The 230686-nt window shown below is 59.3% G+C and carries 145 protein-coding genes and 56 pseudogenes (2 of these 201 cut by a window edge); 125 read left to right on the top strand and 76 right to left on the bottom strand.

Annotation, left to right across the window (positions count from 1 at the left end; translation table 11 throughout):
* The 3 genes and pseudogenes from IVB24_RS40170 to IVB24_RS08420 all read right to left on the bottom strand — a co-directional run.
* A pseudogene (locus IVB24_RS40170) lies at positions 1 to 1384 on the bottom strand (aldehyde dehydrogenase family protein) (it extends 296 nt beyond the left edge of the window).
* A gap of 984 nt (positions 1385 to 2368) precedes the next feature.
* On the bottom strand, positions 2369 to 2491 hold the full coding sequence (locus IVB24_RS40020; RefSeq protein WP_256471579.1) for a hypothetical protein: 123 nt from the start codon (positions 2489 to 2491) through the stop codon (positions 2369 to 2371).
* Positions 2492 to 2733: 242 nt separating this feature from the next.
* A pseudogene (locus IVB24_RS08420) lies at positions 2734 to 3014 on the bottom strand (hypothetical protein); the annotation flags it as partial.
* Here IVB24_RS08420 and IVB24_RS08425 point away from each other — a divergent pair.
* From IVB24_RS08425 to IVB24_RS08475, 11 genes and pseudogenes are all read left to right on the top strand, one after another.
* A pseudogene (locus IVB24_RS08425) lies at positions 2918 to 3177 on the top strand (cysteine desulfurase NifS); the annotation flags it as partial. The pseudogenes IVB24_RS08420 and IVB24_RS08425 sit on opposite strands and share 97 nt — an antisense overlap.
* A pseudogene (nifT, locus tag IVB24_RS08430) lies at positions 3174 to 3445 on the top strand (putative nitrogen fixation protein NifT). The pseudogenes IVB24_RS08425 and nifT, both read left to right, overlap by 4 nt.
* Positions 3446 to 4571: 1126 nt before the next feature.
* A pseudogene (locus tag IVB24_RS08435) lies at positions 4572 to 4988 on the top strand (nitrogenase cofactor biosynthesis protein NifB); the annotation flags it as partial.
* An 88-nt stretch (positions 4989 to 5076) separates the two neighbouring features.
* Positions 5077 to 5283, top strand: a pseudogene (locus IVB24_RS08440) (ferredoxin); the annotation flags it as partial.
* 962 nt (positions 5284 to 6245) lie between these two features.
* Positions 6246 to 6560, top strand: a complete 315-nt coding sequence (locus IVB24_RS08445) for a nitrogen fixation protein NifZ (RefSeq protein WP_247772624.1) — start codon at positions 6246 to 6248, stop codon at positions 6558 to 6560.
* Positions 6557 to 6796, top strand: a complete 240-nt coding sequence (locus tag IVB24_RS08450) for a nitrogen fixation protein NifZ (protein WP_247394988.1) — start codon at positions 6557 to 6559, stop codon at positions 6794 to 6796. Before IVB24_RS08445 ends, IVB24_RS08450 begins: the two co-directional genes overlap by 4 nt.
* Before the next feature lie 15 nt (positions 6797 to 6811).
* Positions 6812 to 7153, top strand: coding sequence for a DUF3024 domain-containing protein (locus tag IVB24_RS08455; protein ID WP_247772625.1), 342 nt, complete (start codon positions 6812 to 6814; stop codon positions 7151 to 7153).
* Positions 7154 to 7184: 31 nt separating this feature from the next.
* Positions 7185 to 7454 carry a DUF6129 family protein gene (locus tag IVB24_RS08460; protein WP_247772626.1) on the top strand — a complete coding sequence of 90 codons (270 nt, stop codon included), beginning with the start codon at positions 7185 to 7187 and terminating at the stop codon, positions 7452 to 7454.
* A gap of 557 nt (positions 7455 to 8011) precedes the next feature.
* Positions 8012 to 8218 (top strand): hypothetical protein, encoded by a 207-nt coding sequence (locus tag IVB24_RS08465; protein ID WP_018459463.1) that lies wholly within the window; start codon positions 8012 to 8014, stop codon positions 8216 to 8218.
* A 1593-nt stretch (positions 8219 to 9811) separates the two neighbouring features.
* Positions 9812 to 10174 (top strand): hypothetical protein, encoded by a 363-nt coding sequence (locus IVB24_RS08470; protein ID WP_247406631.1) that lies wholly within the window; start codon positions 9812 to 9814, stop codon positions 10172 to 10174.
* Between the two features lie 607 nt (positions 10175 to 10781).
* Positions 10782 to 11258, top strand: a complete 477-nt coding sequence (locus IVB24_RS08475) for an Lrp/AsnC family transcriptional regulator (protein ID WP_247406628.1) — start codon at positions 10782 to 10784, stop codon at positions 11256 to 11258.
* A gap of 932 nt (positions 11259 to 12190) precedes the next feature.
* Here IVB24_RS08475 and IVB24_RS08480 read toward each other — a convergent pair.
* The 6 genes from IVB24_RS08480 to IVB24_RS08505 form a co-directional block, all read right to left on the bottom strand.
* The gene (locus tag IVB24_RS08480) at positions 12191 to 13723 is read right to left on the bottom strand and encodes an AMP-binding protein (protein WP_247772627.1); all 1533 of its coding nucleotides are present in this window, start codon (positions 13721 to 13723) and stop codon (positions 12191 to 12193) included.
* Between the two features lie 1799 nt (positions 13724 to 15522).
* Positions 15523 to 16536: an anthranilate phosphoribosyltransferase gene (gene trpD / locus IVB24_RS08485; protein ID WP_247406624.1), complete on the bottom strand. Its 1014-nt coding sequence runs from the start codon at positions 16534 to 16536 to the stop codon at positions 15523 to 15525.
* Between the two features lie 1335 nt (positions 16537 to 17871).
* Positions 17872 to 19479 (bottom strand): carboxyl transferase domain-containing protein, encoded by a 1608-nt coding sequence (locus IVB24_RS08490; protein WP_247772628.1) that lies wholly within the window; start codon positions 19477 to 19479, stop codon positions 17872 to 17874.
* 1 nt (position 19480) lies between these two features.
* Positions 19481 to 19987 (bottom strand): biotin/lipoyl-containing protein, encoded by a 507-nt coding sequence (locus tag IVB24_RS08495; protein ID WP_247350361.1) that lies wholly within the window; start codon positions 19985 to 19987, stop codon positions 19481 to 19483.
* A 1-nt stretch (position 19988) separates the two neighbouring features.
* A complete protein-coding gene (locus IVB24_RS08500) occupies positions 19989 to 21449 on the bottom strand; it encodes a biotin carboxylase N-terminal domain-containing protein (RefSeq protein ID WP_247350363.1) in 1461 nt (486 codons plus the stop codon).
* 392 nt (positions 21450 to 21841) lie between these two features.
* A complete protein-coding gene (locus IVB24_RS08505; RefSeq protein ID WP_247350365.1) occupies positions 21842 to 22045 on the bottom strand; it encodes a hypothetical protein in 204 nt (67 codons plus the stop codon).
* Positions 22046 to 23013: 968 nt separating this feature from the next.
* Here IVB24_RS08505 and IVB24_RS08510 point away from each other — a divergent pair.
* The 7 genes and pseudogenes from IVB24_RS08510 to IVB24_RS08540 form a co-directional block, all read left to right on the top strand.
* Positions 23014 to 23172 (top strand): hypothetical protein, encoded by a 159-nt coding sequence (locus tag IVB24_RS08510; protein WP_247772629.1) that lies wholly within the window; start codon positions 23014 to 23016, stop codon positions 23170 to 23172.
* A gap of 3 nt (positions 23173 to 23175) precedes the next feature.
* Complete coding sequence (locus tag IVB24_RS08515; RefSeq protein WP_247772630.1) at positions 23176 to 24471, top strand: prolyl oligopeptidase family serine peptidase; 1296 nt, start codon at positions 23176 to 23178, stop codon at positions 24469 to 24471.
* A 523-nt stretch (positions 24472 to 24994) separates the two neighbouring features.
* Entirely contained in the window at positions 24995 to 25372 is a 378-nt protein-coding gene (locus IVB24_RS08520; RefSeq protein WP_247772631.1) for a hypothetical protein, read from the top strand.
* A 261-nt stretch (positions 25373 to 25633) separates the two neighbouring features.
* Positions 25634 to 26630: pseudogene (locus tag IVB24_RS08525) on the top strand (IS5 family transposase); the annotation flags it as partial.
* 188 nt (positions 26631 to 26818) lie between these two features.
* Positions 26819 to 28356: pseudogene (gene istA / locus IVB24_RS08530) on the top strand (IS21 family transposase).
* Between the two features lie 13 nt (positions 28357 to 28369).
* Positions 28370 to 29113 (top strand): IS21-like element helper ATPase IstB, encoded by a 744-nt coding sequence (istB, locus tag IVB24_RS08535; protein WP_247772632.1) that lies wholly within the window; start codon positions 28370 to 28372, stop codon positions 29111 to 29113.
* A 265-nt stretch (positions 29114 to 29378) separates the two neighbouring features.
* Positions 29379 to 29705, top strand: a pseudogene (locus IVB24_RS08540) (IS5/IS1182 family transposase); the annotation flags it as partial.
* Between the two features lie 44 nt (positions 29706 to 29749).
* Here IVB24_RS08540 and IVB24_RS08545 read toward each other — a convergent pair.
* The 3 genes from IVB24_RS08545 to groES all read right to left on the bottom strand — a co-directional run bounded on the left by IVB24_RS08545 (position 29750) and on the right by groES (position 32955).
* A protein-coding gene (locus tag IVB24_RS08545; RefSeq protein WP_247772633.1) for an IS5 family transposase occupies positions 29750 to 30501 on the bottom strand; the annotation gives its coding sequence in 2 pieces (ribosomal slippage) (positions 29750 to 30171 and positions 30171 to 30501; 753 coding nt in all).
* A gap of 404 nt (positions 30502 to 30905) precedes the next feature.
* Entirely contained in the window at positions 30906 to 32555 is a 1650-nt protein-coding gene (groL, locus tag IVB24_RS08550; protein ID WP_247446165.1) for a chaperonin GroEL, read from the bottom strand.
* 85 nt (positions 32556 to 32640) lie between these two features.
* Positions 32641 to 32955 (bottom strand): co-chaperone GroES, encoded by a 315-nt coding sequence (gene groES, locus IVB24_RS08555; protein WP_247350375.1) that lies wholly within the window; start codon positions 32953 to 32955, stop codon positions 32641 to 32643.
* Positions 32956 to 34920: 1965 nt separating this feature from the next.
* On the opposite strand from groES, the gene IVB24_RS08560 reads away from it, so the two are divergent.
* The 7 genes from IVB24_RS08560 to IVB24_RS08590 all read left to right on the top strand — a co-directional run bounded on the left by IVB24_RS08560 (position 34921) and on the right by IVB24_RS08590 (position 44124).
* Complete coding sequence (locus tag IVB24_RS08560; protein WP_247350380.1) at positions 34921 to 37332, top strand: 2-aminoethylphosphonate--pyruvate transaminase; 2412 nt, start codon at positions 34921 to 34923, stop codon at positions 37330 to 37332.
* A 32-nt stretch (positions 37333 to 37364) separates the two neighbouring features.
* Positions 37365 to 38423, top strand: a complete 1059-nt coding sequence (gene rtxC / locus IVB24_RS08565; RefSeq protein WP_247772634.1) for a dhydrorhizobitoxine desaturase — start codon at positions 37365 to 37367, stop codon at positions 38421 to 38423.
* Entirely contained in the window at positions 38420 to 39253 is an 834-nt protein-coding gene (locus IVB24_RS08570; protein ID WP_247772635.1) for a gamma-glutamyl-gamma-aminobutyrate hydrolase family protein, read from the top strand. Before rtxC ends, IVB24_RS08570 begins: the two co-directional genes overlap by 4 nt.
* Positions 39250 to 40212, top strand: a complete 963-nt coding sequence (locus IVB24_RS08575) for a DMT family transporter (RefSeq protein ID WP_247406596.1) — start codon at positions 39250 to 39252, stop codon at positions 40210 to 40212. Before IVB24_RS08570 ends, IVB24_RS08575 begins: the two co-directional genes overlap by 4 nt.
* On the top strand, positions 40209 to 41495 hold the full coding sequence (locus tag IVB24_RS08580; RefSeq protein WP_247772636.1) for an ATP-grasp domain-containing protein: 1287 nt from the start codon (positions 40209 to 40211) through the stop codon (positions 41493 to 41495). Before IVB24_RS08575 ends, IVB24_RS08580 begins: the two co-directional genes overlap by 4 nt.
* Positions 41495 to 42832: a glutamine synthetase gene (locus IVB24_RS08585; RefSeq protein WP_247350392.1), complete on the top strand. Its 1338-nt coding sequence runs from the start codon at positions 41495 to 41497 to the stop codon at positions 42830 to 42832. Before IVB24_RS08580 ends, IVB24_RS08585 begins: the two co-directional genes overlap by 1 nt.
* 776 nt (positions 42833 to 43608) lie before the next feature.
* Positions 43609 to 44124 carry a hypothetical protein gene (locus IVB24_RS08590; protein WP_247406588.1) on the top strand — a complete coding sequence of 172 codons (516 nt, stop codon included), beginning with the start codon at positions 43609 to 43611 and terminating at the stop codon, positions 44122 to 44124.
* 69 nt (positions 44125 to 44193) lie between these two features.
* Here IVB24_RS08590 and IVB24_RS08595 read toward each other — a convergent pair whose 3' ends face one another.
* Positions 44194 to 45255, bottom strand: coding sequence for a pyridoxal-phosphate dependent enzyme (locus IVB24_RS08595; RefSeq protein ID WP_247772637.1), 1062 nt, complete (start codon positions 45253 to 45255; stop codon positions 44194 to 44196).
* 2163 nt (positions 45256 to 47418) lie between these two features.
* On the opposite strand from IVB24_RS08595, the pseudogene IVB24_RS08600 reads away from it, so the two are divergent.
* From IVB24_RS08600 to bioD, 21 genes and pseudogenes are all read left to right on the top strand, one after another.
* Positions 47419 to 47591, top strand: a pseudogene (locus IVB24_RS08600) (HupU protein); the annotation flags it as partial.
* 27 nt (positions 47592 to 47618) lie between these two features.
* Positions 47619 to 48083: pseudogene (locus IVB24_RS08605) on the top strand (nickel-dependent hydrogenase large subunit); the annotation flags it as partial.
* A gap of 354 nt (positions 48084 to 48437) precedes the next feature.
* On the top strand, positions 48438 to 49529 hold the full coding sequence (locus IVB24_RS08610) for a hydrogenase small subunit (RefSeq protein WP_247772638.1): 1092 nt from the start codon (positions 48438 to 48440) through the stop codon (positions 49527 to 49529).
* Between the two features lie 31 nt (positions 49530 to 49560).
* Positions 49561 to 51351: a nickel-dependent hydrogenase large subunit gene (locus IVB24_RS08615; protein ID WP_247772639.1), complete on the top strand. Its 1791-nt coding sequence runs from the start codon at positions 49561 to 49563 to the stop codon at positions 51349 to 51351.
* A gap of 16 nt (positions 51352 to 51367) precedes the next feature.
* Positions 51368 to 52111 (top strand): Ni/Fe-hydrogenase, b-type cytochrome subunit, encoded by a 744-nt coding sequence (gene cybH / locus IVB24_RS08620; RefSeq protein WP_247350405.1) that lies wholly within the window; start codon positions 51368 to 51370, stop codon positions 52109 to 52111.
* Positions 52112 to 52129: 18 nt separating this feature from the next.
* Positions 52130 to 52714, top strand: a complete 585-nt coding sequence (locus IVB24_RS08625; RefSeq protein ID WP_247772640.1) for a HyaD/HybD family hydrogenase maturation endopeptidase — start codon at positions 52130 to 52132, stop codon at positions 52712 to 52714.
* A 25-nt stretch (positions 52715 to 52739) separates the two neighbouring features.
* On the top strand, positions 52740 to 53036 hold the full coding sequence (locus IVB24_RS08630) for a HypC/HybG/HupF family hydrogenase formation chaperone (protein WP_247772641.1): 297 nt from the start codon (positions 52740 to 52742) through the stop codon (positions 53034 to 53036).
* Positions 53037 to 53277: 241 nt separating this feature from the next.
* A complete protein-coding gene (locus IVB24_RS08635; RefSeq protein WP_247774058.1) occupies positions 53278 to 53721 on the top strand; it encodes a hydrogenase accessory protein in 444 nt (147 codons plus the stop codon).
* The gene (locus IVB24_RS08640) at positions 53718 to 54581 is read left to right on the top strand and encodes a hydrogenase expression/formation protein (protein WP_247772642.1); all 864 of its coding nucleotides are present in this window, start codon (positions 53718 to 53720) and stop codon (positions 54579 to 54581) included. Before IVB24_RS08635 ends, IVB24_RS08640 begins: the two co-directional genes overlap by 4 nt.
* Entirely contained in the window at positions 54578 to 54787 is a 210-nt protein-coding gene (locus IVB24_RS08645) for a rubredoxin (RefSeq protein WP_247772643.1), read from the top strand. Before IVB24_RS08640 ends, IVB24_RS08645 begins: the two co-directional genes overlap by 4 nt.
* The gene (hybE, locus tag IVB24_RS08650) at positions 54784 to 55299 is read left to right on the top strand and encodes a [NiFe]-hydrogenase assembly chaperone HybE (protein WP_247772644.1); all 516 of its coding nucleotides are present in this window, start codon (positions 54784 to 54786) and stop codon (positions 55297 to 55299) included. Before IVB24_RS08645 ends, hybE begins: the two co-directional genes overlap by 4 nt.
* A complete protein-coding gene (locus tag IVB24_RS08655) occupies positions 55296 to 56390 on the top strand; it encodes a nickel-dependent hydrogenase large subunit (RefSeq protein WP_247772645.1) in 1095 nt (364 codons plus the stop codon). Before hybE ends, IVB24_RS08655 begins: the two co-directional genes overlap by 4 nt.
* Positions 56383 to 56724: a hydrogenase maturation nickel metallochaperone HypA gene (gene hypA / locus IVB24_RS08660; protein ID WP_247772646.1), complete on the top strand. Its 342-nt coding sequence runs from the start codon at positions 56383 to 56385 to the stop codon at positions 56722 to 56724. Before IVB24_RS08655 ends, hypA begins: the two co-directional genes overlap by 8 nt.
* On the top strand, positions 56724 to 57614 hold the full coding sequence (gene hypB, locus IVB24_RS08665; RefSeq protein WP_247772647.1) for a hydrogenase nickel incorporation protein HypB: 891 nt from the start codon (positions 56724 to 56726) through the stop codon (positions 57612 to 57614). The genes hypA and hypB overlap by 1 nt, the downstream gene beginning before the upstream one ends.
* A pseudogene (gene hypF / locus IVB24_RS08670) lies at positions 57611 to 59859 on the top strand (carbamoyltransferase HypF). Before hypB ends, hypF begins: the two are co-directional and overlap by 4 nt.
* Entirely contained in the window at positions 59859 to 60095 is a 237-nt protein-coding gene (locus tag IVB24_RS08675) for a HypC/HybG/HupF family hydrogenase formation chaperone (RefSeq protein WP_247282131.1), read from the top strand. Before hypF ends, IVB24_RS08675 begins: the two are co-directional and overlap by 1 nt.
* Positions 60092 to 61234, top strand: a complete 1143-nt coding sequence (gene hypD / locus IVB24_RS08680; RefSeq protein ID WP_247772648.1) for a hydrogenase formation protein HypD — start codon at positions 60092 to 60094, stop codon at positions 61232 to 61234. Before IVB24_RS08675 ends, hypD begins: the two co-directional genes overlap by 4 nt.
* Entirely contained in the window at positions 61231 to 62271 is a 1041-nt protein-coding gene (hypE, locus tag IVB24_RS08685; RefSeq protein WP_247772649.1) for a hydrogenase expression/formation protein HypE, read from the top strand. Before hypD ends, hypE begins: the two co-directional genes overlap by 4 nt.
* A gap of 306 nt (positions 62272 to 62577) precedes the next feature.
* Positions 62578 to 62976: pseudogene (locus tag IVB24_RS08690) on the top strand (hypothetical protein); the annotation flags it as partial.
* 71 nt (positions 62977 to 63047) lie between these two features.
* Positions 63048 to 63847, top strand: a pseudogene (locus IVB24_RS08695) (aminotransferase class I/II-fold pyridoxal phosphate-dependent enzyme); the annotation flags it as partial.
* A gap of 256 nt (positions 63848 to 64103) precedes the next feature.
* Positions 64104 to 64736, top strand: a complete 633-nt coding sequence (gene bioD, locus IVB24_RS08700; protein WP_247772650.1) for a dethiobiotin synthase — start codon at positions 64104 to 64106, stop codon at positions 64734 to 64736.
* A 3015-nt stretch (positions 64737 to 67751) separates the two neighbouring features.
* Here bioD and IVB24_RS08705 read toward each other — a convergent pair.
* Both IVB24_RS08705 and IVB24_RS08710 read right to left on the bottom strand, forming a co-directional pair.
* Positions 67752 to 68363: a hypothetical protein gene (locus tag IVB24_RS08705; protein ID WP_247772651.1), complete on the bottom strand. Its 612-nt coding sequence runs from the start codon at positions 68361 to 68363 to the stop codon at positions 67752 to 67754.
* Positions 68364 to 68412: 49 nt separating this feature from the next.
* A pseudogene (locus tag IVB24_RS08710) lies at positions 68413 to 68666 on the bottom strand (integrase core domain-containing protein); the annotation flags it as partial.
* Positions 68667 to 68867: 201 nt separating this feature from the next.
* Here IVB24_RS08710 and IVB24_RS08715 point away from each other — a divergent pair.
* Positions 68868 to 70147 (top strand): annotated as a pseudogene (locus IVB24_RS08715) (transposase).
* Between the two features lie 194 nt (positions 70148 to 70341).
* Here the strand turns inward: IVB24_RS08715 and IVB24_RS08720 are convergent.
* The 3 genes from IVB24_RS08720 to IVB24_RS08730 are packed head-to-tail and all read right to left on the bottom strand — an operon-like array spanning position 70342 to position 73526.
* The gene (locus IVB24_RS08720; protein WP_247772652.1) at positions 70342 to 71244 is read right to left on the bottom strand and encodes an NAD(P)-dependent oxidoreductase; all 903 of its coding nucleotides are present in this window, start codon (positions 71242 to 71244) and stop codon (positions 70342 to 70344) included.
* The gene (locus IVB24_RS08725) at positions 71241 to 71927 is read right to left on the bottom strand and encodes a haloacid dehalogenase-like hydrolase (protein ID WP_247772653.1); all 687 of its coding nucleotides are present in this window, start codon (positions 71925 to 71927) and stop codon (positions 71241 to 71243) included. The genes IVB24_RS08720 and IVB24_RS08725 overlap by 4 nt, the downstream gene beginning before the upstream one ends.
* A gap of 9 nt (positions 71928 to 71936) precedes the next feature.
* Complete coding sequence (locus tag IVB24_RS08730) at positions 71937 to 73526, bottom strand: hypothetical protein (protein ID WP_247772654.1); 1590 nt, start codon at positions 73524 to 73526, stop codon at positions 71937 to 71939.
* Positions 73527 to 74236: 710 nt separating this feature from the next.
* Here IVB24_RS08730 and IVB24_RS08735 point away from each other — a divergent pair.
* Positions 74237 to 74531 (top strand): annotated as a pseudogene (locus IVB24_RS08735) (ATP-binding cassette domain-containing protein); the annotation flags it as partial.
* 115 nt (positions 74532 to 74646) lie between these two features.
* Here the strand turns inward: IVB24_RS08735 and IVB24_RS08740 are convergent.
* From IVB24_RS08740 to IVB24_RS08755, 4 genes and pseudogenes are all read right to left on the bottom strand, one after another.
* Positions 74647 to 74846: pseudogene (locus IVB24_RS08740) on the bottom strand (IS5/IS1182 family transposase); the annotation flags it as partial.
* Positions 74847 to 75182: 336 nt separating this feature from the next.
* The gene (gene nodU, locus IVB24_RS08745; RefSeq protein ID WP_247774059.1) at positions 75183 to 76895 is read right to left on the bottom strand and encodes a nodulation protein NodU; all 1713 of its coding nucleotides are present in this window, start codon (positions 76893 to 76895) and stop codon (positions 75183 to 75185) included.
* Between the two features lie 895 nt (positions 76896 to 77790).
* A complete protein-coding gene (locus IVB24_RS08750) occupies positions 77791 to 78486 on the bottom strand; it encodes a hypothetical protein (protein ID WP_247282118.1) in 696 nt (231 codons plus the stop codon).
* A 240-nt stretch (positions 78487 to 78726) separates the two neighbouring features.
* Positions 78727 to 79569: pseudogene (locus IVB24_RS08755) on the bottom strand (IS630 family transposase); the annotation flags it as partial.
* Positions 79570 to 80486: 917 nt separating this feature from the next.
* On the opposite strand from IVB24_RS08755, the pseudogene IVB24_RS08765 reads away from it, so the two are divergent.
* A pseudogene (locus tag IVB24_RS08765) lies at positions 80487 to 81238 on the top strand (IS5 family transposase).
* 13 nt (positions 81239 to 81251) lie between these two features.
* On the opposite strand, the gene IVB24_RS08770 reads toward IVB24_RS08765, so the two are convergent.
* The 3 genes from IVB24_RS08770 to IVB24_RS08780 form a co-directional block, all read right to left on the bottom strand.
* Positions 81252 to 81743: a hypothetical protein gene (locus IVB24_RS08770; protein WP_247772655.1), complete on the bottom strand. Its 492-nt coding sequence runs from the start codon at positions 81741 to 81743 to the stop codon at positions 81252 to 81254.
* A 1192-nt stretch (positions 81744 to 82935) separates the two neighbouring features.
* Entirely contained in the window at positions 82936 to 83217 is a 282-nt protein-coding gene (locus IVB24_RS08775; RefSeq protein WP_247772656.1) for a helix-turn-helix transcriptional regulator, read from the bottom strand.
* 1095 nt (positions 83218 to 84312) lie between these two features.
* Positions 84313 to 84513 (bottom strand): hypothetical protein, encoded by a 201-nt coding sequence (locus tag IVB24_RS08780; RefSeq protein ID WP_247772657.1) that lies wholly within the window; start codon positions 84511 to 84513, stop codon positions 84313 to 84315.
* Between the two features lie 214 nt (positions 84514 to 84727).
* Between IVB24_RS08780 and IVB24_RS40175 the strand changes: the two genes are divergently transcribed.
* From IVB24_RS40175 to IVB24_RS08810, 6 genes are all read left to right on the top strand, one after another.
* Positions 84728 to 85090 (top strand): MATE family efflux transporter, encoded by a 363-nt coding sequence (locus IVB24_RS40175; RefSeq protein ID WP_346771357.1) that lies wholly within the window; start codon positions 84728 to 84730, stop codon positions 85088 to 85090.
* A gap of 124 nt (positions 85091 to 85214) precedes the next feature.
* Positions 85215 to 86096: an MATE family efflux transporter gene (locus IVB24_RS40180; RefSeq protein ID WP_346771358.1), complete on the top strand. Its 882-nt coding sequence runs from the start codon at positions 85215 to 85217 to the stop codon at positions 86094 to 86096.
* A gap of 1142 nt (positions 86097 to 87238) precedes the next feature.
* Entirely contained in the window at positions 87239 to 88726 is a 1488-nt protein-coding gene (locus IVB24_RS08790) for a pentapeptide repeat-containing protein (RefSeq protein WP_247772658.1), read from the top strand.
* Between the two features lie 213 nt (positions 88727 to 88939).
* The gene (locus IVB24_RS08795; protein WP_247772659.1) at positions 88940 to 89884 is read left to right on the top strand and encodes a pantoate--beta-alanine ligase; all 945 of its coding nucleotides are present in this window, start codon (positions 88940 to 88942) and stop codon (positions 89882 to 89884) included.
* Between the two features lie 1754 nt (positions 89885 to 91638).
* Positions 91639 to 92550 (top strand): TauD/TfdA family dioxygenase, encoded by a 912-nt coding sequence (locus IVB24_RS08800; protein ID WP_247772660.1) that lies wholly within the window; start codon positions 91639 to 91641, stop codon positions 92548 to 92550.
* A 1103-nt stretch (positions 92551 to 93653) separates the two neighbouring features.
* On the top strand, positions 93654 to 94145 hold the full coding sequence (locus IVB24_RS08810) for a transposase (protein WP_247772661.1): 492 nt from the start codon (positions 93654 to 93656) through the stop codon (positions 94143 to 94145).
* A gap of 35 nt (positions 94146 to 94180) precedes the next feature.
* Here the strand turns inward: IVB24_RS08810 and IVB24_RS08815 are convergent, their stop codons facing one another.
* Both IVB24_RS08815 and IVB24_RS08820 read right to left on the bottom strand, forming a co-directional pair.
* Positions 94181 to 94525 (bottom strand): hypothetical protein, encoded by a 345-nt coding sequence (locus tag IVB24_RS08815; RefSeq protein ID WP_346771359.1) that lies wholly within the window; start codon positions 94523 to 94525, stop codon positions 94181 to 94183.
* 150 nt (positions 94526 to 94675) lie between these two features.
* Entirely contained in the window at positions 94676 to 96070 is a 1395-nt protein-coding gene (locus IVB24_RS08820) for an FAD-binding oxidoreductase (protein WP_247772662.1), read from the bottom strand.
* A 1501-nt stretch (positions 96071 to 97571) separates the two neighbouring features.
* Between IVB24_RS08820 and IVB24_RS08825 the strand changes: the two genes are divergently transcribed.
* The 5 genes and pseudogenes from IVB24_RS08825 to tesB all read left to right on the top strand — a co-directional run bounded on the left by IVB24_RS08825 (position 97572) and on the right by tesB (position 105499).
* Positions 97572 to 99449 carry an ABC transporter ATP-binding protein gene (locus IVB24_RS08825; protein WP_247772663.1) on the top strand — a complete coding sequence of 626 codons (1878 nt, stop codon included), beginning with the start codon at positions 97572 to 97574 and terminating at the stop codon, positions 99447 to 99449.
* 1291 nt (positions 99450 to 100740) lie between these two features.
* Positions 100741 to 100866: pseudogene (locus IVB24_RS08830) on the top strand (acetyl-CoA C-acyltransferase); the annotation flags it as partial.
* Positions 100867 to 101267: 401 nt separating this feature from the next.
* The gene (locus IVB24_RS08835; protein ID WP_247772664.1) at positions 101268 to 102128 is read left to right on the top strand and encodes a MaoC/PaaZ C-terminal domain-containing protein; all 861 of its coding nucleotides are present in this window, start codon (positions 101268 to 101270) and stop codon (positions 102126 to 102128) included.
* Positions 102129 to 103298: 1170 nt separating this feature from the next.
* Positions 103299 to 104147, top strand: coding sequence for an acyl-CoA thioesterase II (locus tag IVB24_RS08840; protein ID WP_247772665.1), 849 nt, complete (start codon positions 103299 to 103301; stop codon positions 104145 to 104147).
* Positions 104148 to 104626: 479 nt separating this feature from the next.
* Positions 104627 to 105499 (top strand): acyl-CoA thioesterase II, encoded by an 873-nt coding sequence (tesB, locus tag IVB24_RS08845; protein ID WP_247774061.1) that lies wholly within the window; start codon positions 104627 to 104629, stop codon positions 105497 to 105499.
* Between the two features lie 260 nt (positions 105500 to 105759).
* Here tesB and IVB24_RS08850 read toward each other — a convergent pair.
* Positions 105760 to 105876, bottom strand: a pseudogene (locus IVB24_RS08850) (transposase); the annotation flags it as partial.
* A gap of 500 nt (positions 105877 to 106376) precedes the next feature.
* On the opposite strand from IVB24_RS08850, the gene IVB24_RS08855 reads away from it, so the two are divergent.
* Positions 106377 to 107435 (top strand): phosphotransferase family protein, encoded by a 1059-nt coding sequence (locus IVB24_RS08855; RefSeq protein ID WP_247772666.1) that lies wholly within the window; start codon positions 106377 to 106379, stop codon positions 107433 to 107435.
* Between the two features lie 320 nt (positions 107436 to 107755).
* Here the strand turns inward: IVB24_RS08855 and IVB24_RS08860 are convergent, their stop codons facing one another.
* Positions 107756 to 108193 (bottom strand): hypothetical protein, encoded by a 438-nt coding sequence (locus IVB24_RS08860; protein ID WP_247772667.1) that lies wholly within the window; start codon positions 108191 to 108193, stop codon positions 107756 to 107758.
* A gap of 428 nt (positions 108194 to 108621) precedes the next feature.
* Here IVB24_RS08860 and IVB24_RS08865 point away from each other — a divergent pair, with 428 nt between their 5' ends.
* The 3 genes from IVB24_RS08865 to pimD all read left to right on the top strand — a co-directional run bounded on the left by IVB24_RS08865 (position 108622) and on the right by pimD (position 113249).
* On the top strand, positions 108622 to 109755 hold the full coding sequence (locus IVB24_RS08865; RefSeq protein ID WP_247772668.1) for a mandelate racemase/muconate lactonizing enzyme family protein: 1134 nt from the start codon (positions 108622 to 108624) through the stop codon (positions 109753 to 109755).
* A 1099-nt stretch (positions 109756 to 110854) separates the two neighbouring features.
* Entirely contained in the window at positions 110855 to 112039 is a 1185-nt protein-coding gene (gene pimC, locus IVB24_RS08870; RefSeq protein WP_247772669.1) for a pimeloyl-CoA dehydrogenase large subunit, read from the top strand.
* A gap of 67 nt (positions 112040 to 112106) precedes the next feature.
* The gene (gene pimD / locus IVB24_RS08875; RefSeq protein ID WP_247772670.1) at positions 112107 to 113249 is read left to right on the top strand and encodes a pimeloyl-CoA dehydrogenase small subunit; all 1143 of its coding nucleotides are present in this window, start codon (positions 112107 to 112109) and stop codon (positions 113247 to 113249) included.
* Positions 113250 to 113267: 18 nt separating this feature from the next.
* Here the strand turns inward: pimD and IVB24_RS08880 are convergent.
* A pseudogene (locus IVB24_RS08880) lies at positions 113268 to 113594 on the bottom strand (IS481 family transposase); the annotation flags it as partial.
* A 386-nt stretch (positions 113595 to 113980) separates the two neighbouring features.
* Between IVB24_RS08880 and IVB24_RS08885 the strand changes: the two are divergent.
* A pseudogene (locus tag IVB24_RS08885) lies at positions 113981 to 115166 on the top strand (IS3 family transposase).
* A gap of 273 nt (positions 115167 to 115439) precedes the next feature.
* On the opposite strand, the gene IVB24_RS08890 reads toward IVB24_RS08885, so the two are convergent.
* The 8 genes and pseudogenes from IVB24_RS08890 to IVB24_RS08925 all read right to left on the bottom strand — a co-directional run bounded on the left by IVB24_RS08890 (position 115440) and on the right by IVB24_RS08925 (position 123008).
* On the bottom strand, positions 115440 to 116534 hold the full coding sequence (locus IVB24_RS08890; protein WP_247772671.1) for a lysine 2,3-aminomutase: 1095 nt from the start codon (positions 116532 to 116534) through the stop codon (positions 115440 to 115442).
* A 222-nt stretch (positions 116535 to 116756) separates the two neighbouring features.
* Positions 116757 to 117031 (bottom strand): annotated as a pseudogene (locus IVB24_RS08895) (transposase); the annotation flags it as partial.
* Positions 117032 to 117144: 113 nt separating this feature from the next.
* Positions 117145 to 117297, bottom strand: a pseudogene (locus IVB24_RS08900) (ATP-binding protein); the annotation flags it as partial.
* A gap of 46 nt (positions 117298 to 117343) precedes the next feature.
* A complete protein-coding gene (locus tag IVB24_RS08905; RefSeq protein ID WP_247772672.1) occupies positions 117344 to 118903 on the bottom strand; it encodes a recombinase family protein in 1560 nt (519 codons plus the stop codon).
* Entirely contained in the window at positions 118860 to 119402 is a 543-nt protein-coding gene (locus tag IVB24_RS08910) for a recombinase family protein (RefSeq protein WP_247772673.1), read from the bottom strand. Before IVB24_RS08910 ends, IVB24_RS08905 begins: the two co-directional genes overlap by 44 nt.
* A gap of 735 nt (positions 119403 to 120137) precedes the next feature.
* Positions 120138 to 120269, bottom strand: a pseudogene (locus IVB24_RS08915) (transposase); the annotation flags it as partial.
* Positions 120270 to 120411: 142 nt separating this feature from the next.
* Positions 120412 to 122064, bottom strand: a complete 1653-nt coding sequence (locus IVB24_RS08920; RefSeq protein ID WP_247772674.1) for an MFS transporter — start codon at positions 122062 to 122064, stop codon at positions 120412 to 120414.
* A gap of 467 nt (positions 122065 to 122531) precedes the next feature.
* Entirely contained in the window at positions 122532 to 123008 is a 477-nt protein-coding gene (locus IVB24_RS08925) for an Lrp/AsnC family transcriptional regulator (RefSeq protein WP_247469603.1), read from the bottom strand.
* Between the two features lie 130 nt (positions 123009 to 123138).
* On the opposite strand from IVB24_RS08925, the gene IVB24_RS08930 reads away from it, so the two are divergent.
* From IVB24_RS08930 to IVB24_RS08955, 6 genes are all read left to right on the top strand, one after another.
* Positions 123139 to 124671, top strand: coding sequence for an NAD-dependent succinate-semialdehyde dehydrogenase (locus tag IVB24_RS08930; RefSeq protein ID WP_247772675.1), 1533 nt, complete (start codon positions 123139 to 123141; stop codon positions 124669 to 124671).
* Positions 124672 to 124681: 10 nt separating this feature from the next.
* Positions 124682 to 126079, top strand: coding sequence for an aminotransferase (locus IVB24_RS08935; RefSeq protein ID WP_247772676.1), 1398 nt, complete (start codon positions 124682 to 124684; stop codon positions 126077 to 126079).
* A gap of 497 nt (positions 126080 to 126576) precedes the next feature.
* The gene (locus IVB24_RS08940) at positions 126577 to 127710 is read left to right on the top strand and encodes an ABC transporter substrate-binding protein (protein ID WP_247772677.1); all 1134 of its coding nucleotides are present in this window, start codon (positions 126577 to 126579) and stop codon (positions 127708 to 127710) included.
* Entirely contained in the window at positions 127707 to 129449 is a 1743-nt protein-coding gene (locus IVB24_RS08945; RefSeq protein ID WP_247772678.1) for an ABC transporter permease subunit, read from the top strand. The genes IVB24_RS08940 and IVB24_RS08945 overlap by 4 nt, the downstream gene beginning before the upstream one ends.
* 70 nt (positions 129450 to 129519) lie before the next feature.
* Positions 129520 to 130605, top strand: coding sequence for an ABC transporter ATP-binding protein (locus IVB24_RS08950; protein ID WP_247772679.1), 1086 nt, complete (start codon positions 129520 to 129522; stop codon positions 130603 to 130605).
* A gap of 182 nt (positions 130606 to 130787) precedes the next feature.
* On the top strand, positions 130788 to 132335 hold the full coding sequence (locus tag IVB24_RS08955; protein WP_247772680.1) for an acetolactate synthase large subunit: 1548 nt from the start codon (positions 130788 to 130790) through the stop codon (positions 132333 to 132335).
* 204 nt (positions 132336 to 132539) lie between these two features.
* On the opposite strand, the pseudogene IVB24_RS08960 reads toward IVB24_RS08955, so the two are convergent.
* The 3 genes and pseudogenes from IVB24_RS08960 to IVB24_RS08970 all read right to left on the bottom strand — a co-directional run bounded on the left by IVB24_RS08960 (position 132540) and on the right by IVB24_RS08970 (position 137596).
* Positions 132540 to 133868: pseudogene (locus IVB24_RS08960) on the bottom strand (IS5 family transposase).
* A gap of 419 nt (positions 133869 to 134287) precedes the next feature.
* Positions 134288 to 135718 (bottom strand): aldehyde dehydrogenase family protein, encoded by a 1431-nt coding sequence (locus tag IVB24_RS08965; RefSeq protein WP_247772681.1) that lies wholly within the window; start codon positions 135716 to 135718, stop codon positions 134288 to 134290.
* 768 nt (positions 135719 to 136486) lie between these two features.
* The gene (locus tag IVB24_RS08970) at positions 136487 to 137596 is read right to left on the bottom strand and encodes a M14 family metallopeptidase (RefSeq protein ID WP_247772682.1); all 1110 of its coding nucleotides are present in this window, start codon (positions 137594 to 137596) and stop codon (positions 136487 to 136489) included.
* 628 nt (positions 137597 to 138224) lie between these two features.
* Between IVB24_RS08970 and IVB24_RS08975 the strand changes: the two genes are divergently transcribed.
* The 8 genes from IVB24_RS08975 to IVB24_RS09010 all read left to right on the top strand — a co-directional run bounded on the left by IVB24_RS08975 (position 138225) and on the right by IVB24_RS09010 (position 148497).
* The gene (locus IVB24_RS08975) at positions 138225 to 139001 is read left to right on the top strand and encodes a hypothetical protein (protein ID WP_247772683.1); all 777 of its coding nucleotides are present in this window, start codon (positions 138225 to 138227) and stop codon (positions 138999 to 139001) included.
* 176 nt (positions 139002 to 139177) lie between these two features.
* Complete coding sequence (locus IVB24_RS08980; RefSeq protein ID WP_247772684.1) at positions 139178 to 140002, top strand: enoyl-CoA hydratase-related protein; 825 nt, start codon at positions 139178 to 139180, stop codon at positions 140000 to 140002.
* A 413-nt stretch (positions 140003 to 140415) separates the two neighbouring features.
* The gene (gene pimC, locus IVB24_RS08985) at positions 140416 to 141615 is read left to right on the top strand and encodes a pimeloyl-CoA dehydrogenase large subunit (protein ID WP_247772685.1); all 1200 of its coding nucleotides are present in this window, start codon (positions 140416 to 140418) and stop codon (positions 141613 to 141615) included.
* 89 nt (positions 141616 to 141704) lie between these two features.
* Positions 141705 to 142868 carry an acyl-CoA dehydrogenase family protein gene (locus IVB24_RS08990; RefSeq protein WP_247772686.1) on the top strand — a complete coding sequence of 388 codons (1164 nt, stop codon included), beginning with the start codon at positions 141705 to 141707 and terminating at the stop codon, positions 142866 to 142868.
* Positions 142869 to 142929: 61 nt separating this feature from the next.
* Positions 142930 to 145140, top strand: coding sequence for an acetate--CoA ligase family protein (locus IVB24_RS08995; RefSeq protein ID WP_247774062.1), 2211 nt, complete (start codon positions 142930 to 142932; stop codon positions 145138 to 145140).
* Positions 145141 to 145522: 382 nt separating this feature from the next.
* A complete protein-coding gene (locus IVB24_RS09000; RefSeq protein ID WP_247772687.1) occupies positions 145523 to 146428 on the top strand; it encodes a CoA ester lyase in 906 nt (301 codons plus the stop codon).
* Positions 146429 to 146437: 9 nt separating this feature from the next.
* Positions 146438 to 147610: a CoA transferase gene (locus IVB24_RS09005; RefSeq protein ID WP_247772688.1), complete on the top strand. Its 1173-nt coding sequence runs from the start codon at positions 146438 to 146440 to the stop codon at positions 147608 to 147610.
* The gene (locus IVB24_RS09010) at positions 147607 to 148497 is read left to right on the top strand and encodes an MBL fold metallo-hydrolase (protein ID WP_247772689.1); all 891 of its coding nucleotides are present in this window, start codon (positions 147607 to 147609) and stop codon (positions 148495 to 148497) included. Before IVB24_RS09005 ends, IVB24_RS09010 begins: the two co-directional genes overlap by 4 nt.
* Before the next feature lie 856 nt (positions 148498 to 149353).
* Here IVB24_RS09010 and IVB24_RS09015 read toward each other — a convergent pair.
* The 5 genes and pseudogenes from IVB24_RS09015 to IVB24_RS09030 form a co-directional block, all read right to left on the bottom strand.
* Positions 149354 to 150299 (bottom strand): annotated as a pseudogene (locus IVB24_RS09015) (IS110 family transposase).
* Between the two features lie 483 nt (positions 150300 to 150782).
* On the bottom strand, positions 150783 to 151475 hold the full coding sequence (locus IVB24_RS40110) for a 4-hydroxyphenylacetate 3-hydroxylase C-terminal domain-containing protein (protein ID WP_346771376.1): 693 nt from the start codon (positions 151473 to 151475) through the stop codon (positions 150783 to 150785).
* A gap of 12 nt (positions 151476 to 151487) precedes the next feature.
* Positions 151488 to 152329: pseudogene (locus IVB24_RS40115) on the bottom strand (4-hydroxyphenylacetate 3-hydroxylase N-terminal domain-containing protein); the annotation flags it as partial.
* A 935-nt stretch (positions 152330 to 153264) separates the two neighbouring features.
* Positions 153265 to 154557 (bottom strand): MFS transporter, encoded by a 1293-nt coding sequence (locus tag IVB24_RS09025; RefSeq protein ID WP_247772690.1) that lies wholly within the window; start codon positions 154555 to 154557, stop codon positions 153265 to 153267.
* Between the two features lie 595 nt (positions 154558 to 155152).
* Positions 155153 to 156124, bottom strand: coding sequence for a cyclase family protein (locus IVB24_RS09030; protein ID WP_247772691.1), 972 nt, complete (start codon positions 156122 to 156124; stop codon positions 155153 to 155155).
* 927 nt (positions 156125 to 157051) lie between these two features.
* On the opposite strand from IVB24_RS09030, the pseudogene IVB24_RS09035 reads away from it, so the two are divergent.
* From IVB24_RS09035 to IVB24_RS09050, 4 genes and pseudogenes are all read left to right on the top strand, one after another.
* Positions 157052 to 158397 (top strand): annotated as a pseudogene (locus IVB24_RS09035) (IS5 family transposase).
* A 442-nt stretch (positions 158398 to 158839) separates the two neighbouring features.
* On the top strand, positions 158840 to 159226 hold the full coding sequence (locus IVB24_RS09040; RefSeq protein ID WP_247772692.1) for a hypothetical protein: 387 nt from the start codon (positions 158840 to 158842) through the stop codon (positions 159224 to 159226).
* A gap of 652 nt (positions 159227 to 159878) precedes the next feature.
* Positions 159879 to 160049, top strand: coding sequence for a hypothetical protein (locus tag IVB24_RS09045; protein WP_247293539.1), 171 nt, complete (start codon positions 159879 to 159881; stop codon positions 160047 to 160049).
* Positions 160039 to 162108, top strand: a complete 2070-nt coding sequence (locus IVB24_RS09050; protein WP_247772693.1) for a recombinase family protein — start codon at positions 160039 to 160041, stop codon at positions 162106 to 162108. The genes IVB24_RS09045 and IVB24_RS09050 overlap by 11 nt, the downstream gene beginning before the upstream one ends.
* Positions 162109 to 162131: 23 nt before the next feature.
* On the opposite strand, the pseudogene IVB24_RS09055 reads toward IVB24_RS09050, so the two are convergent.
* A pseudogene (locus tag IVB24_RS09055) lies at positions 162132 to 162929 on the bottom strand (IS3 family transposase); the annotation flags it as partial.
* Positions 162930 to 163244: 315 nt separating this feature from the next.
* Between IVB24_RS09055 and IVB24_RS09065 the strand changes: the two are divergent.
* A pseudogene (locus IVB24_RS09065) lies at positions 163245 to 164529 on the top strand (IS110 family transposase).
* 2 nt (positions 164530 to 164531) lie between these two features.
* Here the strand turns inward: IVB24_RS09065 and IVB24_RS09070 are convergent.
* A pseudogene (locus tag IVB24_RS09070) lies at positions 164532 to 164789 on the bottom strand (transposase); the annotation flags it as partial.
* 730 nt (positions 164790 to 165519) lie between these two features.
* On the opposite strand from IVB24_RS09070, the gene tnpB (IVB24_RS09075) reads away from it, so the two are divergent.
* From tnpB (IVB24_RS09075) to IVB24_RS09085, 3 genes and pseudogenes are all read left to right on the top strand, one after another.
* Positions 165520 to 165885 carry an IS66 family insertion sequence element accessory protein TnpB gene (gene tnpB, locus IVB24_RS09075; protein WP_247772695.1) on the top strand — a complete coding sequence of 122 codons (366 nt, stop codon included), beginning with the start codon at positions 165520 to 165522 and terminating at the stop codon, positions 165883 to 165885.
* 55 nt (positions 165886 to 165940) lie between these two features.
* A pseudogene (locus tag IVB24_RS09080) lies at positions 165941 to 166666 on the top strand (IS66 family transposase zinc-finger binding domain-containing protein); the annotation flags it as partial.
* A 337-nt stretch (positions 166667 to 167003) separates the two neighbouring features.
* Positions 167004 to 167459 (top strand): transposase, encoded by a 456-nt coding sequence (locus IVB24_RS09085; protein ID WP_247772696.1) that lies wholly within the window; start codon positions 167004 to 167006, stop codon positions 167457 to 167459.
* A 529-nt stretch (positions 167460 to 167988) separates the two neighbouring features.
* Here IVB24_RS09085 and IVB24_RS09090 read toward each other — a convergent pair.
* Complete coding sequence (locus IVB24_RS09090) at positions 167989 to 169095, bottom strand: IS110 family transposase (RefSeq protein WP_247772697.1); 1107 nt, start codon at positions 169093 to 169095, stop codon at positions 167989 to 167991.
* A 103-nt stretch (positions 169096 to 169198) separates the two neighbouring features.
* Here IVB24_RS09090 and IVB24_RS09095 point away from each other — a divergent pair.
* From IVB24_RS09095 to IVB24_RS09105, 3 genes and pseudogenes are all read left to right on the top strand, one after another.
* Positions 169199 to 169438: pseudogene (locus IVB24_RS09095) on the top strand (IS3 family transposase); the annotation flags it as partial.
* A gap of 65 nt (positions 169439 to 169503) precedes the next feature.
* Positions 169504 to 170526 (top strand): IS110 family transposase, encoded by a 1023-nt coding sequence (locus tag IVB24_RS09100; protein WP_247772698.1) that lies wholly within the window; start codon positions 169504 to 169506, stop codon positions 170524 to 170526.
* A 193-nt stretch (positions 170527 to 170719) separates the two neighbouring features.
* Positions 170720 to 171148 (top strand): annotated as a pseudogene (locus tag IVB24_RS09105) (DDE-type integrase/transposase/recombinase); the annotation flags it as partial.
* A 286-nt stretch (positions 171149 to 171434) separates the two neighbouring features.
* Here the strand turns inward: IVB24_RS09105 and IVB24_RS09110 are convergent.
* Both IVB24_RS09110 and IVB24_RS09115 read right to left on the bottom strand, forming a co-directional pair.
* Positions 171435 to 172466, bottom strand: a complete 1032-nt coding sequence (locus tag IVB24_RS09110; RefSeq protein ID WP_247296495.1) for an IS110 family transposase — start codon at positions 172464 to 172466, stop codon at positions 171435 to 171437.
* Between the two features lie 422 nt (positions 172467 to 172888).
* Complete coding sequence (locus IVB24_RS09115) at positions 172889 to 173176, bottom strand: transposase (RefSeq protein WP_247772699.1); 288 nt, start codon at positions 173174 to 173176, stop codon at positions 172889 to 172891.
* Between IVB24_RS09115 and IVB24_RS09120 the strand changes: the two genes are divergently transcribed.
* Positions 173094 to 173291, top strand: coding sequence for a hypothetical protein (locus tag IVB24_RS09120; RefSeq protein WP_247774289.1), 198 nt, complete (start codon positions 173094 to 173096; stop codon positions 173289 to 173291). The two genes, IVB24_RS09115 and IVB24_RS09120, sit on opposite strands and share 83 nt — an antisense overlap.
* A 110-nt stretch (positions 173292 to 173401) precedes the next feature.
* On the top strand, positions 173402 to 174487 hold the full coding sequence (locus tag IVB24_RS09125) for an IS5 family transposase (protein WP_247772700.1): 1086 nt from the start codon (positions 173402 to 173404) through the stop codon (positions 174485 to 174487).
* Positions 174488 to 174619: 132 nt separating this feature from the next.
* Here IVB24_RS09125 and IVB24_RS09130 read toward each other — a convergent pair.
* Positions 174620 to 175092: pseudogene (locus IVB24_RS09130) on the bottom strand (IS110 family transposase); the annotation flags it as partial.
* Positions 175093 to 175155: 63 nt separating this feature from the next.
* On the opposite strand from IVB24_RS09130, the pseudogene IVB24_RS09135 reads away from it, so the two are divergent.
* Positions 175156 to 175437: pseudogene (locus IVB24_RS09135) on the top strand (transposase); the annotation flags it as partial.
* Between the two features lie 16 nt (positions 175438 to 175453).
* Here IVB24_RS09135 and IVB24_RS09140 read toward each other — a convergent pair.
* The 3 genes and pseudogenes from IVB24_RS09140 to IVB24_RS09150 all read right to left on the bottom strand — a co-directional run.
* Positions 175454 to 175641: pseudogene (locus IVB24_RS09140) on the bottom strand (transposase); the annotation flags it as partial.
* 4 nt (positions 175642 to 175645) lie between these two features.
* Positions 175646 to 176515, bottom strand: a complete 870-nt coding sequence (locus tag IVB24_RS09145) for an iron-containing alcohol dehydrogenase (protein ID WP_247772701.1) — start codon at positions 176513 to 176515, stop codon at positions 175646 to 175648.
* On the bottom strand, positions 176512 to 176823 hold the full coding sequence (locus tag IVB24_RS09150; RefSeq protein ID WP_247772702.1) for a hypothetical protein: 312 nt from the start codon (positions 176821 to 176823) through the stop codon (positions 176512 to 176514). The genes IVB24_RS09145 and IVB24_RS09150 overlap by 4 nt, the downstream gene beginning before the upstream one ends.
* Before the next feature lie 118 nt (positions 176824 to 176941).
* Here IVB24_RS09150 and IVB24_RS09155 point away from each other — a divergent pair.
* Both IVB24_RS09155 and IVB24_RS09160 read left to right on the top strand, forming a co-directional pair.
* A pseudogene (locus IVB24_RS09155) lies at positions 176942 to 177094 on the top strand (transposase); the annotation flags it as partial.
* On the top strand, positions 177061 to 178011 hold the full coding sequence (locus IVB24_RS09160; protein ID WP_247772703.1) for an IS3 family transposase: 951 nt from the start codon (positions 177061 to 177063) through the stop codon (positions 178009 to 178011). The pseudogene IVB24_RS09155 and the gene IVB24_RS09160, both read left to right, overlap by 34 nt.
* Here the strand turns inward: IVB24_RS09160 and IVB24_RS09165 are convergent.
* On the bottom strand, positions 177981 to 180050 hold the full coding sequence (locus tag IVB24_RS09165; protein ID WP_247293541.1) for a recombinase family protein: 2070 nt from the start codon (positions 180048 to 180050) through the stop codon (positions 177981 to 177983). The two genes, IVB24_RS09160 and IVB24_RS09165, sit on opposite strands and share 31 nt — an antisense overlap.
* A complete protein-coding gene (locus IVB24_RS09170) occupies positions 180040 to 180210 on the bottom strand; it encodes a hypothetical protein (RefSeq protein WP_247293539.1) in 171 nt (56 codons plus the stop codon). The genes IVB24_RS09165 and IVB24_RS09170 overlap by 11 nt, the downstream gene beginning before the upstream one ends.
* A 426-nt stretch (positions 180211 to 180636) precedes the next feature.
* On the opposite strand from IVB24_RS09170, the pseudogene IVB24_RS09175 reads away from it, so the two are divergent.
* The 5 genes and pseudogenes from IVB24_RS09175 to IVB24_RS09195 form a co-directional block, all read left to right on the top strand.
* Positions 180637 to 180813, top strand: a pseudogene (locus IVB24_RS09175) (IS3 family transposase); the annotation flags it as partial.
* Between the two features lie 314 nt (positions 180814 to 181127).
* Entirely contained in the window at positions 181128 to 181493 is a 366-nt protein-coding gene (locus IVB24_RS09180; RefSeq protein WP_247772704.1) for a hypothetical protein, read from the top strand.
* Positions 181494 to 182469: 976 nt separating this feature from the next.
* Complete coding sequence (locus IVB24_RS09185; protein WP_247772705.1) at positions 182470 to 184122, top strand: acetolactate synthase large subunit; 1653 nt, start codon at positions 182470 to 182472, stop codon at positions 184120 to 184122.
* Positions 184123 to 184389: 267 nt separating this feature from the next.
* Positions 184390 to 185565 carry an iron-containing alcohol dehydrogenase gene (locus tag IVB24_RS09190; protein WP_247772706.1) on the top strand — a complete coding sequence of 392 codons (1176 nt, stop codon included), beginning with the start codon at positions 184390 to 184392 and terminating at the stop codon, positions 185563 to 185565.
* Positions 185566 to 185836: 271 nt separating this feature from the next.
* Positions 185837 to 186784, top strand: coding sequence for a CoA ester lyase (locus tag IVB24_RS09195; protein ID WP_247772707.1), 948 nt, complete (start codon positions 185837 to 185839; stop codon positions 186782 to 186784).
* Between the two features lie 973 nt (positions 186785 to 187757).
* Here IVB24_RS09195 and IVB24_RS09200 read toward each other — a convergent pair.
* A pseudogene (locus IVB24_RS09200) lies at positions 187758 to 187952 on the bottom strand (transposase); the annotation flags it as partial.
* Positions 187953 to 188296: 344 nt separating this feature from the next.
* Positions 188297 to 188538 (bottom strand): annotated as a pseudogene (locus IVB24_RS09205) (IS256 family transposase); the annotation flags it as partial.
* A 267-nt stretch (positions 188539 to 188805) separates the two neighbouring features.
* Between IVB24_RS09205 and IVB24_RS09210 the strand changes: the two are divergent.
* The gene (locus IVB24_RS09210; RefSeq protein WP_247774063.1) at positions 188806 to 190023 is read left to right on the top strand and encodes an IS110 family transposase; all 1218 of its coding nucleotides are present in this window, start codon (positions 188806 to 188808) and stop codon (positions 190021 to 190023) included.
* On the opposite strand, the gene IVB24_RS09215 is transcribed toward IVB24_RS09210, so the two are convergent.
* Positions 190002 to 190325 (bottom strand): hypothetical protein, encoded by a 324-nt coding sequence (locus tag IVB24_RS09215; RefSeq protein WP_247337951.1) that lies wholly within the window; start codon positions 190323 to 190325, stop codon positions 190002 to 190004. The genes IVB24_RS09210 and IVB24_RS09215 overlap by 22 nt on opposite strands.
* Positions 190326 to 190339: 14 nt before the next feature.
* Positions 190340 to 191395, bottom strand: a pseudogene (locus IVB24_RS09220) (IS256 family transposase); the annotation flags it as partial.
* A 247-nt stretch (positions 191396 to 191642) separates the two neighbouring features.
* On the opposite strand from IVB24_RS09220, the pseudogene IVB24_RS09225 reads away from it, so the two are divergent.
* From IVB24_RS09225 to IVB24_RS09235, 3 genes and pseudogenes are all read left to right on the top strand, one after another.
* Positions 191643 to 192601, top strand: a pseudogene (locus tag IVB24_RS09225) (IS481 family transposase); the annotation flags it as partial.
* 516 nt (positions 192602 to 193117) lie between these two features.
* Positions 193118 to 194701 carry a class I adenylate-forming enzyme family protein gene (locus IVB24_RS09230; protein WP_247772708.1) on the top strand — a complete coding sequence of 528 codons (1584 nt, stop codon included), beginning with the start codon at positions 193118 to 193120 and terminating at the stop codon, positions 194699 to 194701.
* Between the two features lie 690 nt (positions 194702 to 195391).
* Positions 195392 to 196852 (top strand): aminotransferase class III-fold pyridoxal phosphate-dependent enzyme, encoded by a 1461-nt coding sequence (locus tag IVB24_RS09235; protein ID WP_247772709.1) that lies wholly within the window; start codon positions 195392 to 195394, stop codon positions 196850 to 196852.
* A gap of 355 nt (positions 196853 to 197207) precedes the next feature.
* Here the strand turns inward: IVB24_RS09235 and IVB24_RS09240 are convergent.
* Positions 197208 to 197706: pseudogene (locus tag IVB24_RS09240) on the bottom strand (integrase core domain-containing protein); the annotation flags it as partial.
* A 423-nt stretch (positions 197707 to 198129) separates the two neighbouring features.
* Here IVB24_RS09240 and IVB24_RS09245 point away from each other — a divergent pair.
* Positions 198130 to 198890, top strand: a pseudogene (locus tag IVB24_RS09245) (IS5 family transposase).
* A 74-nt stretch (positions 198891 to 198964) separates the two neighbouring features.
* Entirely contained in the window at positions 198965 to 200314 is a 1350-nt protein-coding gene (locus IVB24_RS09250) for an IS701 family transposase (protein WP_247363696.1), read from the top strand.
* A gap of 227 nt (positions 200315 to 200541) precedes the next feature.
* Here IVB24_RS09250 and IVB24_RS09255 read toward each other — a convergent pair whose 3' ends face one another.
* The gene (locus IVB24_RS09255) at positions 200542 to 200796 is read right to left on the bottom strand and encodes a hypothetical protein (protein ID WP_247772710.1); all 255 of its coding nucleotides are present in this window, start codon (positions 200794 to 200796) and stop codon (positions 200542 to 200544) included.
* Between the two features lie 391 nt (positions 200797 to 201187).
* Positions 201188 to 201313, bottom strand: coding sequence for a hypothetical protein (locus IVB24_RS40025; RefSeq protein ID WP_256471581.1), 126 nt, complete (start codon positions 201311 to 201313; stop codon positions 201188 to 201190).
* A gap of 222 nt (positions 201314 to 201535) precedes the next feature.
* On the opposite strand from IVB24_RS40025, the pseudogene IVB24_RS09260 reads away from it, so the two are divergent.
* A pseudogene (locus IVB24_RS09260) lies at positions 201536 to 201862 on the top strand (IS3 family transposase); the annotation flags it as partial.
* A gap of 92 nt (positions 201863 to 201954) precedes the next feature.
* On the opposite strand, the gene IVB24_RS09265 reads toward IVB24_RS09260, so the two are convergent.
* From IVB24_RS09265 to tnpB (IVB24_RS09300), 9 genes and pseudogenes are all read right to left on the bottom strand, one after another.
* Positions 201955 to 204024 (bottom strand): recombinase family protein, encoded by a 2070-nt coding sequence (locus IVB24_RS09265; RefSeq protein ID WP_247293541.1) that lies wholly within the window; start codon positions 204022 to 204024, stop codon positions 201955 to 201957.
* Positions 204014 to 204184: a hypothetical protein gene (locus tag IVB24_RS09270; RefSeq protein WP_247293539.1), complete on the bottom strand. Its 171-nt coding sequence runs from the start codon at positions 204182 to 204184 to the stop codon at positions 204014 to 204016. The genes IVB24_RS09265 and IVB24_RS09270 overlap by 11 nt, the downstream gene beginning before the upstream one ends.
* A gap of 962 nt (positions 204185 to 205146) precedes the next feature.
* Positions 205147 to 205413: a hypothetical protein gene (locus tag IVB24_RS09275; RefSeq protein ID WP_247772711.1), complete on the bottom strand. Its 267-nt coding sequence runs from the start codon at positions 205411 to 205413 to the stop codon at positions 205147 to 205149.
* 72 nt (positions 205414 to 205485) lie between these two features.
* Positions 205486 to 205926 (bottom strand): annotated as a pseudogene (locus IVB24_RS09280) (transposase); the annotation flags it as partial.
* 473 nt (positions 205927 to 206399) lie between these two features.
* Complete coding sequence (locus tag IVB24_RS09285; RefSeq protein WP_247772712.1) at positions 206400 to 206969, bottom strand: reverse transcriptase domain-containing protein; 570 nt, start codon at positions 206967 to 206969, stop codon at positions 206400 to 206402.
* Positions 206942 to 207229: a hypothetical protein gene (locus IVB24_RS09290; RefSeq protein WP_247772713.1), complete on the bottom strand. Its 288-nt coding sequence runs from the start codon at positions 207227 to 207229 to the stop codon at positions 206942 to 206944. Before IVB24_RS09290 ends, IVB24_RS09285 begins: the two co-directional genes overlap by 28 nt.
* Before the next feature lie 213 nt (positions 207230 to 207442).
* Entirely contained in the window at positions 207443 to 207577 is a 135-nt protein-coding gene (locus IVB24_RS40030; protein ID WP_256436599.1) for a hypothetical protein, read from the bottom strand.
* A gap of 207 nt (positions 207578 to 207784) precedes the next feature.
* Positions 207785 to 208555 (bottom strand): annotated as a pseudogene (locus IVB24_RS09295) (IS66 family transposase zinc-finger binding domain-containing protein); the annotation flags it as partial.
* A gap of 69 nt (positions 208556 to 208624) precedes the next feature.
* The gene (gene tnpB / locus IVB24_RS09300) at positions 208625 to 208783 is read right to left on the bottom strand and encodes an IS66 family insertion sequence element accessory protein TnpB (RefSeq protein WP_202814544.1); all 159 of its coding nucleotides are present in this window, start codon (positions 208781 to 208783) and stop codon (positions 208625 to 208627) included.
* 1239 nt (positions 208784 to 210022) lie between these two features.
* Here tnpB (IVB24_RS09300) and IVB24_RS09305 point away from each other — a divergent pair.
* The 12 genes and pseudogenes from IVB24_RS09305 to IVB24_RS09360 all read left to right on the top strand — a co-directional run.
* The gene (locus IVB24_RS09305) at positions 210023 to 211435 is read left to right on the top strand and encodes an amidase (RefSeq protein WP_247772714.1); all 1413 of its coding nucleotides are present in this window, start codon (positions 210023 to 210025) and stop codon (positions 211433 to 211435) included.
* A gap of 136 nt (positions 211436 to 211571) precedes the next feature.
* Positions 211572 to 213176 carry an ABC transporter substrate-binding protein gene (locus IVB24_RS09310; protein WP_247772715.1) on the top strand — a complete coding sequence of 535 codons (1605 nt, stop codon included), beginning with the start codon at positions 211572 to 211574 and terminating at the stop codon, positions 213174 to 213176.
* Between the two features lie 5 nt (positions 213177 to 213181).
* Positions 213182 to 214123 carry an ABC transporter permease gene (locus IVB24_RS09315; protein WP_247772716.1) on the top strand — a complete coding sequence of 314 codons (942 nt, stop codon included), beginning with the start codon at positions 213182 to 213184 and terminating at the stop codon, positions 214121 to 214123.
* A 2-nt stretch (positions 214124 to 214125) separates the two neighbouring features.
* The gene (locus tag IVB24_RS09320; protein ID WP_247772717.1) at positions 214126 to 215007 is read left to right on the top strand and encodes an ABC transporter permease; all 882 of its coding nucleotides are present in this window, start codon (positions 214126 to 214128) and stop codon (positions 215005 to 215007) included.
* Position 215008: 1 nt separating this feature from the next.
* On the top strand, positions 215009 to 216016 hold the full coding sequence (locus tag IVB24_RS09325) for an ABC transporter ATP-binding protein (RefSeq protein ID WP_247772718.1): 1008 nt from the start codon (positions 215009 to 215011) through the stop codon (positions 216014 to 216016).
* Positions 216013 to 217059 (top strand): dipeptide ABC transporter ATP-binding protein, encoded by a 1047-nt coding sequence (locus IVB24_RS09330; protein ID WP_247772719.1) that lies wholly within the window; start codon positions 216013 to 216015, stop codon positions 217057 to 217059. The genes IVB24_RS09325 and IVB24_RS09330 overlap by 4 nt, the downstream gene beginning before the upstream one ends.
* Before the next feature lie 88 nt (positions 217060 to 217147).
* Positions 217148 to 218098, top strand: coding sequence for an aminotransferase class IV (locus IVB24_RS09335; protein WP_247772720.1), 951 nt, complete (start codon positions 217148 to 217150; stop codon positions 218096 to 218098).
* Positions 218099 to 218340: 242 nt separating this feature from the next.
* Positions 218341 to 219140, top strand: a pseudogene (locus tag IVB24_RS09340) (transposase); the annotation flags it as partial.
* Positions 219141 to 219170: 30 nt separating this feature from the next.
* Positions 219171 to 219988: pseudogene (locus tag IVB24_RS09345) on the top strand (IS110 family transposase); the annotation flags it as partial.
* A gap of 224 nt (positions 219989 to 220212) precedes the next feature.
* Positions 220213 to 221697: an IS21 family transposase gene (gene istA / locus IVB24_RS09350; protein WP_247772721.1), complete on the top strand. Its 1485-nt coding sequence runs from the start codon at positions 220213 to 220215 to the stop codon at positions 221695 to 221697.
* Positions 221694 to 222506: an IS21-like element ISBj11 family helper ATPase IstB gene (istB, locus tag IVB24_RS09355; RefSeq protein ID WP_247300139.1), complete on the top strand. Its 813-nt coding sequence runs from the start codon at positions 221694 to 221696 to the stop codon at positions 222504 to 222506. The genes istA (IVB24_RS09350) and istB (IVB24_RS09355) overlap by 4 nt, the downstream gene beginning before the upstream one ends.
* A gap of 129 nt (positions 222507 to 222635) precedes the next feature.
* Positions 222636 to 222966, top strand: a pseudogene (locus IVB24_RS09360) (transposase); the annotation flags it as partial.
* Here the strand turns inward: IVB24_RS09360 and IVB24_RS09365 are convergent.
* The 3 genes and pseudogenes from IVB24_RS09365 to IVB24_RS09375 form a co-directional block, all read right to left on the bottom strand.
* Entirely contained in the window at positions 222912 to 224261 is a 1350-nt protein-coding gene (locus tag IVB24_RS09365; RefSeq protein ID WP_247363696.1) for an IS701 family transposase, read from the bottom strand. The pseudogene IVB24_RS09360 and the gene IVB24_RS09365 overlap by 55 nt on opposite strands.
* 61 nt (positions 224262 to 224322) lie before the next feature.
* Positions 224323 to 225261, bottom strand: coding sequence for an IS630 family transposase (locus tag IVB24_RS09370; RefSeq protein WP_247772722.1), 939 nt, complete (start codon positions 225259 to 225261; stop codon positions 224323 to 224325).
* 585 nt (positions 225262 to 225846) lie between these two features.
* Positions 225847 to 226120 (bottom strand): annotated as a pseudogene (locus IVB24_RS09375) (transposase); the annotation flags it as partial.
* A 57-nt stretch (positions 226121 to 226177) separates the two neighbouring features.
* Between IVB24_RS09375 and IVB24_RS09380 the strand changes: the two are divergent.
* From IVB24_RS09380 to IVB24_RS09405, 6 genes and pseudogenes are all read left to right on the top strand, one after another.
* Positions 226178 to 227176, top strand: a complete 999-nt coding sequence (locus IVB24_RS09380; protein ID WP_247772723.1) for a tyrosine-type recombinase/integrase — start codon at positions 226178 to 226180, stop codon at positions 227174 to 227176.
* The gene (locus IVB24_RS09385) at positions 227176 to 228003 is read left to right on the top strand and encodes a tyrosine-type recombinase/integrase (RefSeq protein ID WP_247772724.1); all 828 of its coding nucleotides are present in this window, start codon (positions 227176 to 227178) and stop codon (positions 228001 to 228003) included. Before IVB24_RS09380 ends, IVB24_RS09385 begins: the two co-directional genes overlap by 1 nt.
* Positions 228004 to 228077: 74 nt before the next feature.
* Positions 228078 to 228284, top strand: coding sequence for a hypothetical protein (locus tag IVB24_RS09390; RefSeq protein ID WP_247772725.1), 207 nt, complete (start codon positions 228078 to 228080; stop codon positions 228282 to 228284).
* A gap of 22 nt (positions 228285 to 228306) precedes the next feature.
* Positions 228307 to 228588 carry a hypothetical protein gene (locus tag IVB24_RS09395; RefSeq protein ID WP_247772726.1) on the top strand — a complete coding sequence of 94 codons (282 nt, stop codon included), beginning with the start codon at positions 228307 to 228309 and terminating at the stop codon, positions 228586 to 228588.
* Positions 228589 to 229873: 1285 nt separating this feature from the next.
* Positions 229874 to 230065 (top strand): annotated as a pseudogene (locus IVB24_RS09400) (IS630 family transposase); the annotation flags it as partial.
* Between the two features lie 85 nt (positions 230066 to 230150).
* Positions 230151 to 230686 carry the beginning of an ABC transporter ATP-binding protein gene (locus tag IVB24_RS09405; protein WP_247772727.1) on the top strand. The gene runs 559 nt beyond the window's last position, so only the first 536 of its 1095 coding nucleotides appear in the window; its start codon is at positions 230151 to 230153; its stop codon lies off the right edge, out of view.

Here is a 230686-nt window from a genome sequence, read left to right on the forward strand (position 1 = left end):
AAGGCTCTCGCATTTTCCGAAGCCACACGATATTCGAGCTCAACCACCAGCGGGCCGCTCCGGTATGTCAGCAGAAGCCGCTCCTTAGGATCGCAAGCATTTCGGCGTCCTCCCCGCGATCGGTGATGGCCGGCATGCGCAGCCAGCGCCCTAGCAGCGGCAAGAGCAGCATCAATCCGGCAGAGGCGAGCAGCGTGATGTCCACACCGACGGCATCGGTGAGGCGACCCCAGCCCCAACTGCCAAGAGCGAGGCCTCCAGAGAACGCAGCCTGCCAAGCTGCAACGGATCGGCCCGCAACCCAGCGCGGGGCCGAAAGCTGCACGTCAATGTTGAACGGCATCACGTCCATACGGCGCCCGCAAAAACAGAGCTGCGGCTGTCAAGGCCGAATTATGACTGAGCACCATCGCCGCGATCGCGCCGCTCATGGACAGTGTGCAGGCACGAACCGCATCTTCGCCGATCTCTATGCCGCGACCTTGGTCGAGAGCTTCTGCACGAATTCCTCATAGATGCTTGCCTGTGCGTAGAGGCGATTGGCGCAGACGCAGGTCTGGTCCATGTTGCGGTATTTGGAGACGATGGCGCCCTCGATGGCGGATATGGGATCGTCGAACTCCACGAAAGGCGCCAGCTCGAGGCCGAGCTTCTTCAGGCCGATGCAGGCCCGACCGTAGAGGATCTTGCCGACCTCCGTCGAGCCGGTGAGGCCGACAAAGCGCACGGCCGCGTGCTCGCACAAAACCTCGCCGATCCTCCCGAATCTCCGGCGATGACGTTGAAGACACTCTTGGGCACGCCTGCCTTCTCAGCCAGGGCTGCGAGCGCAACCGCCGAGAGCGGCGTCTGATTGCCTGGCTTCAGCACCACGGTGCACCTGCGGCGAGCGCCGGCCCGACCTTGCGGGTGATCATCGAGTTGGGGAAGTTCCACGGCGTGTGGCGCCGCAGACGCCAATCGGTGGCGTGATCGCAAGCAGCCTTGCATCCGGGCGCGGCGAGAGAATCGTTTCGCCATAGACGCGGCGCGCCTCTTCGGCGTACAACTCGACATAGGCGCCCCGATATCGAGTTCGCCTAGCGCCTCAGAGAGCGGTTTGCCCTGCTTGGAGGTCAGGATTAGCGCGAGATTCTCGCGATTTGCGACGATCAATTCGTACCATTTGCGCAGGGTGTTGGAACGTTGCTTGGCTGTGAGTTTAGCCCATGCAGGGAGCGCTCTTTCAGCAGCCTCCACGGCTCTCGTGCAGCCGCGGCTGAGAGCTGCGGCAGTTTGGCGAGCCAAATGCTGATCGCCAGATTGTTTTTACCGCAAGGCGATGTGAGCCAACTCAGGCGCCATCAATGTAGCTGGTCTCCCGCCGAAGTGACAGGTCCTTCAGACGCTAGCGAAGGAGGACAAGCCTTGCGTGGATTGTGCGCCGGTGGTCGGGGTCGTCGCCTTGCTCCTGGAGGTCTTCCAATTCGAGCAATCAGGTCTTCGTCGACCGCGAAAAAAGGCCGCGCGAGATACCGCGCGGCCGAGTCAGGGAGGAAACGCCCCGAAGGGCACTGAATAGGAGCTCGGCAAGTAAATGAACTCACCGCGAACTCCAATCTTGCACGAAAGGTCGTTAGATCGTGCAAGCGGATATCGGATACTCATTTACCTGAGAGGATTGGAGGCGTTCGTAGCGATATCTTGCAGTTTTTGTGCGCAGATTTCGCCAACTTCGCAGCACTTGCTATCTGCAAGCGCTTCTCGCGAGAACATTCGAACTTGCGTACTGTTCATTGAGAGCATCGAACATTCGCTCGTGTACGCGTCCGTCCCTTTGATGGTTTCAGGATTTACGGAAATCAATCTAAATTAGTCAGCGCTCGTGACAAGCGGCGGAGAAATGTTGAGCGCGGCGATCCAGCAGGATAGCTGCGCGTCGCGACAGTGCGAACCAGCATCGGGCGCCTCCGGACAAGTCATTTGAGGGGCAAAATGCGCAAAGTTGCGATCGGAATTCGTGGAGATCATCACCGCGTCGCGGATTGCGCGTTGGGCTACGCGAACAGCTGGCACCGCCGGGGATTTCAAGCGCCATTGTCACAGGCGCAATCTGCGCTGTCGCCATGCTCTACGGGAGCGTGGCGCAACGTGAGTCGAATGCCAGCAACGAATTCAAAGATCATGTTACATCGTTGTCACAGACCTTCTTGGAATCTGGGCAAATTGCAACCCTCCCTGCGGTCTGTCATCAATCTCTACGCAGCGGGCTTCCAGAAAGTGGTCTCGGCCCGACGAAGCCTTGGCTTCAGCGAGATTGAGGAGTTCAAGGCAAGTTACGAATAGCCGTCCGCGCAGTTGAGCATCGGGTGAGCGAGCTCAATCAGCCTCAGCGCCCGATATTGATGCTGAAGATGCGTTGCCACGACCATGAATTGATGTTGCGCGGCGAGGACAAACCCATCGCGATGAAAATCGTAGAAAGAGCGCCTCCGGGGCTGGATTCCATCACGGAGGTGGTTCCTCGGCACCAGCGTGGCGGAGCGAGAGCATCACAACTATCGTTATGAGGAGGACACGGCCGCGACGTCTCGGGCATCAAAGAACAACGGCAACTGTGGTGAAGTTCATAGTCTTGGAATCAGCTAGTAGTTCATTTTAAAGTGTCAGCGTGCTTCCTCGTGCTACTTCTTTGCTCCTTGCGGAGTCGCCAAGTGTTGGACGCAACGACCACTGCACTTTTGCGTGCTGTTCGTCCGAGGTGGTCTCCTCGGTCTGAGCCTTGATCTGGGCCACGCGCCCCAATGTCAGCCTTCTTGCCGGCGCCATTGACGATGGTGGTGTTCTCCTTGCCGATCATCACCCTTCTTGGTGCGACCGAGCACGTTGAGCGTGACGTTCTTCAGTTTAACGCCGAGATCTTCCGAGATCGCTTGGCGAAAGAGACGCAATTCTCCACCATCTAAATCGTGCGGGCATTGCCGCTTCGCTCGGATCAGCCTGCGGATCCTGCTCAATCGCGCCATCGCATGTCCTGCACGGCGCGCTGCGCTTGTCCCTGCCGCGTGAGACAACCCTCCAGAGGTCGACCAGGTCGTCTCCGTATTGTCAAACATTGTGGCTCACCTGCGCGCCAACTCGCGGGAGCATGCTAAACCACACAAGTATGCATCGCGGTCGAGAAAATTGGCCTCATGAAACTCTTGAGTCGCCGCTCTCTTGATGCGGGCCTTTCGCAAGAAAGATCTCGAAGAGCCGATCGCGGAATCCGAGTATGAAACGCTCCGGGGCGGTTGGGATCAGAATGGCCATTAACTGGATGCTCGATCTGCCTGAGATGGCGAGCGACACGCCGCTCCCGATCACAATGAATGCCAAAACGCGCGGGAAGAGAGGGGGACCGATGAACGCGCTCCCGCGAATTGAAATTCGTCAACGCAGTCGACGCGAAGGCGATTCCTACTGATCTTGGGGTGAGGATGAGAGCTCAGCATTGTTCCGTATCTCGGACCTGACCTCGCCGAGTTGATCGGACCAGATATGCCAATGACACAGGAGGCCTTCTGCCTTCTCCAGCAAAGTTGCGCTATCGCGCCAGCCCAAAGGCGACGTCTGGGATGTCGAGAGCGACTCACACCGCTCCACCGTGACGGCATTGATGGTCCAGCCGTTCGCGCGCGGGTGGAGCCGACACCACTAAATCATCATCTAGCATCCTTACCACTATCTGTGATAGTCGACTCTTGGTACGACGGCGCGATGCAGACGGCTCTCCGGTACACGCGACGGATGGCGTGAGGTGAAGGTATCGCGCGCTCCGGCATCCACGTCGATTGCTGGTATCCAATTTACGATCCGGCAGGCCAATAGGTGATCATGCCTCGGCGGCCCCATTGGCCTACTGTGCTGCGCAAGCCGCACGGCAGCGTGCTGCCGGTCAAGAGCTATCTAATTACTGACGCTGGATTATGTTGAGGTTCTGACTGAAATCGGCATCCAGACAACCAGTTCCCGACCTCATCAAGGAAAGGCGGAACGGACGGAGCTTCCTCTTCTTCGGCTGTCTCTTCACTGATCTGCTTTTGCTATTTATGCCCGGCAGATCGCCAAACGCTCGGCTGACGTCCATTACGCGCTCGTCGATCCGCAAGCACTCTCACGCAACGAACTCTGCTTTCTGGTCGAGCAACACCTGACACTGGTCGCGATATGGCCCCGCACGCGATAGAGATGTTGAGCGCCAAGTAGCGGCGCGAGGTGGTCGTCCCGCCGCTGTCCGCTAGTAGGAAGAGGTCGCATCGCAAGCGACTGGTGCGTGTTGGGAGATTTCACGCGAGCTCAATGAGAACCCAACGGCCATCTCCGTCACAATTGCGACGCCTGTCGCATTTGCGACCTGTGAACTGTCGCTGACGCGTGCACAACTGTGCGGATCAAGTCTAGCTAACTCGTTCATACGGCGGGAATGCCATCGCCATCCGAGATGGCACGCGAGTTGCTAACTCTCGTTCTGTGGCCGCTCAGGCTGGTCGCCACACTTGGTAGAGAATTGAATATGGACGCTGTTGCCGGACGCGGAAAACATGTCAAAGATGCTGAGGATAGCGGCGGGATGCGCCGATTGTAAGGGTTCCCGGAGCTCTTCGAAGAATGGCAAAGGGAGCTATGGGTCACAGGCTGTCCCAGGCGATCTGCCGGCCGAAATCTGGGACAAAGTTAGGACGCATCCCTGCTATAGCGAAGAAGCTCATCATCATGACGCTCGCATCCATGTCGCGGTCGCGCCGGCGTGCAATTTTCAATGCAACTACTGCAATCGTAAGTACGACTGCGCCAAAGAATCGCGTCCCGGTGTTGGTCGTGACAAGCTCACTCCTGAGCAGGCGGCGGGAAAGCTGCTCGCGGTAGCCACCAGAATTCCGCAGCTGACTGTGCTCGGTATCGTCGGCCCCGGCGATGCCTTGGCCAATCCGAAAGCGACTTATCATGCCATAGATCTCCGTGCCCGAGTCCGGCACAGCATTCGGGCTCAAAGGCCAAGCGCGGCGACGCCGCGATCCCGCAAGAACCGCTGATCTCGGTCGCGTAAGAGGTCGTATGCCATTCAAGATCGTCGCCTCGCAGTGGACGCGTTCCTCGGATTGTGAACCCTTATACCCGAATGTTGCAACGTCGGAGAAGGCTGGAAGCTTCGCAATTGAATCCCAGAAATGCACCGAACGCATCGTCTACTTTGACGAGCCGCAGTGTGTCGCTGTCTGTCAAGTTGAAAACACCAACGTCATGGATACATCAGTGTCGCGTTTACCACGCGCCTGCCTCAAAGGGGGGCTCGTGAACTTCATGCCGAGCTCCGTCACTCCAAAGTTGCGAGTATCGCCGTGTGCAGTGACGGCGCCGCAGGCGTCGACTTGCAATTTCCTGTTATGGCCATGGATTACTCGGGATCGATCGCCAACATCGGTGCGTAGGCGGCGCCACGGGCCCCGTAAGAAAGTAACGGAGCGCAACGGTCCAAAGTTGCGCCTCGATGTCGAGTGCCCACTAAGCAGCGCTGTCATCGATTTGACCCACGCCGCTGTGCAGACGAGCCTGTTCTTCGCCGAGCCAGGTGCATCGCGTTGCACTGTCGAAGGGGCCACCTGTCAGAGGAGCAAAGCTGCCCATGAACCTGGACCCAGTCATTCCACTATCAGCCAGCAAGGGAGCATTGGTCGCACACACGCGGCTCGACGAAGGTCTGCTACCCGAAGCGGAGGATCAGCAACGGCAGACCTGGCTCTTCTATCATCTGGAGGGAGTGGCCGAAAACATCTGCTCGAAGCAGAGACGTTGGCCTCTGTTCCGATCGAGCTCTACCGCTTACACTTCCACAGACTCGCTGGGCTAAGACGTCGGAGGTGGCAAAGCTCTGCATTTTATCGCGTCTGTTGGGTCGGGACGCAGCGCATCGCGCCGCGCCGGCTTGGTTGGCTGATGAATCATGAGGCTATTGAGTTTCGCCGCATGGTGGCACGACGTATGGGGCCGCTTGCCACGGTGAACGACCCGGATACCTCCGTGCACCTCGAGTACGCGCAGCGACCTTCACCTCATTTGGTAACCGCTCTGAACCGCGAAGCTGAACGGCATGCCCGCTACGAAGTGGCGAGTCGCATCGCGGATGACGAGTCGGCATGTCTCATCGCAAACAAGGACAATATGCTGCAGAAGAGCAGCTCTGCTCGCGTCTCCATGCGCCCTGCAGGTTCGCGAGGGGGCGGTGCATGAACATGATCGTTTCCGACAGTGATGTGGTCCAGCTAAGCGGGCGGCCCGCGTTCAGCTTTGGCGAAAAGGTGAGGGCCAGCAGTACCATCCGCAATGACGGCACCCTTTGCGGCAAGGAGATCGGCGACATTCTGGCCAAGAAGGGCGACCTGGGTTACGTCGTTTCCATCGGTGCGTTCCTGCGGAAATTCTATATCTACGGTCTCGAACTTCATGAAAGTGGCTACCGCGTCGGCGTGAGGCGCAAAGAGGTCGGACCGGTCGACGAGGGCGTAGATGATCTGCCATTGCCGGAAGTGGCTGTGTCATGACAGAGCCGCGCATTCCAAAATATCGATCGGGCCAGCGCGTGAAAACGGCAGCCAATCTCATCAATGACGAGTCAGTTGCCACCGCGCCGCCTGATGGGATCCTGGTCGGCGCCGGTGCCATCGGCGAGATCGTCCGGGTCGCGATGCATACCGAAGCAAGCGTGCCGATTTATCTTGTAGATTTTGGCGAGCGGCTGGTCGTTGGTTGTCTTGAAGAAGAGATCACAGTCCTTTGAGGGGATGTTCTCGCAATGAGAGTGTCGAGAGAGGTACCGGTCGGGCTGATCCCGCATCCGAACGAGCTAGATCGCAAGCGGATCGAACGTGCTTTGATCTCCCGCAAGCACTCGCCGAGTGTGACGCCGGTAAAGGCTGGCTATCTCATTGAGAGTCCCTGCTGCTCGCGCAATATTGAGAACGATGGCGGTCAGATCGAGGTCGCGCTGTTTCATTACGATGCCGTGAGCGGGATCTGGAAACTGTTCTTCAAGAATCATGCGCGAGGAAGCTGGAAATTCTACAGCATTTTCCACCGGCTTGCGTCGGCGATCGACGAATTGAACACGGATCCCGAGCGGCTGTTCTGGCAGTGATGCTCATTGGCAACAATCATAAGGAGTCACAATGGCGCTCGCCACAGAACAATTGATCGAAATCGAACGCCTGCTTGAGACAGCTAACACAGACACTAGCGCCGTTGCTGACCTAAGGCGCCGCTTTCCGCAGCTCACCTTGGTTCGATGTGATGCGTCGGATGTGGCGCAGCAGCCATTCCGGCGTCTTCCGCAGTTTGACCTGCATCTAATCGATGGATCGGGCCACTGCATGCAGATTACGGCCGACCAGGCGCGAGCGACTGGATTGGTGCTGGCTAGAAGGCATGTTGGGCGGTGATCGGCACTGGACCCGCAGAGAATCGCCCCGATGACGCGGAGGCGGTGAATGCAATTCCGCTCTCGCATCCTGATATCATTGTTGCCGACTGTCGGCCGTCGAAGCGCTATTGTGTTCGCAGCGAATTTCCAGTCGGTCGACGACTGAGATGCTCGAACGAGCTTTCGCGATCTATGTTGGCCGCAAGCATAGCGTTGCGGTTCCAAACGCACGATTGGGCTCCTGCCTAGCCTGAAGGCGCTCGGTATCGAGCGGGAAGAGGTAATCGCCTCTTCCTATTCGTTTCTCAGACCCTGCATGCCGTCAATCTGGCGGACGCACGGGGGAGTTTGCCGACACCGAATGTTGGTCCGAAACGTGCCTCAAGACGAATGCCGAAGAACGCATGAGGCCTAACACACGGGCGATTATCGCCGCCAACCCGAACGGGCCCCCGGCACCAATGCAGGTGCGAAGTTTAAGTCGCTGCGCGAGGTCCACCCCAAGGGGGCCGAAACTGAACACGCCACAATCGAGCAACCCACCGGTCTCTAAACCTGGCAAAAAGCGGGAACGATATGAATCCGCAGATCATCATTCACGTCCGCTTCGCCCCGAATGGCAGGGTGATCCAGATCAGCGAGCGCCCTGCGAGGCTCACGCCCGACCAATGGTTTGATGTTCTCAAGACCCGAGCCGGCTCTGCCTATCGCCCACTGTCCCGTGGTCGTGGCGTTTTTCGGGTGACCCGGGCCGCAGTTGATACCTTCAAGCAGAAACTGTGACGCCGGCATGAGCGAAGAGATCATCGATATCGTGGCTAGCCACGATATTGGGGTGTTCGCAGGCTGTCCCGCCGATGCGATCGAGCGGGTGGCGCCAGGGCGTGCAGTCTGTCGCAGATCGAAGACATCGGCGAGGGCCTGCCGGTTACAATTCTTGTGATTCTTTCGGCAATGACTATTTCGATAGTGCCAATCGTTGCTGGCACGACGGTGTTCGGCTTAGCATCGGTTACTGCGTGTTGTTCTCCCCGGATCGGTCATGATTCAGATACAACGGAACGGTGCGACCTTGGAGGTCGACAGTGGGTTTTGCATCGGGGTCCCGTAATGGACACGCGCTTAGATCGGTTGCACTCCACGCTGTAGTCGACAGTTGGGTCCGAGTGTCGGGGGGCGAACATTCGCGATGCATCGGCTTTGCGAAACACCCACGTGCCGGCGGTCTCGTTCCTCCGATAACCGATCGACAGGCCTCGTCCGATTGAAACCAAGAGGGGCGTTTCGCGCACCGGCTTGTCCAGCCACGCACTGCGGTTTTAACCGTCTTGTCCCTGATGCGCCTGACCATCGCCGATGCCTCAGCATCATTCTGAAAGTGTCCAGCTGGAGTCCAGTGGACAAGGATGTATACGGGACTGACACTGGGGGGCGCCAGCGCACTCGAATCCTTGAGACGACCGGCAATTTGAAGATCTCTATAACAGGGCGTCGTGTCCTTCTCTCAGTTGCACAAGAAAAAGCTTCACTCACAAGCATGCTTTGGCCGCGGGAGGAGCCTATGGGATTGAGACAAAAGCTCGCTAGCGTTTTCCTTCCTGCGGAGCCTTTAGCGCCGTCTGCTTCTCGAAAGCTCTATAAGCGGAAGACACCGCCCAGCATATGTTAGGTGAATCATTCCGTTCACGTCGCGATACGCGAGAAACGACAAGTCTGAGTTGGCAGCTGAATTAGACGGGGTTGTGTCTTACAGGGGATATTTTCCCAAAATTACCCAGATGCTGATTTCGAGGCCAGCGACCAATGCGACCTCATGTGGAATAATCACGGTCGGGTCAGGGTCGCGCCTCATAAGGTCGAAGCAGGACAGTTCCAGTCATCTCCATGCTGAGCGAAAAACGCCGGGTATCCACGGATGACCACTATGATAAAGTTCGATCGCTCCGATCTCATCGGCAAAGGCTGCCGCAGAGCCGGAATGATCTCGTGGGATTGCTCATGCCCTTCATCAGACGGCGAACACTGGGAGGACCATTCTCGGATCCTATTGTCAGTTCGAGGCATCCAATGTTCTTGATGACCTGAGCGAGCCCAAAGACATCTGCCCGTCAAGAACATCTGCTTGTTGGAAGCCTGCTCATGCCAAATGCAAGGAAATACGCCTGTAGCCGCCTCTTCCCAGTCGCATCGGCTTTCACGGAAACCGGAGTTCTTGCCATTGAGGGGCAGCGCCGCGATGCATGATCGACGAGCGCGTCGATGGATCTGCATTCTGGCTCATCGTTCCGAGCAGTTCCTGTTATCGGAGCAGGAATGCGATATGTTGGTTGATTTGTGCCTGGCTCATGTGGGTAGTCGCAAGGCGGTCATGATCACATGCAAACATTTCAGGACGCAATTGCAATCGAGCGCGCCCGCTATGCGGCCGCGCGTGGCGCAAGCCTTCTGATGCTGATGCCGGCCTACCACGGCGTGAGCCTCAACGCGGACGCGCCCTCGATGCTCGATCGTTTCGGCCGTATCGCAGATGCGGCCAAGATTTCGATCCTGATCCTGAATGCGCTGCTCAGTGGCGTGACGTTAACAATGTCGTTTCTGGTGCGCCTTGCCCGGGAGATGCCGCGCTTTAGTTATTTCAATATCGAGGTGCCGTTTGCCGCGGCGAAGCCGCGGACGTTGACTGACGCCGGAGGAGGGACAATCCTCGCCCCTTCGACGGAGAGGAAGCCATTACAATGATGCCAGATCTCGATGCTCGTGCGAGCGGGACGATACCGGGCGCGCTGCTTCCTGATCTATTGCGTCCAGTGATCGATCATCACACTAGGGGACGCAGGCGGGAAGCCGCCCTGCCTGTCGTGAATTGATTTCGAGAACTGCCAGTGTGGCCTGCGCGCCGCCACGGGCGCGGCGTGACATAGCTGAAGGAAATTCACCCTCACTAGCTCGCCCGCGACGTCAATCCAATGGCGCTCTCCATTGGTGACGCTAACGCGCCCACATGTCCGCTGCCGAAGAACTACGTTCAATCAGCTGCCAGGCGTCAAGAGAGGTGCGCTACCGACAAATTAACCTCCACAAACGGCGCCGTGAGGAAAAGAGCTTTAGCGGCTTATTGGAATCAGGGGAGGCGACGCAAGCCGACCGGGCGCGCACAAGACCGGAACCGGTGGTTGACTGTCCCCAATAAGGTTTGAGCCTTCAACTCATCAGTGCGCGCATTGTCGGCTGAAGACGTACATTCGTAAGGTGCTAGGGAGGAGGTTTAGAGATGGCCGGGACACTCAATGGGACTACTTCGCATGCTTGGAGGAGGCGGTCGCGCTCGAGAGTCCGCAATGGAGCCGTGGAAATCGACAAAATCGATGCTCGTATTCTTGATCTCGTTCAACGCAACAATCGCCTAAGCAGTGAAGAACTCGGCGCGAAAGTTGGCCTATCTGCATCAGGAGTTCAGCGCCGACTAAAGCGCCTGCGAAAAGAGGGCGTGATAGAATCAGACGTCTCAATCATTTCGCCAAGGGCGATCGGCCGAAACGTGACTATGCTGGTCCTCATTTTCTTTGAGCGCGATCGCGCCGACATCATTGATCGTTTTAAGCGGGGGATCCGCACTATGACGGAGGTGATGAGCGGGTTTTACGTCACGGGCCAAGCTGATTTCATCCTGTTGTTGACTGCAAATAATATGGAAGAGTACGAGCATTTCACCCGACGCTTGATAAATGAAAATCCAGATATAAAGCGCCTTGAAACTGTAGTTGTTCTGGACCGAGTCAAAGCCGGTTTCTTTTTACCAATGGGATCGTTGGCATGCTGGTGACCCCGCCGTGACCCTCAACGCCCTCATCTTGGATGGAGCATAATCGCTTTCCGCGCTGTGAGAGCGGTAACGACCATCTCGCACTCTCGGCCCGGGTCGATGCGGTCCGATTAAAATGAGGTCGCGTTCCAGCAATTCCATCTGGCTCGGCGCATGCTCCTCAACAGCAGTGTCCGAGGCTAACACTATGAGGCCGGCGCTTGTTGTGCGGTTTCGGGCTTCCGAACAAGTCAGGTCCGGTTCAAGACGCTTTGCGCGATCGACAGGTCGCTCATTTTTCCGGGCATATCAGAAGCTTTATTCAACATGGCGCTGATACGGGGATTGCTGCAAGCACTCGTCGAGGGCGAGCGTCCACGCAGGCTCGCAAGAGCGATCTCTCCTTATGAACCCGGACGGGCTCGAATGGCGCACTACTCATCGGTTGATAGGAAGATTGATACAAATCGCGCTCCCAAAGACGGCATGGGTAGTTCGATCACGTCCCAGAATACGCCGGCAGCAACAAGGGCAAAGCTCTAACTGACGCGGCGTCGGCGGCGAGGAGCCAAAAACCGAGATGGGATAGACGATCGGAATATCGGCTGAGTGAGGATGGCTACCCAACTGGCGACGTCGCTCCGGCTCAGCACCTCCATTAACTTCCTGGAAGAGTGTGGCACCTGTGAAGACATGGACGACGTCTCGGCCGAATTGGAGGCAAGCGAAACTTGGATGTCGCCAGATCAGAGCCCGACATCTGCGCGGTACCGGCATTCATAATGAGGATCCGCGGCATCAGCGACCTCGGGGCAACGTTATTCCATGGAAGGGCGCCGACATGATCAACTCGCAGCTGCCGTGTTCGCATAGACGCGGTGACCCGTGGGGTTTCGCGGCCCTCAGCGGCCACGCCTGCGGGGTAAAGGAAATGCCACACCCGATCGAAATCTTCAGTCGCCGTCGTTGTGCTGGCTTGATCGTGTAAGCCCCTTCAGCGCGAAATGCTGGATCTTGCCCAGCGCAGTTCGTGGCAATTCTGCCGTGAAAATAATTTCGCGCGGCACCTTAAAGCGGGCGAGCTGCGAGGCTGCATGCGCCGTTAGTGCTTCCGCGTCAAGCCGAACCCCCGGCCGCCTGATCACATAAGCGATCGGCACCTCATCCCAGCGCGGATCGGGTCGACTGACAACGGCGCAGTCTGCGACATCGGGATGCTCCATAAGCGCGCGCTCTACTTCCGCCGGGTAGATATTTTCTCCACCCGATATGATCAGGTTCCTTTTGCGATCATGAACCCAAAAGTATCCATCGGCGTCGCGGCGGCCGATGTCACCGGTGAGATACCAACCGTTGCGCAAAGGCTCGCGCGTTGCTTGTTGAGGGCCCCAATACCCGCTGAAGACATTCGGGCCCCGTACGGCGATCTCGCCCGGGCTGCCTGCCTGCAACTCGTTGCCGGTATCATCGAGGATAGCCGCTTCGCAACATAGGCCGGGCAAGCCGCTCGACCCCTTACGCGCAAGATCGCCGCCGAGCCTCGTATACACAGCAATAGGGCAGGTCTCGGTCGAACCGTAAACCTGCAGCACTGGCACCCCACGCGCGACAAAGCGTTCGATAAGGTGCTGCAGGACCATCGTTGAACCGGTGCAAATTGCCTTCAGTGAGGAGAGGTCCGTCGTCCGCCACTGAGGATGATCGGCTAGGGATTGCATCGTGGTAGGCACCAACGCTGCCAGCGTAGGTCTGTCGCGTTCGATCGCAGCAAGCGTCGCCTCGGGCGTAAATCGCGTGTGAATGGTGACGGTCGCGCCGTGATGCAACGCCGGCGTGGTCTGGATATTCAGGCCGCCAACGTGAAACAGCGGCAAGACTGTCAGGACATGATCGGTCGAGCTGAGATTATGCATGTGCTGACTCATAATTCCATTCCACAGCAACGCTTGTTGACGCAGCACAGCGCCTTTCGGCCGCCCTGTGGTACCCGAAGTATAGACAATCAGAAGCGGGCAAGATAGGTCCGTGTGCTGATTGCGATCGTCGCCTCGACCCTGGTCTACCAGGCAGTCCCACTTACTTCCGCCGAGAGGCGAAAAGTTCAACCCGGCAACAAAGGTATCAGGCAACTGCCCCGCCAGAGCTGGTAGCAGTGCATCAAAGGCCTGTTCTAGAACTAGCACTTTGGGACGGGCGTCGGAGAGGATGAACAACTGTTCCGCGACCGTAAGCCGCCAATTTAATGGGACGAGCATTGCGCCGAGTCGCGCGCAGGCATACAGCAGGGCCAGGTAGTCGGGCCGGTTGAGCCCAAGGATCGCGACGCGGTCGCCTCTCTCGATGCCGAGCTGATGTTTTAGAGCACGAGCGATTTGCTCGATCCTTTGACTGAAGGCGGCGTAGCTTAGGGTGCCCCCGTCGAAGTGGATCGCGGGTTTGTCGGGAGTAAACGACGCGTTTCGCTCAATCAGTGTGCAAAGATCCACCTTTGTCCCCTTTTCGCTCAGGTTCGCTACGTACTTGGAAAACTGCTTAAACCCTTGACCTCCTGAGCCGTTCGAAAGCTCTCGATCGCGATCAGACGCATCGGATGGCTTCAGGCACGCGAGCAGTCAAGCGATCTCAGTCGGAAGCATACGGTCTTGACGACGTCATCAGCCCGGGCTCGAATCTCTTAAAGCGTAAAGGCGGAGGCGCTTCGTCACGGGCTCCGGTTCGTCCAACAGCGCTGGCGTGCATCTGCGCGCAGTGATAAGCGCACCATGACGTTATCTTCTGCAGGTTTCCGACTTACAGGCTCACCACAGATATGGGCCGATTGGAACCATCCGAGGTCGGATCGACCGTCCTGCAGCCGAGATGATGGCGCCGTGCGAGATCCAAGCGGGCTGAGCGAACAGAACCAAAAACGCCTTGGTTCAACTGATCTCCACGGGTGTCCCGGCCCGCGGAGGAACTCGCTTTCCAATCTTCAATTGGGGGGAGCCGCACAGCGCGGTAGGGTGACGTTGACGTCCTCTGAATTGACCAGCTCTCCAGCGATGTGGATCAGAGAAGGCGTATGGTGCCGGCCCAAGATTGTCATGCCCATCAAAACCACCCGCAAGCCGCACTGTCGCGATGATCGAAGTAAGGCGGTGCGGTGCAATTCTGACATGCTCGAACATTCGCAATCCTATCTCGACCAGCCCGAGACTGGTGTACCTTGAGATGGTACAATTTCACGTTACGTGCGATTCAAGCTGGAAGAGCTCGCGATGCCAAGCTTAAATTAATCGCCGCGACCGAGAAATACACAGTACCACGTCTTCCGCACTCGACCCTCACGCCATAGCGTGCGTTTGGTCCCGCCAACGCAATTCACGAGATGCACCCCGGCTGCGGCGCCTGCCTTGAAGAACGAGCCGCACGAATGCGCGAGCGCGCCGCCGTACGGCGGCAAATGGCGATGGCAGATATTCGCGGTGCGACGCGGCAAATCGCGTCGGAAACGCCGCCGGTGAAGACGTCGACTAAATCGAAGCCGAGCCCGGTGGCAAGGGGTTGGCATGATCGAAGAGCGCAGCTCCGGCGTTCGGTTTTCCGTGTTTTCGTTGTGGCGATATCATCCAGATAGTACTTGCGCACTTCAGCCGTCTTCCTGAGGCACTCCGGGCATCAAGGCCTTCGCGCAGGATTGGGCCAAAAAGCGTAAGCCGTGGCTCACGAACTCGTCGTCGCCATCGGCATAGGTGCGGGTGAACCATCGGCACCCCCGGGGCCCGCAAGATGACGCCACCTCCAAGGTTTGGGAGCGTCGGCAGCTCTCCGCGCGTAGCGGCATGAGAGCACCCAGTGGTTTCCGGAATCGTCGACAATCTGCTTTTCTTGCAGCGAGAAGATGCTTATCGAGTGTTGTGTGCAGCGTACCCCGCAGATTTCGGGGGATGGAGCTGTCTGTATCGATGACCTCCCGAAATTTCCGAACGATGTGTTCTACCTTTGCCCTAAATGCGAGCGCTTCTACCGTTCGTGGGGAACGTCATTGCTCATCCTTTGACGCATTGCGTGCACACAAAATTGAGAACCTAAGCTTCGGCCGTGGCCTTCTGATTGTCTCGGCAGGCTGCTTCACACTGGTTTTCGCGATCTGAGGCCTTTCGCGCATCCCGCTCCCGTAGATCCGAAAGCGGGGCTGCTGCGTCTGTGACCCGGCAACCGCGGTAAGCGCCTCGACGTGTGGCAGAGGGAACTCGCGCGTTGCGCGTGCAACCTTCGCGCTCGTAGGGCTTCGATGCTGGTGTTCTCAAGCATTGGAGATCGCGATCAGGTGTGTCAATCGCGCGGCTGCCGCACCGCTATTAAGGGATTCTTGCCCAAGGGCGACGCCGTGCTTCAAGCTCGTTGCGTGGCCGGCCACGATCATTGCCGCGGCGGCGTTGAGAAGAGCAACATCGCGGTACGGACTTGACATGCCGTCGAGCACGCTTTGCAGCGCGATTGCATTGGCATCGGCGTTGCCGCCCCTCAGCGCCTCGTTGTGGCAGCGGGCGAGGCCCGCTTCTTCCGGGGTGACTTCGAAGGTACGGATCGCATCTCTCTCTAGCGCGGCAACAAACGTCGGCCCGGTGAGGGTGATCTCATCGAGTCCATCTGAGCCATGCACCACCCACACCGACTCAGCACCAAGGTTCTTTAACACTTGCGCCAAGGGCTGCACCCATCGACGCGAAAACACTCCGACAATCTGCCGCTTGACTCCGGCCGGATTTGCGAGCGGGCCGATTAGATTGAAGATCGTGCGGGTCCCAAGTGCCGCTCGGATCCGGGCAACGTGGTGCATAGCCGGATGACGGATGGGCGCAAGCATGAAGCCGATGCCAGCTTCGTGCACACAACGAGCAACGCCTACAGGCGGGAGGTCGACCTTCACGCCGAGCCGGGCCAAGACGTCAGCAGCGCCTGGTAGTGAGGACACGGCGCGGTTGCCATGCTTGGCCACCGGAACGCCGGCCCCGGCGACGATGAATGAGGCGCATGTGGACACGTTGACTGAGCCCGAAGCGTCACCGCCCGTACCAACGATGTCGACGGGATCGGGGGGCGCACTGACCCGGAGCATTTTGCTCCGCATGGCCGAGGCTGCGCCGGTGACTTCTTCCACGGTTTCGCCACGTACCCGCATCCCCATTAACAATCCTCCGATCTGGGAGGATGTCGCCTGGCCCGACATCATGATTTCAAAGGCTGTTGCGGTCTCCTCGCGGGTCAGCGTGGCACCTGTAGCAACTTTGCTAATGATCGATTTGAGGGCGTTCATTGCTCTCCACGTGCTTAGTCGTTCCAATTGGCCAGTCCCGCGTGCGAGCGCGACCTCAATCCGCTAGATGATCCCATCTTCCATGTTGTCGATACCCACGCTGTTCTTTGCTGATATATCATCGGACAAAACGTCGCGGTTTTGTGGATCGAGCCGAACTCGACGGTTGCAGGATGACGTCGATGCCACACACGACTACTCGCCGTTGATGCTCCCCGCTGGCGCTGGCGCATAGCTCGAGATCCTGACCAAATACACTGCATGCTGCTCCTGATATGGCATTATGTCGCGCCGTCTCGATCACAAATGGTGCTCCTCCTCTTTGAGGTACTTGACCTTAGAGCGCGTTGCGCAACTTGCGCGCGTCTCGGCCGGCATCATCGGCGCTCGTTACCGGAAGCGTCTGCTTAGTGGATGTTTGCACTGATCCTAAGTCACTCGTTATCGATACTTGCGAGCCCATGACATCATTCTCACCCTTTTTCGTTTTCTGCGTTCAACAGCGAGGCGTCATTCGAAACGGGCATTGGTGGGGTCATGCAGCTCGGCAACCGGTCCGGCTCGGACCGCGTATGCGTCGTCGAGGCATGCGCGGTGTCAGCTTGAACGTCAGTCCGCTCTGCAATCCTACAACCTGACGCTGCGTAAGAATCAAGCTATCCATGGCGTTCACCTGCAAAGGAGCAAGTGTTCCTTGCTCGAGATCAGATCAGACGATCGGACGGCAAGACGGTGGGTGGTTCCATCGTCGAGCATGGCGGGATGACTTCTTCTGCAACCAGCCCGTCGCGGAATCGTTGACCGCGATCGGTATGATGGCTTGTCTCCTCCTAAGGATTGTTATCGTTGGCGATGAATGGACCAACAATCCATCAGTAGGGCGCACCTTAGATCTAGTGTGACTGACGCGTCCGTTGGTGGATCAGAGTCAGCAGGGCGGACCGCGCTTGCATCGATCGCGAACTCCAGATGTCGATGGCGTCGACACGCAGGAACCTCGCAATTACACCACGCAATGCTAGCAGTGTAACGAGCAGATCATCTCGAGTGTTACGCACTTTGCGTAGTCCCCACGCGAGGTTCGATGCGCGGCCAATCAGGCTTATGCGACCAGCTCCACCTGCGTCGACGCAACGCCGTCGTCCTGATCGACAACGTGGTCACCGAATTCAACGCCCCACCCGGGTTGATCTATTTGACGAAGGTCGCGAATTCGAGTTCTGCGCGGAATGTGGGCGACACCAATCTGGCTCATGCCGGGGACAGGACGATCCGTCGATTTGGACTCCGGTTAGAGAGTAGAATCCACTGACACGGACGTTCGACTCCTGCCGGCTACATTCGGAATACGCCATAATGGGGCGCTTCGATGGGAGCATTCAGCGAAGCGCTCAGGGCGATCGCGAGTGCACTTCGGGTATCGACTGGATCAAGAATTCCGTCGTCCCAGATTTCAGAGGTTGCATAGTAGGCGCTCGATCGTTCCCGATACTCGTCGAGAAGGGGACCTCGAATGGCTGCTAGCTCCTGCTCTGCGAGTCGCCCACCATCACGGGCCAGTTGTCTGGCCTTAACATGGGTCAGCACACCTGCCGCTTGCTCGGCGCCCATCGCAGAGATCTGAGACTGCGGCCAGGTGAAGACGAACCGAGGATCGAAAGCACGTCCCGCCATAGCGTAGGTACCTGCTCCGTGCGAGCTGTTGCAAACGACCGTGAATTTTGGGACCGACGCTCCCGAGACGGCCATGATCAGCTTGGCGCCATCCTTGGTTATGCCACGGCGCTCGTATTCGCGGCCGACCATGAAGCCCGTTGTATTCTGCAGGAAGAGCAGGGGCGTCCGGTTCTTGTCGCATAGTTGGATGAAGTGAGCGCCCTTTAGCGCACTTTCGCTGAGCAGCACGCCATTATTTGCAAGAATCCCTATTTGATATCCATGAAGCCGTGCGAAACCGCACAGCAGAGACGTGCCAAAACGCGGCTGGTATTCGTGAAATCGGCTGCCATCGACCATGCGGGCGATGATCTCCCGCATGTCGAACTGCACTCGAGGGTCCTTGGGAATAATGCCGTATAGTTCCGATGCGTCGTAGGCAGGGGGCTCCGGGGCGGCTTGATCAATCGGAGTCTTCGCGGCCCGATGGAATCGGGCAACGATATCACGTGCGATCGCAATAGCGTGCATCTCGGAGCTCGCGGAATAATCGCTCGTGCCCGACACGCTCGTATGCATGTGGGCGCCCCCAAGCTCCTGTGCCGATACGTCTTGACCGGTAGCAGCTTTCACGACTGGAGGGCCACCGAGAAATATAGCTCCCGTATCCTCGACCATAATGCTGAATTCGCTAAGCGCCGGGACGTAGGCCGCTCCCGCTGTGCAATGACCCATTGCGATCGCGACCTGCGGTACTCCCATCTTCGAGAGAATGGATTGGTTACGGAGGATCCGACCCGCGAAGTAGCGATCGGCGAAGAACTCTGCCTGAAAAGGTAGGAATCCTCCGGCGCCGTCGCACAAATGAATCACTGACAGACGATTCTCGATTGCGATGTCCAAGGCCCGCACTATCTTCTTGACAGACAACGGATACCATGCGCCGCCCTTCACGCTTGCGTCATCTGCATGAACCATCACCTCGCGACCCGCGACGATCCCGATGCCGACGACCTGTGCCGCGCCGGGGACTTCGCCGTTATAGGCCTTGTTAGCGGCCAGCGTTGAAAGCTCGAGGAACGGAGTTTTTGGATCGAGCAAGGCGTCGATCCGATCTCGTACAAACAGCTTATTTTGACGTCGAAGGCGCTCGAGCTCCCGCTCGGGCCGCTGAAAGCGGACAGCACGTTGCCGCTCCTTCAACTCGTCAGAAAGCCGCCTGTTGTGGAGCTCGTTTTGACGAAAGTCTTGCGAATTGACATTCGCCCCAGAAGCGATTCGTAGCATTTCAGCGCCCTTCTTTCGATAGCGTAATCAGCACAGCATCCCGCTCGAAGCTCTCCCCTTCTTTGAAATGGATTCCATCGACTACGCCATCCTGTGACGAGCGAATAATCGTCTCCAGCTTCATGCTCTCAATCATCATCAGCGCCGCGCCTGCGGATACCGGTTGACCAGGCGAAACCGCGATCGTAACGACTACTCCCGGCATCGGTGCGCGGGTCATGAGCGAACTTTCCTCTTGGTTCACGCAAGCGAGCGTTCGCAACGGGTCGCGGTAGCGCAAAACGCGCATTATGCCACGGATGTGGACGTGAATCAGATCGCCTTCGATGACGAAGCGGACCCGTTCGGTCTCGCCGGCAACAGTCAGGACACCTGAATTCTCGCCGTATTGAGCGAACGCGACCGGGGAAATGACTTGGTCGCGCAAATGAAGATGATAGGAGCCGGATTGGCAGGGTGAAAGCCATAACTGATGGTCGACGCCATCAACCTCGACGGAGTGATACACGTCAATTTCTCCAATCGCCCAGCGAAGCGTGAAGCGCGGGCACGGCATCGGCCGATTCGCGGACTTGTCGGGTCAGGAGAGCAGCTGATGCGAGGAATGCCGGTAGGCCGGTAGCAGAGTTACCAGCGGCAATGTGCGGGTTTTCCTCCAGATATCCTGTATGAAACTGTCCGCGGACAAACGACTCGTCGGAAAGGATGCGGGCGAGGAAGCTAGCGTTTGTCTCGCAGCCGAGAAGAATGACCCCCTGAATCGCGTGATTGGCTGTGGCGGTGGCCAATGTGCGCGTCGGCGAATGCGCGATGATCTTTGCGAGCATGGGATCAAACGCAGTGGTGATTGGCTGACCCCGCGTGATGCCGCTGTCAATCCGTACCCCGCTCGGATACTCGAGAAGAAGTACTTTGCCGGACGTCGGAACATAGCCTCGTTCGGGGGCTTCAGCGTACAGCCTTAGTTCGATCGCGTGGCCGTTCGAAACGATATCTGACTGAGCAAAACCAAGTTCTCGGCCCGCGGTGGCATAGACCTGTTCGGCGACAAGATCGATGCCGGTGATCATCTCAGTCACGGGATGTTCGACCTGTAGGCGCGTATTCATCTCGAGAAAGTAGAATTCTCCTGCATCGAAAATGAATTCGACGGTTCCTGCGTTTTGATAATTCGCGGCGCGTGCGATACCCACCGCGGTCTCGCAGACGCGTTTCCGTAGTTCTGGCGACAGGGCTGGCGAGGGCGCTTCCTCGATGATCTTCTGGAAGCGGCGTTGCACCGAGCACTCCCGCTCAAACAGATGTACAATGTTCCCAAAAGAGTCGCCGAGTACCTGCACTTCGATATGCCGCGGGTTCTCAATGTAACTTTCGACGTAAAGCCGGTGATCCCCAAAATACCGTTGCCCCTCAGAGCGAGCCTGCTCAATCTCGCCTTCCAGAGCATCGACGTCGCGTACAATCCGCATGCCCTTGCCGCCCGCGCCCCCTGACGGTTTTACCAGCAAAGGGGTTCCAATTGCACGCGCCCTGGAGACGAACGTCGCTGGATCGTCCTCCTCAATTGCAGCTGGCGCCACTGGAAAGCCGTTCGACTGGACGAAGTTGCGGGCCCGAATCTTATCGCCCATCAGTTCAATAGTTTCGGGGGCGGGGCCGATGAACGCAATGCCGGCCTTTATCACGGCCGTGGCGAATTGAGCCTGTTCGGAAAGAAATCCATAACCTGGATGAACAGCGCCGGCGCCCGCCTTGTGAGCGGCGGCGATGATTTGTGCGATGTCCAGATAGGCCGCGATCGGCGTGTGACCGCTGATAAGAATCGCTGTGTCGGCCATGGAGACTGCCGGGCTTCGCGCATCGACCTCGTGGTAGACAACTGCAGAACGAAGGCCCAGCTTTCGCAACGTCTTGATGATGCGGGCGGCGATCTCGCCTCTGTTGGCGATAAGGACTGTATCGAAAGGCATTGTGTACATTCGCATCCAAACAAACAACTCAAACGAGACTTCGAGTCCCGTGGTTTCTTTGGCGGTATCGCCAATGGAGGTCGCGACATTGATGACTCAAGCTCGCCTGCTCGGCTCTGAGACACGCAGTGATGGCGGTGCGATCCGGGGTGTGGGTGCTACGCAGGCGAAATACGTCTTCCATGCAAGATGCTTCGCGTCGGTCGGCAGCTGATCTTGCGCAACCCGCCGACTCGAGGACAGAGATGCCGTTGCACAATAAGAACTACTGCACAGCAGTTGGCTTTGGGACGCAAAAACAAATGCGTTCGTTGTGTGCGCATCACGATATCCTCTTTAGGTCGTTACGTTGTGGTAGTGGTGTTCCTGCGCAAAGGCACAGTATGGCCTGTCTACAGGAAAAACAGGCCGGAACCGTTCAAGTCGTTGGTGGCTGCGGAAGCGTTGCTTTGTATGCTAGAACCGAAGGCTGCGATTTGTTGACGATTTACAATAAGCATGCCGATGTCGTCGTAACGCGTGTTGTCTTGCCGGAATCGCCTCGCAACTTGCTCGATCAGCTCGTCGGGAAACCAGGCAAACTTGCGCGTCGACAAGGCGCTAAGGTCTTCCCGACGAAAAAAAGGCCCGGCCTCATTTTGGAAGCCGGGCGAAGTCAGTCTGGGAGGAGCGACGCTGCTACACATCGCCCGACCGTCGGCAAGGGAGAGTTGCCGCCGGCTCATTTACGGCGAGCGTTCGCCGCAAATTCGAAATACGACAAGATCGTTATGTCATCGCCACACACCCTAGGAGTAGCTTACGTTCGTTTGTCAGAGGTCGCGATCTCATTTCAAGATCGTACAATGTGACGTTACGTGCGAATCAAGGCCTTTCAACGAAATGATCGCACAAATTTGTCCAAGCTCCTGGCTTACGCAGCGCGCCGGCGCAGCGCCTTCACGGGGCAAGCCCCCACCCGTAGATTGCTAAATTTAAAATCGAGCCGCTGATTTGACCTTATTGACGCCGTTCTCAAGTGCTTCGAAGGTAATCTGACGTCACAAACTCGTAGTAAGACTGTGCAAGATTGCCGGTCCGCCGGATAATTTCAGGTGCCGAACACTCGGCCTTCGGCTGTAGCCGCCGCGAACGAAATCCTTCCGTGCGCCAACGCACCGATGCCGAGATCAAGCGCGTGTCGAAAGGCAAATCGCGCCATGCTCGAGACCTTTGATTATGAACGCTTGTCGACCTTGGCGCCCTGTCAGCGTCGGACCACCAGAGACTCGGGAGATCACGACCGCTGTTGCCGGCCGGTAAGACCAACCTCTCCCTGGCACGCCGCATCGATCGGAGGTCGGTGAGTAGCGAACCACCATGGTGGCCGCTCTTAATGAACAACCAAGAGACGTTGCCCTGAGGTTTTTGACGAGAGTTCGACCTGGACACCAACGCCTTCGTCACGACCGGTTTCGCTCTTTCGGAGGGAAAGCAGGCCGTCAGCTGGGTCGACCGCAACGCGGTGCTCATCGCACGAGATTGGGGAGAAGGGACCCTGACGCAGGTTGGCTACCCTTTCGTCTTGAAGGAGCTCAAGCGCGCTCAGCCGCTCGTTCGAGCGCGCGAGGTCTTCCGTGGGGAGCCGACCGATGCCGTGGCGGCGCCCTTCGTGCTGCAGGATAATAAAGGCAAAGTTCATGCGGCCGGCGCCATGCGCGCCATAAGCTTCGTCGAGCAGTAGTATGTGCTCTTTGGGCCCAACGCACCGGTCAAGCTAAACCTGCCAAAGAAAGCAAACATCAGCGGCATCGTCAGCGGCCGCCTGCTCGTGACGCTCGATGAAGACTGGATACTGTCCGGCAGCACCCGCTTTGCGGCCGGCTCGATGATCTCGTATGGCTTGGGCAAATGGAACAAAGATCCGCTGCGCGGGATGCCATCGCTCGTCTTCCAGCCCGAGCCTCGGCGAGCGCTCAGCGGGTTCCCGGTCACCAAGAACTTGTTGATGGCGAGCCCTGACAATGTTCAGAGCAAGGCTTTCATCTACAGGTACGATCAGGGCACTTGGCGGGCCACGCCGATCCCGCCCCCTACGAACGAGAACGTCAGCCTGTCAGCCGCTAGCGAAGAAACGGACGTGGTGCTGTTCACCGTCTCCAACTATTTGGAGCCGACGCCCCTTTGGTACTTCGACGCGGCGAGCGAAGGGCTTGAAATACTGAGGACGATACCTCCGAAGTTCAACCCGTTCAGGCATGTCGCGGAGCAGTTCGAGGCCACTTCGCTCGACGGGACCCGGATTCCCTACTTTCTGGTGCGTCCCAAGAACGCGAGGTTCGGAGCGGAGATCCCAACTCTTCTCAATGGTTATGGCGGATTCCACGCCTCGCTCCTGCCCTCCTGTGCGGGAACGATGGGGCGGCCCTGGCCCGAGCAGGGCAATGCATATGTCGTCGCGAACCTGCGGAGCGGCGGCGAGTTTGGGCCGCGATGGCACGAGGCGGCCCAAGCGGCAACGAAGCAGCGGACATGGGATGATTTCATCGCCTTTGCGGAGGACCTAATTGGCCGGAAGGTCACCTCTCCGCGTCGATTGGGCGTGGTCGGCGGCAGCCAGGGAGATCTGCTGGTGGGCACCGCGACTACTCAGCGCCGAGACCGCTTCAACGCAGCGATCGTGCAGGTGGCGCTGTTCGACATGTTTCGGTTCACCAAGTTAGGCGCAGGCTCCTCCTACATCGGCGAATATGGCGATCCCGCCATCCCGAGCAGCGCGGGTGGATCGAGGCCTACTCACCCTATCAGAAGCTTGTCCCGGGCAAGACCTACCCAGACACCTTCATTCTCACTTCCACCAAGGGCGACCGCGTGCATGCGGCCCACGGCCGCCGCTAGGCTTGCTGCGCTCGGCCAGCCCTATTACTGCTATGAGAATATCGACGGCGGACATAGCGCGGCCGCCAATCTCACGGGATACGCGTGCCGGCTGCACTCGAATACACCTATGCATCCAGGCGGCTTGTGGATTGAGTGCGGTTGACGAGTGAGTTCGCTAAGGTCGCCAGTGCAAATGGCGGCCTGTCAGCATCAGCGCGTTTGGTCGGAGAGATCAGTGACCAGGCCGCATCCGTGTATGTCATGACCCACCACTGCGGGATGTCGTTGTGCTCTATGGCTTCACTCCAGCCATCCCCACGTCCGGCGGGGTGGCTTCGGCTTCGCAAACCTGAATATCTAGAACTCTCACAGCCACAAGAGCTCTCCTTCGTTGCGCTCGAGCATTCGTAATGGTGCGTTAAATCCATCTCGGAGCAGTGGGCGACATGCAGCGGAGAATGCACAAGCCTTCGATCGTCAAGAAGGCGGCGCGCGGCATGAAGTTGTGGACACTTTCCAGCTGCACAGCGCTCAATTAACGCGATCTGTTCTCGGTTACATCAACGTAGCGAGTCGGTTTACGCTGATCACTTGAGCCATGATTGGCATCGTCAGCCGCAGGAAAGTTGCCTGCGGGCTTGCGCTCCGACGGAGAGGTGAATTACGAAATGCAATGGAATCCATTCATGAGCAACATGACAACTCAGATTCATTCGCACGCGGTCGTGTGGATCGACCGCCTCATTGCTAAGATATTCTCCATAGGTTTAACGGGCGTCAGCGCGACGGCCGTACGCGCGCATTTGGCGCCCCAGCGTCTTGATTGCAAAGCGCATACTGGCTCTGCCGACGTGAATGATGATCCGACGTTTGTCGTCAGGGTAGGTCGGGCCCTGAGTAGCTGCACTGATCTGCTGATCATCGGACCGGGAACCGAGAAGACCGAGCTGATGAACTTCCTGAGAGTGAACAGGCCGGATCTCACTCTGCACGTCGAGACAAGTAATCCTCCGACCGACCGGGAAATTGTAGCGGTTGGGCGAAAGATTTTCCGTCTCGATTGAGTTGGCGATGTTCTTCTTCTGATTGTGAACGGTGCAACAGATCGGCCCAAATTAGGAGAGATGAGGATCGCTCTTGCCGGGGACCACCACCTACTCGTCCGTGAAGAGCGGCTAAGGGATTGAGCCAGAATCGCATTTGTCTTTGTGGACTGCTTTGCGATTGCAGGGTTTTGATGCTTGGGGCATCGGGACCTTGCAATTTCATTTTCAGGATTCCGTCGAATGGCCAGTCATGATTCCGTCGTCGCATCGGAGGTGGCGATGCGACCGAAGAAGCACAGGACGACGGGATCGGGCGATCTGTTCCGGGCCAGGCTGGACCACTCATTAATATGAAGCACGAGCTGGTTCAGCTTGCCGGCAAGGTCGATTGGGAGTGGATCGACGGCGAGATCGCGCCGCTCTATAGCGAGAACGGCCGGCCGGGAATCGCGACCCGCTTCATGATCGGGCTACTCCTGCTCAAGCACACTTACGGGCTGCCGATGAGGGGGGGTGCGAGCGTTGGGTCCACGACCCGTATTTCCAGTACTTCACCAGCGAAGAGTTCTTTCAGCACGCGTTCCCGCACGAGCGCTCGGACCTGAGCTATTGGCGCAAGCGGCTGGGCGACAGCTGGAGCCGTTGCTGGCCGAGAGCTTGCGGGTGGCGCACGAGGCCGGTGCGTTACGCAGCCAGGACCTCAAGCGGGTCACGGTCGATACCACCGTGCAGCCGAAGGCCATCACCTTCCCGACCGATGCCAAGCTGCTGCACGCGGCCATCAAGGGGCTCAACCGACTGGCGAGGAAGCACGCGGTCAGGCTGCGGCAGTCCTATCTTCGCATTGCCAAGACCGCGGCAATGATGGCGGGGCGCTACGCCCATGCCAAGCAATTCAAGCGGCATCAGCGGCAGTTGCGCATTCTGCGCAGCCGGCTGGGCCGGATCATCCGCGATATCCGCGCAAGCTCGAAGGTCAGACCGTGCTCGAGAACGCCTTCGCCCTCCCGCTTGGCCGGGCCTTGCAGATCCGCTCGCAGCAGCAGCGCCAGCGCGGCTGGTAGCTCTATCCCTTCCACGCCCCGGAGGTGGAGTGCATCGGCAAGGGCAAAGCAGCCGCCCTTACGAGTTCGGTGTCAAAGCCTCTATCGTCACCAACAACCGCCGTGCTCCCGGTGGCCTGTTCATGCTGCACGCCAGGGCGCTGCCCGATAACCCGTACGACGGTCACACCTTGCGGGCTGTCATCGACCGCACCGAGACGCTCACCGGCTGCGTGTTCCAGCCGATCGTGATCACGGATTCCAGGCCATCGTGATCACCCATTCCAGAGCATCGTGATCACCGTTTCCAGCGGATCGTGATCGCTATTTCCAGCGATCGCGAACCGGGCAATTAGGAGGCGCGCGCCGCTGACAGTCTGCAACCCGGGTAGCTTGGTCTTTTGCCTAACCGCATAGCGAGATGCCGACCGAGAGACTGTCCATGCGCCACATCCGTGAAGTTCTACGCCTACACGACAGCGTCGGCATGTCGCAACGCGCCGTTGCCCGCAGCCTGGGCTTGGCCCAGGGCACGGTCAGCAAGTACCTCAACCGACCCCGCCGCGCCGGTCTGACCTGGCCGCTGCCGCCGGAGCTGGACGACGACGTCCAGCTCGACAACCGCCTGTTTCCGCCGCCTTCTGATCAGCCCAGCGACGAGCGTCCGCATCCAGACTGGGCGCTCTGCATCGCGAGCTGCGGCGCCCGAACGTCACGCTGATGCTGTTGTGGGAGGAGTATTGCGACGCAAACTCCGACAGCTTCAGCTATGCGTGGTTCTGCGAACGCTACAAGGAGTGGACCGGCCGCCTCAAGCCGACCCTGCGCCAGGTCCATGTCGCCGGCGAGAAGCTGTTCGTCGACTATTCCGGCCATACCATGGAGGTGGTTGACGGGCTCAGCGGCGAGGTGCGCAGCATGCAGATCTTCGTCGCCGTGCTCGGCGCCTCGAACTACACCTATGCCGAAGCCAGCTTCAGCCAGAGCTTGCCGGACTGGATCGCCTCGCACGCTCGGGCCTTTGCCTATTTCGGCGGCGTGGCGCGGCAGACGGTGAGCGACAATCTCAAGGCCGGCATCACCCGGGCTTGCTTTCACGAACCGATGGTCAACCGGACGTATGCAGATCTCGCCCGCCATTACCGCACCGTCATCGTCCCGGCGCGACCGTATCGTCCACGCGACAAAGCCAAGGTCGAAGTCGGGGTCCAAATCGTCGGACGATGGATTCTCGCGCGTCTGCGCAACCGCCGATTCTTCTCCCTCGCCGCCCTCAACGAGGCGATCCACGCACTCCTGGTCGAGCTGAACGACCGACCTCTCCGGAGTTGGGGACGAAGTCGGCGCGACCTGTTCGAAGAACTCGATCGTCCGGCGCTCACTCCCTTGCCGGATGAACCGTACCAGTATGCCGAGTGGAAGCGCTGCCGGGTCAACCTCGATTATCACATCGAGATCGCCAAGCATTATTACAGCGTCCCTCACAACCTCGTGCGTCAAGAGGTCGAGACCCGCGTCACCCAAAAGACCGTCGAGAGTTTCCTGCGCGGCAAGCGGGTGGCGTCGCATCTACGCAGCACCTTGCAGCATCGCCCGACGACGATTGCCGAGCATATGCCGAGCTCGCATCGTCGTTATCGCGACTGGACCCATGAGCGTATTCGTTCCGAAGTCGCCAAGGTAGGCCCCGACGTCGACACCCTGGTCGACGTCATCCTGCGGTCGCGACCGCACCCGGAACAGGGCTTCCGCTCCGCCATCGGCATTCTCGGGCTAGTCAAGCGCTATGGCCAGGAGCGCGTCGACGCCGCCTGCGCCCGTGCCCTGCTGCTCAACGCCCGTTCGTACAAATCGGTCGCCGCCATCCTCAAGAACGGCACCGACAGGACCGCTCCGCCCGCCGACGAGACACCCATCCTCTTCCACGCCAACATCCGCGGCCGCAGTTACTACAATTGATCAGGAGATCAGCATGCTCATTCACCCTACCGTCGATCGCTTGCGCGCCCTCGGCCTCACCGCCATGGCCGATAGCCTCACTGAACTGCAGAATAATCCCGAGGCTGCCGGAATGCCGCATGCCGATTGGCTCGGCCTCCTCGTCGATCGCGAGGCCATCGCCCGCGACAACCGTCGCATCACGCGTCGCTTGACCAGCGCCAAGCTCCGTCAAGCCGCCGCCATCGAGAACGTCGACTATCGCACCGCTCGCGGCCTTGACCGTTCGCTCTTCCAGAACCTCGGCACCTGCCAATGGATCCGCGATGCCAACCACCTGGTCATCGTCGGCCCAACCGGCACCGGCAAGTCCTGGCTTGCCTGTGCACTCGGCAACAAGGCCTGCCGCGATGGCTTTTCCGTCCTCTACAAGCGGGCACCCCGCCTGTTCGCAGATCTCGCGCAGGCGCGCGGCGAAGGCCGTCTGGCGCGCCTGATCGCAGCCCTCGAGCGCGTCAATCTCCTCATTCTTGATGACTGGGGACCCGAACCGCTCACCGCCGAGCAGCGCCGTGATCTGCTCGAGATCGTCGACGATCGCTACGACAAGGGATCGCTGTTGATCACGAGTCAGGTGCCCGTGTCGCAATGGCACGATGTCATTGCCGATCCCACCCTCGGCGATGCGATTTTGGATCGCATCATTCACAATGCCCACCGCATCGAACTCAAGGGCGACAGTCTGCGGCGCCAAGCCGGCGAAAAGAAAAGGCCGTGAGCACCTCGCGCACGATCGTCCCGCCGGCCCACAGGTCCCTCCCGCGCGCGTCGCTGCGTCGCTCGTGGGGGCACTCCGCGCCGCGCACGGGGCCCTCCCATGGACCGCCGGAACAATCTTCGAACCAGCCCGCCAGCCTTGACGAGGAGGCCGTTTCCAGCACACATAAACTCGTCAGTCGTGTTCGTCTCCAGTGATCGCCATCATCTGGAATCCGTGATCACCATCGTCTGGAACGCCTGATCACCATCCCTGGAATGCGCACACCGGCTGTGCGATCGAGCGGGCCTATGTCGACAAGGGATACCGCTGCCACGACGCACAAAGTCCCCGCCGAATCTTCATCTCTGGCCAGAAGCGCGGCGTCTTCGGTGTCATCAAGCGCGAGCCGCGCCGCCGCTCCGCCATCGGACACCTGAAGACCGATGGCCACCTCGGCCGCTGCTACCTCAAAGGCCGCGCCGGCGATGCGGCCAACGTCATCCTCTCAGCCGTCGGCCACAACTTCCGCCGCATCCTCGCCTGGCTCAGAGAACTCTTGTGCCTGTTCCTGATTCAGCTCTGGCGCACGCGCGCCCTGTCGGGCCCCGCTCAATTCGGCTTCTTAACGGACGGCCACCTAGGGTCTGTTGGGATTCATCTGGAGTTTATCGCGGCCGCGGCCAGATAGATCATTGAAGTGAAGCTCTGGTCGGTCTTGTCGGCGCGCATTGCGATGCGCTTGAATTCCTTGAGCTTGCCGAAGAAGTTCTCGATGAGATGCCGCCATTTGTACATCTCCTTGTCGATGGCGAGAGGCTGTGCACGGCGCGGATGCTGGGAGATGACGACTTTGGCGCCACGCGCTTCGAGTTCGGCGATGATGACGTTGCTATCGAAGGCCTTATCAGCGATCAGCGCGTTGAAGGCCAATCCCTCGATGAGCGGCGGCACGCCCACCGTATCGAAACGCTGTCCCGGCAGGAGCACGAAGCGCACGAGATTGCCGAGCGCATCGGTGAGCGCCAGAATTTTGGTGGTCATGCCGCCTTTCGAGCGGCCGATCGCCTGGCTTTGCGTCCCCCTTTTGCGCCCTGACCGTGGCGGTGGACCTTGACGATGGTGGCGTCGACCATGGCGTATTCCATGTCGGGATCGTCGGAGATGGCCTCGAACAGCCGCTTCCAGACATCCGCCTTCACCCAGTCGCGAAAGCGCGTGAATGTGCTATTCCAGTGGCCGAACATCGCCGGCAGATCCCGCCAGGGACTGCCGGTTCGGGCGATCCACAGAACGGCCTCGACAAACAGTCGGTTGTCCTTGCCGCTGCGGCCCGGATCTCCCGGCTTGCCAAGACAATGCGGCTCCATCTTCGCCCATTGGGCGTCAGTCAAAACGAATCGGTCCATCCCAAGCTTGAATCACAACCAAGCCCCGATGAGAATCCTGAATCCCAACAGACCCTAGCTCGCGCATCCGTTTACAGCGATGGATAGGCGCCGGAACCGATGCTATTTAAGTCAGTAGCGCCAATGGGTGGCTACCGCGACCGGCGTTCTCAGGTGTTCGCCTTGACCGGCCGCCGACGTTGAGGCCGCAGGGAAAGACTGTGCAGAACGACGATCACCCGCTCGTCCTGCCGGTGACATGCCTACCAGCAGACTCGCAAAACCCCAAGCGGAACGTCTAGCAACTGCTGATCGTCATTTCCGCAGCGCATAGCGCGAGATCAGAACAACGAACTGAAAAAGACGCGAGCAAGAAATGACCCCGGCATTTTTCTGCCGGGGATCGCATTTTTGAGAGAGTTGGATCAGAAGTCCATGCCGCCCATGCCGCCCATGCCGCCGCCCGGCGGCATCGCCGGACCGGAGCCGCCCTTCTTGGGCAGCTCGGCGACCATGGCTTCCGTGGTGATCAGCAGGGCCGCCACGGAGGCAGCGTTCTGAATCGCGGTGCGGACCACCTTGGTCGGGTCGATGATGCCCTTGGAGATCAGGTTGCCGTACTCGCCGGTCTGCGAGTCGAAGCCGTAGGCGTATTGCTCCTTCTCCAGGATCTTGCCGACGATGACCGAGCCGTCTTCACCGGCGTTGATCGCGATCTGGCGAGCGGGCGCGGAGAGCGCCTTGCGGACGATCTCGACGCCGGTCTTCTGGTCGTCGTTCTTGGTGCGCAGACCCTTGAGCTGCTCGGAGGCACGGAGCAGGGCGACGCCGCCGCCCGGGACGATGCCTTCCTCAACCGCGGCGCGGGTCGCATGCATCGCGTCATCAACGCGATCCTTGCGCTCCTTCACCTCGACCTCGGTCGCGCCGCCGACGCGGATCACCGCGACGCCGCCTGCGAGCTTGGCAAGACGCTCCTGGAGCTTCTCACGGTCGTAGTCCGAGGTGGTCTCCTCGATCTGCGCCTTTATCTGGGACACGCGCGCCTCGATGTCGGCCTTCTTGCCGGCGCCGTTGACGATCGTGGTGTTCTCCTTGTCGATCATCACCTTCTTGGCGCGACCGAGCATGTTGAGCGTAACGTTCTCGAGCTTGATGCCGAGATCTTCCGAGATCGCCTGGCCGCCGGTCAGGATCGCGATGTCCTGCAGCATGGCCTTGCGGCGATCACCGAAGCCCGGAGCCTTGACGGCCGCAACCTTCAGGCCGCCACGGAGACGGTTCACGACCAGCGTCGCAAGCGCTTCACCTTCGACGTCCTCGGCGACGATGACCAGCGGCTTGCCGGTCTGCACCACGGCCTCGAGCAGCGGCAGCAGCTCGTTCAGCGAGGAGAGCTTCTTCTCGTTGATGAGGATGTAGGCGTCGTCCATCTCAACGCGCATCTTGTCGGCGTTGGTGACGAAGTAGGGCGAGATGTAGCCGCGGTCGAACTGCATGCCCTCGACGACGTCGAGCTCGGTCTCGAGCGACTTGGCTTCCTCGACGGTGATGACACCCTCGTTGCCGACCTTCTTCATGGCGTCGGCGAGGAACTTGCCGATCTCCGCGTCACCGTTGGCCGAGATGGTGCCGACCTGGGCGATCTCGTCGTTCGAGGTGACCTTCTTCGAGTTCTTGACGAGGTCCGCAACGACGGCTTCGACCGCGAGGTCGATACCGCGCTTCAGATCCATCGGGTTCATGCCGGCGGCAACCGATTTGGCGCCCTCACGAACGATCGCAGCCGCGAGAACGGTTGCGGTGGTGGTGCCGTCGCCGGCCGCATCGGCGGACTTGGAGGCGACTTCGCGCACCATCTGCGCGCCCATGTTCTCGAACTTGTCCTCGAGCTCGATCTCCTTGGCGACGGTGACGCCGTCCTTGGTGATGCGGGGTGCGCCGAACGACTTGTCGAGCACAACGTTGCGGCCCTTCGGGCCGAGCGTGACCTTCACCGCGTTGGCGAGGATGTCGACGCCGCGCAGCATCTTGTCGCGTGCATCGACGCCGAATTTGACTTCTTTAGCTGACATGTGAGTTTTCCTGAATGTTTTACTTGGTCTCACCCTTGGCGACGCCCAGCAGGCGCTCCTCAGGATGAGCGGTGCGAGCGATGGTTTAGGCGGCCTTCTTCTTGGCGGACACGTCGGTGAGAACGCCCAGGATGTCGCTCTCTTTCATGATCAACAGCTCCTGGCCGTCGATCTTGACCTCGGTGCCTGACCACTTGCCGAACAGGACGCGGTCGCCGACCAGGACGTCGATCGGGATCAGCTTGCCGCTCTCGTCGCGGCCGCCGGGGCCGACGGCGATGACTTCACCTTGCGAAGGCTTTTCCTTGGCAGTGTCCGGAATGATGATGCCGCCAGCGGTCTTTTCTTCTGCGTCAATGCGCTTGACCACGACGCGGTCGTGAAGCGGACGGAATTCCATGCAGATCTCCTAAGCATTTACTTCAGTTGAAGATTTCCCGATTGCTAGCAATCGTGGCCGGCGAGTGCCAATGCAGGCGCAGCTGAAATAGGACCGATTTTTTGGGGAACAAGTGTTTGTAGCAGGAAAAATCCGGTGGGCGCGCGGGATCTCTGTGGGGGCTGCCCCAGATCACTTTGTCCGCTTGCCGCCGAGCACCCGACCTTCTTCTGATTGAGTCGTACGGCTCTGTCTCTCAGCCCGATGTAGCCTAACAGTTCAATTCCTCTGCCCTAAATTCGAGCTGGTAAAGGCCCGCCGATCTGGTGCCGGTTCAAGTGCGGATCGTCGGCTGACTTCGTTCTAAGATTGGGATGCGTTTAGAACCTGACGCAGAGGTCGCGAATTGGGGGGTATCGCTCCGCTTGATCGATGATCCGATACTCAGCAACTCGAGGCGAGGCAACGCCGGCTGCGAGAGCTAGCGCAGAAATGTGCTCAGATCGTTCGGCACCTGGTCCAGTTTCAGATCACCTTTGCGCGGCGAAGGCTGCTGGACGGATCGCCCGTGCTCCAGACAGCGAGCGCGCCGATGTCCCGGTTTGCGCGAAAGGACCTCTGCCCGCATCGCGACAGCTCTATATGCGCGAACAGCTCGCCGAACTGTCCCGCGACCATGGCCTGGCCGACGCGTTCAACTAAATCCTGAAGCGATGGGCGAGCTGTGAAGACGCCGGTGGCGGCGTGCTGATCAATACCGGAGCCAGCGTAGGTGTGATCTCGACAGGAACAAGAGCTGGCACAAAATCTCCGCCCGGTCGCCCCTGGTGCGCTTGTCGACCTGGTGAACAGCAGGCTGTAAGCCACCGCGTACCGGCGCGCGAGGCCGCAGACCGTCTCGTCAGCCTGCAAATGGCGAACCTGCTCGTCGCAGCTCCGTCGCCACCGACGTTCGGCGCCCTATCGCTACGTGACCTCAAAGCTAGACTTAAGATCAAATACTCGGCCGCCTCTCAAACTACACAACACGGCCGCCGCCGGCGCCGCCGGAGGGATACGGACTCCGAAACTAGTCAGGTGATCTAAGTTCGCCCCAGGTCCGCCAGGCCTTGTGGCAGAGCCGTCTGGTCTGCGGATTTAGTCGGCGTGAAGTGGATATGATATTGCGGGCCCTAACGACGCAGTCGGGCGGCTCTTATACCTGCGGTCACGACAAGCGCTCTCCTTCAAGAAGCCCCAGCGGTCATTTGCCTGCCTTGTGCGTCGAGCGCGTCTTTAAGTTTGGAGCTTGATGGGATTCATCTTGGACATCGTGCACATACTGTGGCGCCTCGGATTACATGCGACACAGCCGCATCGTCCGAAAAGTTTCGCACGATAAGCTATCGGAGGGGCTTGAATCGCACCTTACGTCAAGATGTAACCTGTCGAAATGGGCGGTGACAGACTTCAGCACCCGAAGCCGTCCCAACGAGTAACATAGAGTGCGAATGTCCCAATCCTAGGCTCACGGAAGGCGAGCCCGGTCATCGACGACTGTCGTGAAGCTCCCCTGTCTCTGGGTCATAGCAACGCGCGTCTGACAGATGCGCTTGGCTCACCGTCGGATCGTAAGACGCCGCTCGCACGTAAGTAGAGCGGCTGACTTGCCTGTGAGCGACGCAAGATGGTGGCCCTCAAGCCTGCATCTCAATGCCAGAAGGAAGCTGATGCTTCGTGGCAACTGCGAACGGCTACGTGGTGCGGTACCGGACATCTGCGGGCTTTACGCAGATCGTTCCGGAATCCGCGACTAGGCTCAAGGGTCTCGTTCATTCGGGTTTCGGTCGTCTTCACGCGAAACACATCGTGTGACTCTGTCGAACTGCGATGGGCACTACATAAGGGGATCGTGTGACGAGACAACTAACCGGAGGTAGTGTGACAACACAACGTGCTTTGCTGACGCCTGGGCCAATGTCGTTATCGTCGGCAGTGAAGGCCGAGATGCAACTCGACCTCGCATCGCGCGATTGCGAGTTCAAGAAAGTGACCGCTCGCATGAGGCAGCTGATGCTCAATGTGTCGGGCAATGCGGAAGGCTATTCGGTCGTTCCTATCCAGGGTGGCGGCTCCTTTGGAATGGAAGCTGCTCTCTCTTCATTTGTCGCCCAGACCGACCGGCCGCTTGTTTGCATAAACGGCATTTATGGCGAGCGCATTCTCAAAATTCTGCGGCTGTGGGGCGTCCAAGCGGTGAATCTTATCAAGGGAGCCACCGAACCGTTGGACCCCGAGGAAGTCATCGAGCGTTTGAACCGAGATCCAGGTATCACGCACGTATGCTTGGTCCACTGCGAGACTACGACCGGGATTGTGAATCCGCTCGAAGCGATCATAGAAGGAGCAAGGCAGCGTGGTGTAAAGACTATCGTCGACGCAATGAGTTCTTTCGGCGGCGTCGACATCGACCTAGGCCGAGGCGGGCCAGACGTCTTGGTTACGTCGAGCAACAAGTGCGTCGAAGGTCCGCCAGGGCTGGCTTTCGTTATTGCCTCTCGCGAGCTTCTTGAGAATGCAGTTCAAGAGCCAAGATCGTTTGTGCTCGACGTGAGAGATCAATGGCGCTCGCTTGAGCGCACTGGTGAATGGCGATCGACCCCACCAACGCATATCGTGCAGGCAGTCACAAAGGCATTGGAGGTCCTGAGCATCGAAGGCATTGATGCCAGGCGCCGCAGGTATGAGAAGATAAGAGGCAGCGTCATAAAAGAGCTGGAAGGAGTGGCGTCCCCACTGCTTCCAGCGAACCTCCAGTCGCCGGTTTGCGTGGCGTTCACCGCGCCAGCTGACATCTCCGACCAGGTAGCGTTTGACTGCCTATATCGGCACCTGGCAGCCCATAACCTCTACGTCTACTCTAAACTGCATCTTCCTACCCGCAGTTTTCGGATCGGCTGTATTGGCGAGATTCAATCCAATTGGATTGAGCAGTTGGGCTGTGCCTTTCGCACATACTTCCGCTCCGGTGAGACTCTGACCGTGGGACCAGTGTCAGCCCAGGAAACACGCGAGAGCCCTACAGAGATATCGCGCCCAATGGCGAGCATCGCGCGGCATTCATATTCGATCGAAACTGCTGTTCTGCACGCAGGATACCGTCGTGATCCGGTGACGAAAGCTGTGGCAGTGCCGATCTACCAGAATACGGCCTATGAGCTCGACGGTAATTTGAGCCATATTGCTGACGTCTATAACGTGAAGGCTGATGGTTTCACATACACTCGCATCATCAATCCGACGACCCGGGCGCTGGAAAAAAGGTACGCCGCCGTCGACATGGGAAGCGACTCGCTGGCCGTTGCATCAGGTCAAGCGGCGACGTTTCTTGCGATCGTAAACTTATCAAGCGGTGAGGTGGGAGATAACGTCGTCGCTTCTCCGTATCTATACGGCAATACCTGGAATCTGCTCCACAACACGTTGAAGCGTCTTGGTATCAACGTAAGGACGGCAGACCCTCGAAACCCCGAGACCTTCGAACGCGCCATTGATGATCGCACGATATGTCTGTTCGGGGAGGTCATCTCCAATCCCTGTCTGATTCCGCTTCCTGTCCAGCAGCTGGCGGAGATCGGCAGGAGGCACGGCGTCCCCTTGGTTGTGGACAATACGACAACCCCCCTGGTTTGCCAGCCGTCAGCTCTCGGCGCCGCGATTACGACGTACTCTGCCACGAAATACATTTGCGGTCATGGGACGACGCTCGGCGGACTGATCGTCGACAACTGTGGGTTCGACTACCAGGGAAGATCTCGCTTCCCACTGTTCAATAGTCCGGATGATGCGCACGGCGGGATCATCTGGCGTAACGCCTTGGCGGAGCTCGAGGACCTCGGAAAGAGCGAATATCTTCTCAAGGCCCGTATGACGTGGTTGCGCGATACTGGCGCGGCCATCGCCCCCTTTGCGAGCTTTCAACTCATTCAGGGACTTGAAACGCTGCCTCTTCGCATGAGGCAGCACTGTGAAAACGCCAGGATTGTAGCCAACGTTCTGAAGGAACATCCGAAAGTGTGCCGTGTCTTCTACCCGAGCCTCTTTGAGGGAGCTGACCGAGAAATCATCGATCAGACACTTAATACCGGGTATGGGCACGGGGCGATGATCATGTTTGAGGTGGAGAACGAGCAAGCCGGACGCAAGTTCATCCAGAACGTCGAGCTGATGTATCACGTGTCGAATGTGGGGGACGCCCGCACGCTGGTAACCCATCCTGTCTCTACGACCCACACCACCGTCCCACGGGAAAAGCGCGAAGCAGCCGGCATATTTGGTGGCTCCATCCGGCTTTGCGTCGGCATTGAAGATGTTAGCGACATCATCAAGGACTTGGAAAAAGCGCTTTCCGCAATCTGACAACCTGAAAGCCGATCAAGCAAGGGGTTCTCATGAAACACGCAGATACTTGGAAATTGAGGTCGTCACGTTTTGAGGCGGTTCAATTTGGCCGCGAGATCAACCAGCAGCTCTCCGCGCTGAGGCCTGACAACGTGACGGGAGCTGCTTACATCGCGAAAGACTACGCTGTGATCGCAGCTTGCGTGCTGGCGACGGTTCATGTGTCATGGTGGTTATATCCCCTCGCAGTTCTGTTAATTGGCGCCTACCAGCGTGGATTGACGACAATCGCTCACGATGCGGCTCACCGCACCCTCGCGAGCAACACGACCTGGAATTATATGCTGGGCATTTTGTTCGCGTCCTATCCTTTGTTCCAGCGCCACTGGGCATATCGGATTTCACACGTCTACCTGCATCACCCGAATCTCGGCGATCCGGAGAAGGATCCCGACTTGAAGTTCTTCTTGGCCAGCGGCGTTTACGATGTTGTGCCGCCTAAGCAGTACGCCTTCAACATCATCTGGAAGCCGATACTGGGTGGCGCGACAGTCGCGTATCTGAAGTACCTTTGGACCAATCGGTTTTCGATCACGGATGTCGAGGACCAGAGCCGGTCGGGAATCCTCATCGACAAGTATGGCTTCTATCTCTTTTGGACGCTCATATTCGGTGGGTCATACCTTCTTGGACTGCTCCACGTCGTAGTCCTGTTTTGGATCGTGCCCTATCTCACCACGTTTCAAGCTCTCGGCTGGTTTATCGAGCTCGCCGAGCACTCACCTATGTGCGAGACCGAGACAACGAATGTCTACCTGACCCGGAATAGAAAGGGGAATTTTATCGAGCGAGCAATTGTCGGTCAGAATCTGGATGAATACCACCTTGAGCACCATCTATCGCCCGGCATTCCTTTCTGGCTCCTGCGCAAAGCTCAGAAAATTCGAATGCAGGATCCTCATTACGCAAGTGTTGCCGCAACCTGGGGAGGGCTCTTCGTCAAGGGCCCTCAAGGTCAACCCAGCGTAATTGCCCAGTTGAAGGAGCGAAATCGATGCTTGTATGAGCAGTCTCTGGCCAGTCCCGTGGCGAAGGAGGAGTTGGCTTGATATCGCGGCTAACAGAGTCGGTCCGGGCCGTGGTGGGCGTGACCTCAAACCGCCTTTTGGCCGATGGCGTACACCGCGACTGGTTGCGGCGGAAATATGTTCAAGCCCTCGTTCGCTATGCGGGCGTGGCTTGCGTGATATTGCCAACGATCGATGCCGACGATGCGGAAGGCGACAGTGATCTGTCGATCATGGGCAGGCTCGACGGTCTGATTTTGACAGGTGATGAATCGAATATCGATCCTGCCATCTTCAGTTGGTCCGCTTCGCGCAGACCGAAACTGACAGGCCAGGCGGACGTTGAAGCTGGCGTGAGGGACCGTCCTCGTGACAGGCTGTCCGCGGGCGCAATCGAGAAGGCGGTTGCCCTTGGGATGCCGATACTTGGCATCTGCCGTGGGCTTCAGGAGCTTAACCTCTATTTTGGCGGCACGCTTCACCCGTCGTTGTCCGAATGGAGGCTGGAAAGCGGACAGATGCACGCTGAGAAGGCGGGGCTGCCGAGGGATCGCCAGTACGATATAGCGCACAGCGTGAAATTATGTCCTGACGGCGTTCTCCTTGCTATCGCGGGCGCGATCGAAGCGCACGTTAACTCCTTGCACAATCAAGGCATAGAACGGCTTGGGGCTGCGCTGAAACCGGAGGCCTGGGCGTCCGACGGTCTGATCGAAGCGGCTTCCGTAATAGGCGCACCGACGCTGCAGATCGGCGTGCAGTGGCACCCCGAATGGCACGTCGAAACTGATTCCCTGAGCAAGCAGCTTTTCAATGCATTTGGAGAGGCGTGTGTCACGTATCGCCTAAGAAGTGATAGGGGCGTAGCGTGAAGTTTCGATCGAAATGGGGCCCTTTGGGATTGAAAGAAGAAGAGCCTCTCGACAGGCCGAGCAGACAATTCGCCGCAGGAGTGCTCTTTATTGCCCTCTACGTTGTCGTTAGCGCGGCAGGTGAAGTCTTTGCGGCGTCATATTTTCAGCAAGCGAACGTGTGGGTCACTCTCCTGTTCTCCTTTGGTATCGTAAGTATGACGTTCAACATTTTGGCTCGCCGCGAAGGCATTGGAGCGAAGGTCACGAAGTCGTCGATGCTAGCTTTTGTGTCGCTCAATTGCGTTACCGCGATAAGCTGGGTCGGTTTGTTTATTGGACTGAAGTACGCCGAGCCAGCTATAGTCGTCACGTTCATGGTCGCATTGGGACCTACAGCGACAGCATGGTTGAACGCACTGATCAGGAGACAGGGGCGTCCTCCGAAGTCAGATATCGCCGTGAGCGTTCTGATTGCGGCCATTGGTGTTTACATGGTCTGGATCGCGGCAAGCGGCAACGCTGGGATCGAATGGGGATCTCGCTCATCCTTTGGTATCTTCCTGGCGATCGCAGCTGGGCTGTCCCTTTCGCTTACCAGTATCCTTGTGAAACTGCTGTTCGACCGTGGATTATCTGGTCGACAAGTGCTGGCCCATCGCTTCTATGGAGCAATCCTCTTGCTGCTAGCACTCAGCGATCCTTCCTCCATCTTACGAGAGATCTCACAGCATTGGCTTGCGATCATAGTGATTGCACTCTCGACGATCATTGTTCCCTTGCTCCTTGTGCAGGAGGGCATTCGCCGCGTAGAGCCATTTACGGCAAACATGGTCTTGTCCACGGCACCTGTCATTACGTTTCTTTTCCAGTATTTCGATACTCGTATCGTGCCTTCTTTATATACGTTTGTTGGAAACGTTCTCATTACGGCTGTCGCCGTGGCTAACGTCTACTTGCAGTATCGGAGATCGGCATGAAGGAACGGAATTGTGTAATTGTCGACGCATACTCGACAGGCCGATATCTGCCGGAAGAGTTCAAGCGCTACGGAATTAGGACCGTGCATGCGATGTCGAATGCACGAATCCCACCAATCTTCCAATCGCACTTTAACGTCGACATCTATGATGAAATCATCCAGCCAGACGAGCGAATGCCTGAGGAGGAGGTCGTTGAATTTCATTTGAAGGCTCTCCGAGGTAGGGAGTTGGAATTCATCATAGCGGGTTGTGAGTCAGGAGTTGAAGTGGCCGATTCCTTGTCCGAGCGGCTCGGACTACCTTCAAATGGAACCGCGTTGTCCGCTGCAAGACGTGACAAATCGCGCTTGGCTGACGCTTTGAGCTCTGCAGGAGTGCGATCGATCAGACAAGTTGTGTCCGAGGATGCGGAGGACGTCATAAGTTGGATGCGTCAACAGCGCTACGACGAAATCGTGATCAAGCCCTTGAACAGCGCAGGTACGGAGGACGTGTTCTTTTGCGCGACCGAGGCTGATGTTCGCAGAGCTGTGCATGTTATTGTCGGCAAGGCCAATTGCCTCGGAGCGATAAATCGTTCTGTTCTTGGTCAGGAGAAGATAAACGGCAAACAATACACCGTAAACGCTGTCTCGATCGACGGAGAAATCTTCGTCACGGAGGTGTGGACTTATGACACCGTTGCCATCAAGGGCGCGGCATCGGTCTGCGCGCTCGAGCAGTTGCTGGGAGGTGACGAAGAAGTTGTTCAAGAGCTGTCCGATTACTTGGTGCCGGCGCTAAGGGCGCTTGAGATGGTCAACGGACCTGCTCATGCCGAAATTATCATCGATCATAAGGGGCCGGTTCTGGTGGATCTTGGAGCGAGGCTTCAGGGGACAATGTCGGCAAAAGCCCGGACCATGGCTTTGGGTCACAATCATATAACACTGACGGCGTGGCGCTACGCAGATCCTATCGGTTTTACTGCTCATATGAGACGACGCGGGCCTTACACGCGCCTTGCGCACGCATTGTGCGTCTCACTCATCTCCGATATCGACGGTGTTGTTGGCGGTTATCCCGGACTGGACGCAATCCGCAAGCTGCCCAGCTTCGCAGATTCGATAGCGTTTGTTCCGATAGGTCAAAATCTGGTCCCGACGACCGACTTAGCTTCGACGCCGGGTATTGTGTATCTCGTGAGCAACAACTTGACTGAGCTTTATGAGGATTATCGAAAGCTGCGAGCAATGCGTATGGACGAGGTATTCGGATTGACGGCGCAGGGTCAGGAGTGATGGCAAGCGAAATACAGGTGGCTGGCGCGGACGAGGCGCGTAAGGCATTGATTGGAGTATGCGACTTTGACGGCATTCTTCGCGGCAAGCACGTATTTGCTGACGATATCTCGGACGAAGGCCGGACAATCAAGTTCTCCGAAGCCGTGCTCGGCTGGGATTGTTCGGACCGAGTGATACCTGCGAATTTCGGGCACGAGGCGCCATCGATCTTCGGAGACGCCAACCTGCGTGTTCTGTCAGGCACAGCGCGTCCGGTGTCTAATCGTCATGATCGGTATCTTTACCTCGCAGAGTTTGCAGGTGGCCATGAGAGCATCTGCCCGCGTGGTGTTTTGCGGAAGGTCTTACGAAGAGCTGCTGACCACGGATACAGTTGCGCTGCTGGATTTGAGTTCGAGTTTATGCTGTTTAATGAGAGCGCCGAGACAATTGAGAAAAAGCCTTATAATCAATGGGTCCCCCTGACGAGGGGCCCTTTTGGCTATTCAGTAGCGCGCACACTTGCCAGTAATGAGCTATTCGAAGAAATTCTGGCGCTTTGTGAGAATGCTAGATTGCCGCTCAGCGGGCTCCACTTTGAAACCGGCCCTGGGGCGATTGAGGCATCGCTTCGTCATTGTGATGCCCTGGAGGCTTCGGATCGAGCAGTCGTATTCAAGTCGATGTTGAAATCCTGGGCTCAGAAGCGGGGTATGATGGCAACGTTTATGGCGAAGGTTTCCGAGAATTGGCCGGGACAGTCGGGACATATTCACATTTCAATGTCGTCAAATGGTCAAAATGCATTTTACGAAAGCGAGGCAAGCCGCAACATCTCAAGAACTATGAGCCAATTCCTCGCCGGACAGCTGAAATATATGAACGACTTTTGTGTACTCGCTGCGCCCAACGTGAACAGCTATAAGAGGCTGCGGCCAGGCTACTGGGCTCCAACCTGTCCTAGCTGGGGAGTTGACAATCGTTCGTGTGCGGTGCGGGTCATTCCGGGAGACAAGTCTGCACACCGCCTCGAGTACAGATTGAGTGGCGCAGATGTGAACCCCTATCTCGCTCTCGCATGTGCTATCGGCTCCGGTATTCTGGGGATTGAAGAGAATGCTGGGTTGGCAGCTCCAACTGTGGGTGATGCAAGCGAGGAAAAACATCCTCCGTTCGAACGGCTTCCCCAAGACTTATCTGAGGCCACATCCCGGTTTGAACAATCTCCAAAGGCGATGGACGTTTTTGGCGAAAGGTTTGTTGAAGCGTTCTCCCGTTCCCGGCGATGGGAGTGGGAAGCCGTTCAACATCGAGTCTCCGACTGTGAACGCCAGCGGTACTTCGAAGCGATTTAGCAGGTATGCCGGTCGTTCGTCCGAACCGCGGTTGATGTTGGGGCTATCACGTGAGACGCGAGTGAGGCTGGCATTGTGGTTGAATCAAACGCAAGCTAGCGAGGGTTCGAAGCATTCGAGCGTCGCCATCACTATGATGGCGCTTGACCCACTTTGGCCGGATGCCCGGGTCGCGTGCTTTGAAAGAGGCGCGCGTCGCGCCAGGGATCCACAAGGGTGAAAAAGCGGCTGATCACAAAACAGAACCGATTTGGCCGAGCGCGGTATTGCCTGCCCAGGTCATTTTTATCTATCCAATGAATGGCGCGGGTTACTCCCGGGAAGAGCCGGGAAAGCCGGCTGCCTGGGTCTGTGAGGGCAAAGCCAAATGCCGAGCTACTCGACCGCGATCATAAGACTAGCGTACGTTGACTGGCGGCATCGACGCGGTCAGCCGCGGCACAAAGCCATCTTGGTGCCCGCCGCGTGCTGCCCACACCGGACTCCCGGCAGATTGCCGCCAGTGCGGAGGAGCCCGCGCGATCGCGAGTGTACTTAGAGCTATGGACGCGATCGTTTCGTGCGTTTTTTCGTTGCGCGTGCAGCGTTAATGCGCCGAGTGCCTGTTGGGGCTGAAAAACATCGATCCGTTGCACGAGCAGAGTCGTGTTGGACGCTGAAGCGGCATGATCTTTCCCGATATCTTTGTGCGCATGGCCAATTAGTTTCGCATGGACGCTCTTGACCGTCATCGCTACTACCGCGGCAACGAGAGCCAATATAGATCGAGAGAAAGAATGATGGATGTGATTGATCAAGCGAACGGTTCGGAGTTGCCGCCCGTCCTGCAGAAGTCATCAAGACGCCTTCCGTGGGTTTTTGGATTTGTCGCCATCTTCATCGGGCTATGCGTTGGGGTTCCATTTTACTGGCCCCATATCGACCGAATGATCGAGGCGTTAGTGGCACGTGAAGTCGTCCCAATGCCGGCGTTGTCACCTGAAGACAAGGCGGCCCTTTCGGAGATTCGGTCGGGGCAACAGGAGGTGAGCGAGGAGCTTTCAGCGCTCAACCGCAACATCGATGCGCAGCAAGCCGATTTGAAACGGATGTTAGATCAAATCGCAGCCCTGGCCTCAAGAATTGAGTCTCTGCAGAACATTGCTGCGCCTCTTCCTGCGGATATTCGTCCGCCAGCAGCCCAGGCCGCTTCAAAGCCGACTACAAGAGCCACTCGCCCGCCTAAAGCAGAAGGGCCCGTTTCCGTCGGGGGCGCGCCGCTGGTCCCCGAGCCGGAGACGGACCGCCGATGATCCAATGATGAGCGTTGAGCGTGCCAGACATGAGGATGCAATTCGAACTAGGAGCGAAGATTGCGGTGCTCACGTTCGGTCCTCCCAGGCGCGTTCGGTGAGGAGGACGAGAATGCGGCTCAACCGGTCGAGTCCGAGATCCCTTCTATGGCTCGGGTCTGCGAGGGCAGCCATGGCACCCGCCAGGCCCGCTGCACCGGACGGCGTGTTGGCAAGGCCATCATGGGCGGAGAGTACGCGGACAGCATCCACTAATTCCGCCTCGGGCACGGTGATGGCTCGAGCGCCGTGACGCCTGAGCACCGCAACGGCGGCCGCACTCGCCTGGCCGCAGGAGAGCATCTCCGCGGATGTTCGGAGATCGCCCATCACCCGAATCGGGCGACCGGCAGCGAGCGCGGGCGCAAGACACGCGGCGGTTTCCGGCTCGACCGTCACGATGCAGCCCGGAGATGCCAGCCAGCCCGAGAGGCCCTCGGCGATGGCAGCGGCGAGTCCGCCGACCCCAGCTTGTATAAAGACGTGTGTCGGACGCCGAAGGCCGGCGAAATCCACCTCATCGCGGATTTCCGCCGCCGTGACGCCGTATCCCGCCATGACGTCGCAAACGATGGGGTCGTTCGGATCGTCGGTCGTGTCGGCGACAAGAATGCCGGCGCCTTGGCAGGCCGCGGCTGCGGCCGCATCAACTGCATTGTCGTAGGTGCCCGGCACCCATACGATCTCGGCACCCTGATTCTCGATGCGGCGCGCGCGCGCGTTCGGCACGCCCTCGTGCAGGAACACGCGGGCAGGCGCCCCGGCAAAGCGCGCGGCGGCAGCTACCGCGAGCCCGTGATTGCCGTCACTGGCACAGACCAGGGTCGGCTGCCCCTTAGGTCGGGCCGCGAGAAGGTCGGCTAACTGCATGCGCGAGGCCCGGGCGAGCGCGCGCAGCCCTGCATAGGTGCCACCAAGCGACTTGAAACTGCCGAGCATGCGGCGGCCCTCGTCTTTCGCTAGCACCTGCGCCACTCCGAGCCGCTCCGCAAGCGCCGGAAGGTTCAGGAGTGGCGTCGGCGCGTATGCGGGATCGAGGCGGCCAAGCTCGGCTGCGATCGCATTGACTGGTGAAGAGGAGGTGCTGTTCATGGGTTGATCTTGCCCGCTACAGGTGACGGCTGCTGCTGGACCGTTGCACAGCAACTGTTTCCGTCGATCATATCAGCTGTATTTGCGAGCACCACCCTCGACGAGTTCGATCGCGCGCTTTTCGCGGAGGCCCCTTTCGCGCTCGAGTCCGCCTACGCCTTAAATTGCGCATCTGCGCAATGATCTAAGAGTTTTATCGGCAGGAAGTCTCTGGGAGCCGTAAGAAGTTTGTGAGCAGCACGTGCCCTCGTTCCGTAAGTATCGCGATCTTGCTGTACTATCCTGTCGGGACCTTGCCTCGAACTTCACAATCCAGCCTTGGATCCATCACACTCACAGCTGCATGAGGTGCTCGTCAATGTCTGCCTGAACCTGTGAGCTATATGCGCTGAAGACAAATGCGTTAACCTCAACAACGTGGGACGCTTGGTGAGCCACAACCGCAATACAAGCAATCGCGACAACGCGGGGTACATCCCGATCTCGCGTGACCAAATCACGCGTCCCCGATATGGCGCAAGGTCGTGTCGCCGGTGGTGGTGTAGCTCGGTAGAGCAAAGCTCTCCGCACGCGCGCTGACCTGATCGACGAACCACATCCGCGCTCGCGCAACGGTATGGTCGACATTGCGATGGGCTCTGCCATGAGATCGGCTGCAATGTCAAAGATCACCGGAGCTTGATCTGCCCCCGTGCCGCGCCACCACAGCCGCACCGTGCGCGCATAGCCAGATGTCGTCGCCATGTCCCGCCCAAAAGAGCTCGACAGCACCACCGTATCGAGATCAACCCATTCAGCGTCGCTTGGCTTCCGGCAACACGAAGCTATCGCGAGCGAACGCTTTCGCGTCGATGTTGAACTCACGCAAGGTGACAGCATCGCTGGCGCGCCGGCAGGCTCAGTTTCGTGCGTCCATGAGCCCCGGGCAGCGAGGCCGTCGCATTCAGAAGCCAGTCTTCGCCCTCGCTGATACCGAGCTGGCCGATGTCGAGCAGAATTTCCCACAACGCGGCGCTCGAATTCTTCCAGAGTGGTTCGTCGCCAGAGGCCCCGCGGATTGTTGGTGCACTTCCAGAGATTGTAGAGATAGCCGCCACGCCGGCTAATATAAGATATAATGTCTGATCAATCGTAAATCGAGGCCAACGCGTCCCGCTCCCGCTCGAATGCCGCTCCGTCAAACGTCTGCAACGTCTTGTAATTCTCCCGCTTGATAAATCTCAGCGCCTGCGCGCTTGCGATCTGTTCCAATCACAATATGGATCATCGTCTGGAGCCGAGAGCGAGGGCTTTCCAGCCCGCCACTTTGTCTTCGCGCTTGCTTTGGTTGCAGTTCACTACCTCCAGTCCTGGCATTTAGGCGCACCGTGGGTCTGGCATCCGCGGTGAAGCGCCGTCTCTCGTAAGTTTCTACGACCTGACGAGACGTGAGATGCAAGGCTAGTCCTTCGACGCGGATGTCGCACGGCATCACAGCTTTAGTGCTGATGACAATACGCCCGCGGTTGGAGCGATCCCAGCGAAGCTCGACTGAAGGATTGCGGCGATGGCCCTCGCGACGCAGCCCGACGCGAGCGCCCATCTGCGGGATGCTGCTCCTGTTCGCGGATATCACGTCGCAGAACCAGCCGACGTTTCGAGCGAACAGTACTTAGGCTCCTTCGCCTGCGTAATCGAGGCGATCGTTTCCGTCATCAAGGTCTGGTCCTCCCTGCATGTGCACTCTGTATTCGGAAAATGTGTGTTGTGTTCGATTCCGACGCGGCCGTGTTTCAATGCACGCTCGTGTGTCGCGAAAACGACATTCCGAAGCCGAGGCAGTGGCGGTTTACAGAGCGAAGGAAGTTCTGTCTTATTTTATATGCGATAAGTTTGGCTTCGGCGTGGGTGGCCGCTATTGAGTCACGCGGACGCCATGACATCGTGAACGAATCTCCATCACGTCAGCAAAAAGCCTATCGCCAACCGTACTACTGTGAGGCCAGAAAGCCCGACCTTCAAGTTCAAATTTATCAATTCGCGCGTTGCGGGCTCCCCCGTCCGACTACCACCTTTCACATCCGTAAGATTGGTTGTCTTTCCAACATCGCGCATACGCGCCAGATGTACCGAGGGAGCTCGCGCAGGAGCAAGTCGCTTCGCGTTTCACTGTGGAGAGAGACATCCGCAAAGCTTACCGGCATTGCCGTCGGACTTCCGACCGACATGCCCAAGACCTGGTTCATGGCGCTCGCGGCCCTATCGAAGTGGGCGACGCCGCGAGGGGTGTGGCTGAGTCGACCGCGGACCACGTGGTCGTGCCGCCCGGCCACCCGACGGCCAAGCGCACGCCATGACGCGCAACACGATCGGTCGCTCAACGCATCGAGGGCGATCTCGAAGTTGGCCTCGATGTGGAGAGTGGGCGGGGCATGCGCGCGGAGGTGACGGCGCCGCTGTATCGCGACTTCGAGCACATCATCGAGGGGCGTCCGCCCCCGAGGCGCTGGCGCTGGCGCCGCGGATCCGCGGCATCTGCTCGGTCTCGCAGTCGGTCGCCGCGGCTGCCGCTCCTCGCGATGCGATGGCGGCCGAGGTCGCGCCGAACGGGATTCTCGCCACCAATCTCGCGCATGCGGCGGAGAATGCCGCCGATCATCTCACACACTTCTACATCTTCTTCATGCCGCATTTCGCTCGCGAGCCCTGTGCCGCGCATGCATGACGAGACACGGGACCGTTTCGCAGCGACGCGCGGCACTGCGGCACGCGATGTCTTGCCGGCGCGGGCGCGGCTGCTCGAACCCATGGGTATCTTCGCCGGGAAGTGGCTGCATAGTGTGGCCTTCTAGCCGGCCGATGACGGCGGCCCGCTGGAGCAGGCGCTGATCGGCACCGATCTCGGCCACGCCGGCGCACGCTCGGTCGCCATCCAGCATGTCGTGCGCTCGTTCGATCCCTGGATCGTGTGCACCGCGCATTGAGTGGTCTCTCGCGCGGGGGCGGAAAGTTCGTTGTCGCCTGAAATCGAATTGTTTCCGCTTTTCTCGGTCGCGGCACGCGCGCGCACCGCAATTCGAGCATTTCAAATCTGCGACAATTTGGTATCACTCTACTCTACTTTCCTTACCTCTTCCAGTGCTTGGCCTGCTTCTTGCTGTCCTTGGCGTCATAGACAAGTCAAAGCCGAGGCGAGAGGATTCATGGGCGCGGCGACGGAAACGTTTTACAGTGTGATCAGGCGACAAGGTATCACCCGTCGGAGCTTTCACAAATTTTGCAGCCTGACCGCGACGAGTCTCGGCCTCGGTCCGCTGGCGGCGAGCCGCATCGCGAACGCGCTCGAGACCAAGCCGCGCGTGCCGGTGATCTGGATGCACGGCCTCGAATGCACCTGCTGTTCCGAGAGCTTCATTCGTTCCGCGCACCCGCTGGTGAAGGATGCCGTGCTCTCGATGATCTCGCTCGACTATGACGACACCATCATGGCGGCCGCAGGCCACCAGGCGGAGGCGATCCTCGAAGAGACCCGCGCCAAGCACAAAGGGCAATATATTCTCGCAGTGGAAGGCAATCCGCCGCTGAACGAAGGCGGCATGTTCTGCATCGACGGCGGCAAGCCGTTCGTCGAGAAGCTGAAGATGATGGCGGAGGATGCGATGGCGATCATCGCCTGGGGCGCTTGCGCCTCGTGGGGCTGCGTGCAGGCGGCCAAGCCCAATCCGACGCAGGCGACGCCCATCGACAAGGTCATCCCCAACAAGCCGATCATCAAGGTGCCGGGATGCCCCCCGATCGCCGAAGTGATGACTGGCACCGTCACCTTCATCACCACTTTCGGCAGATTGCCCGAGCTCGACCGTCAGGGCCGGCCGAAGATGTTTTACTCGCAGCGCATCCACGACAAGTGCTACCGGCGGTCGCATTTCGACGCCGGCCAGTTCGTCGAGGAGTGGGACGACGAGGCGGCGCGCAAGGGCTATTGTCTCTACAAGATGGGCTGCAAGGGCCCGACCACCTACAACGCCTGCTCGACTGTGCGCTGGAATGGCGGCGTCTCCTTCCCGATCCAGTCGGGCCATGGCTGCATCGGCTGCTCGGAAGACGGATTCTGGGACAAGGGTTCGTTCTACGACCGTCTCACCAACATCAAGCAGTTCGGCATCGAGAAGAACGCCGACCAGATCGGCATGGTGGCGGCCGGAGCCGTCGGTGCGACAGTCGCCGCGCATGCAGCGGTGACCGCGGTGAAGCGGCTCGCCGGCAAGCGCAAAGACGCGCACCGCACCAGCTAAGCCGCCAAAGAGATCCAAGGGTAAGAAAATCATGGGTATCCAGACTCCCAACGGCTTCAATCTCGACAATTCCGGCAAGCGCATCGTGGTCGATCCGGTGACCCGTATCGAAGGTCACATGCGGGTCGAGGTCAATGTCGACGCCGACAACGTCATCCGAAACGCAGTCTCCACCGGCACGATGTGGCGCGGGATCGAGGTGATCCTGAAGAACCGCGATCCCCGCGACGCCTGGGCGTTCACGGAACGGATCTGCGGCGTCTGCACCGGCACGCACGCGCTGACCTCGGTGCGCGCGGTCGAGAACGCGCTCGAGATCACCATTCCGGAGAACGCCAATTCGATCCGCAATCTGATGCAGCTTGCCTTGCAGGTGCACGACCACGTCGTTCACTTCTATCACCTGCACGCGCTGGATTGGGTCGATTTGGTCTCCGCGCTTTCGGCCGACCCGCGGGCAACCTCGACCCTCGCGCAGTCGATCTCGAGCTGGCCGCTGTCGTCGCCGGGTTACTTCAAGGACCTGCAAACCCGTCTCAAGAAGTTCTTCGAGTCGGGGCAGTTGGGGCCCTTCAAGAACGGCTACTGGGGCAGCAAGGCGTACAAGCTGCCGCCTGAGGCCAATTTGATGGCGGTTGCGCACTATCTGGAGGCGCTCGATTTCCAGAAGGAGATCGTCAAGATCCACACCATCTTCGGCGGCAAGAATCCGCATCCGAACTGGCTCGTGGGCGGCGCGCCCTGTCCGATCAACGTCGACGGCACGGGCGCGGTCGGTGCCATCAACATCGAGCGCCTGAACCTGATCTCGTCGATCATCGATCGCCTGATCGAGTTCAACGAGCAGGTCTACCTGGCCGACGTGGCGGCGATCGGTTCGTTCTACAAGGACTGGCTCTACGGCGGCGGTCTTTCCGGCAAGAGCGTACTCTCTTATGGCGACGTGCCGGAACACGCCAACGACTACTCCTCCAAAAGCCTGAAGCTGCCGCGGGGCGCCATCATAAACGGCAATCTTTCGGAGGTGCTTCCCGTAGATCATGCCAACCCCGATGAGATCCAGGAGTTCGTGGTTCACTCCTGGTACAAATATCCCGACGAAACCAAGGGACTCCATCCCTGGGACGGCCTGACCGAGCCGAACTACGTGCTGGGACCCAATGCGAAAGGCACCAAGACCGCGATCGAGCAGCTCGATGAGGGCGGAAAATATTCATGGATCAAGGCGCCGCGCTGGCGGGGTCACGCCATGGAGGTCGGCCCGCTGGCGCGTTGGGTGGTGGGCTATGCGCAGAACAAGGCCGAGTTCAAGGATCCTGTCGACAAGTTCCTGAAGGATATGGACCTTCCGCTGTCGGCGCTATTCTCGACGCTCGGTCGCACGGCGGCGCGCGCGCTGGAGTCGGTCTGGGCCGGACGACAAATGCGCTACTTCCAGGACAAGCTCGTCGCCAACATCAAGGCCGGCGACAGCTCGACCGCGAACGTCGACAAGTGGAAGCCGGAGAGCTGGCCGAAGGAGGCCAAGGGTTTTGGCTTCACCGAGGCGCCGCGCGGCGCGCTGGGGCACTGGATAAGGATCAAGGAAGCCAAGATCGACAACTACCAGTGCGTGGTGCCGACCACCTGGAACGGCTCACCGCGCGATCCGCAAGGGAACATCGGTGCATTCGAGGCCTCGCTGATGAACACCCCGATGGTCAATCCCGAGCAGCCCTTAGAGATCCTGCGGACGATCCATTCCTTCGATCCGTGCCTGGCCTGCTCCACGCATGTCATGAGTCCGGACGGCCAGGAAATGGCCAGCGTCAAGATCAGGTGAAGCAGGGGGAAACGCCATGATGGATGTAGCTGCACGTCCGGCGGAAGCCGAGCCGGACCTCTCCGCGATAGCGGCCGAGGCGGCCGGCGAACATGCGGTCGGCCGTCCCGCCGTCTATGTCTACGAAGCGCCGGTGCGGATCTGCCACTGGGTGAACGCGTTCACGATCATCATGCTGATGGTGACTGGTTATCTGATCGGAACGCCATTGCCCTCGGTCGAGGGTGAGGCCTCGGCGAACTTCGTGATGGGCTATATCCGCTTTGCCCATTTCGCGGCGGGGCAGGTGCTGGCGGTGTTCTTCCTTGCCCGCATTCTGTGGGCCTTCGTCGGAAATCACCATTCCCGGCAGATTTTCTATCTGCCGGTGCATCGCAAGCACTTCTGGAAGGAAGTGCTGCATGAAATCCGCTGGTATGCGTTCCTGGAGCGCGAGCCGAAGATGTATGTCGGCCACAACCCGCTGGCGCGGACGGCGATGTTCACGGGCTTCACGCTGTTCGTGGCGTTCATGATCGTTACCGGCTTTGCGCTCTATTCGGAAGGTGCGGGCATCGACAGTTGGCAGCACAAGCTGTTCGGCTGGGTGTTCGCCATCTGGCCGAACAGCCAGGACGTTCACACCTGGCATCATCTCGGCATGTGGGCGCTGGTCGTGTTCGTGATGGTGCACATCTACGCCGCGGTCCGTGAGGACGTCATGTCGCGCCAGAGCATCATCTCCTCGATGATCTCCGGCGAGCGGCAATTCCGCGACTGAGAAACTGGAATGATACCGATGCCGACATCTTCGCAAGCAAACCGCATCCTGGTGCTCGGCATCGGCAACATCCTGTGGGCCGACGAAGGCTTTGGCGTGCGCGCGGTGGAGGAATTCCACCGCCGCTACGCCGTGCCCGACAATGTCACCATTCTCGACGGCGGCACGCAGGGGCTCTACCTCGTGAACTACCTGGAGGATGCGGATCGTTTGATCGTGTTCGACGCGATCGACTATGGGCTCGAGCCCGGGCAGTTGAAGCTCGTTCGTGACGACGAGGTGCCGCGTTTCACCGGCGCCAAGAAGATGAGCTTGCACCAGACCGGCTTCCAGGAGGTCATCAGCGCTGCCGACCTGCTTGGCCGTTGTCCGCGACATCTCGTATTGATCGGCTGCCAGCCGCTCGACGTCGAGAATTGGGGTGGGCCGCTGACGGAGCCGGTGCGCGATCAGATCGCGCCGGCGCTAGAGCTTGGTTGCGAGATCCTGGCTGAATGGGGCGTCGAGGTGATGCCGCGCACGGCGCCGTTGGCAGAATCGGAGCGGCTGCTCGCCAACGACATCGATCATCAGCATTACGAGATGAGGGGGCGGCCTGCCTGACCGGCTGCACCGTCGGAGATCCACCATGTGCCTCGGCTTGCCGATGACGATCGTTGAGACTGACGGGATATCGGCGCTGTGCGAGTTCCGAGGTGAGCAGCGGCGCGTTTCGATGCTGCTGCTCTCGAACCCGCCGGCCGGTGCCAGGGTGCTGGTCTGTATCGACACCGCCGTTCGGCTTCTGCATCAGGCCGAGGCGCTCCTGATCGGTGCCGCGATCGACGGTCTGGGCGCAGCGATCAATGGCGAGGATTGCGATCGCTTCTTCGCCGACCTCATTGACCGCGAGCCGCAACTGCCCGAGCATCTCCGGCTTGATTAGGGCGGCAGCCCGCTCCGCGAGAGCCGCCCGCGACCTCGCTGGAAGACAAATGTCTATCTGCTAAGTTCATTTTCATCCGATATGGAAATTAGCTTTCCGTCTTGGGATTGATGCATCTCCTGTCGTGGAAATATATGATTCAAATCAATTAGATAAATCAGGAAAGGTGATAACCGTCCTTGGCACGTACCTTGCTGATCGCTGTTCCCAGCAGAATCATAAGCTTGTCAGGGGAGGTCTGATGAAATTACAGCAGCGAAGGCAGGATCTGGCGCGGCGTGGCTTGCCCGAGGTGGATGCTGCGACGGTCGATCGTTTTCTGAATACGACCGACGAGGCCCGCGCCATCGCCGTGTTGCTGTCGGCGGGAGACCCCGCGCGTTTTCCGGAGGCGATCGATGTCGCGGTCGTGCTGCCGGAGCTGATCGAGGCATTCAAGGGTCGGTTGCGTGCCGCGGTGATCGCCCGCGGTGCCGAGAGCGAACTCGGCCACCGTTTTGGCGTGCGCGTGCAGCCGACGCTGATCTTCGTCGCCAACGGCGAGACACTCGAGCTGATCGCGAAGATCCAGGACTGGTCAATCTATGTCGACCGCATCACCAAGCTGATCGACCGTCCGCGCGGCACGAGCGCCGTTGTCATGACAACCATCGTTCCCCAGCACCGCCAGGGTGTTGAACTATGAAAGCGGGTTTCTGGACTGCGCCCGAGGGCGCGGAGCAGCCGATCAACGTGTTTCCGATCGGCGATGAGAGCCTGAACGCGACGGGCGGCAGCCTGACCGCGGCCGGTGCCTTGGCCAAGCTTGCCACGCTCGACAGCGCGGAACTCGCCAGGATCTGCCCGAACGCCATCGAGCTGTTGTCGAAGGTGACCGCAGCGATCGCGAGCCAGAAGGCCGACATGCCGACGCAACTGTTTCGGCTTAGCAATCTCAACGATCTCGAGCGCAAGCTGATTGCCGACGTGATGGGCGAGGGCGAAGCGGCCGCCGTGGTTGCGTTGCCCGATGGATCGTTGGCGCAGATCCAGGAAGCTGTGCTGGCCGGGATCTGGCGCGTGCGGCTCGGGAGCGACGCCAATCACGAATATCTCGAGGTCGGGCCGATCCCGGAGATCGTGAAGCGCGCCGCTGCCGATCTCACGGCTGCGGATTTCGAGATCGGGCAGGCCCCCGAAGGTGCCATGAACGTGCTGCCGGTGCTTGCGGAAATCCGCGAGCGGGCGCTCGCATGGCGGCCGGGCATCCGCTCGCAGATCATCAATTTCACGCTGCTGCCGATGAGCCCGGTCGACATGAGTTTTCTCCAGGACACGATCAAGAACGGGCCGATCCAACTGCTTTCTCGCGGCTACGGTACCTGCCGGGTGCTCTCCACGGGCATCCGCAATGTCTGGTCGGTGCAGTTCTTCAACGCCATGGACACCGTCATCCTCGATACGCTGGAGGTCGGCGGCGTGCCCACGGTGGCGATTGCGGCTGACGAGGACTTCGAGGACTCGGCTGAGCGGCTTCAGGAGATCATCGAGGCCTATTTCAAATGAGCGGGTTCGAGAATTTTGGCCTGCGCCAGGACGTCGCTGATGTCACGCGGCTGGAATGCAGCATCTGCTGGACGGTCTATGATCCCAGCGATGGCGACGGGGTGGCACAGATCGCGCCCGGCACTCCGTTCGCGGCGTTGCCGAAAGACTGGCGCTGCCCGAACTGCGACTCTCCAAAATCCAAGTTCATGGCGCTCCAGTCATGACGGCAGATGCGCAAATTCCTGCCAGCGACGCCAACGCCGAAGCGTGGGGCGAGCTCTTGGCAGGAAGCTATCGGGAGATCGGCGAGCGCGCGATGCGCGATCTGCCGATCTACAACGACGCGCTCGACGTCGAAGCGGTCGGTTTCCGCTGGTTCAACGGCACGACCATCGGCATCATGGTCACGCCCTGGTTCATGAACGTGGTGATCCCGGCGAGCGTGATCGCGCGGGATACTTCGGGCCCGAGCCTGCGAATCCGCTTCCCTGCGGGCGATGTCGAATTCACTGTCAGCGAGGTCGGACAAATGGGCCGGATCGCGAGCTGCTCGCTGTTCTCGCCGATGTTCCAGTTTGCGGACATAGTCGCCGCGCGGGCGACGGCCAAAGCGACCTTCGCCGAACTGATGCTGCCGGCCGACAGCGAGGAGGCGGTCCGTTGTCGCGAGCCCGCAACAAGCCCGATCGACCGGCGTAACTTCCTGCGCGGTGTTCTGACGGAGCGGTGTGGATGAGCCTGGCCTTCCGGAACGAGATCGACATCACGGTGTGGCTCGCCGGCGGCACGATCGCCGACGTGGCGATCCGGCCGCGCAGCCGGCCGCCGTTGACGCGCTTGTTCGCGGGAAAGCTGGCCTCGTCACTGCCATCAGTGCTGCCGCGTCTGTTCTCCCTGTGCTCGATGGCGCATCAGGTAGCTTTCCTGTCCGCGGTCGAGGCGGCGCGGGGTGAGGATGCCGGTCTCCAGATCGAGCGCGGTCGCGTCGTCGCTGTCGTTGCCGAACGCCTGACCGAATTGTTACGCGGCCTGTTTGTTGACCGTCTCACGCTTGACGGCGCCGGCGCCGCAGCGGTTCGTGCCATGATGGAGGCCACGGCCGTTCTGGGTGGCAGCATCGCCGAGCGCGGGGAAGCGGTCTCGCGCCGCGAGGCGGTGGCGAAGATCAGGACATCGCTCACCGCGCTCGGGATCGCGAGCGAGGAGCAAACCCCGCGGGCCGGCAGCGCGCTGGCGGTACATCTTGCGAATTTCGATGGCGATGCCTTGCTGCCGCCGGTCGTCGAACAGTCATTCCTGTCGGCAGCCGACGATCTCGAAATCGTCATGCGGCTGCTTGCCGATGGCGCGATATTCTCCGATGCGCCTGATCTCCACGGCCGGATTCCGGAGACCGGCGTCTGGGCGCGGCGGGTTAGGCGCGAGCCGATCCTGCCGCCGGGCGCGGGGCCCGCCGAGCGTCTGAAGGCGCGGATCGCGGAAGTGGCGCGGCTCTGCGGCTTCCTCGAGGCGGACGATGGGACAGTCGAGGACGGTGTCCTCCAGAGCTACCGGCTGGGGACCGGCAGAGGCGCGGGTGCCGTCGAATGCGCGCGGGGCCGGCTCTATCATGCCGTCGAGCTCGACGATGAAGACCGCATCCTCCGCTTCGAATTCTTGGCGCCGACGGAGTGGAATTTCCATGCCCGCGGTCCGTTGGTTCGTAGCCTCCAGGGCTCCGTTCTCGCCGGGGGCCGGCAGGGGCTGGATGCGGTCCGCGCGCTCGTCGGCTCGTTCGATCCGTGCGTCGGCTTCAGCCTCAGCTTCCGCGAGATCGGCCATGCATGAGATGGCGCTGTGCCAGGGAATCGTCGAGATTATCCAGGAGGAGTCGCGCAAGCACGCCTTCGCTAGGGTGAACGTCGTGTGCCTGGAGATCGGCGCGCTCAGCCATGCTGCGCCTGAGGCGATGAAGTTCTGCTTCGAGGCCGTCGCCGCGCGCACCATTGCGCAAGGAGCAAGGCTCGAGATCGTCGAGACGCCGGGAGCGGCCTGGTGCGTGGCCTGCTCCAAAGGCGTCGAGATCAAGCAGCGCTATGAGCCGTGTCCGTCCTGCGGCAGCTATCAATTGCAGGTGACCGGCGGCGAAGACATGCGCGTGAGGGAACTGGAGGTCGACTGATGTGCACGGTATGCGGTTGCCGCGATGCCAAAGCGTCCACAGAACACACCCATGATCATTCCCATGATCATTCCCATGGGTACGATCATTCGCATCATCATGGGCACAGCGACGACCATCACCATCATCATGATCACGCGCCCGGCGATGGCGGACTGGTCGATTGCAGCGCCAACCCGGCAGGCCAGCAGATCGCCGGCATGAGCAGCGACCGCATCATCCAGGTCGAGCGTGACATTCTCGGCAAGAATAATCGGCTTGCCGCCGACAACCGCGCGCGCTTCCGCACCGACGACCTGCTCGTCTTCAACCTGGTCTCGAGCCCCGGCGCCGGAAAAACCTCGCTTCTGGTTCGCGCCGTGTCCGAGCTGAAGGACAGCTTTCCCATCGGCGTAATCGAAGGCGATCAACAGACCTCCAACGATGCCGAACGGATCCGCTCGACCGGCGTGCCGGCGATCCAGGTCAATACCGGCAAGGGCTGCCATCTCGATGCCGCCATGGTCGGCGCAGCCTATGACCGCTTGCCCTGGCTTAACGGCGGCATCCTCTTCATCGAGAACGTCGGTAATCTCGTCTGTCCCGCGGCGTTCGATCTCGGCGAGGCCTGCAAGATCGTGGTGTTCTCGACCACGGAAGGCGAGGACAAGCCGCTGAAATATCCGGACATGTTCGCAGCCTCCTCTCTGATGCTGATCAACAAGATCGATCTTGCGCCCGTACTCGACTTCGATCTTGCAAGGACGATCGAATATGCGCGCCGGGTCAGTCCGAAGATCGAGGTTTTGACGGTGTCGGCGTGCACCGGTGAGGGTTTTGCGGCATTCTATGCTTGGATTCGTAAGCGAGTTGCACAGATGAAGCCGACCGAGATGGCGGTGTCGGGATGAGCATGAGCGGCGAGGCCATGGCGCGAGACCGAAGACGGCTGCGCCTGCATCTGCGCGGCGCCGTGCAGGGCGTGGGCTTTCGTCCGTACGTCTACGGCCTCGCCGCGCGCTATCGGCTCGGCGGCTTCGTTGCCAATGATCCCGATGGCGTGGTGATCGAGGTCGAGGGCGACCGCGCCGCCGATTTTGTCCATGCGCTCCCGCTGGAAAAACCGCCGCTGGCTCGGATAGACGAGATTTCTGTGCAACCGGTCGGCATCACCGAAAGCGACGAGTTCCACATCCGCGCCAGTGAGCAGGGCAAGGTCTCGACCCGGATCGCCGCCGATGCCGCCACCTGTCCGCAGTGTCTGAGCGAGCTGTTTGATCCGGCGAGCCGCTTCCATCTCTATCCTTTCGTCAACTGCACCCATTGCGGCCCGCGCTACACCATCGCCGAGCGGCTGCCCTATGACCGCGGTACCACCGCGATGAGGCGCTTCGCGATGTGCACGGCCTGCGCAGCAGACTATGCCGATCCGGCGAGCCGTCGCTTCCACGCCGAAGCAATTGCCTGCCCGCGATGTGGGCCAAGGATCAGTCATGGTACCAAACAGATCGCCACTGCGATCGCCGACGGGAGGATCGTCGCGATCAAGGGGCTCGGCGGATATCAATTGCTCTGCAATGCCCGTGAAGATGCTGCCGTGTGGCGTCTGCGGCACCGGAAGCATCGCAACCAGAAGCCGTTCGCCGTCATGGTCGGCTCGGCGGATGTGGTCGGCGAGATCGCTGAAATCGATGCGGTCGCGCTCGCGCTGCTGGAATCCTCGCCGCGGCCCATCGTGCTGATGAGATCCCGCGATATGCTCGCGCCCGGGATTGCGCCGGAGCTGTCGCGGATCGGGGTCATGCTGCCCGTCGCGCCGCTGCATCATCTGGTGCTGAAGGCGCTCAATTCGGGGCATCCGCGAGCGGACGGCGCAAGTTGGGCGATCGTGGCAACCAGCGCCAATCCTGGCGGCGAGCCGCTGGTGATCGTCAATGACGAGGCCAAACGGCGGCTTGCCGGCATCGCCGACCTGATCGTCACGCATGACCGCGATATCGTCACCCGCGCGGACGACTCTGTCGTGTCGGTAGTCGCGGGGCGGGCGCAGTTCATCCGCCGCGCACGCGGCTATATTCCAGAGCCGATTAGGCTCGCGAAGTCGGTCCCGCCGGTGCTTGCGGTCGGCGGCGCGCTGAAGTCGACGGTCACCGTCATCCGCGGCAACGAAGCCTTCGTCTCCCAGCACATTGGCGATCTCGACACCGCGGACGGCATTCGCTTTTTCGAGGAGACCGTGGATCACCTGCTCTCGACGCTGGACATCGACCCAGTCGTCATCGCCCACGACCTGCATCCGAACATGGCCTCGACGCGTTTCGCCGAAGCCAGCGGGAGGCGGCTGATCGCGGTCCAGCATCACCATGCCCATGCGGCATCCGCGATGGCGGAACATGGCGTCGCAGGGCCGGCGTTGGCGCTGGTGCTCGATGGCTTCGGTTATGGCAGCGACGGTGGCAATTGGGGCGGCGAGTTGCTCTCGTGCGATGGTGCACGCTTCCAGCGACTCGGACATCTGGCCCCGATGAAGATGCCGGGTGGCGATCGCGCGACGCGCGAGCCGTGGCGCATGGCTGCGAGCGTGCTGCATGCCCTGCGGCGCGGCGACGCGATTGCGAAGCGCTTTGCGATGCAGCCGCAGGCTGCGCGTCTCTGCGCTATGCTCGACCAACCCGGCATGGCGACGACGACCAGCGCCGGCCGGCTGTTTGACGCGGCGGCGGGGCTGCTTGGTCTTTGTCCGGTGCAGAGTTACGAGGGCGAAGCCGCAATGAAGCTGGAAGCGCGTGTCCGCACACTGCGCCTCGCCGAGGGACGATCGAGAGTGGCGTGCTGTCTCTTTTCCCCTTGCTCGAGCGCCTCGCGGTCGATCCGGTCGATGGGGCCGAGCTCTTCCATGGCACCTTCGCCGCCGCCTGCATCGACTGGATCGCGCGCGCGGCACTGGAGACCAGCGTCACGACTGTCATCCTGAGCGGTGGCTGCTTCCTCAACGCCATCCTCGCAGACGAGATCGGGCGCGGCTGCGTCGCCGCCGGGCTCTCGCCGTTGCTGCCTCGCCAGGTGCCGTCCAATGACGGCGGCCTCAGCCTCGGGCAGGCCTGGGTCGCCGCGCTCCAACTCCTCGAACAGCAAGGCCTGGAGGGAAACGCCTGATGTGTCTCGCGATACCTGCTGAGGTCACAAAGCTCCTGCCCGACGACATGGCCGTCGTCTCGATCGATGGTGTCAGCAAGGAGATCTCGGTGGCGCTGATCGAAAACCTCGCCGTCGGCGACTACGTGATCATCCATGTGGGCTACGCCCTGACCAAGATCAATGCGCAGGAGGCGCAGCGGACGCTGGAGCTGTTGCGTGAAATCGGCGCCGAAAGCCGGGAGGCCGCGCAATGAAATATGCCGACGAGTTTCGCGACAAGGAGATCGCGGTGGGATTGGGGAAGGCGATTCGCTCGGAGGCCGATCCGGAAAAATCCTATCGTTTCATGGAATTTTGCGGCGGCCACACGCATGCAATCTCCCGCTACGGGCTGGAGGACATGCTGCCGAAGAACGTGCGGATGATCCACGGCCCCGGCTGCCCTGTCTGCGTCTTGCCAGCGGGACGCATCGACATGGCGATCCGGCTCGCCGAACGGCCGGACGTGATCCTTTGCATCTACGGCGACCTGATGCGGGTGCCGGGCTCGCAGGGTGCCTCGCTGCTGAAGGCCAAGGCGCGCGGCGCCGACGTCCGTATGGTTTATTCCACGATTGATGCAATCCGTGTTGCGGAAGAAATTCCCGGCCGCTCGGTCGTGTTCTTCGCCATCGGCTTCGAGACCACGACGCCGCCGACCGCCGTGATGATCCGGCTCGCCGAGAAGAAGCAGCTCAAGAACGTCAGCGTGTTCTGCAATCATGTGCTGACGCCGCCGGCGATGCAGAACATCCTGGAAAGCCCCGATATCCGCAATATCGGCCCCGTCGAGATCGACGGCTTCGTCGGGCCGGCCCATGTCTCGACCATCATCGGCACCGAGCCTTACGAGTTCTTTGCCGAAGAATTCGGCAGGCCGGTGGTGATCGCGGGCTTCGAGCCGCTTGACATGATGCAGGCGATCTTGATGCTGGTGCGGCAGGTCAACGAGCACCGACATGAGGTGGAGAACCAGTATAGCCGCGCAGTGACCCGTGACGGCAATCTGCGCGCCAAGGAGGAGGTCTCCGACATCTTCGAGCTGCGCGACCAGTTCGAGTGGCGCGGTCTCGGCCTAGTGCCTTATAGCGGGCTCAAGCTGAAGCGGGCCTACGACAAATACGATGCCGAGGTCCGCTTCGACATGAACGAGCTTCGGGTTGCCGACAATCCGGCCTGTGAATGCGGCGCCATCCTGCGCGGCGTGAAGAAGCCGGTTGACTGCAAGCTGTTCGGCACGGTGTGCACGCCGGAGGCGCCGATGGGGTCCTGCATGGTCTCGTCCGAGGGTGCATGTGCGGCACACTGGACCTACGGCCGCTTCCGCGATCATCAGCAACGGCGGGCCTCATGAAAGCCCATCAGCGCAAGCTCGACATAAGGAACGGCTGCGTCGACCTGTCCCACGGGTCCGGTGGCCGCGCGACGTCGCAACTGATCTCGGGCCTGTTCCACGAGGCCTTCGGAAATGAATGGCTGGCGTGCGGCAACGACCAGTCTGCGTTCGATGTCGGCGCCGGGCGCATGGTGATGACGACCGACGGCTATGTGGTCTTGCCGCTGTTCTTTCCGGGCGGCAATATCGGCTCGCTCGCCGTGCATGGCACGGTCAACGACATCGCCATGGCCGGCGCGCGGCCCCTCTATCTCTCGGCGAGCTTCATCATCGAGGAAGGTTTTCGTTTCTCCGACCTGAAGATGATTGCGGATTCCATGGGCGAAGCCGCGCGAGCTGCGGGCGTCTACATCATCACCGGTGACACGAAGGTCGTCGAGCGCGGCAAGGCCGACGGCCTGTTCATCTCGACCGCCGGGATCGGTGTCGTGCCCGCCGGGCTCGACCTCTCTGCCGGGAATGCCCGCGTCGGCGATCGTGTCCTGATTTCTGGAACGCTCGGGGATCATGGCGTCGCCATCATGTCCAAACGCCAGAACCTCGCTTTTGAGACCGAGATCGTCTCGGATTCCGCGTCGTTGCATGATTTCGTCGCGAGCATGCTGGCGGCCGGCGGCAAGGGCATCCGTTTGATGCGCGATCCCACCCGCGGTGGGCTCGCCGCTACGCTGAACGAGATCGCCCAACAGTCCGGCCTCGGCTTCCGACTTCAGGAGGCGGCAATCCCGGTGAAGCCCGGTGTTGCTGCGGCCTGCGAACTGCTCGGGCTCGATCCGCTCTACGTCGCCAACGAAGGGAAGCTGGCAGCGATTGTGGCGCCCGAGGTTGCAGCAGCCGTGCTTGCGGCGATGCGGATGCACCCGCTCGGCCGTGATGCCGCCGAGATCGGCGAGGCCGTGGCAGACGACCACCATTTCGTGCAGATGGCGACGAGCTTTGGCGGCGGAAGGATCGTCGACTGGCTATCGGGCGAACAATTACCCCGGATCTGTTGAGGCTCAGGATGCGCATTCTGCTTTTGTCGCATTCCTTCAACAACTTGACGCAGCGGCTGCATGTCGAACTCTGCGAGCGTAGCCATGAGGTCTCCGTCGAGCTCGATTTACATCCCGACGTGACCCGCGAAAGCGTTGCGCTGTATCGGCCCGACCTCGTTATCGCGCCGTTCTTGAACGATGTCTGGCGTGGCGTGCGTTGCCTCATCATGCACCCCGGCCCGCCCGGTGACTGCGGTCCTGCGGCTCTCGACTGGGCCATTCTCGAGGGCGTCGCGGAGTGGGGTGTCACGGTGCTGCAGGCGGATGGCGAGTTCGACGCCGGTCCAATCTGGGTGCATCGCACGTTCCCGATGCGGCGTGCCGCGAAGTCCACCATCTACCGCAACGAGGTCACCTCCTACGCGCTGGAGGCGGTGCTCGAGGCCATTGCCGCGATCGAGGCCGGGCACGAGGCGCCCGCGCCAATGGCGAGCGACGATCCGCGCATTTGCGTGCGGGGTGCCCTGCCGGCAAGCGGATCGCGCGATCGACTGGCAGCACGACACATCCGTCGAGGTGCTTCGCAAGATCGACAGCGCCGACGGCATGCCCGGCCTGACCGACAGTCTGTTCTGGCAGGACGTCCGGCTGTTCGATGCGCATCTGGCCCATGGCATCTCCGGCGAACCCGTCACCGTGGTGGCGCAGTGCGACGGTGCGCTGGCCCGGGCGACCGTCGACGGCGCGGTCTGGATCGGCCACGTCCGGAGTGTCGCGCCGAAGAGCTTGAAACTGTCGTGGTCGAAAGTCTCTATAGCAGGGATCGCGATTTCGCGCCGCTCGAAGACCTTGTCGCAATCGCGGACTGACCCGATGCATTCCTGATCGTGGATGAGGCGCATACAGGCGTCTACGGTGAGCAAGGGCGGGAGCTAACCGCGCCTTGTGAGGGGCGCGAAAATCTTCTGGTCGTTCACACCTGTGGCAAGGCGCTCGCTGCCGCCGGCGCGCTTGTCGCTGCATCCGGTGTGCTGCGCAATTTAATGGTCAATCGCTGTCGTCCATTCATCTTCGCCACCGCACCCTCGCCCTTGATGGCCATCGCCGTGCGGACAGCGCTGTCGATCCTGCAGGAGGAGTCCGAGCGTCAGGCATCTGGCCAAGCTCGTCACGTTTACGCATCGGCAGATGCGTAAACCTGGCTGGCAAAGTCCTTCGGGCTCGCAGATTGTGCCCTGTATCGTTGGCGACAATGCCCGCGCAATGCGGCTTGCCTCTGCACTGCAGGCTCGTGGCTTCGATATCCGCTCATCCTGCCGCCAACGGTGCCAGTTGGCACGCTTGTCTACGAATTTCACTGACGCGCAACGTCGCCGAGGAGGATGTGTTTGCAATGCTTGATGCTCTGAGCGAGGAGACGACAAATGAGGCTCAACGAGCCAGCAGATCTGTTGGCGGTTACGGATACAAAATCCGAAGATGGGCTTTTTTTTCCGCAGTGTCGATCGATCGCATGCGCGCGAAATTGCAATCTATTCAGCCTGGCCGCGAAGCAGAGACCAGCGAGCTCGTCGAACGGCTGGGCGATCCCTAGCTTTGATCCTTCCAAACCTCAGATTGTCTCGCGTGCTTTGCTTGAGGAAGCTCGAGATCCGCCTCGCATGAAAAGCTTTGTATTCGACCGATCGGGCGCCGCAATTCGGCAACAAGCGGCCAACATTAGGTAAATTAGGCTCATAGCTCACGCAATAAAGAGCGCGAATTTGGATACTATCCGTCGATTAGGGTGGAGCAAAATGACAGCATTCAATGCTCGATGCGCTCACTGAGAAGACGAGAGGACGCGCTCGATGAGCCAGCGGATCGTGGTGACCGGTACGGGTACTGGAATCGGAAAAACGGTGTTTTCCGCGGGGCTCGCCAATCTCCTTGGCGCCAACTACTGGAAGCCGATTCAGGCCGGCCTCGAAGGAGAGACCGATACTCAGATCGTCGCACGACTGGGTGGTCTTTCGGCCGATCGCCTCGTGCCTGAGCGCTACCGCCTGACAGCGCCTGCTTCGCCCAATCATTCCGCGGAAGTTGACGGAGTTCGCATCGACGCGGACTCGCTCAATGTGCCGGACGCTGCGGAGCGGCCGCTCGTGATCGAGGGCGCCGGCGGGCTAATGGTGCCGCTGAGTGGCGATACGCTCTACATTGATGTCTTTGAGCGATGGCGGCTACCAGTCGTTCTCTGTGCGAGCACAGCGCTTGGCACCATCAATCACACACTGCTCTCGATAGAGGCACTGCGAAAGCGCGAGATCGGCATCCTTGGGATTGCCTTCATTGGCGAAAAAAATGCTGAGGCGCAGATTGCTATTCGCGAGATTGGGCGGGCGCGTTGGCTCGGGCGATTGCCCTGGCTTTCTTCCCTAACCACGGACACGCTGCAGACCGCGTTCAAAGCGTCATTCCGCTGCGATGATTTCATACAATAATCGCCGGTGGCAATCTCACCCATCTTGCCTCTGTCTGATCGAACGCAGACGGGAGCTCCCAAGGCGGGATTCGATCTGCTGCGCATGCTTTTCTGACGAAGGCAGCCGCTTCGGCTTCGCCAAAGCAGCCTTTAAATCGACATCTCACCGACCTCATAGCCAGCGGATATCGGATCTCGCCAGTTAAAAAGGACTGGCGCACCCTGCGCCAGCGATGCAGCTATACGCGCCCTATTGGCTCGATCTGTGATTTACGTCGAGAATGCGGGTCAGAGCGCGGGATTTCACAGTCAAGGCCGTGTTTGTTTGCATCAATTAAGATTCAGGTATCGTTAGGTTCAGCAGTCACGGCGAAGCACTCAAATTGAATGTTCCGGCCGCCAAAGAGCGCGCGTCGGATTCATGCGCGCCGAGAGGCTTGGCATCGTCGTCCCGTAGGTCAGTGCTGCGGTGAAGAAAATGCCGGAGGCACCCACGTAACGTCGACAGGAGGCGAGAAGGCACGATAGCTCTTATCGTTCCCAGCACGGTTCAGTAAAGGTCTGCACAATGTGCGGTCGAAGTTTTGGGCTCGTACGCGACAACGGCTGGCGAACGGCACTTTGCTCCAAGGAATGTGTTGGTTCAGGCTGCGGCGGGACGAAATGGCTTCGTCCGTTGCGGAGGACTTGAGACTGGCGAGATTAGTCCACAAATTGATGATCTGCAGTCGGCCCGTAGGTTCGGTTGCAATCCAGAAGATCGGCGGCATCATAAGCCGGGTCTCGGAAATCTCATCGGCGATCGCGTCTGCAGTTGAGAGCAAGGATTAGCCAGCCACGTAAGGCATTTCCCCGAACGTGCAGCAGGGAGCGTAAGGAAGGCGGCAGTGGCATGCATTGTCGACGTCAAAGCGGCGCAACGCACACCTGTTCGGCTTTAACTAGCTGCTTGCCTTGGCACAGAGGCTGTTCAATGCCAGCGCGAGGCTTTTGAGCTGATAGGTATCGAGGTCGACGACTTTGAAGGTTGCTAAGGCTGCGTCCAAGCTTCCAGAGCCTGGACGTACCGGCCTAGAGTCCGAAATTGATGCAAAGAGCATGCAATTTCAGAGACATGGGTTGGGCGCCGAGACGCACGCCGTAGAACAAAAACCGATCAGGAACCCGCAAAAACCCGAATATAGTGGCGAAAAGTCCCGGAAAAAGTCGCGGACGTTCGCGGCCCGTTCCAGGCGACGAGAGGGTCACTCGCATGAGCGAGCTGATCGCGCTCAACGCGTCATGGCGCATTGTGATGTTGCCGCCCGGCGCCGGGCGGCGGAGTAGGGCAGCATGTCCGGAGTTCGATTTCCCCACGGAGTGTGGTTACATTTCGTGATTGAACCGCTTAACTCTGCCATCGACCAACCTCCATATCTACAAATTATGAGGCGTACGATGTCATCTTCGGAAGAAGACGATCGGCGCGAATTTCTAGAGGCTTGCGGCAGGTTCGCCTCCGTAACACCTCCGGCCATCACAGTGTTGCTTTCGACCTCACTTACTAGCAGCGCAATTGCCAGCTCCGACGGCCGGCGCCGTGTATCCCTAATCACTACCGCTGAGAACCGAAGGCCGCGAGAAGAACCCTCAGAAGCGGCGCAAGAATCCGGAGTCACCGCTCCCACTTAGGTCACTCCACAGACCTAGCGAAGGAGGCGATTGCAACCTGCTGGACGCCGACGCTGCCGACTTTTGCAAGCAGCTTAGCCTCACACGTGCGCGATCACTTTTCTCTTGTTGCCGCCACCCGCCGCTCTCATCGACCCGCGAACAGCACAAGGCCTCGCCGAAACGGGGCGTTTCTCTTCGAACCTCAGAGCGGCTAAGCTGACCTTAGTGAGGGGTGTCGGCACTTCGTAGAAGGGCCAACAGGGGTGCAGCGTTTCATCGGATCGAGACGACACGCAGGACTGCGCCATGCTCGACCAACCGCATCCTATCTTTTTGAAACAACCACTATTGGAAGTCGAAAGCCTAACAAGGCCGCCATGCAGCTTCCGAAACCTGTAGCTTTCGGAGTGGCCTTTGCCCGAAGAGCTTGATCGCGGCGATCTGATGGCGGCCGCGCTTGCTTGGATGATCCGATCTTTTTCGTCATAGGGACTTGCGGCGATCGATCGCTTGCCCCACATGCGAACTCGCCGGACATCCGAGGCACGCGATCCGCGACCTTCGATCTTCCCGCTGGCGCTCGCGAGCCATCAATCCGTGACCCCCTAAAAAGAAAAACGGCCCCGCAGTGTGAAGCTGCAAGGCCGTTGTTAATGCCCGATGAAAGCTTGGCGGCTGGTCGGACAAACGCGGGGCTCGAGGTGACCGATCGCCAGACCGACGCCCTGGTCATGGGGCTCGGTCGAGAAATTGCGCATGAGAAGCTGCGGATTGCGGTCGACGCGATCCTAAATGGAGCAGCCTTTATCGGCGCCAACCCCGACCTCCTGTTGCCGACGGCTGGTGGATTCGAGCCCGGGGCAGGAGCTACGATCGCGGCCGTGGCTGTCGCCACGAAAGTGGAGCCTTTGATTGTTGGTAAGCCGGAGCCGCATATGATCGAGACTGCACTTTCCCGCCTGGGCACGGTACGCAGCGCAACCTTGATGACTGGAGAACCAGATCCGGCTGGAGCACCTTCCGCAGCTCATTCAGCAATTTACAGTCGAAGCCAAAGGGGATTCGAACGCGCAAACCCTGGCAATAGAAAAGCCTGCGTTCTTGGCGCTAGCCGGCCATCATTGGGTCGGAAATTGGACAGAGTTGCGCCAGATAGTGGATCAACTCGTAATGTTGAAAGACACGCACAGTCGCCGACGTCCTCAAGCCGCTTTTGAACTCGGCGTCGCCCACCATGCCCACAGGGGCATTCTCCGAGCGCGAGTGGATCATGGGAGGCCTGAAACGAAACGTCGTGGAAAGACTGCACGTTCTCCAGGACTTTCAAGGAAGACGCTTTACAACAAAATAAAGAAACTGCGGATACTGGAATAGCCTACGATCATGTCTTGCGAATAGGTTGTTTTGAAGCCGTCGCATGCACAAGCGAGAATTTTGGTGTGGACGACCCCTGTTGGTCAAGCCGAACCAATTCCATCTCGTCGCGAATCCTCAACTCAAGAGCCCCTTCGGGCAAATGCACAATACCTTTGAGATGCGAACCAAGTCTTCTCTCTGCCACTGTGACCTCAGAATCACTGACAGCAGCAAACAAGTTATTGAATCCCAAGCTAGCAAACCATTCCATACGCCGAAGTTCAAGCTCCAGTCCGGTGTTAACCCGCATGGTAGCCGAAGGCTGCTCGATGATAGATGCAGGTGGAAAATTTACGACACCGCAAATTCTCGCCTCTTTTAATAAATCGGCAAAATCCTCCCAACAGGCGAAGGAATCGATCATTACCATTGCTGCGTAGGCATGAATGAACGTTTGCTTGCCGAGGCTGCGCAAATCGCGCAAAAGGCAGTCATTCCAGTCAATGACAGGCAAGGTCGCCATCACCAGCATGGAGCCTGCTGGAAGGCTTCGCAGGGACGGCGCGTAGATTTCGAAGGGCGCGCCATTAGGCGCAGCCGTTAAGTGTGTAGAAAGCTTGCAGATGACTTTTCCCATTCTTACGCCTCCGGCCGTATGGCCGATCTTATACACTGCTTTAGACCAGTTAGGTGTTTCGTCCTGGCGTTTGCTGGAGCGGATTGAGTTTGAATCGTGCTGGCTGGGAAATCCAGCATTGAAGACGTATTCGCAGGGTGTGAGGCCCTTCAGGGTCTCCAGCCGCCGAGCTTAGTTTTAGGCGGTGAGAAAGTTGGCAAGGTGAGTTCCGAGCTGATCGTCTCGATCGTGATGGTAGCGTTGGACGGTCGCTTCCTTGATCGTGCGGTTCATGCGCTCGACTAGGCCATTGGTCCAGAGATGCTGATCTTCGCCAGCGATGTTCGCCCCCATTTTCTTGGCATCGCACAGAGTGCTCTCGGGCTCTCTTGACTATTCTGTATTGCTCGACGGGAGGTTGTCCCGTGTTCTGTTGATTTTCTGAAGAGGTTGGCGTTGCCCACCTTGAGCCGGTAGGCTCGGGGTGCTGATTCCACAAACGAGAGCAACGCCAAGACAAGAGATATCACACCGGCTGGTTCGCCGGCGACCGAGGCTTGTGGACGAATGCGTTCGCAGAAGTGCGGGCGAGCTTCGACCAGTCCTGCATTGCGGCAGGGACGAGGCGCTCGGCACGATGATGGAGGCGGATGTCACGGCGGCCGCGCGCCGCGCCACGGTCGCGACGCGGCGCGGGGGGCGAACCGTTCGGGCCGAACGCGGGGACAGATCGGCTTCCACGGCGGCAAGATCGAGGCGAGCGCCCGCGGGTCCGGGATGTGGACGGCCGCGAGGTGACGATCCCGAGCTGGGAAACGGCAGCGCAGGAAGACCGGCTCGGTCGCTGGGCGATGAGCCTGATGCTGATCAATGTGTCGACGCGCCAGTTCGGTCGCGCTGTCCGGCTGCCCGAGTGTGACGTGCCGGCACCGCCCGGATCGCGGGTTTTCGAAGTCGGCGGCCTCGCGGAGGTTTGTGGCGATGTCGGCGGCGCGGCTGGCCGACTTCATGGCTGCCGATCTGTCCGCGCTCCACCTTCTGTCGAAATCGACGCGCTGCATCTCGGCGACATCTCGTGCTGGTCGACGCAATCGGGGTTGACGGAAGGCAACAAGCATCCGCTGGCGCTGGTGGAAGGAGCGACCGAGAACGCCGCAACGGTTAGGCCATGCTGGACAACGTGGTCTCGCGCGGGCTCGCCCCGACAGTGCCAAGACTGTTTATCGCCGACGGCGCGAAAGCGTTGTCGAAGGAATCCGCCGCACCTTCGGTCCGGCCGCCGCGATCCAGCGCTGCCAGATCCACAAGGCGCGCAACATCACGGAACGCCTGCCGAAAGAGCATCATGCGGCCACATGTCGCGTGCTCCGCCAGGCCTGGGAGCTCGATGCCGACAAGGCTGAAAAATTGATCCGCAATCTCGCGCGTCGACTCGACCAGCAATGGCCCGGCGTAGCGGCGAGTATCCTCGAAGGCGCCGACGAAGTCCTGACAGTCGTCCGGTTGAAGCTGCCGAAGGAGCTTCGTCGATCGCTCGCCTGTACCAACATCGCCGAGAACATGATGGGCACCATTCGCTTCGTCACGCGCAATGTCAAACGCTGGCGGGATGCCGGCGTGGCCTTGCGATGGGCCGCGGCCGGCATGATCGAGGCCAACAAGGGCTTCCGACGATTGAAGGCGCATGTTAATTGTCGGTCTGGGTGCGGCCCTTCAAGCTTCACCACGATCGCATGACGATCAAGTCCGTTGCCCACGTCCGAGCGCCGCGTAACATCCATTCCGGCAACGTCGGCCCGACCTAGTTTAAGAGCGATCGGGAATCTACCTCGACGGACTGCCTCCGTCGGGGTGGCGCAGCCGTGTTAAACAGTCCCATAGCGCATGCTTCGAATCGTGCGACAAGAATGCACCATTAAACAACATCGGAGAACGTCGGACGAGGCAAGGATCGATCTGGTCGCCACCGATCCTCGTTGCGGTTCGATAGGCCGAGAACTTATGGGTGAGACAAATGGGGTAGTGTCAGTTCGCCTTTACCCCCGGCAACTGCGTTGTTTAACTTGTGGGCGGTGGCAGCCAGGATCGGTACCGAAACAGCGCTCTCGCCCGCCAGACGCACTGCGCACCCAATATCCTTTGCAGAATTGGCAATTGAGACTGCCAGAACATCGGGTTTCTCGCCCAACAAAAAGGCCACGAAGGCTTGGAATATTCCACTATTAGTGGAACCGCGACTAACCAAAGAGCGGAGTGTTACAAGATCGAGGCCAAGAGCGTTCGCGAATTGGCAGACCTCTGAGGCTACCGCCGCTATGCCCATAGTCATGCTGTTGTAAACAAGCTTGAGCTCATGACCTTTTCCGACATCTCCGACATGAAGAACGGTCTCACAAAAAGTAGCAAGAATGCCTTCAGCCGCAGGAAAAAGCGTTTCGTTCGATCCAACAATCGCGTTGAGAAGGCCGAGCTCTGCTTGTTCAGGGCTCCGTGTTACTGGGGCATCTATAAAAGCGAGGCCGCGTTTTTGAGCCTGCTCCGCCAGTGCAACTGTCGAGCCAGGATAAGACGTGGTGCAGTCAATTATTAAACCTCCACGGGACATATGGACAAAAAGCCCGTCCTGCCCAAGACACACTGCCTCAACCTCCCGGCTTGATGGCAGGGATAACACCACCGCACTTACATGCGGCGCCAGCTCAGCGATTGAAGGATGCTCAAGGGCGCCTGCGGCAGCCAATCGATCCGCACCGAAACGACTTTTGTTCGCTTTGATATGAAGCTCAACTTGGTGCCGCAACAGGCAGAGACCCATTCCGGTTCCCATGCGCCCGACGCCGATAAGGCCTATTTTCTGGTTCGCAGCTTTTGGACGTGCGTTGGGTAATAGCTCGGCGGTCATGATTTGTGCATTCTGAAAGAAGCCGTGCCTTTGTAAGATCGGCGATAACTCATGATGGTTGTCAATCGTGTAGTCAGGATTCGCCGCGTGCAAGCGCGAATCCGAAACAAAACCGCCGGTGATCCATACGCTTTAGGTCCGAGAAATGCGTGCAATGTCCATTTCGCGGGCATATCGCCGATGATGAAGATTGACGCCGGCTCTAGGTTGTTCTTCTGCATGTACAGACGAAGCCGCTCTCCGTTGCCCATCGACTGGTATTGAGCGGTGCGGCTTTCAAAGGCGAGAACCTCGTTAATGTGGTTGTCGATTCCAAGTCGCCTCAATTGAGGCCGGAGCGGGGCGACGATATGATTGCTCACGATGATGGACAAAGCTGCTTCGCGCCGCGCCAGCTCCAAGAGTCTATGTGGGCCGTCGCGCAGATCGGCCTTATCCGCAAGAGGTTCATAGGTCTCGTGCGAGGCGGCGCTCCCATCGCGATCCACCTCCGCAACCTCGTCCCGCGACATTCCGAGACTGCGATAAAGAAGTGATAGCAGAACGTCGCAATGTTTCCGAAACGTGTCCATGTGGATCGTCGCACGAACAAAGCGGTCGAGAATGGCATTGGTTGTTTGGAGGAGCGCGTGCGCACCATCGAGCAGCGTTCCATTCCAATCAAAGACGAGGACGGGATTCATGAACTGACCTCAAGCGCGGATTGATTGCATACAAGGAAGATCGGCGGTCAGTTTGCGTAAGTTCCTGTCCGCGCGCTGCTGTCCCGCCGGGGTTGGCATCTCGAATGTGAAAGGTGACAAATCGAAGTTCTCCAGTCTGCCGGGCAGCAACGATCCTAGGAGCGGGAAGGGCAGATACGTTGTCGTTGCTGCGTCGATCGATGCCGCGATATTACTTTCGATTAGTCTGAGAACGTGGGGTTCCATCTTATGGAAGAGCATGCTTTGAGCACGCTGCTCGGACGGCAATCGCTTCCAAACCTGCCAGAATGCGAGCTCATCTAGTGTGTCGATGCCCATGCCGTAGTAGTTCGGAGCTACTATAGGCGGCGAACCGATCGCCCAATGCACGGCTTTGGCTCCAGCGGTAAGGAGCATACTCGTTACTGCTTGACTGGTATCGCCGCGAATGAGGGCTTCGTCGACAACTATTATGCTGGCCTTAGCAAGGTCGGTGTCCGACACGCGGTATTTTCGAGCTATGCGAGATTTTCGTCCGCCAGGTGTGCCGATGAGAGTCCGCCGAAGAAGTGTCGTCGCGACCACTTCACGACGCTCGGCCAACAGCCCGTATTCAGCGAGAGATGCAAACAGGCCATCGGCGTACGGGCCACCAGTATGCGGCATGGAGGAGACAATTGTGGGCGCAGGGCCCGCTTCCGCTTGCAGTCGCCGCGCAACGAGTCCCCCCAAGACGACCCCGATGTTGTAGCGGGTTTCGAGATGTGACTGGCCTTCGATCGATGTGTTCGGACTGCCCAAGTAGAGAGCCTCGTAGGTGCAGAGCGTGGCTTTATGTCGCCCGTTGCTCACAGAGTGATCAACGCTGCACCCCGTTCTCCCGTCCACATACTTTATGTGGCCTGGCAAGATTTGCTGCGTATCACCCTCTAGAGCGGCAAAGGCACAATTTTCAGAAGCAAAGAGCAAAAATCCGTCATCTGTTTGCATCGCCTCCAATGGTCGCAAACCGGTCCGATTGCGATATGCAACGAGATTTCCGTCTCCGTCCAAAAAAAGCGCGCTGATAGCGCCATCGATATGGTCATCAATCTCTCGAAAGACAGTTTCGTAATTAGCGGCTAGACCGTGGCGCCAATAATCTCGTTCACAACAGCGTTCAATACACTTGAGCAAGAGCTCAGCATCTGTGTTGACGGTTGTTCGTTGTTGCTTGGAAAGAAATTCTCGTCTGAGTTCACGAGCATTGACCAAAGCGCCGTCCAGAGAAACTGCCAAATGGCGGTGGGTGCTCCCATTGTTGTGAATCGGCCAAATGTCACCGCCATCGCTGAGTTCGCTGCACCCGCTACGGACCTGAGCGATCGCAACATGAGGCCGAAAGCTTCGATCTTGTTCGCTGGGTTCAATGCGCACTGAACCGCTCGATGATTGAAGCGCTCTCCCATACCGAAAACCTTGCTTGTGCATGAAAGCGGCAACCCCGACCCCCGCCTGCCCACGAAGTGCAAGTTTCGGAATCATGTGCTTGAGTCGATCATAAGCAGTCGATGGTGAATGGCTTGAGGGGCATAGAAAGGCTGCAGCAACGCCGGACATACCTTTACCCCTCGTGTTAAACGCCGATGTTCCGGCTGGCATCACAGGCGAATGTACGTAGCCGAAAGAAGTTGCTCCGCTCTGTTTAAGCAAGCGCCATACCAGTCCTCAGGCGACCCGGCTCGTGCTGACGGAACGACGCAATCCGAAAAGCTTAAACAATTGGGCTGCCCGGGATGAGTTTGCGTGTCCGTGTCCCGACATGCTGACCGAATTGCGACGACTTCGTCCGAAAGCCGCCAAGCCCCGACGACTGGTCGGAGGCTCTCGCGCTCGTGTTTGCTTCGAGGTAGTCATCTCACATGAGCGAGCATGGCGAACTCGGGCCGCGCCAAGCCCCCCGAGGACTCATCCTGCAGGTCGAGGGTTGTGCCACGAGGGCCGTAGGTACGAATGAGGGCGTGACCCTGGCGGCATGGATAACCTCACTGTCACGCTCATCGCGAACACGACAGCCGCTGCTCGTTCTCGCTTATTCCGGCCCTTGCGTGCTGCGCAGGAGGTGAACACGGCCGTGGCGGCACGTCGATAATTTCGTAGCTGGCCCTGAAGCGATCCGGACAGGAGCAAGAGCCGGCACCGTCTCCACATGTAAGCGGTTCCTAGCGCTCCTGCCGCAGGTAAACGGTAGGATCGGAAGCCGGTCACGCGTAACCGGGCGGACGGTCCCAACAATTTGCAAGCCTCTTCGACCGGACGAACACCGCTTCGATCAGCCGGGTGGGACGCTTTCGGGCGGAGAGCGTAAGGTCCTGGCGATCGGCGCGCACTATTGGGAAATCCAAAACTGCTGCTGCTGGACGAACCGACCGAGGGAGTTTGGATCGGCGTGATCGAGGAGACCGCCTGATTGAGCTCGCCAATGAAATTGCGGTAATCATCATCGAGCAGCGCCCTTCGTCCCGCATGCACGTGGCGAACCACGGATATGAACTCGATCTCGGCCACGTCGCGCTGCGGGGTGCGGCAGGTGATGTCCGCGGTAATCCGAAACTTCTGCGCTAGCTCGCATCTTAAGTTTCTGGCACCAGCTCTGGAATAATCCTGTTTGAGTGGTTGCTCAAGAAACCGGATTTTAGGGAGCAGACGAGCGTCTGGCATACCAATCGCAGGAACCACGAAGAAGTTGTCTGAGCCAGGCGAGAGCGCGGCCGAAGCTGCCGCCTACGGCTGAGAGGACGACGTTGGCGGCACCGCCGGCACGGCCTAGCGGCGACTGAGGTGACCGTCGGCCTTGATGTGTCCGATTCGATCATGGGTGGGATGGCGGCGCCGCCCGTGCAGGTTGCGCCTGATGACGTCGAAGACGCGGCGCAGTTCTCGCCGTAAACCGAAGCGATCTCGACGCCGATCCAATCCAGTCGAAGTTGCCGACAAGCAGAACCGGGCGTGCTTCACGGACACGATCTGAACCCAATCGCAGCCGTAACAGGCCATTCGATCCTGTCGTCTTGTGCATCTTCGGCCGCATCGGTCCCTCCGATGCAACATCCTCAGGCGGTGCCATGCCGTCGACCACGCAATTGTGCGTCTGCCCGCACCGATCTTTGACCGGAGCACTCTTCCGCAACCATATCGATTTGCTCGACATGATGTCGCTACTTGGAGATGCGTTCATCTTCGCGCGAGACGCGCCTTCGGACGCCAATCGCTCGTTTATGGAGCTTTCGTCCACAGTATGCCGTCGCCCCATACGTGCTCAACGCGTCCCCACTCGCAAGCCGCTGCGACATCCGGGAAGAACCCATGTCCATGCTGATTGGCACTCGTATTGCAAAGCAGCGGGATGCCCGTGAGCTTTTCGTATTCGACGAGAAGCTCGGCGACTTTGTGCTGAGAGGTCCTGCAAATCGTCTGCAACCGCGCAGATCCGTCGAGATGTACAACGGCCGGGATTTTGTCCCGCCACTCTGTTCGTGTCTGGTGATCGAAAAGCATGTAAGGGTCCGGCGTTCCGGGATTAAAAATATCTGGCGCACGATCCTCTAGGCATATCGGCGCCACTGGCCGGAAGTGTTCACGAAGTTTGATGTCGTTGAGATGATCCTTCATTTGCGGCGAAGTCGCGGCTGCAAGAATGCTTCTGCTGCCCAATGCCCGCGGTCCAAGCTCGGCGGGGCCTGCAAGGAAGATCACGGGCTGGTTGCTGGCCAGAATGGTTGCAAGTTCATGCATACTGCACGGCGCAGCCTCCCAATCGGGCGGCACATCGCTAGGCTGCAGGGCTGGACCACTATATACCGACCATTCCAGCGGCACGAAGCCTTTGTCCGCTACCATTGCGCAGCAAGCGGCACCGATCGCCGAGCCACTGTCATTCGGAAAAGGGGGTACCCAGACAGCATCGAACAGGCCTGACGCACGTAGTGCACTGTTCCATTTGATGTTGAGACCGCAGCCACCGGCTATGCACAAATTGCGCGACGCAAAACACGCATGCCGCTGCAAAGCATTCGTCATTTCACCGATCAGGAGGCGCTCGAGGAAGCAATGAAACGATGCGAGCACATCTTGGGGTGCCGTGGCCTTCAACCGGAGCATGCTGGCATCGAAGAAGTCACGTACACTCGCAAGCGCGGATCCCATGCTCTCGATGTCCGTATGGAAAGCGGAAAGCTTCGTGTCCGCCGCAAAGCGCTCTTGATAGAGTTCCTCAAAGACCGCGACGATGGTTTCACTAACACACCCGAGGGCGATATAGGCCATCAGCTTGCCGGCAATGCCCAGGTTGAGCTTGCCGGCACCGCCTGGGTCCAGCTTGCCGGGATCGGCTAGATCCCAGTTGGCGCGGTTCGCTTGCTTGTAGGGTCCATAATGAAGGCCCGCGGCCGCGTATACGTGTCCAATAAGCGGGAACAGGGATTCGAGGAACCGTGCGCCCCCGCGTTCTATATGATAGAGACGCGGAAAGGTGCCGCCGTCCCACACGAGGCAAAAAGCGGGCTGTCCCGCCTTGGCAAAGGGGCTGGTGCAGTATGCGGAAGCCAGATGGGCTGTGACGTGCGGATAGCTCCTGTAAGGGAAATCTCTGCCGTCGAGCCTGAGGCCAAGACCGTCGCGGGAGGTGAGAAGACCCTCTGCATGGCGTTCGACATACGGCGCCCCTTTGAGAGTGACAGGTGTGGTTCCGCTGAGGACCTGGAATTGCGATTCCACTTTCCCGGCCCAGCCGTCGATGACGAACTGATCAACTTGCTGCGGATCTAGACCGTGTTCCGCCAAGGCGACGACGATTGCATCAAGGTTGCCGATCGACTGATAACGCGGATTATTGCTCCGCTTCTCCTGCTCGCCGCAAAAAACAAGCCGGTTGTCCTCGACGAGAGCGATCGCTCCGTCGTGCGTCAGCTTGATACCGCAGATGCGCATAGTGCCTCCATGTTTACCCGGAAATTCGAGTGATTTGAAGATCAAGTCGGAGTCCGAGAGCATGCGAGCAAGCGGTCGTCGTGGCCGACTCATCTCCTGGCGCTGCTCGTTCGATCTTGATCAACGTGTCATTCCGTATGTCGATGTCTCTTTCGGCATCGGCAGCATGAGCCTAGCGCAGAGATCTGATTCCTAGATGCCGCGCGTAGCGCAGTGCACGATTTGCGCCAACGCCAATCGGAGCAAGCCTGCAGCAGACAGCCGAAGCATGCCGCCGATTTTGCGGATAGGTAATCTCGCTCGTGGCGTTTGCAGCGGAGCCCGGATCATGCGACCGGGCCCGTACACCCGTCCACAGGCCGGCCGCAATCGGCCGGAATGGGTGGTCTCGATCAATCGGAATGCCTGGTCGGGATTCGGTATACACAGCCGAAGTGAAGAGAGTGCCGCACGCGATCCCTGGACCGGCTGGAGGTGCGCTAAGTCTCCAAATTGTCCGTCGTCAGCGGCGCACCTGTTGAGTCCTTGCGTGACGTGTCGCTGCGCCGGCGAGTTCATGGCGTTGAAGTCGGCAAAGAATCAGGTTGTACCTTCGGAAGTTGTTGTCGGACAGGTGCGGCGATGGTCGATTAAGTCGTAGCCCTCCCCCGCAGCATTCAACTCCAAAGACATGGTCGTCGAAAACGAGTTCGAGCGGCAGCGCCGCGCGACAGCAACATCAATGAGAAGCCCCCGAGGTACTCAGGTTAGCGAAACAATCACACCTATCGCCATTTTCAACCCATCCACATTGCTGAGATGCAGGTTTTGGAGTTTTGGAGTTCTCACCTGCGCAAGCCAAGACAGCCGACCAGATGGGCAACTTGATGGCCCGGAAGGTTCAGTTGACTCCTTATTACTTTCCAAATCCCACCATCTTCATGGTCCAGCGGTTGACGCCCCCCTTATCGTTGCGATGGATGAACATCTTCCTAATTGTGGTCTCGAGGTTTCTGCGTTCAATCGCGGTTAGAAACGGAATGTCAAGCTGACGCGTCTGGGTAAACTTCTCCACTACCGTCTCAGTTGAATTGCAGGGCGGCAATCGTGCGGCAATCGCGTGCGTGGTATGAAGATCCTCGATAAAGTAAAAACCGCCAGGCTCGACGATGGGAAACAGCTTCGCTAGAGCAAGCTGCTGGTGGTAAGCTGCGTGTGAAGCATCCTCGATAATGATCCTTACAGGCGGGAGCGAACTCGCAAGGCGTTCCAAGGCTACCGCATCGCCCATGTCAAGGCGCTCGAAACGGAACCGATCCATCTTAAAGGCGCTGAAGTCAGCAATGTCGCAGCCGACGATCTCAGCTTTGGGAAAGAACTCCAACCACATTTTGATAGACGGAATATCGTCAACCTTGCGACCGACGAGTAAATCAGGATCGAGAGAGCCGTTCCCGTGCTGTAATCCAATCTCGACCATTGTGAAGGGTTCGTGGCGGAACTCCTCGAACAGAAAAGAGTAGAAGCCGGTGTAGCCATGGGTGTCGCCGACCTCATCACCCTTGTCGCTTCCGAGGGCATTTGCTCGTTTCGTCAAATTTGGGACGCTCATTAACACCACCTCTTTTTGACATGGGTCATCACACGACGGGATGTGCCTTCATTAATTTCAAGGAGCATTAGTTCAAAGAGCGTGCCAAACGGGCGCACTGATATCCATTGCCAATTCCCATTTGGCGCGCGTCGCGGGTAGGACGGGGTGTCGCGACTCCGACAATTCGTCGCGACGCTCCATCTCGCTTCTTTTGCGCGTCGCCGTGGATGAAGGCTAAACAGCGCGCTGCGCTACTTGCGTGAAATGAAATTGCACATTGGGGTGGGGCTTGAGCCAGTGCTCGTTGTTCTTCTGCGTGTTGAGGTGTCGGGATGACGTGAAGCTTTGGGCCCGGAAAGGCCGCGGTGACGCGTTTCATGAAGCCGAGAAACTCGACGCGGCGACGGCGTTTTTGAATGAGCCGCGATGATCTTTCCGGTGGCGACTTCAAGCGCCGCAAACAATGTTGTGGTGCCATGGCGCCTATAATCGTGGCTCTGGCCGGTGAAGCGCGGCGATTTGAGCAATTTCAGCTAACGCTGCGCTCGCTCCAAGGCCTGGATCGAGGGCTTCTCGTCCATGCAGCACAAAGGCCTTCTCGGGCGGGGCGACGTAGAGGCCAACAACATCGGCGGCTTTGGCGGTAAAATTCGGGTCGTTGCTCTCGCACCAGGACTTGCGAGCCGCGAGGTCAATCTTGTGGCTGCGCAGGAACCGCCAGACATATTGGACGTCAACATCGCCCAGCGCCTCGGCCAGTAGAGGGCCGCTCCGGCGCACAAACCCTTGCGGAGGCAGCTTATCCAGCAGCTTCAGAATCCGCTTGTCGGTGGCCTTCGTATAGATCGGCTGCTTGCCCGGCCGCGGCTTGTCTTGCAGCTCTTCAAGGCCATGCTCGGCATAGCGGTGCCGCCAAAGACTGACAATCCGCGGCTGGACTTCGACTTCTTTGGCGATCGAGCGGGTGCTACGCCCGTCCGCCGCCAATAGAACTATCCGCGCCCGCTTCAAATCGCGCTGCAACGTCACCGGCGAGCGACAACACGCCTCAAGCACCTTGCGATCTTTCCGCGAAAGGTGGACTTCTCTTGCTTCGATCATCCATATCTTGAATCGCGACTCACGATCCAAGAAAAGTGGGTACTAGCAAGAATGCCGAGACCAGCTTGCGCGGGTTTCTCAATTCGATCGCCTTATTTTGGAGGGCAAAATCGGCAACGGATGCGACCTCGCCGGTATGAGGGCGCACCCTCGGCTGCTGCAGTTTCTGGCAATGAGCCGAGATAGAAGTAGGGAATGCCGGGAGGATTCGCTCGGCCGTGTCGCCAATCGCCTCGGCGGCGCTCCCATTTAGGCAGTGCCGTCAGCGCGAACGCGCGCTGGACTTGTCGTCGTTCCGAGCGCTACCGGAATTGGTGCTGTTGCGGACGCCATTTGCCAAGGCCGTGGTGCTGGCTGCGCCTGCGAGACCGCTGCTCGCGGTATTCGAGGAAGCGGATCGCCAATTGCTGGAAGGCGCGGCGTGTTCGGTGCGCGCACCTCGGTGGCCGGCGGGCTTGGCGGCCCAAGGTGTTTGCTGACGGCACGACACGGAAGATTCATGCGCCACTGCGGCGCGGCATCAGAATAGAAGTGCGTACGACACGCAATCCGATGCGCAGGCTTGGAGCCAAGCACTTCGAAGGTGTTGTGTAGAAGGCCCGCTTCCGCGCCATCGACGCAAGCGGCTCGCTGGCTTCGTCGGGACCAATAGGCGTCATCCTCGATGGCCAGGATGTCCCGCTTCCGTGCGATCTCGCGACGGCGCCCGAGCTCGTAATCCTCGCCTCGGACTCTGCATGGTCGGAGGCGCGAAAACGCCCGCGCCGTCCGGCGGCGGCCGCCTTGTCGAACGGCCCCGCAAGCAGTCCTTCCCCGCCCATCGGCCGCCGACCAGCTAGGTCGTGTGGACTCTTGGGATTCTCAAATCGGATTGAATGTGATTCAAGGCTTTCTTTTAGGAGGAAGCCTTGGGTGTCATGGAACGGCTCGTTCTGAGCGATGCGCAATGGAATCGTATCTCCGGCTTGATCATCGGTCGGCCGGACCAGCGTGGCTCGACGGGCCGCGACAACCGCATGTTCGTCGAGGGCGTTTTATGGATCGTGCGGACCGGTTCGCCGTGGCGTGATCTGCCCGAAGCGTTCGGCGAGTGGAATAGCGCGTTTCGGCGCTTCAGCCGGTGGAGCGCAAAGGGGGTTTGGCTGCGCATGTTCGAAGCGCTCGCAGATGATCCGGACTTTGAGTACTTGATCGTTGACTCCACCATCGTCCGCGCCCACCAGCACGCCAGCGGCGCAAAAGGGGGGCTCAAAATCAGGCCATCGGACGTTCGCGCGGCGGCCTGACGACAAAAATCCATATGGCTGTCCGCGGCTTGGGTTGCCCGGTCCGTTTCTTCCTAACAGTGGGGCAAGCCGGTGATGCGCCTCAGGCCCAGCCGCTCATCGAGGGGCTTCCAGCCGAGGTCGTAATGGGCGATGCAGCCTACGATTCCGATGCGCTGCGATCTTCCATCGCCGCAAAGGGCGCTCAAGCCGTCATTCCGAACAACCCCTCGCGGGCAATCAAATATCCGCTCAACAAACCACTCTATGCCGAGCGTCACCTGATCGAATGCTGCTTCTCGAAACTCAAGCGGTTCAGGCGTGTCGCGACCCGTTACGAAAAGACCGCACGAAATTACTTCGCCATCGTAACTATCGCCGCAACCCTGCTCTGGTTAAGGTAACTGTCCACACGACCTAGAGCTTAGCGAAAAGTGCGTACGAATTCATGCCATAGTAGGTGGCCGCTTCGACGAAGACTTTGTCTCCGGCTGGCAGATCGAACTGAGTGCCAGCGCTGTCCCATGCTGCGCTCCATAGGTAATGGAGTTTGTCCGAATTCGCCACGAAATCCTGTCTCGCGAAACAGGTTCGCCAGTTGCGCCCGGTGTTCTGAAGCACCCGAGTGGGATAGATACTCCACGTATTCCGAAATATCGGCCGTCCAAAAGTGATCGCCGTGTACATGTGGCGGCGCGCACCTTTGGAGACGTTTTGAAAATCTCGCAGCAGACAGTCATTCCAGTCGACGATAGGCAAGGTGGCCACAACGAGCATGGAGCCTTTCGGCAAATTGCGCAAAGATCGTGCGTAGGTTTCCGATAATGCGCCTTTACGGGCGGCCGGTAGAAGCGTGGTAAGTTTTCCGACAGCTGTCACTTTCGCCCCATTGTACCCGATTTTACTCATCTATGGAATTCTCCGATCTGATACGTGGTTTCAACCCCGTCTAGATGTGAGCACGCGCCCACCTGTGCTGGCTGCCGAATGTTTTCACTCAGAAACTGACCCCGATGGGTCAACTCCGGCCAAAGCTGCATCGCCGGCTTCTCTGGAGTGCCGATCCGCTGGCAGACCGGGCTCGTCTGCTTCCTCCCCACGACTCAGGCCGCTCTTGGATAAGTCCAGCAGCGGCCTTTTTTTGGCTTCCAGCCAATGCGGGTCCGGCACTTCCTCGGGCGAGACCGCGACGAGGCACACCGGTTGAAGCCGCTCGGCGGGCAGCCGTCGTTCGGATTTTTGCGCGAACTGGCCCGTGTCGTCGGCAACGACTGTGCCATCGAGATGGACACGAACGCTACTCCTGGGCCATGTGGGGCGGCCGCCAAAAGCATGAGACGGGATGGCCTTCTTCGAAGCAGCCCACGGAAGAAGTGCAAATCAGTCCCGGGGCCAACTGAACGCGTAGGGCGCTGCGAGCTAATCCTGGATGCTGCCGAACGGCATTTGTGAGAGCGCGGCCAAGCGGCCTCAACTCGACGCGACATTGCCAATCGTGCGATGTGCATCAGGCAAGTGAGCAAGGCGTCACGACCCCGCGCGGTCCTCTAGCTGGATTCGCTGGCTTGCGCATAGAACTGTCTTAACTTGATACGAGTGCTTCAATTGCGGCGCTAGAGAACCCATCCAGCAGAGATGGGGCGCGCAGCGTCAATGATCAATTGGCCAAGTTGCGAAACGCTCCGGCCCGCGGAGAAGCGGGTGCATCGCCGATCGTCTTCGGCCTTCAGATCGCTATCGAGGCCGCTGTAGTCGCGGGGCTCGAAGTGACACGGCTAGCATCGGTGCTTTCAGGAGACGGGATCCGACTTCCAGGGCGAGATCATCACGCAGAGCCTGGGGGCCGGGCGACCGCATCGTCGCTCAGGCCAGCCGCTTAAACGAAAGCGCTCCCAGCCACTTGCGTCTATGTAGGCCGGGCGGTTCGAGCAGGGTCACCACAGCGGGATTGGGTCGAAACTCCAGCCCGCTGATGTATTGGTGAGTAAAGCCGGTTAGCTTCGGCGAATCTCTCCTGCGTGAAGCCTTCCGCTCCGCAGCCTTTTAAAATTCCGATACACCAAATTGCAAATGTTTTCCGCGAACCAATGCGAGCAGCGCGCTATTTCTTCCTGTGATGTGAACGAGCCGGCTTACGACCTTTGGGCAATGTCTCATGGGACGTTGCTCCTTTGGGCGGTTGGACAAAGAACTCAGATAAATGGACACCGAGTGTTTCAGCGAACCGATCGAGCAGATCGATTGATGGATTCGCGTCTTGCCTCTCAACAGCGCCCATGTATGCGCGGTCGGTATCCGAATCATAAGCCAATTGCTCCTGCGAAATACCGCGATCCACGCGGATCCGCCGCACATTCCAGGCTACAATCGCACGAGCTTTCATGCGCCAAAGCAGCCATTTGGCAGGCAATCAAACCACTGGCTATAACCATCCTATTGTCTCGAGTTCGACAAAAGATAGCGAACTCGCAGCGTGAGCTTACATGAATGAGCCGGCGTTGGGCCGTCCGGCCCTGCAGCCCCGGTTCACCTTCGCGGCAGCAACGGCGTGTCGATCCTGGAAAGCGCCTGCAGGAGCTAGGAGTCTCGGGGACCATCGCGTCGACCAGAGCAGTGAGGTCGTGTCGCGCTATTTGAGTTTGGCCTGGGCTAGCGGCGCGGCGTCACGCCGGCTTTCATGTGTGGTCAGCGCACTCGGCTATGAGGCTGTGGGCATCGCGCACTCTCTGCTTGCCACGGAGCATGTCGGCACCCCTTGGTCGCAAAAACGTGGCGAACTCAGACATGTGTGCAGGACCGGATAAAGGCCCTGAAGGCGTTGCGAGCCACGAGGCCGATAGTACTGCCAGTTCTCACGCAATACATTACAAAAAGAAGCGCATTCAATCGCATTATTTGATGCTGCCGTCGGGTCCATTGTGCCCACGCTTGCAACTACGCGCTGGTGCCAAAGTTCTACTCCACACTGTCGATCCACGCATCCTGATCGCCGACGAGGCGACCACGGCTCTCGACGTCACCGTGCAGGCATAGGTGCTGGGACCCCTGGAAGAGAGCAAGGTTCGGGGAAGGCGCTCATCTTCATCAGCCATGATCTGGCGGTGGTCTCCCGGATAGCTGACGTCGACTTCCCAGAATCGGACTCACCGACGACGCCCAGAGTCTCGCCAGATCGCAGTTCACATATCGGCGTCCGTCTATTGGGATTCCTGGTGCAAGATTTGCGGGATGTCTGCGGGCTTTGGGCTCGTCTTTGATGCCGACCGTGGGATTTGCGACATGTTGGCGGAGGAGCACACGCCCGCCAAAGCAAATAGCCATTACAAATCAAGCTATCGCAGTTGGCACGAGCCTTGAAAAGGAGCTGTCATCCAGCATGGCATGCTCAAGGAACGTAGTGATGGCTCAGAAGATCATAGCCTCTCAGTTCAGGTATGCGTCGCGTGCGATTGCGACTCCCGAGCGCCACTGGTCCGACTCAGTGCGCGCTCGCGCACGCTTTCGCCAAGGTGATCGACCAAGCCTCGATTGCGGTCACGCCCGCGCCTATCGCGGTGCCGATGACCGCCAGCCACCTGCCGCCTTTGCGCTTAAAATGCGCCGAGAAGTCGATGCGCTGGCGGGGGCGCTGATGAAGCCGCGCGTCAGCCGGCGAGCGGTCGCCAAACCACAGGGTCAACGGTAAGCCCAGGCCGATGCGCGCCTCCTCTGTGAGGCGCAGCTGCCCGGCCGGACTGATCCCGCATCGGCAGGACATCGCGACTTCAGGGCGAAAAAGAGCATCATCTCGGCGGGACAAGAGTCGTTTGCGGCCGGGGCAAACCAAGTAGCTAGATTTCCATGGACAAAATAACCGAAGCACAACCAGTGTCAGTTTTGCGGCAGAGCACGAGATGGGTGGCTGGCCAACACTTCACGATCGAGTCAACGAAACTGTGAAGCTCGCGTGGCCGATGGTGTTGACCCAGCTTGCGCAGGTCGCGATGATGACGGCGGATCTTGCCTTTATCGGGCACATCGGGCCTGAGGCACTCGCTGCGGCCGCCCTAGCCGTCACGCTTTATCTCGTCAGCTTCACCTTTGGCGCGGGCCTGGTGGCGCCGATCGCATCTTTGGCGGCGCAGGCGTATGGGGCCAGGAATCTTGCTATGGTACAGCGCGCACTGCGCACGGGCCGATGGACGGCGCTATTACTATCGTTCCCGATCATAGCGTTTGTGTTTCGTGGAGAGCAAATTCTGCTCGCTTTCGGTTAGGTCCAGACGCTGCGCGGCGCGCTCAGCAATATCTGTTCGGACTGGCCTTGTGGCTGGTACCGGCGCTATGGCTGGACGCCATCCGTAATTTCATGGGCGCGGTCAACCGGGCGGAGCCGATCTTGTGGATCACGCTGGCGGCAATCCCCCTCAACGCCGTGCTCGTGTATTGCTGGCCTATGGCAAGTGCGGGCTGCCGCGGGTTGAGCTGTTCGGTGCGGCGCTTGCGAGCACGCTGGTGAACTGTGCGATGTTCCTGGCCGGTTTGTGGTTTGCCACAATGCGTCGTCCTTTCCGTGACTACCACGTGCTTGCAGATCTCGGGCAATTCGATTGGCCCTTCTTGCGCCAGCTGATCGTGATCGGGACTCCGATCTCAATCGCCTCCCTGATGCAGTACGGAGTTTTGTCGGCTGCCGCGCTCCTGGCGGGCCTGATCAGCACCAGTGCACTCGCTGCTCATCAGATTGCGCTTCAGATCACCGTGATTACATCCATGATCGCTTTCGGCATCAGCATGGCGGCGGCCGTGCGCGTTGGCCATGCGGTCGGCCGCAACGACGGTCCCGGCATCAAGCGGGCAGGCCTGGTCGCGATGCTGCTCGGTACCGTAATCGCTGCTTTGCTGACAGTTGCGGTGATCGTCGCGCGTTTTGAGATCGCCGAGCTGTTTCTGGACAAATCGGTCGGAGATGCCGACGCGACGATCGGACTGACTGCAGAGCTCCTTATGGTCGCCGCGAGCCTTTTTGTCACTGATGCCGCGCAGAGCATTGCGGCGGGCGGTCTGCGCGGCCTGAAGGACACTCGGGTGCCGCTTCTGTTCGTCTGCATTGCCTATTGGCTGATCGGCTTCTCACTTGGCTACGTGCTTGGTTTGAAGATCGGGCTTGGTGCGACCGGCATTTGGATTGGCTTGTCAATCGGGACGACCATCTATGCGGGGCTCCTCGTCCTGCGTTTCAAACGGCTGGCGAGCAGGCGTGCTCTCAGAGTGGTCACTTGATTGCGTAATGACGGTTCTTGGCGAGCGGGAATAGAGAAATGCGAGGCGACTTCAGGGGTCCCTCCGCCTTCAAAGAGGCAAGGCGTCCGATTGAAAACAAGATGACAGACCGCGCAGTCACCAGCAGTTGCGTGCCTTTTGCAAAGGCACATCAAAACCAATTTGCCGGCCCAGTTTGACATCCATCTCCTCGTTGCCGACCGCGCCACCACAAGCATCCAAGGAGCTGGCTCGCCCGAAGTCCGGGCTGGCACATTCTCTTCTGCCTTATCCTTCCTGCCTCGACCAGGTCGAGCGCTTCTTCAGGCTCATCACCCGTCACGCCCATCCGGCACCGCCGACCTCAAAAAAATGCGACGGCCTATCGGCGCCTACAATGCAATTGCACGCCCCTGCATGTGAACTCCTGACCCGAACTCCGCCCCCGGAACCTCGCGCGACGTTGTCGGCGAATTTCCGGAACGGAGCTGCGTCGCCGGGACGAAAACTGAGGAACGCAGGCGGCGAATTGTGGCTCAATACGACATCTGGAGAATCCGCCTACGTGCATTGAAGGCAACCCGTCACTCGACGGTCACGGAAAGGGACATCGCACTTGTGGTCGAAGCGATAGAGAACAAGCAGGACCCGCCGTTACGAGCGTTGTGAACCATTGTCCGGTTTGTGACAGGACGCGCTCCTTGTCAGTTGCCAGCCCAGACGGCTTCTGCCGAGCGCCGTTTCTAGACAATGATTCATTGTCTATTAGGATAGATGAGGGATGGCACAGACGTTGCTATTGAAGTGCATCGTGAGGTCGACTGTTAGAATCACGAACTCGGGGTTAGCCGGAGTTGCGGCGTTTTTCGCTCGACTGTCGACGGACTGATTAACTACCCCAAGGGTGAGGTCCTGGGAGATCAACTCCGTCCGCTACAACTTGCTCAGGCGTTTCGTGCGTGTCGGCTCGTGATGGCACAATTCAAGAGGCCCGGTCAGGTAAGTTATATCCTGATGAGGGATGATGCTTAAGTCGCAGAAAGAAATCCCAAGAGGCGCTCGCGGCAAACCTTGGCTACCTGAAACAGACGGACCATGCAAAAGGCGCGCGGCAAACGAGACTAAGAAAGTGCGCTCGTCATCGAGAATGGAAACTGTCGACAATGACGCAAGCCATCGATACCACTAGCCACTTCGGCGTGCATGAGGAGCTAAGTATCCGTGCAACGACGATAAGCCAGTCCTCGGCAGATGGTGACTTTGTCCGCTACTGGAGCCGAAACAGTGATCGGGCGTCTGCGTTGGCTGCGGTGGAAAGGCGAACCGAGGACGCAATCAAGAAGACCGGCATCGGCTTGCGGCTATCTTCCGAGAACTTCACCGGTCACGATCTATCCGGATTTCCGTTGCGGCGATGCATCCTCAATCGTGCGCAACTCCACGGAGCGAAGCTGGATGGGGCCGATCTGTCGGAGGCCAACCTTGTTTGCCCCGGATTAGAGCGCGCAAGCTTCCGCGGAGCCAAGCTCGACTTTGCGTATATGCATGCTATTGCCGCGCAGGTCTGCAATTTCGATGATGCAAGTTTGCGCAATGTCATCGATGCAACCGGTAGCCTATTCCACGGGTGCAGCATGCGAAGGACCCGTTTCGATAACGCAGTCCTAAGTGGCGTCCTCTTCTATCAATGTGACGCGAGCCAGGCTGTCTTTGATGGCGCCGAACTGCAAGGATCGACCATCAATGAATGCTACCTGCCTTGCTCGTCCTTCCATTTTGCCAAGCTAAACCAAGTTACGATGACGAAGGCGCATCTGACCGGCAGCTCGCTCTCGCAGTCAAGGGGCGAGTTTCTATCAATCGTCCGCCCCACTTCGATCGATCAGCTAGTGCTAGAAGACGCTCATCTTCCTTACTTCAGGCTTTCAAAGGCGAGCGGTCGCATCCTGGCCAAAGCGCTGAGCGCCCCCTTTGCGGATTTCAGCCTCTCAAATCTTGCGAAGGCGGAGCTCGAGGAGGCAGATCTATCGGAGGCGCGACTTCTGTCCGTAAACCTCGCCAATGCCAACCTCGTCGGCGCGGTGTTGAACGGAGTATCAGTGCGTTCTTGCCAGCTCGATGGAGCTGATCTATCTCGCGCATCAGGGGAAGCCATTTCGATCTTCGAGAGCACGATGCGATCCGCCCAGTTGCGCGGCTTCCGCGCGCGCTGTGCGTTTATACGGGACTGCGATATCGATGATTCAGATTTTTCGCAGGCGTACCTATATCGCTCAATGATTACCGGTGATCCTCCGCAGTCCATGGCTTTGAACCGCGCCAATTTCGAGGGAGCCAACCTTGTTCAGTCATATATTGCGGCAGGAATGACTGGCAGCAACCTGGAAGCAGCCCGTACGGCATACGTTCGAATGAATCAATCCTCGCTCTGCAAGACTAACTTGAGTGGAATTTCACCTTTCCAGGCAAGCTTTGTAAAAACAGACTTCTCGGATGCAATGATAACGACGTTTGAACCTCCGTTCTTTGCAGACAGATGTCCTGGGCTCCAAGCTGCTTTGAAGGACGTGGAAGATCAGAAATCCGAACCGTCAGAGTATCTGGGTGAGTTCTCATCGCTTATGAGGCGCGGTCGAGAAGGATCGACCTGATTGGGCTAAAGGACGCATGACGATCTGGGGCGCCTGTCATCACAGAGAAGGAAATGGAGAAGCGGGATGCGTCCTCGTTCTGGCCGGACTCAAGGCGCTCATGAGCTTATTCGCGGCGGGTCGATGTGGCCGGGAGCGCTCGCCATGCGTCATGTCTGATCGAGCAGCAGGGCTGCTGGGCAATCAACAAGACGGAATAGGAAACTAGGAAACATGCATCTAGCGTCTCTTTCAGCTGGCAAGACCTTCATTACGGACGTAGCAAGAAGAGGTCAAACTATCGGCACAGTACACACTTTAGGAGCGTTGCATCTGGGCCACGCGGAGCTAATCAGAAGGGCCGCAGCCGAGAACGATGTGGCCATTGTCACAGTGTATCCGAACAAGATTCAGCTTAGCCCAGGTCCAGAGTACGAGTTCAATTTGGAGGATGACATTGCGCTTGCGCTGGGAGCGGGCGCTTCTGCCCTCATTTCAACGACCGACGCGGAGATGTTTCCGCCAGGATATCGCACCTTTGTGTCTCAAGGGGATTATCCGCTGCGTGCGAGCGGGCCTCATGGGCTCCTAAAGGAAGGTGTCACCGGATGCATCCGCTGGATTTGTTTTGCGCGACCAACTCGCAGCTATTTCGGTCTAAAGGATATTGGACAGGCCCTTTTGGTGAAACAAGCGGTCGCAGATCTGCTTCTTGATTGCGAAATACGATTTGTGCCGACAGTACGATACAGGAACGGAGTGCCCATTTCGTCGCGTTTGCGACACTTCAATCGTTCTGAGCTGGACGAGCTTTCGTCTCTCTTCATGGCGCTGGACCACTTGAGAAAAGAGGCCGCGCGGGGAGTATCTTGCGCCAAATCCCTGATAGCGTCGGCAAAGCCGCTGATCAAATTCCGACGGTTTGAATTGGAAAGTCTCCGAATTGTTGGCGCGGACAGCTTTGAAGATCAAGGGCAGATCGAGCTTCCCTTTATAATCAGTGGAATCGCCGTTGGTCACGGTCTCAGAGTGCCAGATAAAATCTATGTGCCGGATCAAGATACACTTTTGGATGGTCCTGCAGATATATGGATCGATTTGCCCGAAAGCGAGGATCTGATGTCCCTGCACACTCGCAGGCTTGGAGAGACCGGCTGCGGTTCGCGCATTGGGCTCTGAATCAGGAAAGACTCTTTTAGGGAAACTCCTCGGGCCAGCGATAGACCGCACTTCCCGTGATCTGGATGACGTGCCGGCATTCACATGCGGCTCAGCGTCACTTGCTCGAAATCCGTAGCGCGGGGGATGATTTGGCAGGCGTTATCTACATGGGCGTGACAGGGCCACTCGGCGCTCTACTTCAGAGCCATGCGGCGAGGTTGGCGTCGTTTTCTCGACGAGTTCGGGTTGTCGGGGCACTCCAAGGCAATCCTCGCAGCGTCAATGTCAAACGCGCGCTGCCGGGAGCATTTCGCCGGTTCAAGAGTATTTATCGACGAGCCCATTGAATTCGAGGTCTTTCAGGTAGGCGCCCGTTTGCCGCAAACGAAGTCCGGGTCCTGCCTAAAGCGCTGACTGCCATAGCAGAAGCGTAGGCGGTGCCGGCAAAAGAGCATGCTGGAGAACATCAGCTTCGTGGTAACAACGAGGGTGAATCGCCTTCCTCATCGGACTCTGATCTATCTCCGCGGTGGTGGAGACGTCGATTGCGCTCTTAAGCCGCTCGCTTTGTTGCGCATCTTGGAGCTTTTCGTTGAAATCACAATGGCAAAAGGCTCAACTTGATTTAAATGAAGCCTTTTTGCCGACGCGGTGCAGATTGCGAACGGGCAAGCGGACCATCATTCCAGCGAAGGCGCCTGTAGGGTGGCTAAGTGGAGCTTGCACGCGGCGGCGCGCCAATCGACGACCGCGACAAGCATTCGTAAGAGAAAAACTCCGGATAGGACGCTCATTGAGCCGAGACAGATTCTCTCTTTCTTGGGGTGCGTTGCGCGCGCGAATCACTCGCCCAGGCATTGTCGTTGGCGGCTTCGCCGTGCTTGGCCCACTGCCGATTTCTCGAGAGGAAACATGTGACGGCGCTCACCTTATCGTGACATTTATTGCGAGCGGGCGGATCCTCGCCAGCTATACGCTGTTGATTTCGCGGCGACCATGATGTCCCAGTTCAAAGCAGGTCCGACTTCGGGTTGCACCCATGTTCCTCGTGTTTGGACGCTGATCCCGCAAAACGGGTGATATAGACCGTGTTAAACCGCAGCGGGAATTGTTAAGCGTACGGGGTATCGATCTCTCGCTTCGCGAGCAGTCGGCACCTGCTCCATCTGTGACAGACGGGTGAAACAGCCGCATACAACGAGAATTCGATACGGCGAAAGTCTTCCCTAACGTGTAAATTGTGAGCGATGTATCAACAATCGAAGGTATAGTAACTTTGGTCGCGCCGATTGGTTAAGACTACAAGCTATCCATTCCGTCCTGACCACCGCGATTGTACCTATTGCGACGCGTGAGAAATCGTCTTCCTAAAAATAGCTTGGTGCCTGGCTCGCCGACAAAATGAACATTTCACATCGTCGAAAAGAAAGCTGGTTTCGTTTCATGGACTAGACATCGATTGACCGTATGATTGAGATGTAAGAGCGAGGTAATTCATTATGCTGCACGTCGATCCCGGCAGCGTTGCCGGCCTTTTCCGTCGTCTGATCGGAGCCGATGCAAGAGTGGCCCTGATCGCAACAGAGAGGGGCACATGATGATGATGGTCCTGCGTGCCGATGACCCGGCGTGGCTCTTTGTGGCGGATGCTGGAGCACATTGCGGCCGAGTAAGATCCGTCAACAAACCGATTTCCTTCGCCTCCCCCATTAGTCTCGCGACGAAATATCGCGCAGCTTTGTTTTAGGCATCACGATAGTGAGAGCATGATCATGAGCAACGTGACGACAATGGATAATGTCATTCCGCGATCGGACGTCGTCAAGTCCGCGGCCCGGCTTGGTGCCGAGATCAAGAACATCAGGCTATCGGACGGATTGTCCGACGAGGTCATCTGCGCCATTAGCCAGTTGCTTCTCGATCACAAAATCATCTTCTTCCGTGATCAGGGACATCTCGATGATGCCGAACAGCAGCGCTTTGCCGTCCGCCTCGGCTCTCTGATCCCGCGTACCATAAAGGGAACATTGACCCCGGACATGGCGCCGGGCCGCGGCAGCGGTCGTGCCGACCGGATGCACATGGGTCTCAGCTTCGGTGAGTCATGTCCGAAAATCTCGGTACTGCGCGGAGTCGTGATCCCGCCTGATGGCGATGACATTATTTGGTCAAACACTGCGGCTGCATATCATGATCTTCCCGAGCCGCTGCGAATGCTGGCCGACAACCTCTGGGCGGTGCACTGCAGCGCCTTTGATTGCACCGTGACCAGGCACGCCATCGAGATGGACACGCAGCAATTCGATAATGTCTTCACCGGAACAATCTGCGAAACCGCGTGTCCGGTTGTTCGCCTCCATCCCGAGACGGGCGAGCGCTTGCTCGTGCTCGGACATTCTGTGCAAAACTTCGTTGGCCTAGAAAAATATGCCAGCCAGAAGCTGTTCGACCGGCTTCAATCCTACCTCACAGCGCGGGAAAATACCGTGAGCTGGAGCTGGAAGTTGGGCGACGTCGTAATCTGGGATAACCTGGCGGCCGAGCGTCGCTCCCTCAAGGAATCCAGCGATCGAGATCGCGTGGTGAGCCGCATCGCCATCGATGGCGATGTGCCGCTCAGTATCGGTAGTCCTTGCAGCGTGGCGCGCACCAGGTCAAAGCCGCAGGCCGCCAAGGCTGCCTAGTCGGGGCTGATCTGGTATAACGCGACAGACGGAAGTGATTTGAAGGTGCGTCGCAAGACGGCATCCTGTCTGGCAATAAGCTACAGCGCCGAGCTCGTCGATGCGAACTGCCGGCGTGGCATTCTGATCCAGGCATGCGTCGCCTCGATCCTGCTCCATCCTCGAGAACGACCTGGATCGCACCTGTTCCCACGAGCATTCTGAACACCAACCCTGCGCTAGGGCCAGATAAGTAACCAGGCGATTTTCACTGAAGCCAATGAGTGCTGGATGCTCACCATCCCACCCACTAAGCCGTAACGAGCTCGGCTTGAACGGCATGGCCAACTCCTTCGAGGAACAGATATCTGATCTCAAAGCATTACCGTTCGAAGATCGCATCGACGACTGCTGGTCGACCGAAAAGCCGCGGAGCGCATAGTTTGCCAAGCCCACCGAAGCAGCGGCAATGTTGAAGACAAAGGATTCGGAATTCGAAATGAAGCAGACGTTTCGGACAAATGCGTCAGTGAATCGCTGCGCGGTGACGAGCGTCTTCTCGTATTTGGGCCTCTTTCGACGTCGCCATTATTCGACATCTGCATGAAAACGGCCAAGTCTCGTCGATTGTTGGTCGCCAAATATCCATGTGCCCCTTTAAGCTGATGAAAGCAGAGCGTCCCGCAATGGACGTCTCGAATTTCCATCGATCGCAATTGTTGGCGCGCCCCTAGTGGAGCCGCCGGGAAAGCAAGCTCGAAGCAATATTTCGGAGTGGCACAGCGGACCGAGCCGCTGATCAACGCCCTCAGTGGGCGAGGGCCGGCCTGGCTAATCCGCGCGTACATGCTGAACTTGGCTCGGGATCGTCCTTCTTGTTCGCTCACCAGACCTCGTTCAGAGTTTGCCGGACATTCATTCAGCATCCGTTGGCGTGAGTCCGGTAGCGAACCCCGGAACATTGGTCGCGCAGTCTTGGGCCGCCGCCCCGAACTAGGGCGCCTTGTTGCGCCATCGAGCGACAGGGCTGCTGGTGCGCGGGAGAGCTATGACGGCTTACGCTATCCGAGCTCATTCTGCTTTATGCGGGTTCTTGGTTGGCAGGGCCAAGGAGGGAGCGGGCGGTGGCCGTGCTGGATGACGACGGGCTGCCGCTGCCATGCAATGCCCGTATGACACTGGATGTTCTTGTGAACGAACTGAAGGAATTGGACCAGCAAGTGGATGCCATGGAGCGAGAGCTGGCTCAGATCCATAAAGCAAATCCGGTGGCGAATTCGCTTTCCTCCATTCCCAGAATTTGTGCGATAGCGGCCACGGCTCTCGTTGCGACCGCGCCCGATCCGACCATCTTCAGCGCTGGGCGAGAATTCGCGGCCTGGCACGGCCCGACGCCTAAGCAGAGTTCTACCGGTGGGAAGGATCGGTTCGCGGATAGCGAAATAGGGCGAATACTATCTCAGACACTTCCTTGTCATCCAAGCGGCGTAGCGTCGTCTGGTAAACAAACGCACGCTCCCGAGCCGGAGGCGGATCGAAGCTGTACTTTAACGGCGTCGGCCCATGGACGTCGTCGGCCAGTGCTCGCGCCGCAAGACGGTGGTTCGACGCTCTAAGAGGGCCTTCTTTGGAATTCACCGTCTCATTCTCGTCAAGAGGTTGGAAGGGCAAGCCGCTCGATGGGTTGAATGTGGCGCACGAGACGGTTACGAGCCTGACCGACGTTGCGCGACCGCAGTGCTTGCAGGATCAGGCGATGATTAGGCCGTGCTCGCCAGCCGCTACTGCACGCCATCGCGACCAACAACTGAGAATCTGCAAGCTGTAGCCCGTGGCGAGCAGGCCCGACATCGCGGAAGGTGCCACGATGGCGCAAAGGCAAGGTTAGCCTCTCAAATTCCTGAACTGTTTGCGCCTTGTCTCCTTCAATCAGGGCGAGCTCTATCCGCGCCAAATGGTGAGAGACGCCCGCGACCAGTTCGAGCGCGTCGCGCATCCCGGCGATCTCCTTATGGGTATCGAACGGAGCAACCCGTCCACCGCGAGGAGGCAGGGCAATGACAAGGTGTTGGGCCTCCACTTGCCGAAATGCCTCACGCACGTTCGACCGTTCCGACCGAGATGCCCGCGCCGTCCTCGCGTCCTCTCACATCGTGAAAATTCGTCCCGGGTTCAGGATATTGTTCGGATCGAGCGCTCGTTTGAGCGTACGCATCGTTTCAATTTCCTCCCGTGTCCTACTCATCTTCAGATACGGCCGCTTAACTATGCCGATGCCGTGTTCCGCTGAGATTGATCCGCCGAATTCGCTGGTGATCTGATAAGCAAGCCTCTCCAACTCCTGCCGCCTGTCGGGCGTGTGCTCGTGATGTAGCTCGACATGCAGGTTACCATCGCCGGCGTGACCGAAGACGATCGTGAATGCGCCGGGGTCGATCTCCTTAATACGCGCGACAATTGTCTTCACATATTGATCCATCCGGTTGATGGCGATACTGACGTCGAGGGCGATACGTGCAGCATAAGGAAACGTCCGGGCAAGTTGCAAGCTGCAATCGCGGATACGCCATATCGCTGCTGCAGAGGCATTCGACGTCGAGAGCGTCGCGTCAAGGATCATGTTCGCGCGCATTGCCGTATCGAGCAGCTTTTCGAGATCGGCGTGGACACGATCGGCATCGTCGCCAGAGGCCTCGATCAAGACATAAAAGGGATAATCGACCGGCAGCGGCCGAACCATGCCGTTCACGCGCTCGAGCGCGAGGCGGTAGTACTCGTTCCACATCACCTCAAATGCTGTCAATTCTCCGCCCAGATGTTTTCGCGCCATTCCTAACACCGAGATGACTCGTGTAAAAGAGGGCAGGGCGCAAAGCGCCACTTGCCGCTCCCTAGGGGCGGGAAAGATGCGCAAGGCGGCTCGCGTCACCACGCCGAGAACTCCCTCGCTGCCTATGAAAAGCTGCTTAAGGTCGATGCCAGTATTGTTCTTGATGTATTTGCGTAAGCCCTGTAGCACCGTGCCATCGGCGGTAACGACTTCGAGGCCGAGGATCAAGTCGCGCGTCATGCCGTACCGAATCACGCGATTGCCGCCGGCATTTGTCGAGATGTTGCCGCCGATAGTACAGCTACCGCGCGCGCCGAGATCGAGCGGGAACATGTATCCTTCCTGCCCGACCCGGTCCTCTATCGTTTGCAGCGGCGTGCCGGCCTGCGCCACGGCTACGCCTGACGAGATGTCCACCTCCTCGACCGCATTCATCAGTTCCATCGACAGCACAATTTCATGTGGATTCGGCAGAGCGCCGCGCACCAACCCGGTCATGCCGCCCTGCGTCGTCACTGGCACTTTTTCGCGGTGACAGAACCGAAGCAAGGATGAGACATCTTCCGTCGTCCTTGGACGGACGACCGCTCGCGGCTGGGTGACCGGTTTACCGGCCAAATCGTGGTAATAACGCGAGGCAATGTCCGTGCCAGTCAGCACCGAACCCTTGCGGAGCGCCTTGCACAGTCGGGCAATGAAGCTGTCGGTCATGTCCCTCACTCAAGTCAATCATGATGGCATGGCCCCCTGTTAGAATGCTGCAGCGTTCTCATTGGCCTACGGGGCGAGGTTCTCAGCAGCCATTTTGCTGTTTCGAGAACCACAAAGTCGTTCGCGCATTCATGCACCGGTGTAGCAATCTTCATCGCCGCCCCGGGAAGAACCCAACTGCTCTCGGGCTGCGGTGTTTCCCAGCAGCAATCGACGTGCCACTCATGGAATCTTATGCGCCTTCCTTGGCAGAAGAAACCACGCGTACCTCCCAACGCAGCCGCGCTTGATGCGCTGTACTTGCATCGGCCAGAGTGAATTTCAACGTTGGTTGCGTCTGCCGCTGGGGTAGGTCAGCCGTGCTCCACAGTACTCGCAAGGCATTCTTTCGGGCGCAAACGACCGCCGATCCTGTCCGGTTTCTGACGACGGTATGTCGGCCGTCGCGCTCAAAACAGCCAGCCAGCGTCTGCCGGCGTACGGTTTTCCAATCCCAAACAACAACTTAACACGTTTCGAACGTGCTGGCACGGGCGTTGCTAAGTAAAGGCAGCTACAGAGGCGCCACAAGACCGATGCTTTGTTTTTTCGGTGTTCGAGCCGTGAGGACATTCGTGCTGCAGCCGACATGCCACAAAGAAGTTCGGCCGCACTGTTGTATGATGCTGGAGCGAGAGACGGGAAATTGGCCAATTCGAGAAAATCGGTTGCCGCCGGAAAGCCGTCGCGTGCACAGCACGTTCTATCTGAAAGGAAGCGCGCGAAAGCGGCGTAACAGCGTCAGGCCATTCCAGCGCGTCATTTTATGTGAGCTGACGCCTAGCAGGGATGTCGCACTTGTTCCGTCAATGGACGTGTGTGCAAGTCGGGAATATGCACGCTGTGAAAGGTTATGATGCGAACTGAAGTGCGTTTTTGTCGTGACGACACAACGGTTACGCTTGCTTCAAGCGGTACTGCCAATTCAGCGGATCTCGAGCCTGCGGTGAAGATCCCGCCTCGACCCTGGAGGTGGACCGCAGGATCTATTGGCGTGCTCGTCGGCGGCGACTGTGGCCGGAAATCCTTCGGTGACTACGGTCCATCAATCTACCGCAACGTCACCGACATCCGTGTGGTCTTGCAAGACGGCCAGCTCGGCTACAAACGAGGCCGCCACCATGGCGGCGTCATTCGACGAAGCGCATTGACATGGATGCGCTCACGGGCTTTCCATTTGGCAGATTGCACCCAATACATCCGTAGGCTGCGCCTCGCCACGCCAACGGGCGAGGCTTTTCGTGGCCATGTCTTGTTCAACGATCGCGCACCTACGCCCGCTGTTCTTGGTGGGTTTTCGTCCGTGCCGTTGACCGCCGGCGTTGATCCGGACCAACGTCCCGCTCGCCCAAAGCGCACCCACGACCTACTGTTTTCCGATGACTCGTCTGTCGTTCCTTGCGCCACCGCGCGTCAATTTAGATGGAGTCGGCCCGCTCTGTGAGTACGGCCGGATTGCGCCATGATTGTTTCCGACAACAAACGACCCGCCGCGATCCGCGAGGTGATCCCTTTCGTGTTCCAGCAGTGGCTTAAGCAGCCTGTCCGCCTCACGATCGTCTTCGTCGGCTTCTTAGGTGCATCGATCGCCGACCTGTTCATGCCAGTCTATTCGGGCCATCTGGTCGATGCATTAACGTCAGGCCCTTCCGATTTGGCCGCACGGCATGCGGCGCTTGTTGCGTTCGGCGGCATCGTCGGGCTGGGTCTCGTCTCGCTCATCCTGCGGTTTGCTGGCCTGCAGGCGATTGTGCCATTCACGCTCAAAACGATCTCCGATGTGGTGCGCGAAGCCTTTATGCGGGTGCAGCGCTTCTCGACCGATTGGCACGCCAATTCCTTCGCCGGCTCGACCGTGCGCAAGATTACGCGGGGCATGTGGGCGCTCGACCTGCTCAATAGCATCATTCTGATGGCATTGTCGCCGTCGCTCGCCGTGCTCGTGGGATCGATGATCCTGCTCGGCCTGCACTGGCCCGCGCTAGGCGGCGTGATCGCAGTCGGCACCGTAATCTATGTCGCGATCACGATCGCAATGACGATCGGCTACATCGCTCCAACTGCACGAATAGCCAATGCCTGGGATACCAAGGTCGGTGGCACGCTGGCGGACGCGCTCACCTGCAACGCCGTGGTGAAATCATTTGGAGCGGAGGCGCGCGAGGATGCGCGGATCAATGGTGTCATGAACCGGTGGCAGGCACGGGTATCGCGCACGTGGCTACGTGGCAACGCCACCAATGTGTCGCAGCACGTGATGCTCTTGTGCTTTCGTGGTTCGGTAATTGGCGGCGCTATCCTGCTGTGGTTATCGGGGCACGCCTCCCCGGGCGACGTCACCTATGTGCTGACGAGCTATTACCTCATTCACGCCTACTTGCGTGAGCTGGGTATGCACATCAACAATCTGCAGCGTTCGGTGAACGACATGGTCGAACTTGTTACGATCAGTGGCGAGCCGATCGGCATCATCGATGCACCTTGTGCCAAACCGATCGATGTCCAGGGCGGAAGGATCACATTCGAGGATGTGACCTTTCACTATGGGGGAGACCGCGCGCCGCTCTACCACGGCTTGTCGATCGACATCCGTGCCGGCGAACGCGTTGGGCTGGTCGGCCGTTCCGGCTCGGGCAAGACCACGTTTGTCAAATTGGTGCAGCGGCTCTATGACCTCTCCGGCGGTAGGATCCTGATCGACGGTCAAGATATTGCTAAAGCGACACAGCAATCGCTGCGCAGCCAGATCGCGATCGTACAGCAGGAGCCGGTCCTGTTCCACCGCTCCCTCGCTGAGAACATCGCCTACGGCCGCCCCGGCGCCAACATGGCGGCGATCGAGCAGGCAGCGCGGCTCGCCAATGCGCATGACTTCATCCTGCGGCTGCCGAAGGGTTATGGCACGCTGGTCGGCGAGCGCGGCGTTAAGCTGTCGGGCGGTGAGCGGCAGCGGATCACGCTGGCGCGGGCGTTCCTCGCGGACGCGCCGGTCTTGGTTCTGGACGAGGCGACGTCGAGCCTCGATTCGGAATCAGAGGGACTGATCCAGCAGGCGATGGAGCGGTTGATGAAGGGACGCACTTCGATCGTGATCGCGCACCGGCTGTCGGCGGTGCGCAACCTCGATCGCATTCTGGTGTTCGATCGCGGTGAGATCGTCGAGCAGGGCACCCACGGCTCGCTGACTCGGGCCGGCGGGATCTATCGATGGTTGTTCGAACGGCAAGCCAGCGGTAGGGTTTCGGCGACAAGCGAGCTGGTCACTCCGGACCCCTGCGAAGCATCGAAACCCGACAATCGGACGCCTTCTGGTCACGCCTATATGGTGCGTCAAACTTGAGTACGATTATCAGGGGTTGGCAGCCGTGTGCCCCGGGGAAGTATCCGGATGGGTGTTCCGAACGACGTTGTTCGTGCTTCCACGCAAACGCTTGCGACAGGGGTCGCTCGCCCAACATGAACATTCGTCTCAGCGAGACGGATCATCATCCTCTCGGACAAACGGGAACGATCCTGGCCGCGTCACCGAGCCGTGCAGAAGCTGCAGGCTATTGCCATCCGCCCTCTGCTCCGCGCGACCTGTTCGGAGAGCCTGTTCAGGCGAGCTGCTCGTGGAGTTGCACCACCTGATCCGGCTCGATCATCATGAGAAAGTACGGAGCGAGGGGACTTTGTCCGATAGCTTCATCCCGTTCCGCGCCTCCGTCTGGGTCCATGTGCTTTGGTCGCCTGCCAAACATGTTTGTCCGCTCAGTTACTGGAGAGGGCGCGCAGAGTGGGTGCAACTTCCCGTGGACTGCGTCTGCAATTATCCGCGTTGGTCATTCGCCTCCGCTTGCCGCATCTACGCTACGCTCGGTTTGCCTCGTCCGGGTGCCCACATTTCGGGGCCGCGATGAGGTTGTCCGAGTCGTCAATCAAGATCCATCAGCTGCATGCACATCCTAACAGCTTGAGGGAGAATCACTCCAATTTAGACCACCACTGGGAAAGAACGCCTTCAGATTTCAGAAGCATGAGTGTGCTCGGCGGGCGGTGCGATTCGCGCCCGGTGCCCCAGGTAGGAAACGTCAGTATACTTCGCGTACGAAGGCCAAGGCTGCGAATTTTGAATGTCGGCAGCTGGACTCAAATTGGGCCAGCACGGATTGGAAAAGTGCGCCGGGAGAGCGGCAGAATATTGAAAAGGCCAAATCCATTTCGCTGAGCCTTTAAGCTGCGTCCTGGCGGCGCCGAGCGCTCGGTCCTTGTCCAATTTCTGACAGGCACAAGCCCCTGTCAGGTTCAGAACACTGGGGGGACTTGGATGTTGTCGGGGTTTCGAATGCGTGATCAGACGCTTAGATAGCGGTGAGACGCTGGCATGGCCGTTGCTATTGAGATGCAGCAACACTCGGTCGGGGCGCCAATCTCGCACGGAAGACCTGGATGCTGTTCCCTTCAACCTGTGTGTCGCCTGTCCTGAACAAATAAGCTCACGCACAAACCGCGCAGCTTTGGCAACAGCTTCGGAGTGCAACATGGTGCTGCGCATGGAATCGCTGGCTCATTCCATTAAAGCGGAGAGTCGGCTAAGAGGCCAGCCCGTGGCGAATTTCCGGCCGGGAAAGTGTATAGCGTGGAACGGCAACGCCCGCTTGGTGGCGCTGAAAGTGGGACTAGATGAAGCCATGCCTGAGGTGCAGATCAGCCTGTTCTGCGCCTTCGGCCTCGATGCGGTGGATCCCGCCGAAGCCCAGATGATGAGCGGCCAGCATCGGCGCCAACTCTTCGCGCAACTATCTCGATACCTATGCCGTGGAGCGCCAGCGAGCAGCCAAGCCTCGAATTGGGTCCGGTTCAACTTCCGCCGTGAGAGGCGTCGCCATCACCGCATACAAAAAGCGCTGTCAGCCAGCGCCGATCTTGCGACGCCCGAGCGCATGAGCCGCACTTATGCGCGCGTGTTGAGAAGGGAAGAGGTCGCGATAACAAGACGCTGTTCGAGCAGAGCCGCCGCTTTTGGCTGGCGTTGCGACATAAACCTCACGCCAACCTTGGGCCATGGCCATCAACGGCCGGCTCGCATGTACACAAAAGTTGATCGAACGTGGACCTCCACTGCCGCTCTGTAAGGTGGCCTGACGACAAAGGGTAAAGACAACGAGGGAGCGGCCCGATGCCGATCGACTATCCCGCCATACTCGATCTCAAGACCGAAGCCGCTCCCTATTCGTGGAGCGATCGCGACGTGATGCTTTATGCGCTAGGCATAGGCATGGGCTCCGATCCTCTGAGCTTAAAGGAGCTGCAGTTTGTCAACGAGGCATTTGCAATATCGAAGCCGCTGAAGGTGGTGCCCACCTTTGCGTCGGTCTGCGTCTGGGGGGCGCGACCCGGAGTCATCGACATCGACCGCGTCATGGTCGTTGATGGCGAACGCGACATCACATTTCACAAGCCGATGCCTGTCGCGGCCAGCGTTACGGCGGATGCACGCGTGCGCGGCGTCTACGACAAGGGCGAGGAGAAAGGCGCGATCATCCAGAACGAAGTCGTCGTCAAAGATGGTGAGGGTGACAAGATCGTCACGATCGCTTCTTCGACCTTTGCCAGGGGCGACGGTGGCTTCGGTGGACCATCAGAGGGAATGCCCGAGCCGCACCAAGTACCTCGCCGAGCGCCAGACAGATCAGTCGATATCCCGATCCGGCCCGACCAAGCACTGCTCTATCGTCTATCGGGTGATCGAAATCCCTTGCACAGCGACCCGGAATTCGCGCGTAAGGCCGGTTTTCCCAAGCCCATTCTCCACGGTATGTGCACCTATGGACTGACCTGCAGAGCCGTGTTGCAGACGTATGCTGACTACGATCCCTCTGCCTTCCATCGTCATCGCGTCCGCTTTTCTGCCCCGGTGTTTCCGGGTGAGATCATTACGGTGAATCTCTGGAAGGACGGCGATTCGATTTCGTTCGAAGCTCATGTTCGGGAGCGCCAAGTTATCGTCGCCAGAAATGGGCAGACGCTGCTGGGCTGAGCTGTCTAGGTGAAGATGCCAACGGAATTGGCAAGGCGCCCGTGCGGCCTTAGACGCCCGGGAATCGACGCCTGCCGGTATGGCGAGGCGGCGCTTGGTGCGCCAGCGTTGCTTTGCCCCAATCACGATCCCGCAAAGGCCAAGGCGCAAAATCTGAAAAGAGCCTTTCCCTCTGCTGCTGCCTGGTGATCCGCCTGAACGATCCGGCCGCGCTTGGTGGTCCGCCAGGCCGCGGAAAGTGAGATGTGAGCGGCTATCTAATACTCATATTTTACGGCGCGCGTGCTGCGAGTGTACTGCAGTACTGCTTCAGAGCGGGCTAACGGTGTGAGCGTCGTAAGGAGAAGAGCCGCGCCGGCCATCGAGGATGGAGCTTCCGCCGAGCGCATTGTCGCAACACTGACCTTGCTGGCCGCGCTGCGCAGCCGTTGCCAGATGCAAGCCGGGCGGGTGGCGCCAGCTAGCGCGCACCTTTGGCGCGGAGGATGAGTAGACCATAGCGCTCGTCAGCTGGGCAACAGCTCGCCCAGCGGAGAAGCCGGATGGAAGGCGATCGATTGCAACGATCGACCTGGAAGCTCCTTTCCCGGATTGCCTTGGAGATACAGGGAGCAGAAGGCGCTTGCGAGATTAGAGGCCGCTGTAGGCTTATTCTGCGTATGACAGCGCCGACGCGTTTCTTCGTTCCAATTGCGAAAGTTCACTGGCCGTCGATCTAATACGAAGCCTCACCTGTGAGATAATTTCGAAGGACCATCATCGCCAAACGTTCGGCACGAGAGGCGACGGGTGTCCTTCGCGTCGTTGTCATGCTTAGCCGCGTCCGGTTTCATATCTATGTTCGGAGCGCGACGCTAGGGTGTAAGTATTTCGTCGGCGCGGCACAAAGTAGATGGATTTGCATCTCCTCTGGCATGCACAGCGTTTTATGGCACGCCGATTGCTGCAGCGAGCTAAAGCACCGTTGCGAAACGCCGACAGCCCGAGAGTTCATGAGAAGGTCTCGATATATCCAAGTCAACCACAGACAGCAGCACAGTCGCGTGCCGTCCCGCAAATTTGCGTTTGCATCGTGCGGTTCGAAAGAACGCCCCAAAATCGCGAAAGGTTTAGGTTCACGGCTGTGTGCCATGCCCGGGGAGGACGTCAAAGAAAACCGAAAGCACATCAATGTCCGAAAGCCTGATCGACCTGCTCGCTATCTTCGACGTGGAACCGATCGAAACGAACCTTTTTCGTGGCAAGAGTCCGAACACCAACGCGCAACGGGTGTTTGGCGGCCAGATGATCGCGCAGGCGATGATCGGGGCATGCCGTACGGTCGAGGGTCGGCTACCGAACTCGCTGCACGGCTATTTCATCCGGCCCGGCGACCCCCAGGTGCCGATCATTTACCAGGTCGAACGGCTGCGTGAGGGCAAGAGCTATTCGACGCGCCGCGTCACCGCAATCCAGCATGGCAACGCAATCTTCTCGATGGTGGTGTCGTTCCATGCCGGGGAGGAGAGCGCCTTTCACCACCAGGACAAGATGCCCCGAGCGCCGCCGCCGGAAAAGCTCATGGCGGGGAAACTGCCTAAGCAGCCGATGTATTGCGAAACGACGGAGTTCATCCGCCGCGATTACGCGATAGAGTTGCGCCCGGTCGAGATCGGCCGTTATGTCGGCCAGAAAATTGACGACGGTCGCGTTCATATCTGGATCAAGGCCGCTGCGAGGTTGCGCGACGATCCAGAGCTGCATATGTGCGCGCTGGCCTATGCCTCCGATTACTCGCTGCTCGATGCGGTAACGGCGCGCTACGAGCGCCCACTGTTCGACAAGCGGATGATGATTGCAAGTCTCGACCACGCAATGTGGTTCCACCGCCCGTTTCGGGCCGACGAGTGGCTACTTTACGCCAAAGAGTCGCCGAGCGCGCAAGACGGACGCGGTCTCGTACGCGGCTTAATCTTCAAGCCTGACGGCACTCTGGTCGCGTCTGTCGCCCAGGAAGGCTCGGTTCGCGAGCGACGCTGAGCCTTCAGTCAGTATAGACGTGATGATAACTTCGAAGATCCCAGCGCCGTCGATCCTCTGGCACGAGATGCGTTCATGTCTCTTTCATGTGCGTTGTCGTGTTCGGGCCGTGTCCGGTTGAAGTCTATGTTGGCAGTCCGACAGTAAGCGCAAGTGTTGTTGCCGACGCGGGATGAGCACATCGATTTCGCATCTCTTCAAGTACACCGTCGTGGCACGGTGATTGCTGGGGGGCATCATTGGAAATGGTCGACGCGGGAGTCCCGGTCGCAGGAGTTCAACTAGGACTTCTCGATCTGTCCAAATCAATGTCAATAGACTCAGCATAGTCGCAGTTGGGGGTCCTTGGTTGCGAAAAGATGGGCGAAAAACAAGAATCCCCCGGGGTGGCGCGAAAGAATGCCAGCTCTCGAGAGCTCGGCTTCGTCACTGGGCCGCCATGCCGGGGAATGATGCCGAAGAAGAACGAAAGCGCGTCAATGTCAAAAACCTCGATCGATCTATCCGCCATCTTCGACCTTGAACCGATCGAGGTGAACCTGTTTCGCGGCAAACACTCGAAAACTCGCTCGCAACGGGTGTTCGGCGGCCAGGTGATAGGGCAAGCGATGGTCGCGGCATGTCGCACCGTCGAAGACAGGCTGCCGCATTCGCTGCATTGCTATTTCATTCAGGCCGGTGACCCGCAGGTTCCGATCATCTACCAGGTCCAACGGCTGCGCGATGGTAAGAGCTATTCGACACGGAGCGTCACCGCGATCCAGGAGGGTAAGGCAATCTCTTCCATCATGGTGTCCTTTCATGCAGGCGAGCAAGGCGCCTTCGATCACCAAAACATCATGCCCGATGTTCCGCCGCCAGAAGGGCTCACCGTCGAGGAACTATCCAAGCGGCCAATGTTTCCTGACATGCCGGAATTCATCCGGCGCTATTATGACTTCGATCGACCGATTGAATTGCGTCCGGTCGAGATTGGCCGTTATGTCGGTCAGAAGATCGACGACGGCCGCTTTCATATTTGGATCAAAGCCGCAGCAAAGCTGCGCGATGATCCTGCGCTGCATATGTGCGCGCTGGCCTATGCCTCAGATTTGTCGCTGCTCGATGCGGTAATGGTGCGCTATGGCCGCACTCTGTTCGACGGGCACATGATCTCGGCGAGCCTCGATCACGCAATATGGTTTCACCGCCCGTTTCGGGCCGACGAGTGGCTACTTTACGCCAAAGAGTCGCCGAGCGCGCAAGGCGGACGCGGCCTTGCGCGCGGCTTGATCTTCAAGCGTGACGGCACGCTGGTAGCATCCGTTTCTCAGGAGGGCTCGGTGCGCGAACGGCGTTCGGTTTCCAAGTGAGCAAAAACGTTCGGCGATCGGCAGTCATGCGCCTCACCCACGCCAGCAGGATCGCGATCAGGCCCATCGGCATCTGCGGCTGCGTGGATCTTCGTGATGTGCCCTCCGCGCGCGCGGCCAATAACCTGCTTGCGATCCCACTTTTTCCGCTCGCTGTCGAGCGGTGCGCTTTGACGTGCGTGACGTCGACCATTTGCGTGTCCGTAGCGCGCGCCGGGCCGGCAAGCTCTCGGAACAGGTTTTCTCAGATCCCACGTCAGCCAGCGCACAACGCGATTGTAGATTCTAGCCGCAGGACCATATTCGGGCGGGCAATCGCACCAGCGGCAGCGACTTCTCAAAAGATGAACGATGCCACTGACGACGCGGAGATCATCTGCAGGGTGGACCCCAGGGACATCCGTCGGAAAATGAGAGACGTTCCGTTCCCCCTCCGACTGTTCGTCACTCACGCAAGGTCGCAGGCCGCTTCAACGCGAGTCAACATCTTATTGTCAGCGCAGAGAAAAGAGGTCTGACCCTAGTCAGTTTCAGCTCCGGCCGTTCGCATCGCCAAAAACATCGACTTTGCCTTCTATCCAGCGGCTTGAGATCCGCACAAGAGGTTCGACGACGAGAGAGTACTGCTGAATTGTCATCTAAAGACGAACCAGCCGGTGAATCATCGACCAAGCGACGCAGACCTTGCGCCTGCGCGTCCACGAGGAGCGGAATCGGCCGCGACTAAACCACGACGCGTACCACGCGTCTGATGGATCGCCCGATGAAATGCAGTGCCGCCTCATTGTCAGACTTGAACTTCGGAAGTATGCAACTGCTCAGGTGATTAATGAGAAGCGGCCACGCGGACGCTTCAAGAAGTTCGAGGAGCGTCACCTTGGCCGATGGCGTCAGGAAGGACGAGGAGTTTTCGGGCACGAGACCCGTCGAAGAGCGACATCGCATCGACGAGATCCGTCTCGATCGTTGGATGCGCAAGCATGTCGAGGGCTACTCCGGCCCCTTGACCGTCTTACAGTTTAAGGGAGGCCAATCCAATCCCACCTACAAACTCGACAGCCCCGGCCGCTCCTACGTGATGCGCAGAAAGCCTTTCGGAAAATTGCTGCCGTCGGCGCATGCGGTGGATCGCGAGTTCCGTGTCATCTCGGCGCTCGCCGATCAGGGCTTCCCGGTCGCGCATGCATTTGCGCTCTGCACTGACGATGCCGTCATTGGCACGACCTTCTACATCATGTCGATGGAGGACGGACGGGTCTATTGGGATCCGACCTTGCCGAGCGAACCGTCCGAGATGCGATCGAAGATCTTCCGCAGCAAGATCGAGACTCTCGCGAAGCTGCACATGTTTGATCCCGATAGGATCGGCCTCGCGGACTTCGGAAAGGCTGGCAATTATTTCGCGCGCCAAGTCGATCGCTGGACCAAGCAGTACCGCTCCTCGGAGACGCAACATATTCCGGAGATTCAAAAGCTGATCGAGTGGCTGCCGATCACGGTCCCCGAGCAGAAGCGTATCTCCATTGTGCATGGCGACTATCGGCTCGACAACATTATCTTCCATGCAAGGCAGCCGCGCGTGATCGCGGTGCTCGACTGGGAATTGTCGACGCTCGGCGATCCCATGTCCGATTTTACCTATCTGTTGATGCAATGGATTAGGCCGGGGCTTGCGACCGCCGACCTGAAGGCGCTCAATATTCCTAGCATGGACGAGGCCGCGCAAATCTATTGCGACTACACGGGCAGCGAGCTGCCGGATTTGAACTGGTATTTTTCGTATAATCTCTTTCGCTTAGTCGGCATGACCCAAGGCATCGCAGCCCGGATCCGAGATGGCACAGCCGCCAATGCCAAGGCGATCGAAGCTGCCAAGCGCACCGTGCCGCTCGCGAAAGCGTCATGGAAATATGCGCAGAAGGCGGGCGCGAGGTAACGGAAATCGTTGAAACGAGCTCGATGTTAGGAAAGTTCTAAGTGACCAGTTCTTGCCATCAAGGTCAATAAAGTCGGCCAACGGGCGTTGTTGGTCCGTTGAACCTCGGCTGAAGCTCGTGCGCTGCGGTTCGCGTCGAAATAGCAATAGCCCTTCTATCAAATGTACTCCTTATCAGAATAGGTAGGGTCTCGATCCTTGTTGACGGTGTACAGCAATACGATGACAGCATACGCTATGTCGCAGGTCACAGCTGGACGGAGTACAGACATGAATATCCTAGTTGATCCGCTGCACGTCCCATTGCTGCAAGTATATGATCATTCCGCCGCCGCAAGGAGAAAGACAGGATCCGATTTCCATAAGTCTGTCGCGATCGCGCTGACTAGATCAACAAAGTCGCCCACGTCTCCAACTTTAAAGCTTGATCGCTCCCCAACAAAATCACGAGATAGATTTTGGATGATGATAGCCGAGGGTATGAGCTTTCTCGCGCCAACTCTACAGATCATCTTGCAGAGGTGTTTAGCGCTGATCTGCTCCAGAAGGCACATCTTCACGACTTTATATAGCACCAAGCGCGAAAGATGACCTTTACAGTAGCCTTCCATGGGGATGGTTTGGCTGTGAACAGCATCTTCAAAGGTAAACCCCAAAATGATGGCTGGAGTAGCATTGGACCGCTCTTTTCCCATGGCTTCGTATTTTGCGTTGTAGGATCGATGGCAGCTGGACCGGTCCTTGCGCAATACGGACATGCGCATCAATGAAGGCGATGTCGGCTGAGGCTCTCAAAGCGTCCGGTACTAACTACCGCGGCGATGATTGTGTCCACGAGCACCGCGCGGCTCAACGGGGATCCCAACTCAGGCATCTAAGGACTTGCGGGTGTCCGGTGATGCACAGCGAGAGGCAGTGCTTCGCTGCTCCCTGCCGCTGCCTGGACGACGGCCATTGGCCCACCATGGTGAATGCCGGCGCTCTTCATGCATGAACGGCGGTATTTTTGTCCGGTTTCTGACGGTTTAAAAGATCTGGCCTTCAATACATCGATCATCGTTTCGTATGTGCGAACATTGTCAAAGCAAAAGCTTAATGCGTTTGAACGCCGCAGCACGGCCGGTACCTATTTAGAAGCGACTGCTCTGAGGAAGGAGCGCAGCAGGACTGGAACAAGGCAAAGCCGATGAAGATTACGAGCGTTCGCACTCATACGCTTCAAGCCGCGCTGTCGGAGCCTCTTGCCTCCGCGCGTGGCTGGTACGATACGCGTACAGCGATGCTGGTCGAAATCGAGACCGACCAGGGTCTTGTCGGCTGGGGCGAATGCTACGGACCGGCGGGGATGACGGCCGCCGTGGTCGAGAGCGTCGCGCCATGGCTAGTTGGCGAGGATCCGCTGCGCACAGAATATCTCTGGCAAATGATCTATGCGCGCCTGCGCGATCACGGCCAGAAGGGTGTCGTGATAGAGGGGTTGAGCGGTATCGATATCGCGCTCTGGGACGTCAAGGGCAAGTATTTTAGCGTTCCCGTGCATCAGCTGCTCGGCGGCGCGCAGCGGAGTCATATCGTCGCCTACGCGACTGGCCTCCACCGACGCAAAGCTGAAGACCCGACCCGGTATCTAGCCGAGGAGGCAGCGCGCTACGTCGCGGAGGGATTCTCGGCGGTGAAGCTCAAGGTCGGCTTCGGTGTGGAGGAGGATGCGGCCGCGACACGCGTCGTGCGCGAGGCGGTAGGGCCGACTGTGTCGCTGATGGTGGATGCGAACCACGCCTTTGACAGCGTCGCAGCGATCCGTTTGGGGCGCATGATCGAGAAACACGATATCGGCTGGTTTGAGGAGCCAGTACCGCCGGAGGATCTTGCCGGCTACCGCGCGGTAAAGGGGGCAATTTCGATCCCGATCGCAGGCGGAGAATGTGAGTTCACCCGCTTCGGGTTCCGCAACCTGTTCGTCTCGCGCGCGCTCGATATAGCGCAGCCCGACATTTGCGCTGCCGGCGGTTTGACCGAATGCAAGAAGATCGCCGATATGGCAGAAGCGTTCGGCGTCCGTTACAATCCGCATGTTTGGGGCACCGGGATTGCAATTGCCGCGTCGCTGCATTTGCTCGCCGTTCTGCCGCCGCACACGCGGTCCTCGCCCATATCCGTGGCGCCGTTGCTGGAGTTCGACCGAACCGAAAACCCGCTCCGGCAGGCGATTTTCACCGAGCCCATCGAGCACACTCGCGGCATCGTCGCTGTGCCTAACGGGTCGGGATTGGGCATCGAGATCGATCGGAAGGCGCTGGCCCGATTTGCTAGGCGGTGATGCATCAGCCGCTGCGCGCGACCCCAGCATTGCTGATTGGCTCGAGTCTCGCGATCCCTGCCACACATCTGATGTTTCGGGCAGACCGCGAGCGATGCTTCCGCCGTCCTTGCTCACGTTCAGGTCGTGCCCGGTGTTGGATCAGCATTGATAAGCAAGCGGATCGAAGACCGTTCGGCTGGATGATGATGTCGGTGGTCTGCTTAGGACAAACTGTTGCGGCAGACTGCTCGTCGAACCGGATGACAGGTCGCCTATGGCAGCGTCAAGGACTGCGCGCGTCGGAAGCCGTTCTGGACTGTCCTCGCAGGGCCGTCGTGCCGAAAACGCCTCAACTGCGCGACCGCCAGCATTTCGACAAACCTGAGGCTTCTGCATCCGTCCGTTCTTATGACCACAGGGCTCGAACGGCAGGCGAACGTTAGTCCACATCGATCCGCATCGAGCTGAGAGATAATGAAGGCTAGAAAATTTGAATCCGTTAGCCGTGCGGCAATCGAAATAACGGTCCGCTCTCGATGGTTGTCCGATCTCTGACAGCGTACCATTTCTGTTCGGTTCAAAACGGAGGTCGTTATTTGCGAAGTACGAGCCATTCTCAAAACGAATCAGAGGTTTAAAGCGCTCGAACGCGGCTGGCACGAGCGTTGCTACAGAGAGGTGGCGACCCTGAGAAGTGGCGGTTGAATGCATTTTGGAGCGCAGGATGAGCAATGCTTCGCTCCCGTAAACCAGGGGGGCGGCATTCCTGACGGAGATAGAATGCGGGAATAGCTGCGCAAGCGCTAACGCTTGCTTGATGGGGGCAAGACGCCCTTGGTGGGACAAATCGCGTTTTGCGACAAATTGGACAGCGGGAAGTTGAGCGTGGACATGGAACGCTTTCACCCAACAGGTTCGCAGAGGCCAGGAAGGAGAAGTTCTTGGTATCGCCACGCAAGGGCGCTAGGAACGGGCGGATGCTTTGCCCTTCGTCAGCCCCGCCGATCCTCTTCGCGTTCAGTTCTAACTCACGTCGAGGCCTCTTCCGATTGGTAAGTATGGAGAGCGTTTCGCCATCGTAGCGCGTCCCGAATCAATTCGGTTGCAGGAGAATCCGATGGATCTTGTATTCACCAAGGAAGAACAAGCCTTCCGGCAGGAAGTGCGGCAGTTTCTACGCGACAATGTATCGCCGCAGATGCGGCACAAGATGATCCAAGATCGCCATGTGTCGAAGGAGGAAATGGTTACGTGGTGGCGCATCCTCAACAAGAAGGGGTGGAACGTAAGTTCCTGGCCGAAGGAATACGGTGGCACGGGCTGGAGCTCGGTCCAGCACTATATTTTCAGGGAGGAGCTGCAGATGTATCCCGCGCCGACGCCGCTCGCCTTTGGCGTCGGCATGGTCGGCCCGGTCATCTACACCTTCGGTAATGAGGCGCAGAAAAAGTATTACCTGCCGCGCATCGCAAACGTGGATGATTGGTGGTGCCAGGGCTTTTCGGAACCCGGCGCTGGCTCGGACCTCGCCTCGCTCACGACCAAGGCCGAACGCAGGGGCGACAAGTGGATTATCAATGGCCAGAAGACCTGGACCACGCTCGCGCAGCATGCCGACATGATCTTCTGCCTATGCCGCACCGATCCCCGCGCCAAAAAGCAGATGGGCATCTCCTTCATCGTGTTCTGCTTGAATTCCAAGGGCGTGACGGTGCGTCCGATTCAGACCATCGATGGTGGGCATGAGGTCAACGAGGTCTTCTTGGACGACGTCGAGGTGCCCTACGAAAACCTAATCGGCGAGGAGAACAAGGGCTGGGACTACGCAAAGTTCCTGCTCGGCAACGAGCGCACTGGCATTGCACGGGTCGGCGTCTCCAAGGAGCGCATCCGGCGCATCAAGGAGGTGGCTTCTGACGTCAAAAGTGGCGGCCGGCCTATGATCGAGGATCCCGCGTTCCGGGAGAAGCTGGCTATCTCCGAGATCGAGTTGAAGGCACTGGAGCTCACGCAACTACGCATTGTCGCCGACGAAGGCAAGCACGGCAAGGGTAAGCCAAATCCAGCGTCTTCCATGCTTAAGATTAAGGGCACACAAAGCCAGCAGACTGCGACTGAACTCTTGATGGAGATGATCGGGCCATTCGCTGCGCCCTACAACGAACATCACGAGTCTTCGGAAGCGATGGACTGGACCGCGCAGATCGCGCCGAGCTACTTCAACAATCGCAAAGTCTCGATCTACGGCGGCTCCGACGAAATTCAGCGTAACATCATTGCCAAGGCGGTGCTGGGACTCTAACTCTTCTTCCATCCCCCCAAATGGGGACCCCCAAGAGTCCAGATCCGTCGCCAGGAGAAGCTGAGATATGGACTTCAATTTGTCCGAGGAGCAGCGGCTTCTCAAGGAAAGCGTCGATGGACTCTTGACCGATGTCTACGCTTTCGAGCAGCGCAAAAAGTATTCGAAGGAGAAGGGCGGCTGGAGCAGATTGATCTGGAGCCGCTTTGCTGAGCAGGGTCTGCTCGGACTTCCCTTTGCCGAAGCCGATGGCGGGTTTGGCGGCGGCGGCGTGGAGACTATGATCGTGATGGAAGCGTTCGGCCGAGCGCTTGTGGTCGAGCCCTATCTCGCCACGGTTGTGATTGGCGGCGGCTTCCTGCGCCGTGGCGGTTCGAACGCGCAGAAGGCAGCTCATCTGCCTGGGATCATCGACGGCAGCAAGACCTTCGGATTCGCGCAACTTGAAAAGAACTCTCGCTATGATCTCAACGACGTGACTACCTCCGCCAAGAAGAGCCGCAATGGATGGGTCATTGATGGCGAAAAATTTGTTGTGCTCAATGGCGAGAACGCCGGCACGTTGATCGTCACCGTGCGGATCAAAGGCGCTCAACGCGATAGAAGCGGTATCGCGGTGCTTCTGGTGCCTGCCGACGCGAGAGGCATCTCCAAAAAGAGCTACCCGACCCAAGATGGGCTGCGCGCCGTCGACGTCAGCTTCACAGGTGTCGAGGTGGGCAGCGCAGCGGCGATCGGCGATCCCGAAAATGCGCTGCCGCTTATCGAGCGGGTGGTTGACGACGCCCGCACCGCGCTTTGCGCGGAAGCGGTAGGCCTGATGGACGAATCGCTGAACACCACGGTCCACTATATGAAGACGCGAAAGCAGTTCGGGGTGCCAATCTGCTCGTTTCAGAGTCTGCAGCACCGCGCCGCTGACATGTTTGTGGCGCTCGAACAGGCGCGCTCCATGGCGATGTACGCCACCATGGCCTCGGATATCGATAATGCTGCCGAGCGTGCTAAAGCGGTTGCTGCGGCTAAAGTGCAGATGGGGAGAAGCGGAAAATTCGTCGGCCAGCAGTCGATCCAGCTTCATGGTGGAATTGGCATGACCATGGCCACTAAGGTCGGCCATTATTTTAAGCGGCTGACCATGATCGAGAACACGTTTGGGGATGCCGACTATCACCTTCGTCGGGTGAGTGAGACGGGCGCGTTGGTGTGATTGGTGGCACTTAGGAAGCTAGGCGTTTAGTTCCGGCAGTTGCTGCTTTGATCGTTCTTGCTGGGAAGTCCAGCATTCGCAGATGTAGTCGTAAAGCGTGAGACACCTTCGGTGTCTTAAGCCGCCGAGCGTAGTTGTTGGCGTCGATGAAGTCGGCAAGGTGCGCTCCGAGCTGAGTGTCGGTCGCAATGATCGCCTTGGATGGTTGCTTCTTTGATCGTGCGTTCATGCGTTTGACGTGGCCCTTGGTTCAGGGATGCTTGACCTCGTCAGCCGATGCTCGATGCCGTCTTCCCGGCAGCACACATCAAGCATATGTGCCGTGTACACTGCCGTCGGGCCGTCGCGGGGTTTGGAGCGAGACCGAACGTTGAACGACCCAGAGCTAGAGTTTTTGCGCTTTTGTCACGTTGGCGGGCTGGTTGCGCCGACGTGGTTTTGCAGCAAAAGCGGTCGATTGCTGAAGGGCTCTCGGGGTAGAAGGTTCGGGAACACCGGAATTGGGAAGCCGACTTCATGCTGTTCGACAAATGCGATCAGGGGCTTGTTTCTTCAGGAAAGACCAAACTCGCTCCGACACTCGTTCAGAGGTCGGCGGATCGTCGATTCCGCCCATCTCGACAGCGTTGCCGGGCGCAATGACGCGGTCTGCCGACCGGAGATCGCGGTGACCTGCCCCTGCCGATTTCCTCCGGTTGAAGTTGGAGTCCGGCCTTCTGAAGGACGGACAGATGAAGCGAGCCAGGTTTACGGAAGAACAGATTATAGGCGTGCTGCGCGAGCATGAGGCCGGTGCGAAGACGGCCGATTTGGCACGCAAGCACGGCGTCTCGGAAGCGACGCTTTACAACTGGAAGTCCAAATTCGGCGGTATGGACGTCTCGCAGGCCAAGCGGCTACGGCAGCTTGAGGACGAGAACGCCAAGCTGAAGAAGCTGTTGGCCGAGCAGATGCTGGATGCGGCGGCGCTGCGTGAGCTTCTGTCAAAAAAATGGTAGGGCCCGCCGCCAAGCGCGAAGCTGTCGCGCATCTGCAGGCCGAATTGGGACTGTCAGAACGGCGGGCCTGCATCATCGTCAGTGCCGACCGCAAGATGATCCGTTATCGGTCGTGCCGGCCGCCCGATACCGAACTGCGCGTCCAATTGCGCGAACTGGCCAATGCCCGCCGGCGCTTCGGCTATCGCCGGTTATTCGTGCTGCTGCGTCAGCATGGCGAGCCGTCCGGGCTGAACCGTATCTACCGGCTTTATCGGGAGGAAGGCCTCAGCGTGCGTAAGCGCCGGGCTCGCCGCCGCGCGGTCGGCACCCGGGCGCAGATCCTGCTCGAGGCCCGGCCGAATGCCCGTTGGTCGCTGGATTTTGTCCATGACCAGTTTGCCAATGGGCGCCGGTTCCGGATCCTCAACATCGTCGATGACGTGACCCGGGAATGCCTGGCGGCGATCCCCGATACTTCGATCCCGGGACGGCGGGTGGCGCGCGAGCTGACGGCGTTGATTGGTCGCCGCGGCAAGCCTGGCATGATCGTCTCGGACAACGGCACCGAGTTCACCTGCAACGCCATTCTGACTTGGTCAGAGGACAACCAGATTGCCTAACACTTTATCGCGCCAGGCAAACCGATGCAGAACGGCTTCTGTGAAAGCTTCAACGGCCGGATGCGAGACGAGCTTCTCAACGAAACCCTGTTCTTCGGCCTTGATCACGCCCGAACCAGGATTGCGGCGTGGGCCCATGACTACAATAGCCACCCCCGCATTCGTCGCTGGGCTATCTGACACCCGCGGCCTATTCCGCCAACCTCACCGCAACGTGCGACCGGCTGCGCAACCCCGACCAGCTCCGCCGATCGCACGTTGCTCACCCCGCGCCAAACGGCGTAACATCCGCCGAGACTCTAATCGCCAATGGATGAAAGTTCAGCGGCAGGTCAGCGGTATCGACGGCGCCCAGGTCGTCTCCGCCGCCCTCCTTGATGCGTCCTCTTGCCGAATACGAAGCGGTGATCGGAGGGAGTTTCTGATGCGCGCGCAAAAGGCAACTGAACCCGACTGCTCGCACATGCAACTGTCTCCCGGAACGGAGATTGCTTCGTCCCTTGTACCCGGGCGCCGTGGCAAGTCACCGCCCGTGGCTGGCAAATGCACTCCCTATCTCTGAGGCGGAGTCAGCATTGCGGGCCGGTCGGTCACCCTTCTGACAAATCGTCCAACCAGCAGGCGGCTTCGACGTGCGGTCGGGAAAAGATCTTTCCAATCTTCTCGGGAGATTTATTTTGGTGGTATCGCATATACACGCGGCCATCGTCTGCTAAATCGAGGATCTCGATCTTCCCTGTGTAATGGGACATGATGTATTTGAATGTCTTCTGGATGCCGCTGAGTCGTTGGTTGATGCCGCGCGTAATCTCTAGTCCGCGGCGCAATGGAACCTGAAAGTGCGATGCGCCCTTCACTGGCCTGCCCTGAAAGAGATAATAGGGACGCACTCCGATTTGGTGACATTTGGCGAAGGTTGCCGCCAAGATCTCGGGATCGTCGTTGACTTTCGCGAGAAGTACGGATTGGTTGAGGAATTGGACGCCAAGTGCACGCAAAGAGCGAATGTTATACTCCGCATCGACCGAAATCTCGCCGATGTGATCGAAATGTGTAACGATTATCGCGGTCTTGCCTGCATCATGGATTCGTTGGAACAAGGCCGCTAGGGCAGAATCCTCAAAGCGCTTAGGCTGATAGGCGACCATTTTTGTACCAAATCGAATTGATTCCAAATGTCTGATCGGCAGCAGATGGTCAAGAATGTTATTGAGCTCGGTGGTGCTGAGCACGAACGGGTCGCCTCCCGATAGCAGCACGTTGGTCATCTCTGGATGACTGCCAACATATTGCGCAACTGCAGCGACATCCGGTGCGATTTCATCGGAATCGTTGCCGACAATGCGTTTGCGAAAGCAATAACGGCAGTAGGAAGCGCAGCGGTCCGTGACCAGCAGCAGCCCAGTCTGGGCGTACTTGTGCTGGAGCCCGGGCACGACCGTGTTGGCGTGCTCACCGCTGGTATCCAAACTGCCATAACTCTCGAACTCCTCGACTGAGGGCTCCACAATATGTTTAAGCTGCTCGTAGTAACCACTCTTGGTAATCTGTTCCCGATAGAATTTTGTAACGTGATAACGCGTGATGTTGTTGACTTGCAGTTCATCATCGGTAACGACGCGCGTCCCTTCGATGAATTTCATCTCTCGCCCGCTACTAGGCAGCGGATTGACGACGCTTGTCATTAGTGCACCTTGTCCTGTTCTGATGAGCCGCGTGCCCGCGCTACGCCGATTAGTGCACCCATGGTAGGGCATAAAATCTGCATCCAAGCCTACCTATTTTGGTGAAGAGTTTCGGGAGCGGTTGACCTCCGCTGAACTGCCATGCAGCGGCAGTTCACTCTCACGGCTTTTTGCAGCGAGACCGAACTTTGGACCGCCCAGAATTACAGTTTTGCGCCTCTGTCACGTTGGCGGGCTGGTTGCGCCGACGTGGTTTTGGCAAAATCGGCGGACAATTGCCGATCGCCCCATAGGGCCGTTCTTCATTGGATATTTGCGCCAAGTCTTCACTGTTTCTTGGGCGTCCGCAAGGGACAGGAATCAGTGGGCGATGAGGCATCCAGACCGGAAGTGGCCGTTGAAGCCTGGATGAACGCGTTGTCGGTCGGCTTGCCGGGCCGCGAGAAGTCCAGCGTGAGGACGCGCTAGTAAGCGCAGAGGTCAATATCACGCGACACGATGCGTATTTCGCAAAAAGAGGACAGCGGTCTCGCTAACCGACGGACAGAGCAGTTTCGCTAAATCGCGGGCAGCGCGGCGGGGCTGGCTTTTGGTTGCCTGGTTGTTGAAGTCAATTGGTATTCGTTTCGCTGTTTTCGACATCGGTCAAGGGGCGCGTGCCTTTTTTCCTTCGCATGCTGTCGCCCTGAACGGCGATCCGGTGGGCGTTGTGGATGATGCGGTCGAGGATAGCGCCGGCGATGGTTGGCTCACCGAACAATTGTTCGGTATCTCGACTTTTACAATCGCGCATCAGAACACCCATCTCTCTATGTTGTTGAAGAGAAGAGACTTTGCTGATTGGGATGCGATCCCGTGGGGTATCTTGGGTTCTGTCGCGCTCGTTCGGCGATAGATGGAGCAGCAGTTGTTATCAGCGAGGCGCGGGCGAAGATCCAAGGACCATCTGGCAGCGGATGGATGGATTCGATCTCGCCGGCTTCAGCGGCCAGCCGGAGCGTCTTCGTCGCGATCTTCAGGAGCTTTGCGGCGTTGCCAAGGTTGAGCCAGGGTTCGATCCCGTCATCGGCGGGCTCGAACCCCCGGATGTGGTAGCTCGAGCGCATTGATGTGACGCGCTCGCGGGTCCAGCGATTGCCGTTGCCCGTCTTGAGGCCGTTGCGGTTGAGGAGGCCGGCAATCAGATCGTCGCTGGCGATCAGCACCAGTTGACGCACGGCTTGGATGATATCGGCAGAAGTGCTGTTGCGCTGTCCGCGCCGGCGCTTGGGCAAGCGCACCTCGCTGTCCACCCAATGGACGATGAGAATGATCTCGGAGGCCGCGTCGTCGATATCGGCCACGACCTCATGGATGAGGGTGCGCACAATGCGCTTCTTGAGGCGAGCATCCGTCGTCGGCGCATCCCAGACCGTTTTGAGGTTCGAGGCAAGAACGCCGAGCGAAGCTGGATCAATGGGTGCGGGCGTGGCCGCATCATGCATGGCGATCTTGCCCTCGACCTCCGCCGCGTGAGCGAGCGCCCTGTTCCAGCGCGGTTCCAGCTCACTCGCCACCAACCGGTTCGCGGGGTCAGCGGCATCGTATTGCCGGAAAGCCCTGTCGGCGGCAAAGCGCGCCGCTTCCAGATCGCGACTGAGAGCATCGCGCACCTGATCCCGTCGTTCTCCGGCTTCCTTGACGGCAGCGGTTGCAGCGGCGATAGCGCCCGGACCGACAACGCCAAGCAATGCTTCTTCGATTGCATCATCGACGCGCAATCCGCCGAAGGCGATGCAGTGAGGGCCGCCATTGTCCATCCAGGCGCGGCTGCAGCTGTAGCGCGGGATATGGTGCTTCATGCCGGAGTACCGCAGTGTGAGCTTGCGGCCGCAGCGCTTGCGCCGGATCAGACCGGCCAGCAGCGCGTCTCCATGCTTGGGCGCGCCGTGATGCCGACCAGTGGGAATGTTGCTGCTGACCATGGTGCGGATCGCCTCGAACCTCTCCCAGCTCACGTACCCTTCGTGGGTGTTGGGCTTCAGCGCCAGCCATTCGCTCCGCGTCTTGCGGCGGATCTTCACGCTCACGCCCTCGGCGCTGTATCCCGCCGCCACAGCCGTCTTACCATAGGCATAGGCGCCACCGTAGACCGGGTTCTCAATGATCCGGCGGATGGCGGAGTAACTCGGTCGCCGCCAGGCTGTGTCGCCGTTGGACTGCTTCACCGGCAGATCGAGATTGTACTCGTGGAGCCAGCAGAGCGCCTGTCGGGCACTGCCCAGTTCCTCGACCTTGTCGAACACCAACTGGATCGCTTCCTGGACGCGCCGATCCGGATCTTTCTCATAGCGGTCGCCGGCCTTCACGAAGCCGACGGGCGCCGCCACAATCAACTCGCCCCGACGCGCCTTCTCGTAGCGGGCCGAGAGCCGAGCGCTGGCGCAATAGAGCCAGCTCGTACTCGTTGAGGCTGCCCTTGAGCCCGAGCAGCAGGCGGTCGTTGCCGTGCCTTGGCGCATAGATGGTCTCCTGATCGCCCAGAACGGTATCGACCACGCGGCACATCTCGATGAGTTGCTGCCAATCCCGGCTGTTGCGGGCGAAGCGCGAGACCTCGCGGGCGCAAACCGCACCAACCTTACCGAGGCAAACCTCCGCTACCATTCGCTCGAAACCGGCGCGTTGCACGCCGCCGGCGGCTGAACGACCGAGATCATCATCGATCACTTCAACCTCTGCCCACCCAAGCGCCGTCAGCCGGTCCCGCATGGCGTATTGCAACGCGCTGCTCTCGCGATTGTGCAACACCTGATGTGCCGAGGATTGACGCACGTAAAGAATTGCCTTGCGCTCCAGATGATGAGGCCTGACCTTGTCAGAGATCATGATCGACCTCCTTCGCACGCGGCGTCGCTGTCGTCACAGCATGATCGAGGATCATTGCGTCAACAGGCTCGTGAGGGCCGCCCCCCTTCCGCCGGCAGCTCCGGCCATGTGGGCGCGCCGATGGCGCCGTTCCACAGGCCGATCCCGAACAGATCCATCTGCTGCTGCGGCCGCGGTTGTCGATTGTGTCGGTATCCGCTCCCTGGCATTGCCGTCTGCCGTGACATGGGTCTCTCGCCGATTCTGGTCGTGAGAGGCTGTGGATGCGCCAGAAAGCAGGGCAGCTGATGGCGTTCGATCCATTAACGCCAGATCGATAAGCGCAGAAAGCGCTGCAAGTGCGGTTATGCTGACAAATGGCCGAGCTGCCAAAAGCTCCGCCTCAGGGCATGCCGTGCGGTCGAACATCCAGGCTGGAACCTCCAGCCAACGATCTGCTTGCGATCCATCCAGCGTGCAGCGGAAGGCGACATCGCCATCCTTGTCGACGACCCCATGAACGCAAACTCGGCGACCAAACAAAGGATGATATCGATAAAGAACCTCGCGAAGAACGGTCCTGTGGGCGTTCTCAAACCTTGTTGTACAACGGGCGCCGACCCCACTCGAGCCTTGACGGCAGCACACCTGATCAAGCCTACTTCACCCCACTGCCAATCCGCTTGGCAGCCTAACCCCGGCAGAGGCTCCACTTATCAACGCGGAGATTCTGTTCAGACAACCGGGACCAGCTCACCTGGCCTTCCATTTGTAGATGCTGGCGTCGCTTACACCATGCTTGCGGCAGAGATCGGCGACCGGAACCCCCGCCTCGTACTCCTTCAAAATCCCGATGATCTGTTCTTCCGTAAACCGCTTGCGCTTCATGCTCTGGTCCTCGGCTTGGGCCAGAACGAACTTCAAACTGGATTAAACCCGAGGGGCAAGGTCAGCGTCATCGCACCCAGGGGTCTTGATGCGGTGCAATGGAAGGGACGACGGTTAGTGCTTGCGCCGCGCTCCCGACCAACTAGAGCTCACTCGCGGCGCGGTCGGGCACATCATCCTTCCAGCGTACCGATCCAAACGGGCGCTCCAGCATACGACGGATACGCACTGGCTCAGGCCCGATATGGAAAGCCATTGCCTTCTCATCTAATGCACGTTCCGACTGGGTCCAGCGGTTGCGTTGGCGCAAATAGTCGAGCCATGTCGGGCAGTGATAGCGCTCAGTCCACAGCTCGGGGTCGGCGATATCACGCGCAATTGACCAACCATAGGCCCCGTTGCGTTGCCGGTAGAGCTGCACATCCTGCATGAGGTTGTGGAAGGCTCGGGCATTCTCCAAGGCCACCCGATATTCGAGCTCAACCACCAGTGGGCCGCTCCGGTAGGTCAGCGGGAGCCGCACCTTAGGATCGGCAAGCATCTCGGCGCCCTCCCCGCGCTCGGTGATGGCCGGCATGCGCAGCCAGCGCCCAAGCAGCGGCAAGAGCAGCATCAGTCCGGCAGAGACGAGCAGCGTGATGTCGACACTGACGGCATCGGCTAGGCGACCCCAGCCCCAACTGCCAACTGCGAGGCCGCCAGAGAACGCAGCCTGCCAAGCCGCAACGGAGCGGCCCGCAACCCAACGCGGGGCGGAGAGCTGCACGCCAATGTTGAACAGCGTCCACACGATGGTCCATACGGCACCCGCCAAAACCAGAGCTGCGGCTGTCAAGGCCGAATTGTGACTGAGCGCGACCGCCGCAATTGCGCCGCTCATGGAGAGTGTGCAGGCACGAACCGCAGCCTCGCCACTCATACGCCTGCGCATTTCGCCGATGTTGAGAGCTCCTATTACCGCGCCGAACCCGAACGCACCTAGCATGATGCCGTAAGTCTGAGCGCCCCCGTGCAACAGGTCGCGAGCGACCAGCGGCATTAGTGCTTGGAGCGCGCTGCCGACGACGCCGGTTATCATGGTGCGCGCTACCACAATCGTGATCGAAGGCGAATTGGCGATATAGCGCACGCCCGAGACAATGGCGCGGCTCAGGTGTTCGCGTGGCAGCCGCGACGGCTCCGCGATACGGTTCCAGAGGAACAACGCCACGATCAGTGGCAGATAGAGAAATGCGTTGATCGCGAAGGCCGCACCCGCGCCCGCGGTCGCAACAACAATTCCCCCGACCGCGGGCCCAAAGCTACGCGCGATGTTGTAGCTAATGCCATTGAGGGCAATCGCCGCCGGCAGCGTCTTTGGCGGAACCTGCTCGCTAACCGAGGAGCTCCAGGCCGGCCCCATCAACGCCATGCCGCCGCCGACTACAAAGCAAAGCACCAGGAGTAGATCCGGCGTGGTAAGCCCCGACCAATCGAGCGCAGTCAAGGCTGTCGCGCCGCAGAGCGCGATAGAGAGCGCAACGAGCGCCACAATTCGGCGGTCATACATGTCAGCGATGGCACCGGCCGGCACAGCGATCAACATCACAGGCAGCAACAAAGCTGTCTGCACCAGTGCAACTTTATCGGCTGACGATGTCATCTCTGTCATGGCCCAGGCCGCGCCGACGCCTTGGACAAGCATACCGAGGTTCGACAGCAGGCTCGCGATCCAAATCCGGCGGAAGGTGGGGTAACACAGCGGCGCCGCAATACCATCGACGCTAAAAATCTGAGGATGGGAAAGTTTCGTCATTTGGATCCACGGACCGTGCACCACGACCTGACCAAGGTCAGTGTTTGTCGCGGAACGCCGAAGCCAAATCGGACGAGCGGTTCCGGCCCGCCCTCAAACATCTGAAATTCGCGTTGTGTGCCCGGTTCGTTTAGGAATTTGCTGCTTCTACCACGACCTGCAAAAATGATATCCAGATCAAGGAATAAATTTGTCGAGTTCTCTGACAGCTTTTTAGCATTGCTCCAGCAACGATCCGATCGGGGCGTCACAGCCACAACGACAGTTCGATTTGCTCTCAGATGTCCGCGACGTCGCCTCACTTGGCCGCCATTCCGCCTGCTGGAGCAGCCATGCTCCTCTACCTCAGCGCGTATCAACATCCATAGATACTACAAGAGCGCGGGTGCTTGTTTCTCGCTTTGTGAGAGGATGGGCGATGAAAAAACGCGCGAGGCCTCGAAACAACGACCGCAAAGATACGAACATCAATCTTCGTCTGGAATCTCTACCGGAATCGCAAAACCAGTCTTTACACGATCCATAACAACCATCGTCTTGAAGCCCTTGATGTCAGGGTTCTCATAGAAAAAACGCCGCGTGAATTGCTCATAATCTTCCATCGTCCGCGACGTAATATACAGAACGAAGTCGGCGTCCCCAGTGACGTAGAATCCGTTGACGACCTCAGCTGACGACTTAATCGCCTTCTTGAACCTGTCTATGATATCTGCACGCTCGCGCTCGAGGCTTACGAGCACCAGCATCTGAATAGGCCTTCCTACCGCCTTTGCCGAAACAATCGAGACATCCGCCTCGATGATGCCGTCAGACCGGAGCCTCTTCAAGCGCCTTTGGCACGCAGTTGCAGAAAGTCCAGCAAGCTCGCCGATGATCTCAGATGTCAGCCGATTATTCTTCTGCACGATCTCCAGGATACGGGCGTCAGTTCGGTCATATTGCATAAGTCGGGGCTCCGTTGAATTCCACTGCCAAACAGCGAGGTCCTGCAGGAAACCGTCTAAACGACGATGAAATGCGACGCAAATCTGTCTCCAACATTAGTATCCTGATTGGCAGCAGAATTTCAATAAGATGACCGCCAAGGACTTCGAAATGGTGTTGCAAGCTGGCCGGCCTAAAAGTCCACCTCTGGTCGGGCTGGCTAAGAGGCATATCGACAATTTGCTCCGTCGAGATTTTATCGCGGGAGCTGCTCTGATCGATGGTCGCTGGATCGCGGGCGAGCAAAGAGATGTTGTCATCGATCCGGCAACTGGCGAAGTCTTCGCTGAAGTTGCTCGCTGCAGCGCCGCAGACATGAATCTTGCGATCGACGCGGCGCAGCGATCATTTGCTCGATGGCGAGAGCTGCTACCAGAGAGGCGGGGTGCAATTCTCAGGACTTGGGCCTCGCTAATGCTCGCCCATGCGGAGGAGCTTGCGGTCATCATAACGAGCGAGCAAGGCAAGCCGCTTGCGGAAGCAAGGTTCGAAATTGGATATGGTGCCGGGTTTCTCCAGTGGTTTGCCGCAGAGGGAGATCGCGCCTATGGCGACACGATCCCAAGCCATAAGCCTGGAAGTCTGCTTCAGGTCAGAATGCAGCCAGTTGGTGTTGCAGCGGCAATCACTCCTTGGAATTTTCCTGTCGCTATGATTACGCGAAAGGCCGGCGCCGCTATGGCGGCTGGCTGCCCCGTCATCGTGAAGCCTGCGCCCGAGACGCCGCTCTCGGCTCTTGCCCTCGCGAGATTGGCTGAGGAGGCTGGAGTTCCACGTGGGGTGTTTCAGGTGCTCGTCGGCAATCCGATCGAACTCTCGGAGCCGCTGTTGCGGGATGCGCGGGTGCGAGCCCTTTCGTTCACCGGGTCCACAGAAGTCGGTCGGTTGCTACTGGAGCGGGCCGCGCAGACGGTAAAGAAGGTCTCTCTCGAGCTTGGGGGACATGCCCCCTTCATTGTCTTTGATGACGTCGATCTCGATAAGGCCGTCAAAGGTGCGATGGCCGCGAAGTTTGCCACGTCGGGGCAGGACTGCCTGGCGGCTAATCGCATCTACGTACAGAGGGGCGTTTATGGTGCCTTTGTTGAGAAGTTTGCTGCGGCGATCGCTCGGCTCAGGGTTGGCCATGGCCTGGAGGCTGCGACTGATGTCGGACCGATGACGAAGTCGTCCGTGGCCGAAAAGTGCTGGGCTCAGATTAAGGATGCGGCGGCAAAAGGGGCGCGGGTTATTTCTGCAAAGCAAGATGAAGTCTTCGGGCCGAACTTTGTCGCTCCAGCGCTGCTGAGCGATGTCACTGACGACATGCTCATCTCAACCGAGGAGACGTTCGGCCCGGTCGCCGCGGTACTTCCGTTCGATTCCGAAGAGGAGGTTCTCGCGCGGGCCAATTCAAGTGAAATGGGCTTGGCGGCCTATATCTACACAGACAGCTTGCGTCGGGCGCTACGACTTTCTGAGAACATCGAATACGGAATGGTCGGCATCAATACGGCATCATTCACTGGACCTCCAATTCCGTTTGGAGGTTGGAAGCAATCCGGGCTCGGTCGCGAAGGTTCTCGACATGGCATTCAGGAATTCATGGAATTGAAGTACGTCTGCTTCGGCGACCTGGCTTAGGAGAAATGGTATGAACGATATCAAGACGATCGCCGAAAAAGATCGCGCGGCTGTTCTGCATCCTTTCACCCAACTTAAGGATTTTGCCACAGGTAAGCTTGGTGATCCGACCATCGTCACGGGAGGAAAGGGTATCCGCATCGAAGACGCACAGGGACATAGCTATATTGACGGGTTTGCTGGCCTTTACTGCGTCAACATTGGGTACGGCCGCACCGAGGTGGCCGAGGCGATTGCGCGCCAGGCCTATAAGTTGGCCTACTACCATACATATGCTGCCCACACGACGGACGAGCTGGCAAATCTGTCAGTCCGCCTCGTGCGAATGGCGCCGGGTAAGCCAAGCAAAGTCTTCTACGGGCTATCCGGATCAGACGCCAACGAAACGCAAGCCAAGCTTGTCTGGTACTATAACAATTTGCGCGGTCAGCCGAAGAAGAAGAAGATTATCTCGCGCGATCGGGGTTACCATGGTTGTTCGGTAATTTCCGGTTCTATGACGGGCATGTCGTTCTACCATGATCACATGGACCTGCCCTTTCCAGGCATTTTGCACACAGGTGCGCCTCACCACTACTGGGGTGCCGAGTCAGGTGAGACGGAGGAGGCGTTCTCTGGTCGACGTGCAGCCGAACTAGAAGAGATGATCGTGCGTGAAGGACCGGAAACGATCGGCGCCTTTATTGCGGAGCCGGTGCTGGGTACAGGAGGGATCACGCCCCCGCCCGATGGTTACTGGCGTGAAATTCAAGCCGTGCTTAGGCGCTACGACGTCTTGTTGATCGCCGATGAAGTGATTTGTGGGTTCGGCCGGACCGGCGCTGAGTTCGGCAGCACTCTTTATGGAATGGAGCCTGACCTTGTAACAGTAGCGAAGGGTCTGACTTCCGGTTATATGCCCCTCTCGGCAGCAATCGTCGGGGAGAAAGTCTACGCGGTCATGGAAGAAGCAGCCGATCGCGTCGGCGCATTCTCCCACGGATATACCTATTCCGGTCATCCGATTGCGGCCGCAGCTGCTAATGCCGTGCTCGATATTGTCGAGAAGGAGCGACTAAGCGAGCGCGCGAGAACCGTGGGTTTGCATTTGTCGAAGCGGCTGAAGGAGCGGTTCGCCCAGCTTGAGATCGTCGGTGAGGTAAGGGGAGTGGGTTTGCTCGGTGCCCTTGAGTTTGTCGCCGATCGGCAAGCCAAACGACGCTTTGACCCGCAGCTCAAGGTGGGCGCCCGCATCTCCAAGGCGGCGCGCGACAAGGGACTCATCGCGCGAGCGATGCCGCATGGTGACATTCTAGGTTTCGCTCCGCCTCTCGTCGTTTCCGAATCTGAGATAGATGAGATCGTCGAGATCGCCTATCGCGCGACGAAGCAAGTGATGGACGAACTTGCGAAAGAAGCGGCAATTTGAAACGTCGCTTCTTGTATTCCGATCCGAACCAACAGGCTTGTTCATTCGCGCACCTTTGACAAGTGTGTTGCAGCTGAAACGAGCTCAGCTGAGATCGCGTAGCAAGGTCCCCCTACCGCTAGATAGCATTCGCGTGCAGGCAGGAAGCATCATGATGGGATCCTACCGGATCTTCCACTCTGTGTGATCGACCGTGCGGTGTTGCGGCTGGCCTCGCCGGATAAACCTGTCGTGAGGCGGGCGGCGTCTCGGTTTCAAGAGCGAGCGTTGGAGGCGAGTTACGAGCCTGTGGTTGTAAAGCCGACATATTGCCATAGCTGACGGCGAAATTGCGTGGAGGTGGACCGCGATTTGCAGTTTTTCTTTGATGGGTCGCCATTCTTTGCTGGATTTGCGCGCGGTTGGCTCGCTAGACGGTCTAAATGGTGGCGGTAAACGATGTAATGCTAGGTTCGTTTGGGGAGATGTAGTGCTGGGTTAATTTGGGGAGGAGTGTGATGATCAAAAAGGATAGGGCTGGCCATCTTCATCGTGCCACGAGCCGGCGCTCATTTCTTGGAACGTCGGCGGCTTTACTGAGCGTGCCGTTCGTCGCTAAGGCTACCGCTGCCTGGGCGCAAGACAAGCTCGCCGGCAGTGGCGAAGTTGTCGTCTTCAGCTATGGCGGATCGTACACGCAAGCCGTGAGAAGATACGTTTATGAGCCTTTCACAAAGGCTACGGGCATTGTTGTGGTCGACGTGACCGCCGACATTGCCGAGCCCCAAGTGAGAGCAATGTCTCGCGCCGGGCGCATCGACTGGGATGTCGCCCTGATTGACGGGCAGAACTTCCCGACCATGCATGAGGCGGGTTTGTTTCAGCCCATCGCCTACGGTTTGTGGGACGATGAAGCGCTCAAAGGGACGCCGCAGAGTGCTCGCCTCAGTGACGCAGTCGTTGCATTCCGTTCAACAACGTTGCTCGCTTATGATGAGCGTTCCTTTCCGAAGGGAGGACCGCAAAACTGGACCGATTTCTGGAATGTCAAAGCCTTTCCAGGGCCGCGAGGCCTTAGCGCGGTCGCTAGGCATATGGTGTTGGCGCTCGCAGCTGACGGCGTGCCAAATTCGGATCGTTGGCCTTTGACCGATGACAAGGTAGAGAGGGCTCTCAAGAAGCTCTCGGAGATCAAGCCGAATGTCGCGAAATGGTGGACGGCTGGAGGGGAGCCTGTTCAAGCGTTGATCAATCGGGAGTTCGTGATGACGAGCTGTTACGATGGTCGTGCGCTGTCAGCCATCCGACAGGGGGCACCTATTCGCATGGTGTGGAGCGGTGGCAATCTCGTCTATGTCTATTGGACGGTGCTCAAAGGCTGTCCTAACACCGCAAACGCACAAAAGCTGATTGCATTCCTGAACCGGGCGCAGAACGCCGCGGAATTCACGCTGGGGACAAACCTCACTGGTCCCAATGTGAATCAGCTCAAGCATTTGCCGTCCGATCTTGTTCCGCTCCTCAGCATTACTGAGGAGAATGCATCTCAAGTCGTGGCTCAGGATGATGCTTGGCTCGCCGCCCAGCGCCCTGATGGCCAGACCAATGTAGATCATCTCCAGGAGCGCTGGCTAGTATGGCGGGCACAATGAGTTCCATCGCGATCAAGGGTCGGGCGGAATCCTCGCGGCGTGTGCCGACGCGGTGGGCTTGGCTGCTGCTGCCGGGAAGCATCTTCCTCGTGGTACTCTTCGTGGTGCCGCTCACCGGTCTTCTTTTGCTTGCCTTTGGGATGCCGAGCTGGACCCTGGCGAATTTCTGGCGCATCGCAGAGACACCCGTCTATCTGACCGTGATGCGCAACACGCTGGAGATCAGCGTTACCGTGACTGCGCTCGCCTTCGTGCTGAGCTATCCCATTGCCTACGCGCTCACGACGGGTGGAGTGGCGTTGCGCACCTTTTTACTCATCGGGGTCGTGCTGCCTTATTTTACCAGCACTCTGGCGCGGACCTTCGCCTGGATTGTCCTTCTGGGGCGCAATGGCGTCATCAACCAGTTCCTGCTCGAGCTCGGCTGGGTGTCTCAACCAATCCCAATGCTCTATAATCGATTTGGTGTAATCCTCGGCATGACGCACATTGTTATGCCCATGATGATCTTGCCGATGTACACGGTCATGTCCGGCATTGACCCGAAGCTTACGCGCGCTGCGAGAGCGAATGGAGCGAGCCCGCTCGCTGCCTTCCTCACGATCTTTCTGCCGCTCAGCCTGCCGGGTTTGATTGCGGGAGTTCTGCTCGTCTTCATCTATTGTCTCGGCTTCTACATCACACCTGCGCTGATGGGTGGGCTGTCAGACGTCATGATTACCATGGCGATCAGCTCGCAGATCCTGGAGCAACTCAATTGGAATTTTGGCGCTGCGCTTTCCGTGGTCCTCCTGGGCGCCGTCATGACCATATTGTGGATGGGGTCGCGCTTCTTCCCCATCGAGCAACTTCTGGGTTTTTCCGACGGCAAGGTCGCTTCGACTGCTGCCCGCCGCCAGATGGGCGCCAAAATGTTGATGCGCATCGGCTCCGCGGCAAACGCACTTGACCGTTGGCTCCCTTCGATGGGAGGTCGAAGTGTCCCGATCCTCGCAAGTCTTCTGGCAGTGCTCCTCCTGCTGCCGGTACTGATCGTTGCATACCTGTCGTTCAGCGCCTCGTCCTACTTCGTCTTTCCCTTGCCAGGTTACTCGCTGCGCAACTACGAAGCCTTTTTTTTCGACACGCTGTGGGTGCGCGCAACATTCACCAGCGTGCGCATTGCGCTGATGGCCGTCGGCATGGCGACCGCAATGGGCGCCATGCTTGCCTTCGGTCTGTCGCGCGGTGCCATGCCTGGTCGCGGAGCTATGGTCGCTCTCTTGCTCTCACCCATTATTATGCCGACTGTTATCGTCGCCATCGCAACCTATTTTCTGCTCGCGCGGCTAGGTCTGCAGGGCACCGAGTTCGGCTTGGCCCTTGGCCACGCGGTGCACGCCATTCCTTATGTGGTGGTCATTGTGGTTGCCAATCTGCGCGACCTTAACCCGAGCTATGAGCGAGCGGCCCGGAGCCTCGGCGCCGGACCGCTCGCCACCTTTCGAACGATCGTCGCGCCGTTGGTCATGCCGGCGCTCATCGTCGCCAGCTTCTTTGCCTTCCTGGCCTCGTTCGACGACGTGGTCTACGTGTTGTTCCTTGGCATCGGAAAGATCACGACCTTGCCGATGCGCATGTGGGAAGGCATCCGACAGGACATCAGTCCCACGATCGCCGCCGTGGCCACGCTGCAGATGCTGATCGCGACGATTGTCATTCTCGTCGGTACCCTAGTGAGACGGCAAAAAAGCACTTGACCGCCCTAAACGGTCGCGCAGATCAAACGAAAACCAATGACGGATTGTACCCTAGGGAGCTGAAATGTTGATGAAAGCGACCGTGAGCGGCACTGACGTGAAAACCGGAGGCATCACGCTGCGCAACCTGCAGAAGCGTTACGGTTGCGCGATGGCCGTTGACGATGTCAGTCTTTCCGTATCCCCCGGAGAGTTCATCTCGTTGCTGGGTCCCAGCGGATCTGGAAAGACAACGACTCTGATGATGATCGCAGGTTTCGAGATGCCTAACAGCGGCCAGGTTCTGCTGGACGAGATGGATATCACACGCCTGCCGCCTCACCGCCGCGAACTCGGCGTGATCTTCCAAAACTATGCACTGTTCCCGCACATGACGGTCGCCGAGAACGTAGCATATCCACTTCGCATGCGGCGTATGGCGAAGGTGGAGATCGAAACGCGGGTACGCGGCATCGTCGATCAGGTGCATCTCAGTGCCTTGGCTTCGCGATACCCCCACCAAATGTCCGGCGGTCAGCAGCAGAGAGTAGCGATCGCGCGGGCCCTAGTTTTCGATCCGCCCGTTCTTCTCCTTGACGAGCCCTTGGGCGCGCTGGACAAGAAACTACGCGAGCATCTGAGGAACGAGATCAAGACCCTGCACAAGCAAGTCGGCAAGACAATGATCTACGTCACGCACGACCAGGATGAGGCGCTCGCCATGTCCGACCGTGTCGCGGTGATGCACGAGGGACGGATCCGCCAGGTCTCGGCGCCGAAGGACATTTATCGCCGCCCCGCCGACTTGTTCGTGGCGGGTTTCGTCGGTGAGGTCAATCTCATACCTGTCAAGCTCAAAGCCGGCACCGTGCACGGTCCTGCGGACGAAACCCTGCCGGCTCCGCCGTGGCAGGATGCGGACATGGACGCGACGCTGTGCGTGCGACCCGAACATCTGCATCTCGAAACGAGCGCCGCTGGTTCTTCCGGCGGAATTCAGGGGCGCATCAGCGGCATGACGTTCGTTGGCGATGCGACGGTCTTGGAATTCCGCAGCGAAACGGGATTGCAGCTGTCATCGAAGGTGCTGAACGTATCGGCCAAAACGACGCCGGAGGTCGGCGATCCCTGCGTCGCCTCTTGGGCTGCGAACGACGCAACAATCCTGACAGAATAGCTTGACCGATTGGCCGCATCGAACTCTGGTGCTGGTTTGAAATCTACTAGCGTCCGCCTCGCAGTTGATATGAACGTAAGCGCTGGGCGTTCGCCGTCCATCTCTTTTTTATCGCTCTGCCCGAAGACTAATAACGTGTTTCCGAGGCGGGATGCGATCTAAGCAAGGCGAGGAACTTATCGATGAACGGCGCTGAAAGTCTGATTCGTACACTGGTTGCTGGAGGAGTGGACACCTGCTTTGCAAATCCAGGTACGTCCGAGATGCACTTTGTCGCTGCGCTTGACCGCGTGGATGGTATGCGCTGCGTTCTTGTGCTCTTCGAAGGAATAGCTACTGGCGCTGCGGACGGTTATGCGCGTATGGCCGAAAAGCCGGCCGCCACTCTTCTACACCTTGGCCCGGGCTTGGCGAATGGCCTCGCCAATCTGCATAACGCCACCAAGGCGTCCAGCCCAATCATCAACATCGTGGGAGATCACGCAACCTACCACCTCAATTATGATGCACCGCTCACGTCAGATATTGAAGGTGCAGCGAAGCCGTTTTCGGGCTGGGTCCGTACCTCCTCCAACGCACGGCGTGTTGCGGCTGATGGCGCTGCGGCCATCGCAGCCGCGCGCACCCCACCCGGTCAGGTGGCAACCCTCATTCTTCCGGCTGATACCGCTTGGAACGAAGGCTGTGGCCCCGCTGCTGTGGCCGAAGCACCCAAAAGAGCGCGGGCTTCGCAGGATTGCATCAAGGGTGCTGCCAAGGCACTCCGTTCCGGCGAGCCCGCAATGGTCCTACTAGGGGGACTCGCGCTCCGACAACGCGGCCTTGATCTGGGAGGGCGCATATGTGCCAAGACTGGCGCGAAGATCATGGCGCAAACATTCGTTGGCCGGATTGAGCGTGGCGCTGGTCGCGTTCCTGTCGATCGCCTTCCGTACCCAGTCGATCAGGCGCGTGCGACGCTTGCGGGACTTAAGCATATCGTCCTGGTGGGTAGCCGTATCCCAGTGGCCTTCTTTGCCTATCCCGACAAGTCAAGCTTGATGGCGTCTGAGGATACGGACTTCTTGACGCTTGCACGTGGTGAAGAAGACGCACTGGATGCGCTTGAGCGGCTTGCGGACGAGTTGGATGCTCAATCAGTACCGAGCCAGGCCGCGAAGCTGGCGCCGCCATCGCGAGCCACGGGGGCAATTACGGGCCCCAGCCTCTCACAATCGCTCGGCGCGTTGATTCCCGAAAATGCGATCGTGGTCGATGAGTCGATCTCGACTGGCGGCGGCTTTTTCGCTGCAACTTGGAATTCGCAGCCACACACTTGGCTTCAGAACATGGGCGGTTCGATTGGGCTTGGCATGCCTATGGCTACCGGCGCTGCGATTGCCTGCCCGAACCGACCTGTGCTCAACCTGCAGGCGGATGGCAGCGCGATGTACGCCATTCAGTCACTGTGGACACAGGTGCGTGAAGGCCTGAAAATTACGACAGTGCTGTTCAACAATAGATCATACGCCTGCCTTCGAGACGAATTGGCCAACGTTGGGGCGCAGAATGTCGGGCGCAAGGCTCTGGATATGCTCGATCTCAGTCGGCCTGACATCGATTTTGTTGGACTGGCCAGAAGCATGGGTGTGCCGGGGGCGCGGGTGACAACGATGGACGAATTCAATATCGAGGTGGCGCGGGGACTTGCGACACCAGGACCATATCTGGTCGAAGTGCTCGTCACCTAGGCCGGCCATGGCATGGGCCTGGGCTGGACTTTACGTTTAACTCCACCGCTTCTTTGTCATTGGCTAAGTGCGGCGCGCGAGAGAGAGACAGCCCGCGAATGACAATGAACTCCTCGACGGACATTTCGGAGAATTGCCCCCTAGCAGCTCAATCTGCGAGGAGGGTAAACTCAGCGAGCTCATTCGCGGCTGCGTGGTCGTCCGTTAAAAAACCGGTTGAGGCGGTGATTGGTCGCTGGCAGCAGCGATGAGGGTGGTCAGGATCAGGCACCAAAGAGCCCTGAGCCAGGCGAGGATGCGGCGGAAGTTGTGGCCGACGGCTGAGAGGATGACGCTGGCCGCATCGCCGGCGCGGCCTTTGAGGTAGCAGCGGCCGAGGTGGCCATCGGTCTTCAGGTGTCCGATGGCGGTGCGACGGCGCAGCTCGCGCTTGATGACACCGAAGACGCCGCGCTTCTGGCCAGAGATGAAGATTCGGCGGGGACTTTGTGCGTCGTGGCCGCGGTATCCCTTGTCGACATAGGCCCGCTCGATCGCACAGCCGGTGAGCGTCTCGGTGCGGTCGATGACAATCCCGCAAGGTGTGACCGTCGTACGGATTATCGGGCAGCGCCCCGGCGTGCAGCACGAACAAGCCACCGGGAGCACGGCGGTTGTTGGTGACGAAAGAGGCTTTGACACCGAACTCGAAATGCGGCTGCTTTGCCTTGCCGATGCACTCCACCTCCGGGGCGCTGGAAGGGATAGAACTTCCAGCCGCGCTGGCGCTGCTGCTGCGAGCGGATCTGCAAGGCCCGGCCAAGCGGGAGGGCGAAGGCGTTCTCGAGCACTGTCGACCTGCGATCTTGCGGCGGATGTCGCGGATGATCCGGCCCAGCCGGCTGCGCAGAATGCGCAACTGCCGCTGATGCCGCTTGAATTGCTTGGCATGGGCGTAGCGCCCCGCCATCATTGCCGCGGTCATGGCAATGCGGAGATAGGACTGCCGCAGCCTGACCGCGTGCTTCCTCGCCAGTCGGTTGAGCCCCTTGATGGCCGCGTGCAGCAGCTTGGCATCGGTCGCGAAGGTGATGGCCTTGGGCTGCACGGAGTATCGACCGTGACCCGCTTGCGGTCCTGGCCGCGTAACGCACCGGCCTCGTGCGCCACCCGCAAGTTCTCGGCCAGCAACCGCTCCAGCTGTCGCCGAGCCGCTTGCGCCAATGGCTCAGGTCCGAGCGCTCGTGCGGGAACGCGTGCTGAAAGAACTGTTCGCCGGTGAAGTACTGGAAATATGGGTCGTAGACCTAACGCTCGCACACCCCTCATCGGACAGCCCGTAAATGTGCTTGAGCAGGAGTAGCCCGATCATGAAGCGGGTCGCGATTCCCGGCCGGCCGTTCTCGCTATAGAGCGGTGCGATCTCGCCGTCGATCCACTCCCAATCGACCTTGCCGGCAAGCTGAACCAGCTCGTGCTTCATATTACTGATCTGGTCCAGCCTGGCCCGGAACAGTCGCCCGATCCTGTCGTCCTATGCTTCTTCGGTCGCATCGCCACCTCCGATGCGACGACGGAATCATGACTGGCGATTCGACGGAATCCTGAAAACGAAATCGCAAGGTTCCGATGCCCGAAGCATCAAAACCCTGCAATCCCAAAACAGTCCACAAAGACAAATGCGATTCTGGCTCAGTCGCTTAGCCAAACTTCACGGACGACTGCGTGAATGGCGACGGGAGGGCCGAGTGCCCGCGACCGGCTAGTCTCCCGGTCACACTCGACGTTTTGCTGAATTGAGATCCGGCTGTGAGCTTCAACAAGTGGCGTGCTCTATCGACTCAGCTTATCCGAGACACTCAATCATAAAATCACAAGCTCTCGAAGGTTCAAGTCTCGAGAGCTTGCACTCGCAAGTCATCGACGAATTGGGTAGGGGCCTGCTCGACCGTTTTAGGTTCGCAAATCAGCGCTCAACGCTCAACGGGCCCAGCAACAGACTTGACTTCCAAATAGTCCTCGAATCCGAAGCGCCCCCATTCACGACCATTGCCAGATTGTTTGTACCCGCCGAATGGTGCGGCCCGGTCAAGTGATGCGCCCTGGAGATATATGTTGCCCGCTCGAAGCATACGACCGATGTTGCGTGCTCGCTCCGTTGAGCCTGAGAATACGTACCCGGCAAGGCCGTATGGCGTGTCATTGGCGATTTGGATCGCCTCGTTCTCGTCCCTAGCGCCAATTATTGCAAGCACTGGCCCGAAGATCTCCTCGCGGGCAATGGTCATTTTGTTTTTGACATCTGCAAAGATGGTCGGGCGGACGTAAAAGCCTTTATCCGTGCCGCTCGGGAGACCTAAGCCGCCAGCAACCAGCGTGGCTCCTTCATCTATGCCTTTCTGGATCAAGGTTTGGATCTTCTCCCATTGCCCGCGGTTGACGACCGGTCCCATGTCAGTGCCCGCCGCGCGTGGATGGCCAAGCCGGTACCTGCCGACTAGGATTTTCGCGATCTTTGTGACTTCTCGCATTTTAGATTCCGGCACAATCAGGCGCGACGGTGCGTCGCAAGATTGGCCGGAGTTGAGGAATATCGTCTCAATGCATCCAGAGACAGCCTTTTCGAGATCAGCATCATCAAGAACAATGTAGGGTGACTTACCTCCAAGCTCTTGGCTAACGCGCTTTACAGTAGGGGCAGCCCGGATTGCAACGTCGATCCCGGCACGAGTCGATCCAGTAAAAGAGATCATATCGATATCTGGATGCTCGCTCATGGCCGCGCCCACTTCAGGACCCAGACCGTTAATTAGATTGAATACGCCTTTCGGTACGCCGGCCTGGTGAAGGATTTCCGCGAATATCAGCGCGCATGTGGGGGCAAATTCCGATGGCTTGAGAATCATCGTGCAGCCGGCGGCGAGCGCGGGCGCTACTTTGCAAGCAATTTGGCTGATCGGCCAATTCCAGGGCGTGATCATTCCAACCACGCCGATAGGCTCCCGAATAACAACAGCGCTGCCAATGCGCTCCTCAAACGAATAGTGCTTGAGTACCTCCAGAGTACTTGTGAAATGGCCAATGGCGGATTTTGTCTGCATTTGCTGAGCCATAGCCAGTGGTGCGCCTATCTCATCGGAGATGGCATCGCCGATTTCCTTCGCGCGATCTTTGTAGATCTCAATAATGTTTGCGAGCAGGCTTATGCGCTGCTCGCGAGTGGTTTGAGAAAAGCTCCCAAATGCGCGCCCGGCTGCCTTCACCGCCTTGTCGACGTCCGCTTTTGAACCGAGCGCAATTTGGTACAGTTCTTCTGCCGTTGCTGGATTCACAGTCCAGGCCGTTTTCGCAAGGATGGGATCGATCCACGAGCCATCTACGTAAAATTGCATTCGATTGACCATGTCATCCTCTCGTCGTTGGTTAAACGGAATTGCTCAAAAGAAGGTCGCCAGCTACAGAGCAGGCCCAGTCAGGGAGGAGGACGCCCATGAGGACCCTTTGAGGGGCCAACGGGAATCATGTCGTCGCTCTGAGCTCTTTGGCGCCAGCACGCTAGACTTCTCGCAGACCCAACTTTCATGCGTAGACCTGGATCATGCTGTGCGCCATCGAGGTTCGCTCGGCACACAAGGCCTTCACTTCCGCGGCATTGGCGGGCGAGGCTTGCGATGCAAGTATATCTTCTTTGTCGCGCCGCTTGGCGCTGATCCTCGCGAACGTCGCGCGCGTTTTCTCCAAAAATCGTTGAACGGCGCTGAAATCCGCAGCTCGTTTCTCAATAGGGGAGGAGGCTATCGCGCGAAAAGGCAAGAACTGGGAACGTCTGCAGAGCCGCGGGCGGGCAGCTTGCCACTTTAGGCGCCCGCTCTCCTGCCGAACTCGGCCAGCCTCGCTGTGTGCGATCGCAAGAAGCTTTTGGTTTGAAATTGCCTAATAGGGATGGCTCGACGCCTCAGCCAGAGCTAGACAGCAAATGGGCAAAGTAGGCCAAAACACTCTCGAGTTCTTTGAAGCGACCGTAAATCATGGAGCAATAGGACGAGGAAAGTCAGCGCGGAGCCCTTCATGAGCTTCTTTGCCGCAAAACAATAATGCTGCAGTAGCCGTTTCCCACCATCCCGAAGAAGCGAGTTGACGCGAGTTCGGTGTTCGCCTGCACTCGCTGGCATTCACGCGCTCATCCATTCCATCATCTGCCGGTGAACTTGACGACTGCGATATAGGACCATCTCCTTCCAGTCGGCTCTGTCGGGATAATAGTGTTCCTTCACGCGCCTGCGGATATCACGACCAAGTGCGCCGTCGACCTCAGTTTGACGATACGCATAAAGCCAGTGGTCAGCACGCAAGACCGGTCTTGCGACCTCCGGAGGGTAGGTTCCGAACTCCAAGCAAACGTAAACGTGACGATCACCCAAGATCCGCTGCCAGTAATCATCCTGCGTGCCGTTGAGGACAAGAGCCGAAGAAGTGCCCAGATCTGGTGACGTGACCGAATAGCCAAATATGTCACGTGCTCGCTGATATCCTGACATGCCCGATGCCTGCTCGCACTGCAACTCGCCATAACCATACGGTCCTAGGCCGGTGTGGTAATCCACGATCATGATTAGCCGACGCGACCCGATGTTATAGTCCGACACGATCCGCTCTAATGTCTCACGAGCTACAGTAGGGCCGAAGCCACCAAAGAACATTCCGGTTGGATGTCGGTACTGACCGGTGGTCCGCGCCTTGCGGTAGGCGAGTTCGCCGTAAGTTGAACGATATTTCTCTATGGTTGCTTCGGCGGCCGCAAAAACATGTCCTTCCAGCGCACTTGGCACCAGACTATCGGCAAGTGCGTCGTATCCCTCGTTCCGGGGAAGGGGAGCCGTGAAATCGATAAAGTTTCTGTTGAGGTCGCACCCTTCCTGCGTGACGCGCCGATCCCATGCGAACCCATATGGATTGATGGCATGAATCAGCAACATTGCTTCATCAGACTTGAGTCTTTCATACCCCCGCTCAGCCAGCCAGTCGAGCTGTGCCGCAGATCCACAATATCCTTCGGCGCCGTGCGTCGCTGATATCAGAATCCCGACTTTCGAAGCGCCCCGGTCGCCAAACCATGCAACATCCGTTGAGAGGTCTTCTCCACCAGGTCCCCGGGCCGGCGATGGATAGACGGCTGCTTCGCCCATCACGGCGTCACGAACACAATCCCGAAATTTTTGGCGAGCTTCGAAGTAATTCGATGAGAAGTGCTTATTTGCTGCTTGGACGGTGGCATCGTTCATCGGCGGTCCAATCATGGTTCAGAAGGGGCAGCTAGCTATCGGCCCTCCGCGAATGCTGAGCCGGTCAGAGTTGCGTCAGTTAGACCCGCTTCCGTCTCGGATCAGAAGCAAAGCTCTACCGGATTCAGTTCGCAGCTTTTCGGCGTTTAGGCCTTGGATCCAGTGGAATGAAAGCGCGATCCCGAAGCCTTCCTATCGCAGACAAGGAAAACCGGGGAAAGCGTCCTGGGTTCAGCCGAAAGGCCTCTGCAAGCTGGGGAATGCTGCCAGCTGAGCTGCAGCGCGATTCCGTGATCCAAGTCTGGAATCCGAACGAAATGCCGAGCAATTTGCAGGATTTTGTCATGCTGAAGCGCTTTTCGCAATATGAGCGCCATTGGCGATGCAATATAGTTGTTGTGCGAAAGCACGGACGGCGCCTTGCCGCGGCGTGCAACGTGCTGATGCGGAGATCATTGAAGACGAGGGGCGCTGACTGCCTTGCAGCGTCTCGCGACGGAGTCGCCGAGGCTTACTGTGGGTGCGCGACGCATTGGATGCGTTGCTCGAACGATTGCATTGAACGATTGCATTGAAAGAGTCGGCTACATGCCCTCGTGGCTGGCCGCTGGACCAGGAAGGAAGAACGATGATGAGTGAGGCGCTCTACTTCAAGAGCGATGACATGGTGTTTGCGCAAATTGAAAGCGACGCCAGTGGCTCCGCGAGGCTTTGCCAATCAGTTGGTCCCGAAATTAGCAAGACGATCGATGCCGGCGTGGCCATCTACGATGGCTGCTCGATCGAGCGCAGGGTGAACTACGACGAGACCGCCGTCGTCCTTGGTGGAACATTTCGCATTCTCACCGGCGAAAACTACAGCCGCGTTATTGAAGCGAAGTTCGGGGATGTGATTTGGCTCACCAAAGGGACCCGCTTGAAGTACCAAGGGGACAAGGCGAAGGTATTCTATGCCCGTCACCCAGTTGATTGGAGTACGGGCAGCGCGGTTATCGAAGGAGACAAGCCGATGACCGATGTATACCACTTCAGAAGCACGGACATGATCTATTCACAGATGCAAATCTATTCGGGAGGCTTCGCATCCACATGTAGCCTCGTTACTCCGGAGATTAGCAAGTCGCTCGGCGCCACGATTGCAACCTTTAACGGTAGCTCGGTCGACTGGATGACGGAATATGATCAGATCTCGGTCGCGCTGGGTGGAGTCATGCGTATTCGCACGGGCGAAAATTATAGTCGTGCAATGGACGCAAGGTTGGGCGATGTGGTTTGGCTGCCGAAAGGGACCCCGCTGAAGTACGAAGGCGAAAGAGGAATTATGTTCTTCGTCCCGTACCCGGTTGATTGGCGTCTGCGGAGCCAGCCGGTGAGGCCGAAGCCGTGGCCTGCATCAGTGCGATGAACCCATCCCGGCCTATGGGAACTCAGCAGGAATGATGCCTGGGATCCCCATAGTTTGTTTACGGCTCGAAGCTCTTGCGGCGCATGATCCAAATTGCGGCGAGCTCTGTAAAGCTTATGGCTGTCCCTTCGTATATTAGTTGCCCAAGCGCGGCAAAGTACAATTGAGCTATGAGCATGTCACAGACACTAAAAATCGACACCGGAACAGATGACCTGCTTGCAGCGATCCGTGATCGCGTGGCCGTTATTACGCTTAATCGGCCTCAGGCGCGCAACGCAATCTCCAAAGGAATGAAAGCGGCTTGGGTCGAATTGATCAAGCGCTTTGCTGATGACCAAAACGTCGGCGCCATCCTTATTACCGCCGCAGGGACCGCATTTTGTGCCGGGGGCGATGTAAAAGGCATGGGCCAAAGTAGGGCAGCAGCCGAAGCAACATTCGAACAGCGCGTGGCTGATTTGCGGGCTGACCAGCGAACGCTGATCGGTGACCTGTTCGCAGTGAGAAAGCCAACGGTTGCGGCGCTTCCCGGGCCAGCTGCCGGCGCGGGCCTGGCGCTTGCTCTCGCCTGCGACATCCGCATTGCTGCACTGTCCGCCATCCTGACCACCTCATATGCGAGAGTCGCGTTGGCGGGAGATTGCGGTATAGCCTGGCTGCTGACGCGGCTGGTCGGAGTCGCCCGCGCGCGCGAACTGATGCTCCTCTCCGAACGCATCGATGCGCGGCGAGCGGAAGCGATGGGCCTGCTCAATCGCGTGGTGGCCGACTCGGATTTGGCCGAATCGTCCTTTGCTCTTGCAGCTTCACTCGCTCATGGACCCACTTTCGCGTTTAGCTGCATGAAGGACAATTTGGATCATGCCGTCGAGTCTGGCCTTTTGCAGTCGATGGACTACGAGGCCGAGAACCTGATCAAGACCGAATTGACATTTGACCACAAAGAAGGCGTGCGGGCGTTTGCGCAGAAGCAGAAACCCGTGTTTCAGGGGCGTTGAGTTGACTCTAGCGCCCTGGCCGGCCGACCTTCGTAAGCGAAGCATCGATCAACGATCCGGTGGCCCTGGTGAAAAATGCTGGCAGGCCGCGGACACGAACCTTCGGCTCCAGCTATTGCAATATCAAGCTCAGGCTCTGACGCAGGCCGGCAAGTGAGCATCATGAATTCGCCGGCCACGTTTCCCTGGGGGAACTGTATCCGTGCGGAACATGTCTCTATGGCCATGCACGCTTGGCCGTGTCGTAGACCACGATCAAACAGCTCGCGAGCGTGCAAGAAAGTCCCATTTTGTGGTTTTATGCAGTTTTTCAGCTCTGGGCCGGCAAGTTTGAGGGTTTTGGCGTCACGGGCATAGGTATATTTGCCGGGACGGGATCGGCTCGCCGGGGCGCGCAACTAGGAAGCAACGCGATGGATCTGAATTTTACCGCTGACGAACTTGCCTTCCGCGACGAGGTCCGGGCATTCTGCCGCTCCGCAATCCCCGCAGACATCCGCGAGAAGCTGATTGCGGGCAGGCATCCAAGCAAGGACGATAAGGTGCGCTGGACGCGTATCCTGGCGCAGAAGGGGTGGGCCGTCCCACACTGGCCGATCGAGCATGGCGGTACGGGATGGACACCGGTCCAACAGTATATCTTTGGCGAGGAAGTGAGCCAGACGCCGGCGCCGGAGCCGGCAGGTAGCGGCATCAACTTGGTCGGCCCCGTTATCTATACCTTCGGCAACGAAGCGCAAAAGAAGTATTTTCTGCCGCGAATTGTAAACGTCGATGATTGGTGGTGCGAAGGCTTCTCCGAGCCGGGGGCTGGTTCCGATCTCGCCTCGCTCAAAACACGGGCCGTGCGCAACGGTGACCACTATATCGTCAATGGCCAGAAAATCTGGACGTCGTTGGCGCAATACTCCAACTGGATCTTTTGTCTGGTTCGGACTGATCCTGATGCCAAGAAACAGCGAGGCATCTCATTTCTCCTAATCGACCTGAAGTCTCCCGGCGTAACCGTGCGTCCGATCCAATTGTTCGACGGCTATCCCGAAGTTTGTGAGGTGTTCTTCGATGACGTGCGGGTTCCTGTCGAGAACCTCGTCGGCGAAGAAAATCGCGGCTGGGATTACGCCAAGTTCGTCCTTGGCAACGGGCGCGTCACGATCGCTTGTGTCGGCCTTTCGAAGGAGCGCATCCGGCGCATCAAGGAGCTTGCTTCACGCACCCGGGTTGGTGGCGAGCGGCTCGTCGACAGGGCCGATTTCCGCAAGAAGATCGCCGCGGTGGAGGTCCAGCTCAAGGCGCTTGAGATGACGCAGCTCCGCGTCGTGGCCAACCAATCGAGGTTAGAAAAGGGTGCGCAGGATCCCGCGAGCTCGATCCTCAAGATCAAGGGTTCGGAGATCCAGCAGGCAACCGCTGAGCTTCTGATGGATGTGATTGGCCCTTACGCGCTGCCCTATCAATCAGAGCAGGAATTTCAGCGCAGGGAGCGGTCCATCGGTCCCGATTGGGCCGGCCCGATCGCGCCCGCCTATTTCAACGGGCGTAAGGTACCGATCTATAGTGGGTCGGATGAGATTCAGAAGAACATCATCGCAAAGGTTGTCCTTGGCCTGTGACGTTTCGGCATAACCACAAGATGCTGTCTGCGCAGGGTTCTAAAAGGCTTGAGGGGCAAGGACCGGCCCCGTTTCAGGAGGGTTTTCTAGTGGATCTTGATCTTTCCGAGGAGCAGAGGCTCCTCAAGGATGGCGTCGAGCGCTTGATGCGTGAGTATTACGGCTTTGAGGATCGCCGCAAGTACCAGACCGAAAAGCTGGGATTCAGTGAGGCGATGTGGGCTCGCTATGCTGAGCTCGGGCTTCTCGGTCTGCCGTTTCCGGAGGCTCATGGCGGGCTCGGCGCGGGGGCGGTCGAGACGATGATTGTCATGGAAGCGTTCGGCAAGGCGCTTGTACTCGAGCCATATTTCGCAACGGTGGTGCTTGCAGGCGGCGTCCTGCGGCATGGAGCGAGCGAAGCGCAGAAGGCCAATCTCATCCCTGCTATTGTGGAAGGTCGGACAAAGCTTGCCTTTGCCTATGCGGAACCGCAGTCACGCTATGATCTGTTCGATGTTAAAGCTCGGGCGAAGAAGGATGGCGGAGAGTGGGTACTGAACGGCACTAAGGGCTTGGTCCTCCACGGCGACGTCGCAGACAAGATCATAGTGTCGGCGCGAACGGCGGGGAGTGCACGAGAAAAGGAAGGCATTGGCCTTTTCCTGGTCGATGCTCATGCGCCGGGCCTTATCCGTCGCGCCTATCCCACACAGGACGGGCTGCGTGCGGCCGAGATCACGCTTCAAGATGTACGAATCGCTGCCGCTGACGTTATCGGCGACCCGGCGGGCGCTTTCCCAATTATCTCGCGAGTTGCGGACGAAGCGGTTGCAGGCTTGTGCGCGGAGGCCGTCGGCTGCTTCGCTGAAATGCATGCCGTCACGGTCGATTACTTGAAGACGCGTAAGCAATTCGGCACGACAATCGGCTCCTTCCAGGTGCTTCAGCATCGCGCGGTCGACATGTTCGTCGAATTGGAACAGTCGCGTTCCATGGCGATGTACGCCACCATGATGGCAGGAGTAACTGATGTGACCGAGCGTGAGCGGGCGATTTCGGCGGCAAAAGCTCAGATCGGGCAGTCATCGAAAGCGCTCGGACGCCAAGCTATCCAGCTCCACGGCGGCATCGGAATGACGATGGAATACAGCATAGGCCACTACTTCAAACACGTGACGATGATAGATGCGTCGTTCGGGGATACCGACCACCATCTTCAGCGGCTCGCCTCGCTCGGAGGCCTCTTCGGCGAGCAAGCTATTCAACAGTAGGCCGGGACCTCGCTCGAACGAGACGCCGGCGTGACGCAATACGAGAACCGACGGGTTGAACATGCAAGTTGATCGTGTGCCGCGACAGGACAGCCTTCAGCAGGGAAGGGCGGCAAGAATCAGCCAGCTTTTTCGGCCGGAGTCCGTCGCCATTGTAGGCGCTTCCCAGAAGGGAGGCTTCGCAACGGAAATCCTCACGAATATCAAGAAATGGGGTTTCTCGGGCGAGGTCGTTGCAGTGAACCCGCGGTACACGCAGATCGCGGGAGTGCCATGCTATCCGAGCTTGACGGCCATACCTCATCCGGTCGGGCTCGCTATGGTCGCCATTCCAAGCAAGGCCATCCCCGAAGTCCTTGAAGATTGCGAAGCCGCTGGTGTGGGAGCAGTCCAGATCATATCAAGCGGATTTGCCGAGCAGCCTGGGGAGGGGGCAAGCAAGCAACGCTGGCTTATGGAGTGGGCCGAACGAACGGGCATCCCGGTGGTCGGTCCAAATTGCTTCGGCTTGATGAACGCGGCCAATCAGCTGATGGCGGTCCCGTTGGACTTTCATACCATGAAGGCGGGCGGAATTAGTTCTATCCTGCAGAGCGGCACCCTCGTCTATAGCTTGATCGTGCCACTGCTGGCTCGCGGAATCGGCATCGGCCGTGTGGTCACAGTGGGCAATGAGGCCTGTCTCGATGTCGCAGATTTCATTGATTATTTTGCCGATGAGGAGGAAACGCGCGTTATCACCTCGTACTGCGAGCAGATCAGGCGGCCGGTCGAATTCATCAAGGCTTGCGAGCGCGCTGCCGACAAGGGCAAGCCCATTGTGATGATCAAGGTCGGCCGCTCTGAGAAGGCCCGCCAGGCGGCCTTGGCTCATACTGGCTCTCTCGTAGGCTCAGACGTGGCGATCGATGCCGTCCTCAAACGATTGGGTGTCATCCGGGTCGATACCGTTGATGACCTCATCGAGACTGCCGTTGCCTTGTCTTCGACTAAACGGCCCCGTGGGCGCCGCGTAGCATTCGCGTCTTTCTCTGGTACTGCCGCCGGCATTCTGTCTGACGTCGCCGATTCCTACGGCATTGACTTTCCGCCACTGCCCGCCCCGGCGAAAGCTCATCTGGAAACGGTCTTTCCCGAGTTCGGCAATGTCGGCAATCCGCTCGATCTCACCGCGCAAGGCGGCTATGACACGCAGATCATCGATGAGTCGCTGAACACACTCGCCACCTGTGGCGCGTATGACATGGTGATCTGGGGCCGGGGCTTTCCTTCGTGCCTGGATATGCGTTCGGCTCTTGGAGAAGCTTTGACGCGAGCTGCTGCGGCGTCACCCGAGGTTGTATTCCCGATCCTGAGCCTCGCCGGCGGGCATTTCTACACCTCTCTCGACCCAAAAGATCCGATGATCGAGCCGAAGGCCGAATTCGCGGGCATGCCATTTCTGCAGGGTCTCGCTCCCGGGCTGAAGGCGCTCTCTGCTCTCATTGGCTACGCTGAGTTCCAACGCGGTCGCAAACCAGGCGATCGCCTCTCGGCTCAGTGGGGCCGGCGCAGCGGTTGCTATTCTGAGGCGTTGCGCATCATGCGTGAGGCGAAGGACGATGTTTTGACCGAGCGTGAGGGCAAGCGTCTGCTTGCGCTCTACGGAATTCCAGTCACGCGCGAAGCGCTGGCTACTCGGGCGGATGAGGCGGCGCGGATTGCACAGACGCTAACTTTCCCCGTGGTGATGAAAGTCGAATCGGCCGAGATCGTGCACAAGACTGACGTTGGCGGCGTCATCTTGAATATTCAATCATCGAAGAAAGCAGCGGAAGCGTTCGAGCAGATTATGAACTCGGTCAGGTCGCTCCGCCCAGGAGCGCATATTGCCGGAGTGGTCGTGCAAGAAATGGCCAAATCTGGTCCCGAAATCATGCTTGGCGCAACTTTCGATCCGCAATTCGGGCCCGTGATTGCCATCGGATTGGGCGGAATCTGGGTTGAGGCGCTCAAGGATGTGCAAGTGCTGCTGCCGCCCTTCGATGCCGCCGACGTGCAATCTGCAATCGGGCGGCTTCGCGGCGCAAGCGTTTTACGTGGCGCGCGGGGGGGCGCCAAGGCAGACTTGGAGGGGTTGGCCGACTGCGTTGTCAGGTTCGCGACGCTCTGTACTGATCTGGCCGACGAAATCGGCGAGATCGACATTAATCCTATTATCCTTTCTGCCACTGGCGTCGGGCTAACTGCCGTGGACTGCCTCATCACAAAGAAGACGCCCAAAGGAGATTGACGGAGGAGCCGGCGATCGGTTGCGGCGCTTGGTTCGAGCAGCGAAACGTTCGGCAAAGACAGATGTCACCGCCTGATTGACGAGAGAGGCGGGGTGGAGTTGAGTTTTTCAGCTAACCATCACGCCTCGCCTCAGCCGGGCTCATCGGCCTGTCCAACACGCGCTCTCGCCTTGTTGAACCTGAGCAAAAAGCGCGCGGACGATGGGCGCTTTGCACAAATCCGTCGAAAATGCTTCGCCCGCGCGCGAATTAGGCTTCAAAGTCCGCCTAAACTGAATGGAGGATTTCGTGAGATCGTTAGGGCGTAAGCGATCCCGCAAAGCCAGAATTCAGGAGAGTTGTTTGCCTCAAACGTTTCGAGACGCAAAGTGCTATCGCTCGATGCTGTTCGTCCCCGGAGACAAACTTGATTGGATGTTGAAGGCGCCTAAATACGGTGCCGACGCACTGATGTTCGATCTTGAGGACGCCGTCGAGGTCACCCAAAAACCCGCGGCTCGCGAAGCCGTCGCGACAGCCATCAAGCAACTCCGGACCGGCTCTTTCGGCCGCTTCGTGAGGGTCAACGGGTGGCGAACAGGTCACGTGCTGGACGACCTAAATTCGATAGCGATCGAGGGCCTTGATGGAGTGGCGTTGGCGAAAGTCGAAGATCCCGAGGATATCGCCGCTCTGGATCGTGTACTGGGGGAGCTGGAGAGGTCGCGTGGCCTGCCGGTCGGCGGTATCGAGATCTGCGGCGCTGGTGCTGAAACGGCAGTGGCCATGTACAGGCTTTACGACATCTGCATGGCATCCGAGCGAATCAAACGAGCCGGTGCTGCTTGCGGTCCCACGCCGGGCGGAGATGCTGCCCTTTCACTCGGCCTCAACGACGCAACTGAGGAGGGAATTTATTTCGGTGCCCACCTCGTACTGCAGGCCCGCGCTGCCGGTATCGTTCACATCGAAGGATCCATGACGGGACAGCTGGATAACCTCGACCTGGTGCGGCGACTTGCCGAAAGATCAAAGCGCATGGGCGCGACTTGGGCAATGGCGATCCACCCCACTCACATCCCCATCATCAATGAGGTCTTCTCGCCCTCGCAAGCCGAAGTCAACCAGGCGCGCGAGATCATTTCGGTCTTCGCGGAGGCGGTGGCCCGAGGGCAGGGCGCCATCCGCTACAAGTCGAAGTTGCTGGACTACGCAAACGTCCGGGCTGCAATGAATGTCCTCAAAACCGCGCGAGTTGCTGGGATGGACATCGGCGTGGTCCCGGTTATCGAAATTCCCGCTTATTAAGAGGCAAGCATGGCGGAAGCGCTTCAAGGAATAGTTGTTTTAGATCTCACCGCGTACCTCGCCGGGCCGTACGGCTGCGCTATCCTTGGCGACGTCGGAGCTGAGGTCATCAAGATCGAGCCACCGCGAGGCGACGCCTTGCGGCAATACCCGTCGAGCCTGACGGACGAATGCAGGACCTTTCTGGGAGCGAACAGGAACAAGCGCTCCATCGTACTTGACCTGAAGAGCGCCGATGGTCAGGCCGCTTTCTATCGACTGGTCGAACGGGCCGACGTGGTCGTGCACAATTTCCGTCCCTCTGTGCCCGCCAGGCTTGGAATCGACTACGAGACACTTCGAGGCCGACGGCCCGATCTCATCTATTGCTCGCTGACCGGTTACGGCGAAAACGAAGACGGTCCTCTTCGGGATCATCCGGGCTACGATACGATGCTGCAGTGCTTCACTGGCTTAGCCTCGATGCAGGGGAACGATTCCGAGCAGCCGCAAATATTGCAAGGTTCGATCGTCGACTATCATACCGCCTCATTTGTCGCCATCGGAATTTTGTCAGCACTCGTCCATCGTTTGCGGACAGGCGAAGGACAGCATGTAAAGCCATCTCTGTTAAGGTCTGCCATTTCATTGCAGGCTGGCCAGTTCATATGGGCGGAAGGCGAGCCTCGCGACGTTGAGCGTTGGTGGGGAGCGAGCTATTCGGGGATTTATCCGACAAAGGACGGCTTCCTATACCTGCAGGCTACTACTCCGGCCTTTTGGCAGAACCTTTGCCTTTCTCTCGGTTTTGCACAGCTGGTAGATGACCCGAGGTATGATACTCTCAAGAAACGCGTTGCTCTTAGGGACGAGATCAAGCCCCTAATAAGGAAATCCCTGAAGCAGCATACGGCCGTCGAGTGGGAAGAGCTGATGCTTGGCAAGGTCCCTTGCATCGCAGTCCGATCGATCGGAGACATCTTCGATCATCCTCAACTACTAGCTGAGGAACTCGTCATCGAGCACGAACACCCCCGTGTCGGCACGTACCGCACCATGAGCAAAGCAGTGAAGATGGGCGTCGCAGACAAGGCAACGACGCGCGCTCCGATGCTCGGGGAGCATACTGACGAGGTGCTAGCGCAGTTCGGATTTAAGGAGGGTGAGATCGCAGCGCTGCGGGCAAAAGGTGCCGCAGCGTGAAGACCCAGGTTTTCGGAGATATTCGCGTTGACTCGATCACCGAGTTTGAATTCTCGATCACGCCTAGTGACCTGCTTGTCGGCCTGACGCCAGATGACGTTGCGGAGCATGAGCACTGGCTAGGGCCCCGCCTAGTCGAGCCCGGAACGCGAAATCTTGTAGTTCATATGCATTCGTACTTGATACGCACGCGACACCATACGATCCTCTTCGATACCTGCTGCGGCAATGACAAGGATCGGTCCTACTTCCCGGCTTGGCACAGGCTGCAAACACTGTTCCTTCAGAACCTTGCGAGCGCAGGCGTTAGTCCTGAACAAGTTGATTTCGTCATGTGCTCGCACCTTCATGCCGACCATATCGGCTGGAACACGCGGCTGCTCAACGGCGAATGGGTGCCCACTTTCCCCAATGCTCGCTACCTCATCAGCAAGGGTGAGTTCGAGTGGTGGCGAGACGCGCTCGAGACGGCGAATGTTAAGCCATACCGGAAGTTGGCGTTCACCGACAGCGTACTGCCTGTGGTGGACCGCGGCTTGGCCACCTTCGTGGAAGATGAATATGCATTTGAGAACGAAATGCCGGACGAGGTGCGCTATCTACCGCTTCACGGGCACACCAAGCATCACTGCGGGCTCTACGTCCGTTCGCGGTTGCAGGATGCGATCTTCACCGGCGACGCCATTCACCACCCGATCCAGTTCGCCCGGCCGAATTGGATCAACGCCGGCTACGACAACGCAGCGGCAATCCAGGTGCTACGCGGGCTGATTGCCCGCTGTATCGACACGCCCACGAAGCTGATGACGGCGCATTTTCCAGAACCCACGGCAGGCTGTGTGGTGAGCGGCGCGGGCCACCCTCGTTTCCGCTTTGACGCTGATTGAAGAGAGATCAACCTGTTCACGTGAAGCGGCCAAACACCTCTGCGTCCGCAGCAGCTCGAGGAGCGACTCACATCCGGTACGGGCTTGGTCAAGACTCGCGAACTTGGCCGTAAGTCCTGGGCGGACCGCGGGAACGTCGTCTGCGTAGGGCTATGGACTGGAATTCCGTTGCTGACCGCTTTGGGAACCTGAGCTCCTGGCGGAGGCAAAAATCCTGATGCAAAACTGGGCGTTGGAATGCTCGTCGCTAGGCACACCAATGCGCCAATTTGGCCGGCTATTCCCATTGCGAGACCAACCTGCTGAAGCTTGGGGGAATACATTTGCCGCACGTTTGGGACGCCATCGCAGCCGTCACGGCGCTGGCAATCAGTGGAAGGGCCGTACACGCAGCATCCACTCTCGTCGAAATAGGGAGAGGACCGGGGAGCCCGTCGCAACAGGGGGTGATCTCGCCCATCATCAAAATGTTTGCTGTAAAAGCCCCGCACGCCGCCTAAGCATTCTCCGAGGATATTGTTGCCGTTCGGTGAATCGAGACTGCCCAAGTAACCTTGCCCTTGAACCGCGCGGAGTAGAGCGCGACATATGTGGAACGGCCCCGCGGGCAAGTGCTTTTTTAGACATTCGTCCTCCGGGAACGGTTCGGTCATATGTCCAGCCTTTCAGCGCGGTCGTGGACCGCTGGCCTCGATGAAATTCGCGATGCGAGGGGCTGATCAATCTGACGCGCTTTAAGCGCATTGTCGCGCCGGCCCCTCTCGCCTCGGGATTTCGTCCCGTGGCGTCATCGTCTCCATGCACCTCGCCTCTGTCCGGCTACGTGCCGGGCAGTCTGTTCTGGTCGTCGTTCGGCTCAGGCACGTGCTGCGCCGCTTGCCACGCCAGTATTTCGATAGCTCCCGCCCTTGGTGAGCAGAGCCCAGATGATCCTCGCGATCTTGTTGGCAAGCGCGACCGCGACTACCTTGAAAGGCCGCCGCCAAAAGCGCGATTAGCCACCGCAGCGCTTTCTCCTTGCCCTTCACGCGTCGCAAGACCGCCGTCGCGCCACAAACAAGCAGCGAGCGGAGCGTCGGATTCGATATGCCGCCTAGCCGTTCCTTGCCACCGCTAGAATGGGGCTTTGGCGTCAGTCCCCGCCAGGCGGCGAGTGACGGCCGGATTTGAATCCTTCGGGATCCGGGACCAGCGCTTTGACGGAAGCCGCCGTGATCGCTCCAACGCCCGGAATTGTGATCAGCCGCCGCATATCCTCGTCAAGCTTCACCGCGCCGACGATACCGCGTTCGAGCTTATCGATCTAGCGCCTCAACGCCTGGATCTGATCGGCGATTTCAGCCAAAGCCACACGGGCGGCGTTTGGCAGGCAAACGTCCTCTTCGTCCCGCACGATCTCGATCAACTGTGCTACTTTCGCCGCGCCGCTGATGCTCGGCGCACCATGGCCGCCGCCTGCTGATCGGCCGATTTGATCGGAACGAAACGCATGGTCTCGCGGGTCACAGCTTCGCTGATCGCCTCGGGTCGGCAGCGTCCGTCTTGCCCCGTTTCACGAACGGCTTTACGTAAAGCGGCGGGATCAAGCGCACATCGTGACCGAGCGCCGCAATTTCGCGCGCCCATTAACGACACCGCCGCACGCCTCCAAGCCGACCAGACACGGCGGAAGCTTTTCGAAAAAGCGCAGCACTTCGGCCCGACGCAGTTTTTGATTGAACATCGGCGCGCCTCGGCATCGGCGCCGTGTATTTGAAAAACGTTCTTGCCAAATCCAGACCGATGGTGCCAACCTGATTCACGGAAGGGCTCCCTACCTTGTGGCGTTGCCGGCAACGACCCACGTTTTAGCACTTTGATGCTGTCGGTAACGGGGCCGTTCCACACCATCAATCTGGCTGGAAAGCCGCTTCCATCCTGATTGCCGTGCAGCAGCGCGGAGGCCGCTTGAACATTTTATCCTCGCGACCGCGTAAAAAAGTTTCGTTTCCGGTCTGCTTTCTTGCACTCCGAAAAGCAAGATTTCAGCACCGCGGATCGTGCAGCGTCGCCCAGACCGCTGACGCGGAGCGACAATCTGAATTATACCCGTCATGATCATCGCCCTCGAAGCCGCCGAGCTCGTGAAAGGCGGTGGGCCTTGATGTTGAGGCTGGGCTCGCAGCCTTTGCCTTTACTTCAGAGGAGCAGGGCGAAGAAGTTTCTCTATGAATGCTTGAAACGGCTCGAGTCCGATCATTCTGGAACCGGCGCGAACACTCTGGCCATGTAGACCGAAAGATCGTTCACGATGTCGGCGCGGGAAGCGGACGTAACACGGCCAGCGACTTAGCCAACTCCTTCTTGAAATTGAGCTGCATTGATCGCGCGATCTGGATCCGCTGCGCCTGTGGCGATCCGGCGCCGTGCATGGATTCGGTCAGATAGCCAACGGCGTTCCTGCCGAGCGTCATGTTCTCCACCAGACGGAGGACGCGGATCCTGTCCTCCGTCGCGACCTCGAGCCGTCCCTTCAGATACTTCTCAACCATCGGACCGATCGTCTCGTGCCGCAGCTCCCGCTCGGAAGGCAGCGTCGCCATCAGTCCTCCGGCAAGATCCTGCGCCAGCCGGCCGATCTCATATGGCAGCTTGGTCACATGATGCTTGCAGACGTTCGCGAGCATTTCGTCCGGCAGGTACGCTCCTGACTTCATCGCAATTCCCTGGTGGCTGGCCGCGATACCGGCCCCGTAGATCGTCTCGTTGAGGTGGGTCATCTCGACTAACTTATCGCGGACGTGGGAGGCGCTCTCCACGCCGTTGTAATCCGCAACCGTCGCCGCCGCGCCGATCAGCACGTCACCGACGCCCGTCTTGCACACGTAACTGCGGCGGTGATAGCAGGTGAAACGTTCGACCAGCGTGGAGGCAAATTCGAATTCTCCATCGAGGAAGACGAGTTCCCGCGGAATGAACACGTCCTCGAAAATAATCATCGCCTCCTGGCCGGAAAAACGTGCGTTGCCGGCGTCAATGTCGCCGCCTTCAGCGCTGCGGGTGTCGCAGGATTGCCGGCCGTAGATGTAGGTGATTCCCTTAGCGTGGACGGGTATTGCTCCAACGATGGCGTAATCCTTGTCCGCGGCGTCCAGCCGCATTGTCGGCATCCCGATCAACCAGTGCGAGTTGAGACAACCGTCTGGTGGGCCTTCGCTCCGCTGACATAAACGCCTTGCTTCGTCCGGCCCGTGACGTGGACGAACAGGCCTGGATCTGCTTGCTGCGAAGGAGATTTACCGCGGTCGCCCTTAACGTCGGTCATGGCGCCACCGATGACGAGGTTCGCGCTCTGCATGCTTGCGAGGAATTTCGTGAAGCGGGTGTGATAGTCGGTGCTGTACTTCTCATCCAAATCGTACGTCAGCGAATGCAGCGAATTGAGCGCATCCATACCGACGCAGCGTTGAAAGCAGGTGCCCGTCAGTTGGCCTAGACGGCGCTGCATCTTGTTCTGCATGACAAGATCGGCGGCACGCGACGAGATGTGCAGGAAGCGATTCACGCGGTCGCCGGTATAAGGCGAGACGGCCGATGCCAATACGGGTTCCTCGTTGGCGAGATCATAGGTCTGGGCGACCGCGTTTATCGAGGGACGGATAATCGGATGGTCGACCGGCTCTTCGACCGCCTCTCCCATCAGATAGACCTTCAGCTTCCGTCCCCTCAGGCTGTCGATGTATTCGGCGCCGGATCTGATCGGATACCCCGATCGGGCGCTCGAATCGGCTGCGATGACTTTCTGATCCATGACGATACCTCCAACGAAGCAAGCCGCGCGATGTGATCGCATTGGGGGCGCGCAAGCTTTCTTAACTCATCTTGACGAGCGGCCAGGCGCTATCCTTGAGCGGTCGGAACACCTGATCGACGGGGATCACTTCCTGTAGCGTATATCTACCATTCGCCCTTCGGCCGACGGCTGTCTTGACCTCATACACACAGAGGTCATGCACCACGAGTGCGTCCTCGCGGATCCTGCCGCCTCGCCAAAATCATTGACTTTCTATCCGCCTATGAGCCTAATTTTAGAACGAAAGAACGGCTGCGGTCGCACGATTCCACCGCGATTACCAGCTATTTGCAGTCTTCCGCGTTCAGCGCATATGTGCTTGCGTTGGTCAGCCCGGAGATCAATTGACTTTTTACAGTCGATCTCGGCCCCGCAACTGCCACCAAAGGTGGCTCAGGAGCGAGCGATAGTGGTTTGCCGCGCTTGTATCCCAACCGTCCGTTTTCTATCGCTATCGGACAGGCATTAGCCATCTTTGTTGCCAAACGAGAGCTTGGACTGTAGCGCGAGTGTGGATCGTCACAACCTGATATGCGTGGAAACAGTAGGGGTGGCCTCAGGCAGGGGATGGCATGTTTGATGTCGTGCGATTTGTTCCAACCGTCTCTCAAGCGCAGTCTGTCCAGAATTGGCTCAATTTCTACGTGGCGGTCCTTGGACGATCGGCGGAGCCACGATCGCGGCCGACGCCGCGGCGAGCATCATTGTCGTGAGCAGTCTAATTACCTTAGGTGGACCGAGGAGATGTTAGCCGCCAACGCGGCGATGCGGAAGGGCATCAGCAATCCGGAGGCATGGCTAACGTTGTTGATCCCAGTTCTCATTCTAGCGTCTACTGCAGTCACTCCATAGGCCAAAGTAGCGTATCATCAAACCCTGTCGTGCCGAGCAAAGTTGCGGAATTCGTCGAGATGGCGCCGACAAAGCCCGCAGCGCTAAAGCGAAGGTTCCTTGTTGATCTCTTCGGTCCTGAGGCGGCTGCCGACATTGCGCAACGTTGGACTGAGACAAGCATAGGCGAGCAGGCCAGCGAGCACAACGGACTCTAGGATAAACGGACCGGGAGCGAAAAGCTCGTACAGCCTCACCGCGAACGGCGCGAATAGCACATTCACGCCGTTGACCGCGCCGATAGCTCCGGCCACGCGCGCCTGCTCTTTCATCGGAACGGAAAGGGACGCACCTACGATGAAGGCCGGTCGGCCCAAGGCAAAACCGAGGCTAGAAAGGGCATAGCCGATGATGGCGATGGAGTAGTCCGGCGAGATGGCGACCAAGATGCTGCCGAGCGATGCCAATCCGGCACCCCATCGCAGAAGCGCTTTCGGGGTCATGCGAAACAGTGGGATTAGGCCCCAGAGCGCAAGCAAACTCGCCAGCGCCCCGCCGACCATCGCAATTTCGATATGACCTTGGGCTATGCGCAGCACGGTTGGGGATGGGAGCTCAGGTAGCGCTTTGCTCGCTTTGTCGATGATCAGGAAACCCAGGGTCTGGGTCAGCGCATTCTGGCAGACTAAGAGCAGGAAGCCGTAAGCGATGAACGGCGCAAAGTTGGAGCGGAGCCACAGGGGTTTGCCTACCGCTTTATCAGTCCGGAGCGGTGGCTTCGTCGCCAAGACCGGCGATTCATCTAGATAGCGCGCGACAACGATCAGCATTGTTGTGGCAATCAGCGCGAACGCGTACAGCGGTCCTGCGAACCCAAAGACGCCAATGATGAAGAGTGGCGCCACCACCGGGCCAACGACGGTACCAAGGCTGGATGCCCCAGCGAGGCTCGACATCATCCGCGTGCGGTCGGCGGGACAGGTGCGCTCCGCGATATAAGTTTGACTCGCCGGGGTGGTGGCCGAGCCGAAGAGGCCAAAGATCGCGCGGCAGACCAGGAAAAATCCGAAAATGATCGTGGGACTTGCAGAGTGAGCCAGGCCGGCGCTTACCACCAGACCACAGAGCACCATGGAAACCGCAAATCCAGCTAGACCAACTATCATGAGCGGCTTACGACCCCGCTTATCCAATTCACGAGCCCAGAGCGGTGACGCCACGGCCCATAACAGGGAGGAGAGCGAGAAAATGGCGGCCACCATCGAGTCTGCGATGCCAATCGAGCGCCCTATCGCCGGAAGCACTGACTGCAACCCAGTGTTACCAATCGCGGTAGTCATCGAAAGACAGAAGATGATGACGAAGGAGCGACGCGAAAGCCTGGGCATACCGGACATGTGGCTTCTTGCAAATATAGCTCGCGGCTGGAACTTAACCCCCCGCTCGCCGAAGATGTAATCATCTGCCGTACCCCCAGGTCCCGTGAATTGACGAGGGCAAGGCAACGCAAGCGCACCTTATTACGAACTCCGAGGCCGGATTGATTTACGATAAGCCGTCCTTGCAGAAGTTCGGCATGATAATTGGAAATCAGATGAAACTCTGCGTAACTCATCCGACCTCATCACAGATTGGGCAATGTCGGATTCGCGGGGCATCTTGAGCGATTTCCGAAGGTCTCCGGCATCTCTTCCGTAGCCGCTGCTGTCATCCAGAGCTCGATATCAATGATAGAGATCTTCCTTTGAGGAACATTTCCTTGTGGACCTTATTTTCGACGGGGTTCCCCTCCCCTGGCGGTGAGACCCGAGGCTGTCACTGCTAGTCTCGTCAAGAGCTCCGGTTCGCGTTTCCACATTGCCCTTATAAAGCTGCGAACGGTTCGCGCCGAAGGTCGAGCCATGCAGCTCCGCAAAAAATGCATCCTTGATTGCGACTTGAACGCAAACTGGTGAGCGTACCTGCGAAGTGCCGCCCAGCTCTTAAGCGGGACTATTTCAGCGCGTGCGGGTTGACGGGCGAGCCAAAGCCGCCGGTAATTTCCAACGGTGGGGCAGCAAGCAGGAAGCTGTAGCGTCTGTCGGCGGCGCAATCGGCGGCCAGCGCCTCGAGATTGAACATCTCGCCCAGCGGCATGCCCATGTCGCGCAGCGCCAGCATATGGAAGGCGAGCGGCATTTCCGAACCCATCCCATCGGCGTCTAATATCTCCACGGCCATATTGTCGGCAGCTACGGCAGCCAGCGATTTGTCATAAGCCCACTCGGCGCAGGTGTAACTGAGGCCCGGTTGCATCCCCATAAACCCGTCGCGGTCCCCGTCGGCCGTGAACCAAAGCATGTGGCCGGTGTGCACCAAGAGGATGTCGCCGGCACCGACGCTTACGCCTTGCTTCTCGCATGCGGCGTTCAGATCATCGACCGTGATCGCGTAGTCGAGCGGCAGCCGTTCGACTCCCTTTAGCCGTGCAATATCGACGAGCACGCCGCGCGAAACGATGCCGGGGGTTGCCAGATGGTTGATGCCCATCTTCAGCGCGCCATTTTCCGTGAGGCATTCGCGCGCCTTGCATCCATTGTAAAGGCGACCGCCGTAGTGGACGTGGCCGAGCGCGTCCCATTGCGTTGAACATTGCAGGGGCATATGGATGACGTCATCGGAGTAGCAGACTCCTTGCGCGCGAGGGCCCATCGGAGTGAAAAGGTCTGTCGCGTAGACCATAGGATTGAACCGCTTGTGTCCCAGCTGCGGCCCATTCCGATCAAACCTCAGACCGAGGTTGAAGAGCTTGCCATCCCGCACTTCGGCAGCCGCATTCTTCAGCGTTTCTGGCCCGATATGGTTAAGAGTGCCCCGCTGGTCCGCTTCGCCCCACCGGCCCCAGTTGCGCAGCCTATCGGCAAGATGGTCAAAATTGATTGGCCGCATTGCGCGCTCCATTTCGAGATGGTTGACGGGCTTCAAAACGATCCGATTCGGGCCTGTTTATTTCTTCTCCAATCGCAAACTGTCTTCCTTCAGCGGTGTAGGATCCGTTCATAAACCTCTGTTTCTTTCCGACTGCCCGCCATACCGACGGCCTGAGCCCGGCTCATATTCTTCGGCCCATCTTCATGCTTCGCGAGCATATTATCGCCTTACCAAATCGAGGCTGCCGAAATCAGTTGGTCCGGCGCCGAAGTTCTGCGTCAGCCCCGCCATTCGCAGTTCCTTGTTCGATCGAGGGCTCGACCATCGGCATCTGCTTCAGCAACTTTGGAGATGTGGTTCTAGAGCTTTGGGAAGCTTTGGGATGGGGCGGCCATATCGGTGAGGCGAAAATGATTGGCATTGTAGTCCCCGTTCATGCGCCTCGGCAGGCATCAAATCGCGGATCGACAGCTAATCGCAGGATTAATCGGTTGAATCAACCGGCCTGTGGAAATCGAGGTGCGAACCTCCCGCATCAGCTCCTCGGAGAAGGTCAGGAACACATTCTACTTCCGCATCGTCGGAAACTGCTCGGCTGGGGAGGACAGCGGTTGGTATTTCGCTGCCGATCGAATGTCATTCGCTAATCAAGTCTGATGCGTGCCCATGATGTGCAGTGCGCACCTGATGATTGCAGGATTTATCACTCGACCGCCGATTTTTGGAGAAATTCTGCGCTGAGGTGCGCGCTATTCTTATTGATCATTCAAAGGGCTGGCATGTCGCTAGTTGCGACGACCCGGTGGTGTAACTAGTCGTCCGTGAACAAGGTTCTAAGCGATTGAGCAGGAGTCTCTTTTTCGGATTCGAGGCGGTTTGAGATTGCAGGGAATGGGAGGTTGAAGCCGCCAAACCCTGCAATTTCGCTTTTGGATTCCCTTTCCCTGCGGACCATGATTCTGTGGTGCATCGGAGGGAACGATGCGGCCGAAGAAGCACAGGACGACGGGATCGAACGATCTGTTCCGGGCGCGGCTGGACCAGATCATCAACATGAAGCACGAGTTGGTTCTGCTTGCCGGCAAGATCGATTGGGACTGGATCGACGGCGAGATCGCGCCGCTCTACAGCGAGAACGGCCGGCCGGGGATCGAGACCCGCTTCATGATCGGGCTGTTGTTGCTCAAGCATATCTACGGGCTGTCCGATGAGGGGTGTGCGAGCGCTGGGTCCACGACCCTTATTTCCAGTCCTTCACCGGCGAAGAGTTTTTCCAGCACGCTTTCCCGCACGAACGCTCGGACCTGAGCCATTGGCGCAAGCGGCTCGGCGACAAGCTGGAGCTGCTGCTGGCCGAGAGCCTGCGGGTGGCGCACGAAGCCGGCGCCTTACGCAGCCAGGACCTCAAGCGCGTCACGGTCGACACCACGGTGCAGCCGAAGGCCATCACTTTCCCGACCGACGCCAAGCTGCTTCATGCGGCCATCAAGGGCCTCAACCGCCTGGCGAGAAGGCACAGCGTCAGGCTCCGGCAATCCTATTCTCGCGTGGCCAAGGCCGCTGCGATGATGGCGGGCCGCTACGCCCATGCCAAACAGTTCGGGCGGCATCAGCGGCAGTTGCGTATCCTGCGCAGCCGGCTGGGCCGGATCATCCGCGACATCCGTCGCAAGATCGAGGGCCAGCCAGCCCTCGAGGAGGCATTCGCCCTTCCGCTTGGCCGAGCCAGCCAGATCCGCTCCCAGCGGCAGCGCCAGCGCGGCTGGAAGCTCTATTCCTTTCATGCCCCGGAGGTGGAGTGCATCGGCAAAGGCAAGGCCTCAGCCCCTTACGAGTTCGGCGTGAAGGCCTCCATCGTCACCAACAATCGCCGAGCTCCCGGCGGCCTGTTCGTACTGCATGCCAGCTCGCTGCCCGAAAATCCCTACGACGGTCACACCTTGCGGAACGTCATCGACCGGACCGAGACGCTCACCGGATGTCCGATCGAGCGGGCCTATGTCGACAAGGGATACCGCGGCCACGATGCTCAAAATCCACGTCGCGTCTTCATCTCCGGCCAAAAGCGCGGCGTCTTCGGCGTCATCAAGCGCGAGCTGCGCCGCCGCTCCGCCATCGAGCCCATCATCGGCCACATGAAGACCGGAGGTCACCTCGGTCGCTGCTACCTCAAAGGCCGTGCCGGAGACGCCGCCAACGTCATCCTCTCAGCCGTCGGCCACAACTTCCGCCGCATCCTAGGCTGGCTCAGAGAACTCTTGTGCCTGTTCCTGGTCCGACTATGCCGCGTGCTGGCCGGTCCAGCCCCGCTCAATTCGCCTTCTTAACGGACGACTAACTAGTGCATGCGGAGAGGAGGGCAATAAGATGAACAACCTCAGCTCGAGCAAAGTAAATTCCGACTCACTTCGCAGCGGCCGAAGCAGGCGTTTTACGGGCGCCCGTGGGGATCTTGCTCCTCGATGGGACGGGTAGCAACGACGCGTTCGATCGCCCCTTTATTCCCGGCAGCGTCGGCAATGCCAGCACTTGGAGTGTACCCGTTCGCTACAAATCCGTCCACGGCCTCTCCTTCACCAAGCTTGTCACACCCGAGGCCGACCATTACGCATTCGCCGCAGTTCATGCGGCCGTCGAACTCGTGCGTGAGGGCGCACGAATGATTACGGCTCATTGCGGGTTCATGATCCGATATCAAGACGCTATCCGCGCTGCAGTCGACGTGCCTGTGCTCTTTCTCCTCTTCTTCTTGTTCCATTTCTCGGACAGATGCTTCCGCACGACAAAGCGCTCGGCATTATCACGGCAAAAGCGTCTTCGTTGACTCCAGAGGTGTTAAAGGCGACCGGGGTGCCCGCCAGCTTCGAGCGTCTGGTCATAGCTGGCCTCGAGGATGGCCCACGTTTTGCCGCGGCTTTTCTTACCTACAGCCATGACCTCGACGTCGGCGCCGTCGTAAAGGAAACTCTTGATGCCGCAGTCTCTCTCGTCAACAACCACCGCAACGTCGGGATGCTGCTCTTCGAGTGTTCAGAGTTGCCGCCGTATGCGGCTGCGGTTCAGCGAGCCACGAGTATTCCGGTCTTCGACTTTACCTCGATGGTCGAGTTTGTCGTCGGCAGCTTGATACGACAATCATTCATCGGACTAGACTAAGTTTGATGAGACGTGATTGTACATCACGCAGATAGTCTCTGGCATACTTCCTCTTCGGGTTCGGGGCATAGAGAGCTGGTCCCGCTTGTCTGAACAGAATCTCCGCCTCGATAAGTGGAGCTTCTGCCGGGGTTAGTTAGGCCGCCAAGCGAAATGGCGGCTGGTTGAAGTAGGCTTGATCCGGTGTGGCGTCGTCAAGGCTTTGGTGCGGCCGGCGGCCGTTGTACAACGACGTTTGAGAACGCCCACAGGACCGTTCTTCGCGAGGTTCTTTATCGGCATCATCCTTGGTTTGGGCGCCGAGTTTGCGTTCATGGGGCCATCGACAAGGCCGACGATGTCGTTTTTCGCTGCACCCTGGACGGATCGCAAGCAGACCGTTGGCTGGAAGTTCCCGCATGGATGTTCGACCGGACGGCATGCCATGACGCCGGGTTTCTGACAGCTCAGCCGCTTGTTAGGATCGATGCACTTGCGGCGCTTTCTGCGCTTCTCGATGTAGCGTTGAAGGATCGAACGCCATCAGCTGCCCCGCTTTCTGGCGCATCCAGAGGCTCTCACGGCCAGAATCGGGGAGCGACTCATGTCAAGCCAGACGGCAATGCCAGGGAGCGGATACCGACACAATCAACGACCGCGGCCGCAGCAGCAGATGGATCTGTTCGGGAGCGGCCTGTCGAACGGCGCCATCGGCGCGCCGGCATGGTCGGAGCTGCCGGCGGAAGCGCAGGCGGCCCTTATGAGTCTGATGACGCAGTTGATCCTCGACCATGCTGCGACGACGGCGACGCCGCGCGCGAAGGAGGTCGGTCATGATTTCTGATAAGGTCAGGCCTCATCATCTCGAGCGCAAGGCGCTTCTTTACGTGCGTCAATCCTCAGCGCATCAGGTGTTGCACAATCGCGAGAGCAGTGCGTTGCAGTACGCCATGCGGGACCGCCTGACGGCGCTCGGGTGGTCAGAGATTGAAGTGATCGATGATGATCTCGGTCGTTCAGCCGCCGGCGGGGTACAACGCGCCGGTTTCGAGCGGATGGTAGCGGAGGTTTGCCTCGGTAAGGTTGGCGCGGTTTGCGCCCGCGAGGTCTCGCGCTTCGCTCGCAACAGCCGGGATTGGCAGCAACTCATCGAGATGTGTCGTGTGGTCGATACCGTCCTGGTCGATCAGGAGACGATCTATGCACCGAGGCACGGTAACGACCGCCTGCTGCTCGGGCTCAAGGGCAGCCTCAACGAGTACGAGCTGGATCTGTTGCGTCAGCGCTCGCTCTCGGCCCGCTACGAGAAGGCGCGCCGGGGCGAGTTAATCGTGGTGGCGCCCGTCGGCTTCGTGAAGGCCGGGGACCGTTATGAGAAGGATCCGGATCGGCGTGTCCAGGAAGCGATCAAGCTGGTGTTCGACAAGGTCGAGGAACTGGGCAGCGCGCGACAGGCGCTCTGCTGGCTTCACGAGTACAATCTCGATCTGCCGGTGAAGGAGACCAACGGCGATACGGCCTGGCGGCGACCGAGCTACTCCGCCATCCACCGGATCATTGAGAACCCGGTCTACGGCGGCGCCTATGCCTATGGTAAGACGGCTGTGGCGGCGGGATACAGCGCCGCGGGCGTGAGCGTGAAGATCCACCGCAAGGCACGGAACGAATGGCTGGCGCTGAAGCCCAACACCCACGAAGGATATGTGAGTTGGGAGAGATTTGAGGCGATCCGCACGATGGTCAGCAGCAACGTTCCCACGGGTCGGCATCACGGCGCGCCCAAGCATGGTGACGGGCTGCTGGCCGGTCTGATCCGGTGCAAGCGCTGCGGCCGCAAGCTCACGCTCCGGTACTCCGGCATGAAGCACCATATCCCTCGCTACAGCTGCAGCCGCGCCTGGATGGATAATGGCGGCCCTCACTGCATCGGCTTCGGCGGATTGCGGGCCGATGATGCGATCGAGGAAGCACTGCTGGGTGTCGTCGGCCCGGGGGCTATTGCCGCTGCAACCGCTGCCGCTAAGGAAGCCGGAGAACGGCGGGATCAGGTGCGCGAAGCGCTCAGTCGCGACCTCGAAGCGGCGCGCTATGCCGCCGACCGGGCCTTCCGGCAATACGATGCCGCTGACCCCGCGAACCGGCTGGTGGCCAGCGAGCTTGAAGCGCGCTGGAACAGGGCGCTCGCTCACGCGGCGGAGGTCGAGGGCAAGATCGCAATGCATGAGGCGGCGACGCCCGCCCCCATTGCCGATCCAGCTTCGCTCGGCGTTCTAGCCTCGAACCTCAAAGCGGTCTGGGATGCGCCGACGACGGATGCTCGCCTCAAGAAGCGCGTTGTGCGCACCCTCATCCATGAGGTCGTGGCCGATATCGACGATGCGGCCTCCGAGATCGTCCTCATCGTCCACTGGGTCGGCGGCGTTCACAGCGAGATACGCCTGCCCAAGCGCCGGCGCGGGCAGCGTAACAGCACCTCCGCCAACATCATCGAGGCTGTGCGCCGACTGGTGCTGATCGCCAGCGACGATCTGATTGCCGGCCTCCTCAACCGCAACGGCCTCAAGACGGGCAACGGCAATCGCTGGACCCGCGAGCGCGTCACATCAATGCGCTCGAACTATCGCACCCCGGTGTTCAAGCCCGCGGAGGACGGGATAGAGCCTTGGCTCAATCTCAGCAAAGCCGCGCAGCTTCTCAAGATCGCGCCCAAGACGCTCCGGCTGGCAGCGGAGGCCGGCGAGATCGAGGCCATCCATCCCTTATCTGATGGCCCTTGGATCTTCGCCCGCGCCGCACTCACAACATCCGCTGCACAAGCCATTGCCGAACGGGCGCGGCTGAACCCAAAATACCCCACGGGATCGAATCCCAATCAGCAAAGTCTTTTCTCTTCAACAACATAGACAGATGGGTGTTCTGATGCGCGGTTGTAGAAGTCGAGGTATCGGCCGATCGAGGCGCGGGCCTCGCTGACGTTGTTGTAGGCTCTCAGGTATACCTCCTCGTATTTGACGCTGCGCCACAACCGCTCGACGAACACGTTGTCGCGCCAGGCGCCCTTGCCATCCATGCTGATGGCAATGCCGTTGCTGGCGAGCAGGCCGGTAAAGTCCGTGCCGGTGAACTGCGAGCCTTGATCGGTGTTGAATATCTCCGGCTTCCCATGACGTGCCAGAGCATCCTCGAGCGTCTCGACGCAGAAGGCTGCCTCCATGGTGATCGACAGCCGCCATGACAGAACCCGGCGGGTCGCCCAGTCCAGCACCACAGCGAGATAGACGAAGCCGCGCGCCATCGGGATGTACGTGATGTCCATGGCCCAGACGTGGTTAGGTCGCGTAATTTCCAGGTTGCGCAGCAGATACGGATAGATCTTGTGGCCGGGTTCGGGCTTCGTGGTGCGCGGCCGGCGATAGAGCGCCTCTATCCCCATCCGCCGCATCAGCGTCTTCACATGCCGGCGGCCGATCTTGCACCCCTCGACAGCCAGCAGGCCTCTCAACATCCGCGAACCGGCGAAGGGAAACTCCAGATGCAGCCGGTCGAGACGCCGCATGATCGCGAGATCGGCCTCCGGCACCGGCCGCGGCAGGTAATAAATGCTGCCGCGGCTGATCTGCAGTACCTCCGCCTGACTGGTGATCGACAGCTCGTGCTCACGGTCGATCATCGCTTTGCGCTCAGCAATCCCGCCTTGGTGAGCGCTCCTTCTAAAAAACTGGTCTCAGCGCTGCTCGCTCCCTGTGGGATAGAAACGCATTGCCGCTAGACTGCGGCCGGAAGGGAGCGGCCGATATGATTTTGGTGGCATGTGACCCCGCTAAAAAACCTGGTCCATGGGCTGTTGCGTACGTGAGAGTGGTGACGCCGTCCCGGCGATCCCGTTTAGGAATATGAATAAATTGCGCAGCCCAGCCCTTCCGCCGTGTCAGCAGGAGGATTGGAGATGAACCGCAACAAATCGAAATCCAGGGCCGACCGCACGATGCCCATGGTGCACCCGAACGCGGCTGCCATCGACATTGGCGCGACCATGCACATGGCTGCCGTCAGGGCAGATCGCGCACCTGAGCCAGTACGCAGCTTTGGTACCTTCACGGCTGATCTGCATCGGCTGGTCGACTGGTTTACAGAATGCGGCGTCGAGACCGTCGTCATGGAATCGACCAGTGTCTACTGGATCCCGATTTTCGAGCTTCTCGATGCACGGGGGTTCACTGTGTTTCTTGTCAACGAGCGCGATGCCAAGCACGTGCCGGGGCAAGACCGATGTCAGCGACGCGCAGTGGCTGCAGCGGCTCCATTCGTTCGGGTTGCTGCGAGCCAGCTTTCGACCCAAAGGGCAGATTGCCGAACTGCGAGCTTACGTGCGTCAGCGGGAGCGTCTGCTGGAGTACGCGGCTTCACACATCCAGCATATGCAGAAAGCATTGACTGAGATGAATCTTCAACTCCACCACGTTGTGGCCGACATCACCGGTGCGACCGGCCTGGGCATCATTCGCGCGATCCTTGCCGGCGAGCGCGATCCTGAGGCGCTGGCGTGCTTACGCCATTACAGCTGCCACTCCAGCGCCGAGACGATCGCGAAGGCACTCACCGGTAGCTACCGTGCCGAGCATCTGTTTGCGCTCGATCAGGCACTCGCCCTTTACGACGCCTATCGCGAGAAGGCATCTGCCTGCGATGTCCGGATCGAAGCTGTGTTGAAGGAACTCAGCACCCACAGGGGTCGTGATCATGGATCAGTACCGCCAGTCTCGCGGCGTCGGAACAGAACCGATCAGGCGAACGCTCTAGCTTTCGACGTGCGGGCGGCGCTGTTCGTATTGCTCGGAAAGGACGTCACCACCATCGACGGCCTCGGTCCTTACCTTTCGCTGAAGTTGATCGCGGAATGCGGCGACGACCTTACCTCATGGCCAAGTGCAAAGCATTTTACTTCCTGGCTGGGATTGGCGCCGAGCAATAAGGTCTCCGGAGGCAAACTGCTCTCGTCACGAACGCGCCGGTCCGGCGGTCGGGCCGCAGCTCTTCTGCGCCTTGCTGCCGTAACCGTCGGACGCACCGACACCGCGCTCGGCGCCTTTTACAGGCGCCTCTCGTCCCGCATCGGCAAGGCCAAGGCGGTGACCGCCACGGCCCGCAAGATCGCAGTCCTGTTCTACAACGCGGTGCGACACGGAATGGAGTATGTCGATCCGGGGGCCTCATCCTACGAGACGCGCTACCGCACGCGAGTGATCAACAATTTGCACCGACGTGCCGAGACATTCGGCTTTGTTCTGCAGCCCTTGGAACCAGGAGCTGGTGCCGTTTCTTAGGAATCGTTCTCCAGCGTCAGCTCGCCGATCTTGGCGTGCAGCGACTTCACATCGATCGCTGGAATCTCCGGCGCTCCGCCTCCCGATCCGAAAACCTCCGAAGCGCTGCCCTTAAGCTGTGACTTCCACGCCGTGATCTGATTGGGGTGGACGTCGAAATGCTCGGCCAGCTGGGCTATCGTCCGATCGCCCTTGAGGGCCGCCAGTGCCACCTTCGCCTTGAAGGCCGGTGTGCGGTTCCGGCGCGGTCGTCTGCTCATGATCTCTCCTGTTCACGGCGATTATCGCCGCCTTCAGGCAGAAACTCCACTTATCGACCTGTTCAATTTTGCGGAGCCGGCTCTCTTCTATCTTGGCCTAGTGGCTCTGCACAGTGATTTTGACAGGCTGGGTCCGGCGGCCAGATTAGCTCGGGCAGGAGTTTCGGATCAATGAGGACCTCGATGCTGCGAGGCGTCCTTGGCTGCCGTCTGATGAGGCCGGCGCGTTCCAGCGTAAGCGCGAACCTGATACCGTGCTTCAGAATTCGAATGAACGTGCTGAAGAAGCCTCCGGCTTTGGACGGAGGTGTGGGACGGGATTGGACAGCAAAAAGGACGTCCATTGGACGGCTCATCGGGAGGGCCGGGGAGCCGGCTGGAAGTGCTTGAAGGACCGTCGGGACGCCGCGTGCGTTCGGAGGCTGAGAGAGCTCGGATCGTCGCCGAGAGTCTGCTATCCGGTGCCCAGGTGTCCAAGGTAGCGCGCAAGCACGGAGCGACGCGCTGGCAGATTTACGATTGCGACGACGCTTTCGACAGCGAGGCATGTTGGCGCCGTGCGAGGCGTCGCAGTCGACATTCGCGCCGCTGGTTGTGGAAAGCGCGTTGGAGGAGGTCACGTTCCGGCGATCAAGCTTGAGATCGCCATCGGCGATGTCGTGCCGCGGACGGACACAGCCATAGATGGCGAGCAGCTGTCCCGGGTGACCCGCGCAGTGCGAGCGTCACGATGATCGCGCCCGGTGCTGATCTGAAGATTTACGTGGCGACGCGGCCGATTGACTTCCGCTATGGCCATGATGGACTTGCTGCGAAGGTGCAGGAGATGCTTCGTCTCGCTCCGTTCAGCGGGGCAGTCTTCGTGTTCCGATCGAAACGAGCGGACCGGATCAAGATTTTGGTCTGGGATCGAACGTGCCTGGTGCTGGTGCACAAGCGCCTCGAAGGCTGCAACTTTGTTTGGCCAACGATCGCAGACGGCGTGATGCGCATATCGCCGGCGATGTTCGCTGACCTGTTCGAGGGGGGATTGGAGGTTGGTCCGCCCGCAAGAAGCGCGGCGTCCCCAGGCGGCTGGATAACTGCGGCAGAGTGACCCGGGAGCTATTTTGAACGTGGCACGCGTAGCGGTGATGTGCTCGAAATAGCGCATGAGCATCGCGGCGCTGCGCGACGAAAATGAACAACTGAAAGCGCTTTTGGCGCAAACGCAGGCGGCCTTAAGCGAGCATCAGGGAGCGCTGGCGGCGTCGGAAGAAGCGCGGCGTCGGCTGGAGGTCATCCCCGGCGAATTGCGACGCGAGAAGTTCGGCGCGACGTCCGAGAAGCTGCGGCCAGATCAGTATCACTTCCCGCTGGAAGACGTGGAGATCGCGCAAGGCATCCTGGACGCGGCTCAGGAGAGAGTCGAGGCTGTGATCCAGGGCCGATCGCGGAGCGCGCCGGATCAAGGGTCTCATCGCAATCGCGGCTGCTTGCCTGCCCATTTGCCACGGGTGGAACGGATCATCGAGTCCGCGAGCACGCTCGGTCCGTGCGGTTGCGGCGCCATGACGAAGATCGGCGAGGACGTCAGCAAACGCCTGGACGTGATCCCGGCGCAATGGCGGGTGTTGGTCACGCGCCGCCCGAAATACATCTGTCGCCGCTGCTCGGGCCCTGTCGTGCAGGCGCACGCACCGGAGCACGTGGTGCCTGGTGGACTGCCGACCGAAGCGGCGATTGCGCACGTGATCGTCTCGAAGTTCGGCGACCATACGCCGTTTTACTGCCAGGCCGAGATCTATGCACGCCAGGGGATCCGACTTGATCGGGCGACACTGGGCAACTGGTCCGGCCGCGCCTGCTTCCATCTACCCGTAGCGGACCACATGCGCCGCTATCTGGAGAGGGCAGATCGTCTGTTCATGGACGAAACCACGGACCGGTGCTCGATCCCGGACGTGGCCGAACGAAGAAAGGCTACTTCCGGGCGATCGACTCCGACGATCGCGGCCACAGCTGCCCAAGTCCGCCGTTCGCGCTGTTCCGAGATGCCCCGGTCGCAGCGGTGCCTTTGCGGAGCAGCTCCTGGATGGCTTTGCGGACGCTTCCTGCAATGCGATGCCTCTGACGGCATTTGCGCCGACGCTTCGTCAAATTGGCCCGTAACAGCAATCGCCGATCGCCGAGGCCGCCGTTCGGCATATCCCACAGCTTTACGCCGTCGAAGCCATGGTGCGCGGTTCATCGCCGGACATCCGGCGGTCCGCGCGCAAGGAGCACTCGCTGCCCATCATCGCCGCGTTAAAGCCTTGGTTCGAGAAACAGCTGTCGATGATCTCCAGCGGTTCGACGCTCGCCGAGGACATCCGCTACGCGCTCAATCACTGGCAGGGGCTGACCCGCTTCCTCGAAGACGGGCGCCTCGAGCTCGACACGAACCCGGTCGGGAACGCCATCCGGCCAGTCTGCCTGACCAGAAAAAATGCGCTCTTCGCCGGACATGAGGTCGGGGCTGAAAATTGGGCCTTGCTAGCCTCGCTCGTCGCCACCTGCAAGCTCAACGACATCAACCCGGCCGCCTACATCGCCGAAACACTCGAGACGATCATCGACGGACATCCCCATAGGCGCATCGAAGACCTCATGCCGTGGCCATTCCGCAAAACGTCAAGCCAGCCTCAATAGCGTTGCGGCTAAGCCTTACCATCAAATGGATGTTCACAATAGATAAGGCGCGCGCCAAAATGGCCCGCGCCTCTCCCGCCGCTGCGGCCTGGGCTTGTTCCGTGTCCTCATTGCTTCCTCCTTTCAAAAGCCAACTCAGTCTGACTGAGAGGACGGGGCGGGTCATCCGTCCCCAGTCAAGCACACAACGCACGGTTTCCCATCTCCACGAGGCTTATCGTGAAGTTCTTGCACCGATAGATCGTGCAGAGGAGAAGGCGGAACCCAAAGACGTCGGTGAACAGGCTCTGATGCGCGGGTTGGATACCGCATTTCCGTTTTTTCGTTTGGGGCTGTCCCTGGTCTAGCGTCGGGCGTCGATCGGATGATCGGCCACATAATGGGTTTCAGGATTTCCCCTGCCGTGGTCCCACCTTCACCTCTGCACGATTGATGTCTGCGACTACCCCTGATCCTGATTGCAACAAAGGGGGCTGTGGGCCGGTCGAGCGCACCTCACGACTCGAGCGGTCCACAGCCCGCAACGACGCTACGCCTGTCGAGGTGGCATGAGCTCGCGATTGATTGCCCAAATGAAGGCGGATAGCTCTCGGGCAATCGCCGTGACGATTACGGTTCGCCGCTTGCCCTTCCGCTCGAGTGAGCGGAAGCGTCCGCACAATCTGGTTTGCGCTTTCCACGCAATCTCGCGCGCGCGTCTCGGTGCCGCCTCCACCTTTGGCTGCTTGTCTCGGCTCACGCGCGGCGGATATCGATAGCTCCAGGCCGCCTCCACAAGAATACGTCGCGCCCGCCCATTACCGGCTTTGGTGATGCCGCCTCGCCTGACTTTGTCGCCAGTCGAGTTTTCCGTGGGCACCAAACCCAGATAGCCCATCAGCTCGCGCGGATTTTGAAAGCGGGAGAGATCACCGATCTCGGCCAGCACCCCCACAGCCGCAATGAGATCAATCCCCCGCATCGCCTGCAGGGCCGCGACAACCTCGGCAAGCGACCACTCGGGTACTACCTCGCGGATGGCATCTTCCAAACGCTCCATCCGCTCACTTTCCTGGCGTATCCCCTCAAGTAGCTCTTCGAATGCGATGCGCTGCTCGCGATGCTGGAGCTTCTGCGACATCAGCCATCTCATGTGGGCTGGCCCCCACGTTGTCTTGCCCGGATAGATGCGTCCCAGCCGCAGCATCAATGACGAGATCTGTTGACGCTTGCCCTGGAGGTCCTTCTTCACTGCCTGACGGGCCCGCGAGAGATCGCGCATGGCCTCATGGCGCTCGTCCGGTACCCACACCGCGGTGAGCTCGCCCGCGCGCAACAGCTTGGCGAGGCTTACCGCATCGCGCCGGTTCGTCTTCACTCGATCGCCGGCCTTCTTCGGAACGAGCGAGGGGGCCACCACCAGGCAGTCATGGCCGAGGCTCTTGAGCAGTCTGTAGAGGCCATATCCTGTCGGCCCTGCTTCGTAGCAAAACGTAAGATGACAGCATTTCGCTGCAAGCTTTGCCACCAGCTTTCGGATCGCTGCCTCCGTGGCAGAAAACTCCCCGAGATATCGTACCTCGCCGCCACGGTCGCCATCGGCAATGGCTATTGCATTGCGCGATTTTGACGTATAGACCTCGGTATGATGACCCACGACTCGCCCTCCTTGTTTGAGGCTCTGCCCGGTCCATCCAGGCAACCCTCGTCGCAACATCGAGGGTGAGTCGCCTCATTTTATGGAGGGGACATACAGTCTAGTGGTGACGCCCGCGGGGAAGCGGAAAGCTGTCGCTCATCTGGTGGATGCCCATGGGATGAGCGAACGGCGGGCGTGTAAAGCCATCGGCCGCTGCCGCATGACTGTAAGATACACGGTAACACCGTCGGACGATTCCGCCGTTCGCCAACGCATGAGGGCGATCGCCCAAGAGTGCCGCCGCTTCGGCTATCGGCGGCTGCATGTTCTGCTCAGGCGGGAGGGCTATCTGATCAACCACATGGCCTAATCGCACGCGCGAAGCTGAGGCAGAATGTTCTCCTCAGTGCAAACGAGGAGCATGTGATGACCCTTTATGTTGGTTTGGACGTATCGCAAAAGGAGACGGAAATTTGTGTGATCGACGGCGACGGTCGGCGCACTTGGCGGGGCAAATGCTCCTCGGAACCGGAGTGCATCGCAATGGCGCTGCGCGAGCACGCTCCAGACGCGGTTCGGGTTGGTATGGAAACCGGGCCGCTCGCGATCTGGCTTTGGCATGGGCTGCGCGCTCTCGACGTTCCAATCGACTGCATCCACGCGCGCCATGTAGCGGCGGCGCTCTCGCTACAAGTTAACAAGACGGATGTGAACGATGCATTTGGGATCGCGCAAGTGGTGCGCTCCCGTTGGTACCGGCCCGTCGCCATCAAGAGCCTGCAGAGCTGTCGTATCCGAGCCCTGCTCTCAGCCAGAAGCGAACTCGTCGCGATTCGTACGACGCTTTACAATCAAATTCGTGGTCTACTGAAGACCTTCGGCGTGGTGCTCGCAGCCGGTAAGGGTGGAACGTTCGAGCGCGCAGTGCTCACGCGATGTCCGGAGGACCCCTTGATCCGAAGCGCCATTGACGCGCTGCTTGAGGCTTGGCGTGTTGCGGGAGAGCGCAGGCAGAGGCTCGATTCGCAGCTTCTACGTCTCGCGCGCACCGATGAGGCCTGCCAGCGCATGATAACGATCCCCGGTGTAGGCGCGATTACTGCATTGACGTTCACGACGGCCGTAGACGATCCTAACCGCTTCTCCCGATCCACTGATGTCGGAGCGTTTCTCGGCCTGACACCTCGGCGCTATCAATCCGGCGAGGTCGATATCTCTGGCCGGATATCCAAGTCAGGCGACCGCATGGCGCGAAGCCTTCTGTTCGAGGCGGCCAACGCGCTCATGACGCGCGTGCGCAAAGATAGTGCACTCCGCCGTTGGGGGCAGCAATTGATGGCTCGGATCGGGTCGCGAAAGGCCAAGGTCGCCGTGGCGCGCAAACTCGCCGTCATCCTGCATCGTATCTGGCTGGATGGCACGGAGTTCGCAGCTGCGCCGGCTAGCTGAGCCTAGCTAGCTAAGCCAGGATCTCTGTAGATCGTCCTGGAAGGACGCTGGCCGGATCATCCCGTAACTTCTTGGGCGGCTTCAGACCGCGGGAATCACATGGGGAGATCCACTGGCGAGGGCCATGATGAGGCGGCACATTCTTCCGACCTCGAAGACGACAAGGTCCGGCACCCAGGGCAATTGACAGCGATTAGACGACAAGAAGCTCTTCCGGCTCTACCGGGAAGAGAGGCTCGCGGTACGCCGCCGTGGTGGCCGCAAGCGCGCAATTGGGACCAGGGCACCGATGATGGCGCCGATGGCCCCCAACGATCGTTGGTCGCTCGACTTCGTGTCGGATCAGCTCACCGACGGCCGTCGCTTCCGCATTCTGACCGTGGTTGACGATTGCACCCGCGAGTGTCTGGCGCTGGTGGCCGATACCTCGCTCTCGGGCGCCCGGGTGGCGCGGGAACTGGACCGCCTGATCACCGAGCGTGGCAAGCCCAAGACGGTGGTTAGCGACAACGGCACCGAACTCACCAGCAACGCCATTCTGACGTGGGCCGATCAGAGCCGCGTCGCTTGGCACTACATCGCGCCGGGCAAACCCATGCAGAACACGTTCATCGAGAGCTTCATGTATAGACGTATATGGACCCCGCCCGATTGCAACGACTGGCTTGATCAGGATCGACGGCCACAACTGCTGACGTATATCCGGCTTCTTGATGCGGCTGGACAACGTCTCCGCCGCGAGCCTCGATGGTTTTCGCCCGCTTCCACCTCAACGGCCCCGAGACATCGGCGCAAGCCGTGCCGGTCCACACATCAGGTTCGGGAAGCGACGGGGTGACCGTTTCGCCATCTCCTGCCATTTGTTGCAATTGCCGGTGAGACCTCCTTTCCTTGATTGCCGCTTCGCTTCAGGCCGCCTTCACCGAAAGCGCCGGCTCATAAGCCGCGCCGCCTGTGAGCATAGCCCACACGATCCGCGCGTTCTTGTTGGCAAGAGCCACGGCCGCGACATTGGGATGGCGCCGTTGCCGCATCTTGCCGAGCCAGAGGCTTCGCGGATCCTGCTTGCCATTAGCACGGCTTAAAGCGGCGCGAGCTCCGTGAATCATCAGCGTCCGCAGGTATCGATCGCCCCGTTTGCTGATGCCGAACAAGCGGGCCCGCCCTCCACTGGATCGCTGCTTGGGTACCAGACCAAGCCAAGCCGCGAACTGTCGGCCGTTCTTGAAACAGCTTCTATCGCCCACGGCGGCGACCAAGGCTGTTGCTGTCACAGGTCCGACGCCTTCGATTTTGCCGAGCCGCTGGCACTGCTCACTCGTACGGAAGATTTCCCTTATCCGCCGGTCATAGGCTGCAATGCGGGTATCAAGCTCGGACAACTCCTCTTGCAGTTCCCTCATGAGCGCTCGGAGCATCTCGCTGAGGTCGTCATTGATGTTTCCTACGATGACCGCGAGGCCACGCCGCAGCTGCGCGATGTCACGGGCAATGACAATCCCATGCTCGGACAGAAGACCGCGAATCTGATTGACGAGCCTGACTCGATCGGCGACCAGGCGCCGGCGAATGCGGTGGACGGCCTGTACCGCCAGCTGATCGGTTGATTTCGGTGGCACGAAGCGCATGGACGGACGACCGACCGCTTCGCAGATGGCTTCCGCATCGTTCTGGTCGTTTTTGTTCGACTTGACGTATGGTGTCACGAACTGAGGGCTGATTAGTCGGACCTGATGGCCAAGCTCCGTGAGCACGCGAGCCCAATAGTGTGCCCCGTTGGAAGCCTCCATGCCGACCAGGCAGGCCGGTAAATTGGCGAAAAAGCCGGCCACCGCATCGCGACGTAACCTCTTTCGCACAACGACTTTCCCGTGGTTGTCGACGCCGTGAACTTCGAAGACATACTTCGCCAGATCTAGACCTATCCGAACGACCTGCATAACATCCTCCTTCGCTGCAGTTGACGCTTGAGATTCCACCGCGGCAAGGGCGGGGTCCATACCATTGGCCCCGCGGGTGCAAGAGATTTCGACAGCGCTTTGGAGATCGGTCGGGTGCGTTCATGTATCCGGCCTGTCATTGCGACCGATAACATGGCCGCTGGCCCTGATGGAGGTCGCGGATCGAGGCCTCATCAACGGGTAGCGCTTGTTGCGCTTAAAGCTCTTCGGGCTTTCTCGATCCCCAGCTCCGCCGGTTTCCATCATGCTGTTTTTGCCCTCACACCTTAAAGTGGCCAGCCTGCTAGGCAGTTCATCCAGCAGCCTTAGCCCGATAGAACTCACCGGTCGTCATCATCGCCCAGATGATCCGAGCCAACTTGTTGGCGACGGCGATAGCGACGACCATGGGCCGACGCCGTTCAAGCAGAGCTTCGATCCAGCCACCTCCGACCCGGGACCGTGCCTTTGGATACCGAACGACGTTGCGTGCCCCCGATGACAAGCAAGTGCCGGAGATAGGAATTGCCCTGCTTCGTTACGCGGCCGAACAGGTCCTTCCCGCCGGTGGACTTCTGCTTAGGCGTCAGGCCCAGCCAAGCCGCGAATTCTCGCCCGGAGCGGAACATGGTCGCGTCCGGCACCGTCGCGGCGAGGGCCGTGGCCGTTATGGGCCCAATGCCGGGAATCGAGGAGAGCAACCTCGCCATCGCGATTTACTCTCTGGATCTGAGCCAGCTCACGCTCGATAGCGTCGACCTGCCGGTCCAATTCCTTCAGTTGGTTCACAAGAACAGCCAGCGCCATACGGGCAGTGGCAGGTAGCGCGAGTTCCTCGTCATCCAACAAATCCACTAGCAGTCTGCTGAAAAACCGCCTCGCCAGGGAGGGGACTTGATGATTCACTTTATCATCTCGAATCGGCGGAGACGATCATGCGCGGCAGGTTTACGGATCAGGGCGGCCTGTTTTCGTACATCGCGCCGGATAAACGTGTGCCAGCGAACCATCCGCTGCGGAAGGTCCGGGAACTTGTCCGGGATGTTTTGAGTGATTTGAACCGCAGCCTTGGAAAGCTATACGCCAGCGAGGGACGTCCTTCGATCCCTCCGGAGCAATTGCTGAGCGCCTTGCTGCTGCAGGTGTTCTACGGCATCCGCTCGGAACGCCAGCTGATGGAGCAGCTGGACTACAATCTTTTGTATCGCTGGTTCGTGGGACTGTCGCCGGACGATCCGGTCTGGGACCCGACCACCTTTACCAAGAACCGGGAGCGGCTGCAGAACGGCGATGTGTTCACGAAGTTCATGACCAGGCTTCTGAACCATTCTCAGGTCAAGCCGCTATTGTCGGACGAGCATTTTTCGGTGGACGGAACGCTGATCGAAGCCTGGGCTTCGCAGAAGAGTTTTCGCCCCAAGGACGGCAGCGGCGACGATGATGACGGCGCCAACTTCCATGGCCAGAAACGCAAGAACGACACCCATGCGAGCACCAGTGACCCGGACAGCAGGCTTTATCGCAAGGCGGCCGGACGGGAGGCCAAGCTTTGCTATATGGGCCACGCCACCATGGAGAACCGGCATGGGCTGGCGGTGGCGGGCAGGGTCACGCATGCCAATGGCACCGCCGAACGCCGGGCTGCGGAGGTCATGCTGAAGGCGAGACGCAAAGCCGCAGGTCGCCGCATCACGGCTGGTGAGGACAAGGCGTACGATACGGCCGATCATGTCGCCAATCTTCGCGCCATCGGCGTGACGCCGCATGTGACACAGAACCAGGCCATCACCAAAACCGGCAAGAACCGTAACAGCGCGATCGACGAACGAACCACGCGGCATCCGGGATACGGCATGTCGCAATCACGCCGGGCGATGGTCGAGTGCATTTTCGGATGGGGCAAGCAGCATGGCACCATGCGCAAGACCAAACATCGGGGCATCGCTCGCGTCGCCGCCGACTTCCTGCTTAATCTGATCGCCTATAACCTGATCCGAATTCCCAAACTGCTCGCCGCATAGCCACCCCGCGCCGGGGCACACTCAATAACAAGCTAGAAATTACATCCAACTCTACCGCGTCGCTCCAAAAACGACCGGCGGAAAAATGAAAATTCTCCATTTCAAGGTTTTTCAGCAGACTGCTAGACCCTCCACCCTTTGCCGGCCCTGTCCGACAATAATTCCGAACTCCGCAAAGTGAGCTCGAATAGCGCAGGCGGTCATGTTCTCTGGCGGACCAGTAGGCGTCTTGCCCGATGAAGCATCAGGAAGCCTTGGTTCTCGACGCTTTTGATGGGAACAAACCTCATATTGGGCCGGCTAACTGCTTCACAGATTGCGGCCGCATCAGCGGCATCGTTCTTTGCTCCCCGCCGCACATAGGGCTTCACATATGCTGGCGGTATTAATCTCACATCATGTCCAAACCGCTGAATCTCGCGCGGCCAGTAATGGGCGCTGGCGCAAGCCTCTATCCCAACCAGGCAGGGCGACAGCGAGGAGAAGAAGGAAACGATCTCACCGCGCCGGAGGCGTTGGCGGCTGGTCACTTGACCTTGAGTGTCAACCGCATGAACGTGAAATACGTGCTTCGCGATATCCGAGCCAATTGTCACGGCTTCCATGATGATTGCTCCTGTTAGGTACAGACATCGCCAGCATAGCGCCGGCGCCGAGGGAGCGGGGCCGTCTTCTCCATCAACGGCCGGCTGCGGGATGAGCTGTTGAACGAGACGTTGTTCACGTCACTGGCACAAGCCCGCGTCACACTTGGAAGTTGGCGGGCCGATTACAACGACACAAGACCACACTCGCAGCTCAGATGGAGAACCCCGTCCGAGTTCGCGATGACCTGCCACCCGCGCCGGGATCTGGCGCTGCGCTATGCCGAAGGCTCCGCGCCAGCTCCCGTCGCTGCCACCGCCCAACCGGGCAAATCCAACGGCACGGGCGAACTCAGGACTGGATAAAACTTGGGGGCAAGGTCACTTCGGGCAGATCACGCCACGGCGAACCGGTCCGCACGATCCATAAAACGCCTCGACGAACATGCGGTTGTCGCGGCCCGTCGAGCCACGCTGGTCCGGCCGACCGATGATCAAGCCGGAGATACGATTCCATTGCGCATCCTTCGAATCGTGCGATAAGAATTCACCATCAAAGCTTGGGACCAAACACCTAGCAGATACTTGCGTCCATCATGTACATAAGAATTTCCGCAACATCGCCGGGCGACCTGATCGGCCGCGGATTATTGCGTATCGGTGCATAAGTGAATGCACGTTCGGCCAGGCGCGGAATCTCGGAGGCAACGATGCCGACATCACCCAGCGGCATCGGGGCATCGAGACAGCAAACCAGATCGCGTATCACCTCCCAGGCTGGTTGATCTCGATAACCCATTGCCTCAGACAGCAACTTTTGGCGGTCTCCGTTTACCTCCGCATTCCATCGCAGAGTCGACGCTAAAGAGACGCAACTCGTCTCACCATGGGCCACTCCATAGGACGCGCCGAGCGCGTAGCCAATGGCATGGCTCGCCCCCGCTCCTGCGCCCATCGAGGAGGCGAGAAGTCCTTGCCACATACCGAACTGTGCCAATTGCCTGTGCGTCAGGTTCTCGGGGTCGACCTTCATCGCGGGCAGGGCCGCGGACAGAAAGCGAGCAGCGCTCAATGCGTACGCATCAGTCATGGGATTGGCGCTAGCCGAACAGAAAGCCTCAGTTGCATGGTCTATCGCACGGACACCAGTGGTCAGAAGCAGTCGCAGGGGCGTATTGAGCGTCGCGCCAGGATCGAGCACAACTACCTGCGGAGCAGCATTCCGGTGGCGATACATCATCTTCTGGCCGATGTGTGGGTTGGTGACTGCAGCGACCGAGGTAAATTCTGCTGCTGACAAAGTGGTGGGTACGGCAAACATCCGCTCACGACCCGGTTTGCTGGCTGATGTGCCATTAAACATTGAATGCGCCGTACGGAAGGCCTCGACGCTATCGATACCTTCCCAAAGGCATATAAGAATCGCTTTCGTCGCATCAATCACTGATCCGCCACCAATATCAATTCGGTGCCCGCTCGGCGGGCAGCAATGGCGCCGGTGACGACGTCATAATCCGGGCTGTGCGAACCGATCGCGGTGAATCGTCCGACATAACGAGGCCCAAGCGCCTCCACGATCCTCTGTAGCGGACCGTCCTCATTTCGGGTCAGAGATCTAGTCGACGTGACAAAGATCCGGTGCAGGCCGCGTCGAGCGACTTCAGCGGCGACAGCCTCATGGGCCGATTGTCCAAAGATTACCAACTCTTGTGCGGGAAAACTGACAGTGCCAGCCTGAACGCATTGTGCCATAACGTACCTTCCTATCCTCGCCAACGTAAATGATGGAGCTGCAGCCAATGCGGCTTGACCTGCCCCTGCCGATTTCCTCCAGTTGAAGTTAGAGTCCGGCCTTCTGAAGGACGGACAGATGAAGCGAGCCAGGTTTACGGAAGAGCAGATTATTGGCGTGCTGCGTGAGCATGAGGCAGGTGCGAAGGCTGCCGATTTGGCGCGGAAGCATGGCGTCTCTGAAGCGACGCTGTACAATTGGAAGGCGAAGTTCGGCGGTCTGGACGTCTCCGATGCCAAGCGGTTGCGGCAACTCGAGGACGAGAACGCCAAGCTGAAGAAGCTGCTGGCCGAGCAGATGCTGGATGCTGCAGCGCTACGCGAGCTTTTGTCAAAAAAATGGTAGGGCCCGTCGCCAAGCGCGAAGCCGTCGCGCACCTGCAGGCCGTCATGGGTCTGTCGGAGCGGCGAGCCTGCGGCATCGTCGGCGCTGACCGCAAGATGGTTCGCTACCGATCGTGCCGACCGCCGGACACCGAACTACGCGGCCACTTGCGCGAGCTTGCTAATGCCCGTCGGCGGTTCGGCTACCGCCGGCTGTTCGTGCTGCTTCGCCAGCAGGGCGAGCCGTCCGGGCGGAACCGGATCTACCGTCTGTATCGAGAGGAAGGCCTCAGCGTGCGCAAGCGCCGGGCCCGCCGGCGCGCCGTGGGCACCCGAGCGCCGATACTGGTCGAGGCTCGGCCGAACGCCCGGTGGTCGCTGGATTTTGTCCACGACCAGTTCGCCAGCGGCCGTCGCTTCCGGGTCCTGAATATCGTCGATGACGTGACCCGGGAATGTCTGGCGGCCATCCCCGACACCTCGATCCCGGGGCGGCGGGTGGCACGCGAACTGACGGCGCTGATCAATCAGCGCGGCAAGCCGGGCATGATCGTCTCCGACAACGGCACCGAGTTCACCTGCAATGCCATGCTGGCCTGGTCCGAGGAGAACAAGATCGACTGGCACTTCATTGCGCCGGGCAAGCCGATGCAGAACGGCTTCTGTGAAAGCTTCAACGGCCGGATGCGGGACGAGCTTCTCAACGAAACCTTGTTCTTCGGCCTCGATCACGCCCGCGCCAAGATTGCGGATTGGGTCGGCGACTACAACCGCGCATCGGAACACCCATCTGTCTATGTTGTTGAAGAGAAAAGACTTTGCTGATTGGGATTCGATCCCGTGGGGTATCTTGGGTTCTGTCGCGCTCGTTCGGCGATAGATCGAGCAGCAGTTGTTATCAGCGAGCTGCGGGCGAAGATCCAAGGACCATCCGACAGAGGATGGATGGCTTCGATTTCACCGGCTTCAGCGGCCAGCCGGAGCGTCTTGGGCGCGATCTTCAGGAGCTTGGCGGCGTTGCTGAGGTTTAGCCAGTGCTCGATGCCGTCCTCGGCGGGCTTGAACACCGGGATGCGATAGTTCGAGCGCAGCGAGGTAACACGCTCGCGCGTCCAGCGATTGCCGTTACCGGTCTCGAGGCCGTTGCGGTTGAGGAGGCCGGCGATCAGATCGTCGCTGGCGATCAGCACCAGTCGGCGCACAGCCTCGATGATGTTGGCGGAGGTGCTGTTACGCTGCCCGCGCCGGCGCTTGGGCAGGCGTATCTCGCTGTGAACGCCGCCGACCCAGTGGACGATGAGGACGATCTCGGAGGCCGCATCGTCGATATCGGCCACGACCTCATGGATGAGGGTGCGCACAACGCGCTTCTTGAGGCGAGCATCCGTCGTCGGCGCATCCCAGACCGCTTTGAGGTTCGAGGCTAGAACGCCGAGCGAAGCTGGATCGGCAATGGGGGCGGGCGTCGCCGCCTCATGCATTGCGATCTTGCCCTCGACCTCCGCCGCGTGAGCGAGCGCCCTGTTCCAGCGCGCTTCAAGCTCGCCCGCCACCAGCCGGTTCGCGGGGTCAGCGGCATCGTACTGCCGGAAGGCCCGGTCGGCGGCATAGCGCGCCGCTTCGAGGTCGCGACTGAGAGCATCGCGCACCTGATCCCGCCGTTCCCTGGCTTCCTTGGCGGCCGCGGTTGCAGCGGCGATAGCGCCCGGACCGACGACGCCAAGCAGCGCTTCCTCGACTGCATCATCGACGCGCAGTCCGCCGAAGCCGATGCAGTGAGGGCCACCATTGTCCATCCAGGCGCGGCTGCAGCTGTAGCGCGGGATATGGTGCTTCATGCCGGAGTATCGGAGTGTGAGCTTGCGGCCGCAGCGCTTGCACCGGATCAGGCCGGCCAGCAGCCCGTCACCATGCTTGGGCGCGCCGTGATGCCGGCCGGTGGGAATGTTGCTGCTGACCATAGTGCGGATCGCCTCGAACCTCTCCCAGCTCACATACCCTTCGTGGGTGTTGGGCTTCAGCGCCAGCCATTCGTTCCGCGCCTTGCGGCGGATCTTCACGCTCACGCCTGCGGCGCTGTATCCCGCCGCCACAGCCGTCTTACCATAGGCATAGGCGCCGCCGTAGACCGGGTTCTCAATGATCCGGTGGATGGCGGAGTAGCTTGGTCGCCGCCAGGCCGTGTCGCCGCTGGTCTGCTTCACCGGCAGATCGAGATTGTACTCGTGGAGCCAGCAGAGCGCCTGTCGCGCGCTGCCCAGTTCCTCGACCTTGTCGAACACCAGCTTGATCGCTTCCTGGACACGCCCATCCGGATCTTTCTCATAATGGTCGCCGGCCTTCACGAAGCCGACGGGCGCCGCCACAACCAACTCGCCCCGGCGCGCCTTCTCGTAGCGGGCCGAGAGCGAGCGCTGGCGCAACAGATCCAGCTCGTACTCGTTGAGGCTGCCCTTGAGCCCGAGCAGCAGGCGGTCGTTACCGTGCCTCGGTGCATAGATCGTCTCCTGATCGACCAGGACGGTATCGACCACACGACACATCTCGATGAGTTGCTGCCAATCCCGGCTGTTGCGAGCGAAGCGCGAGACCTCGCGGGCGCAAACCGCGCCAACCTTACCGAGGCAAACCTCCGCTACCATCCGCTCGAAACCGGCGCGTTGTACCCCGCCGGCGGCTGAACGACCGAGATCATCATCGATCACTTCAATCTCTGACCACCCGAGCGCCGTCAGCCGGTCCCGCATGGCATACTGCAACGCACTGCTCTCGCGATTGTGCAACACCTGATGCGCTGAGGATTGACGCACGTAAAGAAGCGCCTTGCGCTCGAGATGATGAGGCCTGACCTTGTCAGAAATCATGACCGACCTCCTTCGCGCGCGGCGTCGCCGTCGTCGCAGCATGGTCGAGGATCAACTGCGTCATCAGACTCATAAGGGCCGCCTGCGCTTCCGCCGGCAGCTCCGACCATGCCGGCGCGCCGATGGCGCCGTTCGACAGGCCGCTCCCGAACAGATCCATCTGCTCCTGCGGCCGCGGTCGTTGATTGTGTCGGTATCCGCTCCCTGGCATTGCCGTCTGGCTTGACATGAGTCGCTCCCCGATTCTGGCCGTGAGAGCCTCTGGATGCGCCAGAAAGCGGGGCAGCTGATGGCGTTCGATCCTTCAACGCTACATCGAGAAGCGCAGAAAGCGCCGCAAGTGCATCGATCCTAACAAGCGGCTGAGCTGTCAGAAACCCGGCATCATGGCATGCCGTCCGGTCGAACATCCATGCGGGAACTTCCAGCCAACGGTCTGCTTGCGATCCGTCCAGGGTGCAGCGAAAAACGACATCGTCGGCCTTGTCGATGGCCCCATGAACGCAAACTCGGCGCCCAAACCAAGGATGATGCCGATAAAGAACCTCGCGAAGAACGGTCCTGTGGGCGTTCTCAAACGTCGTTGTACAACGGCCAACGCCCGCATTCCTCGCTCGGCTATCTGACTCCTGCGGCCTATGCCGCCTACCTCACCGCAACGTGCGATCGGCTGCGCAACCCCGACCAGCTCCGCCGATCGCACGTTGCTAACACCGCGCCAAACGGCGTAACATCCGCCGAGACTCTAACCGCTACTGGGTGAAACTTCAGGGGCAGGTCAGGCTGGCTCGACGCGACTACAGCTATCTTATGGTTTGTGGCGCTTTCAATCGTGGGCAGCACCCTCAGCCAGTGTTGTGGATTCTGCCGATGCGGGGGCGGTCCGCTCGGTAGCTGCCACTTCCGACCCAAGCGACGAACGAGCCATCAAATGCTCCGACCGCGGACGTTCCCGTTGATCGATGGATGTGCCTCCCCTAATGCCGTCCACCATATTTTCATAAAACGTCTAAAGTGGAACAAAGCATAGCAGCCCCAACATACGACGAAGATGACTTCGACTGAGTCGAGACGAAATTGAGTGACATGCTAATGAATTTGTTGCAATCGACCGCAGCTGTTCCGTCCGCATCCATGGGCCGCACCTCAGCTTCGCGCCGTCCGAATTCGACCGACTCACGAAAATCGGTGCCGGCAGGGCCCGGCAAGGATGCAGGGCCGGGACGCGAGCGCGCATTGATGTTGGCGAGCCGCGATCGGGCAGTCGATCACGATGACAAAACCATTCGCGAACGCACATTGCGCTCAATCGCGCCATTGGGGGGCGACATCAAACGTGCCGCGTACAATAAATTGAGAGGCTACCAATGCGACTCCTTGAGCAGTTGCTGCCGGACGACCTCTCTTTCAATGCTCGTGCCATTTGGTAAAACCATCATTTAAAGGTGATTCTGCTCGGATGGACGTGTCGTGGCTCCGACAGTACGTTACACATCCGACCTCCTAGTCGAAAGCATCCGGTGAGGCTTCCAATTAGCCACATTTCCGGCCATGCCGAGTTCAAGATCGAGCTCGATATCTTTAGCCTTGAACGTCCTCGCCAAATGACTGCGTTTCCGGGCGGAGGATCGCTGATCGCGCCAGGTAGCTTCCCGGCCTGCTAAGCTTTATGAGATAGAACGAGAGCGTTCCTGATCTGCATTGCCGATTTCCAGCGTCAGCAACAAGTTGATCCAACAATGGCTATCTCGGTCGAGGCCAGCGCCATGGCGGGGGCTGCATTCGGTGCAGCGCGGTTCAGCATGGTCAACCAGAATACACGCCAACTCAGGATCAGAAGACGGCCATGAGATTGGCAAGCCGACTAGCCGTGCGTAGTTTGGAATCTTCTGCGTGGCAGCCTGACTTGAGGATTTTGTGGAAGACGTCGATCTTCCAACGCATGGCATACCAGTCGATCCTTTCGACCGCCTCCGATTCGATCGGGTATGAACAACAGAGAAGCCGCCGTTCATCCATTTGGCTGAAGGACCCTGACACGATCCACGTCAGCTATGCGCCAGGGGATACTGGAGCAGACTGTATCCGGCGTGCTGAGACCTTGCGACCGAAAAGTCGGTGATGTCGCTACGTCAGAGCATTCTGGATCAGGTTTCCGACCGGGGAGGGGAAGCTGTTGGCCTGTCACGCAGCGGCTGGTGCACAACGGAGAACCGCAGAAGCATCGATGTCTCCGACAAGAGCATGTACAAGATCTGGTGGGCGCGCAATTACCAGTACTGTGTTAGAAATGCGTTGCCGCTATCTGCGGGTTGTTGAACTATGTCAACAAGGTGGAACCATGCTCGGCTGTAGCGCGCGATCGTTCAGACGCTGCGGGCGCACATCTTCGCACCGTCTTCACAATAGGAGGTTGGGGATGGTGACGGGATCGGAGTTACTTGTCAAAGCGCTGTCGCATGAGGGGGTCGACCGCGTCTTTGGCGTGCCCGGCGAAGGAAATCTCGATCTGCTGGAATCTCTCCGGAGCTCGAAGATCGAGTGGGTGCTGACGCGGCATGAGCAGGCCGCAGCGTTCATGGCGGCGACATACGGGCGGCTCACGGGTCGTCCGGGCGTGTGCCTTGCAGCTTGTGGTCCTGGCGCTCTCAACCTATCGACCGGAGCCGCCTATGCTCACCTCGGCGCAATGCCGATGGTCATGATTACTGGACAGAAAGCGATCAGGAGCAGCCGAGAGGGGCTTTTTCAGCTTGTCGATGTGATCGCTTCGATGAAGCCACTTACGAAGCTATCGCGACAGATCGTAAGCCCGGAGAGCATTCCGACGCTGGTTCGCGATGCGTTTCGTATCGCGATGCAGGAGCGACCGGGCCCGGTTCATCTCGAGCTGCCTGAGGACATCGCCGCAGACGAAATCCAGCCGGTGCCGATGGTGCCGATACATCCGATCGAAATCCCGGTTGCGCATCGCGTGGCACTCGACCGGGCAGCCGAGATCATTCTGGGCTCTAAACGGCCGCTCATCATGCTAGGAGCGGCGGCGAGTCGGCCGCGGTCAACCTTCGGAATTGCCGGCTTCGTGCACCGTGCCGGCATTCCGTTTTTCACCACGCAGATGGGAAAGGGCTCGGTACCTGGCGACACAACTCTGTACATGGGGACCGCTGCTGTCGCTGAAGGCGACTATGTTCATGACGCAATCAATGAGGCGGATCTAATTATCGCGATCGGGCATGATACTGTAGAAAAGCCGCCGTTCATCATGGGGCGGAAGGGCCCTCTCGTAATTCACGTCAGCTATACGCCAGCGGCGGTGGAGCAGGTCTATTTCCCGCATGCGGAGATTGTGGGCGACGTAGGACCCAGTCTTCAACTGCTTGCCGAGCGTGTCGAAGGAAAGCTCCCGAATGCAAAGGCGCTGCTGTCGCTACGTCATAGCATTCTGAACCGAGGTGCCGACCGCCCGACGGAACGCCGTTGGCCTGTCACGCCGCAGCGGCTGGTTCAGGACGTGCGCAAACTGATGCCGGAGGACGGCATCGTTGCGCTCGACAATGGCATGTACAAGATCTGTTGGGCGCGCCACTATTCTACGTGTGTTAAGAACACGCTGCTACTCGACAATGCGCTCGCCACAATGGGCGCTGGGTTGCCGTCGGCAATGACGGCCGCCTTGCTTTATCCAGATCGACGGGTGATGGCGGTCTGCGGTGATGGCGGATTCATGATGAATAGCCAGGAGCTAGAAACCGCTGTGCGGCTCAAACTTAGCTTGGTGGTGCTGATCTTGAATGATGGAGCGTATGGCATGATCCGCTGGAAGCAGGCCGCGCGCAACTTCTCCGATTTCGGCCTTTCGTTTGGCAATCCGGACTTCGTCCGCTACGCTCAGTCGTTTGGCGCGAAGGGAGCACGCGTAAACGCTGCCGATGCACTCGTGCCGACGCTGGAGGCCGCTTTCGCGGAGGGTGGTGTCCACCTTGTGGACGTGCCGATCGACTATTCCGAGAACACCCGTGTCCTGGTCGATGGCGTGGGCGAATGCCAGCGGGTGGTCGAGGTCGTGTAGGGCGACACGGATGCGCAGCTTATCGAGGCGTTCGATCGAAGCCGCTGGCCCGATGTGATGATGGACCATTTTGCTACGATGGAGGATAGGCTGCTGAGTGCGGCCTCCCTCTTAACGGCTGGTGCTGTGCTCAGCAGAAGGAGGTTATGGCACTGGCGAACTTCTGAACGTGCTGCACGACATCAAAGAGAGGCAATGCTGATGCGTCGGTGGTGGTACTGGCGTTCGTCTGTTTCATTGCGGCGAGAGACATAGGCAGGACTGAAGATGGTTGGAAGTTTTTCCTTTCAAGCGCCCCCCAATATTCTGTTCCAGCGGGGGGCTTCCCGCAAGGTGGGAGAGCTCATCGCTCACTTTGGCGCTCGCCGCGTCATGTTGGTTACCGGTAAGATCGTGCGGTCGGCTGGGCTGACGGCAGGCGCCGAGGCATCACTAGCAGCAGCCGGTATTGGCGTCAGCATCTTTGACGATGTCGTCGCCGATTCCCCGTCGTACGTGGTGGAAGCCGCTGTTGCGGCCTGTCGAGCCGACCGCATCGATGTTGTGCTATCGATCGGTGGCGGGAGTGTCCTTGATACAGCCAAGCTTGTGGCCTATCTGGCGAAGACTCCCGATCGTCTCGACGACATCTATGGTGTTGGTCTCGCCAAGGGACAACGCTTGCCGCTATTGTTGGCGCCGACAACAGCGGGGACCGGCTCGGAAGTAACACCGATCGCGATCGTCACCACACCCACTGCCCAGAAGAAAGGTGTCGTTTCGTCGGTACTCATCCCTGATTGGGCTATCCTGGATGCCGAGCTGACTCTCAGCCTGCCGACATTCGTCACAGCCGCGACTGGCATCGACGCCATGGTACATGCAATCGAAGCCTACAGTAGCAAGCACAAGAAGAACCCAATATCGGATCAGTTTGCACGTCAGGCGCTCGGGCTGCTCTCGGCCAATGTGCGTCGGGTGTGCGAGGACGGGCAGGACATCGAGGCGCGGTCGCAGATGCTGCTAGGATCGATGCTCGCCGGCATGGCATTCGCCAACGCCCCAGTGGCTGCCGTCCACGCGCTAGCATATCCGATTGGTGCAATTTTCCATGTGCCTCACGGATTCTCGAATGCCCTGATCTTAACGCAGGTGCTTCGCTTCAACCTATCCGCGGCCGAGCTTCTCTATGCTGAACTCGCGCCTATTGTCGATTTCCAGGCCGTCAACCTGACGGTCGCCGAGCGAGCCCGGCTGTTTGTCGATGCAATGGCAGCTATCTGCCGAGACTGTAAGATTCCGCTGTCATTGGCCGAGGTAGGGATAGGCCCTCAAGATCTGAACAAACTTGCCGAGGAAGCAATGAAGCAGACGCGGCTGCTTGTCAATAATCCACGGGAAGTCCGCTTCGAAGATGCTCTAGCTATTTACGCAGAAGCTTTGGGAAACCGGACGCCTCCCTGATGCACGGCACCCGTCACCCGATTGCTGTAAGGCCATAATGCCAAGTCTGCGGACTGGCGCCGACCATCGCGAACACGTTGCCCACTAGATAGACCAATGCTCGAAAAGACATCGCACCTACCTCGCGCGAGTCAGCCCACCAGGAGAGGTAGGTGCGCGGGCAATTCAGATATGTAAAAACAGCCAAGCTAAACCGGTGGGTCCCAAGACAGCAAGAGACATCGGCCTCGATGCGGCGTTGCATTGGTGAGTTCCGAAGAAGGACGAAATTATGCCCCAGACATTTCGAGAAGCTCGCTGGTATCGCTCGATGCTCTACGTCCCTGGACATAAACTCGAATGGATGTTGAAGGCGCCTAAGTATGGAGCGGATGCCCTGATGTTCGACCTAGAAGACTCGGTCGAGCTTAGTCAAAAAACTGGAGCTCGCAAGGCGGTCGCGGCAGCTATCAAGGAGCTATGCACCGAACGCTTCGGGCGCTTTGTGAGGGCCAATGGGTGGCGAACAGGCTATCTGCTAGACGACCTTAATGCGGTTGTAATCGCCGGCCTAGACGGGGTGGCGGTAGCTAAGACTGAAGATCCGGAAGAGATTGCCGCTTTGGACCTCGTGCTTACGGACTTGGAGAGGTCGCGGGGGCTCCCGGTTGGCCGGATCGAGATTTGTCCGTACCCGGAATCTGCAGTGGGGAGGTACCAGTTGTACCAACTATGCATGGCATCCCAGCGGGTCAAACGGGCGGGCGGTGCTTGTGGCCCAACGCCAGGTGGAGACATGGCTCGGTCCCTGGGCCTGCAGTTCAATGACCTGGCCGATGAGGGGATGTGCTTTGGAGCCGACTCCGTGGTGCAAGCTCGCGCTGCTGGCATTATACACGTTGAAGGCGCCATGACCGCGAGATTGGACGACCTCGAGTTAGTGCGGCGAATTGGCGAAAGATCGAAGCGCATGGGCGCGTCTTGGGCGTCAGCGATCCACCCTAGCCATATCCCCATCATCAATGAAATCTACTCGCCATCGCAGGATGAGATCAATGAGGCCCGTGACGTCGTGTCCATCTTGGCGGAGGCCACTTCCCGCGGAGAGGGCGCGGTTCGGCACAAATCAACGATGCTGGACTATGCACTTGTTCGGACTGCCATGGATGTTCTTAAGAGGGCTCAGGAAGTCGGAATTGATATTGGCGACATTCCAAATGTTGAGCTGCCACCACTTTGAGAAAGCCTGTCGATGGCTGATCCGGTTGAACTGGCGATTACGATTGCAATACCGGCAGGAGGAACTGGCAGGAGGCTGCCGTCAATCGAGGCGATAGCTGATTTTGGCCCAATCGGCCGCCGTTCGGAATCGGCGACTTCGCTCCGACGAACTTACGCCTAAGAGGCTGAACCGCGCCACAATCCAAACTCAGATTGTCATTTCAGTTTGCGAATTGACTCGCAGGTGTCGTTTACACCGTACACCACCTCTTCATGCGCGGAATTCATCCGCTCGCAAACTCAACTCACTTCAACCCAGACGCACCGTAAGCGTCGTTCCGCTCCCACCTTCTCACGGCACCTGAGATAGGCGAGTTTCACGACCTCTTCGAAGGGATCGGTCGTGTCTATGCTTGACCATACGCTTAAATCGGACGTGACGGCGCGCCGGCTGGAAGTGATCACGGAGACGGGACGCCGTCGTTGGTTCTCCTAGGACGAGAAGGCCCGGATCGTCGAGGAGACGCTGGTACCAGGCGCGGTCGTTTCCGAGATTGCCGGGCGACACGGGCTGACCCCACAACAAGTATTCACGGCTCCGGCAAGCACGCCAATGCGGACGCCGATGGCTGCCAATCCGCCGTTTGTACCGGCGGTAGTAGACGCCATGGTACCGGCCGTGCCTGTTGACCATGAGCGCGAGACAAGGCGATGCAAGGCCAAGCCGGAGGTCCGGGCTCGCCGTTGCGATGCCTGGGGCATCGAGATCGAAGCCGAAGGCGTCCACTATCCCGAGTCGGCCGAGGTGCGGATATGGCGATGATTGCGGCCATCGTCCATGCGCCAGCAGTCTGCTGAAAAATCTTGAAATGGAGAGTTTTCGTGTTCTTGCCGGTGGTTGTTGGAGCGGCGCGGTGGAGTTGGACGTAATTTTTGGCCTGTTGAGGTAATTTTTGGCCTGTTGTTGGGTTGCCCCCTGGGACGCGGGGCGGCTAAGCGGCAAGCAGTTTGGGAATGCGGATCAGGTTATAGGCGATCAGATTGAGCAGGAAGTCGGCGGCGACGCGGGCGACGCCACGATGTTTGGTCTTGCGCATCGTGCCATGCTGCTTGCCGCATCCGAAAATGCACTCGACCATCGCCCGGCGCGATTGCGACATGCCGTAACCTGGATGCCGCGTTGTTCGCAATCTCCATCGCACCGCAGCTCCCGCAGGGCGCCCTCAACGGTTGCCGGTCCGGCGCAATAGAGACTGCCGCAAAAGGGGGGTCATCATCCTGCCGCTGGATCGGCCCAGGCCCGCAAGCGAGGACGCCCGTGCGCGCCTGCCGCCGCCAAGCCGTAACCAGATTGCGGTGAACGTCATGTCGTCGAGCAACCTCGACAACGCTGGCCCCAGCCGCCAGACTCTCCTCGACGATCCGAAGCCTTCTCGGCAGTGGTCGACCGCCGTCGCCGCTCAGGACCGGACAGAACCGTAACCGTCGCCGCGTTGAGCTATCGCCAAATTTTGGTGACGGCCGGAGCCGGTCAGGCGGCGGCGGTTATGGGCTGACGGTCGGTCGGCTTGGCGATGACCTCGATCCCATCATTGAATGTCACACCGACAACGAGTTTTGGCAACTGGTTGTGGCCATCGAGACGACCCAGCTTCTCTGCGCGGCCTCGAGCAGTTTGAAGACCATCGCGAGTGCCGTCTTGTTGGACAGGCAGCCCTTCGATCGGATGCTGCGGTGGCGAACGGTGGCGAAGGTGCTTTCGATGGGGTTGGTAACCGGTATGAGAGTTTCTCGGTGCCGATGTTCCGCTGCGATATTCAAGATCGTAGCGTATGGTGCGACCATCGGGACAGAGGCACCGGGAGCACGATGTGCGGGCAGGCCGATGCATTCGATGAGCCGCGAGCTCGAGTTAGTAGCTGGCCGCCTCTGCGACTCGCCCGGTTGCGCTGAGAGCGCGAATGCGTAGTTGTCGTGTCGCCCGCAGCTCCCGTCATGTGGTCTGATTGGCAGGAGGTGCGAATGCGACGGGTGATTGGCATCGACGTCCACCGAACTTTCGGGGAAGTGGTGATTTGGGAGGATGGCAGGCTCCGACATGCGAGCCGCATTGATATGACGCGGACTGCGTTGGAGGGATTTGGCAAGACCCTGCTGGCCAGTGATGAGGTGGTGGTCGAGGCGACCGGCAACAGCATGGCGGTATCGCGGGTTCTGGCACCGTTCGTGGCACGGGTGATTATCGCCAATCCGCTGCAGGTGAAGGCGATCGCCCAGGCTCACGTCAAGACCGACAAGATCGATGCCGGCACGCTCGCCAGTCTGCAGGCGGCTGGGTACCTGCCGCAGATCTGGACGCCTGACGCGGAGACGGAACGCAAGCGTCGGCTGGTGGCGCGGCGCTACCAGGTCGTGCGCCATCGCACGCGGCTCAAGAACGAGGTGCATTCGATCCTGCACGCGCACCTGATCCCGAAGTGCCCGCATGCCGATCTTTTCAACGGCCGCGGCCGGGCGTGGTTGGCCGCCCAACCGTTGCCGGACGATGAGCGCGCGGCGATCGATCGGCACGTCCGCGAGCTTGACCGGCTGGCGGAAGATCTGGCCCTGCTCGACCGCGAGATCGCGCAGGACGCCATCGACGATTCCGCGGTCAACAGATTGATGACGATCACCGGCGTCAACTTGGCGGTCGCTGCCGGCATCATGGCGGCGATCGGCGACATCAGCCGGTTCAACAGCCCGCAGAAGCTGGTGAGCTATTTTGGGCTGAACCCGCGGGTGCGGCAGTCCGGACTGGGCGCCGCCCATCACGGCCGCATCAGCAAGATCGGCCGCAGTCACGCGCGCGCCATGCTGGTCGAGGCGGCCTGGGCAGCGGCCAAGGCGCCCGGTCCGCTGCATGCGTTTTTCGTGCGCATCCGCGCCCGGCGCGGCCATCAGATCGCCGCGGTGGCCGTGGCCCGGAAGCTCACCGTGCTTTGCTGGCATTTGTTGACGAAGGGCGAGGATTACCTGTGGGCGCGCCCGGCACTGGTCGCCATCAAGACCCGCGCGATGCAGCTTCAAGCCGGACATCCGCAACAGAAAGGCAGCCGGCGTGGGCCAGCGTATGCCTACAACATCAAGGCATTGCGCGACCGCGAGATGTTGATTGCCGCACAGGCGGAGCAAAGCTACGAGCGCCTGGTGACGCAATGGAAACCACGGCGGCCAAAAACCGGCGCGCGGGCGCCTCAGCTCGGCAAGACAAAATAGGGCAGCCTGGTGGCGCTTGCAGCCGATGCGCCACGCTTCGCCACGAGGTCGCCCGCGCCCACCCAGGATAATCCCGCCTGACGGCAAGTGCCAGCCAGGAATGCAGTCCCGTTCCACGCCAGCATGCCGCCGTGCTCGGGCCGGTCAAGGCCAAGCCTTGCGGTGGCCGCAAACGCGGCCAGCCTTGACCGCCCCTGCGCGCGGCGGCTGCGAGATCGATGGCCGGGACGGAAGAATGGCCCGCGGCGCAGCCGAACAAAAGAATGGACGTACGCGATTTCTGCAATCGTCATCTCGGTCATGAAAAAAATCGCTTGTCCATCTCATCCGTCGTCCGCAAGTGTTTCCAGTGCTCGGCCGGGAAGCCGTAGAACGCCAGTAGCGTGTCTCGATCCTTGCTTAGGCAATCGGCGGCCTTCTCGTACTTCAGCGCGTAGCTCTCGATGAAGGTGTCGAACGCCAGCTCGGCGGCGAGCTTCGTTTCAGCCATCCAGATCTCCTGCAACGCGCGTTTGGCCTTCGGCTGCTGGCTCTTCGGCAACTTGGCGAGCACGTTGGCGGTCTTGTGCACCCAGCAGCGCTGCTCGCGCGTTTTCGGCCAGACCTCGCCGGCCGCCTTCCAGAACCCGAGTGCGCCATCGGCGATGGTAAGCTGCGGCGCCACGTCGAGCCCGCGCCGCTTCAGATCGAGCAGCAGATCGCGCCAGTCCTGCGCGCTCTCGCGGGCGCCATCGGTGAAGCCGACCAGTTCCTTGCGGCCTTCCGGGGTCGCGCCGATCAGCACCAGGATGCACTGCTTTTCGTCTTCGAGGCGCGCTTGAAGATGGATGCCATCGGCCCAGATGTAGACGTAGCGCTTGGCCGACAGATCGCGCCTCTGCCACGCGGCGTGCTCGTCGAGCCAGCCATTCTTCAGGCGACCGATGGCGGATGCCGACAACCCGGCCGCATCCTTGCCGAGTAGCGCAGCCAGCGCCTCGGAGAAGTCGCCGGTCGAGATACCCTTCAGGTAAAGGATCGGCAGCAGCGTCTCGATCGACTTCGAACGCCGCATGTAGGGCGGCAGGATCGCCGGCGAGAACCGGATGCGGTCGGGATCGGAGGCGTCCGCCTCGCGATCGCGCACACGCGGCTGGCGGATCGCGACCGGACCGATACCGGTCATCACCTCCCGCTCCGGCAGGTGACCGTGGCGGACGACGCGCCGGTGGCCGTCCAGGGTCTTCAAATCGGCATGCTGGCCTAGAAAGTCTGCAACCTCGGCCTCGACCGCCTGGGCCAGCAGGGCACGCGCTCCATTGCGCAAGACTTCTGTGAGTTGATCGGCGACGGTTCCTGGCTGAATCAGATGGATGACGTTATCGTTGGACACGGCATATCGCTCCTTCGGTGGAGAAGTGGAGGCGTCAAGCACCCCCACGATATGCCGCCTTTCCGATTCCCGCCGTCACCAACTTTCGGCGATAGCTCTCGGGACCGAATACGCCATCTCTTCCGTGAGCGGCTACGCTTCATGCTCTGGTCCTCGTCGTGGGCCAGAACGAACTTCAAACTGGATTAGGGTGTTTAGTCCCAAGCTTTGATGGTGCATTCTTGTCGCACGATTCGAAGGATGCGCTATGGGACAAGTTTTACACGGCTGCGCCACGACGACGGAGGCGGTCCGTCGAGCAATACAAAATAGTCAAGAGAGCCTGAGAGCGCTCGCCAAGCGCTACGGGATCAACCAGAAGACTGTCGCGAAGTGGAGGGAGCGCGAGACCGTCGCCGATCTCCCGACAGGCCCCAAAGAAGCCAAATCGACCGTGCTTTCCATCGAGGAGGAGGCGATCATCGTCGCTTTCCGGCGGCATACGCTATTGCCGCTCGACGATTGCCTCTATGCGCTCCAGCCGACCATCCCGCATCTGACGCGATCATCCCTGCATCGCTGTCTCCAGCGCCACGGGATCAGCCGATTGCCGGAGGTCGGAGGCAGCAAGCCTCCGAAGAAAAAATTCAAGGCTTATCCGATCGGCTATTTCCACATCGACATTGCTGAGCTCCAGACCGCTGAAGGCAAGCTCTACCTCTATGTCGCTATCGATCGCACCAGCAAATTCGCCTTCGTGCAACTGGTCAGGAAGACGGGAAGGACCTCGGCCTCGACCTTCCTCGAAGCTCTGATCGCGGCTGTCCCCTACAAGATCCACACGGTTCTCACCGACAATGGGATCCAGTTCACTTCCCCCCGCGCTACGCGGACGGCCCGACGGCAAGATACGTGACACACATGTTCGATATGCGCTGCCACGAGAATGGCATCGAACATCGGCTGACCAAGATCAAGCATCCCTGGACCAATGGCCAGGTCGAACGCATGAACCGCACGATCAAGGAAGCGACCGTCAAACGCTACCATTACGATCGACACGATCAGCTCGAAGCTCACCTTGACGACTTCATCAACGCCTACAACTACGCTCGGCGGCTGAAAACCTTGAAGGGCCTCACGCCTTACGAATACATCTGCAAATGCTGGACTTCCCAGCCAGAACGATTCAAACTCAATCCGCTCCACAAAATGCCGGGACTAAACATAGCCATTGGTGAGCTGATCCGGGATGCTCGAGCGAAACGACAATTGCCGACTGGTCGGCTGGCTCTAGTCATTATTCTCCGCGGCCGCGGTCCACATCGCCCGCTAGGAGGCCATGCACCTCTCGTTGAGACGCACCAGCAACAGCTTCTTCATAACCTCACCAGAGTAGGTAGTGTCCTGATCACTGTTAGTGATGTACCGTCAATACTAATTGGGCGAAGAAAAGATGACGGACGCTCACTACGATACGACGGTGTGCAGCAATGGCAAGGGTAGTTCATCAATGGTAGGCGCCGCGCGTTGCTGGACTCGAGTTCGCCGTAGTGCGCGCGCAACAACATCGCCCCGCGGGGCAGCGCAAGGCGCTGGTCTGATTAACCGACCAGCACGCGCATTGGCAACGGAACGGTTGCGCCCGTTACTCGACATCTTCTTTGTGTCGTTGACCTGAGGTTCATAATGACTCCTAACAATCGGACAACAAGCCAACTGCACGACCGCGTAGCAAACGTCTTGCGCGGGATCGAGGTGCTGGAGGCCGCATATAAAACCACAACACTGGGACAACTTGTTTCGATGCGGGCGCGAACACACGCGTCCACAACCGCAGTCGACATCTTCGAGCGCGGCGAGCGTGCAACCTACTCTGAACTGGACTGCAGGTCCAACCGCTATGCACATGCGCTGCGCGCATTCGGAGTGCGCAAATGCGATCGGGTTCTAGTGATGCTGCCCAATCGCATCGAATGGCCGACCGTGTGGTTCGCACTCGCAAAGCTCGGTGCGGTGATGGTTCCGATCAACATGCATTATACGCCGAGGGAGGTCGAATACATTACGAGCGATACCGGGGCCAAATTTGCCATAGTCGACCAATCGGCATGGCCAGTGTTCAGTGCGATGGATCCTTGGCCGCAAGAGCTCGGCAAGGAGCGAGTAATCCTTTTAGGGCCGCGCTCCGGCGAGACAGCTATCACGCTCGATCAATTATTGAAAAACGTCGACGATTCGCCGCTGGACGAGGATGTCCGCCCCGAGGACCTGCTGACGATCCAATATACTTCGGGGACGACGGGCTTTCCGAAGGGCTGCATGTTGACGCACGACTACTGGGGGATCGCCTCGTATGTATGTACCTGTCTTCTCCCGTTCAAGAGGTATCTGAGTTGGGCATCCTTCTCCTATGGCAGTTGGCCATTTATTCTTCTGAACTCATATGGACAGGGCGGAACGGTGTACGTCACTCAGAAAATAGACGCATCGCAATTTATGGAGTGGGTGAAGAACTTTCGCATCGAGTGGTGTGCGTTGCCGAGGCGCATAGCAGAATGCCACCATAACGTACCGACGAGCCTTAAGCACGTGTGGCAGTACGACGGCTGGAGGGCGGAGACAGTTCACCGGTATCGCGAACAGTTTGCGGTGCGCGCCACCAACGGTTTTGGCATGACGGAAATCGGAAGCGGCACGCAAATGCCTCCCGATGTCGAAGACATGATTGAGACCGGTTCGGTCGGGATTCGCACCCTTTTTCGGGAGCTGCGCTTGGTCAACGATGACGGCAGCGCCACCCCAGCCGGCGGAGTGGGTGAGCTCTGGGTTAAGGGGCGCGGCATCTTCAAGGGCTATTGGAACAGGCCAGACGCGAATGCGAGTTGCTTCGAAGGAGAATGGTTCAAGACTGGTGATCTGTTGCGCCAAGACGAGCGCGGCTTTTATTGGTTCGTAGGACGTAGGAAGGACATGATCCGTCGCTTTAGTCAGAATATCGCTGCTTGCGAGGTGGAGGCCGTCATCCGCGAGATTCCCGAGATCGCGGAGGTGGCCGCGGTTCCTGTTCCCGATGATAAATGGGGTGAGGAGATCAAGATTTATGTCGAAATGAAAAAGGGACTCGGGCCAGCCCATCTGCAGGTGGAGCGCATTCTCGAGCATGCTCGTGTGCGCCTTGCTGCATTCAAGGTACCACGATACATCGCCTTTACTCCGGCGCTTCCGAGAACGGTCACCAGCAATAAGGTACTCAAACGTGAGCTGATGGCCATCAGCGATCCCTTATCGGACACCTATGACGCTGAGGAGAACCGCTGGCGCTGATACCGCCGTCTTGGCCGAGGTTTGTGTGCCCGCACAGGTAGTTCGATGGTTCAGCGGATCTGCCTTGGAATCTCTTACGGCCATTAAGTGTCGTCGACCTTCCGGTCCAAGATTCAGTTCGGGTAGTAAACTTTTGCGGTTAAGACCTCGGAAGCTTGCAGCGTAATTTTCAGGAGTCGCTCGAATAGAGGCTTTCTATCACGACATCGGAAAGGCAACGCGACCAGGGGAACGAGGATCAGGCTGATCTTCTGCTCTCACCATTGGACGCGATCATCGACATGACTTCGGCGATCCGGCCAAAATACGTGACCGCAGCGCGGTGACTGATATCGTGGACAACGTTGAGAGCGTGGCAGCTGAACAGAATGCGTAAGCGTCGCCTATTCCTCAGCGAAAAGGGGCGCGCTTTTCCGCTACTCACGAAAAAGGATGTGTGACATATGAGGGCCGATGCCGATCATCTAGGATCCCCCCGATTTCCCACACTCGCAGTTGCTTGGGGGGCATTGTGCGAGATTTCAACGGCGGCGCAGCCCGGCCGAATTGTCGACAACAACCGCTTCCTAATTGGGCTTGCCGGCACCGCGAGCCTAGGACGGCCTCGGCATCAAGCGCTGCCTGCTCTGCTCGCGCAGTCCTCTTTACGGGGTAAACCTCGAAGCGGGGAGGGCAAGAACCGCCCTGTTCTTGCAAATATTGTTCCCCGCCACGAATCCGCACTTTATCGGCCAATTCCCCGGTTCTCAGGCGGTCGGTGCCGATGAGCAGCCTCACCTTCCCAAGAATTCTGGGTTTGAACTGGAAAATGGAAAACTCGTGATGAACGAAATTGGGCATAACGTAAATCTCGCTCGCGCGCTAACGGACGCGGAAGAGCGCTACACCAGACAACACCCGCTGAGCCTTGCTTATATGGAGCGCGCATCTGAATTCATGCCCGGGGGTAATACGCGATCCGTTCTGTTCTTTAAGCCGTTTCCGTTTGTCGTAAAGACGAGCGCCGGCTGTCGAGTTCAAGATCTCGACGGCAATGATTATGTTGATTTTCTGTGTGAATACAGCGCCGGTCTGTTCGGACACTCAGAGCCGACGATCAAAGCAGCTATTCAGCATGCTGTGGAAACGGGCTGGGTGCATGGCGGGCACATCGAGAACGAAGCGCGCTTGGCGGCTTCTCTCTGCTCGCGCTTTCCATCCGTCGAACGCATCCGGTTCACGAATTCGGGCACGGAAGCGAATCTCATGGCGTTGGGGACAGCCAGAGCCTTCACGAAACGTTCGCGAATTCTCGCTTTTCACGGAGGCTATCACGGTGGAGTATTGCATTATAAATCTGGCGATTCTGCTCAAAACGCGCCTTTTCCGCTCGTATTGTGCACTTACAACAACATAGAACAGACGGTGGCTGCGATTGATCGGGACGCCCGCGACCTTGCGGCTGTTATCGTTGAGCCGCTGCAGGGATCGGCGGGATGCATTCCTGCGAGTCGGGAATTCCTGTCAGCAATTCGCTGCGTTTGCGAACGGCATGGAATCATTCTCATCTTTGACGAAGTGATGTGCTCTCGTCTTGCGCCAAGTGGACTCCAAGGCGTCCTCGGAATTACGCCAGACCTTACAACATTGGGTAAGTATCTTGGGGGAGGGGCTTCCTTCGGCGCCTTTGGAGGGCGCGAGGACATCATGGCGCTCTACGATCCAAATCGGCCAAATGCTCTTGCTCACGCCGGCACATTTAATAACAACGCCATCTCCATGGCTGCGGCGGTGGCCGCAGCAACAGTGCTGACGAGCGACCGTCTTGTGCAACTAAACGCCATGGGCGATGCATTGCGGGGGAAGCTCAACGGGATCGCGCAGGCCCGCGCACTGCCCATCCAGTTCACCGGAATCGGTTCGATGATGAACATCCATTTCCGCGAGGGCGAAGTCCGCACCATCGCGGATACGGAGACCGAAGATCCGAATGCTAAGCCCTTCTTTCACCTGGAGATGTTAGAGCGGGGCCAATATCTGACCCGCAAGGGCATGCTCAACCTGTCCCTACCGATGTTGGCGTGTGAGCTCGAGGCGGTTGCAAGCGCATTCGAAGATTTTCTAGAGCTGAATGGGGGGTTGATCGCAGCCTCCCGCAGTCCATTGACCTAACTGCCGAGAGAGAAAAGCCCGCAACAAAGACGCAAAGTGGGGTCACTGATCTGGTGGCCCCTCTTTCGTAAAAGGCCGATCTTGCCTCGTCGAGCGATGGCTGAGTCCATCGAGCCGGACCCGACCACCGAGCGTACATTCCGTGAGCGGAGCGAGCTGTGCCCAGATGTCATTCTTGAGTCTACTCTTGCGAAAAGCGGCGGAAATCCCAACATGCCGGCATTACGATAATTTGCGCATAATGGCCGGAGCCGCCTGCACGTTTCTCAACGGGAGCCGCTTGAGAGTGGCGGCGCCCCTTCGGACGAAGCTCGAGGACATTGGGTGTTCGGTGTGTAAGCGGCGTTGTGATCTTTCAATTACCCACGATTTCTGCTCCGACATGGCGCCCAGCGCGATTCTCTCGCGACAGAGCACCTGCGTTAAGCAACGGTTGCATCGGCGTCTTGCCGTAGCACCAGCGCCCCTGATGCGGTCGCACCTCATTGTAAGCAGCGATCCACCTCATCGAGATCGCTCGGCAACGCAGTGATATTCGGATAGATCTTCTTGCGGAGCGCGACGCGATAGAACTCCTCGAGCACGGTGCGGTGGAAGCGCTCGACAATGCCGTTAGTCTGTGGGCTCTTCGTCTTGGTGAGGGTGTGATCGATGTCCTCGACGGCGAGGTAGAGCTCGTATCCGTGATGCTCCGGATTGCCGCAATAGTCAGTGCCGCGGTCGGTCAGGATCCGGTTCAGCGGGATGCCCCGCGCATCGAAGAACGGCACCACGCGATCATTCAACAGTTCGGCCGCCGTGATCGGCGTCTTGCGATCATACAGCTTGGCGAACGCCACCTAGCTATACGGCTCGAACAGTCGCAGATCGCCGATTTCTGACCCGTTCGACCTCGGCTGACGCTCATGCGCCCGCGGTCGCGTCGAAATAGCCCTTCTATCGAATGTACTTCTTCCTCACCAGAGTAGGTAGTGCCTCGATCCTTGTCGTAGGTGTACAGCAATACTATTCGCAGCATGCGCTATGTAGGCATGAGGATCCTAGTTGATCCAATGCACGTCCCATTGCTGCACGTCTATGATCACGCCGCCGCCCCCAGAGGAACTCGTAATTGGCGTTGTCGCACGATGGCAGCTGGACCGGTCGTTGCGCAATACCGGATATGCGCATCAATGACGCCGGAGATGTCGCAGATCGCAACCAGACATCTAGGGTCTGTACCTAATTAGCGAGTTCTGATTCCCTCGTGCCAAGTTGATTCGGCACGGGGGACTTCGATGCGCAAAGGACTGTTCTGGCTCAACGACAAGCAGTGGGCTCAGATAGAGCCGCATCTGCCAACAAACCAGACCGGCCCGGCGCGCGAAGACGATCGACGCATTATCAGCGGTATCATTCACATGCTCCAGTGCGGCGCACGCTGGCGCGATTGCCCGTCCGACTATGGCCCTTACACGACGATCTACAATCGGTTCAATCGCTGGGCTAAGCGCGGACATTGGCAGGCGATCTTTGAAGCGCTCGCCCGCTGCGGCAAGGACCGAGTGGCTTTGTCGATCGACTCCACCTCGATCAAAGCGCATCGCTCGGCGAGCGGCGGAAAAGGGGGGAGTGTGAACAGGCGATCGGCCGCTCGCGCGGTGGGCGGACCACGAAAATCCACGCGCTGAGCGACCCTGATTGCAAACCTTGCGCATTTCATCTCACTCCGGGACAAGCCGCAGACATTGCCGCAGGGCCGGCCCTTTTGAAGCTCGCGCCGCCCATGTCTTCCCTCATTGGGGACAAAGGCTACGATGGCGACGGCTTTCGCGCCGAAATCGTCAATCGCGGCGCGAAACCCGTCATTCCAAACAAATCCAACCGGGTAACCCTCCACAGCTTCAGCAAGCGCCTCTATAAAGGGCGCAATGTTATCGAGCGCTGTTTCTGCCGGCTCAAGGATTTCAGGCGTGTTGCTACTCGCTACGACAAACTTGCCAGAAACTTCTTGGCCGCCGTCCACCTCGCCGCTCTCGTCGCTTATTGGATCAATTGAGTCTGAACCCTAGCACTACTTTGGCAGATTGTTGATTTTGCCGCGATTTATAGGATTCCCGAATCAATTGTTCAATGATTCATGGGTGGTCGGCTCTTGGAGGGCTGACCATGCCGGGATGGGAAGACGAACTCGAACGCTGGCTGATGCCGTTCTTGGACCGGCTGGGTCATAAGACCCGACAGCGGATGTGTCCTCTATATGTTGCGGGATTGATCGGTCCTGGCGATCGCAAGAGCGTTCAGCCGATGGCGGAACGCCTTGCCACGAGCAACTACGACCAGTTGCACCATTTCATTGCGGACGGCGTCTGGAACGCGACGCCGCTAGAGACAGAGCTGCTCAACCAGGCGGACCGACTTGTCGGCGGCAGGGATGCGGTGCTGGTTATTGATGACACCTCACTGCCGAAAAAGGGTGAGCGATCGGTCGGTGTTGCGGCTCAATACGCGTCGGCTCTCGGTAAAACTGCAAATTGCCAAACGCTGGTGTCTTTAACGCTTGCGCGCGGGGAAGTGCCCGTGATGGTCGCGTTACGTCTCTTTCTGCCTGACAGCTGGACAAGCGACATGCCTCGCTTGAAGCGCGCTCGCGTGCCAGTCGAACACCGAACGCCGCGGTCCAAGCCGGAGATCGCTTTGGCCGAGATTGACCGCGCGATGGCAGCCAACATACGCTTTGGATGTGTGCTGGCGGATGCAGGATACGGCCTCAGCGCGCCGTTTCGACAAGGGCTAACAGAGCGCGGGCTGGCCTGGGCGGTCGGTATCCCTCGGCACCAGAAAGTGTATCCGGTCGATGTGAAGCTCATTTGGCCGATCACCAAAGCCCGTGGCAAACCACGAAAGCACCACGTGCCCGATATCTTATCGATTGCGGCAGAACAAATGCTGGCCAGCGCCAAATGGAAAACCGTGAGTTGGCGCAGCGGGACGAAAGGTCGGCTCAAAGCCCGATTTGCTGCTCTCCGTGTCCGCACCGCCGACGGCCCTCCGCAGCGGATATGGGATAAAGGTCAGCAGCATCTCCCAGGCGACGAAGCCTGGCTCATTGGCGAGCAACGTGCCTCCGGGGAGAAGAAATACTATCTCGCCAATCTTCCGGCGACGACGGATCTGCGCACGCTGGCCGCCACGATCAAGGCACGGTGGATTTGTGAGCAGGCGCATCAACAGTTGAAGGAGGAACTTGGACTTGATCACTTCGAAGGGCGATCATGGCAAGGTCTTCATCGCCACGCCCTTATGACAATGATTGCCTACGCCTTCCTGCAACATCGTCGCCTCGCAAACGCGGGGCGAAAAAAAAAGAATCAACGGGCCTCCGCCTCAACCGACTATGCCCGCCGTACGTCACGCCATCGTCGATCTCATCCTTCGGCCGCCGCCCCAGCAGTGCCCACATTGCCGAAAGCAAATCCTTGAAAAACAGCGGCGAAAACACATTCTGCCAAAGTAGTGCTAGTACTTGCTGCCGTCCGGCAATGCAGAGCGAGTGGCAGTGCTCCGCTGCCTGGACCGCCGCCCATGGCCCACCATGGTGACTAACGGCGCTCTTCGTGCACGAACGGCCGGCATCTCTGTCTGGTTTTGAAGTTCTAAAATGAACTGGCTTTCAAGACACCGATCATCTTTTCCTATGTCGAACATTCTCAAAGCAAAAACTTATTGCGTTTTAAGCGCCGCGCCGTGGAGAGCCTGATGCCGGAGGCGCAGGTGGCGGCGGCGCCATTATCGGCAGGGCGGCTGGTGCTGACGAACGGCACGGCGGCGATGTTTGCGCCGTTGGTGAATCCATCAGTGCTGCGGCCGGCGGTGCATGGGCAACACCCAAACTGGAGATCCGGGTTGGTGACTTCGAGGCTGACTGGTCGGTGTGATCCGGGCTGCGCGGGCGTCGCGATCATTATGCCGGGTGCCGATCTGAACATCTGTGTGGCAACCCGGCCGGTTGAGCCAGGTGTTGATGGTCTTGCTGTGACGGTGCAGGAGATGCGCGGGTGCGATCTTACAACGGGGCGTGCTTTGTGTTCGTGCGAAGCGGGCGGATAGAATGAAGATTTTGGTCTGGGACCGCACTCGGCTTGCTGGTGCACAAGCGGCTTGAGGGCTGCAAGTTCGTATGGCCGCAGGTTCGCGATGGAGTGATGCGGGTTTCGCTGGCGATGTTCGCAGCCTTGTTTGAGGGCGTTGGGAGATGCCCATAAGAGCGACGATGATGTAGCCGAAGTAGAAGTCGTGGATCCGCTTTATGGCCGGAGGTGCCGATTGCCCTGAGGCGCTGGCGTGCTTACGCCATTACAGCTGCCACTCCAGCGCCGAGACGATCGCGAAGGCGGTCGCGCCAATGTCGATGGCAGCCGCGTTCGGGTGCACCATGGGCATCGTGCGGTCGGCCCTGGATTTCGATTTGTTGCGGTTCATCTCCAATCCTCCTGCTGACACGGCGGAAGGGCTGGGCTGCGCAATTTATTCATATTCCTAAACGGGATCGCCGGGACGGCGTCACCACTCTCACGTACGCAACAGCCCATGGACCAGGTTTTTTAGCGGGGTCACATGCCACCAAAATCATATCGGCCGCTCCCTTCCGGCCGCAGTCTAGCGGCAATGCGTTTCTATCCCACAGGGAGCGAGCAGCGCTGAGACCAGTTTTTTAGAAGGAGCGCTCACCAAGGCGGGATTGCTGAGCGCAAAGCGATGATCGACCGTGAGCACGAGCTGTCGATCACCAGTCAGGCGGAGGTACTGCAGATCAGCCGCGGCAGCATTTATTACCTGCCGCGGCCGGTGCCGGAGGCCGATCTCGCGATCATGCGGCGTCTCGACCGGCTGCATCTGGAGTTTCCCTTCGCCGGTTCGCGGATGTTGAGAGGCCTGCTGGCTGTCGAGGGGTGCAAGATCGGCCGCCGGCATGTGAAGACGCTGATGCGGCGGATGGGGATAGAGGCGCTCTATCGCCGGCCGCGCACCTACCTGGGAGCCTACAACAACGTCAGCGAGGCCCGCGCCTCGATCGGCCGATACCTCGACTTCTACAACCGCGCATCGGAACACCCATCTGTCTATGTTGTTGAAGAGAAAAGACTTTGCTGATTGGGATTCGATCCCGTGGGGTATCTTGGGTTCTGTCGCGCTCGTTCGGCGATAGATCGAGCAGCAGTTGTTATCAGCGAGCTGCGGGCGAAGATCCAAGGACCATCCGACAGAGGATGGATGGCTTCGATTTCACCGGCTTCAGCGGCCAGCCGGAGCGTCTTGGGCGCGATCTTCAGGAGCTTGGCGGCGTTGCTGAGGTTTAGCCAGTGCTCGATGCCGTCCTCGGCGGGCTTGAACACCGGGATGCGATAGTTCGAGCGCAGCGAGGTAACACGCTCGCGCGTCCAGCGATTGCCGTTACCGGTCTCGAGGCCGTTGCGGTTGAGGAGGCCGGCGATCAGATCGTCGCTGGCGATCAGCACCAGTCGGCGCACAGCCTCGATGATGTTGGCGGAGGTGCTGTTACGCTGCCCGCGCCGGCGCTTGGGCAGGCGTATCTCGCTGTGAACGCCGCCGACCCAGTGGACGATGAGGACGATCTCGGAGGCCGCATCGTCGATATCGGCCACGACCTCATGGATGAGGGTGCGCACAACGCGCTTCTTGAGGCGAGCATCCGTCGTCGGCGCATCCCAGACCGCTTTGAGGTTCGAGGCTAGAACGCCGAGCGAAGCTGGATCGGCAATGGGGGCGGGCGTCGCCGCCTCATGCATTGCGATCTTGCCCTCGACCTCCGCCGCGTGAGCGAGCGCCCTGTTCCAGCGCGCTTCAAGCTCGCCCGCCACCAGCCGGTTCGCGGGGTCAGCGGCATCGTACTGCCGGAAGGCCCGGTCGGCGGCATAGCGCGCCGCTTCGAGGTCGCGACTGAGAGCATCGCGCACCTGATCCCGCCGTTCCCTGGCTTCCTTGGCGGCCGCGGTTGCAGCGGCGATAGCGCCCGGACCGACGACGCCAAGCAGCGCTTCCTCGACTGCATCATCGACGCGCAGTCCGCCGAAGCCGATGCAGTGAGGGCCACCATTGTCCATCCAGGCGCGGCTGCAGCTGTAGCGCGGGATATGGTGCTTCATGCCGGAGTATCGGAGTGTGAGCTTGCGGCCGCAGCGCTTGCACCGGATCAGGCCGGCCAGCAGCCCGTCACCATGCTTGGGCGCGCCGTGATGCCGGCCGGTGGGAATGTTGCTGCTGACCATAGTGCGGATCGCCTCGAACCTCTCCCAGCTCACATACCCTTCGTGGGTGTTGGGCTTCAGCGCCAGCCATTCGTTCCGCGCCTTGCGGCGGATCTTCACGCTCACGCCTGCGGCGCTGTATCCCGCCGCCACAGCCGTCTTACCATAGGCATAGGCGCCGCCGTAGACCGGGTTCTCAATGATCCGGTGGATGGCGGAGTAGCTTGGTCGCCGCCAGGCCGTGTCGCCGCTGGTCTGCTTCACCGGCAGATCGAGATTGTACTCGTGGAGCCAGCAGAGCGCCTGTCGCGCGCTGCCCAGTTCCTCGACCTTGTCGAACACCAGCTTGATCGCTTCCTGGACACGCCCATCCGGATCTTTCTCATAATGGTCGCCGGCCTTCACGAAGCCGACGGGCGCCGCCACAACCAACTCGCCCCGGCGCGCCTTCTCGTAGCGGGCCGAGAGCGAGCGCTGGCGCAACAGATCCAGCTCGTACTCGTTGAGGCTGCCCTTGAGCCCGAGCAGCAGGCGGTCGTTACCGTGCCTCGGTGCATAGATCGTCTCCTGATCGACCAGGACGGTATCGACCACACGACACATCTCGATGAGTTGCTGCCAATCCCGGCTGTTGCGAGCGAAGCGCGAGACCTCGCGGGCGCAAACCGCGCCAACCTTACCGAGGCAAACCTCCGCTACCATCCGCTCGAAACCGGCGCGTTGTACCCCGCCGGCGGCTGAACGACCGAGATCATCATCGATCACTTCAATCTCTGACCACCCGAGCGCCGTCAGCCGGTCCCGCATGGCATACTGCAACGCACTGCTCTCGCGATTGTGCAACACCTGATGCGCTGAGGATTGACGCACGTAAAGAAGCGCCTTGCGCTCGAGATGATGAGGCCTGACCTTGTCAGAAATCATGACCGACCTCCTTCGCGCGCGGCGTCGCCGTCGTCGCAGCATGGTCGAGGATCAACTGCGTCATCAGACTCATAAGGGCCGCCTGCGCTTCCGCCGGCAGCTCCGACCATGCCGGCGCGCCGATGGCGCCGTTCGACAGGCCGCTCCCGAACAGATCCATCTGCTCCTGCGGCCGCGGTCGTTGATTGTGTCGGTATCCGCTCCCTGGCATTGCCGTCTGGCTTGACATGAGTCGCTCCCCGATTCTGGCCGTGAGAGCCTCTGGATGCGCCAGAAAGCGGGGCAGCTGATGGCGTTCGATCCTTCAACGCTACATCGAGAAGCGCAGAAAGCGCCGCAAGTGCATCGATCCTAACAAGCGGCTGAGCTGTCAGAAACCCGGCATCATGGCATGCCGTCCGGTCGAACATCCATGCGGGAACTTCCAGCCAACGGTCTGCTTGCGATCCGTCCAGGGTGCAGCGAAAAACGACATCGTCGGCCTTGTCGATGGCCCCATGAACGCAAACTCGGCGCCCAAACCAAGGATGATGCCGATAAAGAACCTCGCGAAGAACGGTCCTGTGGGCGTTCTCAAACGTCGTTGTACAACGGCCGCCGGCCGCACCAAAGCCTTGACGACGCCACACCGGATCAAGCCTACTTCAACCAGCCGCCATTCCGCTTGGCGGCCTAACTAACTCCGGCAGAAGCTCCACTTATCCAGGCGGAGATTCTGTTCAGACAAGCGGGACCAGCTCTTTAGCGTATGGATTGGACGAGATCTTCGTTAACTAGATGTGAGCTTTCACGAGGTTGTCCATCCGGTCCGGAACGAGGAAGCTGAAGTTGTCGAAGCTTTATCCAATCCCGGGAGGACCGAGTGGACATCCAGAAGAATGCGCCTCTGACGCCGAAAGGTCGAGAGGCCATGGTGTGGAACATGATTGAGCGCGGCCTGACGGAGGCCGCAGCCGCGCTTCAGTTAAACGTAACAGCGAAGACTGAGGCCAAATGGGTCAACCGCCTCCGCGAAAGAGCTGTGGAGGGATTGCGTGATCGCTCCTTAAGACCCCTTTTCATTGCCAAGCCAAACCTCTGTCGCCACATGCACCGAAGTCGAGGTGTTGCGCCGGCAGCGCCCTAAGGCAAGCAAATCGCAGTCGAGGTCGGCGTCGCGTCAGCGACCGTCGGCCGTATCCCGCGGCGGCTAGGATTGAATTGATTGCGCGACTTGGAACCAACCGAGCGGCGCGGCGCTATGAGCGCGAACATCGCGGCGAGTTGATCTACGTCGACATCAAAAAGCTCGACAAGTTCAACCGTATGGGCGATCGCATCACCGGCGATCGAATGGGGCAGAGCAGCCTGCGGGCTCGCGGTGAAGGATCCGGCCGGGAATACGTACACGTGTGCATCGCGAGCTGCGGCGCCCGAACGTCACGCTGATGCTGTTGTGAGAGGAGTATTGCGATGCAAACTCCGGCGCACCTGAAGGCGCTCGCCGGCACTCTTGCCGTTGATGGAGCGCTCGATCTCGAACAGTGCATCGATCCTCCGCACGACCTCGATCGCGATCGGAGAGAGCGGGATTTCCTTCTTGCCGGTGGCCTTGCCCCGGGCATTCTCTTCGATGTCGGCCATGGCAAAGAACGGGCGCCGTCCATGCGACCAGCAGGCAGCCTCCCGGATTGGGCCTGGCTGGCGTCCCGCCAGATAGAGCTGGTTGTACCCGTCATAGGCGTCGGCCTGCAGGATGCCGGCATACCCCGCCAGATGCCCCAGAGGATGCTCGCCCTTGCGGTCGCGTGAGTAATAGAACATCGCCGCCAGCGGGTCCGTGCCTCCAAACGGCCGGTGGTGCCGGACGTAGATCCAGCATCGTCCCGTATCGGTTTTGCCCTTGGCCAGCACCGGCACGGTCGGGTGAGTAGGCCGGAGGGATTTCACCTCCAGCCTCTCGCAGAACCGGGCGTGCTCGCCTCACCCGGCTCCCATCAGGCAAGCTTGCCGCCATCGCCGAGTTGCCGCGGTTCTCACTCGCAATCTTCTCCAGGAAGAGACGCGCGCGTCCCAAGCGGTGATGGAAGCGCTTGTACTTTCGCTTCAACCCGATAGCATCGTCTGGTTGACGCGCGCCAAAGGATAGAGCGCTGAACGCGTATATTGCCCATAATAAGCGATCCACCCCCTAACCATCGGGTTTAGCTCGCGTAATATCGTCCAAAGTCACCTCGGTTCGCTTGCGAAGTTTCAAGCCTGGGATCGTCGCTCGCATGGCATTCAGCGCTGGTTTGCTGACCGCCGGAGTGAACCCGCAGAACATCCTCTGCGAACGCGGCCTCAGCACCGATCGCGGCCGGAAGCAATAACCGAGAAAGTCAAGCATAACCGTCTCACTCTTTCCCCGGCGTCGGTCGTCCTTGCAGTAGACGATCCTCGTCTTCGTAGGATGCAGTTCCAGGCAGCACTCTGCCAGCCGAGCCTGGAGCGCTTCGCGAGCTTTGCGCCTCCATCTCATTCCGACAATGTACCAACCCGTCATCTGAATACCGACACCACCTGAGATCAGGGAACATCCGTGTCATCCAGAGATCAAATGCATAGTGCATGAAGAGGTTGGCGAGGATCGGGCTCACCACGCCCTCTTGTGGGGTACCGCGGCTTCGCTCGATTAGCGTTCCATCCTCTTGCACCATCGGCGCTGTCAGCCACCTTTCAATGTAGAGCAGCGCCCATGCGCACGTCACATGTTTCCGGATGGCCCGCAGCAGAAGCTCGTGCTCGATATTGTCGAACAGTCCCTTGATGTCGAACTCCAGAACCCAATCGTACTTCCAGCACCGCTGTCGCGTTACGCCTACGGCATCGACAGCCGATTTACCGGGTCTGTAGCCGTAAGAATCCGCCAGAAAGATTGCGTCGAGAGCCGGCTCAACTAGTTGTTTGACAACCGTCTGTGCCACGCGGTCTGCCACAGTGGGCACCCGAGAATCCTTTGGCCCCCACTCTTCTTTGGAATGGAGACGGCGCGAACAGGCGGCGGGAAGTAAGCGCCTGAGCTCATTCGATTCCAAATCTCGTAGAGATTGCTCTTCAAGTCGGACTCGAACTGCTCAATCGTTACTCCGTCGACACCGGCTGCGCCACCATTGGATCGCACCTGCAAATATGCTTCGTACACCTCTCTCTTGTCGATGTTGAACGGTTTGCTCGGCTGGTTCATCGTCGTCCTCCTGTTGTCAGTTGCGACGGTGGCCAGCCCTCCTGATCCGATCCCTTTGCTCCGGCCCGATTACGAGCCTTCGTCGCTAATACGGATCGGTCCGTCCCAGTGCTCCGCGTCGGTAATCTCGCCTCCGGTCTTCTCCGCTTGTGCTTCTCCCTTTCCATCGGAGCGACTGGTTCCTGCAGTTCCGCGGCAGTGCCTGCATCCGATTCACGCCCCCTCAACGCCGGTCGCCGCCCGCCCGGTCATCAGGCTTCCGGCGGGCTCATCCCAGAGGGACGACACACCTCTGGTTTTGACGACGATTTCCACGTTGCGACGGTTCATCGGCGGGTTCATTTTCATTCGTCTCTCGGACGCCTATCCGTTCGGGTATTCCCGACCGTTGGCTTCAACGCTCACGACCGCGCCTCTTAAGCGAAGCCGCTTGAAGTGATTTGGGACCTACTCCTGAAAGTCGATCCCGAAGGGCCTACCCTCATCGCTGCCACAGCTTGTGCACACAGATTTTCAGATCATCTCGATCGTCCTTTCCGTGTGCTTCTGCAGCACACTATCATCCGCATGAAGGCGTTCGGCCGCTTCCACCAGGCGCAGCAGGGGATCCAGCGACGCACAGACCGCCCCAACGGCATCCGCCATGGTCGACAGCGCGATCGGCACGCCTTCCAACGCGTAGCGCTCGGCCTGGCGATTAAGTGGCTGATGCTGGCCGAACTTCTCGAACATGATCATGGCCAGGAGGCTCGGGCCAGCCCATCCCCGGGCGATGGCATGGAATGGCGCCGGCGCCTGGCTGATTTCTCGCAATCGGCAGGAGAACTTCTCCCGGACCGTCTCGATCACCTTCCACTGGCGCGGCATTACTTCCAGCGTGCGCGTCACGTCCTCGCCGAGCTTGCGAAGGCGATTGCTGCCGCAGCATTCACAAGCCGTAGGTCCTTCGATCACCACCCGTTCCCGGGGAAGGTGCTCAGGGAAGGTCTGGCGCTCAGCGCGCTTGCGCATAAATCCGCGCACCGTCGTCGTCTTCGCCACGGCTCTTTCCGCCGCGAGCTCGTCCTCGGTAGCGTTGGCTTCCAACTCTTCGAACGTCAGCGCCAACTGCTCGATCAGCCGCGCGGAACGCTCCGACCGTTGCCCATAGATTTTCAGCTTGGCGATCTGCAGCTGCTGCTGGGCGATCAGCGCTTCGTCTTCCGACGCTTTCGCGCGGGCGACCGCGAGCTCGGCGGCGATCTCCAAACCCTTCGCGCGCTCGACCGCCGGCGCCTCTCTCAGGGCGGCAACGTCATTCGGAACAGCGTCGCGATCCTCATCCATGCGACGCAGTGAATCACAAATTAGAGGCGTTGGGACTCCCCAAACTGCCTGCATCAGCAGTTTCTTCGCTCAGCCCGCGCTCTGCGGCCGCCAGCTCAGTTGGGGATTCCTCCAGTCGATGCCCTCGAGCATGTAGGCCATCTGCGCCGCAGAGATCGACACCGCCCCGGCCGACGCCGACGGCCAGATGAACTTGCCGCGATCCAGACGCTTGGCGTAGAGCGACATGCCTAATCCGTCATGCCAGAGGATCTTGGCGACGCGCCACAACAGGCGTCTTCCCCGCCTGCGCAGCGCTATGACCTGGGATCGATTCCAGCGTCACGTTAGGCGATACATCCCGAAGTCGCGACTGAACCCTTAAGCGCATCGTACGGAAGCCGCCAAGGTGGGTCCCGATGCCCAGTCGCTGATCGACGTCCTCCTGCGATCGCAGCCCATCCGGAGTGACCGCGGGCGCGGTGAACGCGGCTGCGCGCAAGGTGATCCCACGATCTGGGCGCGCGGACGCCTTCGGAGCGGGACTGGATATCAAAGCGGCATCCATTGGCAGGAGCCAACCACGTCGCAAGTTCCTCGCCAAGCGACCCAAGGTGCAGGGGCATAGCACGCCCAGATTTTCCTGCGGCGCTATCTATGGAGAACACGACGCGCTGTACCTCAGTAGGAGCCTTACGGTGAAGAGTCGGATGTGAAAAATCCTCACGTCCGGCCGATGAGCGGGGACGGGAAAACGGGATGATTGTCCAATGGCCCCAGTTACCGCGCCCTTCCTCGACTGTGCCACGTCGACTGAGCTTGGACATGAATCCTCGGATTTTTCGAGTCGGCGCAGAATTTCGGCTACCAGACCAACCACATTGGTGAAATTCAGCTTTAGAAGCCGATAATACTTTCCGTGAAAGAGAAAACCTTCTTGACCGGAAGGTCGCGGAGTCAAAACGGAGATTGGGCCAAATAATGAGTCGGTTGGTCAACGTAGATGCCTCATTCAGGCGTATTCCTGCGATCTCGACCAAAGAACATTGTGGTGTGGTCGCCAATGGATGCCCTAGTAGCGGGAGCGCCAGGGCGAACCGAGGAGGGAAGAGGGTCGATACCGGGCACGAAGTTGTGAAATTTTCCGGCGTCCGAGGACCTGCGACGGCGAAACGCGCAAGCGCGTTTGTCGATCCAGCGAGTCCTCCGCACATTCCGGTTGCGCTCGATCATATGCTCAATGCTTTGCGGGTCGATGCCGACTTCTGGGCCGCAAGGGGCGTTGAACTCCGAGAGCGCTTTACTGTCTAGCTCGCAAGTAAGAACAATGAACGGCGGGGAGAGCTTCCGTTCTCCTCGCCGTCTCGAACGCTCGAACTGAGAGAGAAAACGGGCGTTTGAAATGTCGTCTTTTCGTTTGAGGGCCGCTCTGTCGACGCGCCAATGACCGTGAGGTCCAACACAACAATGGGGAGGCAAGGAGAACAAATGTCTACAAAGTCGGCAAGGCTGATTGCAGATGTTACCGCATTAGATTGTCTTGCCCTTTATAAGAGCCGGGAATTGTCACCTGTTGAGGTGATCGATGACTGCTTGCAGCGCATCGATGAGGGAAATCGCGAGTTCAACGCATTCTGTTTCGTCGATTTTGAGCAGACGAAAGCCCAAGCGCGACTCTCAGAAGCCCGGTGGATGAAAGGCGAGCCAATGGGTTTGCTTGATGGGGTGCCGGTAACTTTAAAGGACGTCACGCTTAATCGCGGCATGCCCACCCGTTGGGGATCGAGGTCAACCAGCGGTGACGGGCCGTGGGATGTCGATGCTCCGGCCGCTGCGCGTCTGCGGGAGGCAGGGGCTATCATTCTGGGAAAGACCACAACTCCGGAATATGGCTTCCTGGGAGTTACACACAGCTCACTTTACGGAATAACTCGTAATCCCTGGAATCCAAGCCTCACACCAGGCGGGTCGTCCGGTGGAGCAGCGGTTGCCGCGGCACTAAATCTCGGTTGTTTGCATCTAGGAAGCGATGGCGGTGGATCAATCCGGACACCCGCAAGCTTCACAGGCATCTTCGGCCTCAAACCGACTTTCGGGTATGTCCCCCAGTGGCCGGCAAGCGTATTCACTACGCTCTCGCATATCGGGCCGATGACTCGCACAGTGGCAGACGCGGCTCTTATGCTGAGGGTTATCGCCCAGAAGGATGTGAGGGACGGGTACGCCGGTCCGGATTATCCATTCGGTGACGTTCCTGTCCCATCGACATTTGAAGGACTAAGAGTGGCGTATAGCCGAGACTTCGGATATGCGAATGTATCGAAAGATGTTCTGAACGTTACTGATGCCGCTGTCCGAAAGATCGAATCGCTCGGCGCAGAGGTCGTCGAGATAAATCCAGGTTTTGATGATCCTGTGGAAACGTTCAACACGTTTTGGCGTGCGGGCGCTGCGCGGCTCTTTAGCCGACTGAACACGGAGCAACGTAGCTTCCTGGAGGCAAACACTCTGAAAGTGGCTGAACGAGGTTTGTCGCTGACTCTTTCCGAATATCTTGATGCTCAAGAAGCTCAAGTTGGACTTACCGCCAAGATGGCAGCGTTTCATGAGAAATTTGACCTGCTGATCACTCCGACCATGCCAGTTGCACCTTTCCCCGTCGGGCTCAACAACCCAGATGATGTTCAAGATTGGTGTCCATTCACTTTCCCTTTCAACCTCACGCAGCAACCGGCAGCGTCTGTGCCCTGTGGACTCGATAGCAACGGCCTTCCGGTCGGTCTCCAGCTAGTCGGTGCACGCTATAAGGACATGACCGTCCTGTCCGCGGCACGGGTCCTCGAAAGTGCGCTCGGGCGCCTCGTCCCTCCAAGGCAGGCGGTAGCGGCGGTCCGCGCATGATGAACTGGTGAAGATGTTTCGGCCAAAGGACCAAAACACCTTCATCATGCAGCGAAACGAGCATTGCGGGCTTCCGGGGCTCGCTCCGCAGATAGTTAGGGATCAGGCGATTAGCTGCGATTAAGGGGAGTTGTATATGATTATCTCTCGACGCGACCTCATTAAGACAGGCTTTGCCACCGGCGCTGCGGTCTCAATGCCCTCGCTCCTACGAGCGCAAAATTCACCTGCGGCCACGAGGACCATCCGAATGATAAAGTCGGGTGACCTCCGAGTCTTCGATCCAATTCTTTCGACGACTACGATCACCGGTGATCATGGCTATGCGATCTACGACACGCTTTTCGCGCTGAACTCCAAATTCACCCCCCAGCCGCAGATGGTAGGGAAGTGGAGCGCTTCCGACGACAAGAAGACCTATACGTTCGAGCTTCGGAATGGTTTGGGTTGGCACGACGGCACGCCTGTTACTGCAGCGGATTGTGTAGCCTCCATCCGTCGTTGGGGGCAAGTCGCTCCGGGTGGCAAACTGATCATGGCGCGGGCCAAGGACATTTCGAAAAAGGACGAAAAAACCTTCACGATCGAACTCAAGGAGCCGCTGGGGCTCTTGATTGATGTGCTTGCCAATTTGGCGAATCCGTTCCTGTTTATTATGCGGGAGAAGGACGCAAGTCGCCCCGCGACCGAACAGGTGACCGCGAATATCGGGTCGGGGCCGTTTAAATTCAATGAAGCTCTGGCCAAACCCGGCGCGAGCTATACCTACGATCGGAACGAGAAATACGTGCCGCGCGACGGTCCGTCAGACGGATTCGCTGGCGGGAAAGTTGTCAATGTCGATCGGGTCATCTGGGAGAACATCTCGAATCCGCAGACTGCCGTTGCGGCCTTGCAAGCGGGAGAGGTTGATTTCCTCGAAGGCCTGCCCGCCGATCTTTATCCGGCCGTCGAGAGCGATCCTAACCTTGCGCTCGAAGTCCTGGACAACATGGGTTGGGTTAATCTTCTGCGCCTGAACTGTCTTCAGAAGCCGTTTGATAACGTGAAGGCGCGCCAGGCGATGCTTTACCTTGTTGATCAGGAGGCAATCGCTCGCGTCATCACCCCCGACCCAAAATACAGCCACTCCGTTACTTCGATGTTCGGAAACGATACGCTCTATTCCAACGACGAAAACACGGGATGGTACAAGAAGGGCGGCGATCCGGAAAAGGCTAAGCAGTTGTTCAAAGAGGGCGGCTATGCTGGCGAGAAGGTCGTCATTCTTCAACCGACTAACCAGATGGCATTCAGCAATGCCGCGCAGTTCCTCGCGGCCGCGCTGCGGAAGATCGGGGTTAATGCCGAACTTGCGCCGAGCGACTGGGGCGGAGTTGTCACGCGTCGGACGAAAAAGGGACCCGTGCAAGACGGCGGCTGGAGCATATTGATCACAAGTGTGCCCGATTTGACCCTCAGCGATCCGATTGGCGCACCCTGGCTGGGCGCGGAGGGCGAAAACGGGTTCTTTGGCTGGCCCAAGAGCGACGAATATGAGGCCCTTCGGGCCCAATGGGCGGATACCCCAACGATCGCCGAGCGCCAGGTGCTGGCCCGCAAGATGCAGGCAGTTTGGTGGGACTACGTCCCAACCGTTCTGCTGGGGCAAGCTGTCTTCGCAAGCGCGCGCCGCAAGGCGCTGACCGGCCTCATCGGAATGCCCGGTGCCCTCCCGATGTGGAATATGGAAAAGGCCTGAGGAGCATGGCCGCCTACATTGTTCGCAGGATGCTCTCGACCATTGCCGTCATGGGGATGGTCGGGATTTTCATCTTTTTGCTTCTCAGACTGTCGCCTGGCGACCCGGCTGCCATCATCGCCGGCGACGCGGCGACCCCACAGATGATCGCGGGCATCCGCGAACAACTCGGACTTAATGATCCTCTACCAGTCCAGTTCCTACATTGGGCGCTGGACATTCTCAGCGGCGATTTCGGGGACTCAATTTTCACGGGCCGACCGGTTCTCCTCCTCATCTCGCAGCGGTTGCAGCCAACTATTTCCCTTTCGATCCTGACGATGATCGTTTCGGTGACGGTTGGGCTCGCTTTCGGCATGCTGGCCGCATGGCATGTCGGCGGCGTCTTCGACCGCACTCTCGCAGCCTTTGCGGCGCTGGGCTTTTCTGTCCCGGTATTTGTCGTCGGCTATTTTCTGATCTACTGGTTTGCCATCAGCGCGCGTTGGCTTCCGGTCCAAGGATACCAGCCTGTCGAACACGGCCTCGGGCCCTGGTTTGTGCACCTGATCCTGCCGACCGTCGCCTTAAGTGTTCCCTATATTGCTTACTTCGCCCGGATCACTCGGGCGAGCATGCTCGAAGTTCTGTCGGAAGACTATATGCGAACGGCCGCTGCCAAGGGCGCCTCTTCATATTCCATGCTCTTCCACCACGCCCTGAAGAATGCAGGTGTCCCGATCCTTACCGTAATCGGCACAAGTTTCGCCTATCTGATTTCTGGCGTCGTCATCACGGAAACGGTGTTCAACATCCCCGGTGTCGGTCGATTGGTCGTCGATGCGATCAACAATCGCGACTATCCGATCATTCAAGGCGTGCTCATCCTCGCGTCGGGCCTGTACGTCCTGATCAATCTCGCGGTCGATCTGACTTACACCGTGATTGATCCCCGGATTCGGTATTAAACATGTCACTTGTCTCCGCACCAGTTGAAGTCGAGCCGATGGGCTGGCTGCAAATAGCCAACCTTCCTCGTATAGCAAGGCGGCATCCGCTGGTCTCTGCCGGCGGCGGTCTCTTGGCGGTGTTGATCATCCTGGCGCTCGCTGCACCCTTTTACGCCGGCGATCCCTTGAGCATGGATCCGTTCAAACGGCTTCAGCCTCCCTCAGCCGAGATGTGGTTCGGGAGCGACAATCTGGGCCGTGACGTGTTTGCGCGGGCGGTGTTCGGTGGCCGGATCTCCCTCATGGTGGGATTGATCTCGGCGGCGAGCGCGGCTTTGGGTGGGCTTCTGATCGGTGTGGTTGCCGGCTACAACCGCAGCTTCGACAATATCGCCATGCGGATCATGGACGGGTTGATGGCGATCCCGACGATTCTGCTGGCCATCGCCCTGATTTCCCTGACAGGCGCAGGCATCGGGATCCTCATCGTCGCCATCACAATCCCTTCGATCCCAAGTATTACGCGGTTGGTTCGGTCGGTGGTTCTGAGTGTTCGCACTCGTCCTTATGTGGAGGCCGCGCTCTGCGGCGGCGCGCGTCTGCCGAAGGTGCTGTGGCGGCATATTGTCCCAAGCACCATTCCGCCGCTCATAGTTCAGAGCGCCAATGTCTGCGCCGGTGCGATACTGACCGAGGCCGGGCTGAGCTTCCTCGGCGCGGGTGTGCCACCCGATATCCCGAGCTGGGGTAACATGATCTCAAGTTCGAGCCTGTATCTCGGTGTTGCACCATTGACGGTCTTCGCCCCCGGCATTTGCCTCGTCATCACGGTTCTTGCCGTCAACCTGCTCGGGGATGGCCTGCGCGACCTGTTCGATCCCCGTGCGAAGCGAAGGCGCTGACATGCAGATGCATCAAACTGCAGGGAACGACGTGCTTCTCGATGTTCGAGACCTGGAGACGCGCTTTTTCGGCGAAGACAGCGTCACGCGCGCCTTGGGCGGCATCAGCTTCCAGGTCAAGCGTGGCGAAACGCTTGGCGTTGTCGGCGAATCCGGATGCGGGAAGAGCGTCACCGCCGTTTCCATTCTCCGCCTGCTGCCGAAGCTAGGCGCCAATACGGTGAGCGGCGAGATCCGCTTCCAAGGACGCGATCTCCTGAAACTCTCAGAAAGAGAGATGCGGCAGGTCCGCGGTGACCGGATCGCGATGATCTTCCAGGAGCCGATGACGAGCCTAAACCCGGTTTACACGGTCGGGCGGCAGATCGCCGAGGCGGTGCAGATCCACACCAAGGCCTCCCGATCCGATGCGATGGCAAAGGCGCAAGAGATGCTCCATCTCGTCCGCATCGCTGACCCTGAGCGTCACCTTAACAGCTATCCATACGAAATGTCCGGCGGCATGCGCCAGCGTGTCATGATCGCCATGGCGCTCGCCTGCTCACCGGAACTGTTGATTGCGGACGAGCCGACGACGGCGCTCGACGTCACCATGCAGTCGCAAATCCTGCGGCTGATCGTTGATCTGAAAGAGCGCATGGGAACGGCCGTGATGTTCATCACGCATGATCTCGGCGTTGTCGCCGAGACATGCCAACGCGTGATTGTCATGTATGCCGGCCGGATCATAGAGCAAGCAACCGTAATAGATCTGTTTGCGCGCCCGATGCATCCCTACACCCAGTCGCTGATGCACTCGTTGCCTGATCGGCGGCGAGGCCGACTGCGCCGCCTTCCAGAAATCCCCGGCATTGTACCAAGCCTGCGTGAGCCTATCGTCGGCTGTAGCTTTGCGCCTCGTTGCACGTTCGCAATAGGCATTTGCCGCGAGCAGACGCCGACCCTACGTGACGTCGATCCGGGCCACGCCGCGGCTTGCTGGCGCGCTCAGGAGGTTGTGGGCGCATGAACGGTCCTTTGCTGAAAGTCGAGAACCTGACCAAGCATTATCCGCTCGGCGCAGGGTTCCTGAAGAAGACCATTCCGACAGTGCGAGCGGTCCAGGACGTCTCATTCTCGGTCGAGGCCGGCGAGACGCTCTGCATTGTCGGCGAATCCGGCTGCGGCAAGTCCACCGTCGCGCGGCTCTTGATGCGGCTCGTGGAGCCGACAGCCGGACGAGTGCTGATTGAGGGAACCGATATTGCCAGTCTCAAGAAGCACGCACTTCGAGATTGGCGCCGGCGGATGCAGATGGTGTTTCAGGATCCTTACTCGTCGTTAAACCCGCGTCTCACAGCTGGACAGATTATTACCGAGCCTGCAGAAAATTTCGAGCGCCTCAGCCGCAAGCGGCGTCATGCGCTTGCGACGGATCTTCTCCGTAAGGTCGGGATGTCGCCCGAGATGATGCACAGGCTTCCATCCGAGTTGTCGGGCGGTCAGCGCCAGCGTCTCGGCATCGCACGGGCGCTGGCGCTTAAGCCCTCGCTCATCATTGCCGACGAGCCGGTCTCAGCCCTAGATGTCTCCGTCCAGGCACAGATCCTGAACCTCCTCATGGATCTGCAACAGGAGATGGGCATCGCCTTCGTCTTTATCTCGCATGACCTGAGCGTGGTGGCGCATATCGCTCATCGCGTCGCGGTCATGTATTTGGGGCGCATCGTCGAGCTCGCCCCGTGCGAGGCGCTGTTCGCCAAGCCGGTCCACCCTTACACGGAGGCGCTGATCGCGGCAGCACCGGTGCCGGATCCCACGCGGGTTCGGCTGGAGGTGCCCGTGGTGGGTGAGGTGCCAAGCCCGGTCAATCCGCCGTGCGGGTGCGCATTCCACCCGCGCTGCCCGCTCGCGGTCGAGCGTTGCCGCATTGAAGTGCCGCCTTTGGTGCCGACGGCAGAAGGGCGTCTCGTAGCTTGCCATGTGCGCGCCCCAGCCACAGACATTCCGGCCCCACTGCCTGCGGCGGCCAATTCTTCGCTGACCCCTGTGATACAGCCACAGACGCTTTAACCCGATCGCACATCTCGTCCGCGCCGCCGACAACAATATCGGACAAAGAAACTCAAAGGCAACGGAAGGATAGAACATGACTCCCTCTATGACACCGCTCTCAGCCGCGCCGCCTTTGGTGATCGACGAGCGTCACATCGATCGACGGCTTTATCCACACGGAATTGCGTTCATGGATGGGCAATACCTGCGGATGTCCGAGGCCAAGATCTCGGTGCTCGATTGGGGCTTCCTGCACTCCGACGCGACCTACGACACCGTGCACGTCTGGAACGGCAGGTTCTTCCGATTGGACTTGCATCTTGACCGCTTTTGGAGCGGCATTGAACGTCTGCGGATGAAACTGCCCTACGATCGTGAAGAGGTAGCATCTATCCTCAGCCAGTGTGTCGCGCTATCAGGCCTTAAAGCAGCGTACGTCGATATGATCTGTACGCGCGGTTCATCACCGACGTTCAGCCGGGATCCGCGGCAAGCGGACAACCGCTTCATCGCGTTTGCTATCCCTTTTGGGTCGGTCGCCAACGAAGAGCAGCTGGAGAGAGGGCTGCATGTGGCAATCAGCGACACGGTCCGCATCCCGCCCAAATCGGTCGATCCCGCGACCAAGAACTTTCATTGGCTCGATCTCGTGAAGGGCCTCTTTGAAGCCTACGATAAAAAGGCGGAGACGGCACTGATCCTAGATACGAACGGGCACATCGCGGAAGGGCCCGGCTTCAATGTGTTCTTTGTCAAGGAAGGAGCCTTGAGGACACCCGCTTTTGGCGTCTTGCAGGGTATCACACGCCGGACTGTCTTCGATCTTTGCGCCGAAATTGAGCTCTTGGTCAGGGCGGCTGATGTCACTTGTGCTGAACTCAAGGGCGCTGACGAGGTGTTCATCACCTCGACGGCGGGTGGCATTATGCCTGTGACGCGTATCGACCACACGGCGATCGGAAACGGGCGGGTTGGACCTATCACCCGTCAACTCACGGATCTCTACTGGCAAAAGCACGATGATCCGGCATGGTCGACGCCTGTGGTCTATCCATGACAGGAGAGGAGCCGTGCAACAGCGACTTGGCCGTCAGTTTCGTGACGATCTCGATGAACTGTCGTCACGTTAGTCGTCCGTGAATAAGGCTCTAAGCGAGTTCAGCGCGAGTCTATTTTTCGGGGTCGCGACGGTTTGAGATTGCAGCGATTGGGAGCTTAAGATCGCCAAACCGTGCAATTTCGTATGTGGATTCCCCCTCGTTGCGGACCATGATTCTGTGTTGCATCGGAGGGCGAACGATGCGGCCGAAGAAGCACACGGCGGCGAGCTCGAACATCTGTTCCGGGCTCGGCCGGACCAAATCATCAACATGAAGCACGAGCTGGTACAGCTCGCCGGCAAGATCGATTGGGATTGGATCGACGTCGAGATCGCTTCGCTCTACAGCGAGAGCGGCCGGCCCGGGATCGAGACCCGCTGTTGCTCAAGCACATTCACAGATTGTCTGATGAGGGCATTTGCGAGCGCTGGGTCCACCACGCCTGCTTCCAGTTCTTCATCGGCGAAGAGTTCTTTTAGCACGCCTCCCCTGCACGAGCGCTCGGGTCTGAGCCACTGGCGCAAGCGGCTCGGCGACAAGCTGGAGCTCTTGCTGGCCGAGAGCCTGCGGGTGGCACAGGAGGCTGGCGCGCTACGTGGCCAGGTCCTCAGGCCGGGCACGGTGGACACCACGGTGCAACCGAAAGCCATCATCCGTCCGACGCCAAGCGCCTGCATGCGGCCATAGGGGCTCAACCGCCTGGCCAGGAGACACGGTGTCAGGCTGCGGCAATCCTATTGTCGCGTTGCCAAGACCGCGGCAACGATGGCGGGCCGCTACACCCATGCCAAACAGTTCAGGCGGCGTCAGCGGCAGTTACGTATCCTGCGCAGCCAGCTGGGCCGGATCATCGGCGATATCCGCCGCAAGATCGAAGGTCAGGCTGTGCCTGAGAACACGTTCGCCCTCCCGCTCAGCCGGGCCTCGCAGATCCGCTCGCAGCAGCAGCGCCAGCGCGGCTTCAAGCTTTATTCCTTCCACGCCCCGGAGGTGGAGTGCCAAAGCAGCCGCGCCTTACTAGTTAATGGCATGGACCACGCCCGCTCTCAGCGGAAAGGTAGAGCCCCGGCAAGAGAAGGAGCGCAAACCATGTCCCATACGAACATTGTCACGATCGGTAGCGATCTAGGCAAGAACACATTCCATGTGGTGGGATTCGATGCCAAGGGTGCAATCATCCTACGCAAGAAGCGATCGAGAAATTAGCTTGAGTAGTCGCTGGCTAATGTTCCGCCCTGCCTGATCGGAATGGAAGCCTGTGCAGGAACACACCACCTGGCGTCGCAAGCTCGAGAAATTAGGCTATCAAGTACGGCTCTTGCCAGCACAGTATGTGAAGCCATACCTCAAGGGCCACAAAAATGACTTCCGTGATGCCGAAGCCATCGCAGAGGCAGCGCAACGCCCGACCATGCGCTTCGTCCCGTTGAAATCGGCCGCGCAACTTGACTTGCAGGCGCTGCCATAGAGTTCGCAGTCGATTGGTGACACAGAGAACCGCGGTCATCAATCAAATCCGAGGTTTTTTGCTTGAGCGAGGGCTGCCAGTTCGGCAAGGAGCGGCAGCACTCCGATTGGCACTTCCACAGATTCTCTCGATGCTCTCGGATAACTTGTCGCCTCGAGTGGTTCGGCTCATTCAGGAGCTGGCCGAAGACTGGCGCTTTCTCGAGCGGCGGGTAGCATCGATCACAAAGGAAATCGACGAACTCGCTGATCAAGACGCACACTGTCGCCGCCTGATGAGTGCGCCGGGTGTGGGACCAATCATCTCAGGTGCGATGATCGCCGCGATCGGAACTGGTGATGCCTTCCATAAGGGCCGCGACTTTGCAGCATGGCTTGGCTGCGGCGCGGCAATCAGGATGGAAGTGCAGCGTCAATCAGGATGAGAGAGCTTCGCCGGGCTCGTGACGCAGGGAGGGCGTAGCCCGACCGGAGTTACGAGCCCGGCGACGGCGCGATCCGAGCGGACCGCGCCGTCTGGTGATCGCGGCTGGCCGGTGATGGATGGTTCTTCTCGCCAAAGAGGAATCACCCGTTGCCAGGCTGCCATGTCACCGATCACCAGATGAGGCTCTACATGAAGTTCCGTCAAACCAATTCGCCGCCAGAGGCGGCCGCGAAGGCGTCGTTCAGTTCGTCGACCGCTTATCGGCTCGAGAAGGATCTGCGCCTTCCGTCGCAAAAGAAGTCACCGCGGCAAAGGCGCCGGCCGGATCCCTTGGCCAACGTCTTCGGCCTGGAGGTCGTGCCGATGCTGAAGGCGGCTCCCGGCGTGCGGCCCGTGGCCATCTTCGAGGAGATGCTCCGACGCCATCCTGAGCTGGGGGCTGGAATCCGCCGCACGCTCGAGCGCCGGATCCGCGCCTGGCGGGCGATCCACGGCGAGGAGCAGGAGGTCATCTTCCGCCAGACCCACGAAGTGGGCCAGGTCGGCCTGTCCGACTTCACCGATATGGGCGAGCTTGGGGTCGCCATCGCTGGCGTGCCGCTCGATCATCGCCTGTATCACTTCCGGTTGGCCTATTGCGGGTTTGAACACGCCCATGTCGTGCTCGGTGGCGAGAGCTTCGTCGCATTGGCCGAAGGGCTGCAGAATGCCCTATGGTCGCTCGGTGGGGCACCGCGGGAGCATCGGACCGACAGCCTGTCGGCCGCCTTCTGCAATCTCGATCGCAATGCGAGGGACGATCTGACCAGGCGGTACGAGGACCTCTGCGCCCACTACGGCATGCGGCCTTCCCGCAACAATCGCGGCATCGCCCACGAGAACGGGGCGATCGAAAGCTCGCATGGCCATCTCAAGCGGACGATCGCCGATGCGCTGCTGTTGCGCGGCACTGCCGACTTCGATGATCTCGCCGCCTATCGCGGCTTCATCGACGAGATCGTCAGCCGCCGCAATGCCCGCAACGCCAAGCGGATCGACCACGAGCGCGCCACCCTGCAGGCGTTGCCAGATCGCCGCACCTCGGACTACGAGGAGGTGATTGTCCGCGTGACGTCAAGCGGCGGCTTCACCTTGCGCAAGGTGTTTTACACCGTGCCGTCGCGTTTGATCGGGCACCAACTGCGGGTGCGCCTTTACGACGATCGTCTCGACGTGTTCGTCGGCGGCACCCATCTCGTCACCCTGCCGCGTGGGCGGCCGCATTCCAACGGCAAGCACGACCAGGTCGTCGATTATCGGCACGTGATCCATTCCTTGCGGCGCAAGCCAATGGCGCTGCTCAATCTCGTCTACCGTGATCGGCTGTTCCCGCGCGATGCCTATCGCCGAACCTTCGATTGCTTGCGCGAACGGCTGCCGGACAGGAAAGCCTGCCGGATCATGGTCGATCTGCTCGTACTGGCCCATGAGCGCGGCTGCGAGGCCGAACTCGCCGATCAGCTCGCGACCGAGCTTGATGCCGGCCGACTGCCCGACCTCAACCGGCTGCGCGCTTACTTCTCTCCCGATCCGGCCTGCGTGCCGCACGTCGTGGTGCAGCTCGCACCGCTCGCCACCTATGAGTGCCTCATCGGTGCCGGCGAGATCGGAGGTGCCGCATGAGCACGGCCAACACCATTGACACCGCGCGCCTCAATCTATTGCTCAACGAGTTGCGGCTGCCAGCCATCAAGGTGCTGTGGCCGCAATTTGCCGAGCAGTCCGACAAGGAAGGCTGGCCGGCGGCCCGCTTCCTCGCCACCATTGCCGAGCACGAGATCGCCGAACGCGGCCGCCGCCGCGTCGAGCGCCATCTCGTCGAGGCGCGGCTGCCCGCTGGAAAGACCTTCGACAACTTCGACTTCGAGGCTGTGCCGATGATCTCCAAGGCACAGGTGACCGCGCTCGCCGCCGGCGATGGTTGGCTCGGCAAGGGCGCCAATCTGCTGCTGTTCGGCCCGCCCGGCGGCGGCAAGAGTCACTTGGCGGCAGCCATCGGCCTGGCCCTTATCGAGAACGGATGGCGCGTCCTCTTCACCCGCACCACCGATCTCGTCCAGAAGCTCCAGGTGGCGCGGCGCGAGCTCAATCTCGAGGCCGCCATTAACCGCCTCGATCGCTTCGACCTCCTGATCTGCGATGATCTTGCCTACGTCACCAAGGACCAGGCCGAGACCAGCGTGCTGTTCGAGCTCATCAGCGCTCGCTACGAGCGGCGTTCCATGCTGATCACCGCCAATCAGCCCTTTGGAGAGTGGAACAGGGTCTTCCCGGATCCTGCTATGACGCTCGCCGCCATCGATCGCCTCGTTCACCACGCCACCATCGTCGAGATGAACGTCGAAAGCTATCGCAGGCGCACCGCGCTCGAGCGGAAGCGTGGTCCAGGGCGACCATCCTCGCACGCGACACCAAAAACACTCGCTGATTGACGCTCCGCGACAATCAGAGCGAACAAAACTCTTGCGCGCGACAATCATCGCGGCAATCATCACCTCGCCGCGACACCGACTCGCCATCCTGATTGTCGCGCGCTTCCCATCCAGATTGTCGCGCTATAGCTTGGCCTCGTACCGAAACAAATCTCGACCGGCGATCGAACCATTCTCGGCCGCATATCGAGGCTTGGCAAGCGGTACCTGCGAACGCTGTTCGTTCAAGGGGTCAGAGCCGTACTTCTAAGGCGTCAGAGTTGGCCCAGGCAGAGCCTGGTTCGAAGCAGCATCCAAGCGGCTCCCCTCGAATGTACTGGTTGTCGCCCTGGCCGCACAACTCGCGCGCCTAAAGCGTGATGGCATTAGCACTACTTTGGCAGAATGTGTTTTCGCCGCTGTTTTTCAAGGATTTGCTTTCGGCAATGTGGGCACTGCTGGGGCGGCGGCCGAAGGATGAGATCGACGATGGCGTGACGTACGGCGGGCATAGTCGGTTGAGGCGGAGGCCCGTTGATTCTTTTTTTTTCGCCCCGCGTTTGCGAGGCGACGATGTTGCAGGAAGGCGTAGGCAATCATTGTCATAAGGGCGTGGCGATGAAGACCTTGCCATGATCGCCCTTCGAAGTGATCAAGTCCAAGTTCCTCCTTCAACTGTTGATGCGCCTGCTCACAAATCCACCGTGCCTTGATGGTGGCGGCCAGCGTGCGCAGATCCGTCGTCGCCGGAAGATTGGCGAGATAGTATTTCTTCTCCCCGGAGGCACGTTGCTCGCCAATGAGCCAGGCTTCGTCGCCTGGGAGATGCTGCTGACCTTTATCCCATATCCGCTGCGGAGGGCCGTCGGCGGTGCGGACACGGAGAGCAGCAAATCGGGCTTTGAGCCGACCTTTCGTCCCGCTGCGCCAACTCACGGTTTTCCATTTGGCGCTGGCCAGCATTTGTTCTGCCGCAATCGATAAGATATCGGGCACGTGGTGCTTTCGTGGTTTGCCACGGGCTTTGGTGATCGGCCAAATGAGCTTCACATCGACCGGATACACTTTCTGGTGCCGAGGGATACCGACCGCCCAGGCCAGCCCGCGCTCTGTTAGCCCTTGTCGAAACGGCGCGCTGAGGCCGTATCCTGCATCCGCCAGCACACATCCAAAGCGTATGTTGGCTGCCATCGCGCGGTCAATCTCGGCCAAAGCGATCTCCGGCTTGGACCGCGGCGTTCGGTGTTCGACTGGCACGCGAGCGCGCTTCAAGCGAGGCATGTCGCTTGTCCAGCTGTCAGGCAGAAAGAGACGTAACGCGACCATCACGGGCACTTCCCCGCGCGCAAGCGTTAAAGACACCAGCGTTTGGCAATTTGCAGTTTTACCGAGAGCCGACGCGTATTGAGCCGCAACACCGACCGATCGCTCACCCTTTTTCGGCAGTGAGGTGTCATCAATAACCAGCACCGCATCCCTGCCGCCGACAAGTCGGTCCGCCTGGTTGAGCAGCTCTGTCTCTAGCGGCGTCGCGTTCCAGACGCCGTCCGCAATGAAATGGTGCAACTGGTCGTAGTTGCTCGTGGCAAGGCGTTCCGCCATCGGCTGAACGCTCTTGCGATCGCCAGGACCGATCAATCCCGCAACATATAGAGGACACATCCGCTGTCGGGTCTTATGACCCAGCCGGTCCAAGAACGGCATCAGCCAGCGTTCGAGTTCGTCTTCCCATCCCGGCATGGTCAGCCCTCCAAGAGCCGACCACCCATGAATCATTGAACAATTGATTCGGGAATCCTATAAATCGCGGCAAAATCAACAATCTGCCAAAGTAGTGTTAGGTTCGATAGCCTGAATTTTTGAGGTAGTTGGCGCATTCCTCTGAGGTGAAGGCATCGAGTGCGCGGCCGATTGCGGCGCAGACGGCGTCGACGGTTCGCGCGGCAGCTTTGCGGAGCAGGTGCTTGAGCTTGGCAAAGACTTGTTCGATCGGGTTCAAGTCGGGCGAGTATTTTGGGAGGAAGAAGAGTTTGGCGCCGACCGAGCGTATGAGTTGGCGAACTGCTTTGCTCCTGTGGCTACCGAGGTTATCCAAGACGACGATGTCGCCGGGTCGAAGGACGGGCAGAAGAACCTTCTCGACATAGGTGCGAAAGCTCACGCCGTCGATCGGGCCCTCGATGAACCATGGCGCATCGATCCGGTCATGGCGCAGGGCCGCCAAGAAGGTCATGGTCTTCCAGCGGCCGTGCGGAACCTTGGCGGGAAGTCTGTGCCCGCGCGGCGCCCATCCCCGCAAAGGCGCCATATCGGTTCTGGTCCAGGTCTCGTCGATGAAGACCAGCCGCTCAGCTTCGACGCGATCTTGATACTTTGTCCATTGGAGACGCCGCCGCGCCACGTCGGGTCGATCGCGTTCGCCAGCCGCCACGCTTTTTTTGAAGCTGAGCTTCTCGGCATGCACGAAGTCCCACGCCGAGTGGTAGTCCACCTTCAGGCCGCGTCCGGCAAGCTCGGCAACCAGCCCCCGTATGGTGAAATCGCCGTCCTTGATCCGCTGCGACAGCCAGACCGCGTGCTCGCCCGAAATTGCCTTCGGCTTGTAGCCGCCGATCTGCCCAGGCTCAACGCTGCCGGTCTCGTCGACCCGCTTCATCCAGCCGATGGCCGTGCTGATCGCCACACCAAACTGCTTGGCCGCCTGATTGCGGGACATCCCGCCTTCGATTGCCGCCACGACGCGCTTGCGAAGATCCAGAGAGTACGGCTTGCCCATCCATGCTGGCCTCCGTCCAGCCAGCATGGTGAATCAGAAACAAGCTGATTTGGGAATCTGGAGGGTTCTGTGAGGTCGCGCAGACGCGAAGGTACGGCAGACGCCTGTGACGCGACCTCATTGAAGCCGGATTGAACGAAGGCGCGGGAGGGTGGGCACGGTGGTGAGGCTATGGGGATTGTTCGCGATCGCAAGTAGCTATCGGCAGACTGTGTATCTGAAGCGGAGACGTGCTGGTTGCGCATCGGTGGCAATTTGAGACCGGGAGCGTTTTGCAGGCGGCGATCGATGGGCCGCTGCATTGAATGGTTGTCGTCGCGCGGTGTGGCCGCACGACTTCGACAGCGTCGGCGATGATCGAGACGCTGGGAATGATGATCGTCGTGCAGGGCACGAACTGGCTCACGATGTGTCGCATCGGAATGGTGGGGTTCGAGGATTGGAACGACTGAAGCTGTGTCGAAAGCGCGCGATGATGCGCATGACGCCACCACAATCAGGACAGGCGGGAACCTTGGCCGACGTCAGAGCGTCCGAATCCACAGGCGACGGCTCGCCATCGTTTGGCGCTGTCCGCTCACGATCGAGAAGTTTGCGGCAAAGGGCGAGTTTGGCAGCGCGATGGCCGTTGGCCATGAAGCCGAAGTGGCGGATGCGATGGAAGCCATCGGGCAGCGTGTGAAGAAGGAAGCAGGCGGATGAACTCGTCGGGCTTGAGCTTCATGATCTTTGTCGCGCTGTTCTGGCGGTAGTCCTTCCATGAGAAGGCGACTTGATCTTCGTCCAGGGCGACGAGCCGGCTGTTGGCGATGGCGACGCGATGGGTGTAGCGGCCGAGATAGGCCAACACCTGTGCGGGCGCCCGTGCGGCCCCGTTGGGTCGGCCACTGATGGCCGGTCACATACGGAGACGGACATGTTGCAGCGGCGCTGGATCTGCAGGGCTATGGCCCCGAGACAGCGGTACGCTATTTGCGAGCGGCACCTCGTCGAGCTCGGCCTTTGCCGGTCCGCGGCCGTGGGGGCAGCACCCGCCGAGCCGCAGCTGGTCGCCGACTTCAAGACGTGGCTGCGCAAGCATCGCGGCGCATCCGATGCCACCGTCAGGCTCTACGCCCGCGACGCCGCGGGCCTGATGATGGAGCTTCGATCTGACCCGGCCGGCTGGAGGCCGAACGATGTCCGCAGTTACTTCCTGGAGCGGGCGAGCAATAGCGGGAGTGGCACGATCGAGAAGATTACGACGAGCCTGCGGGCTTTCCTGCGGTATCTCGCAGTCGCAGGCCATTGTCAGGCAGGTCTCGACGGCGCCGTTCCGGCCTACGCTCATTGGCAGCTTGCCGACATGCCCCGGTATCTATCGACCGAGCAGGTCGACCGGCTGATCGCTGCCTGTGACGGCGATGCCGGTGCGCGCCGGCGTGATCGTGCGATCGTACTTTTGTTGGTGCGCCTCAGCCTGCGGGCCGGTGACGTGGCGCAACTGCGTCTCACCGATATCGAGTGGCAAACGGGATCGCTGCGGGTCTGCGGCAAGTCGCGCTACGAGGTCCGGCTGCCGCTACCACAAGACGTCGGGGATGCGATCGCCGCCTACCTCGAATGCCGGCCGTCTACCCGCCGGAACGATGTCTTGTTCCTGCGCACGATCGCGCCGTGCCGGCCATTCCGACGAGGCGACGGCATCTCGTCGGTGGTGAAGCGTATCATGAAGCGGGCCGACATCGTGCCGCCGGTCAAAGGGGCCCACGCTCTGCGGCACACGGCGGCGACCGAGATGCTGCGCCACGGCGTGCCGCTCGACAAGATCGGCCTCGTCCTTCGGCGTCGCGGCATCGACACGACGGCCTATTACGCAAAGACCGACGTCGCGCTGCTGAAGCAGGTTGCTCAGCCCTGGCCGGAGGCGCTCTGATGCTCGACGCCATCGAGACCTATCTCGCGCTCCGCCGCACCACGGGCTTCGCGATGTCGACCGCGCAGTACCTGCTGAAGAGCTTTGCCGCCTTCGCAGCCGAGCGCGGACAAACACACGTCGAGACAAAAACAGCGATCGACTGGGCCGCGCTCGGACCATCCGTCGCGCAACGCGATGCACGGCTAAAAGCCGTCTGTCGCTTCGTACGCCATGTCCGGGTGGAGGACGTCGGGCACGAGCTGCCGCCGGCAAATCACTTCGGCGCCCGTAAGAAGCGTCGCACGCCGCACATCTACACGACAGACGAGATCAGTCGGCTGGTCGAAGCTGCGCTGCGGCTTCGGCCGATGCGCGGCTTGCGCCCGCACACGCAAGCGACCTTGATCGCGCTGCTCTCATCCACCGGGCTCAGGATCTCCGAAGCCCTGAAGCTGACGATCGCGGACGTGACCCGCGACGGTCTGCTGATCCGCGAGACCAAGTTCCGCAAGACGCGACTGGTGCCGCTGCACGACACGGCGGCCGCCGGCTTGCAGCGATACCTGGCACGTCGCGGGCCCGGCTCAGACGATGATCCGGTGTTCATCGACAAGCGCAATCGGCCGCTACGCTACATTGCCGTCAAGGAGACCTTCGACAGGCTGGTCGACAAGGCTGGCATCAGATCGACGTCGGCTCGCCGTCCTCGCCTGCACGATCTGCGGTACACGCTTGCGGTGCGCGCGCTGCAAGGCAGCCCGACCGGCCGAGGCCGGTGCGGGGCACACATGGCGGCACTCGCAACCTACATGGGTCACGTCAACATCTACGCGACCTACTGGTAGCTCGAGCCCACGCCCGACCTCTTGCGCGATGTCGCCACGGCCGGCGAAGCGTTTATGTCCGAAGGGAGGTCATCATGACGTCGATCGCTCCCCTCATGGAGACGTTCCTGCGCAACACGTTCGCTTGCCAGCGGGGCGCCAGCCGGCACAGGAGGGACTCCTATGCCTCGAGCTTCCAGCTGCTGTTCCTGTTCGCCGCCGACCGGCTCAAGGTCAAACCATCGGCGCTGACGCTCGAGCAGCGATGCCGGGCTCGTCAGCGCCTTCCTCGAGCATCTTGAGGACGAGCGCAAAAGCCCGGCCGTGACGCGCAACGTTCGCCTGGCGGCGATCAAGTCGTTCTTTCGCTTCCTCGAGTACCGGCAGCCGGCAGCGCTCGAGCAGGTCCGCCGTGTACTGGCGATCCCGTTCAAGAAAACTGACACGCGCCTGGTGCCCTACCGTCTGCGCGAAGAGCTCCAAGCCGTGCTCGACGCTCCCGATCCGGTGTCACGCGATGGCATCCGCCATCGCGCAATGCTGCACGTGGCCGTCTGCGCAGGGCTGCGCGTCTCCGAGCTGACGGCCAGGCCTCAAGATCGATGACATCGCCCTGCCTTCGATGAGCATCCGCGTGCTCGGCAAGGGACGGCGGGAGCGGACCCTGCCGTTGTGGAAGCCGGCGGCCGCTGCACTGCGTGCCTGGCTGGCCATCCGCGGGCAGGTCGCGACACCCGAGGTGTTCGTCAACGCCCGTGGTGAGCCGCTGAGCCGATGGGGCTCATCTGGTATCGCGCCGACGGTAAGCTGCCGGATCGTCAGCACGGCTAATAGCAGCCGCTGCACGTGTAATTACTCGAGCGGCAAACTGGACTTATCGCAAGGGCGGAATCGTTAGTCATTCTACTCCAAGCGAGCCTACCCACCAATCGCGCTATCAGGCTGATGACAGGTGCAGACTCTTTCGGGATTGGTCGAGCATCGAGATGTGGTAGCTGGGTGGCTGCCAGTCACATGAGGTTCTGTATGTTCGCCTCGATGGATCGCACGAGCCAGCATATGTGATCGGCTGGCCAAGGCGCATCCTATCATGTACTTCCAGGCAAGCGGGGCCTGCGAGAGGAGCTCCTCGGGGACGGTCTTCGGATGAGGTCTTGGTCTAGCCCGGCCTCTTCACGCTGGAATGAGGCTGTCAACGAGCATACGGTGCGGCCGTCTTGGATCGCGTGCACGGGCCGGCGTCGCGAAGCTCTTGCCATCGCGCATCCGCTCTACGCAAGTAACTGGCTTGCGCTCGTCGCGCGATTGGAGGAAATAACCATGCAGAGTGTGCAGTGTGATCCTCGCGCGCGGTCTGCTGGGCAGCCAGCCGCTAACGCTTTGAGCTAGAAACTGTCCACCGAACACGTGCCCCCATTTGAGGTCTATGTTGCGGGCGCGGAACCGGTCTGTCCCGATGCGTTCAGGTTAAACATAGTCGAGCACCTGCTTCAATGATACGACGTCGTCACTTTTCGCGACTCGGGAATCTGCAATCCCTCTTAGTCTGAGGCATGAGATGTGGTTGACCTTGAATATCCCATCAGGGCATTCACTCGACCGGCTGCAGCTAAATCTGCAACGGCATGCCGCCGATTGGATTGGCATTCGGCCATCGACTTCTCTCTTTCACTCCGATCTCAGGCTGCGAGAAACAGAAATACGCCTCGCTGTCCTATTTCTTAGCCAGCGAGCCAGGCAGTGAAGCGCTGTTTCACATCATCGCCCCTTCAATTCAGAAGGCGAGTCCATTGGGGTCCAGAGTACGCCATATGGTCTGGCGTGTTAGTCATCTGGAACGCAAGTTCGTGACATTAGTTGATCGCTCGAATCTCTAGAGAGGAGAGCGCTCGTGGCGAATGCATGTGTGAAAGGCCGGCCGATCGCGCCGTTGTTGCTGAGTCCGCAGGAGCGGGCGTACTTGGAGAGGCAAGTTCGTCACCATCGTGTAGCCCGATCGCTATCTGAGCGGTGCCGCGCGATCCTGCGGTGTGCAGATGGTCTGCCGAGCAAATCTGTGGCTGCCGAACTTGGCATCCATGAATGCCGATTCCGAGCCGATCGCGCGCACCGTTCCGATTTGATCGCGCTCGGCATTCCGAAGTGATGGCGCGACCTGAGGGGAATGGATGTCGGACGCGAACAATCCCTTCGTGAAATTCACCGATATACAGAAAACTTACGACGGCGAAACGCTGGTCGTCAAAAATCTGAATTTGGATATCAATCGTGGTGAGTTTTTGACCATGCTGGGGCCCTCTGGCTCAGGCAAGACGACGACTCTCATGATGCTTGCGGGATTCGAGGTGCCCACTCAAGGCTGCATCCTTCTTGAAGGGCGCTCGATCGTCAACATGCCTCCTCACAAGCGCGATATCGGCATGGTGTTCCAGAACTACGCGCTTTTTCCGCATATGACCGTGGAGGAGAATCTCGCCTTTCTGCTCAAGGTTCGCAAGCTCGGCAAGGCGGAGATCGAGGCTAAGATCAAGCGCGCGCTCGACCTGGTTCGGCTCGGCGCGCATGGCAAGCGCCGGCCCGGTCAGCTTTCCGGTGGTCAGCAGCAGCGTGTCGCGCTTGCCCGGGCCCTCGTCTTCGATCCCAAGCTCGTGCTGATGGACGAGCCGCTCGGTGCGCTTGACAAGCAGCTACGCGAGCAGATGCA

This window comes from Bradyrhizobium sp. 192 (assembly GCF_023100965.1).
In the GTDB taxonomy this organism is placed as follows: domain Bacteria; phylum Pseudomonadota; class Alphaproteobacteria; order Rhizobiales; family Xanthobacteraceae; genus Bradyrhizobium; species Bradyrhizobium symbiodeficiens.

Excerpts from the sequence above, each read along its gene's own strand:
- IVB24_RS08445 (WP_247772624.1), top strand. The coding sequence starts at position 6,246 with ATGAACATGATCGTTTCCGACAGTGATGTGGTCCAGCTAAGCGGGCGG.
- IVB24_RS08450 (WP_247394988.1), top strand. The coding sequence starts at position 6,557 with ATGACAGAGCCGCGCATTCCAAAATATCGATCGGGCCAGCGCGTGAAA.
- IVB24_RS08455 (WP_247772625.1), top strand. The coding sequence starts at position 6,812 with ATGAGAGTGTCGAGAGAGGTACCGGTCGGGCTGATCCCGCATCCGAAC.
- IVB24_RS08460 (WP_247772626.1), top strand. The coding sequence starts at position 7,185 with ATGGCGCTCGCCACAGAACAATTGATCGAAATCGAACGCCTGCTTGAG.
- IVB24_RS08465 (WP_018459463.1), top strand. The coding sequence starts at position 8,012 with ATGAATCCGCAGATCATCATTCACGTCCGCTTCGCCCCGAATGGCAGG.
- IVB24_RS08470 (WP_247406631.1), top strand. The coding sequence starts at position 9,812 with ATGCAAACATTTCAGGACGCAATTGCAATCGAGCGCGCCCGCTATGCG.
- trpD (WP_247406624.1), bottom strand. The coding sequence starts at position 16,536 with ATGAACGCCCTCAAATCGATCATTAGCAAAGTTGCTACAGGTGCCACG.
- IVB24_RS08490 (WP_247772628.1), bottom strand. The coding sequence starts at position 19,479 with ATGCTACGAATCGCTTCTGGGGCGAATGTCAATTCGCAAGACTTTCGT.
- IVB24_RS08500 (WP_247350363.1), bottom strand. The coding sequence starts at position 21,449 with ATGCCTTTCGATACAGTCCTTATCGCCAACAGAGGCGAGATCGCCGCC.
- IVB24_RS08520 (WP_247772631.1), top strand. The coding sequence starts at position 24,995 with ATGAGCAACATGACAACTCAGATTCATTCGCACGCGGTCGTGTGGATC.
- istB (WP_247772632.1), top strand. The coding sequence starts at position 28,370 with ATGCTCATTCACCCTACCGTCGATCGCTTGCGCGCCCTCGGCCTCACC.
- groL (WP_247446165.1), bottom strand. The coding sequence starts at position 32,555 with ATGTCAGCTAAAGAAGTCAAATTCGGCGTCGATGCACGCGACAAGATG.
- groES (WP_247350375.1), bottom strand. The coding sequence starts at position 32,955 with ATGGAATTCCGTCCGCTTCACGACCGCGTCGTGGTCAAGCGCATTGAC.
- IVB24_RS08560 (WP_247350380.1), top strand. The coding sequence starts at position 34,921 with ATGCAACTCGACCTCGCATCGCGCGATTGCGAGTTCAAGAAAGTGACC.
- rtxC (WP_247772634.1), top strand. The coding sequence starts at position 37,365 with ATGAAACACGCAGATACTTGGAAATTGAGGTCGTCACGTTTTGAGGCG.
- IVB24_RS08580 (WP_247772636.1), top strand. The coding sequence starts at position 40,209 with ATGAAGGAACGGAATTGTGTAATTGTCGACGCATACTCGACAGGCCGA.
- IVB24_RS08585 (WP_247350392.1), top strand. The coding sequence starts at position 41,495 with ATGGCAAGCGAAATACAGGTGGCTGGCGCGGACGAGGCGCGTAAGGCA.
- IVB24_RS08590 (WP_247406588.1), top strand. The coding sequence starts at position 43,609 with ATGATGGATGTGATTGATCAAGCGAACGGTTCGGAGTTGCCGCCCGTC.
- IVB24_RS08595 (WP_247772637.1), bottom strand. The coding sequence starts at position 45,255 with ATGAACAGCACCTCCTCTTCACCAGTCAATGCGATCGCAGCCGAGCTT.
- IVB24_RS08610 (WP_247772638.1), top strand. The coding sequence starts at position 48,438 with ATGGGCGCGGCGACGGAAACGTTTTACAGTGTGATCAGGCGACAAGGT.
- IVB24_RS08615 (WP_247772639.1), top strand. The coding sequence starts at position 49,561 with ATGGGTATCCAGACTCCCAACGGCTTCAATCTCGACAATTCCGGCAAG.
- cybH (WP_247350405.1), top strand. The coding sequence starts at position 51,368 with ATGATGGATGTAGCTGCACGTCCGGCGGAAGCCGAGCCGGACCTCTCC.
- IVB24_RS08625 (WP_247772640.1), top strand. The coding sequence starts at position 52,130 with ATGCCGACATCTTCGCAAGCAAACCGCATCCTGGTGCTCGGCATCGGC.
- IVB24_RS08630 (WP_247772641.1), top strand. The coding sequence starts at position 52,740 with ATGTGCCTCGGCTTGCCGATGACGATCGTTGAGACTGACGGGATATCG.
- IVB24_RS08635 (WP_247774058.1), top strand. The coding sequence starts at position 53,278 with ATGAAATTACAGCAGCGAAGGCAGGATCTGGCGCGGCGTGGCTTGCCC.
- IVB24_RS08640 (WP_247772642.1), top strand. The coding sequence starts at position 53,718 with ATGAAAGCGGGTTTCTGGACTGCGCCCGAGGGCGCGGAGCAGCCGATC.
- IVB24_RS08645 (WP_247772643.1), top strand. The coding sequence starts at position 54,578 with ATGAGCGGGTTCGAGAATTTTGGCCTGCGCCAGGACGTCGCTGATGTC.
- hybE (WP_247772644.1), top strand. The coding sequence starts at position 54,784 with ATGACGGCAGATGCGCAAATTCCTGCCAGCGACGCCAACGCCGAAGCG.
- IVB24_RS08655 (WP_247772645.1), top strand. The coding sequence starts at position 55,296 with ATGAGCCTGGCCTTCCGGAACGAGATCGACATCACGGTGTGGCTCGCC.
- hypA (WP_247772646.1), top strand. The coding sequence starts at position 56,383 with ATGCATGAGATGGCGCTGTGCCAGGGAATCGTCGAGATTATCCAGGAG.
- hypB (WP_247772647.1), top strand. The coding sequence starts at position 56,724 with ATGTGCACGGTATGCGGTTGCCGCGATGCCAAAGCGTCCACAGAACAC.
- IVB24_RS08675 (WP_247282131.1), top strand. The coding sequence starts at position 59,859 with ATGTGTCTCGCGATACCTGCTGAGGTCACAAAGCTCCTGCCCGACGAC.
- hypD (WP_247772648.1), top strand. The coding sequence starts at position 60,092 with ATGAAATATGCCGACGAGTTTCGCGACAAGGAGATCGCGGTGGGATTG.
- hypE (WP_247772649.1), top strand. The coding sequence starts at position 61,231 with ATGAAAGCCCATCAGCGCAAGCTCGACATAAGGAACGGCTGCGTCGAC.
- bioD (WP_247772650.1), top strand. The coding sequence starts at position 64,104 with ATGAGCCAGCGGATCGTGGTGACCGGTACGGGTACTGGAATCGGAAAA.
- IVB24_RS08705 (WP_247772651.1), bottom strand. The coding sequence starts at position 68,363 with ATGGGAAAAGTCATCTGCAAGCTTTCTACACACTTAACGGCTGCGCCT.
- IVB24_RS08720 (WP_247772652.1), bottom strand. The coding sequence starts at position 71,244 with ATGACCGCCGAGCTATTACCCAACGCACGTCCAAAAGCTGCGAACCAG.
- IVB24_RS08725 (WP_247772653.1), bottom strand. The coding sequence starts at position 71,927 with ATGAATCCCGTCCTCGTCTTTGATTGGAATGGAACGCTGCTCGATGGT.
- IVB24_RS08730 (WP_247772654.1), bottom strand. The coding sequence starts at position 73,526 with ATGTCCGGCGTTGCTGCAGCCTTTCTATGCCCCTCAAGCCATTCACCA.
- nodU (WP_247774059.1), bottom strand. The coding sequence starts at position 76,895 with ATGCGCATCTGCGGTATCAAGCTGACGCACGACGGAGCGATCGCTCTC.
- IVB24_RS08750 (WP_247282118.1), bottom strand. The coding sequence starts at position 78,486 with ATGAGCGTCCCAAATTTGACGAAACGAGCAAATGCCCTCGGAAGCGAC.
- IVB24_RS08770 (WP_247772655.1), bottom strand. The coding sequence starts at position 81,743 with ATGAGTAAAATCGGGTACAATGGGGCGAAAGTGACAGCTGTCGGAAAA.
- IVB24_RS08775 (WP_247772656.1), bottom strand. The coding sequence starts at position 83,217 with ATGAAAGCTCGTGCGATTGTAGCCTGGAATGTGCGGCGGATCCGCGTG.
- IVB24_RS40175 (WP_346771357.1), top strand. The coding sequence starts at position 84,728 with ATGGGTGGCTGGCCAACACTTCACGATCGAGTCAACGAAACTGTGAAG.
- IVB24_RS08790 (WP_247772658.1), top strand. The coding sequence starts at position 87,239 with ATGACGCAAGCCATCGATACCACTAGCCACTTCGGCGTGCATGAGGAG.
- IVB24_RS08795 (WP_247772659.1), top strand. The coding sequence starts at position 88,940 with ATGCATCTAGCGTCTCTTTCAGCTGGCAAGACCTTCATTACGGACGTA.
- IVB24_RS08800 (WP_247772660.1), top strand. The coding sequence starts at position 91,639 with ATGAGCAACGTGACGACAATGGATAATGTCATTCCGCGATCGGACGTC.
- IVB24_RS08815 (WP_346771359.1), bottom strand. The coding sequence starts at position 94,525 with ATGCGCGACGCGCTCGAACTGGTCGCGGGCGTCTCTCACCATTTGGCG.
- IVB24_RS08820 (WP_247772662.1), bottom strand. The coding sequence starts at position 96,070 with ATGACCGACAGCTTCATTGCCCGACTGTGCAAGGCGCTCCGCAAGGGT.
- IVB24_RS08825 (WP_247772663.1), top strand. The coding sequence starts at position 97,572 with ATGATTGTTTCCGACAACAAACGACCCGCCGCGATCCGCGAGGTGATC.
- IVB24_RS08835 (WP_247772664.1), top strand. The coding sequence starts at position 101,268 with ATGCCGATCGACTATCCCGCCATACTCGATCTCAAGACCGAAGCCGCT.
- IVB24_RS08840 (WP_247772665.1), top strand. The coding sequence starts at position 103,299 with ATGTCCGAAAGCCTGATCGACCTGCTCGCTATCTTCGACGTGGAACCG.
- tesB (WP_247774061.1), top strand. The coding sequence starts at position 104,627 with ATGTCAAAAACCTCGATCGATCTATCCGCCATCTTCGACCTTGAACCG.
- IVB24_RS08860 (WP_247772667.1), bottom strand. The coding sequence starts at position 108,193 with ATGTCCGTATTGCGCAAGGACCGGTCCAGCTGCCATCGATCCTACAAC.
- IVB24_RS08865 (WP_247772668.1), top strand. The coding sequence starts at position 108,622 with ATGAAGATTACGAGCGTTCGCACTCATACGCTTCAAGCCGCGCTGTCG.
- pimC (WP_247772669.1), top strand. The coding sequence starts at position 110,855 with ATGGATCTTGTATTCACCAAGGAAGAACAAGCCTTCCGGCAGGAAGTG.
- pimD (WP_247772670.1), top strand. The coding sequence starts at position 112,107 with ATGGACTTCAATTTGTCCGAGGAGCAGCGGCTTCTCAAGGAAAGCGTC.
- IVB24_RS08890 (WP_247772671.1), bottom strand. The coding sequence starts at position 116,534 with ATGACAAGCGTCGTCAATCCGCTGCCTAGTAGCGGGCGAGAGATGAAA.
- IVB24_RS08910 (WP_247772673.1), bottom strand. The coding sequence starts at position 119,402 with ATGATCTCTGACAAGGTCAGGCCTCATCATCTGGAGCGCAAGGCAATT.
- IVB24_RS08920 (WP_247772674.1), bottom strand. The coding sequence starts at position 122,064 with ATGACGAAACTTTCCCATCCTCAGATTTTTAGCGTCGATGGTATTGCG.
- IVB24_RS08925 (WP_247469603.1), bottom strand. The coding sequence starts at position 123,008 with ATGCAATATGACCGAACTGACGCCCGTATCCTGGAGATCGTGCAGAAG.
- IVB24_RS08930 (WP_247772675.1), top strand. The coding sequence starts at position 123,139 with ATGACCGCCAAGGACTTCGAAATGGTGTTGCAAGCTGGCCGGCCTAAA.
- IVB24_RS08935 (WP_247772676.1), top strand. The coding sequence starts at position 124,682 with ATGAACGATATCAAGACGATCGCCGAAAAAGATCGCGCGGCTGTTCTG.
- IVB24_RS08940 (WP_247772677.1), top strand. The coding sequence starts at position 126,577 with ATGATCAAAAAGGATAGGGCTGGCCATCTTCATCGTGCCACGAGCCGG.
- IVB24_RS08945 (WP_247772678.1), top strand. The coding sequence starts at position 127,707 with ATGAGTTCCATCGCGATCAAGGGTCGGGCGGAATCCTCGCGGCGTGTG.
- IVB24_RS08950 (WP_247772679.1), top strand. The coding sequence starts at position 129,520 with ATGAAAGCGACCGTGAGCGGCACTGACGTGAAAACCGGAGGCATCACG.
- IVB24_RS08955 (WP_247772680.1), top strand. The coding sequence starts at position 130,788 with ATGAACGGCGCTGAAAGTCTGATTCGTACACTGGTTGCTGGAGGAGTG.
- IVB24_RS08965 (WP_247772681.1), bottom strand. The coding sequence starts at position 135,718 with ATGGTCAATCGAATGCAATTTTACGTAGATGGCTCGTGGATCGATCCC.
- IVB24_RS08970 (WP_247772682.1), bottom strand. The coding sequence starts at position 137,596 with ATGAACGATGCCACCGTCCAAGCAGCAAATAAGCACTTCTCATCGAAT.
- IVB24_RS08975 (WP_247772683.1), top strand. The coding sequence starts at position 138,225 with ATGATGAGTGAGGCGCTCTACTTCAAGAGCGATGACATGGTGTTTGCG.
- IVB24_RS08980 (WP_247772684.1), top strand. The coding sequence starts at position 139,178 with ATGTCACAGACACTAAAAATCGACACCGGAACAGATGACCTGCTTGCA.
- pimC (WP_247772685.1), top strand. The coding sequence starts at position 140,416 with ATGGATCTGAATTTTACCGCTGACGAACTTGCCTTCCGCGACGAGGTC.
- IVB24_RS08995 (WP_247774062.1), top strand. The coding sequence starts at position 142,930 with ATGCAAGTTGATCGTGTGCCGCGACAGGACAGCCTTCAGCAGGGAAGG.
- IVB24_RS09000 (WP_247772687.1), top strand. The coding sequence starts at position 145,523 with ATGCTGTTCGTCCCCGGAGACAAACTTGATTGGATGTTGAAGGCGCCT.
- IVB24_RS09005 (WP_247772688.1), top strand. The coding sequence starts at position 146,438 with ATGGCGGAAGCGCTTCAAGGAATAGTTGTTTTAGATCTCACCGCGTAC.
- IVB24_RS40110 (WP_346771376.1), bottom strand. The coding sequence starts at position 151,475 with ATGATTATTTTCGAGGACGTGTTCATTCCGCGGGAACTCGTCTTCCTC.
- IVB24_RS09025 (WP_247772690.1), bottom strand. The coding sequence starts at position 154,557 with ATGTCCGGTATGCCCAGGCTTTCGCGTCGCTCCTTCGTCATCATCTTC.
- IVB24_RS09040 (WP_247772692.1), top strand. The coding sequence starts at position 158,840 with ATGCTTCCGCACGACAAAGCGCTCGGCATTATCACGGCAAAAGCGTCT.
- IVB24_RS09045 (WP_247293539.1), top strand. The coding sequence starts at position 159,879 with ATGGATCTGTTCGGGAGCGGCCTGTCGAACGGCGCCATCGGCGCGCCG.
- IVB24_RS09050 (WP_247772693.1), top strand. The coding sequence starts at position 160,039 with ATGATTTCTGATAAGGTCAGGCCTCATCATCTCGAGCGCAAGGCGCTT.
- tnpB (WP_247772695.1), top strand. The coding sequence starts at position 165,520 with ATGATCGCGCCCGGTGCTGATCTGAAGATTTACGTGGCGACGCGGCCG.
- IVB24_RS09085 (WP_247772696.1), top strand. The coding sequence starts at position 167,004 with ATGGTGCGCGGTTCATCGCCGGACATCCGGCGGTCCGCGCGCAAGGAG.
- IVB24_RS09100 (WP_247772698.1), top strand. The coding sequence starts at position 169,504 with ATGACCCTTTATGTTGGTTTGGACGTATCGCAAAAGGAGACGGAAATT.
- IVB24_RS09110 (WP_247296495.1), bottom strand. The coding sequence starts at position 172,466 with ATGCAGGTCGTTCGGATAGGTCTAGATCTGGCGAAGTATGTCTTCGAA.
- IVB24_RS09120 (WP_247774289.1), top strand. The coding sequence starts at position 173,094 with ATGGTCGCGTCCGGCACCGTCGCGGCGAGGGCCGTGGCCGTTATGGGC.
- IVB24_RS09115 (WP_247772699.1), bottom strand. The coding sequence starts at position 173,176 with ATGGCGAGGTTGCTCTCCTCGATTCCCGGCATTGGGCCCATAACGGCC.
- IVB24_RS09125 (WP_247772700.1), top strand. The coding sequence starts at position 173,402 with ATGCGCGGCAGGTTTACGGATCAGGGCGGCCTGTTTTCGTACATCGCG.
- IVB24_RS09150 (WP_247772702.1), bottom strand. The coding sequence starts at position 176,823 with ATGGCACAATGCGTTCAGGCTGGCACTGTCAGTTTTCCCGCACAAGAG.
- IVB24_RS09165 (WP_247293541.1), bottom strand. The coding sequence starts at position 180,050 with ATGATTTCTGACAAGGTCAGGCCTCATCATCTCGAGCGCAAGGCGCTT.
- IVB24_RS09170 (WP_247293539.1), bottom strand. The coding sequence starts at position 180,210 with ATGGATCTGTTCGGGAGCGGCCTGTCGAACGGCGCCATCGGCGCGCCG.
- IVB24_RS09185 (WP_247772705.1), top strand. The coding sequence starts at position 182,470 with ATGGTGACGGGATCGGAGTTACTTGTCAAAGCGCTGTCGCATGAGGGG.
- IVB24_RS09190 (WP_247772706.1), top strand. The coding sequence starts at position 184,390 with ATGGTTGGAAGTTTTTCCTTTCAAGCGCCCCCCAATATTCTGTTCCAG.
- IVB24_RS09195 (WP_247772707.1), top strand. The coding sequence starts at position 185,837 with ATGCCCCAGACATTTCGAGAAGCTCGCTGGTATCGCTCGATGCTCTAC.
- IVB24_RS09215 (WP_247337951.1), bottom strand. The coding sequence starts at position 190,325 with ATGACCGAGATGACGATTGCAGAAATCGCGTACGTCCATTCTTTTGTT.
- IVB24_RS09250 (WP_247363696.1), top strand. The coding sequence starts at position 198,965 with ATGATTCATGGGTGGTCGGCTCTTGGAGGGCTGACCATGCCGGGATGG.
- IVB24_RS09255 (WP_247772710.1), bottom strand. The coding sequence starts at position 200,796 with ATGATCGCGACGCCCGCGCAGCCCGGATCACACCGACCAGTCAGCCTC.
- IVB24_RS40025 (WP_256471581.1), bottom strand. The coding sequence starts at position 201,313 with ATGAACCGCAACAAATCGAAATCCAGGGCCGACCGCACGATGCCCATG.
- IVB24_RS09265 (WP_247293541.1), bottom strand. The coding sequence starts at position 204,024 with ATGATTTCTGACAAGGTCAGGCCTCATCATCTCGAGCGCAAGGCGCTT.
- IVB24_RS09270 (WP_247293539.1), bottom strand. The coding sequence starts at position 204,184 with ATGGATCTGTTCGGGAGCGGCCTGTCGAACGGCGCCATCGGCGCGCCG.
- IVB24_RS09290 (WP_247772713.1), bottom strand. The coding sequence starts at position 207,229 with ATGAACCAGCCGAGCAAACCGTTCAACATCGACAAGAGAGAGGTGTAC.
- IVB24_RS40030 (WP_256436599.1), bottom strand. The coding sequence starts at position 207,577 with ATGAAAATGAACCCGCCGATGAACCGTCGCAACGTGGAAATCGTCGTC.
- tnpB (WP_202814544.1), bottom strand. The coding sequence starts at position 208,783 with ATGTCGCTCTACGCCAAGCGTCTGGATCGCGGCAAGTTCATCTGGCCG.
- IVB24_RS09305 (WP_247772714.1), top strand. The coding sequence starts at position 210,023 with ATGTCTACAAAGTCGGCAAGGCTGATTGCAGATGTTACCGCATTAGAT.
- IVB24_RS09310 (WP_247772715.1), top strand. The coding sequence starts at position 211,572 with ATGATTATCTCTCGACGCGACCTCATTAAGACAGGCTTTGCCACCGGC.
- IVB24_RS09315 (WP_247772716.1), top strand. The coding sequence starts at position 213,182 with ATGGCCGCCTACATTGTTCGCAGGATGCTCTCGACCATTGCCGTCATG.
- IVB24_RS09320 (WP_247772717.1), top strand. The coding sequence starts at position 214,126 with ATGTCACTTGTCTCCGCACCAGTTGAAGTCGAGCCGATGGGCTGGCTG.
- IVB24_RS09325 (WP_247772718.1), top strand. The coding sequence starts at position 215,009 with ATGCAGATGCATCAAACTGCAGGGAACGACGTGCTTCTCGATGTTCGA.
- IVB24_RS09330 (WP_247772719.1), top strand. The coding sequence starts at position 216,013 with ATGAACGGTCCTTTGCTGAAAGTCGAGAACCTGACCAAGCATTATCCG.
- IVB24_RS09335 (WP_247772720.1), top strand. The coding sequence starts at position 217,148 with ATGACACCGCTCTCAGCCGCGCCGCCTTTGGTGATCGACGAGCGTCAC.
- istA (WP_247772721.1), top strand. The coding sequence starts at position 220,213 with ATGAGGCTCTACATGAAGTTCCGTCAAACCAATTCGCCGCCAGAGGCG.
- istB (WP_247300139.1), top strand. The coding sequence starts at position 221,694 with ATGAGCACGGCCAACACCATTGACACCGCGCGCCTCAATCTATTGCTC.
- IVB24_RS09365 (WP_247363696.1), bottom strand. The coding sequence starts at position 224,261 with ATGATTCATGGGTGGTCGGCTCTTGGAGGGCTGACCATGCCGGGATGG.
- IVB24_RS09370 (WP_247772722.1), bottom strand. The coding sequence starts at position 225,261 with ATGGGCAAGCCGTACTCTCTGGATCTTCGCAAGCGCGTCGTGGCGGCA.
- IVB24_RS09380 (WP_247772723.1), top strand. The coding sequence starts at position 226,178 with ATGTTGCAGCGGCGCTGGATCTGCAGGGCTATGGCCCCGAGACAGCGG.
- IVB24_RS09385 (WP_247772724.1), top strand. The coding sequence starts at position 227,176 with ATGCTCGACGCCATCGAGACCTATCTCGCGCTCCGCCGCACCACGGGC.
- IVB24_RS09390 (WP_247772725.1), top strand. The coding sequence starts at position 228,078 with ATGACGTCGATCGCTCCCCTCATGGAGACGTTCCTGCGCAACACGTTC.